Annotated in this window: 210 protein-coding genes and 2 pseudogenes (1 of these 212 running past the window's edge); 80 read left to right on the top strand and 132 right to left on the bottom strand. The window is 71.4% G+C overall.

What is annotated here, in order from left to right; all coding sequences use genetic code 11:
* Nucleotides 1–748: the 5' portion of an ABC transporter permease gene (locus Van01_RS06155; RefSeq protein WP_204001611.1), read on the bottom strand. Its footprint begins 260 nt before the window's first position; only the first 748 of its 1008 coding nucleotides appear in the window; it begins with the start codon at nucleotides 746–748; the stop codon falls past the left edge of the window.
* 43 nt (nucleotides 749–791) lie between these two features.
* Nucleotides 792–2456 carry an extracellular solute-binding protein gene (locus Van01_RS06150; RefSeq protein ID WP_239098889.1) on the bottom strand — a complete coding sequence of 555 codons (1665 nt, stop codon included), beginning with the start codon at nucleotides 2454–2456 and terminating at the stop codon, nucleotides 792–794.
* Nucleotides 2457–2651: 195 nt separating this feature from the next.
* On the opposite strand from Van01_RS06150, the gene Van01_RS06145 reads away from it, so the two are divergent.
* The 7 genes from Van01_RS06145 (at nucleotide 2652) to Van01_RS06115 (ending at nucleotide 12342) form a co-directional block, all read left to right on the top strand.
* The gene (locus Van01_RS06145) at nucleotides 2652–3869 is read left to right on the top strand and encodes an ROK family transcriptional regulator (RefSeq protein ID WP_239098888.1); all 1218 of its coding nucleotides are present in this window, start codon (nucleotides 2652–2654) and stop codon (nucleotides 3867–3869) included.
* Nucleotides 3870–4123: 254 nt separating this feature from the next.
* On the top strand, nucleotides 4124–6571 hold the full coding sequence (locus tag Van01_RS06140; protein ID WP_204001608.1) for a glycoside hydrolase family 3 C-terminal domain-containing protein: 2448 nt from the start codon (nucleotides 4124–4126) through the stop codon (nucleotides 6569–6571).
* On the top strand, nucleotides 6568–7641 hold the full coding sequence (locus tag Van01_RS06135) for a LacI family DNA-binding transcriptional regulator (RefSeq protein WP_204001605.1): 1074 nt from the start codon (nucleotides 6568–6570) through the stop codon (nucleotides 7639–7641). The genes Van01_RS06140 and Van01_RS06135 overlap by 4 nt, the downstream gene beginning before the upstream one ends.
* The gene (locus tag Van01_RS06130; protein WP_204001602.1) at nucleotides 7638–9833 is read left to right on the top strand and encodes a glycosyl hydrolase family 95 catalytic domain-containing protein; all 2196 of its coding nucleotides are present in this window, start codon (nucleotides 7638–7640) and stop codon (nucleotides 9831–9833) included. The genes Van01_RS06135 and Van01_RS06130 overlap by 4 nt, the downstream gene beginning before the upstream one ends.
* A gap of 62 nt (nucleotides 9834–9895) precedes the next feature.
* The gene (locus Van01_RS06125) at nucleotides 9896–11032 is read left to right on the top strand and encodes a coiled-coil domain-containing protein (RefSeq protein WP_204001599.1); all 1137 of its coding nucleotides are present in this window, start codon (nucleotides 9896–9898) and stop codon (nucleotides 11030–11032) included.
* 112 nt (nucleotides 11033–11144) lie between these two features.
* Nucleotides 11145–11738 carry a pyridoxamine 5'-phosphate oxidase family protein gene (locus Van01_RS06120; protein WP_204001594.1) on the top strand — a complete coding sequence of 198 codons (594 nt, stop codon included), beginning with the start codon at nucleotides 11145–11147 and terminating at the stop codon, nucleotides 11736–11738.
* 262 nt (nucleotides 11739–12000) lie between these two features.
* The gene (locus tag Van01_RS06115) at nucleotides 12001–12342 is read left to right on the top strand and encodes an RNA polymerase-binding protein RbpA (RefSeq protein ID WP_046564157.1); all 342 of its coding nucleotides are present in this window, start codon (nucleotides 12001–12003) and stop codon (nucleotides 12340–12342) included.
* A 72-nt stretch (nucleotides 12343–12414) separates the two neighbouring features.
* Here the strand turns inward: Van01_RS06115 and Van01_RS06110 are convergent, their stop codons facing one another.
* The 4 genes from Van01_RS06110 to Van01_RS06095 form a co-directional block, all read right to left on the bottom strand.
* Nucleotides 12415–12951: an FxsA family protein gene (locus Van01_RS06110; RefSeq protein ID WP_204001591.1), complete on the bottom strand. Its 537-nt coding sequence runs from the start codon at nucleotides 12949–12951 to the stop codon at nucleotides 12415–12417.
* A gap of 88 nt (nucleotides 12952–13039) precedes the next feature.
* Nucleotides 13040–13819, bottom strand: a complete 780-nt coding sequence (locus Van01_RS06105) for a polyprenol monophosphomannose synthase (protein ID WP_204002035.1) — start codon at nucleotides 13817–13819, stop codon at nucleotides 13040–13042.
* A 41-nt stretch (nucleotides 13820–13860) separates the two neighbouring features.
* Complete coding sequence (gene lnt, locus Van01_RS06100; RefSeq protein ID WP_239098897.1) at nucleotides 13861–15483, bottom strand: apolipoprotein N-acyltransferase; 1623 nt, start codon at nucleotides 15481–15483, stop codon at nucleotides 13861–13863.
* A gap of 112 nt (nucleotides 15484–15595) precedes the next feature.
* Nucleotides 15596–17200, bottom strand: coding sequence for an FAD-dependent oxidoreductase (locus tag Van01_RS06095; RefSeq protein ID WP_373306214.1), 1605 nt, complete (start codon nucleotides 17198–17200; stop codon nucleotides 15596–15598).
* 50 nt (nucleotides 17201–17250) lie between these two features.
* On the opposite strand from Van01_RS06095, the gene Van01_RS06090 reads away from it, so the two are divergent.
* On the top strand, nucleotides 17251–17832 hold the full coding sequence (locus tag Van01_RS06090) for a helix-turn-helix domain-containing protein (protein ID WP_204001584.1): 582 nt from the start codon (nucleotides 17251–17253) through the stop codon (nucleotides 17830–17832).
* 453 nt (nucleotides 17833–18285) lie between these two features.
* On the opposite strand, the gene Van01_RS06085 is transcribed toward Van01_RS06090, so the two are convergent.
* The 6 genes from Van01_RS06085 to kdd are packed head-to-tail and all read right to left on the bottom strand — an operon-like array spanning nucleotide 18286 to nucleotide 24966.
* Nucleotides 18286–19617 carry a glutamate mutase L gene (locus tag Van01_RS06085; protein WP_204001582.1) on the bottom strand — a complete coding sequence of 444 codons (1332 nt, stop codon included), beginning with the start codon at nucleotides 19615–19617 and terminating at the stop codon, nucleotides 18286–18288.
* Nucleotides 19614–20006, bottom strand: a complete 393-nt coding sequence (gene kal, locus Van01_RS06080; RefSeq protein WP_204001578.1) for a 3-aminobutyryl-CoA ammonia lyase — start codon at nucleotides 20004–20006, stop codon at nucleotides 19614–19616. The genes Van01_RS06085 and kal overlap by 4 nt, the downstream gene beginning before the upstream one ends.
* On the bottom strand, nucleotides 20003–20758 hold the full coding sequence (gene kamE, locus Van01_RS06075; protein ID WP_204001575.1) for a lysine 5,6-aminomutase subunit beta: 756 nt from the start codon (nucleotides 20756–20758) through the stop codon (nucleotides 20003–20005). Before kamE ends, kal begins: the two co-directional genes overlap by 4 nt.
* Nucleotides 20755–22332 (bottom strand): lysine 5,6-aminomutase subunit alpha, encoded by a 1578-nt coding sequence (kamD, locus tag Van01_RS06070; protein WP_204001558.1) that lies wholly within the window; start codon nucleotides 22330–22332, stop codon nucleotides 20755–20757. The genes kamE and kamD overlap by 4 nt, the downstream gene beginning before the upstream one ends.
* Complete coding sequence (locus Van01_RS06065) at nucleotides 22329–23900, bottom strand: amidohydrolase (protein ID WP_204001555.1); 1572 nt, start codon at nucleotides 23898–23900, stop codon at nucleotides 22329–22331. The genes kamD and Van01_RS06065 overlap by 4 nt, the downstream gene beginning before the upstream one ends.
* Nucleotides 23901–23904: 4 nt before the next feature.
* On the bottom strand, nucleotides 23905–24966 hold the full coding sequence (kdd, locus tag Van01_RS06060; RefSeq protein ID WP_446685900.1) for an L-erythro-3,5-diaminohexanoate dehydrogenase: 1062 nt from the start codon (nucleotides 24964–24966) through the stop codon (nucleotides 23905–23907).
* Between the two features lie 141 nt (nucleotides 24967–25107).
* Here kdd and Van01_RS06055 point away from each other — a divergent pair, with 141 nt between their 5' ends.
* Complete coding sequence (locus Van01_RS06055) at nucleotides 25108–26514, top strand: KamA family radical SAM protein (protein ID WP_204001552.1); 1407 nt, start codon at nucleotides 25108–25110, stop codon at nucleotides 26512–26514.
* Between the two features lie 90 nt (nucleotides 26515–26604).
* Here the strand turns inward: Van01_RS06055 and Van01_RS06050 are convergent, their stop codons facing one another.
* The 3 genes from Van01_RS06050 to Van01_RS06040 all read right to left on the bottom strand — a co-directional run bounded on the left by Van01_RS06050 (nucleotide 26605) and on the right by Van01_RS06040 (nucleotide 28914).
* The gene (locus Van01_RS06050) at nucleotides 26605–26799 is read right to left on the bottom strand and encodes a CsbD family protein (RefSeq protein ID WP_204001550.1); all 195 of its coding nucleotides are present in this window, start codon (nucleotides 26797–26799) and stop codon (nucleotides 26605–26607) included.
* A 160-nt stretch (nucleotides 26800–26959) separates the two neighbouring features.
* Complete coding sequence (locus tag Van01_RS06045; protein WP_204001547.1) at nucleotides 26960–28636, bottom strand: ATP-binding cassette domain-containing protein; 1677 nt, start codon at nucleotides 28634–28636, stop codon at nucleotides 26960–26962.
* A 113-nt stretch (nucleotides 28637–28749) separates the two neighbouring features.
* Nucleotides 28750–28914, bottom strand: a complete 165-nt coding sequence (locus Van01_RS06040) for a hypothetical protein (protein WP_204001543.1) — start codon at nucleotides 28912–28914, stop codon at nucleotides 28750–28752.
* A gap of 69 nt (nucleotides 28915–28983) precedes the next feature.
* Here Van01_RS06040 and Van01_RS06035 point away from each other — a divergent pair, with 69 nt between their 5' ends.
* Entirely contained in the window at nucleotides 28984–29604 is a 621-nt protein-coding gene (locus Van01_RS06035) for a histidine phosphatase family protein (protein WP_204001541.1), read from the top strand.
* 49 nt (nucleotides 29605–29653) lie between these two features.
* Here Van01_RS06035 and Van01_RS06030 read toward each other — a convergent pair whose 3' ends face one another.
* The 3 genes from Van01_RS06030 to Van01_RS06020 all read right to left on the bottom strand — a co-directional run bounded on the left by Van01_RS06030 (nucleotide 29654) and on the right by Van01_RS06020 (nucleotide 32462).
* Nucleotides 29654–30121: an Lrp/AsnC family transcriptional regulator gene (locus tag Van01_RS06030; RefSeq protein WP_204001539.1), complete on the bottom strand. Its 468-nt coding sequence runs from the start codon at nucleotides 30119–30121 to the stop codon at nucleotides 29654–29656.
* An 86-nt stretch (nucleotides 30122–30207) separates the two neighbouring features.
* Nucleotides 30208–31350: an acyl-CoA dehydrogenase family protein gene (locus Van01_RS06025; protein ID WP_204001537.1), complete on the bottom strand. Its 1143-nt coding sequence runs from the start codon at nucleotides 31348–31350 to the stop codon at nucleotides 30208–30210.
* Nucleotides 31347–32462, bottom strand: coding sequence for a M24 family metallopeptidase (locus tag Van01_RS06020; protein ID WP_204001522.1), 1116 nt, complete (start codon nucleotides 32460–32462; stop codon nucleotides 31347–31349). Before Van01_RS06020 ends, Van01_RS06025 begins: the two co-directional genes overlap by 4 nt.
* A 106-nt stretch (nucleotides 32463–32568) precedes the next feature.
* Between Van01_RS06020 and Van01_RS06015 the strand changes: the two genes are divergently transcribed.
* Nucleotides 32569–32865 (top strand): hypothetical protein, encoded by a 297-nt coding sequence (locus Van01_RS06015; protein WP_239098887.1) that lies wholly within the window; start codon nucleotides 32569–32571, stop codon nucleotides 32863–32865.
* 13 nt (nucleotides 32866–32878) lie between these two features.
* On the opposite strand, the gene Van01_RS06010 is transcribed toward Van01_RS06015, so the two are convergent.
* Entirely contained in the window at nucleotides 32879–33259 is a 381-nt protein-coding gene (locus tag Van01_RS06010) for a VOC family protein (protein WP_204001519.1), read from the bottom strand.
* Nucleotides 33260–33367: 108 nt separating this feature from the next.
* Between Van01_RS06010 and Van01_RS06005 the strand changes: the two genes are divergently transcribed.
* Nucleotides 33368–34276, top strand: coding sequence for a 5'-3' exonuclease (locus tag Van01_RS06005; protein WP_204002023.1), 909 nt, complete (start codon nucleotides 33368–33370; stop codon nucleotides 34274–34276).
* 40 nt (nucleotides 34277–34316) lie between these two features.
* Here Van01_RS06005 and Van01_RS06000 read toward each other — a convergent pair whose 3' ends face one another.
* The 4 genes from Van01_RS06000 to Van01_RS05985 form a co-directional block, all read right to left on the bottom strand.
* Entirely contained in the window at nucleotides 34317–35858 is a 1542-nt protein-coding gene (locus Van01_RS06000; RefSeq protein ID WP_204001517.1) for a COG1361 family protein, read from the bottom strand.
* Between the two features lie 139 nt (nucleotides 35859–35997).
* Entirely contained in the window at nucleotides 35998–36810 is an 813-nt protein-coding gene (locus Van01_RS05995; protein ID WP_239098886.1) for a sugar phosphate isomerase/epimerase family protein, read from the bottom strand.
* On the bottom strand, nucleotides 36807–37961 hold the full coding sequence (locus Van01_RS05990) for a dihydrodipicolinate synthase family protein (protein ID WP_204001515.1): 1155 nt from the start codon (nucleotides 37959–37961) through the stop codon (nucleotides 36807–36809). Before Van01_RS05990 ends, Van01_RS05995 begins: the two co-directional genes overlap by 4 nt.
* Before the next feature lie 76 nt (nucleotides 37962–38037).
* Complete coding sequence (locus tag Van01_RS05985; protein WP_204001505.1) at nucleotides 38038–39189, bottom strand: Gfo/Idh/MocA family protein; 1152 nt, start codon at nucleotides 39187–39189, stop codon at nucleotides 38038–38040.
* Between the two features lie 302 nt (nucleotides 39190–39491).
* On the opposite strand from Van01_RS05985, the gene Van01_RS05980 reads away from it, so the two are divergent.
* From Van01_RS05980 to Van01_RS05945, 8 genes are all read left to right on the top strand, one after another.
* Entirely contained in the window at nucleotides 39492–40508 is a 1017-nt protein-coding gene (locus tag Van01_RS05980) for a LacI family DNA-binding transcriptional regulator (RefSeq protein WP_204002011.1), read from the top strand.
* A gap of 127 nt (nucleotides 40509–40635) precedes the next feature.
* Nucleotides 40636–42165 carry an arabinosylfuranosidase ArfA gene (gene arfA / locus Van01_RS05975; RefSeq protein ID WP_204001502.1) on the top strand — a complete coding sequence of 510 codons (1530 nt, stop codon included), beginning with the start codon at nucleotides 40636–40638 and terminating at the stop codon, nucleotides 42163–42165.
* Between the two features lie 32 nt (nucleotides 42166–42197).
* Entirely contained in the window at nucleotides 42198–43052 is an 855-nt protein-coding gene (locus Van01_RS05970) for a phosphotransferase family protein (RefSeq protein WP_204001499.1), read from the top strand.
* Complete coding sequence (locus Van01_RS05965; RefSeq protein WP_204001496.1) at nucleotides 43039–43413, top strand: hypothetical protein; 375 nt, start codon at nucleotides 43039–43041, stop codon at nucleotides 43411–43413. Before Van01_RS05970 ends, Van01_RS05965 begins: the two co-directional genes overlap by 14 nt.
* A 27-nt stretch (nucleotides 43414–43440) precedes the next feature.
* On the top strand, nucleotides 43441–44478 hold the full coding sequence (locus Van01_RS05960) for a hypothetical protein (RefSeq protein WP_204001493.1): 1038 nt from the start codon (nucleotides 43441–43443) through the stop codon (nucleotides 44476–44478).
* Nucleotides 44463–47168 (top strand): S9 family peptidase, encoded by a 2706-nt coding sequence (locus Van01_RS05955; protein WP_204001480.1) that lies wholly within the window; start codon nucleotides 44463–44465, stop codon nucleotides 47166–47168. The genes Van01_RS05960 and Van01_RS05955 overlap by 16 nt, the downstream gene beginning before the upstream one ends.
* A gap of 84 nt (nucleotides 47169–47252) precedes the next feature.
* Entirely contained in the window at nucleotides 47253–48290 is a 1038-nt protein-coding gene (locus Van01_RS05950; RefSeq protein WP_204001478.1) for a phosphotransferase family protein, read from the top strand.
* 80 nt (nucleotides 48291–48370) lie between these two features.
* Nucleotides 48371–49222: an oxygenase MpaB family protein gene (locus tag Van01_RS05945; protein ID WP_204001476.1), complete on the top strand. Its 852-nt coding sequence runs from the start codon at nucleotides 48371–48373 to the stop codon at nucleotides 49220–49222.
* A gap of 77 nt (nucleotides 49223–49299) precedes the next feature.
* Here Van01_RS05945 and Van01_RS05940 read toward each other — a convergent pair whose 3' ends face one another.
* From Van01_RS05940 to Van01_RS05920, 5 genes are all read right to left on the bottom strand, one after another.
* Nucleotides 49300–51144 (bottom strand): IucA/IucC family protein, encoded by a 1845-nt coding sequence (locus tag Van01_RS05940; protein WP_373306210.1) that lies wholly within the window; start codon nucleotides 51142–51144, stop codon nucleotides 49300–49302.
* Nucleotides 51089–51724, bottom strand: coding sequence for a GNAT family N-acetyltransferase (locus tag Van01_RS05935; protein ID WP_204001472.1), 636 nt, complete (start codon nucleotides 51722–51724; stop codon nucleotides 51089–51091). The genes Van01_RS05940 and Van01_RS05935 overlap by 56 nt, the downstream gene beginning before the upstream one ends.
* Nucleotides 51721–53001, bottom strand: coding sequence for a lysine N(6)-hydroxylase/L-ornithine N(5)-oxygenase family protein (locus Van01_RS05930; protein ID WP_204001469.1), 1281 nt, complete (start codon nucleotides 52999–53001; stop codon nucleotides 51721–51723). Before Van01_RS05930 ends, Van01_RS05935 begins: the two co-directional genes overlap by 4 nt.
* 35 nt (nucleotides 53002–53036) lie before the next feature.
* The gene (locus Van01_RS05925) at nucleotides 53037–54587 is read right to left on the bottom strand and encodes a pyridoxal phosphate-dependent decarboxylase family protein (protein WP_204001466.1); all 1551 of its coding nucleotides are present in this window, start codon (nucleotides 54585–54587) and stop codon (nucleotides 53037–53039) included.
* 145 nt (nucleotides 54588–54732) lie between these two features.
* The gene (locus Van01_RS05920; RefSeq protein ID WP_204001463.1) at nucleotides 54733–55761 is read right to left on the bottom strand and encodes an ABC transporter substrate-binding protein; all 1029 of its coding nucleotides are present in this window, start codon (nucleotides 55759–55761) and stop codon (nucleotides 54733–54735) included.
* A 225-nt stretch (nucleotides 55762–55986) separates the two neighbouring features.
* Here Van01_RS05920 and Van01_RS05915 point away from each other — a divergent pair, with 225 nt between their 5' ends.
* The 5 genes from Van01_RS05915 (at nucleotide 55987) to Van01_RS05895 (ending at nucleotide 61429) form a co-directional block, all read left to right on the top strand.
* Nucleotides 55987–56943, top strand: coding sequence for a FecCD family ABC transporter permease (locus Van01_RS05915; RefSeq protein ID WP_239092941.1), 957 nt, complete (start codon nucleotides 55987–55989; stop codon nucleotides 56941–56943).
* Entirely contained in the window at nucleotides 56940–57962 is a 1023-nt protein-coding gene (locus Van01_RS05910) for a FecCD family ABC transporter permease (protein ID WP_204001459.1), read from the top strand. Before Van01_RS05915 ends, Van01_RS05910 begins: the two co-directional genes overlap by 4 nt.
* A gap of 80 nt (nucleotides 57963–58042) precedes the next feature.
* On the top strand, nucleotides 58043–58852 hold the full coding sequence (locus tag Van01_RS05905; RefSeq protein WP_099845871.1) for an ABC transporter ATP-binding protein: 810 nt from the start codon (nucleotides 58043–58045) through the stop codon (nucleotides 58850–58852).
* Nucleotides 58849–60888, top strand: coding sequence for a penicillin acylase family protein (locus Van01_RS05900; protein WP_204001456.1), 2040 nt, complete (start codon nucleotides 58849–58851; stop codon nucleotides 60886–60888). Before Van01_RS05905 ends, Van01_RS05900 begins: the two co-directional genes overlap by 4 nt.
* Nucleotides 60881–61429 (top strand): GNAT family N-acetyltransferase, encoded by a 549-nt coding sequence (locus Van01_RS05895; RefSeq protein WP_204001453.1) that lies wholly within the window; start codon nucleotides 60881–60883, stop codon nucleotides 61427–61429. Before Van01_RS05900 ends, Van01_RS05895 begins: the two co-directional genes overlap by 8 nt.
* Nucleotides 61430–61586: 157 nt before the next feature.
* Here the strand turns inward: Van01_RS05895 and Van01_RS05890 are convergent, their stop codons facing one another.
* The 7 genes from Van01_RS05890 to Van01_RS05860 form a co-directional block, all read right to left on the bottom strand.
* Entirely contained in the window at nucleotides 61587–62294 is a 708-nt protein-coding gene (locus Van01_RS05890; RefSeq protein ID WP_239098885.1) for a RibD family protein, read from the bottom strand.
* Nucleotides 62291–62932, bottom strand: coding sequence for a GTP cyclohydrolase II (locus Van01_RS05885; RefSeq protein WP_204001450.1), 642 nt, complete (start codon nucleotides 62930–62932; stop codon nucleotides 62291–62293). Before Van01_RS05885 ends, Van01_RS05890 begins: the two co-directional genes overlap by 4 nt.
* 11 nt (nucleotides 62933–62943) lie before the next feature.
* A complete protein-coding gene (locus Van01_RS05880; protein WP_204001447.1) occupies nucleotides 62944–63906 on the bottom strand; it encodes a lysylphosphatidylglycerol synthase domain-containing protein in 963 nt (320 codons plus the stop codon).
* A gap of 62 nt (nucleotides 63907–63968) precedes the next feature.
* Nucleotides 63969–64793, bottom strand: a complete 825-nt coding sequence (locus Van01_RS05875; protein WP_204001437.1) for a methyltransferase domain-containing protein — start codon at nucleotides 64791–64793, stop codon at nucleotides 63969–63971.
* Entirely contained in the window at nucleotides 64790–65842 is a 1053-nt protein-coding gene (locus Van01_RS05870) for a glycosyltransferase family 4 protein (protein ID WP_239098884.1), read from the bottom strand. The genes Van01_RS05875 and Van01_RS05870 overlap by 4 nt, the downstream gene beginning before the upstream one ends.
* Entirely contained in the window at nucleotides 65826–66257 is a 432-nt protein-coding gene (locus Van01_RS05865) for a 6-pyruvoyl trahydropterin synthase family protein (protein ID WP_204001435.1), read from the bottom strand. Before Van01_RS05865 ends, Van01_RS05870 begins: the two co-directional genes overlap by 17 nt.
* Before the next feature lie 3 nt (nucleotides 66258–66260).
* Nucleotides 66261–67241 carry a zinc-dependent alcohol dehydrogenase gene (locus Van01_RS05860; protein ID WP_204001433.1) on the bottom strand — a complete coding sequence of 327 codons (981 nt, stop codon included), beginning with the start codon at nucleotides 67239–67241 and terminating at the stop codon, nucleotides 66261–66263.
* Nucleotides 67242–67384: 143 nt separating this feature from the next.
* Here Van01_RS05860 and Van01_RS33920 point away from each other — a divergent pair.
* Nucleotides 67385–69969 (top strand): annotated as a pseudogene (locus Van01_RS33920) (CDP-alcohol phosphatidyltransferase family protein).
* 110 nt (nucleotides 69970–70079) lie between these two features.
* On the opposite strand, the gene Van01_RS05845 reads toward Van01_RS33920, so the two are convergent.
* Both Van01_RS05845 and Van01_RS05840 read right to left on the bottom strand, forming a co-directional pair.
* Nucleotides 70080–71123: a TRM11 family SAM-dependent methyltransferase gene (locus Van01_RS05845; protein WP_204001429.1), complete on the bottom strand. Its 1044-nt coding sequence runs from the start codon at nucleotides 71121–71123 to the stop codon at nucleotides 70080–70082.
* A 128-nt stretch (nucleotides 71124–71251) separates the two neighbouring features.
* Nucleotides 71252–72433 (bottom strand): snapalysin family zinc-dependent metalloprotease, encoded by a 1182-nt coding sequence (locus tag Van01_RS05840; protein ID WP_239098895.1) that lies wholly within the window; start codon nucleotides 72431–72433, stop codon nucleotides 71252–71254.
* A gap of 234 nt (nucleotides 72434–72667) precedes the next feature.
* Between Van01_RS05840 and Van01_RS05835 the strand changes: the two genes are divergently transcribed.
* The 4 genes from Van01_RS05835 to Van01_RS05820 all read left to right on the top strand — a co-directional run bounded on the left by Van01_RS05835 (nucleotide 72668) and on the right by Van01_RS05820 (nucleotide 76391).
* On the top strand, nucleotides 72668–73246 hold the full coding sequence (locus Van01_RS05835; protein ID WP_204001426.1) for an AMIN-like domain-containing (lipo)protein: 579 nt from the start codon (nucleotides 72668–72670) through the stop codon (nucleotides 73244–73246).
* 98 nt (nucleotides 73247–73344) lie between these two features.
* Nucleotides 73345–74025, top strand: coding sequence for a response regulator (locus Van01_RS05830; protein WP_204001424.1), 681 nt, complete (start codon nucleotides 73345–73347; stop codon nucleotides 74023–74025).
* A gap of 12 nt (nucleotides 74026–74037) precedes the next feature.
* Nucleotides 74038–75453: an ATP-binding protein gene (locus Van01_RS05825; RefSeq protein WP_204001421.1), complete on the top strand. Its 1416-nt coding sequence runs from the start codon at nucleotides 74038–74040 to the stop codon at nucleotides 75451–75453.
* The gene (locus Van01_RS05820) at nucleotides 75450–76391 is read left to right on the top strand and encodes a Gmad2 immunoglobulin-like domain-containing protein (protein WP_239098882.1); all 942 of its coding nucleotides are present in this window, start codon (nucleotides 75450–75452) and stop codon (nucleotides 76389–76391) included. Before Van01_RS05825 ends, Van01_RS05820 begins: the two co-directional genes overlap by 4 nt.
* Before the next feature lie 175 nt (nucleotides 76392–76566).
* On the opposite strand, the gene Van01_RS05815 is transcribed toward Van01_RS05820, so the two are convergent.
* Nucleotides 76567–77646 (bottom strand): sigma-70 family RNA polymerase sigma factor, encoded by a 1080-nt coding sequence (locus tag Van01_RS05815; protein WP_239098881.1) that lies wholly within the window; start codon nucleotides 77644–77646, stop codon nucleotides 76567–76569.
* A gap of 120 nt (nucleotides 77647–77766) precedes the next feature.
* On the opposite strand from Van01_RS05815, the gene Van01_RS05810 reads away from it, so the two are divergent.
* Both Van01_RS05810 and Van01_RS05805 read left to right on the top strand, forming a co-directional pair.
* Nucleotides 77767–78423 carry a maleylpyruvate isomerase family mycothiol-dependent enzyme gene (locus tag Van01_RS05810; protein ID WP_204001415.1) on the top strand — a complete coding sequence of 219 codons (657 nt, stop codon included), beginning with the start codon at nucleotides 77767–77769 and terminating at the stop codon, nucleotides 78421–78423.
* Between the two features lie 105 nt (nucleotides 78424–78528).
* Nucleotides 78529–79362, top strand: coding sequence for an NPP1 family protein (locus tag Van01_RS05805; protein WP_204001412.1), 834 nt, complete (start codon nucleotides 78529–78531; stop codon nucleotides 79360–79362).
* A gap of 30 nt (nucleotides 79363–79392) precedes the next feature.
* Here Van01_RS05805 and Van01_RS05800 read toward each other — a convergent pair whose 3' ends face one another.
* Nucleotides 79393–80550 (bottom strand): FAD-dependent monooxygenase, encoded by a 1158-nt coding sequence (locus tag Van01_RS05800; RefSeq protein ID WP_204001409.1) that lies wholly within the window; start codon nucleotides 80548–80550, stop codon nucleotides 79393–79395.
* An 86-nt stretch (nucleotides 80551–80636) separates the two neighbouring features.
* On the opposite strand from Van01_RS05800, the gene Van01_RS05795 reads away from it, so the two are divergent.
* Nucleotides 80637–81254 (top strand): TetR/AcrR family transcriptional regulator, encoded by a 618-nt coding sequence (locus tag Van01_RS05795; RefSeq protein WP_204001406.1) that lies wholly within the window; start codon nucleotides 80637–80639, stop codon nucleotides 81252–81254.
* Between the two features lie 10 nt (nucleotides 81255–81264).
* Nucleotides 81265–82203 carry an alpha/beta hydrolase gene (locus tag Van01_RS05790; protein WP_204001403.1) on the top strand — a complete coding sequence of 313 codons (939 nt, stop codon included), beginning with the start codon at nucleotides 81265–81267 and terminating at the stop codon, nucleotides 82201–82203.
* Here the strand turns inward: Van01_RS05790 and Van01_RS33740 are convergent.
* Nucleotides 82101–83321, bottom strand: a complete 1221-nt coding sequence (locus Van01_RS33740; protein ID WP_204001401.1) for an MFS transporter — start codon at nucleotides 83319–83321, stop codon at nucleotides 82101–82103. The genes Van01_RS05790 and Van01_RS33740 overlap by 103 nt on opposite strands.
* Nucleotides 83322–83613: 292 nt before the next feature.
* Here Van01_RS33740 and Van01_RS05780 point away from each other — a divergent pair, with 292 nt between their 5' ends.
* Nucleotides 83614–84537 carry a hypothetical protein gene (locus Van01_RS05780; RefSeq protein ID WP_204001399.1) on the top strand — a complete coding sequence of 308 codons (924 nt, stop codon included), beginning with the start codon at nucleotides 83614–83616 and terminating at the stop codon, nucleotides 84535–84537.
* Here Van01_RS05780 and Van01_RS05775 read toward each other — a convergent pair.
* The 14 genes and pseudogenes from Van01_RS05775 to Van01_RS32840 form a co-directional block, all read right to left on the bottom strand.
* Nucleotides 84509–85708: an RtcB family protein gene (locus Van01_RS05775; protein ID WP_204001397.1), complete on the bottom strand. Its 1200-nt coding sequence runs from the start codon at nucleotides 85706–85708 to the stop codon at nucleotides 84509–84511. The genes Van01_RS05780 and Van01_RS05775 overlap by 29 nt on opposite strands.
* Before the next feature lie 433 nt (nucleotides 85709–86141).
* Nucleotides 86142–86519, bottom strand: a complete 378-nt coding sequence (gene mnhG / locus Van01_RS05770) for a monovalent cation/H(+) antiporter subunit G (RefSeq protein WP_204001395.1) — start codon at nucleotides 86517–86519, stop codon at nucleotides 86142–86144.
* On the bottom strand, nucleotides 86516–86812 hold the full coding sequence (locus Van01_RS05765; protein ID WP_204001393.1) for an MrpF/PhaF family protein: 297 nt from the start codon (nucleotides 86810–86812) through the stop codon (nucleotides 86516–86518). Before Van01_RS05765 ends, mnhG begins: the two co-directional genes overlap by 4 nt.
* A complete protein-coding gene (locus tag Van01_RS05760) occupies nucleotides 86809–87435 on the bottom strand; it encodes a Na+/H+ antiporter subunit E (protein ID WP_239098880.1) in 627 nt (208 codons plus the stop codon). Before Van01_RS05760 ends, Van01_RS05765 begins: the two co-directional genes overlap by 4 nt.
* Complete coding sequence (locus Van01_RS05755; RefSeq protein WP_204001391.1) at nucleotides 87432–89006, bottom strand: Na+/H+ antiporter subunit D; 1575 nt, start codon at nucleotides 89004–89006, stop codon at nucleotides 87432–87434. The genes Van01_RS05760 and Van01_RS05755 overlap by 4 nt, the downstream gene beginning before the upstream one ends.
* Nucleotides 89003–89467, bottom strand: coding sequence for a Na(+)/H(+) antiporter subunit C (locus tag Van01_RS05750; protein WP_204001387.1), 465 nt, complete (start codon nucleotides 89465–89467; stop codon nucleotides 89003–89005). Before Van01_RS05750 ends, Van01_RS05755 begins: the two co-directional genes overlap by 4 nt.
* The gene (locus Van01_RS05745; RefSeq protein ID WP_204001385.1) at nucleotides 89464–92286 is read right to left on the bottom strand and encodes a Na+/H+ antiporter subunit A; all 2823 of its coding nucleotides are present in this window, start codon (nucleotides 92284–92286) and stop codon (nucleotides 89464–89466) included. Before Van01_RS05745 ends, Van01_RS05750 begins: the two co-directional genes overlap by 4 nt.
* Nucleotides 92287–92403: 117 nt before the next feature.
* Entirely contained in the window at nucleotides 92404–93318 is a 915-nt protein-coding gene (locus tag Van01_RS05740) for an ion transporter (RefSeq protein WP_239098879.1), read from the bottom strand.
* A gap of 131 nt (nucleotides 93319–93449) precedes the next feature.
* The gene (locus Van01_RS05735) at nucleotides 93450–94481 is read right to left on the bottom strand and encodes an extracellular catalytic domain type 2 short-chain-length polyhydroxyalkanoate depolymerase (protein ID WP_204001381.1); all 1032 of its coding nucleotides are present in this window, start codon (nucleotides 94479–94481) and stop codon (nucleotides 93450–93452) included.
* Between the two features lie 178 nt (nucleotides 94482–94659).
* A complete protein-coding gene (locus Van01_RS05730; RefSeq protein ID WP_204001379.1) occupies nucleotides 94660–95448 on the bottom strand; it encodes a class I SAM-dependent methyltransferase in 789 nt (262 codons plus the stop codon).
* A gap of 135 nt (nucleotides 95449–95583) precedes the next feature.
* Nucleotides 95584–96573 (bottom strand): putative endonuclease domain-containing protein, encoded by a 990-nt coding sequence (locus Van01_RS05725; protein ID WP_204001377.1) that lies wholly within the window; start codon nucleotides 96571–96573, stop codon nucleotides 95584–95586.
* A gap of 136 nt (nucleotides 96574–96709) precedes the next feature.
* The gene (locus Van01_RS05720) at nucleotides 96710–97465 is read right to left on the bottom strand and encodes a M15 family metallopeptidase (protein ID WP_275410267.1); all 756 of its coding nucleotides are present in this window, start codon (nucleotides 97463–97465) and stop codon (nucleotides 96710–96712) included.
* A 101-nt stretch (nucleotides 97466–97566) separates the two neighbouring features.
* A complete protein-coding gene (locus Van01_RS05715; RefSeq protein WP_239098877.1) occupies nucleotides 97567–98814 on the bottom strand; it encodes a D-alanyl-D-alanine carboxypeptidase family protein in 1248 nt (415 codons plus the stop codon).
* An 11-nt stretch (nucleotides 98815–98825) separates the two neighbouring features.
* Nucleotides 98826–100225: pseudogene (locus Van01_RS32840) on the bottom strand (D-alanyl-D-alanine carboxypeptidase family protein).
* Between the two features lie 322 nt (nucleotides 100226–100547).
* Here Van01_RS32840 and Van01_RS05705 point away from each other — a divergent pair.
* Together Van01_RS05705 and Van01_RS05700 are read left to right on the top strand one after the other, a co-directional pair.
* Nucleotides 100548–101390: a hypothetical protein gene (locus Van01_RS05705; RefSeq protein WP_204001372.1), complete on the top strand. Its 843-nt coding sequence runs from the start codon at nucleotides 100548–100550 to the stop codon at nucleotides 101388–101390.
* Nucleotides 101391–101577: 187 nt separating this feature from the next.
* Entirely contained in the window at nucleotides 101578–102306 is a 729-nt protein-coding gene (locus Van01_RS05700) for a class I SAM-dependent methyltransferase (RefSeq protein ID WP_204001369.1), read from the top strand.
* A 40-nt stretch (nucleotides 102307–102346) separates the two neighbouring features.
* Here Van01_RS05700 and Van01_RS05695 read toward each other — a convergent pair whose 3' ends face one another.
* Nucleotides 102347–103030, bottom strand: coding sequence for a MerR family transcriptional regulator (locus tag Van01_RS05695; protein ID WP_204001366.1), 684 nt, complete (start codon nucleotides 103028–103030; stop codon nucleotides 102347–102349).
* Between the two features lie 213 nt (nucleotides 103031–103243).
* Between Van01_RS05695 and Van01_RS05690 the strand changes: the two genes are divergently transcribed.
* Nucleotides 103244–105517, top strand: a complete 2274-nt coding sequence (locus Van01_RS05690; RefSeq protein ID WP_204001364.1) for an ATP-binding cassette domain-containing protein — start codon at nucleotides 103244–103246, stop codon at nucleotides 105515–105517.
* 78 nt (nucleotides 105518–105595) lie between these two features.
* On the opposite strand, the gene Van01_RS05685 is transcribed toward Van01_RS05690, so the two are convergent.
* Nucleotides 105596–106039, bottom strand: a complete 444-nt coding sequence (locus Van01_RS05685) for a protein-tyrosine phosphatase family protein (protein ID WP_373306209.1) — start codon at nucleotides 106037–106039, stop codon at nucleotides 105596–105598.
* Between the two features lie 77 nt (nucleotides 106040–106116).
* Nucleotides 106117–106920: a DedA family protein gene (locus tag Van01_RS05680; RefSeq protein ID WP_204001359.1), complete on the bottom strand. Its 804-nt coding sequence runs from the start codon at nucleotides 106918–106920 to the stop codon at nucleotides 106117–106119.
* Between the two features lie 80 nt (nucleotides 106921–107000).
* On the opposite strand from Van01_RS05680, the gene Van01_RS05675 reads away from it, so the two are divergent.
* On the top strand, nucleotides 107001–107696 hold the full coding sequence (locus Van01_RS05675) for a carbon-nitrogen hydrolase family protein (protein WP_204001357.1): 696 nt from the start codon (nucleotides 107001–107003) through the stop codon (nucleotides 107694–107696).
* A 28-nt stretch (nucleotides 107697–107724) separates the two neighbouring features.
* Here Van01_RS05675 and Van01_RS05670 read toward each other — a convergent pair whose 3' ends face one another.
* The 5 genes from Van01_RS05670 to Van01_RS05650 all read right to left on the bottom strand — a co-directional run bounded on the left by Van01_RS05670 (nucleotide 107725) and on the right by Van01_RS05650 (nucleotide 112123).
* Nucleotides 107725–109284 carry a serine/threonine-protein kinase gene (locus Van01_RS05670; RefSeq protein WP_239098876.1) on the bottom strand — a complete coding sequence of 520 codons (1560 nt, stop codon included), beginning with the start codon at nucleotides 109282–109284 and terminating at the stop codon, nucleotides 107725–107727.
* 122 nt (nucleotides 109285–109406) lie between these two features.
* A complete protein-coding gene (locus Van01_RS05665) occupies nucleotides 109407–109613 on the bottom strand; it encodes a hypothetical protein (RefSeq protein ID WP_204001355.1) in 207 nt (68 codons plus the stop codon).
* 2 nt (nucleotides 109614–109615) lie between these two features.
* Nucleotides 109616–110671: a LacI family DNA-binding transcriptional regulator gene (locus tag Van01_RS05660; RefSeq protein ID WP_204001353.1), complete on the bottom strand. Its 1056-nt coding sequence runs from the start codon at nucleotides 110669–110671 to the stop codon at nucleotides 109616–109618.
* 192 nt (nucleotides 110672–110863) lie between these two features.
* The gene (locus Van01_RS05655; RefSeq protein WP_373306213.1) at nucleotides 110864–111745 is read right to left on the bottom strand and encodes a Sco1979 family transcriptional regulator; all 882 of its coding nucleotides are present in this window, start codon (nucleotides 111743–111745) and stop codon (nucleotides 110864–110866) included.
* A gap of 138 nt (nucleotides 111746–111883) precedes the next feature.
* Nucleotides 111884–112123, bottom strand: coding sequence for a DUF397 domain-containing protein (locus Van01_RS05650; RefSeq protein WP_204001349.1), 240 nt, complete (start codon nucleotides 112121–112123; stop codon nucleotides 111884–111886).
* Between the two features lie 254 nt (nucleotides 112124–112377).
* Between Van01_RS05650 and Van01_RS05645 the strand changes: the two genes are divergently transcribed.
* A complete protein-coding gene (locus tag Van01_RS05645) occupies nucleotides 112378–113025 on the top strand; it encodes a GGDEF domain-containing protein (protein ID WP_204001346.1) in 648 nt (215 codons plus the stop codon).
* 90 nt (nucleotides 113026–113115) lie between these two features.
* Entirely contained in the window at nucleotides 113116–113766 is a 651-nt protein-coding gene (locus tag Van01_RS05640) for a flavodoxin family protein (RefSeq protein ID WP_204001343.1), read from the top strand.
* Between the two features lie 29 nt (nucleotides 113767–113795).
* Here Van01_RS05640 and Van01_RS05635 read toward each other — a convergent pair whose 3' ends face one another.
* Both Van01_RS05635 and Van01_RS05630 read right to left on the bottom strand, forming a co-directional pair.
* Nucleotides 113796–114278, bottom strand: a complete 483-nt coding sequence (locus Van01_RS05635; RefSeq protein ID WP_204001329.1) for a type II toxin-antitoxin system PemK/MazF family toxin — start codon at nucleotides 114276–114278, stop codon at nucleotides 113796–113798.
* Nucleotides 114279–114355: 77 nt separating this feature from the next.
* Entirely contained in the window at nucleotides 114356–114712 is a 357-nt protein-coding gene (locus Van01_RS05630; RefSeq protein ID WP_204001327.1) for a DUF2267 domain-containing protein, read from the bottom strand.
* A gap of 368 nt (nucleotides 114713–115080) precedes the next feature.
* On the opposite strand from Van01_RS05630, the gene Van01_RS05625 reads away from it, so the two are divergent.
* The gene (locus Van01_RS05625) at nucleotides 115081–115539 is read left to right on the top strand and encodes a hypothetical protein (RefSeq protein WP_204001325.1); all 459 of its coding nucleotides are present in this window, start codon (nucleotides 115081–115083) and stop codon (nucleotides 115537–115539) included.
* Between the two features lie 21 nt (nucleotides 115540–115560).
* On the opposite strand, the gene Van01_RS05620 is transcribed toward Van01_RS05625, so the two are convergent.
* The 8 genes from Van01_RS05620 to Van01_RS05585 all read right to left on the bottom strand — a co-directional run bounded on the left by Van01_RS05620 (nucleotide 115561) and on the right by Van01_RS05585 (nucleotide 123349).
* A complete protein-coding gene (locus Van01_RS05620) occupies nucleotides 115561–116058 on the bottom strand; it encodes a hypothetical protein (protein WP_239098894.1) in 498 nt (165 codons plus the stop codon).
* Nucleotides 116059–116108: 50 nt separating this feature from the next.
* On the bottom strand, nucleotides 116109–116858 hold the full coding sequence (locus Van01_RS05615; protein WP_204001323.1) for a winged helix-turn-helix transcriptional regulator: 750 nt from the start codon (nucleotides 116856–116858) through the stop codon (nucleotides 116109–116111).
* A gap of 179 nt (nucleotides 116859–117037) precedes the next feature.
* Nucleotides 117038–117901, bottom strand: coding sequence for a phosphate ABC transporter ATP-binding protein PstB (gene pstB / locus Van01_RS05610; RefSeq protein WP_204001321.1), 864 nt, complete (start codon nucleotides 117899–117901; stop codon nucleotides 117038–117040).
* A gap of 1 nt (nucleotide 117902) precedes the next feature.
* A complete protein-coding gene (gene pstA / locus Van01_RS05605; protein ID WP_204001318.1) occupies nucleotides 117903–118817 on the bottom strand; it encodes a phosphate ABC transporter permease PstA in 915 nt (304 codons plus the stop codon).
* Nucleotides 118814–119806: a phosphate ABC transporter permease subunit PstC gene (gene pstC / locus Van01_RS05600; protein ID WP_239098875.1), complete on the bottom strand. Its 993-nt coding sequence runs from the start codon at nucleotides 119804–119806 to the stop codon at nucleotides 118814–118816. Before pstC ends, pstA begins: the two co-directional genes overlap by 4 nt.
* An 85-nt stretch (nucleotides 119807–119891) precedes the next feature.
* Complete coding sequence (gene pstS, locus Van01_RS05595) at nucleotides 119892–120968, bottom strand: phosphate ABC transporter substrate-binding protein PstS (RefSeq protein WP_204001310.1); 1077 nt, start codon at nucleotides 120966–120968, stop codon at nucleotides 119892–119894.
* A gap of 215 nt (nucleotides 120969–121183) precedes the next feature.
* On the bottom strand, nucleotides 121184–121828 hold the full coding sequence (locus Van01_RS05590) for a phosphate signaling complex PhoU family protein (RefSeq protein ID WP_204001307.1): 645 nt from the start codon (nucleotides 121826–121828) through the stop codon (nucleotides 121184–121186).
* Between the two features lie 153 nt (nucleotides 121829–121981).
* Entirely contained in the window at nucleotides 121982–123349 is a 1368-nt protein-coding gene (locus Van01_RS05585; RefSeq protein ID WP_239098874.1) for an MGH1-like glycoside hydrolase domain-containing protein, read from the bottom strand.
* Between the two features lie 201 nt (nucleotides 123350–123550).
* Here Van01_RS05585 and Van01_RS05580 point away from each other — a divergent pair, with 201 nt between their 5' ends.
* The 8 genes from Van01_RS05580 to Van01_RS05545 are packed head-to-tail and all read left to right on the top strand — an operon-like array spanning nucleotide 123551 to nucleotide 129976.
* Nucleotides 123551–124072: a class I SAM-dependent methyltransferase gene (locus tag Van01_RS05580; protein WP_239098873.1), complete on the top strand. Its 522-nt coding sequence runs from the start codon at nucleotides 123551–123553 to the stop codon at nucleotides 124070–124072.
* Nucleotides 124073–124094: 22 nt separating this feature from the next.
* On the top strand, nucleotides 124095–124697 hold the full coding sequence (locus tag Van01_RS05575; RefSeq protein WP_204001305.1) for a class I SAM-dependent methyltransferase: 603 nt from the start codon (nucleotides 124095–124097) through the stop codon (nucleotides 124695–124697).
* Between the two features lie 43 nt (nucleotides 124698–124740).
* Complete coding sequence (locus Van01_RS05570; protein ID WP_204001304.1) at nucleotides 124741–126492, top strand: ABC transporter ATP-binding protein; 1752 nt, start codon at nucleotides 124741–124743, stop codon at nucleotides 126490–126492.
* A complete protein-coding gene (locus Van01_RS05565) occupies nucleotides 126489–128249 on the top strand; it encodes an ABC transporter ATP-binding protein (RefSeq protein ID WP_204001303.1) in 1761 nt (586 codons plus the stop codon). The genes Van01_RS05570 and Van01_RS05565 overlap by 4 nt, the downstream gene beginning before the upstream one ends.
* Before the next feature lie 49 nt (nucleotides 128250–128298).
* Nucleotides 128299–128634 carry a hypothetical protein gene (locus Van01_RS05560; RefSeq protein ID WP_239098872.1) on the top strand — a complete coding sequence of 112 codons (336 nt, stop codon included), beginning with the start codon at nucleotides 128299–128301 and terminating at the stop codon, nucleotides 128632–128634.
* 3 nt (nucleotides 128635–128637) lie between these two features.
* Entirely contained in the window at nucleotides 128638–128898 is a 261-nt protein-coding gene (locus Van01_RS05555; RefSeq protein ID WP_204001293.1) for a hypothetical protein, read from the top strand.
* A complete protein-coding gene (locus Van01_RS05550) occupies nucleotides 128895–129551 on the top strand; it encodes a hypothetical protein (protein WP_204001290.1) in 657 nt (218 codons plus the stop codon). Before Van01_RS05555 ends, Van01_RS05550 begins: the two co-directional genes overlap by 4 nt.
* Nucleotides 129548–129976, top strand: a complete 429-nt coding sequence (locus Van01_RS05545; protein WP_204001287.1) for a hypothetical protein — start codon at nucleotides 129548–129550, stop codon at nucleotides 129974–129976. Before Van01_RS05550 ends, Van01_RS05545 begins: the two co-directional genes overlap by 4 nt.
* Before the next feature lie 82 nt (nucleotides 129977–130058).
* Here the strand turns inward: Van01_RS05545 and Van01_RS05540 are convergent, their stop codons facing one another.
* The gene (locus Van01_RS05540; protein ID WP_239098871.1) at nucleotides 130059–131426 is read right to left on the bottom strand and encodes a tetratricopeptide repeat protein; all 1368 of its coding nucleotides are present in this window, start codon (nucleotides 131424–131426) and stop codon (nucleotides 130059–130061) included.
* A gap of 140 nt (nucleotides 131427–131566) precedes the next feature.
* Here Van01_RS05540 and Van01_RS05535 point away from each other — a divergent pair, with 140 nt between their 5' ends.
* Genes Van01_RS05535 through Van01_RS05520 form a run of 4 tightly spaced genes read left to right on the top strand, consistent with a single transcriptional unit; the run spans nucleotide 131567 to nucleotide 133923 of the window.
* Nucleotides 131567–131704 carry a hypothetical protein gene (locus tag Van01_RS05535; RefSeq protein ID WP_204001284.1) on the top strand — a complete coding sequence of 46 codons (138 nt, stop codon included), beginning with the start codon at nucleotides 131567–131569 and terminating at the stop codon, nucleotides 131702–131704.
* Nucleotides 131701–132885, top strand: a complete 1185-nt coding sequence (locus tag Van01_RS05530) for a helix-turn-helix domain-containing protein (protein WP_204001281.1) — start codon at nucleotides 131701–131703, stop codon at nucleotides 132883–132885. The genes Van01_RS05535 and Van01_RS05530 overlap by 4 nt, the downstream gene beginning before the upstream one ends.
* Nucleotides 132886–132927: 42 nt before the next feature.
* Nucleotides 132928–133359, top strand: a complete 432-nt coding sequence (locus tag Van01_RS05525) for a hypothetical protein (RefSeq protein ID WP_204001278.1) — start codon at nucleotides 132928–132930, stop codon at nucleotides 133357–133359.
* A gap of 42 nt (nucleotides 133360–133401) precedes the next feature.
* Complete coding sequence (locus Van01_RS05520) at nucleotides 133402–133923, top strand: P-loop nucleotide/nucleoside kinase family protein (RefSeq protein ID WP_204001275.1); 522 nt, start codon at nucleotides 133402–133404, stop codon at nucleotides 133921–133923.
* Between the two features lie 108 nt (nucleotides 133924–134031).
* On the opposite strand, the gene Van01_RS05515 is transcribed toward Van01_RS05520, so the two are convergent.
* A complete protein-coding gene (locus tag Van01_RS05515) occupies nucleotides 134032–134607 on the bottom strand; it encodes a dihydrofolate reductase family protein (RefSeq protein WP_204001272.1) in 576 nt (191 codons plus the stop codon).
* Nucleotides 134608–134723: 116 nt separating this feature from the next.
* Nucleotides 134724–136100, bottom strand: coding sequence for a type VII secretion protein EccB (gene eccB, locus Van01_RS05510; protein WP_204001269.1), 1377 nt, complete (start codon nucleotides 136098–136100; stop codon nucleotides 134724–134726).
* A 109-nt stretch (nucleotides 136101–136209) separates the two neighbouring features.
* On the opposite strand from eccB, the gene Van01_RS05505 reads away from it, so the two are divergent.
* Both Van01_RS05505 and Van01_RS05500 read left to right on the top strand, forming a co-directional pair.
* Nucleotides 136210–136929, top strand: a complete 720-nt coding sequence (locus Van01_RS05505) for a polyamine aminopropyltransferase (RefSeq protein ID WP_204001253.1) — start codon at nucleotides 136210–136212, stop codon at nucleotides 136927–136929.
* A gap of 27 nt (nucleotides 136930–136956) precedes the next feature.
* Nucleotides 136957–137202, top strand: a complete 246-nt coding sequence (locus Van01_RS05500; RefSeq protein WP_204002074.1) for a hypothetical protein — start codon at nucleotides 136957–136959, stop codon at nucleotides 137200–137202.
* 106 nt (nucleotides 137203–137308) lie between these two features.
* On the opposite strand, the gene Van01_RS05495 is transcribed toward Van01_RS05500, so the two are convergent.
* Both Van01_RS05495 and Van01_RS05490 read right to left on the bottom strand, forming a co-directional pair.
* Nucleotides 137309–138466 (bottom strand): fatty acid desaturase family protein, encoded by a 1158-nt coding sequence (locus Van01_RS05495; protein WP_204001250.1) that lies wholly within the window; start codon nucleotides 138464–138466, stop codon nucleotides 137309–137311.
* A 16-nt stretch (nucleotides 138467–138482) separates the two neighbouring features.
* Complete coding sequence (locus Van01_RS05490; protein WP_204001248.1) at nucleotides 138483–139571, bottom strand: ferredoxin reductase; 1089 nt, start codon at nucleotides 139569–139571, stop codon at nucleotides 138483–138485.
* An 84-nt stretch (nucleotides 139572–139655) separates the two neighbouring features.
* On the opposite strand from Van01_RS05490, the gene Van01_RS05485 reads away from it, so the two are divergent.
* Complete coding sequence (locus Van01_RS05485; protein WP_204001245.1) at nucleotides 139656–140903, top strand: PucR family transcriptional regulator; 1248 nt, start codon at nucleotides 139656–139658, stop codon at nucleotides 140901–140903.
* Between the two features lie 36 nt (nucleotides 140904–140939).
* Here Van01_RS05485 and Van01_RS05480 read toward each other — a convergent pair whose 3' ends face one another.
* The 9 genes from Van01_RS05480 to Van01_RS05440 form a co-directional block, all read right to left on the bottom strand.
* A complete protein-coding gene (locus Van01_RS05480) occupies nucleotides 140940–142514 on the bottom strand; it encodes a Na+/H+ antiporter (protein WP_239098870.1) in 1575 nt (524 codons plus the stop codon).
* Nucleotides 142515–142603: 89 nt separating this feature from the next.
* Nucleotides 142604–143392, bottom strand: coding sequence for an IclR family transcriptional regulator (locus tag Van01_RS05475; protein ID WP_204001242.1), 789 nt, complete (start codon nucleotides 143390–143392; stop codon nucleotides 142604–142606).
* A complete protein-coding gene (gene pcaC, locus Van01_RS05470; RefSeq protein ID WP_204001239.1) occupies nucleotides 143389–143769 on the bottom strand; it encodes a 4-carboxymuconolactone decarboxylase in 381 nt (126 codons plus the stop codon). The genes Van01_RS05475 and pcaC overlap by 4 nt, the downstream gene beginning before the upstream one ends.
* Nucleotides 143766–144548, bottom strand: coding sequence for a 3-oxoadipate enol-lactonase (gene pcaD, locus Van01_RS05465; RefSeq protein WP_239098869.1), 783 nt, complete (start codon nucleotides 144546–144548; stop codon nucleotides 143766–143768). Before pcaD ends, pcaC begins: the two co-directional genes overlap by 4 nt.
* Nucleotides 144545–145927: a 3-carboxy-cis,cis-muconate cycloisomerase gene (gene pcaB / locus Van01_RS05460; RefSeq protein ID WP_204001236.1), complete on the bottom strand. Its 1383-nt coding sequence runs from the start codon at nucleotides 145925–145927 to the stop codon at nucleotides 144545–144547. The genes pcaD and pcaB overlap by 4 nt, the downstream gene beginning before the upstream one ends.
* Nucleotides 145902–146471, bottom strand: coding sequence for a protocatechuate 3,4-dioxygenase subunit alpha (gene pcaG, locus Van01_RS05455; protein WP_204001233.1), 570 nt, complete (start codon nucleotides 146469–146471; stop codon nucleotides 145902–145904). The genes pcaB and pcaG overlap by 26 nt, the downstream gene beginning before the upstream one ends.
* A complete protein-coding gene (gene pcaH, locus Van01_RS05450) occupies nucleotides 146464–147204 on the bottom strand; it encodes a protocatechuate 3,4-dioxygenase subunit beta (protein WP_308442363.1) in 741 nt (246 codons plus the stop codon). Before pcaH ends, pcaG begins: the two co-directional genes overlap by 8 nt.
* A 106-nt stretch (nucleotides 147205–147310) precedes the next feature.
* On the bottom strand, nucleotides 147311–148078 hold the full coding sequence (locus Van01_RS05445; protein WP_239098868.1) for a CoA-transferase subunit beta: 768 nt from the start codon (nucleotides 148076–148078) through the stop codon (nucleotides 147311–147313).
* Nucleotides 148075–148893, bottom strand: a complete 819-nt coding sequence (locus Van01_RS05440; RefSeq protein WP_204001230.1) for a CoA transferase subunit A — start codon at nucleotides 148891–148893, stop codon at nucleotides 148075–148077. Before Van01_RS05440 ends, Van01_RS05445 begins: the two co-directional genes overlap by 4 nt.
* Nucleotides 148894–149230: 337 nt before the next feature.
* Between Van01_RS05440 and Van01_RS05435 the strand changes: the two genes are divergently transcribed.
* From Van01_RS05435 to Van01_RS05425, 3 genes are all read left to right on the top strand, one after another.
* Nucleotides 149231–150691: a benzaldehyde dehydrogenase gene (locus tag Van01_RS05435; protein WP_204001227.1), complete on the top strand. Its 1461-nt coding sequence runs from the start codon at nucleotides 149231–149233 to the stop codon at nucleotides 150689–150691.
* A gap of 46 nt (nucleotides 150692–150737) precedes the next feature.
* Nucleotides 150738–151535: an IclR family transcriptional regulator gene (locus tag Van01_RS05430; protein WP_204001224.1), complete on the top strand. Its 798-nt coding sequence runs from the start codon at nucleotides 150738–150740 to the stop codon at nucleotides 151533–151535.
* Nucleotides 151536–151698: 163 nt separating this feature from the next.
* Nucleotides 151699–152868, top strand: a complete 1170-nt coding sequence (locus Van01_RS05425; protein ID WP_204001221.1) for a 4-hydroxybenzoate 3-monooxygenase — start codon at nucleotides 151699–151701, stop codon at nucleotides 152866–152868.
* On the opposite strand, the gene Van01_RS05420 is transcribed toward Van01_RS05425, so the two are convergent.
* Nucleotides 152844–153599 (bottom strand): class I SAM-dependent methyltransferase, encoded by a 756-nt coding sequence (locus Van01_RS05420; RefSeq protein ID WP_204001218.1) that lies wholly within the window; start codon nucleotides 153597–153599, stop codon nucleotides 152844–152846. The genes Van01_RS05425 and Van01_RS05420 overlap by 25 nt on opposite strands.
* A gap of 62 nt (nucleotides 153600–153661) precedes the next feature.
* A complete protein-coding gene (locus Van01_RS05415; RefSeq protein ID WP_239098867.1) occupies nucleotides 153662–154582 on the bottom strand; it encodes a DUF4034 domain-containing protein in 921 nt (306 codons plus the stop codon).
* A 277-nt stretch (nucleotides 154583–154859) separates the two neighbouring features.
* On the opposite strand from Van01_RS05415, the gene Van01_RS05410 reads away from it, so the two are divergent.
* Entirely contained in the window at nucleotides 154860–156749 is a 1890-nt protein-coding gene (locus Van01_RS05410; RefSeq protein WP_204001212.1) for a pectate lyase-like domain-containing protein, read from the top strand.
* Between the two features lie 46 nt (nucleotides 156750–156795).
* On the opposite strand, the gene Van01_RS05405 is transcribed toward Van01_RS05410, so the two are convergent.
* The 5 genes from Van01_RS05405 to Van01_RS05385 all read right to left on the bottom strand — a co-directional run bounded on the left by Van01_RS05405 (nucleotide 156796) and on the right by Van01_RS05385 (nucleotide 161173).
* Entirely contained in the window at nucleotides 156796–157293 is a 498-nt protein-coding gene (locus Van01_RS05405; RefSeq protein ID WP_204001958.1) for a GNAT family N-acetyltransferase, read from the bottom strand.
* A gap of 153 nt (nucleotides 157294–157446) precedes the next feature.
* Entirely contained in the window at nucleotides 157447–158370 is a 924-nt protein-coding gene (locus tag Van01_RS05400; protein ID WP_204001209.1) for an AMP-binding protein, read from the bottom strand.
* Nucleotides 158367–158831: a MaoC family dehydratase gene (locus Van01_RS05395; RefSeq protein ID WP_204001205.1), complete on the bottom strand. Its 465-nt coding sequence runs from the start codon at nucleotides 158829–158831 to the stop codon at nucleotides 158367–158369. The genes Van01_RS05400 and Van01_RS05395 overlap by 4 nt, the downstream gene beginning before the upstream one ends.
* The gene (locus Van01_RS05390; RefSeq protein ID WP_204001202.1) at nucleotides 158828–160000 is read right to left on the bottom strand and encodes an acyl-CoA dehydrogenase family protein; all 1173 of its coding nucleotides are present in this window, start codon (nucleotides 159998–160000) and stop codon (nucleotides 158828–158830) included. Before Van01_RS05390 ends, Van01_RS05395 begins: the two co-directional genes overlap by 4 nt.
* Nucleotides 160001–160024: 24 nt before the next feature.
* Nucleotides 160025–161173: an acyl-CoA dehydrogenase family protein gene (locus Van01_RS05385; protein ID WP_204001182.1), complete on the bottom strand. Its 1149-nt coding sequence runs from the start codon at nucleotides 161171–161173 to the stop codon at nucleotides 160025–160027.
* Nucleotides 161174–161262: 89 nt separating this feature from the next.
* On the opposite strand from Van01_RS05385, the gene Van01_RS05380 reads away from it, so the two are divergent.
* The 3 genes from Van01_RS05380 to Van01_RS05370 are packed head-to-tail and all read left to right on the top strand — an operon-like array spanning nucleotide 161263 to nucleotide 164464.
* On the top strand, nucleotides 161263–161928 hold the full coding sequence (locus tag Van01_RS05380; protein WP_204001164.1) for a TetR/AcrR family transcriptional regulator: 666 nt from the start codon (nucleotides 161263–161265) through the stop codon (nucleotides 161926–161928).
* Nucleotides 161929–161972: 44 nt separating this feature from the next.
* A complete protein-coding gene (locus Van01_RS05375) occupies nucleotides 161973–163391 on the top strand; it encodes an aldehyde dehydrogenase family protein (RefSeq protein WP_204001161.1) in 1419 nt (472 codons plus the stop codon).
* On the top strand, nucleotides 163388–164464 hold the full coding sequence (locus Van01_RS05370) for an alcohol dehydrogenase catalytic domain-containing protein (protein WP_204001158.1): 1077 nt from the start codon (nucleotides 163388–163390) through the stop codon (nucleotides 164462–164464). Before Van01_RS05375 ends, Van01_RS05370 begins: the two co-directional genes overlap by 4 nt.
* Before the next feature lie 53 nt (nucleotides 164465–164517).
* On the opposite strand, the gene Van01_RS05365 is transcribed toward Van01_RS05370, so the two are convergent.
* The 5 genes from Van01_RS05365 to Van01_RS05345 all read right to left on the bottom strand — a co-directional run bounded on the left by Van01_RS05365 (nucleotide 164518) and on the right by Van01_RS05345 (nucleotide 168833).
* Nucleotides 164518–165006 (bottom strand): NUDIX domain-containing protein, encoded by a 489-nt coding sequence (locus Van01_RS05365; protein WP_204001155.1) that lies wholly within the window; start codon nucleotides 165004–165006, stop codon nucleotides 164518–164520.
* Nucleotides 165003–166163: a hypothetical protein gene (locus Van01_RS05360; protein ID WP_204001152.1), complete on the bottom strand. Its 1161-nt coding sequence runs from the start codon at nucleotides 166161–166163 to the stop codon at nucleotides 165003–165005. The genes Van01_RS05365 and Van01_RS05360 overlap by 4 nt, the downstream gene beginning before the upstream one ends.
* Complete coding sequence (locus Van01_RS05355) at nucleotides 166160–166900, bottom strand: hypothetical protein (RefSeq protein ID WP_204001150.1); 741 nt, start codon at nucleotides 166898–166900, stop codon at nucleotides 166160–166162. Before Van01_RS05355 ends, Van01_RS05360 begins: the two co-directional genes overlap by 4 nt.
* Before the next feature lie 573 nt (nucleotides 166901–167473).
* A complete protein-coding gene (locus tag Van01_RS05350; protein WP_239098866.1) occupies nucleotides 167474–168676 on the bottom strand; it encodes a helix-turn-helix domain-containing protein in 1203 nt (400 codons plus the stop codon).
* Nucleotides 168663–168833 carry a hypothetical protein gene (locus tag Van01_RS05345; protein WP_204001147.1) on the bottom strand — a complete coding sequence of 57 codons (171 nt, stop codon included), beginning with the start codon at nucleotides 168831–168833 and terminating at the stop codon, nucleotides 168663–168665. The genes Van01_RS05350 and Van01_RS05345 overlap by 14 nt, the downstream gene beginning before the upstream one ends.
* 150 nt (nucleotides 168834–168983) lie before the next feature.
* On the opposite strand from Van01_RS05345, the gene Van01_RS05340 reads away from it, so the two are divergent.
* On the top strand, nucleotides 168984–169733 hold the full coding sequence (locus Van01_RS05340; RefSeq protein WP_204001144.1) for a helix-turn-helix domain-containing protein: 750 nt from the start codon (nucleotides 168984–168986) through the stop codon (nucleotides 169731–169733).
* An 18-nt stretch (nucleotides 169734–169751) separates the two neighbouring features.
* On the opposite strand, the gene Van01_RS05335 is transcribed toward Van01_RS05340, so the two are convergent.
* The 3 genes from Van01_RS05335 to Van01_RS05325 form a co-directional block, all read right to left on the bottom strand.
* Nucleotides 169752–170042 carry a hypothetical protein gene (locus Van01_RS05335; RefSeq protein WP_239098865.1) on the bottom strand — a complete coding sequence of 97 codons (291 nt, stop codon included), beginning with the start codon at nucleotides 170040–170042 and terminating at the stop codon, nucleotides 169752–169754.
* A gap of 186 nt (nucleotides 170043–170228) precedes the next feature.
* The gene (locus Van01_RS05330; RefSeq protein ID WP_204001141.1) at nucleotides 170229–170483 is read right to left on the bottom strand and encodes a hypothetical protein; all 255 of its coding nucleotides are present in this window, start codon (nucleotides 170481–170483) and stop codon (nucleotides 170229–170231) included.
* A 106-nt stretch (nucleotides 170484–170589) separates the two neighbouring features.
* Nucleotides 170590–171867 carry an MFS transporter gene (locus Van01_RS05325; protein WP_373306208.1) on the bottom strand — a complete coding sequence of 426 codons (1278 nt, stop codon included), beginning with the start codon at nucleotides 171865–171867 and terminating at the stop codon, nucleotides 170590–170592.
* A 142-nt stretch (nucleotides 171868–172009) separates the two neighbouring features.
* On the opposite strand from Van01_RS05325, the gene Van01_RS05320 reads away from it, so the two are divergent.
* The 6 genes from Van01_RS05320 (at nucleotide 172010) to Van01_RS05295 (ending at nucleotide 178339) form a co-directional block, all read left to right on the top strand.
* A complete protein-coding gene (locus Van01_RS05320) occupies nucleotides 172010–173053 on the top strand; it encodes an aromatic ring-hydroxylating dioxygenase subunit alpha (protein ID WP_204001137.1) in 1044 nt (347 codons plus the stop codon).
* Nucleotides 173050–173295, top strand: coding sequence for a hypothetical protein (locus Van01_RS05315; protein WP_204001134.1), 246 nt, complete (start codon nucleotides 173050–173052; stop codon nucleotides 173293–173295). Before Van01_RS05320 ends, Van01_RS05315 begins: the two co-directional genes overlap by 4 nt.
* Nucleotides 173292–174245: a PDR/VanB family oxidoreductase gene (locus Van01_RS05310; RefSeq protein ID WP_239098864.1), complete on the top strand. Its 954-nt coding sequence runs from the start codon at nucleotides 173292–173294 to the stop codon at nucleotides 174243–174245. Before Van01_RS05315 ends, Van01_RS05310 begins: the two co-directional genes overlap by 4 nt.
* A gap of 30 nt (nucleotides 174246–174275) precedes the next feature.
* Nucleotides 174276–175049: an IclR family transcriptional regulator gene (locus Van01_RS05305; protein ID WP_204001131.1), complete on the top strand. Its 774-nt coding sequence runs from the start codon at nucleotides 174276–174278 to the stop codon at nucleotides 175047–175049.
* Nucleotides 175050–175149: 100 nt separating this feature from the next.
* Complete coding sequence (locus Van01_RS05300) at nucleotides 175150–176031, top strand: PaaX family transcriptional regulator (RefSeq protein ID WP_204001129.1); 882 nt, start codon at nucleotides 175150–175152, stop codon at nucleotides 176029–176031.
* Between the two features lie 157 nt (nucleotides 176032–176188).
* Nucleotides 176189–178339 carry a DUF6351 family protein gene (locus Van01_RS05295; protein ID WP_204001116.1) on the top strand — a complete coding sequence of 717 codons (2151 nt, stop codon included), beginning with the start codon at nucleotides 176189–176191 and terminating at the stop codon, nucleotides 178337–178339.
* Between the two features lie 54 nt (nucleotides 178340–178393).
* Here Van01_RS05295 and Van01_RS05290 read toward each other — a convergent pair whose 3' ends face one another.
* Complete coding sequence (locus Van01_RS05290) at nucleotides 178394–178855, bottom strand: MarR family winged helix-turn-helix transcriptional regulator (RefSeq protein ID WP_204001112.1); 462 nt, start codon at nucleotides 178853–178855, stop codon at nucleotides 178394–178396.
* Between the two features lie 61 nt (nucleotides 178856–178916).
* On the opposite strand from Van01_RS05290, the gene Van01_RS05285 reads away from it, so the two are divergent.
* The 4 genes from Van01_RS05285 to Van01_RS05270 all read left to right on the top strand — a co-directional run bounded on the left by Van01_RS05285 (nucleotide 178917) and on the right by Van01_RS05270 (nucleotide 182848).
* Nucleotides 178917–179864, top strand: a complete 948-nt coding sequence (locus tag Van01_RS05285) for an SDR family oxidoreductase (RefSeq protein ID WP_444543473.1) — start codon at nucleotides 178917–178919, stop codon at nucleotides 179862–179864.
* Nucleotides 179865–179887: 23 nt separating this feature from the next.
* Nucleotides 179888–180769 carry an amidohydrolase family protein gene (locus Van01_RS05280; protein WP_204001098.1) on the top strand — a complete coding sequence of 294 codons (882 nt, stop codon included), beginning with the start codon at nucleotides 179888–179890 and terminating at the stop codon, nucleotides 180767–180769.
* A gap of 16 nt (nucleotides 180770–180785) precedes the next feature.
* Nucleotides 180786–181238 (top strand): MaoC family dehydratase, encoded by a 453-nt coding sequence (locus tag Van01_RS05275; protein WP_204001095.1) that lies wholly within the window; start codon nucleotides 180786–180788, stop codon nucleotides 181236–181238.
* A gap of 86 nt (nucleotides 181239–181324) precedes the next feature.
* Nucleotides 181325–182848 (top strand): acyl-CoA synthetase, encoded by a 1524-nt coding sequence (locus Van01_RS05270; RefSeq protein ID WP_239098863.1) that lies wholly within the window; start codon nucleotides 181325–181327, stop codon nucleotides 182846–182848.
* A gap of 43 nt (nucleotides 182849–182891) precedes the next feature.
* Here the strand turns inward: Van01_RS05270 and Van01_RS05265 are convergent, their stop codons facing one another.
* From Van01_RS05265 to Van01_RS05190, 16 genes are all read right to left on the bottom strand, one after another.
* A complete protein-coding gene (locus tag Van01_RS05265; RefSeq protein WP_204001092.1) occupies nucleotides 182892–183788 on the bottom strand; it encodes a PaaX family transcriptional regulator in 897 nt (298 codons plus the stop codon).
* Nucleotides 183789–183816: 28 nt separating this feature from the next.
* Nucleotides 183817–184617: an ABC transporter ATP-binding protein gene (locus tag Van01_RS05260; protein WP_204001089.1), complete on the bottom strand. Its 801-nt coding sequence runs from the start codon at nucleotides 184615–184617 to the stop codon at nucleotides 183817–183819.
* On the bottom strand, nucleotides 184610–185434 hold the full coding sequence (locus Van01_RS05255) for an ABC transporter permease (protein ID WP_204001086.1): 825 nt from the start codon (nucleotides 185432–185434) through the stop codon (nucleotides 184610–184612). Before Van01_RS05255 ends, Van01_RS05260 begins: the two co-directional genes overlap by 8 nt.
* A complete protein-coding gene (locus Van01_RS05250) occupies nucleotides 185431–186231 on the bottom strand; it encodes an ABC transporter permease (protein WP_239098862.1) in 801 nt (266 codons plus the stop codon). The genes Van01_RS05255 and Van01_RS05250 overlap by 4 nt, the downstream gene beginning before the upstream one ends.
* 67 nt (nucleotides 186232–186298) lie before the next feature.
* Nucleotides 186299–187270, bottom strand: coding sequence for an ABC transporter substrate-binding protein (locus Van01_RS05245; RefSeq protein ID WP_204001083.1), 972 nt, complete (start codon nucleotides 187268–187270; stop codon nucleotides 186299–186301).
* 184 nt (nucleotides 187271–187454) lie between these two features.
* Nucleotides 187455–190313 (bottom strand): helix-turn-helix transcriptional regulator, encoded by a 2859-nt coding sequence (locus Van01_RS05240; protein WP_239098861.1) that lies wholly within the window; start codon nucleotides 190311–190313, stop codon nucleotides 187455–187457.
* A 91-nt stretch (nucleotides 190314–190404) separates the two neighbouring features.
* Nucleotides 190405–191016: a TetR/AcrR family transcriptional regulator gene (locus tag Van01_RS05235; RefSeq protein ID WP_204001047.1), complete on the bottom strand. Its 612-nt coding sequence runs from the start codon at nucleotides 191014–191016 to the stop codon at nucleotides 190405–190407.
* A 196-nt stretch (nucleotides 191017–191212) separates the two neighbouring features.
* Nucleotides 191213–192493 (bottom strand): ABC transporter substrate-binding protein, encoded by a 1281-nt coding sequence (locus Van01_RS05230; protein ID WP_204001033.1) that lies wholly within the window; start codon nucleotides 192491–192493, stop codon nucleotides 191213–191215.
* A gap of 65 nt (nucleotides 192494–192558) precedes the next feature.
* A complete protein-coding gene (locus tag Van01_RS05225; protein WP_239098860.1) occupies nucleotides 192559–193665 on the bottom strand; it encodes a branched-chain amino acid ABC transporter permease in 1107 nt (368 codons plus the stop codon).
* Complete coding sequence (locus Van01_RS05220; protein WP_204001030.1) at nucleotides 193662–194540, bottom strand: branched-chain amino acid ABC transporter permease; 879 nt, start codon at nucleotides 194538–194540, stop codon at nucleotides 193662–193664. The genes Van01_RS05225 and Van01_RS05220 overlap by 4 nt, the downstream gene beginning before the upstream one ends.
* Nucleotides 194541–194554: 14 nt before the next feature.
* Nucleotides 194555–195274 (bottom strand): ABC transporter ATP-binding protein, encoded by a 720-nt coding sequence (locus Van01_RS05215; RefSeq protein WP_204001027.1) that lies wholly within the window; start codon nucleotides 195272–195274, stop codon nucleotides 194555–194557.
* Nucleotides 195274–196056, bottom strand: a complete 783-nt coding sequence (locus Van01_RS05210; RefSeq protein ID WP_204001024.1) for an ABC transporter ATP-binding protein — start codon at nucleotides 196054–196056, stop codon at nucleotides 195274–195276. The genes Van01_RS05215 and Van01_RS05210 overlap by 1 nt, the downstream gene beginning before the upstream one ends.
* An 86-nt stretch (nucleotides 196057–196142) precedes the next feature.
* The gene (locus Van01_RS05205; RefSeq protein ID WP_204001021.1) at nucleotides 196143–197270 is read right to left on the bottom strand and encodes an acyl-CoA dehydrogenase family protein; all 1128 of its coding nucleotides are present in this window, start codon (nucleotides 197268–197270) and stop codon (nucleotides 196143–196145) included.
* Complete coding sequence (locus Van01_RS05200; RefSeq protein ID WP_204001019.1) at nucleotides 197267–198424, bottom strand: acyl-CoA dehydrogenase family protein; 1158 nt, start codon at nucleotides 198422–198424, stop codon at nucleotides 197267–197269. The genes Van01_RS05205 and Van01_RS05200 overlap by 4 nt, the downstream gene beginning before the upstream one ends.
* 116 nt (nucleotides 198425–198540) lie before the next feature.
* Entirely contained in the window at nucleotides 198541–199371 is an 831-nt protein-coding gene (locus Van01_RS05195; RefSeq protein WP_204001940.1) for an alpha/beta hydrolase family protein, read from the bottom strand.
* Between the two features lie 194 nt (nucleotides 199372–199565).
* Nucleotides 199566–201599, bottom strand: a complete 2034-nt coding sequence (locus Van01_RS05190) for a cellulose binding domain-containing protein (RefSeq protein ID WP_239098859.1) — start codon at nucleotides 201597–201599, stop codon at nucleotides 199566–199568.
* A gap of 400 nt (nucleotides 201600–201999) precedes the next feature.
* Here Van01_RS05190 and Van01_RS05185 point away from each other — a divergent pair, with 400 nt between their 5' ends.
* Nucleotides 202000–203082 carry a glycoside hydrolase family 19 protein gene (locus tag Van01_RS05185; protein WP_204000991.1) on the top strand — a complete coding sequence of 361 codons (1083 nt, stop codon included), beginning with the start codon at nucleotides 202000–202002 and terminating at the stop codon, nucleotides 203080–203082.
* Nucleotides 203083–203127: 45 nt separating this feature from the next.
* On the opposite strand, the gene Van01_RS05180 is transcribed toward Van01_RS05185, so the two are convergent.
* From Van01_RS05180 to Van01_RS05165, 4 genes are read right to left on the bottom strand one after another with little or no spacing between them, the layout of a single operon-like run.
* Nucleotides 203128–204756 carry an isovaleryl-CoA dehydrogenase gene (locus tag Van01_RS05180; protein WP_204000976.1) on the bottom strand — a complete coding sequence of 543 codons (1629 nt, stop codon included), beginning with the start codon at nucleotides 204754–204756 and terminating at the stop codon, nucleotides 203128–203130.
* Complete coding sequence (locus tag Van01_RS05175) at nucleotides 204753–205355, bottom strand: TetR/AcrR family transcriptional regulator (protein WP_204000972.1); 603 nt, start codon at nucleotides 205353–205355, stop codon at nucleotides 204753–204755. The genes Van01_RS05180 and Van01_RS05175 overlap by 4 nt, the downstream gene beginning before the upstream one ends.
* Nucleotides 205356–205402: 47 nt before the next feature.
* Complete coding sequence (locus Van01_RS05170) at nucleotides 205403–206284, bottom strand: bifunctional helix-turn-helix transcriptional regulator/GNAT family N-acetyltransferase (RefSeq protein WP_204000969.1); 882 nt, start codon at nucleotides 206282–206284, stop codon at nucleotides 205403–205405.
* An 11-nt stretch (nucleotides 206285–206295) separates the two neighbouring features.
* Nucleotides 206296–207621, bottom strand: a complete 1326-nt coding sequence (locus Van01_RS05165) for an MFS transporter (RefSeq protein ID WP_239098858.1) — start codon at nucleotides 207619–207621, stop codon at nucleotides 206296–206298.
* 248 nt (nucleotides 207622–207869) lie between these two features.
* Between Van01_RS05165 and Van01_RS05160 the strand changes: the two genes are divergently transcribed.
* On the top strand, nucleotides 207870–210614 hold the full coding sequence (locus Van01_RS05160) for a beta-L-arabinofuranosidase domain-containing protein (RefSeq protein ID WP_204000966.1): 2745 nt from the start codon (nucleotides 207870–207872) through the stop codon (nucleotides 210612–210614).
* Between the two features lie 480 nt (nucleotides 210615–211094).
* Complete coding sequence (locus Van01_RS05155) at nucleotides 211095–212468, top strand: endo-1,4-beta-xylanase (RefSeq protein ID WP_204000963.1); 1374 nt, start codon at nucleotides 211095–211097, stop codon at nucleotides 212466–212468.
* A gap of 116 nt (nucleotides 212469–212584) precedes the next feature.
* On the opposite strand, the gene Van01_RS05150 is transcribed toward Van01_RS05155, so the two are convergent.
* Nucleotides 212585–213574 (bottom strand): LacI family DNA-binding transcriptional regulator, encoded by a 990-nt coding sequence (locus Van01_RS05150; protein WP_199172344.1) that lies wholly within the window; start codon nucleotides 213572–213574, stop codon nucleotides 212585–212587.
* Between the two features lie 576 nt (nucleotides 213575–214150).
* Between Van01_RS05150 and Van01_RS05145 the strand changes: the two genes are divergently transcribed.
* Both Van01_RS05145 and Van01_RS05140 read left to right on the top strand, forming a co-directional pair.
* On the top strand, nucleotides 214151–215803 hold the full coding sequence (locus Van01_RS05145) for a glycoside hydrolase family 27 protein (protein ID WP_204000960.1): 1653 nt from the start codon (nucleotides 214151–214153) through the stop codon (nucleotides 215801–215803).
* Nucleotides 215800–217596, top strand: a complete 1797-nt coding sequence (locus Van01_RS05140; protein WP_204000947.1) for a family 43 glycosylhydrolase — start codon at nucleotides 215800–215802, stop codon at nucleotides 217594–217596. Before Van01_RS05145 ends, Van01_RS05140 begins: the two co-directional genes overlap by 4 nt.
* A gap of 344 nt (nucleotides 217597–217940) precedes the next feature.
* On the opposite strand, the gene Van01_RS05135 is transcribed toward Van01_RS05140, so the two are convergent.
* From Van01_RS05135 to Van01_RS05095, 9 genes are all read right to left on the bottom strand, one after another.
* Nucleotides 217941–220037, bottom strand: coding sequence for a family 43 glycosylhydrolase (locus tag Van01_RS05135; protein ID WP_204000934.1), 2097 nt, complete (start codon nucleotides 220035–220037; stop codon nucleotides 217941–217943).
* A gap of 384 nt (nucleotides 220038–220421) precedes the next feature.
* Nucleotides 220422–221924 (bottom strand): L-arabinose isomerase, encoded by a 1503-nt coding sequence (gene araA / locus Van01_RS05130; protein WP_204000919.1) that lies wholly within the window; start codon nucleotides 221922–221924, stop codon nucleotides 220422–220424.
* Between the two features lie 27 nt (nucleotides 221925–221951).
* Complete coding sequence (gene yjfF, locus Van01_RS05125) at nucleotides 221952–222941, bottom strand: galactofuranose ABC transporter, permease protein YjfF (RefSeq protein WP_204000916.1); 990 nt, start codon at nucleotides 222939–222941, stop codon at nucleotides 221952–221954.
* Nucleotides 222938–224011, bottom strand: a complete 1074-nt coding sequence (locus Van01_RS05120) for an ABC transporter permease (protein WP_204000913.1) — start codon at nucleotides 224009–224011, stop codon at nucleotides 222938–222940. Before Van01_RS05120 ends, yjfF begins: the two co-directional genes overlap by 4 nt.
* Entirely contained in the window at nucleotides 224008–225549 is a 1542-nt protein-coding gene (locus Van01_RS05115) for a sugar ABC transporter ATP-binding protein (protein WP_204000910.1), read from the bottom strand. Before Van01_RS05115 ends, Van01_RS05120 begins: the two co-directional genes overlap by 4 nt.
* Nucleotides 225550–225729: 180 nt before the next feature.
* On the bottom strand, nucleotides 225730–226737 hold the full coding sequence (locus Van01_RS05110; protein WP_239098857.1) for an ABC transporter substrate-binding protein: 1008 nt from the start codon (nucleotides 226735–226737) through the stop codon (nucleotides 225730–225732).
* A 123-nt stretch (nucleotides 226738–226860) separates the two neighbouring features.
* Nucleotides 226861–227538 (bottom strand): L-ribulose-5-phosphate 4-epimerase, encoded by a 678-nt coding sequence (locus tag Van01_RS05105; RefSeq protein ID WP_204000906.1) that lies wholly within the window; start codon nucleotides 227536–227538, stop codon nucleotides 226861–226863.
* The gene (araB, locus tag Van01_RS05100) at nucleotides 227535–229205 is read right to left on the bottom strand and encodes a ribulokinase (protein WP_204000903.1); all 1671 of its coding nucleotides are present in this window, start codon (nucleotides 229203–229205) and stop codon (nucleotides 227535–227537) included. The genes Van01_RS05105 and araB overlap by 4 nt, the downstream gene beginning before the upstream one ends.
* 170 nt (nucleotides 229206–229375) lie before the next feature.
* Complete coding sequence (locus Van01_RS05095; RefSeq protein WP_239098856.1) at nucleotides 229376–230632, bottom strand: ROK family transcriptional regulator; 1257 nt, start codon at nucleotides 230630–230632, stop codon at nucleotides 229376–229378.
* Nucleotides 230633–230686: the final 54 nt, after the last annotated feature.

Raw genomic sequence — 230686 nt, 5'->3', positions numbered from 1 at the left:
TCACCGGACGCAGTCCGGGCAGGGTGATGTGCCACAACCGCCGCCACCGGCCGGCCCCGTCGGCCGCCGCCGCCTCGTACAGGTTCTGGTCGATGGCGGACAGTGCGGCCAGGAACACGATCGCGCCCCACCCCAGGTCCTTCCAGACCGCCTCGGCGGTGACCAGCACGATGAACGTGTCCGGGTTGGTCATGATCCCCCAGGGCTCCAGACCGGCCTGGCGCATCTCCTGGGCCAGCAGTCCGGCTCCACCGAACATCTGCACGAAGAACGTCACCACAAGCACCCAGCTGAAGAAGTGCGGCAGGTAGACGACGCTCTGCACGAAGCCGCGCAGCCGCCCGGAGACCACGCTGTTGAGGATGAGCGCCAGCAGGATCGGCAGCGGGAAGAAGAACACCAGCTGGAAGGCGGTGATGCTCAGTGTGTTGCGGACCGCGTCCCAGAACAGCGGGTCGCGGAAGAGCGCCTCGAAGTTGCCGAAGCCGATCCATTCGCTGTTGAGGAACGCGTCAAGCGGGTCGTCGCCGACGAACGGGTTGTAGTCCTGGAAGGCGATGATGTTGCCAAGCGTGGGCAGGTAGTGGAAGACCAGCAGCAGCACCGCCGCCGGTGCGGCCATCGCCAGCAGCGGCCAGTCGCGGCGCAGCCGGACCCGCAGGCTGCGCCGCCCACCCCGCCGGGGCGGCCGCGGTGACGGCGTACGCCCGGCGGGTGGTCGGGTGTCGACGGTGCCGGGGGCGCTCACGGCCGCACCCCGGCACCGCTCGGCGGCACGCTCACCTGCCCGCTCATCGGCCGTTGTCGGCGAGCGCCTTCTCGTGGAACGCGCGGCCCTCCTCGCCGCCGGTGTCGAGGAACTCCTTACGTACCTGGGCCAGGTCGCTGACCGGGCGACGGCCGCGCAGGATGTCGCGGATCTTGTCCTCGGTCGGCTGGATGATCTTCGACCAGTTCGCCGGCAGCTCCAGCTTGATCCCGGCGAACAGGTCCTGCTCCATCTGGCCGATGTGTTTGCGGTAGTACCCGATGTAGTCCTGCACGTAGTTCGGGGTGTCGCCGCTGCGCACCTTGACCGGCACCCGGCCGCCGATGTGGGTGTACTGCGCGCCGAGTTCCTTACGGCCCAGTTCGGTGAGCGCCGGCGTGCCGTCGGCGCTCCGGGTGAAGTGCTGTCCCTCCACGCCGTACTCGCGCAGCTCGAACTCGCGGCTGCCGAACGGGGCGGCACACCAGTTGAGCACCCGCAGCATCTCGTCGACCCGCTCGGCGGGCAGGTCCTTCTTGAGGAAGGTGTAGAAGATCGGCTTCTCGCTGCCCCAGATGACCGGCTGGGCGCCCTGCCCGCCGAAGACCGGCAGCGGCTGCATGTCGAAGGTGGGCAGCTCCTTGGCCCGTTCGCTCTGCATGCCCTGCCAGGCACCGAGGCCGTCGCGGTACATAAGGATCTTGCCGGAGTTGAACAGCTGCTTCTCGTCCTCGCCCTTGCTTTCCACAGTGTCCGGGTGTACCAGGCCCTCGGCGAACAGCCGGGCGGTGAACGCCAGCGCCGCCTCGAACGCCGGGTCCTCGAACTTGTGCTGGAGACCGCCGTCGGGCTTCTTGCGCCAGGTCTGGTTGCAGCCGAAGTACTGCTGGATCATCTCGAAGACGCTGCCGAAGGCCCACACGCCCTTGGCCGGGTCGGTGGCCTTCTTGCCGAACTCGTACAGCTCGTCGAGGCTGGTGGGGGTGGCCAGCCCGGCGGCGCCGAGCAGATCCTTGCGGTAGAACATGGCCCACGCGAACGGACCGTCGGTGGGAAACGGCACGGCGTAGAGCCGCCCGCCCCAGACGGAGTACTCCCAGGCGCCGCTGGGCAGCGCCGCCAGGTACGGGTACTTCGCCGCGTTGTCGCCCTGGAGGTGGTCGGTCAGGTCGGTGAACAACGCCTTCACCGCGTCGGAGAACCGGGCGACCTTGTCCACCTCCCAGTTCGGCGCGGACAGCAGCTCCGGCACGTCGCGGGCGCCGAGCATGGCGTTGAGTTTGTCGGCGTAGGTCAGGCCGTCCTGCAGGCTCGGGTTGACCTCCACGCCGAGCTTGCCGTTCACCGCGCCCAGGTAGGCGTTGCGGCCCAGTGGCGGCGGGGTCGGGCCCCACCAGGGGCTCATCGTCTGGATCGGCGGGCCGCCCCGGCCGGGCGGCTCGGTGACCGCGTCGACGAGTTCGCGCGGGTAGCTGAGGTAACCGTCCGGGATCGGGCCCTCGCCGGGGATGTCCGGCTTGAGCAGCTCGGCCCGCTTGTAGGTGGGCAGCACCGCCTTGATGGCGTCGGCGTTCGTGGCGCTGCCCTGGCTGCCGGCTTCCTTGCTGCAACCGGCCAGGGCACCACCACCCACGGTCGCGGCGGCGCCGAGGCCGATCAGCCGCAGCATGGTCCGGCGGTCGGTGGATGTGCGCGCAGAAGGCGTCACGGCGCACTCCCTTCGTCGTCGATAACGGTTTGCGGAGCGGAGGACTCCGGCTAGGATTAGTTGGGGTTCTAGCCGAACAAACTAATCGACGGCAATCCGTCCCACAAGACAGCGCGGGCGGCCTGGTCGGTCCCGCCAGCGCGGTACGCGATGATGGACGCGCGCCACGACACCGGCGCAGGGAGCGGGCAGATCGTGATCAGCATCCACAACGAACCGCAGCCGACCGACCTCGGTGACGTCCGCGTCACCAACCGGGCGGTGGTGCTGCGGCACGTACGTCTGCACGCCCCCTGCTCCCGCGCCGACATCGCCGCGCGGACCGGCCTGAACAAGGCCACCGTCTCCAGCCTGGTCACCGAGCTGATCGGCCAACGGCTGCTCCGCGAGACCGGGCTCACCGAGAACCGGGTCGGCCGACCGGCCACCATGCTGGTGCTCGACGGTGAGCCGTACGCCGCCCTGGGCCTGCAGATCGGGGTGGACGAGCTGGTGGCCGTCGCCATCGACCTCGGCGGCAACCGGCTGCTGACCTGGCGGCGCGCCTTCGCCGCGAGCACCGTCTCCCCCACCGAGACACTGCGCACCCTGACCGCGCTCGCCCGGCGGGCGATCGGGCGGGTCACCGCCCAGGGCCGCACCGTGCTGGGCCTCACCGTCGGCGTACCCGGCCTTGTCGACCCGTCCGGGGCGGTACCCCTGGCCAGCGCCCTGGGCTGGCGCGACGTCCCGGTCGCGGCGGAACTGCGCGCCGCCCTGCGGGACCCGGAGTTCGCCGTCGAGGTCGACAGCGTCGCCAACCTCGCCGTCCTCGCCGAACAACGGCACGGCGGTCACGCGGCCACCAGCGACCTGGTGCACCTGACCGGCGGGCTCACCGTCGGCGCGGGCATCATCGCCGCCGGACGACTGCTGCGGGGCGCACGCGGCTTCGCCGGCGAGATCGGACACCTGACGGTGGACCCCGCCGGGCCGCCCTGCGGCTGCGGCACCCACGGCTGCCTGACCGCCCTGGTCGGCCTGCCCGCCGTGGTACGCCGACTGCTGCCCGACGTCGAGGCCGACGGTCCGGTCGTCGACTACCTGCCGGAGTTGACGCGGATCGTGGCGCTCGCCCAGCAGGACGACCCCGGCGTGTGCAGCGGCCTGGCGGAGACCGGCCGGCAGCTCGGTCGTGGTGTCGCCGTCCTGGCCGACCTGCTGAACCCGGAGACCGTCGTGCTCGGCGACCATCTCGCCACCCTGGCGCCCTGGCTGCTGCCGGCGGCCCGGTCGGAGCTGGCCGCCCGGGCGCACGCCCCCGGTGCCGGCGGCTGCCGCCTGGAAGCCTCCACCCTGGACACCGCAGGTGCGCTCGGCGGCGCCACCGCCGCCCTGGCCACCATCGAGGCCGGGCGGCTACCCGCCCGCTGACCGACCACCACGCTCCCGGTCGATGCGTGCCCAGCCGGTCGGAGTCTTGACCCGACCCGCCGAGGGGTGCCAACCTCGAAGCGAGCCGCTCCGTACGGGCACCCGGGGCGGCTTGCTTTCCACGGTTTGTCGAAGCGCTTCGCCAGCGTCCGGGCCGACGACCGTCACCCCACCATGACCTGCGAGGCCGCTCGGCCATCCGCCGTCGAAGCGCTTCGACCTCCGGCGCGCCGGGCACTGGAAGGCGATCCACCATGACCGACCGCACCACGCCCCCACTCCAGGACCGGGTCGACGACCTGCTGACCCGGCTCACCCTGCCGGAGAAGATCGGGCTGCTGCACCAGTGGCAGGCCCCGGTCCCCCGGCTCGGCCTGCCCGGCTTCCGCACCGGCACCGAGGCGCTGCACGGCGTCGCCTGGCTCGGCCCGGCGACCGTCTTCCCCCAGGCCATCGGCCTGGCCAGCAGTTGGAACCCCGAGCTTGTCCGGGCCGTCGGTGACGCCGTCGGCGACGAGGTACGCGCCAAACACCACGCCGACCCGCAGCGCGTCGGCCTCAACGTGTGGGCGCCGGTGGTCAACCCGCTGCGCGATCCACGGTGGGGACGCAACGAGGAAGGCTGGTCGGAGGACCCGTGGCTGACCGGCCGGCTCGCCACCGCCTACGCCCAGGGTCTACGCGGCGGGCATCCCGAGCGGCTGCGTACCGCCCCCACGGTCAAGCACTTCCTCGGCTACAACAACGAGACCGACCGGGCCACCACCTCCAGCGACCTGCCACCCCGGGTGCTGCACGAGTACGAACTGCCGGCGTTCCGCGCCCCCCTCGCCGCCGACGCGGCGGTCGCCGCGATGGCCAGCTACAACCTGGTCGACGGGGTTCCGGCGCACCTGAGCCCGCTCATCGACAGCGAACTGCGTCGCTGGGCCCCCGGCGAGGTCCTGGTGGTCGGTGACGCGGGCGCGGTGAGCAACATCGCCGGCCTGCAGGGCCACCTGCCCGACCACGTCAGCGGGTTCGCCGCGGCGCTGCGCGCCGGGATCGACAGCTTCACCGAGGACGACGCCGACAGCGGACCCACCCGACGGCATCTGACCGAAGCCCTGAACCGTGGACTGATCACCGAGTCGGACGTGGACCGCGCGGTCCGTCGGATCCTCACCATCCGGATGCGGCTGGGCGACCTCGATCCGCCGGCCACCGACCCGTACGCGACGACCGGCCCGGAGGTGATCGACTGCCCGGCCCACCGGAACCTGGCCCGGGAGGCCGCCCGGCAGTCCATCGTGCTGCTGCGCAACAGTGGGTTGCTGCCGTTGGCGCCCGGTGTGCGGATCGCCGTGCTCGGTCCGCTCGCCGACGTGGTGCACACCGACTGGTACAGCGGCACCCTGCCGTACGCGGTCGACACCTGTCAGGGATTGGCGCAGCGGCTGCCGCAGGTCACCACCCATCCCGGCGCCGACCGGATCGCCCTGCGGGTCGGTGACCGTTTCGTGGGGTGCCCGAACGAGGCCGAGGGTGGGCCGTTGCGCCTCGGCGTCGACGCCGCCTGGTTCGACGTGTTCGACTGGGGGCGGGACACTGTGGCGTTGCGGGCCGTCGGCAACGGCCGTCACGTCGGCGTCGACGACGACGGCGCGCTTGTCAACGACAGGTCCGGTCCTGGCGGCTGGGTGGTCCGGGAGACCTTCCAGTTCGACCCGCTGCCCGGCGGCGCGGTGCTGCTGCGCCACCTGGCCACCGACAGGTACGTCACGGTGGACCGGGACGGTCGGCTGCGGGTCGACGGTGACGACCGGCAGGCCGGCACCGCCTTCGACATCGACCTGGTCGTCGACGGGGCGGCGCGGGCCGCCGAGCTGGCCGCCGCCGCCGACGTCGCGGTGGTGACACTCGGCAACCACCCGATGGTCAACGGGCGGGAGACCGAGGACCGCCTCGACCTGTCCCTGCCGGCCCGGCAGGAGGCGATGCTGCGCGCCGTGCACGCCGCCAATCCGCGCACCGTGCTTGTGGTGACCAGCAGCTACCCGTACGCCCTGCGGTGGGCGCAGGAGCAGCTGCCGGCGGTGCTCTGGTCGGCGCACGGCGGGCAGGAACACGGTCACGCCCTGGCCGAGGTGCTCCTCGGCGACGTCGATCCCGGCGGCCGGCTCACCCAGACCTGGTACGCCGACGTCGCCGACCTGCCTGACCTGCTCGACTACGACGTTATCGGGGCGGACTCCACCTACCTGTACTACCGGGGCGATCCGCTGTACCCGTTCGGGCACGGCCTGTCCTACGCCGATTTCGACTACCGCGACCTGCGGCTGAGCGCCACGTCGGTGAGCGTCGGCGAGGTGGTCGAGGTGAGTGTGGACGTCACGAACACCAGTGACCGCCCCGGAGTGGAGGTGGTGCAGCTCTACACCCGGCAACGACGCTCCCGGGTCAAGCAGCCACTGCGCCAGCTGCGCGACTTCGCCCGGGTCGTGCTCGCCCCCGGTGAACGCCGTACCGTCACGCTGCGGCTACGCAGCGCCGAGTTGAGCTGGTGGGACGCCGACCGGGGCGGCACCGTGGTGGAGGACGCCACCCACACCGTCATGGTCGGACGCTCCGCGACCGACGTGCGACTTGTCGGCGCCGTGGCCGTACACGGTGAGCCGGTGGCGCGGCCGGCCCGGCCGCACGCCACGAGCGGAGTCCGGTGAGCGGGCGCGGCCGGGTGCCGTCCGGCCAGCCCACCATCGCCGACGTGGCCCGCCACGCCGGTGTCGCCGTGAGCACCGTGTCGTACGTGCTCAGCGGCAAACGGGCCATCTCCGAGCTGACCCGCAACCGGGTACTGGCCAGCGTCCGGCTGCTCGGCTACCACCCGAACGCCGGGGCGCGGGCGCTGGCCAGCCGACGCGCCAACGTCATCGCGCTGGTGCTGCCGCTGCGCTCGGGCATCCAGGTGCCGGTGGTGATGCAGTTCGCCACCGCGGTGGTGACCTCCGCCCGCAGCCACGACCACGACGTGCTGCTGCTGACCTCCGACGAGGGTCCGCAGGGGTTGCACCGCATCGCCGCCGGCGCCCTGGTGGACGGGGTGCTGGTGATGGACGTGGAGCTGCACGACGTGCGGGTGCCGCTGCTGCGCGAGCTGGGACGACCGAGCGTGCTGATCGGCCTGCCCGCCGACACCGACGGACTGACCTGCGTGGACCTGGACTTCCACCGGGCCGGGCAGGTCTGCGTGGACCACCTGGCGGGGCTCGGTCACCGCCGCGTCGCGCTGCTCGGTGCCCCGGCCGCCGTCTACGACCGGGGCACCGGTTTCGCCCACCGCACCCGCGCGGGCGTGGTCGAGGCGGCGGCCCGGCACGGCGTCGAGGCGGTGACGATGCCCTGTGAGGAGAACGCTGCCGAGGTGCACAGCCGGGTGGTGGAGCTGTTCGCCCGGCAGCCGGAGCTGTCCGGTCTGGTGGTGCAGAACGAGGCGGCGGTGGGCCCGGTGCAGGCGGCGCTGGCCGCGCTGGGCCGACGGGTGCCCGACGACGTGTCGGTGGTGGCGGTCTGCCCGGACCAGTTCGCCGAACACGCCAGCCCGCGCCTGACCTCGGTGCCGGTACCCGCCGAGGAGATCGGCAGGCAGGCCGTGTCGCTGCTGATGCGTAAGTTGCAGGACGAACCGACACCGCAGGTGACGCTGCTGGAACCCCGGCTGACCGTGCGGGACAGCACGGCCAGCGCGACCGCCACGTCGGCGGCGTACGACGCCCGGGCGGCGGCCCGGTGACCGGTCCGGTTCACCGGATCTGGGACACCGTACCGGCGGCCGACTGGCAGGACGCACTGCTCGCCGGCAACGGCGAGTACGGGATCATGGTGCACGGCGACCCGTACGCCGAACGCATCGTGATCAACCACCACCGGTTCGTGCTGCCCAACGGCACCCACGACGCCCGTGCGCCGCACCTGGCCGCGCTGCTGCCCCGGATCCGGCGGCTGATCCTGGCCGACCGCCGGGCGGCGGCCAGCCGGCTGCTGGCCGGTGACGGTGTCCTGCGCTGGACGCAGTCGTTCCATCCCGGCTTCGCCCTCACCGTCGACGCCGACGACGCACCTGTGGCTGACTACCGCAGGTACACCGACTTCGACACCGGTGAGGTCGTCGTGCGGTGGGCCGGCGGCGGCCGGCGTTCGTTCGTCTCGCGTACCGACCGGCTTGTCGTCACCCGGCTGGACATGGGTGTCTGCCGGGTCGGTGTGACAGGTGACCTGCCCGGCCGACCCGCCGGGCTGCGTTACGCGGTGTCGGCGTACCGCCGCGACGGGTTGGTGTTCCTACGGGTGCGGGCCCGCTACCCGACAGTCAGCGCCGCGTACGGCTTCGAGGGGTTGACCCTGCTGCGCGGCGCGGTCGAGATCGACGGGGACGTGGTGCGCGTCGACGGACCGGCCCTGCTGCTGACGGTGCTCGACCGCCCGCAGGACCGGTGGCGTACCGGAGGGCTGGTCCGCCGACTGACCCGTTACCGGCAGGCCCGCTACGACGACCTGCTCGCCCGGCACGCGGCCCGGCACACCCCGGCGTACCGGCGGGTCGAACTGGACCTGGCGGTACCGGCGGCGCAGCGGGCGTTGCCGGTCGGTGAGCTGCTGGCCCGGCAGGCCGCCGACCCGCGCACCCTGGACGCGGCGTTTGTGGAGCGGCTGTTCCACGCCGGCCGCTACCTGTTGCTCAGCGCCAGCGGTGTGCTGCCGCCCCGGCTGACCGGGCTGTGGCTCGGTTCGTGGGACGCGGCCTGGGCCGGTGACTTCACCACCGACGCCAACCTGAACCTGCAACTCGCCTCGGCGAACCTGGCGGCCCTGCCGGAGGTCACCGCGGCACACGCCCGCCTGGTGCGGGCCCAGGTCGGACACTGGCGACGCAACGCCCGCGCGATCTACGGGGCGCGTGGGCTGCTCGCGCCCAGCCGCACCGACGGCGAGCACGGTCACCTGTTCCACATGCATCCGGACTGGCCGTTCGCGGCGTGGCTGCCGGGCGCGCACTGGCTGCTGTTCCCGCTCTACGAGCGGCACCTGGTGACCGGGGCGCCGCTGGGTGAGGTGGCGGGTTGGCTGGTGGAGGTGGCCGAGTTCTTCGCCGACGTGCTGACCAGCACCGCGGGCGGGAGGTGGGGGTTCGTGCCGTCGTACTCGGCGGAGACGGGACCGCTCGACCCGGCGGGCACGGCGGTGCCGGCGGCGGTGAACGCCACGATGGACATCGCCGCGGCGCGGCACGCGTTCGCCGTGGCCGCCGCGCTGACCGGCGAGCGGCGGTGGGCGCGGCTGGCGGCGCGGCTGCCGCCGTACCGGGTCGACGACGACGGGGCGTTGACCGAGTGGGCATGGCCGGGCTACCGGGCCGACGAGGACCACCGCCACGTCAGCCACCTGTATCCGGTGTGGCCGCTGGGCGAGATCAATCCCGAGGACACGCCGGAGCTGGCCACCGCCGCACACCGGGCGCTGCGCCGCCGGGGCGACGAGAACCTGTCCGCGCACGGCAGCCTGCACCGGGCGCTGGCCGCCGCCCGGCTGCACGACGGGCCACTTGTCGAGGCGAATCTACTGAAGATCGTCGGCAACGACATGTTCTTCCGGTCGCTGATGAGCGCGCACAACCCGGGGCGGGTCACCTACAACGCCGATGCCGCGCACGCCCTGCCGGCCGTGCTCATCGAGTCGCTGGTGCAGGGGCGGTCCGGTCGGCTGCGGCTGTTGCCGGCACCGCTGCCGGGGCTGCCGCGCGGGACACTGCGCGGGGTGTGCCTCCCCGGGCGGGTCACCGTCGAGGAGGTGACCTGGCGACCCGGCTCGGTACGGGCCCGGCTGGTCTCGGCGCTCACCCGACGGCTGCGGGTCGGCAGCCCGTACGGCGAGACGGTACGACAGGTGACCGCCGGTGAGCCGATCGAGGTGTCGTTCACCCGGTGACGTTCCGACCGGGTCCGCGACCTCGTCGGCGTTGCCGGGCGGCGCACTAGACTCCGCGTTCGATGGACGCTCAGCAGACTTCCGCCGCCGACATCCGGCCCTGCGCCCACTGCGGGCGTGACGTGCCGCAGCGGGCCGGCGCTGGCCGCCCCTTCCGGTACTGCCGGGACAACGACGGCGCCTGCCAGCGGGCCTCCCGTAACAGCCGGATGCGTCACCGCAACGCTCCGGGGCTGCCCGGGCAGGTGGCCCGGACCTGGGAAGCGGTGGACCGGCTCGACCAGATCGTGGCGACCCTGACCGAGGCGCTGCACGCCGAGCTGTCCCCGGCCGGGGTGCAGCGGCAGCTGTCGCAGCTACGCGCGGAGACCGCCGGGGAGATCGCGGCGGCGCAGACCGAACGCGACGAGGCGCTGCGGGCCGCCGAGGACGCCGCGGCGCAGGCCGAGCGGCAGCGCCGGCAGGCGCAGGCGGCGACCGCCGAGCGCGACACCGCCCGGGCCGAGGCCGCCCACGCCAGCGAGCAGGCCGCCGCCGCCGAGCACCTGGCGCAGGACGCGGAGACAGCCCGGGACGAGGCGCGCCGGGAGGCCGCCGCCGCGCAGGCGCTGCGGGCGCAGGCCGAGGCCGACCGGGACGCCACCCGCGCCCAGCTGGCGTCGGTGCGCGCCGAGCTGGCCGACGAACGACGTCGCAGCGGTGACCTGGCCGCCGACCGGGACGCCGCCCGTACCGCGGCGGAGCGGGCCGCGGGCGCCACCGCCGAGGCGCTCGCCGAGGCCGACCGACTGCGGGCCGAGGTGGACCAGACGCGAGCCGCCGCCGAGCAGGCCCGGGCGGAGGCTGAGCGGGCCCGGGCCGAGGCTGCGCAGGCGCAGGCGGAGTCGGCCTCGGCCCGCGACGAGGCCGAACGGGCGGAGCAGGCACGGACGCAGGCCGACACCGACCGTGAGAGGGCGCGGGAGCAGGTCCGTCAGGCCGGTGAGCAGCAGGCCGCGCTCGCCGGCCGCGCCGACCGGTTGGGCGAGGAACTGGCCGGCCTGCGAGCCACGCTCGGCGCCGCCGAGCGCCAGGTGAGCGAGCTGACCGTACGCCTGCGCGCCACCGAGGCCGACCGGGACGACGCCCGGGAGCGGGTGGCGCAGCTCGCCGCGAAGGTCGCCGACCTGGCCACCGCCCTCACCCGCCCCACCCCCTGACCCCCTCCGAGCGTCGATCATGCAGTTGTGGCACCCCAGAAGAGCCGCCATTCAGACAAATCGACCGCCATAACTGCATGAGCGGCGGGCGTGGGTGAGGGAGGATGGCGTCATGGGTAAGACGCATGAGCGCATCGAGGGGCGGCTGCGGGAGTTCATCGAGGCGCAGCCGATGTTCTTCACCGCGACCGCGCCACTGGCCGGCGACGGCACCGTCAACCTCTCTCCGAAGGGCCTGCGCGGCTGCCTCGCGGTGCTCGACGAGCAGACCGTGGCCTACCTGGACTTCGCCGGCAGCAACGCCGAGACCATCGCCCACCTACGGGAGAACGGCCGGATCACCCTGATGTGGTGCGCCTTCTCCGGCCCGCCGAACATCGTCCGGGTGCACGGCCGGGGTGAGCCGGTGTTCCGTGACGATCCCCGCTTCCCCGACCTGCTGGCACATTTCCCGGACATCGACACCGCCCAGCACGGCCTTCGGGCGATCATCGTGGTGCACGCCAGACTGATCCGCGACACCTGCGGCTACGCGGTCCCGTTGATGACCTACGACACCGACCGGGACCTGCACGCCAGGCGTTTCGCCCGGGAGGACGACACCTCGCTCGACGCCTACTTCGCCGGCAAGGCCGACATCGCCACAAGCATCGACGGCCTGCCCGGGCTGCCGTTGCCGCTGCCACCGACGCCACGCGGCGGCTGACCACGGCGAGCGGGTACCCGACCCGCCGGCGCGGCGCCGCACCGCGAAAGAGGACCGGGGCGGTTACCATTCCTGCTGGCGGCGACGGTCCGCCGAGACGACCCGGCCGGGACGACCACCGCCGGGCGTACGTCATGGCCGGCTACCCTTGACTGCGCACCCGGGTCCAACGGGGCGTCGAGGCGCGGGTAGCGGGAATGGCCCGGCGAAGACGGACCGTTACACCGATAGGACCTGCACCACCGAAGAGGGGAAGTCGATCATGGGCGAGCGTATGCTGCGCGGTAGCCGACTGGGCGCGGTCAGCTACGAATCCGACCGCAACACGGAGCTCGCGCCGCGGCAGACCCGCGAGTACCTGTGCGCCAAGGGTCACCAGTTCGAGGTGCCGTTCGCCGTCGACGCCGAGGTGCCGACCACCTGGGAGTGCAAGTTCGACGGCAGCGTCGCCCGACTTGTCGACGGCAGCGAGCCGGAGCAGAAGAAGGCCAAGCCGCCGCGTACCCACTGGGACATGCTGCTGGAGCGGCGTTCGATCGCCGAACTGGAGGACATCCTCGCCGAGCGGCTGCAGGAGGTCCGCACCCGCCGCGGTCGCGCCTGACCGGAAACGTCAACGGTGCCCCCGGGATGTCCCGGGGGCACCGTTGTGCGTAAGCCAGGCACAACGCACCGGCTAGCGCGGTTCCACGATCTCGCCCTCGATGGCTTCCCCCTCGACCACCGGACGTACCGGAGTGGCGGTCGGTGGCGGCGTCGGCGGGGTCTGCGTCGGCTGCTGCGGCCCACCCCGGTACACCCGCACCCGACGGGGCCCGAACAGGTCACCGGCGGTCATCGACGACACCCGGCGCTCGGCCGCCCGCTGCACCCCACCCCGGACCAGCCGCCGCATCGGCGGCACCAGCAGCAGCAACCCCACCAGACCGCTGACCAGCCCCGGGGTCGCCAACAGCAGGGCACCGAGCAGCCCCACCAGCCCATCGGTCACCTGCCGGCCGGGTGGCCGACCCGACTGTGCCGCCTCCCGGAAGCCCCGCCAGGCCCGCACGCCCTCCCGACGCAGCAGCACCAGCCCCAGCAGCGAGGCCGCGAACACCAGCAGCGTCGCCGCACCGAACCCGAGCGCCCGCCCCACCACCACGAACACGGCGATCTCCACGGCCACGGACACCAGCAGAGCCAACGGTACGAACCTCAGTGCTCGGCGCATATCACCTCATCCGCCTCACGGCGCGTCGTCGTCGCGGCCCGCCCCGGCGGCGCAGCCGTCCCGTGCGTCCAGCATGACACGCCGCCGCTCAGGGCCACCGCGCCTGCCCGGCCGTGGCCGCGTGCAGCCCACGCCGCACCGCCGTACGCCTGTCCCGTACCGCCCAGCCGGTGATCCGCCACAATGCCTCGACCACGATCAGCGGACTCATCTTGCTCGCGCCCCGTTCCCGCTCAGCGAACGTGATCGGCACCTCCACGATCCGCGCACCCGCCCGGTGGGCCAGCCGGGACAGCTCCACCTGGAACGAATACCCCTGCGAACACACCGAGTCCAGGTCCAACGCGTCAAGCACCCCGGCCCGGTACACCCGGTAGCCGCCGGTGGCGTCGGCTACCGGCATCCCCAACGCCAGCCGCGCGTACAGGTTCCCGCACCGCGACAACAGCAGCCGCCGCAGCGGCCAGTTGACCACCCGTGCCCCCCGGGTCCACCGCGACCCGATCACCACGTCGGCGTCCCGGGCCGCCGCCAGCAACGCCGGCAGGTCCTCCGGGGCGTGTGAGCCGTCGGCGTCCATCTCCACCACCGCGTCGAAGCCCCGCCGCCGCGCCCACGCGAACCCCGCCAGGTACGCCGCGCCGAGCCCCTGCTTGCCTTCCCGGTGCAGCACGTGCACCCGCTGATCGGCGCGCGCGATGCCCTCGGCGATCGCCCCCGTGCCGTCGGGACTGTTGTCGTCGGCGACGAGGATCTCCACCTGCGGTGCGGCCCGGCGAACCCGCCGCACGATCGCTGTGACGTTGTCGGCCTCGTTGTAGGTGGGAATGACCACCAGTACCCGACCCACGCCGGGCACCCCTGTCATCACCGGACGGATGTCGGTTCCGCGTATCACCGCTGCCCCCTTCACCCCGGGTGGGCGGCCACCTGTGCGGATCGGCCGTCCCGCCGGCGCCGCAGCACCAGGGCACCGGCCAGCGCGGCCACCGCCAGCGCGGCCAGCAGCGCCTCGGGCAGCACCCCGACCCGGGTGGCCAGCGTGCGTCCCTCGGCCAGTGGCAGCTGACGCACCACGACCGCGCGGGTGTTGAACCCGGTGGCGTCGCTTACCCGCCCGTCCGGGGCGACGAACCCGGACACCCCGACCGTGGAGGCCATCAACGCCGCACGCCCGTGCTCGACCGCCCGCAACCGCACCATGGCCAGCTGCTGACGCGCCTCGGCCTCGTCGAAGGTGGCGTTGTTCGTCTGCACCACAAGCAGCTGCGCCCCGCCGACGACCGTGTCCCGGACCAGCCCGTCGTAGGCCACCTCGAAGCAGATCACGTCCCCCAGCACCACCGGCCCGCTGTCGACCACCCCCGGCTCGGTGCCGGCCACGAAGTCGGCCCGGACCCGGTCGACCTGGTCGCTGACCATCCGGGCGATCCGCCGCAACGGCACGTACTCGGCGAACGGCACCGGGTGACGTTTGATGTACAGCTGATCCAGGTCGGGGCCGCTGCCCGGACGCCACAACAGCCCCGCGTTGCGCACCTGCCCCCGCTCCGGCCCGAACAGCACCGCACCGACCAGGATCGGCACACCCACGGCGTCCGCGGCGGCGGAGATCCGGGCCCCGGCCGAGGCGTTGCGCAGCGGGTCGATGTCACTGGAGTTCTCCGGCCACACCACCAGATCCGGTCGGGGCCGGCTGCCGGCGGCGACCTCACCGGCCAGGGCGATGGTGGCGTCCACGTGGTTGTCGAGCACGGCCTGCCGCTGGGCGTTGAAGTCCAACCCGAGCCGCGGCACGTTGCCCTGCACGATCGCCACCGTCACGCTCGCCGTGTCGCGGGTCGTGGCCACCGGCACCAGCAGCCCACCGGCGAGCAGCAGCAGGACCGTCGCGGCGCACCCGGCCGCCGGCGCCCACCATCGTGGCCCGCCGGTGGCGCGGGCCCGCACCGTCCACCAGGCCCCGGCGACCAGCAGCCCACCGGTCAGCGCCACCGCGAACGTCACAAGCGGCGCGCCACCCACCGAAGCCAGCCGCAGCAACGGCGAGCCGTCCTGACCGAAGGCCAGCCGCCCCCACGGGAACCCACCGAACGGTGTCCGGTCGCGCAGCGCCTCCTGCCCCACCCACAGCACACCGGTCAGCGCCGGCCACACCGCCGGGAACCGGTCGGCCAGCGGCGACACCCACGCCGTGGCCATCCCCAGCACCGCCAGGTAGCCGGCCTGCAACAACGACAGCAGCACCCACGGCAGGTAACCGGTGTGCAGGTTCGTCCACGCCAGCATCGGCGCGAACAGGGTCACACCGGTCAGGAAGCCCAGACCAGCGCCGGCCCGCAGCCGCCGCCGGTGGGTCGCGGCGGCCAGCAGCGCCACACCGACCGGCGCCAGCGGCCACCACCCGTACGGCGGGAAGGCCAGCAGCAGCGCCAGGCCGGCGGCCACCGCCATGGCCACGGCCACCGGCAGGCGCACCGGACCCGCCACCTGTGCCGGTGGCGGCGGGTGGGGCCCGGTGGCGCGGTCCACGGTCGTCACGGGCGGGTCGGACGCGATCACGCGCCGAAGGCTACCCGGCCGCCGTGACCGAGCGCCCGGCCACCGGCCGACACGCGGCGCCGGGGCGGCGTCCGCGCCACCGTCACCGGCGGCGGGCCACCAGGACGGCGTCGTGCACCGTGATGTCGCGTCCGTCCGGATCGGTCACCGTCCGGGGGCGGGCCTGCGCGGTCAGCACCTCGAAACGCGCCGGGTCCAGCTCCGCGGCGATCTGCTCGGCGGTGTACATCATCTCCGGGTAGTGCATTCGGTGAGCCGTGCTACGCAGGTCCCGCGGGTGATGCCCGACGATCAGCAGCAGGCCACCGGGGGCGACCGCGTCGGCCAGCCGACCGAACACCTCCCGACGTGGCTGCGGCGGCAGGTGCATGAACTGCGCCGACACCAGGTCGTACGCGTCCGACGGCGGTGACCACGCCGTCAGGTCGGCCTGGGTCCACTCGATCCGGGCGGCCACCTCGGCACCGGCGGCCCGCGCCTGGCCGGCGGCCCGCTGCAACGCGACACTGGAGATGTCCACCGCGTGGACCTGCCAGCCCCGCTCGGCCAGCCACACCGCGTCGGCGCCCTCACCGCTGCCCACGTCCAGTGCCCGACCGGGCGCCAGCCCGGTGACCTCGCTGACCAACTGCGGGTTGGGTCGACCGCTCCACACCGCCGGCTTGGACCGGTAGCGCTCCTCCCACGCCGCCTCGGTGAACATGGTTTCCCGCTGCCGCCGGTGCTCGGCCACGGCGTCGCGGGTGTCCTCCTCCACCAGATCCATGTTGATCATCGCTCCGGCGGTGAGGCCGGCCCCGGCGGCCCGGATCACCTGACCTGTCACATCTGTCACGTTGCCGGCCACCCACACCCCCGGCACGTCGGTGGCACCGTTGGCGTCGGCCGGGATCCGCCTGCCGATGACCTGCCCGGCGTGCTCCACGTCCACCGGCTCCAGGCCCAGCGACTCCAGCAGCGCCGAGCGGGCCGTCATCCGCGCGGCCACCACCACCGCGTCGAGTTCCACAAACTCCCCGTCGGCCAACCGCACCCCGGTCAGCCGGTCCCCGGCGCTCTCCACCGCGACGACCCGCCCCGGCACCACGGCGACGCCGCGGGCCGCCAACTCCTCGGCCTCCTGCGGCCCCGGCGCCGGGGCCTCGTGCAGCAGCAACCGCACGTGCGGGCTCCACTGCCGCCACAACTTCGCCGCGTGGACAGCCAGCGGCCCGGTGGTGGCCAGCACCCCGATCCGCTGGTCCCGGGCCTCCCAACCGTGGCAGTACGGGCAGTGCAACACATCGCGCCCCCACCGCTCGGTCAACCCGGGCACCTCGGGCAGCTCGTCCACCAGCCCGGTGGTGACGAGCAACCGCCGGGCCCGCACCACACGCCCGCCGTCGACAGTCACCACGAAGCCCCTGTCATCGCGGGAGACGGCGTCGACCCGGCCGGCCACCACCTGCCCGCCGTACGCGGTGACCTCCGCCCGGCCCACAGCCATCAGCTCCCCAGGTGGAGTGCCCTCCCGCCCGAGATAGTTGTGCACCGCGGCGGCCGGCGCGTTACGCGGCTCCCCCGCGTCCACCACCAGCACACTGCGCCGCGCCCGGGCCAGCGCCAGCGCCCCGGCCAACCCGGCGGCCCCGCCGCCGACCACCACCACGTCGTACCTGTCGTCCATGTCCGCCCCCTCGTCGGTGATGCCTCACACCCTGCAACCACACCAGCCGATCGACAAGTAATCTTGCCGTTATGGCAAACGAGGAGGCGGCGGTGCTGGCAGCGGTCGGCCCCCGACTGCGCGCCCTGCGCAAACAGCGCGGCACCACCCTCACCGAACTCGCCGACACCACAGGCATCTCGGTGAGCACCCTGTCCCGGCTCGAATCCGGACAACGCCGCCCCACCCTGGAACTACTGCTGCCACTGGCCCGCGCCCACCAGGTGCCCCTTGACGAACTCGTCGGCGCCCCCGCCGTCGGCGACCCCCGGGTCCGCCCCCGGCCCATCGTCCGGCACGGCATGACCTTCCTGCCGCTGACCCGCCGCCCCGGTGGCCTGCAGGCGTTCAAACAGATCCTGCCCCCGCACACCCCCGCCGACCCGCAACCACAGTCCCACGAAGGCTACGAGTGGCTGTACGTGCTCTCCGGCCAGCTCCGACTACGCCTCGGCGGCCACGACCTGCTCCTCGCGCCCGGCGAGGTGGCCGAATTCGACACCCGGGTGCCGCACTGCGTCACCAACCCCGGCCCCGGACCCACCGAGGTGCTCAACCTATACGGCCCGCAGGGCGAACGCCTGCACGTCCGGGCCCGCCCCAGCACCGGCTGAACCCGACCACCACACGACGAAGTCGGGGCGCGGCATACGCCGCGCCCCGATGCTCCCAGGCCCCTCCCGGCCGGTGCGGCGGAATGTGACACGCCGACCTTCGGACCGACCCGACGGTGACTGGCTGTCCCCGCCTGGCCGTTGTCTACTGGCCGTGCACCCCATCCTGCCCGTACACCGGTAACCGCGGCCGGTTCGCGCCGCCCCGCCGACCCCCGCCCGCTGGACCTGGCCGCCGCGACTGAACATGCACCGTGTCGCTCGGCCAGCGGACGAAGGGACGAAGCGAACAACAGCCGCTTCCCGTGGTAGGACTCAAAGACGGTACGTGGCCCACCCCCGGCCTTGTCAACCCACCCCCGACGAGTCGTCTCCCCGCCCCGGCGTGTCGGGACCACCACCACTGCGGCGACCACCCGCCCAGCAACCACCGACAGCCGCCGTCCACCCTGGTCAACCGAGCAACGGCCGCAGCAGCGCCCGCGCCGCCACCGGATGCTCCCCGGCCAGCAACCCAGCCGCGGCCAGCACATAATCGGCATCCACCACCGGCCGGGCCGCCCTCGGCAACGCCCACCCACCGGCATGGTCGGACAACACCGCGTCCAACACCCCGGCGGCATCACCGTCCGGCGCGTGCCGCAACACCCCGCCGGAACCGACAAGCAGCCGCACGTCCCGCAGATCCCGACCGGACCGCTCACCGGTGCCCACCCCACGGGCATGCCGGCGCAACGCCACAGTCGCCGCCAACGCCGCGAACCGCGCGTCGACAGCCCTGCCGACCGCATCCGCCGGCAGGAACCCGGGATCAGCGGCCCGCACCGCGGCCTCGGCCGCCAACCCGTCGCCCTCCCCCGCCGCGACCAGACGCTCCTCCACAGCCGCCCGCACCACGCCGGGGGCACTCCACCGCACCCCCAGATCCCCCTCCACGGTCCGCGCCCGCCACAGCTCACCGGCCACCTCCCGACCGGGCCCACTGGCCCGTTCGTCCGGAGTCAGCACCGAATACACGTCAGTGGTCGCGCCACCCACGTCGACCACCACCAGATCACCACCGGCCACGTCGGCGAGCACCTCCACCCCCGACAGCACCGCGTCCGGCGTCGCCGCCCGCACCAGCCGCGCGAACCGGCCACCCCGCGACAACCCCTTGCCACCGATGACGTGCCGCAGGAACACCTGCCGGATCGCCGCCCGCGCCGACACCGGCGCCAACACCCCGATCCGAGGCAGCACATTGTCGGCAACCGTCACCGGCACCCCCGCCCCGGCCAACAACCCGTGCAGGTCGTCCCGGACATCGACGTTGCCGGCCAACACCACAGGCACCCGCCAGCGGGCCCGCGCCAGCCGCGTCGCATTGTGCGTCAACGTCTCGGCGTCCCCGCCGTCGGTGCCACCCACCAGCAGCACCACGTCCGCACGGGCCGCCCGCAACGCCGTCAACTCCGCCCGACCCAGCCGCCCGGCCGCCACGTGCACCACGTCCGCCCCCGCCGACAGGCCCACCCGCCGGCCCGCCTGCGCGGTCACCAACGGCTCGTAGCCGATCACCGCCAGCCGCAACCCGCCACCGGCCGACGAGCACACGAACCACGGCACCTCACCCGAGCCGAGCCCGACACCCGCCGCACCCACCGCCGCGTCCAGCCCGTGCAGCACATCCGACGCCACAGTGGTGGGCACCGCCGCCGCCGACACCAACCCGCCACCGGCCAGGTCGACCACCGCGACCTTCGTGTACGTCGACCCGACGTCGGCGCAGACCGCGACGTTCACACCGCGACGGGCACGACGACGGTGCCGGTCGCCGTCACCGCCACGATCGGCGGATCGAGGACCTCCGCCGCCGACGCACCCCGATCCGGCCGGCCCCGGCACACCACCCGGGCCTCGAAGTCGATGGTGCGGCTACGGGTACCCACCCGGGTCACCGTCGCCACCACCTCCAGCACGTCACCGGCCCGCATCGGCGCCTTGAACTGCACATCCGAATACGACGCGAACAACCCCTCGTCACCGTCGGTCCGGATACACACCTCGGTGGCCACATCCCCGAACAGACCCAACGCGTACGCCCCGTCGACCAGGTCACCCGCATAGTGGGCGTGCGCGTACGGCACGTACCGCCGATGCGTCACCGTCACACCCAGCCGCCGGTCCGTCATGCCACAGCCGCCTTCCTACCCGTGATCAACGCGTGCACCAGGTAGGACGCCACCTCACCCGGAGTCGTACCCCGACCGAAGATCCGATCCACCCCCAGCTCCCCGGCCTGAGACTCGTCGAACCGCGGCCCACCCACGATCAACAACGGTCGCCGCGCCGCCGGCATCGCCTCCCGGAACGCCGCCGACATCTCCCGCGTGTTGTGCAGATGCGCGTCCCGCTGCGTCACCACCTGCGACACCAGCACCGCGTCGGCCCGCGCCACCCGCGCCGCCTCCACCAACTCCGGCACACTCACCTGCGCCCCCAGGTTCGTCACCGACAACTCCCGGTAATACTCCAGGCCCTTCTCCCCCGCGATGCCCTTCACATTCAGGATCGCGTCGATACCCACCGTGTGCGCGTCCGTGCCGATACACGCCCCCACCACCGACAACTTCCGCCGCAACCGCCGCTTGACGACCGCATTGACCTCCTTGGCGCTGAGCAACGGAAAGTCCCGCTCCACCACCCGCACCGCCGACAGGTCCACCAGATGGTTGACCCGCCCGTACACCACGAAGAACGTGAACCCGTCACCAATCGGCTTCGCGTGCACGAGCAACGCCGGATCGACACCCATCTTGTTCGCCAACTGCACCGCCGCACCCTCGGCCCGCTTGTCATGCGGCACCGGCAACGTGAACGACACCTGCACCATGCCGTCACCAGTGGTATCCCCGTACGGCCGCACCACACTGCCGCCCGTCACCGCCGGACCTCCTCGGGCCGCGACTGCTCCAGGATCTCCGTCGCCGGGTTGTAGTAACCCGCCTCGTGCCGCGCCACCCCGTCCAGACCCTTACCCCGATCCGCCGGCCGCTTCATGATCCCGAACGTGCCCTCGGCGATCGCCGTCAACAACGACTGATCCCCGATCCGCTCCAACAGATCCACCGCCTCACCCAGCACCCGGTTCGCCCGCTGCTGAATGAACCCACCCGACGCCGGCACGAAATCCTCAGCCAACCCGCCCGCCGCACCCAACACGTACCGCACGTTCTGCAACGCGATGTCCCGATCCGACAACCACGGCGTCACCACCGCCTCCGTCATCATCCCCACCAGCAGAATCCCCTGCCCGGTCAGCGCACCCACCAGATTGAAGAAACCATCAAGCAGATTGCCCCGGAACACATCCCCGGTCATGTGCTTCGTCGGCGGCATCCACTTCAACGGCGCATCCGGAAACAACTCCCGCGCCAACAACGCGTGCGCCAACTCCAACCGCAACGACTCCGGCACCTCAGGGTTGATCTCGAAAGCGTGCCCCAACCCCAACTGCCAGTCCGCCAACCCCGCCTCATGCGCGAAATACTCGTTGAGCAACTGCGACACCGTCACCGTGTGCGCCTCATCCACCGCATCCGCAGTGGTCAGGTAATTGTCCTCACCGGTGTTGATGATGATCCCCGCCCGCGCGTGCACCTGCCGCGAGAACCGCTGATCCACGAACGTCCGCACCGGATTGATGTCCCGGAACAAAATCCCGTACATCGAATCGTTGAGCATCATGTCCAGCCGCTCCAGGCCAGCCAACGTCGCCATCTCCGGCATGCACAACCCCGACGCGTAGTTCGTCAGCCGCACATACCGACCCAGCTCCTTCGACGACACATCCAACGCCGCCCGCATCAACCGGAAGTTCTCCTGCGTCGCGTACGTCCCCGCGAACCCCTCCCGCGTCGCACCCTCCGGCACGTAGTCCAACAACGACTGCCCCGTCGACCGGATCACCGCGATCACATCAGCACCCGCCCGCGCCGCCGCCTGCGCCTGCGGAATGTCCTCGTAGATGTCCCCCGTCGCCACGATCAGATAGATCCACGGCCGCCGCGGCGGATCCCCGTACCGCTTCACCAGCCGGTCCCGCTCGACCCGCCGCCGATCGATCCGCCGGATCCCCGCCGCGACCGCCTTGCGGGCGGCCCGCCGCGCCGCCGTCGCCGCCCGACCAGCCGGCACCTGGAACCGCACCGACCCCGCTGCCGCCTTCTGCGCCAACAACGTCACATCGGCGCTCTGCTCCCGCACCAGAGCGTCGAAAACCGGCAACGCCACCCCGTGACCCAACCCGACATCCGCCACCACCGCCTCCACCAGACGGTTCACCCACGGAATCCCGTCCGGATCGGCACCCACCACCCCGGCCAGCCGCAGCACCGCCCGCTCCACCGACACAGTGGTGTGACCACGCGCCAACTCCACCACCGGCCGCCCGGCCCGCCGCGCCAACTCCCGCGCCCGCGCCACGAGCACCGGATCCAGATCAAGCTTCCCCGTCACGCGGACGACCCCTCCTCATAGATCACCTCGCCGCGCAGCACCGTACGCCGGCACACCGGCAACGGCGTCGGATCATCCGCACCCCGAGCCTCCGGATCCTCGGCCTGCAACACCGGCAAACCCCGCTCAACCCCCGCCGGCGTGGACCACACCGCGAACGTCGCCGGCGCACCCAACGCCAGCACCCCCTCGCTGTCCAGATGCACCGCCCGCCAACCACCCCGCGTATGCGCCGCGAACGCCGCCCGCACACTCATCCGCTGCACCGGGTTGTGATGCGCCACCGCCGCCCGCACCGAACCCCACGGATCCAACGGCGTCACAGGCGAATCCGAACCGAACGCCAACGCCACCCCGACCCCGTGCATCGCACCCATCGGATTCGACGCCAACGACCGCGCCAACCCCAACCGCGTCTCGTACATCCGGCCCGCGCCACCCCACAACCTGTCGAACGCCGGCTGCATCGACGCCACCACCCCGTACTCCACGAACCCGGCGATCAACCGCCGATCCACGATCTCCGCGTGCTCCACCCGATGCCGCGCCGCCCGCAACCGCTCCGTGCCCAACCGCCGCGCCGCCCCCGCGAACCCCTCAAGCACCGTCGAAACCGCCGCGTCACCTATCGCATGGAACCCGCCCTGCATCCCGTGCGCCGCACAGTCAAACAAATGATCACGAACCTGATCCGCGCTCAGATAGCCGTGACCACACCCGTCACCATCGGCATACGGCTGCGACAGATGCGCCGTACGCGACCCCAACGCACCATCAGCGAACAGATCACCACCGGCACCGACCGCACCCAACTCCCGCGCCCGAGCCGCACCACCCAACTCACCCCAGTACCCGTACACCTCCGGCACCCCCGCACCGGAGATCCCCAGCAGACCGGTGAAATCCTCCTCGTCGGAAATCTCCGGCCCACCGCACTCGTGCACCGCCGCGATCCCCACCGACGCCGCGTACCCCAACGCCACCCGCTGCGCCGCCACCCGCTGCGCCCGCGTCACCGACGCCCGCGCCACCGCCCGCACCACATGATGCGCGTCCCGACGCAGCCAACCCGACTCGTCGTACCCCGGCACCGCCGCCGCCTCCGGACACGCCACCAGCAACGCCGACGACACCAACACCGAATGGATCGACGCCTGCGACAGATACACCCGCCGACCGGCCGCCGCCCGCCCCAACTGCGCCGCCGACGGCGGCTGCGCCACCGGCCACGTCGACTCGTCCCACCCGTGCCCCAGCACCACCGCGTCCGCCGGCAGACCCGCCGCGTACGCCGACACCGCGTCCAACAGCTCACCTGCCGACCGCACCCCGGACAGATCAAGCCCGGACAACACCAACCCCGTGTCACTGACATGCACGTGCGCGTCCACGAAAGCCGGCGTCACCAACGCACCGTCCAGCTCCACCACCAGGTCCGCCGACGGAGCGTCAGCCTCCGAACCCAGCCACACGATCCGCCCGTCACGGACCAGCAACGCGGTCGCGGACGGATCCGCCGGGCAGTGCAGCACACCAGCGCGGTACAACGTCGAGGGGTTGTTCGTCATGGCCTCAGTCTGCCGCCAGCCGAGCCTCGAACAGCCCACGCACCCCCGGCTCACCCCGCAACAGACCCAACGCCAGCTCCGCGTGCCCCGGCACATACCCGTTGCCGACAAGCATCGTCACATCCGCAGCCAGACCCTCCGCGCCCAACGCGGCCGCCGCGAAACTCGTCGCCATCGAGAAAAAGATCACCGTCCCGCCGTCCGCCGTCGCCAGCACCGCGCCATGCTCACAGCCCGGCACATCCACGCACACCACAGTCACGTCCGCCGGCGCCCCCAGCGCCGAGGTCACCGCCGTCGACAACGCCACCGGATCACGGGCATCGGCCAACACCACCGCGTCGGCCAGCCCCGCCGCCACCAGCGCATCACGCTCCGCGACCACCGGCACCACACCGACCGTCCGGCCCGCGCCCGCCCGCCCCGCCGCCGCCAGCGACAACGAACCGCTCTTACCCGCCCCGCCGACCACCGCCACCGCCACCGGCCGGGCGTCCCCCTCAGCCGCCCGCTCCGCCACGTACCGGGACACCACCCGCGAGGTCAACGCCGGCGCACCGCACACGTCCAGCACCGCCAGGGACAGCTGCGGGTCCAGATCCGCCGGCAGCACCGCCGCCACCGACCGGGCGAACAGAATCGCCCACCCCTCACACGGCACCTGCTCGCTCCGGCCGTCCCAGCCGGCCAACCCGTCGGTCACCACAAGCGGCGTCAACGTCAACGACACGAGCGTGGCCACCCGCTCGCCCGCCTTCAACCCCAACGGCGAACGCCGACCGGCCTCCTCGACCGTGCCGATCAGCATGCCGCCCGACCCGGTCACCGGGTTCTGCATCTTCCCCCGGGTGGCGATGATGTCGAGCACCTCGGCCCGGACCGCGTCGCCGTCCCCGGCGTGCTTGACGGACAACTGCCGGAAACTCGCCGCGTCCAGATTCAGCCGCTCCACCCGGATACGCACCTCGTTCGGCGCGATCTCCGGACGCGTGTCGAGCCGCCAGGCCGCCTGCGGCAATACGCCCGCAGGCTCCACGACGCGGTGCAGACCCACCGGTGACGTCACGCCGACCTCCCCTGTCCGACCGCCTGAAGCCCCGCCTTGGACTCGCACGGCGGGAAAACTTACGGCAGAATAATTTCTCTACCGAAATTTTTCCAGTAGCCTTCGGGTCGCTGATCACCCAGGCAGACCAGAGGAGGGGCCGTGACCCAGACCCGACCGCCGGTGCAGACCATCCCGGCAGCACCACCGGCCCCCACCACCGCCCTCGGCGGCCAGCCCTACGAGTACCGCCGCAGCCCCCTCGTCGAACCCGACTGGACCCGCTTCCCCGGCTGGCGCACGGTCACCCGCGACCAGTGGGAGAGCGCCCAGTGGCAACGCGTCAACTGCGTCAAGAACATCAAGCAACTGCGCACCGTGCTCGGTGACACCGTCGATGACACCTTCTACGCCGACCTCGAAGCCGACCAGCGCGCCCTGGCCACCATGTCCATGCTGGTGACCCCGCAGATGCTCAACACCATGGCGCCGTACGCGCCACCGACCACCGACGCACTGCTCGCCGACCCCATCCGGCGCTACATGATCCCGGTGGCCTCCGACCGCCGCACCGACTGGCCGTCACACCCCTACGCCACCCGCGACTCGCTGCACGAACACGACATGTGGGTCGCCGAGGGCCTCACCCACCGCTACCCCACCAAGGTCCTCGCCGAACTGCTCTCCACCTGCCCGCAGTACTGCGGGCACTGCACCCGCATGGACCTGGTCGGCAACTCCACCCCCACGGTGGACAAGCTCAAGCTCACCCTCAAGCCCGTCGACCGCTACGACGCCCACATCAGCTACCTCAAGGCCCACCCCGGAGTGCGCGACGTCGTCGTCTCCGGCGGCGACGTGGCGAACGTGCCCTGGCGCAACCTTGAGTCCTACCTGATGCGCCTGCTGGAGATCGAAACGATCCGGGACATCCGGCTCGCCACCAAGGCCCTCATGGGCCTCCCCCAGCACTGGCTGCAACCCGACGTCGTCGAGGGGCTGGAACGCGTCGCCCGCACCGCCGCCCGCCGCGGCGTCAACCTCGCCATCCACACCCACGTCAACCACGCCCAGTCGCTCACCCCGCTGGTCGCCAGGGCCGCCCAGACCGCCCTCGACATCGGCGTCCGCGACGTACGCAACCAGGGCGTACTGATGCGCGGGGTCAACGCCACAAGCACCGACCTGCTCGACCTCTGCTTCGCGCTCCAGGGCGAGGCGGGGATCCTGCCCTACTACTTCTACATGTGCGACATGATCCCCAACGCCGAGCACTGGCGGGTCCCGGTCTGGCACGCCCAACAGCTCCAGCACGACATCATGGGCTACCTGCCCGGATACGCCACCCCCCGGATCGTCTGCGACGTGCCGTTCGTCGGGAAGCGCTGGGTGCACATGGTCACCGAGTACGACCGCGAGCGCGGCATCTCCTACTGGACGAAGAACTACCGCACCTCAATCGAATCCGCCGACCTGGAGGCGCTCAGCAAGCGCTACGCCTACTACGACCCGATCGACACCCTCCCTGAGGCCGGCCAGCAGTGGTGGCACGCCCACCGCGACGACTGAGCCGGCCCGGACGCCCCTGCGCCGACAGGTGGCACGCGCCGCGAAGCGGGCCGCCGGATCATTCCGGCGGCCCGCTTCCGTGCTGGGCTGTCACTTCGTGAAGGCGTCCTTCGCGTTGCGCCCGGCCTCCTTGACGTTCTCACCGGCCTGACGAGTGCGGGCGTCGCTCTGCTGGCTGGCGCCCTCGGCCCGCATGCGCTCGTTGTCGGTCATGTCGCCGATGCGCTCCCTGGCGGCGCCGCTCAGTTCCTCGACCTTGTTCTTCGCCTTGTCGGTGAAGCTCATGTCGCCTCCCCTGCCTGTTCGGCGGTAGCGCGGAGCGGATCGCTCCGCGCTGTCTTGTGTCCCCCTGTGTTGTGGGCTGAAACGGCTGCTTAGCTGGTGGTGGGGCGCACATCGGCTAAGGCGTCCTAGGACACTAGGGGTATGGCTGGAGTGCGGTCGATCATGGAAGTGCCTCCTCACCTCCCGGAAGGAACAGGGTCGGCCAGGCCGCCAGGTCGACAAGCAGTTGTCGGTCGTGGGTGGCCACGACGACCGCAGCCCGGGTTTCCAGCAGGGCGGCCGTCAGGTCGTCCACCAGGGACATCGACAGGTGATTCGTGGGCTCGTCGAGGATCAACAGATCGGGCTGCTCGGCGAGCCGCAACGCAAGGTCCAGCCGGCGCTGCTGCCCCTGGGACATCCGCCCCACCGGAGTACGCAGCGCCTCCCGGTCGAGCAGGTCGGTCGCGGCCAGGGGCAACCGGGCACCGGATTCGAGATCTCCCCCGGATCCGAGTCGGCCGACGTGCTGCTCGTAGAGATCGCGGGCGAGCACGTCCGGTGGCCAGACCGGAACCTCCTGCCCCAGATAGGCGACCCGGGCCCGCCCGACATGCCGAATATCACCGGTCGTCGGTTCGAGGTCCCGCGCCAGAACCCGGAGCACCGTCGACTTACCCGCCCCGTTGGGTCCGGTCACCAGCAGCCGGTCCCCGCCGTCAACAGCCAGGGTGACCGGTTGGCGCAGACGTCCGGTGACGGTGACGCCGTGGCAGCGCAGCACGGGTGTCCCGGGCCGGGTATCAAGGTCGGGCCAGCGTAGGCGCAGCGGCGGCTCGGGCACCGTCAGCCGGTGGGCATCGAGTTCCTCCTGACGGCGACGGAACGCCTGCACCACACCGGGGGCCCGGGACTGGCGCTGGTGCTTGCCGTGCCCCTTCTCCGGACGCCAGCCGGTGCTGAGCCGCTGCCGCGCCTCGCTCACCGCGTCGGCCAATCGCTGGTGCTCGGCCTGCTGGGCCTCGAAATCACGGACCCAGCGCGCACGCTCACGCCGGCGGCCCTCCTGCCACCCCGGGTAGCCGCCCGCGAAGATCCGTGGTCGGTCGTCCACACTCGGGTCGAGGTCCAGGAAATCCACCGCCACGTCACCCAGCAGGGCACGGTCGTGGCTCACCAGCACCACCCCACCGGGATGCTGACGCAGCCGTGCGGTGAGAAACGCCAGGCCAGCGGCGTCGAGATGATTTGTCGGCTCGTCCAGCATCAGCAGGTCGTGGCGGGCCCCCAGCAGGCAGGCCAACCGAACCCGGTAGCGCTGACCGACCGACAACGTCGTCAACGGGCGGCTCCGGTCGGTGCAGGCGTCGAGCCCGGCCAACGCCACATCGACGCGACGTTCCGCGTCCCAGGCGTCCAGGCGGGTCGCCGCGTCGAGCGCGGCGGCGTACGCGCCGTCCGCACCGGGCCGTCCCTCGGCCAACGCCGTCGCCGCGTCGTCGATCGCCCGCACCGCCCGGCGGGACTCCCCCAGCGCGGTCAGGACGAGGGTGCCCACCGTCTCACCGTGCCGCGCCGGCAGCGCCTGCCGGGCCAACCCGACCGTACCGACCCGCGCAACCGTGCCCTGGTCCGGCGTGAGCACGCCGGCGAGCACGTGCAACAGGGTCGTCTTACCTCGCCCGTTCTCACCGACGACGGCCAACCGGGACCGGGCCGAGACGGTCACGCTGACCTCGGCGAGTACCACCCGGCCACCCAGTACCACCCGGACGCCGTCGGCCCGTACGTGCGCCCGGTCGCCGGCCGGCAGGCCGCCCGTCGGCTCGTGCGATGTGATCAGTTCGCGATTGTTCACTCTGCGCTCTTCGGCTCGTCGTGGAGCCGGGCAGCAGCGACACGCCGCCCGGCGGGAACACCAGGACGGCGGAACAGAGCTGGATCAGAGAAAGCCGGTCAACCCTGCCGCCGTCAGCGGCGGGTCCACAGCTTCTTCGAGGCGGTGCCGGAGTGCATGACCATCACCGTACCCGACCGGTCGGGCCAGCCACCATCGAGCACGGCGCCACCGGCCCGCCCCCGGGGATCCCGTCGCCGCCCGGCACCGGGCGCACCAGCCTGGTTGACTAAGGGCATGGGCCAGCGAATCCTCCGGACCGACGCGGTGCGGTCGCCGCGCGGCGGGCAGCGACGGGGCACGATGGCATGAGCGAGATCCTGCTCGTCCGACACGGCGAGACCACGTGGAGCGCCAGCCGCCGCCACACCTCGTACACCGATCTGCCGCTCACCCCCGACGGCGAACGGCAGGCCCGCGCGCTCGGTCCGGCGGTCGCCGGACGGCGGTTCGTCGCGGTGCTGACCAGCCCACGGATCCGGGCGCTGCGCACCGCGCAGCTGGCCGGACTGGCCGTCACCGGCACCGACGACGACCTCGCCGAATGGCACTACGGCGACTACGAGGGGCGTACCACCGCCCAGATCCAGGACGAACACCCGGGATGGAGCGTCTGGACCGACGGGTGCCCGGGCGGCGAGTCGCCGAGCGAGGTCGGTGAGCGCCTCGACCGCGTGCTCGCCAAACTGCATCCCCTGCTTGACCGAGGACCCGTCGCGCTCGTCGGACACGCGCACGCGCTCCGGGTGCTCGGCGCCCGGTGGATCGGCCTGCCCCCGTCAGCGGGTGGGCTGCTCCGCCTGGACACCGCCACCCTGAGCCTGCTCGGTCACGAACACGGCCGGCGGGTGATCCTCCGCTGGAACCAACCGCCTCCGGCAACGCCCGCGCCCGACCAGAACGGGCCGGAAGCGACGGCCCGCCACTGACCATCCGGGCGCCCGGCGCGGGCCGCCAGGTGGCCGGCGCAGAGACCGGTCAGCGGGGCGGACTCGTCGGGTCCCGCCCCACCTTCGGTGGCCGGTGCTCGTACGGGGTGGACAGCACGACAGTCGTCCGGGTGGTGACGTTCGCCGCCGTCCTGATCTCCTGGAGCACCCGTTCCAGGTCGACCGGACCGGCCACCCGCACCAGCAGCAGGTAGAAGTCCTCCCCCGCCACCGAGTAGCACGAGTCGATCTCCGGCAGGTGCGCCAGCCGTTCCGGCGCGTCGTCCGGCTGCGACGGATCGAACGGCCGGATCGCCACGAACGCCGTCAAGGGCAGGTCCAGTGCCTCGAAGGAGACCCGCGCGCCGTAGCCCTTGATCACCCCGCGCTGCTCCAGCCGACGCACCCGCTGATGCACCGCCGAGACCGACAGGCCGACCTTCTCCGCCAGATCCGTGTACGACAGCCGGCCGTCCGCGGTCAGCGCCACCACGATGGCGCGGTCGATCTCCTCCACGGCGTGCAACCTACCGGGTACGACCGGTCGACGCGACTGACAAACCCGCCCGCCGTCGCGTACGGCGGGCCGACGATCGTGTTCAGTCAGCCCTTGGCCAGGGCTCGGGAGATCACCAGCCGCTGGATCTGGTTGGTGCCCTCCACGATCTGCAGCACCTTCGCCTCCCGCAGGTACCGCTCGACCGGATGATCGGCAACGTAGCCCGCACCGCCGAGCACCTGCACCGCGTCGATTGTCACCCGCATCGCCACGTCCGTGGCGAACAACTTCGCCTTTGCCGCCTCGATCGAGTACGGCCGCCCGGCGTCGCGTAGCCGGGCCGCCGCCAGGGTCAACGCCCGGGCGGCGGCGATCTGGGTGGCCAGGTCCGCCAGGGTGAACCCGAGCCCCTGGAAGTCGATGATCGACCTACCGAACTGCTCGCGTTGTCGGGCGTAGTCCACCGCGTAGTCAAGCGCCGCCTGAGCCAGCCCTACCGCACAGGCCGCGATCCCCAACCGGCCGGAGTCCAGCGCCGACATGGCGATTGTGAAACCGGCCCCCTCGCCGCCGATCAGCCGGTCGGCCGGCACCCGGGCCTCGTCGAAGACGAGCTGCGCCACCGGGGACGAACGCAACCCCATGGTGCGCTCGGCGGCCTGCGGGTGGATGCCCGGCGTGGCGCGGTCGGCGAGCAGGCAGGAGATGCCCTTCGGGCCGGGCTCGCCGGTACGGCAGAAGATGTTGTAGAAGTCGGCCACCCGCGCGTGGGTGATCCACGCCTTGGTGCCGGTGACGACGTAGTCGTCACCGTCGCGCACCGCCCTGGTGGTCAGCGACGCGGCGTCCGAGCCGCCCTGCGGCTCCGACAGGCAGTACGCCCCGAGCAGCTCGCCGCCGATCATGTCGGGCAGCAGCTTGCGCTGTTCCTCGCTGCCGAAGGTGGCGACCGGGTGGCAGGACAGGGTGTGCACGCTCACCGCCTCGGCGACCGCGAGCCAGCGGCCGGCCAGGATCTCCAGCACCTGCAGATAGACCTCGTACGGCTGGGCGGCACCGCCGTACTCCTCCGGGTACGGCAGGCCGAGCAGCCCCGCCAGGCCAAGCGTGCGCAGCACCTCCCGGGGAAACTCGGCCCGCTGCTCGTACTCGACGACCTTCGGCGCGAGTTCCCGGTCGGCCAGCTCGGTGGTCAACTCCAGCAGGTCGCGAGCCTCGTCGGTGGGCAGGATCCGATCGACAGTCATAGCGCGATGAGCTCCGTGGGGGTGGTGTTGAGCCGTCGTACGCCGTCCGTCGTGCAGACGACGATGTCCTCGATCCGAGCGCCGTGCCGCCCGGCCAGGTAGATGCCCGGTTCGACGGAGAAGGCCATCCCCTCCGCCAGCAGCCGGTCGTTGCCGGCCACCACGTACGGCTCCTCGTGGCCGTCCAGACCGATGCCGTGGCCGGTGCGGTGCAGGAACGCGTCGCTGTAGCCGGCTGCGGTGATGGGCGCGCGGGCGGCGGCGTCGACGGCCTCGGCGCTCACCCCGGGGCGTACCGCCGCCACGGCGGCGCGCTGTGCCTCGTGCAGCACCGTGTAGTAGTCGAGGAACTCCGCAGGAGCGGTGCCACCGGCCAGATAGGTACGGGTGCAGTCGGAGCGGTAGCCCGAGGGCATGGTGCCGCCGATGTCCACCACGACCGGCTCACCCACGCCGATCGGCCGGTCGGAGGTGCCGTGGTGCGGGCTGGCGCCGTTCGGACCGGCGGCCACGATGACGAAGTCGACAGTGACATGGCCGGCCGCCCTGATCGCGGCGGCGATGTTGGCGGCCACCTCCGCCTCGGTCCGCCCCGGCCGCAGCCACTCCCCCATCCGGGCGTGCACCGCGTCGATCGCCGCGCCGGCCTCGGCCAGCGCCTCGATCTCCGCGGCCGACTTGTGCACGCGCAGCTCCCGCAGGACCGCCGAGGCGAGCCGCTGCCGGGCGTCGGGCAGCGCCGCCCGCAGCGCCAGCACCTGCTCCGCCCACATCCGGTCGGCCAGCCCCACCGCGCCCACCGGGCCGCCGAGGGCGGCGATCACCAGCGGGTACGGGTCTGATCCGTCGGCGTGGTCGACGATGCGTACCCCGGTGGCCGGCGCGGGCGACGCCTCGGCCGCCGGCCGTTCCAGGGTCGGCACGACAAGCGTCGGCTCGCCCTCTGCCGGCAGCACCAGCAGGGTCAGCCGTTCACCCGCGTGCGCGTCGTAACCGGTCAGATACCGCAGGTCGGAGCCGGGGCTGAGCAGCAGCGCGTCCAGTCCGGCGACGGCTACGGCACGCTGCGCGGCGGCCAGCCGCCCCGGCGGATACAACTCCTCGAACCCCACCCAGCTAGCTTAACGGTCGTTTGGGCCATCCGGCGCGGGGTGGTGCCGCGCCGTCGCGGCGGACCGGTCAGGAATCGAGAAGCACCAGCCGACCGCCGTCACTAGCTTGACCAGCGAGGTCACACCCGGCCGGGCGACCGCCCGACCGGTGCCGCTACTCGGCTGGGAGGTTTCGATGAGGTGGAACAACTGGATCCGGCAGATCCATCGGTGGCTGGCGATCGCGTTCACGGTGACAGTCATCGTCACCTTCGTCGCGCTAGGGCAGGACAACCCGGTCGAGTGGGTTGCCTACCTACCGCTGCTGCCGCTGGCCCTGCTGCTGTTCACCGGTCTGTACCTGTTCGTGCTGCCGTACGTCGTCAAGCGACGCGGCGGGCGAGCTACGGCCGGTGCGAGCTGACGGCACGACCGGGTCAGTCCGTCAGCCAGAGGCAGAACGGGTGGCCGTCCGGGTCCAGACAGACCCGGACGTCCTCCTGGGGCTGATAAGCGGCAAGCGTCGCGCCGCAGGCCAGCGCGTGCTCCACCGCGGCCGGCAGATCCTGCACCCCGATCTCCAGGTGCATCATCATCTGCTGCTGGCCGGCCACCGCTGGCCAGCTCGGCCGCACGTACGCCCGTTCCCGCTGGAAGGACAGCCCCACCCCGCCGTCGGGGGCACGCAGGATCACGTCGTCGGCCTCCTCGACGGCGATGTCCCAACCGAGCAGGCGCGCGTAGAAGCGGGCCAGCGCCGCCGGTTCGGGTGTGTCGAGGTTGACTGTGGTGAGCGCCAGCCGGGTCGGTGCGGTCATCAGGCCCTCCTTCGTCGCGCCGGCGGAAGGAACCCGCCGACATGCCGTACGCCGGGAACGTCGGTGCGGTGTGCCAGGCTGTCGGGCGTGACAGCGCAGACCCCGATCATGCTCATCGACTCGCCCAGTCTCTACTTCCGGGCGTACTTCGGCATCCCCGAATCCGCCGCGAAGACCGCCGACGGTCAGCCGGTGAACGCGGTGCGCGGGTTCCTCGACATGCTCGCCCACCTGGTGCGCACCCGGCAGCCAGGGCGGATGGTGTGCGCGATGGACCACGACTGGCGGCCGGACTGGCGGGTCGCGCTGCTGCCGTCGTACAAGGCGCACCGGGTGGCCCCCGAGGGCGGCGAGGTGGTGCCGGACACCCTCTCCCCCCAGGTGCCGATGATCCTGGACGTGCTCGACGCGCTGGGGGTGACGGTCGTCGGCGCGACCGGATACGAGGCGGACGACGTACTGGGCACCCTGTCGGTCACCCAGCCCGGGCCGGTGGAGGTGGTCTCCGGTGACCGGGACCTGTTCCAGCTGATCGACGACGCCCGGGGCGTGCGCCTGCTCTACATCGGGCGGGGGGTGGCCAAGCTGGAGGACTGCGACGACGCCGCCGTGCGGGCCCGCTACGGCGTGCCGGCCGACAGGTACGCCGAGTTCGCCGCGCTGCGCGGTGACCCGTCCGACGGGCTGCCCGGGGTGGCCGGCGTCGGCGAGAAGACCGCCGCCCGGCTGGTCGACAGGTACGGCGACATCGCCGGCATCCTCGCCGCCCTGGACGACCCGGCCGCCGGCTTCGCGCCCGGGCTGCGCGGCAAGCTCGACGCGGCCCGGGACTACCTGGCGGTGGCGCCGAAGGTGGTCCGGGTCGCCCTGGACGTACCCCTGCCACCGCTGACCACCGAGCTGCCGGTGTCGCCGGCCGATCCGGAACGACTGCTCGACCTGGCCGAGCGGTGGAACCTCGCCGGGTCCACCCGTCGGCTGGTCGACGCGCTGGCCACCCGCTCCGCGACGAGCTGACCCGACAGCACCGGGTCAGCTCGCACGGCGAACCGTCAGCTCACACGATGAACCGGATCCGGCCCCGCCGGGCCAGCAGGTAGCCGAGGGCACCGGCGACGATCAGCACGAGACCGATGCCGGCGATCAGGCCGGTCGAGGCACCGGTGATCGGCAGCGAACCGCCGCCACCGCCACCGCCGGAGATCTCCAGCTGGATCTTCGCGGTGTCGTTGGCGGGGTTCAGGTCCTTGACCGGGCCGTCGCCGTTGAAGGTGTGCAACCGGACCGTGCCGCCCTTGCCGCCGGCCCGGTCGATCCGCACGTCGAACTCGAAACTCAGCCGCTCACCACTGCTGATCGTGCCGCGCGCGAAACACACGTAGACCCGCGCGCCCGGCTTGCCGGGCCGCCACTCGTCCTCATCCTGGTCGACACAGGACTGCGGGGCGGTGACCGCTGTGACATGTGCGGGCAGGGTCACGATGGCCTCGACGTTGAGACCCTGCTGGCCGTTGGGGCCGGCGCTGGCCGGGCCGTTGTTGAGGTAGCCGACCCGCATCGCGACGGTGTCGCCGACCGCTCCGGTGACGGTGGTCCCCTCGGCGGCCACGTCGCCACGCTGGTCGCCGTCGACGGTGAGCGTGATCCGGGTTTCGTTGTCGTGCGGGTTGGTGTCGGTCTGCCCGAGCGCGCGGGCCTGGGTACCGCCGACCGGCACCAGCGTCAGCGCCTCGTCGTCGCCCTTCGGGCCGAGCGGCCCGGTCGAGCCCAACCCGGGACGGAACGCCGCCCAGTCGGCAGGGGTGAACCAGACCGCGTTGCTGAGGTGCCGGTTCGGCGCCCAACTGTCGGCCGGTACCGTTCCGCCGAACGTCGGGTCCACCCGCAGCGACTCACCGGGCTCCAGGGAATTGTCGAACGTGCAGGCGAAGCTGCTGTCGTCGAGGTCAAGGTCGCTGTACTCGCAGTTCTCGTACCGCTTCGACGGGGTGAACCCGTAGGAGCCGGACAGGTACAGCACCAACCCGCGCGCGGTCTTCGTGCCCCGGTTCAGCACCGTCAGCGGTACCTCGACCCGGCCACCCAGGCTGCTCTCCAGCGTCAACTCCGGCTCGGCGGCGAGGTCGACCCCTTCACCGATGGTGACGGTGGACCGGTAGGTCCCGGTGGTGCCGTCGGGCGTGGTGAGGGTGAACACCAGTTCCCCCTGCTGGCCCGGCTGCGCGTCCGCCCCCGCCCGGACGGCCAGGCTGAGCAGTTCCGAACCCCAGTCACTGTCGATCGTCACCGCGCAGTCGAGGACCGCACCCTCAGTCGTGCACACGTCCGGGTCCAAGCCCTGCTCGACGGTGGCGAAGTCCGTGACGGCGCTGCGGTCGACCCGCACGCGGTAGGTGCCGACCGGCCGCTCGCTGGGATAGCCGAGCAGGCTGAGCGCGACGAACTTCTGCGGCCCGTCGGTGGCGACGACGACGTTGTTGACGCTCGCCAGGGCGGTCCCGGCCGGCGCTGCGGCGGCCGGCGCGCCGAGGGCCACAGTGACGAGCACGCCGACGACGGCCACGCCGGCAAGCCACCGACGAACAGGATGAGTCTGCATGGCGGATCCCTCAGGAACATGGTGATACCACGACGGGAGCTGAGCCGGGTAAGACTCTCATGGATGCCGGGTCACCGGAAGCAGGCACCCACCGTCCGGCTCCTCCCGGCGCGGCTGGTCGGCCCGCACGGCCACCGGGTCAGGTGACCTCGCGGAGGTAACCGTCGATGGCGGCGGCCAGGATCTGCTCGCCGGGACGTGCCCACACCTCGGCGTTGAAGACCTCCACCTCGATCGGGCCGGCGTAGCCGGCCGCGTCCACCGCCTCGCGCAGCCGGCGCAGCTCGATGCAGCCGTCACCGGGCAGCGCCCGGCCGAGCAGCACCCCCTCCGGCAGCGGGGTGACCCAGTCGCAGACCTGGAACGCGGCGATCCAGTCCCCCGCGCGGGCGATCTGGTCGTGGACGGTGTCGTCCCACCACACGTGGTACGCGTCCACCACCACGCCGACCACGCCCGGGTCGAACCGCTCGGCGATGTCGAGCGCCTGACCGAGGGTGGCGATGACGCACCTGTCGGCGGCGAACATCGGGTGCAGCGGTTCGATGGCCAGGGTCACCCCGGCGGCGTCGGCGTGCGGGGCGAGTTCGGCTATCGCGTCGGCCACCCGGGCGCGGGCACCGTCGATGTCCTTGCTGCCCGGCGGCAGGCCGCCGGAGACCAGGACCAGCACCGGCGCGCCGAGCGTGGCCGCCTCGTCGATGGCGCGCAGGTTCTGCTCCCGCCAGTCGTCGGCGGTGAAGAACCCGCCCCGGCACAGCGTGGTGACCGCCAGCCCGGCGTCGCGGACCAGCTTCGCGGCGCGACCGAGACCGTACTCGGCTACCGGTTCCCGCCACAGGCCGATGCCCGGTACCCCGGCGGCGGCGCAGCCGGCGACCACGTCGGGCAGCGGCCAGTGCTGGGCGGTGGCCTGGTTGAACGAGAACCGGCGCAGGGCCGCCCGGCTCACTGGGTCACCCCGGCCACTGTGAAGAAGGCCCGGGCCCGGGCGGCGGCCTGCTCGGCGTCGGGCAGCAGGCCGGCGGCGTCGGCGAGGGTGAGCAGGGTACCCAGGTGTTCCGGTGAGCGGCCGGACTGCAACCCGCCGACCATGGTGAAGTGCTCCTGGTGCCCGGCCAGCCAGGCCAGGAACACGATGCCGGTCTTGTAGTACCAGGTGGGCGCGGCGAACAGGTGTCGGGCCAGTGGCACGGTCGGGGCGAAGATCTCGTCGTACGCCTCGAGGTCTCTGCGGTCCAGGGCGGCGAACGCGGCCGACGCGGCCGGCGCGATGGCGGCGAAGACCCCGAGCAGCGCGTCGGAGTGGCCGGCCTCGTCACCCCGGATCAGTTCCGGGTAATGGAAGTCGTCGCCGGTGTAGAGCCGGACGCCGGCCGGCAGCCGGCGACGCAACGCCACCTCACGTCCGGCGTCGAGCAGCGACACCTTGATGCCGTCCACCCGGGACGCGTGGGTCTTGAGCAGCTCGACGACGGTGTCGGCGGCCAGGTCCAGGTCGGCGGTACCCCAGTAACCGGTGAGCGCCGGGTCGAACATCGGACCGAGCCAGTGCAGCACCACCGGCCGGTCGGCGGCGTGCAGCAGTTCGTCGTACACCCGCAGGTAGTCCTCGGGGCCACGGGCGGCGGCGGCCAGGTGCCGGCTGCACATCAGCACCGGCACCGCCCCGGTCGCCTGCACGTCGTCGAGCTGCTCCCGGTAGGCGGCGGTGACCTCGGTGAGCGTCGCCGGGCCGGGTGGCAGCTGGTCGGTGGCGGCCCCGGCGACGATCCGCCCACCGACGGCCCGGGCCTCCGCCGCGCTGCGGCGGATCAGTTCCCGGGTGGCGGGGTAGTCCAGGCCCATGCCGCGCTGCGCGGTGTCCATCGCCTCGGCCACCCCCAGCCCGTAGGACCAGAGGTGCCGGCGGAAGGCGAGGGTACGGTCCCAGTCCAGGACAGCCGGGGCACCCGGGGTGTTGTCCGCGGTCGGGTCGGCCACCACGTGCGCTGCGGCGTACGCGACGCGGCAGTTCGGCGGCGCGTCCGGGCGGGGATGCCCGGTGCCGCCGGAGAGCCGCACCCGGCGGCCGCCGGGCACTGTCACCTCGGTGCCGCTCACGCCGCCACCTCGCTCCGCTCGCCGGCGGCGCGAGGCGCCGCGCTACCGAGCCTGCTGGTTCGCTCGCTTCGCTCGCTCACAGGGCCAGCTCCGGCACCTCGACGCGGCGACCCTCGCGGGCCGACAGCAGGCCCAGCTCGGCGAGCTGCACGCCACGCGCGCCGGCCAGGAAGTCCCACGGGAACGGCTCACCGGTGGCGACGTGCCGCAGGAACGCCTCCCACTGCACCTTGAAGCCGTTGTCGAAGTCCTCGTTGTCCGGCACCTCCGTCCACTGCGAACGAAAGTCCTCCGTGGCGGGCAGATCCGGGTTCCAGACCGGCTTGGGGGTGACCGCCCGGTGTTGCACCCGACAGCGCCGCAGCCCGGCGACCGCGCTGCCCTCGGTGCCGTCGACCTGGAACTCGACAAGCTCGTCCCGGTACACCCGGACACACCAGGACGAGTTGAGCTGGGCGATGACGCCACCGGCCAACTCGAAGATGCCGTAGGCGGCGTCGTCGGCGGTGGCCTCGTAGGGCCGTCCGGCCTCGTCGACCCGGCGTGGAATGTGCGTGGCGATGGTGGCGGAGACGGCGCGTACCTCGCCGAACAGTTCCGCGAGCACGTAGTGCCAGTGCGGGAACATGTCCACCACGATGCCGCCGCCGTCGGCGCTCCGGTAGTTCCACGACGGGCGCTGCGCGGGCTGCCAGTCGCCTTCGAAAACCCAGTAGCCGAACTCGCCGCGTACCGACAGCACCTGGCCGAAGAAGCCGCCGTCGAGCAGCCGCTTGAGCTTGCGCAGCCCCGGCAGGAAGAGCTTGTCCTGCACCACACCGGTGCGTACGCCGGCGGACCGGGCGGCGCGCGCCAGGTCCAGGGCGGCGGCGGTGTCCTCGGCGAGGGGCTTCTCGGTGTAGATGTGCTTGCCCGCCTCGATGGCCCATCGGATGGCCTTCTCCCGCTGCTGGGTCACCTGCGCGTCGAAGTAGATCTGGACGTCGTCGCGGGCCAGCGCGGCGGTCAGGTCGGTGGTCCAGTCGTCGAGGCCGTGTCGTTCGGCGATCTCGCGCAGCTTGGCCTCGCTGCGGCCGACGAGGACGAGATGCGGCCAGACGGTGGTGCCGTCGGCCAGCGGCACGCCACCGGCGGAACGGATGGCCAGCAGGGAGCGCACCAGATGCTGCCGGTATCCCATCCGGCCGGTCACGCCGTTCACGATGATGCCGATCGACCTGCGGGTCATGGGGGTCCTTCCGTCGTACGCGCCCGAACCGGTCAGGTAAGCGCTTTCCTGCAAGACTAGGCGGTGCCCTGACAGCCAGGCAAGGGCTTACCTGGCTGCGGAACTTTCGGCCGCCGAGGTCCTGGCCTCGCGCCGGGAACGCGAACAAACCGCTGGCCACCGCGCACGCCGGACGTCGGGTGGATCGAACCCGAGCTGCGTCTTTGACCTGCGTTTACCGCGGAACGGAAAAGGACCCTCACTGCGGTACGGTGTCGCTGGTCGCCACGGCAGCGGCCGGCGCGACGCGTGAGGGGGCGGGTGTGGCGACGCTGTCCGATGTGGCCCGGCGGGCCGGGGTCTCACCCGCCACGGCCTCCCGCGTGATCAACGGCAGCAGCAAGCCGGTCACCGAGGAGTTGCGCGAACGGGTGCTGCGGGCCGTCGCCGAGTTGCAGTACGTGCCCAACGCGCACGCCCAACTGCTGGCCAGGTCGCACCGCGGCGCCGTCGGGGTGATCGTCCATGACGTCTCCGACCCGTACTTCTCGGAGATCACCCGGGGCCTGCAACGGGTCGCCACCGACCAGGGCCGCCTGCTGATGATCTGCAACAGCTACCGCGACCCGGAGCGCGAGCTGGAGTACGTGGAACTGCTGCGCGGCCAGCAGGTGGCCGCCATCATCCTGGCCGGCTCCGGCTACCACGACGCCGACTTCACCCGGCTGCTCAACGGCAAGCTCGCCGCGTACGAGGCCACCGGGGGGCGGGTGGCGGTGATCGGCCGCCACGAGCACTCCGGTGACGCGGTGATGCCGGACAACCGGGGCGGCGCCGAACTTCTCGGCCGTGAGCTGTGCCGCCTCGGCCACGAACGCATCGGCGTGGTGGCCGGCCCCCGGGTGCTGACCACCACGACCGACCGGCTCACCGGGCTCCGCGCGGCGCTCGCCGAGCACGGGCGGGACCTGCCGGAACACCGCATCCGGTACGCCGACTTCGACCGCGACGGCGGTACCGAGGCCACCGCCGCCCTGCTCGACGCGGAGCCCGGGCTGACCGCGATCGCGGCGCTCAACGACTCGATGGCCATCGGCGCGCTGGCGCTGCTGCGCGCCCGCGCGGTGCCGGTGCCACAGCAGGTGAGCGTCTTCGGCTTCGACGACATGCCGGTGGCCCGCGACGTCACCCCGGCGCTTACCACCGTCCGGCTGCCCCTTGTCGAGATGGGCGCCCGGGCGATGGCCCTGGCTCTCGACCCCGGCGCCGCCAAGCCTCGGATCGAGTCGCTCGCCGCGGACCTGATCCGCAGAGACAGCTCCGGACCCGCCCCGAGGTGACGCGTCGCGGCCCCCGCCGCCGGCCGGGCACGTCGCGGACCGACGCGCTGCGATGTCAAGCTGCCCGTCGAGGGCTCGTCTACCGTCGCCGAAAACGTTATCGTAGGTGATCATCGTTAGGAGCCCCATGCCCCGCGCGCACCTCACCCTGAACCCGGCCTTCACCGTCGGGCCGGTCCGTCGACGACTCTTCGGCGGTTTCGTCGAGCACCTCGGCCGCCACATCTACGACGGCATCCACGAGCCGGGACACCCCACCGCCGGGCCTGACGGTTTCCGGCGCGACGTGGTCGAGCTGGTCAAGGAGCTCGGGGTCAGCACGGTCCGGTACCCGGGCGGCAACTTCGTCTCCGGCTACAACTGGGAGGACGGCGTCGGGCCGGTGGCCGAGCGGCCGAGTCGGCTCGATCTCGCCTGGCACTCCACCGAGACCAACCAGGTCGGCCTGCACGAGTTTCAACACTGGCTCGACCTGGTCGGCAGTGAGCTGATGCTGGCCGTCAACCTCGGCACCCGGGGCCCGAAGGAAGCCGTCGAGCTGCTGGAGTACACGAACCTGCCGGCCGGCACCGCCCGCGCCGCGCAACGGGCCGCAAACGGCCGCGAGGAACCGTTCCGGATCGCCATGTGGTGCCTGGGCAACGAGATGGACGGGCCCTGGCAGCTCGGCCACCGCGACGCCACCGACTACGGCAAGCTCGCGGCGATGACGGCGAAGGCCATGCGGCAGGTGGACCGGGAACTGGAGCTGGTCGCCTGCGGGTCGTCCGGCCGCGGCATGCCGACCTTCGGTGAGTGGGAACGCGTCGTGCTGACGCACGCGTACGACGACGTCGACTACATCTCCTGCCACGCGTACTACCAGGAACACGACGGTGATCTCGCGAGCTTCCTCGCCTCCGGGGTCGACATGGACGCCTACATCGAGTCGGTGGTCGCCACCGTCGACCACGTCCGCACGGTGAAGCGCTCGGCCAAGCGGGTGGATCTCGCGTTCGACGAGTGGAACATCTGGTACATGAGCCGGTGGCAGGAGCAGGCCCGCACGTTCAGCATCGACGAGTGGCCGGTGGCGCCACGCCTGCTGGAGGACCGGTACACCGTGGCCGACGCCGTGGTCCTCGGCGGCCTGCTGATCTCCCTGCTCAACCACGCCGACCGGGTCACCTCGGCGAACCTCGCGCAGCTCGTCAACGTGATCGCACCGATCATGACCGAGCCCGGTGGGCCGGCCTGGCGGCAGACCACGTTCTTCCCGTTCTCGGTGACCTCGCGCACCGCCCGGGGCGACGCGCTGCGGGTCCTGGTCGACGCCGACGAGACGCCCACCGCGACCTTCGGCTCGGTGCCGGTGGTCGCCGCCGCCGCGACCTGTGCAGGGCCCGCGATCTCGGTGTTCCTGCAGAATCGACACCTCACCGAGGCGACGACGGTGACCATCGACCTGCGCGCCTTCCAGCCGACCGGTGCGGTCTCAGCCCAGGGCATCTGGGACACCGACGTACGCGCGGCCAACGACCTGCGCGACCCGCACCGGGTCGGACTGCGGAACAACGACACCGCGCGGCTCTCCGACGGTCTGCTCACCGTCGAGCTGCCGCCCGTGTCGTGGACCGCGCTGACGATCCCGCAGGCAACCCCGTCCGGCGAGTCCTGACCGTACCCACGGGCGGTTCGTATCCTTTCGCGGTGACCTCGGCCCTCGGGAACCTCACCCGCCAGCAGCGGACGCTGCTGGGGCGGTGGCTTCCCGGGGCGAGCGTCGAGGCCGATCACAGCTGGGGGTTGGTGGCCACCACCGTCCTCGAGGTGACCTGCGCGGGTGCGCGGTTCATCGTCAAGGCCGGCGGCGACGACGACCACGGCATCCGGCGTGAACTGGACGCCCATGCCAACTGGTTGCGGCCCTGGACGGATCGGAATCGCGCGCCGACCCTCGTGCGCGGTGACGTGGACGCGAAGCTGCTCGTCACCCGCTACCTGCCCGGTCGGTTGGTGCTCGGCAGCGAGCACGCCGAGGGTCCCCGCCTCTACCGGCAGGCCGGCGAGCTGCTGGCATTGCTGCACGCCCAACTCGCCGTCACCGACGACGACCACGAGCGACGCGAGAACGAGAGGGCGTTGGCCTGGCTGGTCCGACCACACCGGATCGCCCCGCACACCGTACGGCGGCTCCAGGCCGAAATAGCCTCCTGGCCGACCCCGTCCGCGTCCCTGGTACCCACCCACGGGGACTGGCAGCCCCGGAACTGGCTGGTCCACGACGGCGTGGTGAGCGTCATCGACTTCGGCCGCGCGGCGATGCGCCAGGCATTCACCGACTTCGGCCGGCTGGCCGCCCAGGACTTCCGCCGCGATCCGACGCTTGAGGCAGCGTTTCTCGACGGGTACGGGCCCGACCCGCGTGAGCCCGAGGCGTGGCACCGTACCCGGGTCCGCGAGGCGATCGGCACCGCGGCGTGGGCGTACCGGGTGGGCGACGAGGCCTTCGAGGCCCAGGGCCACCGCATGATCGCCGAGGCGCTCGCGAATGTCCGGCGCTGACCAGAACGAGCAGGTCTTCGTCCGGCGGAGGCTGTGGCATCGCGATGCGATCATCGGTGCCATGCGCAAGATTGCCGTGACGATGGCCGTGGTCGTGCTGGTGTCGGGGTGCACCGGCGGACCGGCCGGCACGGACATCTCGGTCCCCTCCGTGACAACCGCCGGCGGATTCCCCGAAGCCGTCGGCACCAGCCCGCCGGCACCAAGCTGGCGACTGGCCACGCTGCCGGAGCTGGCCGGGCCCACGAGCGTGCTGTGGGACGTGGTGTCGGTGGACGCCAGGCACGCGTGGGCCGTCGGTAGCGAGGCTTACTCGCCCGACCGGCCGAACGACACCGGCACCCCGTTGGTCCTTCGGTAGGACGGAACGAACTGGACACGAGCGGCCGTGCCGGCGACCTCCTGGCACGGCCGGCTCGACCTCGTCGCGGCCGACTCGCCGTCGAATGTCTGGGTGGTCGGCAGCACGGCCGCCGCCAGCCCGGAGGAGCAGGTGACGCACGTCCTGCACTACGACGGCAGCGCCTGGCGCGAGGTGCCGTTCGCGCGGGGCGACGGCGGAGGCCACGCACTGATCACCGGGCTCACCGTCCTCGGCGGACAGACCTGGTTGGTGGGCAACGACCTCAGCAGTGTGATCATCGAGCAGTGGGACGGACGATCCTGGCGGTCGCACCAGCCGCCCGCCGATTGCCGCACCGGCGGCACATCCTTCGGTGGGATGCCGAACTTCTGCACCTTCACCGCGATCAAGGCCTTCGGCCCGGACAACGTCTGGGCTGCGGGCAACGGCGCGTGGCAGGGATTCAAGGGCCCGTTGCTCTTCCACTGGAACGGCTCAGCCTGGCGCACGGTCCAGGTTGGCGTCGACGAGGAGGAGTCCTCCTTCGGCGCGCTCGCGGGTCCCTCGTCCGGCGAACTGTGGGCGGTGGGCGACGGTGGGTTGGCCGTGCGCGCGAGCGGTGGATCGTTCGAACTGCTCAGGTACGGGCAAGGTGGCGCGCTGCCCGACGTGGTCACCGACCATGCCGGACAGCCGTGGCTGATCGACAACTCGCCGGCGCCGAGCGCTTCGCTCGTCACGTACCGGACGGGCGGGTGGGCCGGCGTCGCGGCGCCGAAGCCGCCGGACGCGGTCGGTCTGAGCCTGCACGGGATCGCCGGGACCCCGGACAGCTCCCTGATGTTCGCGGTGGGCGCGGCGGATCTCCCACCACCCCGCGCTACCTGCGGGGGGTCGTGCTCGAGTACGTGCCGGACGCGTCGACCGGAGCACGCCACTGACGTTCCCAGAAACACCTCGGTCGGCGGTCAGCGCGGCCAGCGTCCCGCCGGAGAGCCAGGCGCTGGACACATCGCGGAAACCCGGCAGGCCACCGCGTGTTGCACGGCTGGGATAGGCGTGATCGCATGCGTAGATATCTAATGGCGGCCACGCTAACCGTCGCTCTGGTGGCCGGGGCTGCCGGGCCGGCGACTGCCGCCCCGCCCGCGAGCCCCACGCCGGGGTCGGTGAGCGAGGGCTGGTCGACGGCCGGCGGGGAGTTGACCTGGCGCTCGGACAAACGGGTGCCGATCGGTGACGCCGCCGTCGAGTTCTGGTCCGACGACCGGCGTCTCGGGCCCGCCCGCCCGCACCCGGACGGCCGGACCTTCAGCCTCGCCCTGGACGGTCCCGCCCCGCTCGGCGAACTGACGGTCCGCGCGGGGGGCAGGAGGATAGACGAGGACGTCCCGCCCGCCACCCGCCGAGCCGCGCCCCCGGTCGTCGCGCCACCGGGCAGGCAGCCGGCCGCCGCCGTGGATCCCGGCGTCGCCGGTCCCTATCGGCAGGTGACCGGGGAGTACGCCCTGCCCGACGTGAAGCTGCCGGAGTTCCCGGAGAAGGTCGAGATGCGCGCCGTCGTGGTCGCGCCGGTGGGCGCCTCCGGCGTCCGACCGCTCGCGCTGTTCCTGCACGGCCGGCACGCCTTCTGCTATCGCGGCGACGAGTACGGTCCCCAGCAGTGGCCCTGCCCGGCCGACGCCGAACCGATCCCGAGTCACCGCGGCTACCTTCAGGCGCAGCGGCTGCTCGCCTCGCAGGGCTACCTGACCGTGTCGATCTCGGCCAACGGGATCAACGGCCAGGACTGGGCGGCCGAGGATGGCGGTGCCCAGGCCCGCTCCGACCTGGTCCGGCTGCACCTCGCGAAGTGGGCCGACTGGACCGGCGCCGGTCGGGCCGGCGCGCCGGGAATCGTCCGCGCCGCACCGCGCGCCGACCTGTCCCGCGTCTTCCTGGTCGGTCACTCCCGGGGCGGTGAGGGCGTCAGCCGGGCGGCGATGGACTCACTGACGCCGCCACCGGCAAGCCGGGACGGCTATCCGGGCCGGGTCCGCTGGACCATCCGGGGCATGCTGCTGATCGGCCCTACCCTCTTCGGGCACAACCCGGTGCCGGACGTCCCGGCGGTGACGATCCTGCCCGGCTGCGACGGCGACGTTTACGACCAGCAGGGCCAGCTCTTCGTCGACGAGACCCGTGACATCGGCGACAGCCGGGCGCTGCGCAGCGCGCTCTACATGATCGGCGCCAACCACAACTTCTTCAACACCGAGTGGACCCCCGGCCAGTCGGTGGCTCCGTCGAACGACGACTTCGCCACGGTCGGCGGCCCTGATCCCGTCTGTTCCCCGGGCACTGCGACCCGGCTCACCGCTACCCAGCAGCAGACCGCCGGTGCCACGTACATCGCCGCCGCCGCGCGGCTGTTCGTCGCCGGCGACGACCGGGTCCGCCCACTGCTGGACGGCAGCGGCCGGCGTGCCCCCTCGGCCGACCCGGCCCGGGTGCTCAGTCACGCGCTGGGCGGAAACCGCACGCCGTTGCTCACGCCGGACCCGTCGACGCGACTGTCCGGCGGGGCCCGGATCTGTGACCAGGTGAGTGACGACCCGGAACGGTCCTGCCTCGACCCGGAGGATCCCAACGCGCTCCTGGCGCATTTCGTGCCGTTCCTCTGGACCGTGCCCGAACCCGACAGGTACGCGGCGGCGCTGAGGTGGTCCGCCGCCGGCCGGCCGATCCGGCTGTCACCGGCCCGCCCGGTCGCCGTCGCCGGTGCCCGGGATCTGGCCCTGCGCGTGATCGTCCCACCGAACACCACCGACACCAGGTTCGACGTCGCGGTGATCGGCCCGGACGGCCGGCGCAGCCGGTTGGGCGCGGTCCGGGTCGACGGGCTGCCCGGGACGGAGTACACGACCTCGTACTGGGCGCAGGAGGTGCGGGTGCCGCTCAGGGGCGCACCAGCACGTATTACCGCCATCGAGATCACCCCGCGTACCGCTGACGGTAGGGCGTGGCTGCTCGACGCGTGGGCCTGGCGACCGGGCACGCCGCCTACCCGCGCTTCCGCTCCATCCCGGGTGGACATCGGTGCCCTGGAGGTGCAGGAGGGCGACTCGGGCACGAAGACGTACGAGACTCCGGTCTCGGTGACCGGCGGTGGCGGTGGCACGGTGCGGCTGTACGTCACCGACGACCTGGGCAACAGCCGCTCCTGGCTGGCCACTGTCCGACCCGGCCAGCGCAGCATCCGGATCCCCGTCGAGGTGGTCGGTGACACGGTGTGGAACTACACCGAGCAGCACACGTTGGCCGCCAAGGCGGAGCGGGGCCTCGTCGTCGGCGGCTACGTCGGTGGACTCGCCGTGCTCAACGACGACCCGGTGCCGGCCATCGACGTCGAGTCCACGTCGGTCCGGGCCGCCGAGGGTGAGCTGCTCACCTGGCGCTTCACCTCGTCCGCGCCGACCGAGGTAGGCATCTTCGCGTACGCTCTGCCGCAGGTTCCCGCCGACCGGCCGGAGCTGTCCACCACGGACGTCGACCCGGAGTGGTTCACCATGTTCACGGGGGGCGATCCGGTAGAGCCGTCACGGCCGCTGTCGCAGACCTGGCTCGCAACGTCCGTGTTCATCCCGCCGGACGCGGCCACCGGCGACATCTCCGTACCGACGATCATCGACTCGATCGACGAGCCCGACGAGTGGATCGAGCTACAGGTCTACAACCCCTCGGCCGGGCCGGTGCCGGAGGTGGTGCTGACCGGGGTGGTGACCAACGGCTGACCCGTACGCTCCGCCGGCCGCGAACCCGGTGCGGCCGGCGGCACGGGACGGACAGCCGAGGGGGCTGCCGCCTACGCTGGCCGGGTGGCACCGGTCAGTCCGACGCAACGGGTCCTCTCCCCCGACGACGTGGTCGACTTCGTACGGTCGTCCTTCGGCCCGGACCGTCGAGTGGCCGACTGCGGGCCGTTGTCCGGTGGCGGCTTCGCCGCCGTGTGGTGGGTCCGCCTCGACGGCGAACGGCCGGGTGCGGGCCGCCCGCAGACCGGTCACCGGGACGTGGTGCTGAAGGTCGCCCCGCCGGCCACCGCCCGGCTGCTGCGCTACGAGACCGACCTGCTCGCCGCCGAGGCCCGCTACTTCCGGCTGGTCGCCGAGCGGGCACCGCAGGTGCCGGTGCCGCCGGTGCTGCACCACGGCTACGACCGGCAACTCGGTGAGTGGCTGGTCACCGGACGGCTGCCCGGCCGGGTCCTGCCCGATCTGGACGGTGACGACGGGCCGGTCCGCGCCGACCTGGGCGCGGCGACGGCCGCCCTGCACCGGATCACCGGCGACAGGTTCGGCTACGACGCCGGCCGTACCGGCGGAGCGACCTGGTCGGCCGCGTTCGCCGCGATCATCGACGACCTGCTCGCCGACGCGGCCGACTGGGAGGTGGCGCTGCCCGCGCCGCCGGAGCGGTTCCGGGCGCTGGTGGCCCGGCACCGCGAAGTGCTCGACACGGTCCGTCGGCCGGCGCTGCTGCACTTCGACTGCTGGGACGGCAACGTGCTCGCCGACCGGGACGCCGACGGGGCGTACCGGATGTGCGGCCTGGTCGACGGCGAGCGGTTCCTCTACGGGGATCCGCTGCTCGATCTGGTCTCTCCGCTGCTGTTCCGCCGCGCCGAGGACGAACCGACGCATCCGTTCCTGCGCGGGTACGCCGAGGCCACCGGGGAGCCGCTGGTCTTCGACGACGGGGTCCGCCGCCGGCTGACGCTGTACCGGATGCACCTGCACCTGCTGATGACCGTGGAGATGCCCAGCCGGGGCATCACGCCGGAGAACGACCCCGGCCGGCACAACCTGCTGGCCGAGTTGCTCGATCGTGACCTGACCGAGCTGGCCGCGGACTGAGCCGGCGGCCTGCGGACCGCCGAGCGCCGGCCCGGACCGGCCCGCCAGACCGACAGCCGACATCGTTGGAGGAGCCGCTGTTGCGAGACCGTCACGCCAACCTGGCGCGCATCCGCTCACTCGACCCCGAGCGTGACCACCTGGAGATCTACCAGACGATGCTGCGCCACGAGTTCTGCTGGGACCTGCGGCTCGGGCTCAACCTGGCGTTCAACCGTTCCTTCTCCATTCCGGAGATCGCCGCCGTGCACACCGCCACCGGTGAGCTGACCCAGCGGACCCGTAAGCGCATCGACGACACAGGTCTGTTGATGTACGAGATGGTGCTCAACGGGTTTGACCATCCGCGTGGGCGGGCGGCGCTGCGTCGGGTCAACCAGATCCACCGCCCGTACGGCATCGGCAACGACCACTACCGGTACGTGCTCGGCTGCCTGGTGGTGATCCCGACCCGGTGGATCGACAGGTACGGTTGGCGTCCCACCTGCTGTCACGAGCGGCGCGCCACCCATGCGCTCTACCGGGAGCTGGGCCGCCGGATGGGCATCACCGACATCCCGGAGACCTACCAGGAGTTCGCCTACTGGTTCGACGCCTACGACGCGGCGCACCTGCGGCCCAACGACGACGCGGCGGCCATCGAGCGGGCCACCCGGGAGTTGCTGCTCGGCCGGCTGCCCCGCCCGTTGGCGCCGATCGGCGACGCCCTGGTCGCCGCGCTGTACGACGACCGGCTACGCGCGGCCACCCGGGTCGCCGCTCCGGCCTGGCCGGCGCGGGCCGGGCTGCACGCCGGGCTGCGCATCCGGGCTCGGCTGCTGCGCCACCTCGGCCGGCCCCGCACCGAGCCGCTCTTCGCCGGCCGTGTGATCAACACGAGGACGTACCCCGACGGCTACACCATCGACCAGCTCGGCCCACACCCCGGCTGACCCGCGACCGCCCCGGCGGAGCGCCGTCGACGGTCCCGACCGGTGACGGCCGGCCGGGACCGGGGCGTGCCCGACGGTCAGGACGGTGCGAACCGGGCCAGCGGGTTGGTCAGGGCGCCGACCAGTTGCAGGGCGGCGGAGGGGTCGGCCAGGTCGACCATCTGCTGGTTGTCGCGCAGTTGCAGCCGGTTGAGACAGGACAGTGCGAACTCCGGAGCGAACAGGTCGTAGCGGGCCAGCCGGTCGGCCAGGTGGGGTACCTGGCCGGCGTACTCGGTGGCGCAGCCGGCCACGGTACGCCAGAACTCCTCCTCGCCGATGACACCCTGGTCGGCGAGCGTCGCGCCGAGGAACCGGAAGAAGCAGTCGAAGACGTCAGTGAAGATCGACAGCAGCTTCATGTCCTCCGGGATGTCGGCCCGGATCCGCTCCACCGCCGGCGGCAGCGGCGCCTCCGCGCTCATCACCACGATCTCCTCGGCGATGTCCTTGAAGATCGCCCGCTCGACGAACCCGTCGCGGAGCACCAGGATGACGTTCTCACCGTGCGGCATGAACGCCAGGTCGTAGGCGTAGAAGGCGTGCAGCAGCGGGGTCAGGTAGGCGTTCAGGTACCGGCGCAGCCAGGCTGCCGGCGCCAGGCCGGAAGCGGCGATCAGCTCGGCGGCGAAGGACCGCCCGTCGCTGTCGACGTGCAACAGCGACGCCATGGTGGCCAGTCGCTGGCCCGGAGCCAGGTCAGGCACCGGACTCTCCCGCCAGAGCGCGGCAAGCATCTTGCGGTACGGCGAGTAGCGGTCGGTGGCGGCCTCGTACTGACGGTGCCGGTAGCCGACGGCGGCCCGCTCCCGGATGATCGTCAGCCCGGTCGCCCGGAACACCTGGTCGCGGTCGATCAGGTCGGCAAGCCAGTCGTTGATGGCCGGGGTGGCCGCCATGTACGCGGCCGACAGGCCCCGCATGAAGCCCATGTTCAGCACCGACAGCGCGGTCTTGACGTAGTGCCGCTCGGGATGGCTGACGTTGAAGAAGGTGCGGATGGACTGCTGGGCGAGGTACTCGTCGGGGCCCTCACCGAGGCAGACCAGCCGGCGACGCGCCACCTCGCCGGCGAAGGTGACCGACAGCTTGTTCCACCACTGCCAGGGGTGCACCGGGATGAGGTGGTAGTCGGCGAGGTCCAGGCCCAGTTCGGTCATGGTCCCGGCGAACCGGGCGAGGGTCGCCTCGCCGAGTTCGGTGCGCAGCAGCGTCTGCTGGTCCAGGTCGGCGGCGCTGGTGAAGGTGGCGTGGTCGCGGTGGGCGGCGAGCCAGATCAGCCGTACCGGTTGGGCGGCCTCGGGGGCGTACCTGTGGTACTCGTCGACGCCGAAGCCGAGCCGGCCGTTGTTGGCCACGAAGCAGGGATGCCCCTCGGTCATCGACGTCTCGATGGTCTGGAAGTCGGCCTCGACAAGTTTCGCCGCGCTGGGCAGCGCCCGGTCCAGCTTGTACGCGATGCCGGCGAGGGTGGAGCTGATCTCCTCGAGGTAGACCGGCAGGATGCGGTCGGTGAGGCCGAGGGCGTCACGCAGGTCGAGGCAGAGGTCGACGGCGTCCAGCGGCAGCGGCTCGCCGTCGCGGTGCCGGGTGATGCTCGCCGGGTCGATGTCCCAGTGCTCCAGAGTCAGCATCCGGGCCGCGAACCGGTACCGAACCGCGCCGGAGGCGGCGGTGACGGCGTACCACCGGCGGCCGGTACGGTCGGCGGCTGGGCCGTCCGGCTCGGGGGTGAGCAGGCGCTCGTGGGTGAATTCGGCGAGCGCCTTGCGCACCAGCAGGCGGTTGGCCCGCTCCCAGGTCTCCGGGCGCAGGTGGGCGACCGGGTCACGAGTGGTCAAGGTGATGCTCCTTCGCTTCGGTGCCGGCCGCGACGGCGGCATCGGTGGCGGGTTCGGTGCCGGGTTCGGTGGCGGCCAGGAACCGCTGCCGGGTGCAGATGCTCAGCAGGGCGGTCTTCTCCGGTTTGGTGATCGGTCCGATCACCTCGAAGCCGACAGCCGCGTTGAGCGCGTGCACTGCGGTGTTGCGCACGTCCGGCTCGACCACCACCCGCTCGCTGGCGGGGTCGGCGAAGAGCCAGGCCATCACCGTGGTGATGACGGCCCGGGTGAAGCCGGCGACAGGGGTGTCGGTGGGCGCGCAGAGAAAGTGCATCCCCACGTCACCGGGCCGCGCGTCGTGCAGGCCCACCAGTTCGACGTGTGCCGGGTCGTACCGTTCGGCCAGGAACGCCGGCTCGCCGCGCCACAGGCCGAGGTACGCCTCGTGGTGCGGATGCTCGGCGATGCGCTGGTACTCGACGGCCACGGCGTCGACGTCGGCGTCCTGCATCAGCCAGAACGCCGCCTTGGGATGGGCCACCCACCGGTGCAGCAGCGGCGCGTCGGCAGCCACGTCGAGCGTACGCAGGGCGAACTCGCCGAGTCGCCGATCGTGCCGGGTGTACGCGAACTGGCTCACCCGGTCACCCCGAAGTCCTGGAAGGTGATCGACTTCTCGATGGGGTACGGCTCGCGACCGAGCAGCTCCCGGATGATCCAACTGTTGCGGTACGGGCCCATGCCGAGATCGGGCGAGGTGATGCTGTGCGTGTGGGTGCCGCCGTTCTGGAGGAACACGCCACGTCCTGTGGTGTCCACGCTGTAGTTGCGGGCGACGTCGAGCCGGCCGTGGTCGTCGAAGCGCAGCAGGTGCCGGATCGGCTCCAGGAACGCCGGCACCTCGTACCGGTACCCGGTGGCCAGCACCAGCCCCTCGGTGTCCACTGTGAAGTCGCGTTCCTGCTCGACGTGGCGCAGCCGGAGGGTGTGCACGCCGGTGCTCTCGTCGTGGGTCACCTCGGTCAGCTCGGTGTTCGTCAGCAGCCGGGTGTTCACCGGGCCGTTGACGCTTGAGGCGTAGAGCAGGTCGTAGATGTCGTTGACCAGGTCGGCGGAGATCCCCTTGAACAGCCCTTTCTGCTCGGCCTCCAGCCGGTACCGGGTGGGCTCTGGCAGCGCGCGGAAGTAGTCCACGTAGTCCGGCGAGGTCATCTCCAGGGTGAGCTTTGTGTACTCCAGCGGGAAGAAGCGAGGCGAGCGGGTCACCCAGTTCAGCTGGTAGCCGTGGGTGCCGATGTCGCCGAGCAGGTCGTGGTAGATCTCGGCGGCGCTCTGCCCACTACCGACGATGGTGATGCTCCGCTTGGCCCGCAACGCGTCCCGGTGTTCCAGGTACCGCGAGTTGTGCACCGCGTCGGAGGTCAGGCCGGCGCAGGCGTCCGGCAGGTGGGGCGGGGTGCCGGTGCCGAGCACCAGGTGCCGGGCCCGGTGGGTGACGGTGTCGCCGTCGACGGTGGCGGTCACCACGTACCGTTCGTCGGCCGGGTCGTACTCGACGGTGGTGACCTGGTGCCCGAACCGCACGTTGGGCAGCTTGGCGGCGGCCCAGCGGCAGTACGCGTCGTACTCCACCCGCAGTGGGAAGAAGCTCTCCCGGATGTAGAAGGGGTAGAGCCGGCCGATCTCCTTGAGATAGCTGAGGAAGGAGAACGGCGAGGTGGGGTCGGCGAGGGTGACCAGGTCGGCCAGGAACGGCGTCTGCAACCGGGACGACTCCAGCAGCATGCCGGGATGCCAGGAGACGTCGTCACGGGCCTCCAGGAAGAGGCCGTCGAGGTCGGCGATGGGGGCGGTCAGGCAGGCCAGGCCGAGGTTGTACGGGCCGAGGCCGATCCCGATGAAGTCGTGGTTGGACATCCGGCCCTCCAGGCTCGGGTTCGCGGGTGGCATGGTCAGCCGACCGGGCAGGTCAGGTCGGCGGCGGCCGTTCCCGCGTGTTCGTGCACGTACCGGCCGGCGTGCTCGGCGATCAGATCCAGCACGTAGGCGACGTCGTCGGCGGTGGTGGCCGGGTTGAGGACTGTGAACTTGAGGTACTGCCGGCTGTCGACCCGGGTGCCGGCGACCACGGCGAGACCGGAGGCAGCCAGCGCCTCGCGGGCCCGCAGGTTCGCCGCGTCGGCCAGTTCCCGGCCCGGTCCGGTGGGTCGCCAGCGGAACACCACGGTGCTCAGCTGCGAGCGGGTCAGCACCTCGAAGCGCGGGTCGGCGGCGACCAGCTGCCACGCCTGGGTGGCCCGGTCGCAGACCTCGTCGAAGAGCTCACCCACGGCGTCGGGCCCCATCACCCGCAGGGTCAGCCAGAGCTTGAGCGCGTCGAACCGGCGGGTGGTCTGCAGGCTCTTGTCGACCTGGTTGGGGATGCGCTGGGCCACCATCCGGGCCGGGTTGAGGTAGTCGGCGTGCCAGGTGGCGTGCCGCAGGGTCCGCCGGTCGCGGACCACGAGCGCGCTGGAGCTGACCGGCTGGAAGAACGACTTGTGGTAGTCGACGGTGACCGAGTCGGCGCGTTCGATGCCGTCGAGCAGGTGCCTGCGGGTCGGCGAGACCAGCAGCCCGCAGCCGTACGCGGCGTCGACGTGCAGCCACACACCGGCCGTGGCGCACACCTCGGCGATCTCGTCGAGTGGGTCGATGGTGCCGAAGTCGGTGGTGCCGGCGGTGGCCACCACAGCCATGACGGTCAGGCCGGCCCGCCGGCAGCGGGCGATCTCGTGCCGGACCGCGCCGGGACGCATCCGCCGGTCGGGGCCGGTCTCCACCACCACCACCGCGTCCGGTGCCAGGCCAAGCAGCTTGGCCGCCTTCTGCACGCTGAAGTGACCTGCCGCCGAGGCGATGATCCGAAGCTGGGGCAGCATGATCCGCCGGTCGGCGGGCGTCGCGGCGGCCAGCGCCTCCTCTCGGGCCAGCAGCAGCGCGTGCAGGTTGGACTGGGTGCCGCCGCTGGTGAACACCCCGTCGGCGGCCGGGCCGAGGCCGATCCGGTCGGCGGTCCACTCGATGAGCCGACGTTCGATCAGAGTGCCGCCGGCGCTCTGGTCCCAGGTGTCCATCGAGGAGTTCACCGCGCTGAGGACGGCCTCACCGAGCAGCGCCGGGATCACCACCGGGCAGTTGAGGTGGGCCAGGTAGCGCGGGTGATGGAACCAGACGGCGTCGCGCAGGTAGACGTCCTCCAGTTCGTCGAGCGCGGCGGTGGTGTCGCCCAGCGGCCGGTCCAGGTCGATCGCCTCCACCTGCGGGGCGAGTTCGTCCGGCCGTACGCCGGTGAAGGGTCCGGTCGCCTCGGCCACCCGACGGGCCACCCGGTCGGTGCCGGCGGCCACCGCGCGGCGGTACTGCTCGACTGTCTCGGCGCTGAGCACGTGCGCCCGGGCTGGTGTCGCCCTGGGCTGCGGGTGGGTCGGCGTTGCCTCGGCGGTGTGCACCGGCAGGGTCATGGACGTGTCCTCCACGCTCGGCGGTTCGGTTTTCGGGCAGCCGGAACCCGCCGCACGACAGGTGGGCGGCGGGCACTGCGGTTCTGGGAGGGCGGTGGCGGGGCGGCCGGCGCGGTGGTCGACCGCGGCCGGCCACCCGGCGACGTCAGGTGAGCTTCTTCGCTCCCTGGATCGCCTTGGCGAGGTTCTCCAGCAGCGGAGCCGCGCCGGCGTACGAGAAGCGGGGCACCGCGTCCCACGGGGTGACCTGCCCGGCCTGCACGGCGGGCAGTTGCTTCCAGGTGGGCTTGGCGGCCAGGTCGGTGGGTTGCAGGGCGGTGCTGCGGTTGTCGAGCAGGATCAGGTCAGCCGGGAACTTGCCGGTGTTCTCCCAGCTGAGCGCCTCGAAGTAGTCGCCGGCTTCCAGCTTGGTCGGCACCACGATGTCGACGCCGAGTTCGGCGAAATACATCAGGTCGGTGCTGACCTTGGGGTTGGAGACGTAGAACAGGTCGGGGCTGCCGGAGGCGGCCATCACCTTGATGCCCGGGTTGGCCGCGACGGCCTGGCGCACCGCCTCGGCGGCGGCCTCGAACCGGGCCTTGGCGTCGGTGACCTTCGGTGCCGACAGGTCGGCGCCGAGGGACTCGGCGAGTTGGGCGTACCGCTCGATCGGCTTGGTCATCGGCACCCGGGCGGTGGTGATGGTCACCACCGGTGCCAGCGGCAGGATCTTGTCCTTGCTCTCGTCCGGGACGTACCAGTAGGCGCCCGGGTCGTACATGTGGGTGACCAGCAGCTCCGGACGCAGGGCCGCGTACTTCTCGACGCTGAACTCGCCCCAGACGTTGCCGAGGATCTCCACGCTCTCCACGTCCAGGTCGCCGGCCTGCGGCTCGACGCTGCCGTCGGCCTTCTTCGTCTCGCCGAACACGCCTACCACCTCGCGGCTGAGTCCGAAGTCGACCAGGGCCGCAGCGGAGCCGGTGAAGGCGACCATCCGCTCGGGTCGGGCGTCGGCGGTGACCTCCTCGGGGCGGTCGTCGGTGAACGACCAGGGACCGGAGGCGTTATCGGTGCTGGCTCCGGCGTTGTCGTCACGGCCACAGCCGACGAGTGCGGCGGCCACGGCGGCACCGCCGACGGCGAGCAGCCCCCGGCGGGAGAGGCGACGGGGGGCGAGGTGCTCAGACATTCGTGTCGTCTTTCGATCAGGGTCTCGGACCATGGACAGCCGGGGGTTAGGCTAACCTAACCTAACTTCCTGCCTAGACTCGACTCCTGTCAAGTCCCGACGGCGTTTCGCACCACACTGGAGTTCACACTGTCCGTCATCGAGTCGCCACCCTGTGAGACGCCGACCCGGTCGACCGCACCACCCCGGCAGCGCCGTACCGCCCTGCGTGCCAGCGGTCTCCTCATGGCCGCGCTTACCCTGCTCACTGTCGCGGTGCTCAGCATGGCCGTGGGCGCCAAGCCGATCCCCCCCGGCGAGGTCTGGCACGCCCTGACCGACCGCGACGCCGCCGAGTACGCGGTGGTGCGGGAGCTGCGGCTGCCCCGTACGCTGCTCGGGCTCGTGGCCGGCGCCGCGCTCGGGGTGGCCGGCGCGGCGATGCAGGCACTGACCCGTAATCCGCTCGCCGACCCCGGGCTGCTCGGCATCAATTCCGGGGCGGCCGCCGCAATCGCCACCGCCACCGCCCTGTTCGGCCTCGGTGGCGGCACCGGCCAGGTGTGGTTCGCCCTGCTCGGCGCCGCCGTCGTGACCGTCGGGGTGTACGCCGTCGGGGGTGGGCGTACGGCCACCCCGGCCCGGCTGGCCCTGGCCGGCGCGGCGCTCAACGCGGCGCTGTACTCGTACGTCAGCGCGGTGATGCTGCTCGACGCGGCCGGCCTGGAACGGCTGCGCTTCTGGACCGTCGGGTCACTGGCCAGTGCCGACACCGGCACCGTGCTGCGGGTGCTGCCGTTCATCGCCGTCGGGCTGGTTGTCGCGCTTGCCGCCGCCCGCCCGCTCAACGCGCTCGCCCTCGGCGACGACGCGGCGCAGGCCCTGGGTGCCCGCCCCGCCGTGACCCGGGCCGCTGTGATCATCGCCATCACGCTGCTCTGCGGGGCCGCCACCGCCGCCTGCGGCCCGATCGTCTTCGTCGGGCTGCTCGTGCCGCACCTGGTCCGCGCCCTCACCGGTCCCGACCTGCGCTGGCTGCTGCCCTACTGCGCGCTGCTCGCCCCGGTGCTGCTGCTCGGCTCCGACGTGCTCGGCCGGGTCCTCGGCCGCCCCGGCGAACTCCAGGTGGGTCTGATCACCGCGGTGGTCGGCGGCCCGCTGTTCCTGGCCCTGGTGCTCAGGACGAGGACGGCCCGCTCATGATCGTGATCCGCACTCCCGGCCGGCTCTCGGTCCGGCTGCAGCCACGCGTCCTCGCCGTCGGCACGGTCTGCCTGCTGCTCACCCTCGCCGTCGGCGTGCTTGCCGTCGGACACGGTGAGTATCCGATGTCGCCGACCGACGTCCTCCGCACGCTGACCGGCGGCGGCAGCCCCGCCGAGGAGTTCATCGTCACCCAGTTGCGGTTGCCCCGACTGGCCACCGGCCTGGCCGTGGGCACCGCGCTCGGCCTGGCCGGGGCGGTCTTTCAGTCACTGGTCCGCAACCCGCTGGGCAGCCCGGACGTGCTCGGCTTCACCCAGGGCTCGGCCACCGGTGCGCTCGTCGTGGTCGCCGTCGGCGGTGGCAGCGCCGTCCTCGCCGGCGCCGCGGCCCTCGGCGGCATTGTCACCGGCCTGCTCATCTACCTGATCGCGTGGCGGCGCGGCGTACACGGCTACCGGCTGGTGCTGGTCGGCATCGGTGTGTCGGCGATCCTCACCGGCGTCAACGGCTACCTGATGACCCGGGTACCGCTGATGAGCGCCTCCCGGGCGATGCTCTGGCTCACCGGCAGCCTCGACGGTCGCGGCTGGTCCGACGCGGTGCCGCTGCTGGCCGCCCTCGCGGTGCTGATGCCGGCGCTGCTCGCCTGCGCTCCGGCGCTGCGGATGACCGAGCTGGGCGACGACGCCGCCAGCGGGCTGGGCGTGCGCGTGCAGCGGACCCGGATGCTGCTGCTCGCCGGGGCCGTGCTGCTGGTGGCCCTGTCCGCGGCCGCCGCCGGCCCGGTGCCGTTCGTCGCGCTCACCGCCCCGCACCTGGCCCGACGGCTCACCCGGTCACCGGGAGTCACCCTGCTGCCGGCGGCGGTCATCGGCGCGCTGATCACCGTTCTCGCCGATCAGGTCGCGCTGCGAGCCCTCCCCGGCCAACTCCCGGTCGGCGTGGTGACCGGCGTGATCGGCGGCGGCTACCTGGTATGGCTGCTGGCCACCGAGCGCCGGGCAGGTCGGCTGTGACGAGACCGACAGGTCGCCCGACCGACGACGACCCCGCCGGCCGGCCGGCGGCACCCTCGAACGAGAACGGAGCAACAAGCATGTCGACCTCCCGGCTGGGTGGCAGCGGACTACGTCTCGCCTACGACCGGCGGGTCGTCGCCGAGGACCTGACCGTCGCCGTGCCCGACCGCTCCTTCACGGTCATCATCGGCCCGAACGCGTGCGGCAAGTCCACCCTGCTGCGGGCGCTGTCGCGACTGCTGAAGCCGACAGTCGGGGCGGTACTGCTCGACGGCGCCGACATCCGTCGGCTGCCCGCCCGAGCCGTGGCCCGGACGCTCGGGCTGCTGCCCCAGTCGCCGACCGCTCCCGACGGCATCGGGGTGGCCGAGCTGGTGGCCCGGGGCCGGTACCCGCACCAGGGGCTGCTGCGGCAGTGGTCCCCCGACGACGAGCGGATCGTCGCCGAGTCGATGGCGGCCACCGGGGTCGACGACCTCGGTGACCGGCTGGTGGACGAACTCTCCGGCGGCCAGCGTCAGCGGGTCTGGCTGGCCATGGCGTTGGCCCAGCAGACACCCCTGCTGCTGCTTGACGAACCGACCACCTACCTCGACATCGCCCACCAGATCGAGGTCCTCGACCTGTGTGCCCGCCTGCACGAGGAGCAGGGCCGCACGCTCGTCGCGGTGCTGCACGACCTCAACCACGCCGCCCGCTACGCCACCCACCTGATCGCGATGCGCGACGGGCGGGTGGTGGCGGCCGGCGAGCCACGCCGGATCGTCACCGCCGAACTGGTCGAGGAGGTGTTCGGCCTGCCGTGCCGGGTCATCGAGGACCCGGAGACCGGTACTCCGCTCGTGGTGCCGGCGGCCCGCGCCCGAGTCGGTACGGTGGCGCGGTGAGCACCCGCCGCTACCGCGACGGCTACGGCATCCCGCACCTGCGCGCCGACGACCACCTCTCGCTCGCCCACGCCCAGGGCCGGGTCACCGCCCTGGACCGGGCCTGGCAGCTCGAGGTGGAACGGCACCGGTCCCAGGGCACCTCCGCGGCGTTCCTCGGCGTCGAGGCGGTGGCCTGGGACAGCTTCGCCCGCCGGGCGCGGCTCGACGACACCGCGCGACGCTGCCACGCCGCCCTCGACCCGGCCACCGCGCAGTGGGTGGGCAGCTACGTGGACGGGGTCAACGCCACGCTGGCCGCCGGTGCGGCGCGGGCCCCGGAGTTCGCCGCCACCGGCCTGCGACCGGGCCGCTGGCAACCGTGGACGCCGCTCGCGCTCTGGCTCGGCCACCACGTGCTCTTCGCCGGCTTCGGCACCAAACTCTGGCGCGACCAGGTGGCTCGTCGGCTCGGCCCGCAGGCGGTCGGTCTGTTCGCCGTCGACAGCCACGTCACCTCAGGCAGCAACGGCTGGCTGCTCACCGCCGACCGCACCGCCACCGGCGGTGCCCTGATCGCCGGTGATCCGCACCGGTTCATCGAGGCGCCCGGCATCTACCAGCAGATCCGCCTGGCCTGCCCGGAGTACGACGTGTTCGGCTTCGCCGTGCCCGGCGTTCCGGGCATCCCGCACTTCGGCCATGCCGGTGAGGTCGCCTGGGCGATCACCAACGCGATGGCCGACTACCAGGACGGTTACGCCGAACGGCTGCGCCGCCGGGGCGACCGGGTCGAGGCGTACGGGCCGGACGGGTGGCGGCCCGCCCACCGGCACGTCGAGACGGTCGAGGTGGCCGGTGCCGAGCCGGTCGAGGTCGAGGTGATCGAGACCGAGCGGGGGCCGCTGGTGTCCGGTGGGCCGGACGACGACCCGGCCGTCACGGTCAGCCTGCGCTATCCGCCCCGCGTCCTCGGTGAGCTGGGCTTCAACGTCCTGCCGGCGCTGCTGCGGGCACGCAGCGTCGACGACGTCGACGACGCGCTGGACGGCTGGGTCGAGCCGGTGAACGTGGTCCTCGCGGCCGACACCGCAGGCGGGCTGCTGCACCGGGTGGCCGGCCGGGTGCCGCGCCGGCACCCCGACAACGGACTGCGGATGGTCCCCGGCTGGGAGGCCGCCCACGCCTGGCAGGGCTGGCACCCGATGCCGAAGGCACCTGTCGACCAGGTGGCGGTGATGGCGAACGACCGGGGCATCTCCGCCGGGCTCGGGGTGGAGTTCGCGCCGCCGTACCGGGCCGACCGGATCCGGCAGCTGCTGGACGGGGCCACCGACTGGCACGCCGACCAACAGGCGACGGTGCACACCGACACCTACTCTGCCGCCGCCGGGCCGCTGCTGGATCTGGTCGCCGGGCTGGACGGGCTCGACGGACCCGCGGCTGGGCTGCGGGAACGTCTGCTGGCCTGGGACCGCCGGATGGCCGCCGACAGCGTCGACGCCGCCGCCTTCGCCGAGCTGCGGGCCGCCGTGACCCGCCGGCTGGCCGACCACCCCGCGCTGGCGGCACTGGCCGAACCACCCACCCATCCGGAGGTGTTCCGGCCCTGGCTGGCCCTGCTGCCCCGGGTCGGGTACGCGATGACCCCGCTGCTGCACGCGGACCTGCCCGGCCTGGACCGGTCCGACCTGCTGCGCGAGGCCCTGGCGGAGGTGGCCGCCGGCGACACCCGTCGCTGGGGCGAGCGGCACCGGCTCCTGCCGTGGCGGGCACTGCCCGACCCGGCCGCGCCGCCGGGGCCGGAACTCTCCGGTGACCACGACTGCGTGCTGGCCACCTCAAGCGTCCCCGGGGTGACCGACAGGTGCCTGCGCGGACCGACGGCCCGCTACGTGTGGGACCTGGCCCGGCGGGAGGACAGCCGCTGGGTGGTGCCGCTCGGCGCAACCGGGGCCGGGCCGCACCGCGACGACCAGCTACCGCTGTGGGTGGACGGCGACCTGATCACGGTGACCTGTGCCTGGGACCGGCTGACCGAGGAGCACGATGACTGACCGGCACCACTACGAGCGGCACCTGCCCCGGTTCGGGGTGGTCACCTTCCGGCCTGTCGACCCCGACACCGACGCCGACGTGATCCACTCCTGGGTACGCCAGGAACGGGCCCGGTTCTGGGGCATGCGCGACGCCGACCGGGACCGGGTCGCCGAGATCTACAGGTACGTGGACTCGCTGTCCACTCATCACGCGTACCTCACGCTGCGCGACGGCGAGCCGGTGGCGCTGTTCCAGACCTACGAACCGGAGCACGACCCGGTCGGCGAGTGCTACCCGGTACGCCCCGGCGACCACGGCGGTCACCTGCTGATCGGCACACCGGTGCGGGCCGAGCCGGGCTTCACCGGCGCGCTGCTCGACGAGTTCGTCGCCTTCGTCTTCACCGACCCCCGCCGGCTGCGGCTGGTGATGGAGCCTGACGCCCGCAACGACAAGGCGATCGCCCGGCTGCGCCGGGCCGGCTTCGTCGACGGCCCGTTCGTGGACCTGCCCGACAAGCGTGCCCTCCTGATGTTCCTCGACCGCCCCTCGGGTTAGCCCGACATGCGGCAGGTTGCGCCGTCCCGCCTCCCGGAGACCGCGTGATGCGGCAGAGCGCGTTCTCCGGCCTCCCGGACACCCTGAGTTGCGGCATGTCGCGCCCCGCCGCCGCACGGGAGACCGGGAGATACCGCAGCCGGCGACGTCAGGTGCCCTACGCCGGTTCGCAACGCTCGGACAGGGCGTAGCGGGTCAGCACCACGTCACCGATCTGGCGTGCCTCCACCACCTGCGCCCGGCGGCCCGGGTGCCACGGGAAGTGGCCCTCGCCGACGAACCGGGGCGCCCGACGGTCGCCCACGAAGAACGGGGCCACCACCAGGTGCAGTTCGTCGGCGAGTCCTGCGGCGAGGAACTGGCCGTGCATCACCGCGCCGCCCTCGACGAGCAGTCGGCCCACCCCCCGCTCGGCGAGGTCGGTGAGCATTCGCGCCAGGTCGACCGGGTCACCGGCGTCGACAACTGTGGCCAGCTCGCCCAGCCGGTGCCGGGTCTTCTCCACCGCACCGCTGGCGCTGTAGACGATCCGGTCCGTGTCGCCGACGGTGAAGAGCCGGGCTTCCGGGTCCAGGTCGCCGCAGGCGGTCATGGTCACCCGGGTCGGTGAGGCCGGCAGGCCACGGGCCACCCGTTCGGCCCGACGCCGTTCGCAGCGCACCAGCAGGCGGGGATCGTCGCGGCGGACGGTGCCGGCACCGACCAGGATCGCGTCACAGCCCGCCCGGACCTCGTCCACCCGGTCGAGGTCCGCGTCGTTGGACAGCAGCAGCCGCTCGTCGGTGGCATCGTCGATGTAGCCGTCTATCGAGGTGGCGCAGCTGAGCAGCACGTAGGGCCGCGCCACCCCGGGCGGGCCGGTCACCGGACGCAGGGGAGGTCGGCGGCGCGGGCCGCGCGGCTGGCCTTCGCCGCGAGGTAGTCGGCGTTGGCCGGGGACAGGAACACACCCGTGGGCACCTGCTCGGTCACCGTGATCCCGAGCCGGCCCAGCTGCTCGGTCTTCTCCGGGTTGTTGCTCAGCACCGCGATCGGCCCGACGCCGAGCGCGGCGAGCATCTGCGCGGCCACCGTGTAGTCGCGCTCGTCCTCGGCGTGACCGAGCGCCACGTTGGCCTCGAAGGTGTCCAGCCCCGCGTCCTGCAACGCGTACGCGTCGAGCTTGGCGTACAACCCGATGCCCCGGCCCTCCTGGCGCAGGTAGAGCAGGTAGCCGCCGACGTCGGCGATCCGCTGCACCGCCTCGCGCAGCTGCGGCCCGCAGTCGCAGCGCTGGCTGCCGAACACGTCGCCGGTGAGGCATTCGCTGTGCGGGCGGACCAGCGGCACGTCACCGCCGCGTTCCGCCGCACTCGTGTCACCGAGGGCGAAGGCGAGGTGCTCCCGGCCGTCGATCAGCCCGTCGAAGGTGAACAGCCGGGCCGTGGTGGTGTAGCCGTCGGGGAACCGCAGCGGCACGGTGACCTGCGTCCGGATGGTGGCGACAGGCAGTGATTCGGACATGGGTCTCCTCGTCAGACGGTGGCGGGTACACGGACACGTCGGGCCATTAGCACGGCGGCTCCGGGCAGGCTCGCGACGAGCACCAGAGCGCCGTACACCGTCGCGGTGGCCACCCCCTCGGCGGCGGTCAGGCCGGCGGCGGCGAACGCCCACGCGGCCACCCCCTCGCGGGGGCCGAACCCGGCGACGTTCGCCGGTACCCCCATCGCGAGCAGGGCAAGCAGGGTCAGCGGCAGCAGCAGGCTCAACGGGGCCGTGGAGCCCGCCGTGCGCGCCGCCACCAGGAACGTCGCGAGGTGCCCGGCGACCGCCAGCGCGGAGGCGAGCAGCACCCCGGCCCAGGTGCGCCGAGCGAGCAGCCCGAGACGGACGTCGGAGACGGCGGTACCCAGCGCGCGAGCCCACCGGGAGGCCCCCGACTGCGGCAGCAGTCGGGCCGCCAGCAGCACGGCGACCAGCACCGCCACCGCCACGGCGGTCGCCACCGGCAGGAACGGACGCACCGGCGACGGGAAGGCGAACAGCAGCACCACGGCGACCACTACCAGCACCACCTGCCCGGCCATCCGCTCCCACACCACGGCCCGGATGCCGCGACCGACATCACCTACCTCACGGCCGTGACGTACCGCACGGTGCACGTCGCCGAGGATCCCACCGGGCAGCGTCGCGTTGAGGAAGATCGCCCGGTAGCAGTGCGCGACCGCCTCCCGCAGTGGCAGGCGTACGCCGAGGCCACCCGCGACGAGGCTCCAGCGCCAGGCGGCGCAGACCGTGGTGAGGACACCTATGGCGAGCGCGGCGGCCAGCGCGGGCGCGTCGATCAGCCGTAGCCCGGCCAGGAACGGTCCGGTGCCGAGCCAGCAGAGCAACCCCACGAGGACGGCCAGGCCCAGTAGCAGTCGGGCCCAGCCCCAGAACGACCGGCCCACCGGGGTCGCCGTGGGCACGGCGCTGCCAGCTTCATCCCCCACTCGTGCCTCCCCGGCATGGCGATCTTCCCTGACTGTACGCACGTACCTGGTGGGCTGCCGGTTCAACGGGGCAGCGCCAGCAGGTCGACGTGACCGACAAGTACCCCGAGGCGACCGGTTTCAGCCGCCGCCAGCCGACGCCGGGCGTACTCGTCGCTAAGGGCGGTCAGCGCAGGGCGTTCCTCGCGGGCCGCGTCGAGCCATCCGGTGAACCACTCCGCCGCCAGGGCGGCCTGGTCCGGACCGAGCTGCCACGGGCTGGGCCGCAGTTGCACCGCCACCCCGTGCCGGGCGAAGGCGGCGGCGCAGGCGTCGACGGCGTCCGGCCCGAGCAGCCGGCGGCCGTTGACGGTACGGCGCTGGTGGGCGTTGAAGGCGGCGGCGACCTGGTCGTCCAGCGGGTCGGCCGGGGTCAACCGCACGGCGCCGGTCACGGAGATCAGGAACAGGGCCGGGCACCCGGCTCCGGCGCAGGCGGCTACCAGCCTGTCGAGTTCCTCGCCGGTCAGCATGTCGAGCAGGGCGGAGGCGGTGACCAGGGCGGCGTCGGCCAGCTCGGCGGCGGTCAGCCGGGTCAGATCGCCCTGGCGCGTCTCGACGGTCACCGGTGCGCCGTCGGCGGCGGTGGCGGGCATGCCGGCACGGGCCCGGGCCAGCAGGTCGGGGTCCTGGTCGTGCAGGATCCAGTGCTGCGCGCCGGGCAGCAGCGGGGCCAGCCAGCGAGCCAGCGAGCCGGTCCCGGCACCGAGATCGTGCACCACCCGAGGTCCGTGGCCGGGCAGCGCCGCCCGCAGCGTGTCGACAAGTTCCGTGGACCGGGCCGCCACATCTGCGGGTTCCCGCAGCGCGAGCCACCGCGCGAAATCGGGCGGGAGATCGATGCTCATGCCGACGCCTCCTTCAGGGCCATGGTGATCTGGGCGACGGTGCCGTTCCAGTCGGACAGGGTGTCCCGTCGCTGCGCCGCGGCGTGTCGCAGCTGCTCGCGCAGGGCCACGTCGTCGAGCCACCGGCGCAGCGCGGTGGCCAGGGCGGTCGGGTCGTCGGGCGGCACCAGCAGGCCCGGCCGGTCGCCGGCCGTCGTACGGCCGAGGGTGTCGGGCAGTCCACCGACGGCCGTGGCGAGCACCGGTACGCCACGCGCCAACGCTTCGGTCACCACCATCCCGTACGTCTCACCGCGTGAGGGGTGCACCAGCAGGTCAGCGGCGGCGTACGCGGCGGCGAGCCGGTCACCGGCCAACGGCCCGGCCAGTCGGATCCGGTCGCCCAGCCGTCCGACGGTGATCCGCTCCCGTAGCCGGTCGACGAACTGCGGCTCCCGGTGCAGCGGGCCGACGCAGGTCAACGTCCAGGAGCTGTCGGCAAGCGAGGTCAGCGCCTCGACAAGCACGTCGTGGCCCTTGTGCCGGGCGACCGCCGCGACGCAGAGCAGCGCCGAACCGCTCGCCGTTCCGGGTACCAGGGGCGCCGGGTCGACCCCCGGCGGGGCCACGTGCACCCGTTCGGCCGGCAGCGCGTACCGCCGCAGCAGCGCGTCGCGGGTCCAGGTGCTGGTGGCGACCACCGCGGTGACCGCCGCCAGCGCCCGGGCCTCCTCGTCGTCCTCCCGGGGCAGGTGCACCAGCGCGACCAGGCGTAACCGCCCGGCGTGCGCGGCGAGCACGTCCGGCACCACCGACGCGACCAGGCCGTCGACGAGCACCAGTGCGGTTTCCGGCAGTCCGGCCAGCACCCGGGCCAGCGCGGCCCGCGCCGCCGGGGACGGTCGCGGCCAGTCCCCGGGTACGCCATGTTCGCGGACCGACCAGCCGGCGGCGGCGAGCCCGGCGCAGATCCGCCGGTCGTAGCCGTTGCCGCCGCTTGGTGACGCCGGGTCGTCGATGTCGCCCGGCAGGATCACGTGCAGGGTCGGCACGTCAGGCGGTGCCCTCACCGGCGGCGGTCGAGCCCGGCAGCGCCCGTTCGTAGCTGGCCCAGGCCACGTGCGACTCGTGCAGGGTGACGGTGATCCCGGTCAGGCCCCGGGCGCCGACGCCGAGCTGGCCGGCGCGTACCCGGTCGGCGAGCCGGTCGGCGATGGTGCGGGCCAGCACCTCGGTGGTGGTGTTCACCCCGGCGAAGGCGGGCTCGTCGTCGAGGTTGCGGTAGTTCAGCTCGCCGAGCACCGCCTTGAGCTGGTCGGTGGCCAGCCCGATGTCGACCACGATGCCGTCGTCGTCCAGGTCGGGGCGGCGGAAGGTGGCGTCGACGACGAACGTCGCGCCGTGCAGCCGCTGGGCGGGGCCGAAGACCTGCCCCCGGAAGCTGTGGGCGATCATGATGTGGTCACGGACGGTCACGCTGAACACGGTTCACTCCCCGTCGTAGGTGATGAGGTGGCACAACGCGGGCAGGTCGCCCCCGCTGAGTCGGGCGAGCACGTCGGGCAGTTCCGCGAACGGTGACCGCCCGGTGATCAGCGTGTCGAACGCCGGATCGGCGAGCAGGTCCAGGGCGAGGGCCATCCGGTCGGCGTAGCTGCGACTGCCACGTCGCGCCGGAGCGACCATGCCGACCTGGCTGCTGCGGATGGATAGCCGTCCGGAGTGGAACGCACCACCGAGGGACAGCTGCACCTGCCGGTCGCCGTACCAGCTCAGTTCCAGCAGGGTGCCCTCCGGAGCGAGCAGGTCCAGGCCACGTTGCAGGCCGGCGGCGCTGGCGCTGGCGTGCACCACCAGGTCACGGCCGTCAGCGGCGGTCTCGGGGGTGGCGAAGTCGACGCCCAACGCGGCGGCCACCTCGGCGCGGGTCGGGTCAGTGTCGACAAGCTCCACCCGGACGCCGGGGAAGCGGGCCAGCAGCGCGGTCACGGCGCACCCGACCATGCCACCCCCGACGACAGTGACCCGGTCACCGACCAGGGGCGGGGCGTCCCACAACGCGTTGACCGCGGTCTCCACCGTGCCGGCCAGCACCGCGCGGGCCGCCGGCACCTCCGCCGGTACGACGGTCACCGCCGCCGCCGGCACCACGTACGCGCTCTGGTGCGGGTGCAGGCAGAACACGGTACGCCCGCGCAGGTCGGCCGGGCCCTGCTCGACCTCGCCGACGCTGAGGTAGCCGTACTTGACCGGGGCCGGGAAGTCTCCCTCCTGGAACGGGGCGCGCATCGCCGCGTACTGGCTGGCGGGCACACCACCGGTGAAGACGAGCGTCTCGGTGCCCCGGCTGACCCCGGAGTAGCGGCTGCGTACCAGGACCTCGTCGGTGCCCGGTTCCGGCAGCGCCACCGGGCGGATCTCCCCCACGCCGGGAGCCCGGAGCCAGAAGGCGAGGGCGGATCGCGTCACCGGTTTTTCTCCTTACCTGCGTCCGGACCGAACCGATCCGTCGTATTTTCCGTAGTTCCCAGTCAGGGGTCGTCGATCATAAACACGGAGGCACGGTGTCCACAGTTCGAACCGGTCCGCAAATCGGGCTCATCGTCCAGATCATGCTGCTGGCGGGGGTCGCCGCGACTGTCGGTCTCGGTGTCGCGGGCTGGCTGGCCGGGCTCGCGTACGGTGTCGTGACCTGCCTGGCGCTGGTACGTGGCCTGCGTCACGCGGGCACGGACCGGCTGGGACCCGCCGACTGGGTGACGATGGGTCGTGGGCTGCTGGTCGGGGCGGTGACCGCGCTGATCGCCGACGCGCTGACCGGCGGTCGCCCCGCGCCGGTGGCGGTGCTGGTGGCGATGACGGCGGTGGCGCTGGCCCTCGACGCGGTCGACGGCAAGGTGGCCCGCCGCACCGGGACCACGAGCGCCCTCGGCGCCCGGTTCGACATGGAGGTCGACTCGTTCCTGGTGCTGATGCTGAGCCTCTACGTCGCCCCGTCGGTCGGGGTCTGGGTGCTCGCCATCGGCCTGATGCGCTACGTCTTCCTGGCCGCCGGCTGGGTGCTGCCCTGGATGGACGCGCAGCTGCCGCCCCGGTACTGGCGTAAGGTGGTCGCCGCGGTCCAGGGGATCATGCTCGCGGTCGCCGCCTCCCAGGTGCTGCCCGGGATGCTGACGACAGTCGTACTTGTCGCCGCGTTGGGCATGCTCGTCGAGTCGTTCGGGCGCGACGTCAGTTGGCTGTGGCGGCACCGGGCGGTCCGGACCGTGCCGGCCCTGGTGGTGCCGGCGGTGCCGACCGTACCGACTGTCACGATCGGCGTGCGGCGGGTCGATCGGGTCGACGAGCGTGACCTGTCCACCGCACCCGTCCTGTCGCTGCGCTGACCCGGGAGACCCAGTTGTCGATAGTCGACCCGGCGGCCACGCCACGCCCGGACGAGAACCCGAACACCGCCACGGACCCGCGCGGTCACCACGTCGAGGCGGCCCCGACCGAGGCGGTCGACGCACGCGACACCGGGGCGATGGACGTGCGCGGGGCCGGAGGGGATGACGCCGCGTCCCGGCCGGTGGCGGTCACCCCTCGGCGGCGGATCGTCGCTCGGGTGGTCACCACGCTCGCGGCCGTGCTGGTGCTTGTCACGTTCACCCTGCCCAACCGGCCGTGGCAGCTGGAACCCGGCGCGTTCCTGCGGATCCCGCTGGAGGCGCTGCTGCTGGCCGCGCTGCTGCTCGCGCTGCCCGGTCGACCCCGCCGGGTGGTGGCCGCGCTGGCCGGTGGACTGCTCGGGCTGGTCGCCGTGGTGAAGGTCGGTGACCTGGGTTTCTACTCCTCGCTGGGTCGCCCGTTCGACCTGGTGCTGGACTGGTCGCTGCTGGACGAGGCGTTCACCTTCGTGGCCGAGTCGATCGGTCGGCCGGGCGCGATCGCCATCGCCCTCGGGGTCGGGCTACTGCTGTTGGCCGTGCCGCTGCTGACCGCCCTGTCCACGGTGCGGCTGTCCGGGCTGCTCACGCGGCACCGGACCGGCAGCACGCGGGCGGTGGCCACGCTTGTGGTGGTCTGGGCGGTGCTGGCCGCCTTCGGGGTGCGGATCGTGCCCGCCATGCCGCTGGCCGACACCAATGCCACAATCCTCGTGCAGGAGCACGCCGCCGAGGTCCGGGACCGGCTGTACGACCGCCAGGTGTTCGCCGACGAGGTGGGCGTGGACCCGTTCCGCGACGTGCCCGCCGACCAGTTGCTCACCGGGCTACGCGACAAGAACGTCATCATCGCCTTCGTGGAGAGCTACGGCCGCGACGCGGTCACCGACGCCGAGTTCGCCGCCATCCCCCGGATGCTCGACGAGAGCGCCGGTCGGCTGGCCACGGCCGGCTTCGCCACCCGCAGTGGCTTCCTCACCTCGCCGACAATCGGCGGCGCGAGCTGGTTGGCGCACGCCACCCTGCTGTCCGGTCTCTGGGTCGACAACAACCAGCGCTACCGCAACCTGCTCGCCACCGATCGGTTCACCCTCGGTGACGCCTTCCAGCGCGCCTCCTGGCGTACGGTCGGGGTCATGCCGGCGGTGAACCAGGCCTGGCCGGAGGGCGCGTTCTACGGCTACGAGCAGTTCTACAGCGGCCCCGACCTGGACTACCAGGGCCCCAAGTTCGCCTTCGCGCCGATGCCTGACCAGTTCGCCATCCACCGCTTCCACGAGCGGGAGCTGGCCGGACCTAGGGACCGTCCGGTCATGGCCGAGCTGGCCCTGGTCTCCAGCCACTCCCCCTGGACCAAGGTGCCGTCGCTCGTCGACTGGGACACCATCGACGACGGCGAGGTGTTCCGACGGGGCATCATCGGTACGCCCACCGCGCAGGCCCGTACCGGCTACCGGCACTCGATCAGCTACACACTTCGTACCCTCATCTCCTACGTGGAGACGTACGGCGACGACGACACCGTGCTGGTCTTCGTCGGTGACCACCAGCCGGCGCCGGTGGTCACCGGCGAGAACCCGAGCCACGACGTACCGATCCATATCGTGACCAGGGACCAGGCGGTGCTCCAACGCACAAACGACTGGGGCTGGCAGGACGGCCTGACCCCGGACCCGAACGCCCCGGTCTGGCCGATGAACGAGTTCCGCGACCGCTTCCTCACCGCCTTCGGCCCCACCGGTTCCCGCCCCCAAGCCCAACCCCGCTAAACCCACCCGCCTTGCTGCGTTGATCATGAGGTTAGCGGCAGTTTAGAGATCGACATCGCCGTCAACCTCATGATCAACGCGGCAAGGCGGGTGGGGTGGGGGTAAGGGGGTTAGTGGGGTTTGTGGGCCACCAGGACGTCGCGGACTATGGACTGGTCGACGCGGTGGGAGAGGGTGCGCCAGGGGCCGGTGTCGAGGACGGTGAGACCGGCCGCGGCCAGGCACTCGGCGGCGGCCTCGCGGCGGGCGACGTTCGTGTTCCACGAGATGCCCAGCGCGCCACCGGGGCGCAGCACCCGCGCCCACCCCGGCGCGGCGGCGTTGAGCAGGGCGAGCGGGTCGCGGGCCAGTCCGTTCTCGGCGGTACGGCTGCCGTGCTGCACGCCGTACGGCGCGTCGGCCACCACCACGTCCATGGTCTCCGGGCGGAAGAACTCGCCGATCCGGGTGGTGTCGGCGTTGACCATGTCCACCGACTGCACGTCGCCGGCCTTGTGGGCCTCCTTCGAGGCGGCCAGTTCCACCCGCAACCGCCGGCCGACCACCTTGCGTTCCCGGCGGATCGGACCGGACTCCAACACCCGGTGCTTGATCCGCTTGCGCTTGAGCCAGGTGCTCAGGAACGTCTGGTACGCCTCGAAGTCCTTGCTGTCGCGGTCGAGCCCGGCGGCGTCGAAGCCGTACATCATCGCCTGGTTGAGCGTGGTGCCCCGGCCACACAACGGGTCGAGCACCCGGAATCGCCGGGTCAGCAGGTCGCCGGCTCCGTCCGAGGCGAGCAGCGTGAGGTTGAGCAGCAACTTGGTGAACTGCTCGTTCGTCTTGCCGGGGTACTTCTGGATGGTGAGCAGGTCGTCGTCGAAGCGGTCCAGTCGGGTCAACGGCACGGGTCGTAGCAGGTCACCGACGAACTCGAAGATCGCGTACGCGCTGGAGAGGTTGCCCAGCAGCGCGGCGTCCTGCTCGCTCAGGCCGCCGGCGGCGTCGAACGTGATGTAACGCGCCCCGCCGATCGTCGTCGTCGCCACGTCACCGATCCGCCCGCCGAGCACCGCGTCGCCGAAGATCTCCAGCTCCGCCCGCGTCAGCTCCACCGCCGCCCCCGAGTAAACCCGGTTACTCGACGGCAGACTCAACACCCCATATCTCGCCACGACCGACCACTATCCCACCCCACCACCCCGCCCCCGCACACCCCTTGCCGATCATGCAGTTGTGGCACCCGGAATGCCCGGTCAGGGGCATTCGTGAGGTGCCACAACTGCATGATCGGCGGGAGCTGTCAGGCGGGGAGGCCGCCGACCTGGGTGTTGATCCAGGAGCGGATCGAGGGCAGGTCGCCGTAGATGGACGGGCCGGTGGCGCAGGTGGAGTTGTTGTTGCCGGCCCGGCTGGTCGCGCCGATCAGGTTCCACACGCCGTTGATCCGGCGCACCTGCGGGCCGCCGGAGTCGCCGTAGCAGGCACCGGCGTTGCCGTTGGTGTTGTTGGTGCAGATCTCGTACGGACCGTTGATCCCGCTGCACCGGCTGTCGGCCACGATCGAGGTGTCCAGCTCGTGCGCCACTGTCGGCGCGGAGCCGCAGCCGCGGGGTGCGCAGGTCTGACCCCAACCGATGATCCGAGTTGCCGTGCCGACGGCGCCGGAGGTGGTCGGGATCGGCGCGGGCGCGTGGCTGACCGAGCTGGAGAGCTGGAACAGCTTGACGTCGATGCTCGGGTGGTTGACCGCCCGGCTCACCCCGACGACAGTGCCGCCGCTGGTGCGGTTGGTGCTGCCCACCCGGACCGACGACGGGGTCGGGCAGTGCTTCGCGGTGACCATCCAGTTGGCCTTGATCAGGGTACCGGTGCAGCCGGAGGTGTAGACCAGCCACGAGTAGTTCTCGGTGGCTGGCCGGCCATTGACCACGAGGATCCCGACGCCGGTGTCCTCGGTCCAGGTGAACGTGCCGGCCGCGGCAGACGCGCTCACGCTGCCGGCGAAGAGCTGGTTGACCCGGCTCGCCTCGGCGGCGCTGGGGTAGGCGTTGGTGCAGGAGACCGGGGCGCTGCTGCCGGACATGAGGTCGGAGCAGAGCCCGGTGCGACGGTCGGGCAGACCGAGGATGTGACCGAACTCGTGGGTCGCGATCCGGGTACGGTGATAGCCCTGGTTCACCGCCTGCCAGCCCATCCAGATCCGGCCGGAGCCGAGCCCGGTGACCTGCGCCCGGGGCCAGCCACTGTCGACGTAGATGGTGACGTTCGCCGGCGTGCCGGGCACCAGCCGCACGTTGCTGACCCGGCTGTTCCAGATCTGTGCGGCCTGGTCGAAGTTGGTGCGGAACTCGCCGGCCCGGCTGGCGTCGTAGTAGACGGTCCGCGCCGCCGAGGCGCCGGTGGCGGTGGCCACCTGGAGCCCCGTCGCCGCCAGCACCGCCGCCAACGCGGCGGTGGCCGCGCGCAGCAGTTGTCGTCGCATCATCACGCACTCCCCTGCGGACTGAGCGGCGCGCCGACACGCCGCTATCGATGTGCGTGAATATTAGTTGTCACCCGACGTTCGTCGTCATCGCGAAAGCGTCATACCGCCCGCCGCTGTTACCCGCGCGTTACGCCACGGTGAAGCCACTGTGGCGGGCCGGCCCGACTGTGGATCCGACCAGCACACACCCGCCCGCGCGGTACGTCGCGGCGGGACGGAAAGGAGACGAGGATGCGGATCAGAAGGACAGTCACCACGCTGCTCGTGGCGCTCGCCACGCTGATCGCCGCGACGGCCACGGCCACGCCCACCACCGCCAAGCAGGCGGCGACCGGCTCACCGTACTGCGGGATCACCTGGGGCAGCGGCGACAAGACCGCCGGGGCGCTCAGCTCCGCACCGCTCATCGACGTCCGCACCGGCCGGCACGACTGCTACGACCGGGTGGTGTTCGAGTTCGACGGCCCGGTCACCGGCTACGCCGTCGGCTACGGCGAGACGTACACCGAGGGCGAGGGGTTGGCGCTGTCGCCCTACACCGCCGGCGACGCGCTGCTGCGGGTCTCGCTGCGCGCCCCCGCGTACGACGACGAGCACCTCGCGACGGTGCCGTACCGGACCGGCGAGCACGTGGCGAACGTGCTGCGCTACCAGACCCTGCGCGACGTGGTCTTCGGCGGCAGTTTCGAGGGCTACAGCACCTTCGCCGTCGGGGTCCGCGCCCGGCTGCCGTTCCGGGTGTTCGTCCTGGCCGGGCCCGGTGACCACAGCCGGATCGTGCTCGACGTGGCACACCAGTGGCAGGAATGACCGACCACTGCGGTGGGGGTCCGGCACCGGCCGGGCCCCCATCCCCGCCCGTCACGCCGAGCGACGGCCCGGCGTCCCGGGACTACCCTGGGTGCATCATGGACGGGCGTGTGCTGGTGGTCGAGGACGACGCCTCCATCCGGGAGGTCACCGCCCTCGGGCTGCGCCGAGCCGGTTTCCGGGTGGACACCGCCGCCGACGGCCGGCAGGCCCTGGCCGCCTGGCGGGCCGGGACCGTCGACCTGATCGTGCTCGACGTCATGCTGCCCGGCCTCGACGGGCTGGAGGTGTGTCGGGAGATCCGGCGCAGCAGCGCGGTGCCGATCCTCATGTTGACCGCCCGTACCGACACCATCGACGTGGTGGTCGGCCTCGAGTGCGGTGCCGACGACTACCTGCGTAAACCGTTCGACCTGCCCGAGTTGGTGGCCCGCGTCCGTTCGGTGCTGCGCCGGACCGTGGTGCCGCCCGAGCCCGGCCCGCTGCGGGTCGGCGGTCTGGAGATCGACCCTGGCGCCTTCGTGGCCCGCCGGGACGGTCGGGAACTGCCACTGACCACCACCGAGTTCCGGCTGCTGCTGGAGCTGGCCCGCCGGCCCGGGCAGGTGTTCACCCGCGAGCTGCTGCTGGATCGCGTCTGGAACCACAGCTATCTGGGTGACAGCCGGCTGGTCGACGTGGCGGTGCAGCGGCTGCGCACAAAGGTCGAGGCGGACCCGGGCAACCCCCAGCTGATCCGCACCGTGCGCGGCGCCGGGTACAAGTTCGTCGCCGGATGAGCGGGGGCGGCGATGGGCGACGGGCCGGCACGGGCGACGACGGCGGACGCACGGACCGTCCGACCGGGTCGGCTGCGCCGCCGACTGACAATCGCGTTCGTGCTCGTCGCCGGGATTTCCGCCGGGGTGCTCGCCGGCGGGTCGTACCTGCTGTTACGACAGGCCCGCTACGACGCGTCGCTGCACGCCGCCGCGGCCGACGCCCGGTACCGGTTGGTGCTGGCCGGACAGTTCCTGCCGCTGACCGAGCAGCGCCGCACCGAACTGCTCACCAGTTTCGAGGGCAGCGGTCGGCACGTGGTGCTGGTGGCCGGCGACACCTGGCCCTCGGACCCGGCGTACGCGCCGCCCCTGACCGAACGGCTGCGGAGCACCGTCGCGGCCGGGCAGCTCGGCTACCAGCGCAGCTCCCAGCCGACGCGGCTGCTCGTGGTGGGTGGACGGATACCCGGTTCGACTGTCGAGCTGTACGTCATCACCGACGAGGACGACCTCGCCGCCGGGCTGGAGCAGTTGCGCAACGCCCTCGCGGCCGGCTGGGTGCTTGTGGTGCTGCTCGCCGCCACTGTCGGGCACACCCTCGCCCGGCGCACCCTGGAACCTGTGGGCCGGGCCAGCCGGGCCGCTCGGGCCATCACCGAGGGTCTGCTCGCCACCCGGCTGCCGGTGGGCGAGCGGGACGAGTTCAGCGTCTGGGCGGCCTCGTTCAACGAGATGGCCGAGGCGTTGGAGTTGAAGATCACCGCCCTGCACCACGCACAGGAACGGGAGCGGCGGTTCACCGCCGATGTGGCGCACGAGCTGCGTACCCCGGTCACCGCTCTGGTGGGTGCGGCCTCGCTGCTGCGCGACCACCTCGACCAGTTGCCCGGTGACGCCCGGCGCGCCGGTGAGCTGCTGGTCAGCGACGTGGTCCGGCTGCGCCGCCTGGTGGAGGACCTGATGGAGATCTCCCGACTGGACGCCGGACGGGAGGCGGTGAGCGTGACCGACGTGGACGCACCGGCCCTGCTGCGGGCAGTCGTGGCCGCGCGCGGCTGGCCGGACCGGGTGACCGTCGACGGCGGTCCGCTGCGGCTTCGCAGCGACCCGCGCCGGCTGGAACGGGTGCTGGGAAATCTGATCGCCAACGCGGTGCAGCACGGCGGCGGTGAGGTCCGGGTACGGGCCGTCCGGTCCGGTGACCGGGTGCATTTCGATGTCGACGACCAGGGGCCCGGCATCCCGGCCGAGCACCTGCCCCGCCTGTTCGACAGGTTCCACAAGGTCGACCCGGCACGCTCGGGCGGCGGTAGCGGGCTCGGTCTGGCCATCGCCCGGGAGAACGCCCGGCTGCTCGGTGGCCGGTTGACCGTGCACAGCGCCCCCGGCACCGGCACCCGGTTCCGCCTCGACCTGCCCGACGTGGCGCCGGAGGATGCGCGGTGACCGGGCCCACCACCGCCTGGCGGTACCGGACCGTCCCGGGGCCCCAGCAAACTGAGCGGCGGCGGGTGACGGCGGCGTTCGCCGTGCTGCTGCTGGCGGCCGGCTGCGCGCCGTCGCGGTCCGGTTCGCTCGGGCCGGCACCGACCGCCCCCGCGCCTGCCTCCGCCACCACCAGCAGGTCGACAGCAGTCGCGCCGCCATCCACCACCACCTCGCCGACCGCCGGCAGTTCCACCCCCGCGCCGCCGACCACAGGCAGCGCGGCCACCGGCCGGCCGGAGACGCTCACCCTGGAGCTGTGGTACGTCCGCCAGGGGCAACTCGTGCCGACCCGGCGGACCCGACCCGCCACTGTGGCCACCTCCCGGCTGGCCCTGGCCGAGCTGGCCGCCGGGCCGACCCGGCGGGAGGCCGACGCCGGTCTGGTGACCCTGCTGCCCGACGGCGCCGAGGTGAGCCGGATAGTGTCCGGGGTCGCCAGCGTCCGGCTGGCCGCCGCGACCGACCCGGTCACCGCCCGGCTACGCCAGGCGCAGGTGGTCTACACCCTCACCCAGTTCCCCACCGTGCGCCGGGTCGACTTCGGCACCTCCGCGCCGGCCGGCCGCGCCGATCACGCCGACCTGCTGGCCCCGATCGTGGTCACCGCACCGGGCATCGGCGACCGGGTGACCAGCCCGGTCACCGTCACCGGCAGCGCCGACGTGTTCGAGGCGACGGTCAACGTCCGGGTGCTCGACGCCGCCGGACGCCAACTCGCCACCGGATTCACCACCGCCACCTGCGGCACCGGTTGCCGGGGCGGCTACCGGCTCACGCTGAGCTACCGGGTGTCCCGCGACCAGGCCGGCACGATCGAGGCGTACGAGGTGTCAGCCGTCGACGGCTCACCGGCGAAGGTGGTCGCCGTACCTGTGACGCTGACCGCGACGCGCTGAGGCGTGCTACCGATCCGGAGGGACGGATCGCCCTCCAGCCCGCCCACCGGGTCGACTCCGACGGCAGGCTGACCGCGCTCGTGCTCGGCATCATCGGCTGGACCGCGATCGCCCTGCTCGCCGGGGGGCGCGGTCACGTCCGCCGCCGAGCCGGCCGCCACGACACCCTGGTCATCTAGGAGCAGCGGCCAACAGCCGTTTCTCCGCCGACGCTGACCGGCAGGGCGAACCGGACGAAGTGGTCCTCGCCGACGAACGAGGTGATCCCGGCGACTCGGTCGCCACGCAGGGTCAGCACGGTGACCGACCAGCCGTGGTGGGTCCCGGTGCGGTCCTCGCCCAGATAGAAAGCGACGGCCGGCTGGCCGTTCGCGCTTGTCGGCAGGGATCGCCAGCTGGGGCAGCTGCCGAGCGGCACCTCGGTGGCGAAGTCGGCGACGGCGTCGAGTCCGGCGTACCACTGCGCCAGCGGTGGCATCGACCAGGTGACGTCCTCGGCCAGCAGCGCGACCAGGGCGTCCACGTCCCGGCGTTCGAACGCTGCGGCGAACGCCGTGACGAGCCGGCGCAACCGGTCGTCCCCGATCTCGCGCAGCGTCTGCTGCTGCGTCGCTGGCGGCACCCGCTCGGCGACCATCCTGCGGGCCCGTGCCAGCGCCGAGTTCACCGACGTGGTCGAGGTGTCCATCATCGCGGCGATCTCGGCGACGGAGTAGCCGAGGACATCGAAGAGCAGCAGCGCGGCGCGTTGATTGCCGGGCAGGTGTTGCAGGGCGGCGACGAAGGCGAGTTCGACGGCCTCCCGCTGCTCGTACCGGGCGTGCGGACCGAGCGGTCCCGTGGTGATCGCGATGTCCGGGTACGGGCCCAGCCAGGCCACCTCGGTCCGGGCGACACCGTCGGGTGGGACCCGGTCGCTGGCCGGTCCGAGATCGACGGGCAACGCGCGTCTGCGGCGGGTCGTTGCGGCATCCAGGCAGGTACGGGTGGCGATGGCGTAGAGCCACGACCGCAGGGATCCGCGCCCGGTGTGACGGCCGACTCCCCGCCAGGCCCGCAGCAACGCCTCCTGCAGGGCGTCGTCGGCGTCGTGCACGGAGCCGAGCATCCGGTAGCAGTGCACGTGCAACTCCCGGCGCAGCGGTGCCACCAGCCGGCCGAACGCGGCGTCGTCCCCCGCCCGAGCCCGGACGAGGTCCGGATCCTCGGCAGCGGGTGACGGGTCGCGGGTCCGCCCGGAAGAACTGTCGTTCACGAGCGACGATTCTGCCCGACGCCGGAAGTCTTCCTTTCGACATGCCACGACAGCCCCGTTCGCCGCGCCCCCTGACAGGCGGGCTCCGCGAAACGGCGGCCACGACAGGAGGCCCATCGCATGACCGAGTACATTCCGGCACTCGACCGCACCGGCGTCTGGGCGCTGGTCCACGCGGAACGGGCGGCGCTTGCCGACGATCTCGCCGTCCTGACCACCGACAGGTGGACCACACCGTCACTTTGCACGGGTCTGACGGTGCGCGAGGTTCTCGCACATCTCACCGCGGCGGCCAGCCTCAACCCCGTGCGCTGGATGCTCGGCGTGATCCGCTGCCGGTGGGACTTCGACCGACAGGTGCTCATGCGGCTCAACGAACATCTGGGCGACACCCCCGACGACACCCTCGCCGGGTTCCGCCGGATCATCACCAGCACCACCAAGCCACCCCTGCCGGTGCTGGCGATGCTCGGCGAGCAGATCGTGCACGGCCAGGACATCCGCCGCCCGCTGGGGCTGGACCGCGCGTACCCGATCGGGACCGTCACCCGGGTCGCCGAGTACTTCGCCGGCTCGGACCTCACCGTGCCGACCAGGACCCGGATCCGTGGGTTGCGCCTGGCGGCGACCGACGGACCCTTCACCACAGGCGCCGGGCCGCTGGTGTCCGGTGCCACGCTCGCCCTGACGATGGCGATGACCGGACGTCAGAGCTACTACGCGGAGCTGACCGGCGACGGTGTCCCGATCCTGCTCAGTCGCTGCGGCACGGCGTGATCCCAGGTCCGCGGGGTTCAACAGCTGTCCCGCACACCCACCGTTAATGAGCCGTCCTCATGTTTGGCGTTGACCCGGACGCCCCGGCGTGCGATATAGATAGCCATGGAACTCGCGTCCGCACCGCCCGCTCCCCCGCCGGCCAGCCCTCCCTCCGGCCGGCCGGCCAGGCCCTACCGGCGCTGGCCGGCCCGACTCGTCGCCGGGCTGGCCGCGCTGGGCGTCCTGGTCCCGGCGGCACCGGCCCACGCGAACTCACTGCCCAACCTGCCGCACAACGCCGGCGGCTACGAGTCGTCGTTCTCACCCGCCTACGACTACGACACCGACGGCTGCTACGCCGTCTCCGCGATCAGCCCGGACGGCACGATAAACGGTGGACTGAAGACCACCGGGGCGATAAACGGCAGCTGCCGCGACCGCTCCGATCTGGACATGTCGCAGACGTATGCCCGCTCCAGGTGCAACAACGGCTGGTGCGCGATCGTCTACGCCAGCTACTTCGAGAAGGACCAGGCCGTGCACGGCAGTGGCCTCGGCGGCCACCGGCACGACTGGGAGCACGTCATCTCCTGGGTCGACCAGGCGGCCAACCGGGTCGAGTACGTGAGCACCACGCAGCACAGCAGCCGACGCACCTACCCGCGCGCCCAGGTACGGTTCGACGGCACCCATCCGAAGGTCGTCTACCACAAGGACGGCGCGTCGACGCACTTCTTCCGGCTCGCCAACAACAACGACGAGCCGCCGGAGAACCACTACCACGTCTGGCACTACCCGCCGGTGGTGGACTGGCACGGCTGGCCCAGCACCGAGCTGCGCACCCGGTTGATGGACGCCAACTTCGGCGCGGCCACCATCAAGATCAAGGATGGCTCGTTCGAGTACCTGCTCAACGCCGCCAAGCCGGCCGGAATCCCCTTCGACCCGTACGGCTGAGCAACCGCACACCGGTACCGGCCGGACACCTCAGCGGTTCTGGCGTTCGATGCCGCGACGAACGAGGCCACGGATGCCGGGCAGGGTGACCGCCCGGATGGTGGCCTCGTTCAGCCAGACGTGCAGGCGGCTCGGTGGCGCGTACTGGTACATGCCCCGACGGGCGAGCGCCTGCCGTTTGACGACCTCGGAGCGGAGGCCGGCCTCCCACTGCGTCAGCGCCGACCGGATGTCGTCGCCGTGCCGATGCAGGGCGGTGCCGAGCTGGTCGGCACCGGCGAGCGCCAGGGCCGCGCCGTGCCCGGCGAAGAGGCTGACGCACCAGGCCGCGTCACCGAGCAGAACCGCCCGGCCGACGCCCCACTGCGGCAGGTCCACCTGGCTGACCCGGTCGAGGTAGGCGTTTGCCGGGTCAGCCTCCAGGTCACGGATCGCCTCGGGTACGCCACCCGCCAGATCTCCGAAGGCCGCCCGCAACGCGGGCACCGGCCCGCGTTCCAGTTCCCGGTCGGGGTCCGCGCAGCGGTAGGTGAAGAAGGCCGAGGACCGGCGCGGGCCCAGGTTGACGATCGCCGCCGTACGTCCGGGGCCGATGAACGTGGTGGCGGACGACGCGGACACGGCCTCGGGCGGACGGCTGAGCGGGAAGGCCGCCACCACGTACGGCAGGTCGACCCGATGACCGGAACCGAACAGCGCCGCCCGGGTCACGGAGTGCACACCATCGGCACCGACGAGCAGATCGACCTCCTCGGTGGTGCCGTCGCTGAGCGTGACCACCACCCGGTCGGCGTCCTGGTCCACGGACTCGACTGTGGTGCCGAAGCGGATCTCGGCCCGATCGCGTACCGCCTCGTAGAGCACGCTCTCCAGGTCGCCGCGGAACACCGTCAGGGTGCGGGGGCCCAGCGCGGCCTCGGCGACCACCGAGGGCACCGTGAGCTTCGGCCGACCGTCCGCTCGGACCAGCACGGTGGTGAACACGCCAAGCGTGTGCTCGGCGAGGGCGGGAACCAGACCGAGCCGCTCGACGGCGTCATAGCCCGCCCCGAGCAGGTTCACCAGGTAGCCGCCGCTGCGCCGGGCCGGGGCCCGTTCGACGACGATCGGCTGCCAACCGTCGCGTGCCATTCGCAGGGCGGTGGCGAGGCCGGCTATGCCGGCGCCGACGATCACCGTTCGCTTCATTCGGACCCCCGGGGTGAGGTATGAGCAGATGCTCAAACATGATGAGCGCATGTTCATCCGGTGCGCAAGTTGCGTAGACTGCCGACATGCCACGCGGAGTCGCCATCACCGAGCCCCGGCAGCACCTGTTCGCCGCCGCGGAACGCGTGATCGTGGCGGCCGGGCCCAGCCAGCTCACCAGCCGGGCCGTGACCCAGGCGGGCGGCGTCGCCACCGGGCTGCTCTTCGCCCACTTCGCCAGCTTCGACGACTTCCTGACCGGCTACGCGGTCGACCGGAGCTTCCAGATCGCCGCCGTAGCGGCCGGGCTCCCCGATCGGGCCGGCACCGGCACCGTCGACGCGAATCTCAGTGCGACGCTGCTCGCCACCCCGATGATCACGATGCTGGCCGTCACCCGGCTCTTCGCCTACCGGCCGACGCTCGTGGCAGCCGTCGAAGCGGTACTGGGCAGCGGCGGCGCCGCGCTGCGCGCCCTCGAACGCGCCGTCGTCGCCTACCTGGACGCCGAGCAGCGCATCGGACGACTGGCCGCACCCGCCGACACCGAGGCGCTGGCGCTGGCGGCGGTCGGAGTCCTGCACCACGTCGCCCTCACCGACGGGGAGAGCCCGGCGGCGGCCAGCCGCATCCGCCGCGCCATCACCACCCTGACGGCTGCCTCCACCGCGAATGCCGTTGCCCGGGATGACCACGGCTCGTAGCGTCACCGGGGTGACCGAGAAGGTGCCGTTCCGTCCGCTCGCCGTCGATCAGTCGGACGTCCGGTACCTGCACGGTCCGGACTCCCGTCGGCAGCCGGGCAGGCCGATCGGTCAGACCATCGAGTTCGGCTGGGATGACAGCAAGATCTACCCGGGCACGTCACGGAAGTTCTGGGTCCATCTGCCGGCCCGGTACGACCCCTCGCGGCCGGCGTCGCTTGTCGTGTTCCTGGACGGACAGTGGTACCTCGACCCGACCGGCGAGGTCCGTGGCGCGATAGTCCTGGACAACCTCATCCATCGCGGTGACATACCGGTCACCGTCGGCTTGTTCGTCGACCCCGGCATCCTCGTCGACGCCGAGCATCCGAAGAACCGCAACGTCGAGTACGACGCGTTCGACGACCGCCTCGCCACCTTCCTGCTGACCGAGATCATCCCGCAGGTCACGACGCGTTACTCGATCGCGGAGGATCCAGATCGGTGGGCCATCTGTGGCGGCAGCAGCGGCGGGAATGCCGCATTCACCGCGGCGTGGCTGCGCCCTGACAAGTTCCGACGGGTGCTGTGCTGCCTGTCCAGCTTCGTGCAGATGCCCGGCGGCAACCCGTACCCGGAGATCATCGCCACCGAGGCTCGCAGGCCACTACGTATCTTCATGCAGGCCGGTCATCGGGATCTGCACTGGAACGAGCCGCACCGGAACTGGCTTTCCCAGAACCTGCGCGTCGCGGCAGCCCTGGCCGAGGCCGGCTACGACTTCCGGCTCGTACTCGGTGACGGTGGGCACAGCCCCAACCACTGTGGCGTCCTCCTGCCCGACGCGCTGCGTTGGCTGTGGCGCCCTCAGGCCCGGTCCAGGGTCTGCTCGGGCGACGTCGACCGGACGTCGGGCGTCACGGCCAGCAGCAGTGCCGACCCGGCCGCGAAGACGGCCGCGCCGAGATAGACCGATCCCGGTGACGCGTACGTCAGCGACCAGCCGAACGCGACTCCGGCCGTGATCGGCACGACGGTTTCCGCCACGGCACCGATGCCGGCCAGCGCGCCCTGCACGGTGCCCTGTTCGTCGGCCCGGACAGCACGGGAGATCCACGACTGGGCGGCGGTACCCGCGAGCGAGCCGAGCACACCGACCGCGCACAGGAGATAGAGCAGCCACGGCACCGACACGAACGCGGTCGCCGTCAGCGAGACGCAGCCGAGGAGGCTGCCGGCCACCGCGGCGCGCTTGTCGCCCAGACGCCGCACCACCGGACCGACGGCTCGGGCCTGGTAGACCGCGCCGGCGAGCGCGGAGGTGGCCAGCACGACGCCGATCTGGGTGGTGCTGAAGGCGAACTTGTGGGTGAGGAAGAACGTCCAGGTCGACTGGTGCGTCATCCGGGCGACGTCGGCGCAGAATCGGGCACCGGCGAGGCGGCCGAGCACCGGCCGGCGCAGGACGGCGGCAACGGCGCTGACCGGGTTCGCCAGCCGCAGGGTCAGCGGCGTGTTCCGGTCGCCGGGACGTGACTCCGGCAGGACGAACCAGCCGTACGCGACATTGGCGAAGCAGAGCACGGCGGCGGCCACGAACGGCAGCCGTACGTCGACCGCGCCGAGCAGGCCCCCGAGGACCGGACCGGCGACGAAGCCGAGGCCGAATGCGGCGCCGATCAACCCGTACGCGTGCGCCCGCGATCCGGGTTCCGTGACGTCGGCGATGTAGGCGTTGACCACTGTGTACGTGCCTGCGCAGGCACCGGCGGCGGCGTGGAACACCAACAGGGTCCACGGGCTGGGCGACGCCGCGTGGGCCAACCAGTCGACGCCGAGGCAGGTCAACGACGCGAGCAGGACCGGACGACGGCCGTAGCGGTCGGACAGCCGGCCAAGCAGTGGCGAGACCACGAACTGCAGCAGGCCGTAGACGGAGCCGAGCAGGCCGGACCAGAAAACAGCGGCGGCGGGGTCCTCGGTGACCGAGGTCATCAGCGCCGGCACGATCGGCACGATCAGGCCGAGCCCGAGCATGTCGAGGAAGACGGTGCCGAGGAGGAAGGTGACGGCGGGCGCTCGGCGCATTGCGGCTCCTGAGTGTCGAGAGGGCAGGGCCCCCTCGCGACTCGCGGTCCGCCGAAAGTACGGAGGATCAGAATATGAGTGCTGTCAAACGGTTTTCGCCGCCGTCAGCCGTGACCGATGCCGCTCACGCTCCCTGGAGGTGATCGGTGGGCGACCGCTTTCCGTGGTGACCGATGATGGGTCCGTGGCCCGACATAAGCCCGGCAGAACGAACCTGCCCGCGTCGAGCGCGCAGGGGGCGTGGGAAGCACTGGTCCTCGAGGTCGCACAGCCGACCCGACCCGCTCTGCGGGTGGAAGCGACCGGAGCCGGCCTGCTCGTGCTGCGGCGCGGCGCCGCGATCGTGCTCCTGGCCAGCGTGGCTGACGACCGCTTCGGCGTGGCGTACGCGTGTGTCGGTCGGCACCGCCCGCCGGTTCCGCCGATCCGCGCGGCCCGGTCGGCGGCCTTCGGCACTGTCGACGCGGCCGACTCCTGGCAGGCGCGGTGGGCTCATTACTTCGCTACCGAGCTGGCCGGGACCGTCGAGGGGCCGCTACACGCGGGCCGCTGGGTGATCGGCGGCGACGTCGCGGGCCCGGACGTCGGCGCGGGACAGCGGCGGGCACCCGTGCCGCTGCCGCAGGACCAGGGCTGGATCGACTGGTTCAGTGGAGACCGGCACCGGCAGATCCTGCCGCTCCGCCCGCTGTCGAGCCCCGACGCCGGGCGGGTCAGGGCGTATCGGAAGCAGTTCCGGGAGGGCCTTCTCCCGCCGGTCCTGCTCTGGTGGATCAGCGGCCTCGACTGTCATGTCGTGCTGGACGGTCACGACCGGCTGGTCGCCGCGCTCGCCGAGGACGGACAGCCGCCGCTGCTCACGCTCTCCTTGACCAGCCGGCACCGGGTCGACGTCGACACGGACGCCGCCGTGCACCGCTACGCGGGGACCACCGAGGCCGTACGCCACCAGGTGGCCGCCGGTACGCCCGGCGCGGCGGAGGCCCTCGCCGCCGTGCACCGGCGTCTCGCCCGCGAGCTACGCACTGTCGGTGCCGGCTACGGCACGACCCGCGCCTGGCCCCTGCGGGGCGGCCCGGCGACCTGGCACCGGCTCGCCGCAGCGCATGCCCCGGGCTGGCACGCGGAAGTCGCACCGGCAGACGAGTACGGCCGGCGCCCGCCCCCCGACGGGCGCCGACCGCAGCTCAACCCTTCACGCAGATCACCTGCTTGAGGTGGGCGACCACCTCCACCAGTTCAGCCTGCTGCGCCATCACCTCGTTGATGTCCTTGTACGCCCCGGGGATCTCGTCCACCACCCCGGCGTCCTTGCGGCACTCCACACCCGACGTCTGCGCCGCCAGGTCCGCAGTGCTGTACGTCCGCTTCGCCTGGGCCCGGGACATCCGCCGGCCCGCCCCGTGCGAGGCCGAGCAGTAGCTCCAGTCGTTGCCCGAGCCACGGACGATGTACGAGCCGGTGCCCATCGAACCGGGGATGATGCCCAGGTCGCCGAGGCCGGCACGGATGGCACCCTTCCGCGTCACCAACACGTCCACCCCCTCGTAGGTCTCCTCCGCCACGTAGTTGTGGTGGCAGCTGATCGGATCGTCGTAGCTGACCTGCGGGAACCGTTCCCGCATCAGGTTCATCAGGACGGCGAGCATGACGGCGCGGTTGCGCCGTGCGTACTCCTGCGCCCACCACAGGTCACGGCGGTAGGCGTCCATCTCCGGCGTACCGGTGAGGAAGACCGCCAGGTCCCGGTCGGGCAGGTCGACGTTGTGCGGCAGCCGGCGGGCCACCGCCATGTGCCGCTCGGCCAGTTCCTTGCCGATGTTGCGCGATCCGGAGTGCAGCATCAGCCAGACCCGGCCGGCGTCGGCACCACCCTGCTCCAGGCAGACCTCGATGAAGTGATTGCCGCCACCGAGGGTGCCCAACTGCCGCCGGGCCCGCGTCTCCAGCTGCGCCACCCGCCGGTCGAGGTCGGTGAAGCGCCGCCAGAAGTCGACCCAGCCACGCTGTTCCAGCCCTCGGATCCGGCGCGGATCCACCGGCTCGTCGCGCTGGGCGAAGCCGACCGGGATGGCGTCCTCCACCGCCCGGCGCAGCCCGGCCAGGTCGTCGGGCAGGTCGGCCGCGGTGAGCGAGGTACGCACGGCCGACATGCCGCAGCCGATGTCGACTCCGACGGCGGCCGGCGAGACCGCCTCGCGCATCGCGATCACCGAACCGACTGTCGCGCCCTTGCCGAAGTGCACGTCCGGCATGACCGCGACACCCTGCACCCAGGGCAGCGCACCGATGTTGCGCAGTTGCCGTGCGGCCTGCGGCTCGATGCCGTACGGGTCGGTCCACACCCGTACCGGCGCCCGCGTCCCCGCGAGCAAGCTGAAGCCCATTGTGATCTTCTCCTGAGTTCCGCGGCGAAGCCCGCCGATCATGCACTTATGGTCGTTGATATGCGCCTTTTGTCCCGCTTACCAGGGACCACAACTGCATGATCGACGACCGCGGGTGAGCGGCGGGTGGTGAGAAAGAGAGGTGCGGGAGGCGGCCCGGGGTGGGGCGGCCTCCGACGTCGAGTTAGCGGCGGTGTGCCGATCGCCAGGCTGGCCGGCTGGCCATGGGAAGGGCCGGTCTGCCGGCGGGCGCGGCGTGACACCACGGGCATCGACCGACCTGGCTACGGTTCAGTTCTCGCACGGCATGCTCCTTCCCGGCTCCCGACGTGATCAACCTGATGCCGGAAAGGTTATGGACGAACGGCAGCGCCCGCAATGGATATTGACCGGGCGGCCGACGCCGCCCGGTCCACGACCGTCCCGGAGCGGTTCAGGCCGGCGCCGAGCTCTCCCGCTCGTCGGCGATACGGTCCAGGTGGTCGGCGAGTTCGTCGGTGACCAGCAGGTCGGTGCGGATGTCCTCGGTCGGGTACGCGGCCCGGCCGACCATGTGTGCCGCCACCGGGGCGGTGGCCAGGGAGAACGCGCCGACGAGCACCAGCGTGGTGATGTCCACCCCGGTACGCAGTCGCAACGCGCACCCGACAAGCACCAGCAACAGCCCGAGCACCTGCGGCTTGGCTGCCGCGTGCATCCGGGTGAGCAGGTCGGGGAAGCGCACCAGAGCCACCCCGGCGGCGAGGCTGAGCAGCGCCCCGGCGATCAGGAAGATCGAGGCCGCCACGTCGAGGACCACGTCGAGACTCACGTCTGGCTCCCGTCCGACGTGCTCGACGTGGACGCGTCGTGGCGTCGGGCGGCGAAGCGGGCGACGCTCACCGAGCCGACGAATCCGAGCACTGCCAGCACGACAAGCACCGGCAACGCGGTGGCGTCCCGGCTGTAGGCGGCCTCGGTGGCGATCGCGGCGACGATGACGGCCAGCAGCACGTCGGTGGCCACGGCCCGGTCGAGGATCGACGGCCCGCGGATGACCCTGGTGAGGGTGAGCCCACCGGCCACGGCGAGCAGCACGGTGACGGTCACGGCGACCGCTGTCATGCGGATGCCCCTTCCATGTCGGGCGGCGGCGGTTGGGCGTTGTCGCGGACCCGGCGCAGCTCGTCGGGTGAGCCGATGGCTTCGACGATGCGCGACTCCAGCTCCAGCACGCCGCGGCGGAACTGTTCGACCTCGTCCCGGCTGGCCACGTTGATCACGTGGATGTAGAGCGTGCCGGTCCGCCGGTCGGCCTCCAGGATCAGGCTGCCCGGCACGAGCGACAGCGCCTCCGCGGTGAGCGTGAGGTTGAGGTCGGTGTTGACCCGCAGTCGCACCGCGATGATCGCGCTCTGCGGAGTGTGGCCGACCCGCAGCGCCAGCCAGGCGACCTGGGCGGAGGCCACCACCAGGTCACGCAGGAACCGCAGCCAGAAGCGCAACATCGGCAGCGGGTGGATCCGGCCGGCGAAGGTGACCGGCGGCAGCGGGAAGACGGCCAACAGCACGGCGGCCACCACCAGGCCACTGATGATGTTGGCCCAGGAGAGGGTGCCCCAGAGCAACACCCAGACGGTCACCAGCGCGGTCACCGCGATGACCTGGTTACGTCGTCGGGCCGTGCGGCTCAGCGCGGGACGGAGCGGCTCGTTCGGCTCCGCCGGGGTCGTCGGGTCGGAACTCACGGCGCACCTCCCGGGAAGACGGCGTCGACGTACGGCGTGCGGCGCAGCAGGTCGTCGGCGGCGTCGGTGCTCAGGTCGAACAACGGGCCGGCGACGACTGTCAGCGCCAGACCGAGCACCACGAGCGCGAGCGTCGGCGCGATCATCAGCTTGGGCAGCACCGCTCCTGACTGCCCGCTGCCACCCCGGTCGGGCTCCATCGCGCCGTCGGTGCGGGCCGCCTGCTCGGCGTCGTCGCCGGACGGCATGTCCGCGTGCGGCGTCCGCCAGAAGGCCAGGTTCCACACCCGGGCGATGGCGTAGAGGGTGAGCAGGCTGGTGATCAGTCCACCGGCCACCAGGATCCAGGCCAGCACACCGCCGTCGTCGACGCCGGCCTGGATCAGGCCGAGTTTGCCGAGGAACCCGGAGAACGGCGGAATGCCGGCGAGGTTCAGCGCGGGCACGAAGAACAGCACGGCGAGCACAGGTGACAGTCGGGCCAGGCCACCGAGACGATCCAGCGCGGTGCTGCCGCCCCGCCGTTCGACCAGGCCGGCGGCGAGGAAGAGGGTGGTCTGGATGGTGATGTGGTGCACCACGTAGAAGATCGCCGCGGACAGGCCGAGCGACGAGGTGAGCCCCACCCCGAAGAGCATGTAGCCGATGTGGCTGATCAGTGTGAACGACAGCAACCGCTTGATGTCCGACTGGGCGACCGCGCCGAGGATGCCGACCACCATGGTCAGCACCGCCGTCACCAGCAGCAGGGTGGCGGTGCGTCCACCAGGGAACAGCAGCGTCTCGGTACGGATGATCGCGTACACGCCGACCTTTGTGAGCAGGCCGGCGAAGACCGCGGTGACCGGAGCCGGCGCCGTCGGATAGCTGTCGGGCAGCCAGGCCGACAGCGGGAAGACCGCCGCCTTGATGCCGAAGGCCAACAGCAGCATGCCCTGGAGGAGCAGGCGCAGGTCGTCGGGCAGGGTGTCCAGCCGGTCGACGAGTTGGGCCAGGTTGAGCGTGCCGGTCGAGGCGTAGACCAGGCCGATCGCGATCAGGAAGATCACCGAGGAGAGCAGGCTCACCACGACGTAGGTGGTGCCGGCGCGGATCCGGTTCTCGGTGCTGCCCAGGGTCAACAGGACGTAGCTGGCGACCAGCAGGATCTCGAAGCCGACGTAGAGATTGAACAGGTCACCGGAGAGGAACGCGTTGCACACACCTGCCGTCAACACCAGGTAGGTCGGGTGGTAGACCGACAACGGGGTCTCCTCGTGCCCGTCGGCCATACCCTGCCCGATCGAGTAGACGAGCACGCAGAGCGTCACCGAGGCCGAGACCACAAGCATCAACGCGGCAAGTTGGTCGGCGACCAGCACGATGCCCATCGGGGCGACCCAGCCACCGACCTCCACCACCAGCGGGCCGTGCAGACTCGACTGCACCAGCAGCGTCGCCGACACCGCCACGGTGGCGGTGAGCACGGTGAGGCTGACCCACCGCTGGGCGTGCGGACGGCCGAGCAGCAGCAGCGTCAGTGCCGCGCCGAGCAGCGGCATCACCACCGGCAGCGGAACAAGGTACGTCATCCGGCCCGCCCTGCTTCCACCACGTTGGCGACCGGTCGTGCGTCGGTCGACTCGTCGTCGTCGCCGGTGCCGCCTTCGATGTCGGCGGTGCCCGGTCCCTCGTCGCGTATCGCGAGATCCATGATCCGGCGGTCCTCGACGTCGTCCTGCACCTCGTCGTGCCCGTTGAGGTGCCAGCTGCGGTACGCCAGCGCGAGCAGGAACGCCGTCATGCCGAGGGTGATGACGATGGCGGTGAGGATCATCGCCTGGGGCAGCGGATCACTCATCTCCTCCGGAGCGGTGGTGCCGACGATCGGCGGCCCACCGGCCCGCCCACCGGTCAACAGCAGCAGATTGGCGCCGTTGCCGAGCAGGATGACTCCCATCAGCACCCGGGTGAGGCTGCGTTCCAGCAGCAGCGTCACCCCGGCGGCGACGAGCACACCGACCACGATCACGTAGGTGAGGTTGGGGCTCACACCAGCTCCCTTTCCCGGATCTCGGCACTCTCGGTCTCGCTCTGGCGGTCCATCTCCGCGCCGAGGCTGCGCAGGATGTCCAGCACCAGGCCGACGACTATCAGATACACGCCGACGTCGAAGAAGACCGACGTGACGAAATGGACATGCCCCAGCACCGGCAGGTGGAAGTCGAGCAGCGCGCTCTGCAGGAACTCGCCGCCGAGCAGCATCGCGCCCACGCCGGTGCCGACGGCGACGAACAGGCCGGCACCGAGCACCACACCTGCGTCGACGGGCGCCGCGCCGTTGAGTTCCGTACGGCCGCCGGCCAGGTAGCGCACGGCCAGCGCGAGACCGGCCACCAGACCGGCGGCGAAGCCACCGCCCGGGGCGTTGTGGCCGCTGAAGAGCAGGTAGATGGAGAAGATGACGATGGCGTGGAAGATCAGCCGGGTCACCACCTGGAGGATCACCGACTGTGCCCGGGTGGTGGCACCAGTGGTCAGCCAACGTGGGCGGTTGTACTCCGCCCGGCCGTCACCGGGAATGTCGGCCCGCCGGTGCAGGTCTCCCGCCCGACGGAAGATCAGGCTGGCCACGCCGGTGGCGGCCACCACCAGCACGGCGATCTCGCCCATCGTGTCCCAGGCCCGGATGTCGACGAGGGTCACGTTCACCACGTTCTTCCCACCACCGTACGAAACGGCTTCGTCGGGGAAGCCGACGGAGATCGGGATGGCCTGGCGGGCGCCTGTGGCGACGTACGCCATGCCGGCGGTGACCGCGCCGACTGCGACGCCGATCGCGACCCGACCGCGCCGGCTGGACCGGATCGGACGTTCCGAGAACTTGGCCGGCAGACGCCGCAGCACCAGGACGAACATGACGATGGTGACGGTCTCCACCAGGAACTGGGTCAACGCCAGGTCGGGTGCGCCGTGCAGGACGAACAGCAGCGCGGTGCCGTAGCCGGCGACGCCGACCAGGATCATCGCGGTGAGCCGGCGCAGCGCCCGGGCCGCCAGCACCGCCGCCACGATCACCACGGCGGCGGCGACCGCCTGTAGTGGGGTGTCCCAGACGTGGAACCGCTGCGGCCACGGTGCCCCGATCAGCAGCGCCCCACCGGGCAGCAGCACCAGTACCACAAGGATCACGCCGAGGTAGAACGGCAGCGAACCACGCTGGGTGGCACCGGTCAGCTCCACCGCCAGCCGGTCCACCGCACCGATGACCCGCGTGTAGACGGTGGCGCTGTCGAAGGGCAGCCGCAGCGTGGCGCGCACCCGCTCGCGGCGCATCAGGTGGAACAGCCCGGCACCGCCCGCCACCGCGAGCACCGACAGCCCGAGCGCCGGGGTCAGCCCGTGCCACAACGCCAGGTGGTAGCCGGGATCGGCACTGGAATACAGATCGGCGTACGGGGCGAGCAGCCGGTCCACCGCCGGGGCGAACAGGCCGGCCGCGGCCCCGGCGAGAGCCAGCACCGCCGCCGGGGCCAGGAACGGCCACGACACGGGTGCCATCTCGGTGGCGGGGACGTCCGGCTTACCGGCGAAAGCTCCCCAGAGGAACCGCAGCGTGTACGCGACGGTCAGCACCGAGCCCAGAAGCACCCCGACCAGCACCACCAGATCGGCCCCGCCGCCGTGCAGCAGCGCCTCGACGGCTGCCTCCTTGGCGACGAAACCGGCCATCGGCGGCAGACCTGCCATCGAGGCGGCGGCGAGCCCGGCCACCACGGCCAACGCCGGTGCCCGTCGACCCAACCCACTGAGTTCACGCAGGTCCCGGGTGCCGGCGGCGTGATCGATGAGCCCGACGGTGAGGAAAAGCGTGGCTTTGAACAGGGCGTGCGCGAGCACCATCGCCACACCTGCCAACGCGGTGTCGCGGGTACCGCCGCCGAGGATCACCATCAGCAGGCCGAGCTGGCTCACCGTGCCGTAGGCCAGCAGCAGCTTGAGATCGACCTGGCGCAGCGCCGCCCACCCACCGAGGAACATGGTGATCAGGCCGGCGATCAGCAGCACCGGCCGCCACGGGGTGACCTCGGCGAGCGCCGGGCCCATCAGGGCGACCAGGAACACGCCGCCTTTCACCATGGCGGCGGCGTGCAGGTACGCGCTGACCGGCGTCGGTGCCGCCATCGCCCCCGGCAGCCAGAAACTGAACGGGAAGATCGCCGACTTGCTGAGCGCGCCGAGCAGGATCAGCACCACGGCGACCGCGAGGTACCCGCCGCCGGGCAGGTTCCCGGCGATCTCGGACCAGCGGTAACTGCCGGCGTGCTGGCCGAGCATCACGAACCCGGCGAGCATCGCCAGGCCGCCAAGCGTCGTCACCAGCAGGGCCTGCATGGCGGCCCGCCGGCTGGCCCGTTTAGCCGGGTCACTACCGATCAGCAGGTACGAGAAGACGGTGGTCAGTTCCCAGAACACGTACAGCAGCAGGAGGTCGTCGGAGACCACCAGGCCGAGCATCGCGCCGGCGAAGGCCACGAAGACGGCGGCGAAGCGGCCGAGACCCGGATCGTCGTTTCGGAAGTAGCGGGCGCTGTAGGCCAGCACCAGCGCACCGACGCCACCGACCAGGGCGACCATCAGCCAGGACAGCGTGCCCATCCGGAGGGCGAGCCCCAACCCGAGTTGCGGCACCCACGTCACCGTCTCGACCACCGGTTCGCCGTCGCGGACCCCGGCGGTCTGGGTGAGCGCCCAGACCAGCGTCGCGCCCGGTGCCAGCGCCACCAGGTAGAGGGCGTTGCGTCCCCAGAGTCGCACCAGCGCCGGGGCGATCACAGCTGTCAGTGCATGGACCGCCACCAGAGCCAGCACACACCCTCCCCAAAGATCATCAGCCGGTGTAACGACCTTATCCGGTGACAGCCGTTATCCGCATCCGTCGTGATTCTGATCAAACGCGGACGCCGTCGGGTGTGCGGTCGACGGCGGTCAGTCCTTTCCGATACGCCGCAGCCGTCCGTCGTCGCGGTCTATGCGCAGTTCCCGTTCCAGCTCGACGATGAGCGTACGCAGGTCGTCGAGGCGTTGGCTGATCGCGATCCGGTCCACCTCGTCGGGCACGCCGTCCCCGTCGGAGTCGTAACCGGGGCCGAGCCCTTCGGTCATCTCCAGCCGGCGCGCCTCCTCCATCGAGTTGACGAAGACCGCGACCAGGATGTTGAGCAGCAGGTTGACGGTGATCACCACGTAGCTGCCGTAGTACAGCACCGTCCAGGGCGAGAACTCCATCCCCTGCTCGATGAGATCCGGCAGCGTCTCCAGGGACAGCAGCACGAACAGGGTCAACAGGGACCGTCCGATGTCCCCGTACTGCTCCGGATAGACCTCGCCGAAGATCAGCCAGCCGGCCATCCCGTAGACGTAGAGCGTCACCACGGCCAGCGCGAAGAAACCGCCGATACCGGGCAGGCTGCGCCACAATGCCGAGACGATCGTCCGCAGACCGGGTGAGAACCGCACCAACCGTACGATCCGCAGCACCCGGACCACCCGCAGCAGCGCCGAGTCGCCGTGCAGGCCGGGGATGAAGATGGCGGCGATCACCAGGAAGTCGAAGAGGTTCCAGCCGTGCCGGAAGAAGTCCTGCGGGCGGCGGCCGTACGCCAGGATCCGGACGGTGATCTCGGTGACGAAGACCACCCGGAACGCCCATTCCAGCGCGTGCAGCGCGGTGCCGGCCGGGCCCAGGTCGGGGTAGGTCTCCAGGCCGAGCACCACGCCGTTGGCGAGGATGACGACGACGATGACGATCTCGAAGGTGCGAGACGCGGCGAGCCGGGCGCAGAACTCGAAGAGCGCGGCAGCGCGGGTGGTGCGGGCCGACCCGCCTCGCGGAGCCGGCACGGGCCGACCCCTCATCGTGCGACCGGCCCCGGTGCGGACACCGGGGCCGGTGAGGCCACCCACCGTGCGTCGTCGGCGTGCTGACGTACGGCAATCATGGTCGACAGCCTACGGGGCGGCGCAGACGGGGATCAGCCGCCCAGTCGGCGCACCATGTTCATCACCGTCTCGACCTGCGCGCCGCCCTTGATCGGGTAGTTGGTGGCACCGAGGTAGCCCCACCAGTCCCAGCAACCGTTCGGGTTGCTGGGCACGGCGACGGCCTGGGGGTACAGCACGATCGTCGCGTTGGTGTCGGCATACTGGTTGAGGTTGGCCCGATCCACGAAGGCGGTGCCGACCCGGCTGTGGCCCTGGAGGCAACCGTGCAGCGCCACCAGCAGGCGGCAGGTCGCTCCCGAGGCGCAGGAGGACGGGACGTAGGCGAAGCCGTTGGCGTCCATGCTCAGGCCGTTGGCCCAGCCGCCCACCGCGAAGGTGTGCTGACTGAACCGCACGAGCGTGCCGCCGAGCGGCCCGGTGTTGGGCGGCTGCACCGACCCGAAGAGCTTGCGCAGGAAGGTCTGCTGCGGGTCGGTACCGCAGTCGTTGAGGTACGGTGCGGCAGTGGCCGTGCAGCCCACGGTGCCGTAGGGCGTGACCCAACCGTGCCCGGCGGCGGAGCCGCTGTCGTACTGGACGCTGGCGCCGAAGTGCTGCTGGTAGCGGACCAGGTCGTCGCTTACCGACCGCTTCACGGTGCCGTCGGATCCACCGTGGAACACGTAGACCGGTTCGCCGGACAGCCCGCTCACCGGGTCCACCCAGCCGTATCCGGCCCAGGTCCGGGTGTACGTCTGAAGTGCGCTCAGATACGTCGGGTAGATGTTGTCGCCGCAGCCGTACAGCGCCTGTGCGACGTTGTTCTGGGCGCAGTAGTAGGGGCCGGCGGCGAACAGCGCCGCACCCCTGATCCGCTGCGAGTATGCCACCTGGATCTGGTTGGCCAGGTAGGCGCCGGAGGAGACACCGGCGACATACACACCCGAGACGCGGTACGTCGACAGGCTCCCGGACACGGGGGCCTTGGTGTACGGGGTGCCGGCGGCGTGGGCGGGCGCCACCGGCGCGAGCAGCAGGGCCGCGACGGCGGCGGCGAGCAGTCGCGAGACAGGTCTGATCATGACGCTCCCTGGGGTCGGTGAGCGCCGGCTGTGGTGTCGGCGTACGGCGACGCTAGCGTGACATGCGTCACTGTCGACATGAGCGCGGCCCACACGTCACCGGGTCAAGCAGTGGTGCCGGTAGCTGTCCCGCGCCCTCCCCCGACGCCGCTGACCCGGCCGGCGAGCGCGATCGTGCTCAGTCGATAGCGCCGAACTGCGACCAGACTCGAACCCGCTCGGTGACGTCGTTCCGCCCACCGAGGGCGTCGCGGACCGCGGCGGTGAACGCGGCCCGCCCGGAGGCCGAGGGCAGCCGGTCGGCCGACATGGCGGAGAGGACACCACCGACCATGTCGTCGACGGTGAGTGGTGCGTCGTACTGCACCACCGACTCGGCGTACCGGTAGCCGGCCCGGACCAGGGCATCCCGGTTGAGCCGGCGGCCTGCCTCATCGGTCTGACAGGTGGCCCTGACCGGGTGCCCGAGGAACTGCTCCAGGCAGTCGCGCAGGGCCGTGGACCACTCGGCGTCCTGTGACCACAGGGGAGCACCGTTCGTGATCACGGCGACCCCGCCGCCGGGACGCAGCAGCGGCCGGGCGGCGGTGAACAGCGTGTCGCGGTCCATGAAGTGAACGGCGACGGCGACTGTCAGCGCGCCGACCGTCCGGCCACCGATGAGTCGGCCCAGCGCGGGCAGATCCCTGTCCGCGCCGAGTACCCACGTGACGTTGGCTCTCGCCGCGCTGAGGGCGGCCTCGCGGGCCTTGGCCAACATGTCCGGCTCGGGGTCCACGCCGATGACAGCGCCCACCCGCGCGGCGAGCGGAAGAGTCAGTTGGCCGGTGCCACAGCCGAGGTCGAGCACGGTGTCGTCGACACCGAGGCGGTACGCGGCGGCCAGGGCGTCGAGCACCTCGGGCGGGTAACCGCGCCGGTGCCTGGCGTAGTACGTCGCCACCTCACCGCTGAAATCCGCCCTCACCTCGCCAGCCTGCCCGCGACATCCGGCGGACCGCGAGCCATTCTGCCCAAGGCATAGCCCTCCCGTCCGACCGTCCGACCGTCCGACCGTCCGACCGTCCGACCGTCCGACCGTCCAGATCTTGGAAAGTTCCCGTCAGCGCGTAACGGGAACTGTCCAAGATTTCAGCCCTTTGTGGCGTCGGGGGTGCCAGCCGGCGGCCAAGAGGGCACGGCGAACGGTGTCGGCGACCTGTTCCGGGTGCGCCCGGACCAGCCATGCGGGAAACCGGAGGATGCGCTCCCCGGCGGTCCAGACGTCGTTCTGCCGCCGCATGTCCGCCGCCCACTGACGTACGTCCATGTGATGCGCGCCGTCGACCTCCGCGTGCACACCCCACTCCCGCCAGTACGCGTCCAACCAGCGTGTCCGGCCCGCCGCGTCGGTCCGTCGCCGTTGCAGGTCCGGCCGAGGGAGACCGGCCCGACGACAGAGCCGAACGAAATCGATCTCGCTCAGCGCCTCAGCGCCACCGGCAATGTCGTCGATGGTCTGCCGGATCAACAGCCGTCGGGGCGCGCGAGGCAGCACCTCCAACACGGCGGCCAGTTCCTCCGGCAACACCCGCCGCTGCTGACAGCCGGCAGCCAGCACCTCCTGCGCCACCCGCGGCGAGGACGCCCAGCTGGCCGCGTCAACCAGGGCCCGCGCGGTGGTCGTCCGGGGCGGACGACCAACCTGAAGATGCCCGGTGGGAAGAACCGATGTCCGGTGCACCACCACCGCGGCCATGTCGATCGGCAGCTGCCGCAGGATGGTCCGCCCAGCCCGACGCGACGCCGGCACGAGCACATGCAGCGGCTCGGACCGCAGGCCGCGTACCCCAGCCTCGGTCGCTGCCGTGGCACCCGCCAGGACCGCACCCGATCCAGCGGCGAGCACCGCCACCCACAGCTGCTGATCCCGGGTCAACCGGCCATTGCCGGCCAGCAGCAACCCGCGACTGATCGACCGCCACCGCCCAGAGCGCACCAGCCCACGCACCCTGCCCTCGGTCAGCACCGTACGAGCCTGCACGCTGGTGAGCACGCCAGCCTGCTCGAAGGCCAACCACTCCAACGCCCCAGCCGCATCATCGGGAACCACCCACCGAGGGTGGCCGCCCCGCCGGCACCACACCACCAGATCTTGGACAGAATCCGTTACGCTGACGGAAGCTGTCCAAGATCTCGCGTTGCTGCCGGATCAATCTCAGCTGATGCGATGAAGGAGCCTGGCGGCGTCAGTCGGCCGAGGAGCGGGTCACCGGCAGGTCGAAGCAGGTGTCCGGCCAGGGTTCGTCGCGGAGGCGGAAGTGCCACCACTCCCGGTCATAGCCGACGAAGCCCCCGTCGGTCATCAACTGTCGTAGCTGCCGCCGGTTCTCCCGGGCGGTGGGGCCGACGCGGTCCGAGTCGGTGTGCGACAGCGGGTCGAAGCAGTCGAACCCGGTACCCATGTCCACGCTGTTGTCGGCGAACCGCTGCGGACGCGGGGCGGTGCAGGCCACCAACGGCTGACCGGGTACGTAACGGGCCTGTTCGGGTGCCGGCATGTCGACAAGTGTGACGTCGACGGTGCTGCCCCGGCTGTGTGCGCTGGGCGCGCCAAGGTAGCCACGGTCCACCAGCTCCGCCTTGGCCACCCGAGGGTAGAACGCGGCTTTCATGGTGTCCTGCCCCGGCTGGCCGGCCCAGTTCAGGAAGTCGTCGGTGGCCCGCTGTGGGCGGTAGCAGTCGTACACCTTGAGGCTGCGGCCAGCGGCGAGTGCCGCGTCCTGGACCCCACGCAGCGCGTCGGCGGCGCGGGCGGTGAGCAGACACAACGGTTCCTGGTAGCCGTCGATGCGGCGACCGACGAAGTTGTGCCCGGTGGCGTACCGGATGTCGGTGAGAATCCTTTGATCCACATCGGACAGAGCGACGAAGCCCGGCCCCGACGGCGCCGACGGCGAGGACGGGGGGCGGGGTTCGTCGCGTCCACATCCAACGGCCGCCAGGACAACGCCGGCGACAGTCCCTACCAGCCACCGTCGACCGGCCGCCGGCCGCGGGTGCCGGTCGGCGCTGCCAGGCCGTCCGTGCTCCCGGGCCGCCGCGCTCACGGGGTGCGCGTCGGCCGTCCCGTCCCCCCGGCGGTACGGTGCCGCCACCTGCGGCGACCCACCAGAGCGCCCGCGAGCAGCGCCACACCGACGGCGAGACCGATCAGGGAGGCCGACCGCAGCCGGCCGGCGAAGGTCGCCGACCGCGCTGTCTCCGCCCCGGACGCACCGCCGGGCAGTGCCTGCGGGGGCACCGAGGCCGGTGGTGCCGAGGCGCTGGCCGCGCCCGGGCTCACCAGCACCCCGACCGAGGCGGCCGGGGGCAGTTCGAATCCCCAGTCGAGCAGGGCCGCGCCCTGCTGCCAGCCCCGCTTGTCGATCACGTCCGCGCCCAGCAGGGTGACCACGAGCCGCCGTCCGCCTCGCTCAGCGGCACCGACGTAGGTGTGCCGGGCCAGGTCGGTGTAGCCGGTCTTGCCGCCCAGCGCCCCGGGATAGTGGTAGAGCAGCTGGTTGTCGTTGTCGATGGTGAATCCCTTGGCCCGCTGCCTGGGCTGGGCCGGGATGGTCGCCTCCCGGGTGGCCACGTAGCTCCGGAAACGCGCGTCGGCGAAGCAGGCCCGGGTGATCAGGGCCAGGTCGTACGCGCTTGTGAACTGCCCGGGACCGTCCAGCCCGGAGGGAGTCGCCGCGTGGGTCTGGTACGCACCGAGCTGGCGGGCGTGCTCGTTCATCGCCCGCAGCCCGCCGGCCACGCCGTCCGCGCCGCCACCGAGGCGGGCCAGCGCGTTCGCCACCTCGTTCCCCGACCGCAGCAGCAGGCCCAGCCAGAGCGTGTCCACCCGGTACCTGCCGCCTTCCACAAGCCCCACCGCGGAACTTCCCGGTTCGATGTCGAGGTCACCGGCGGTGATGGTGACGACGTCGGCCGGGTCGAGTCTGGGCAGCATGGTCGCGGCCAGCAGCAGTTTCTGCACGCTGGCCGGGGTCGCGTACTCGTGTGGGCCGCAACCACCGAGCACCTCGCCGGTGTCCAGGTCGGCCACCAGCCACGACGTCGCCGCCACCTTCGGCGGCTTCGGTACCCCCGGAGGCACGACCAGACCGGACGTGGCCAGTCGAGGCCCGCCGACGGCCCGCTGCACGGGGTCCGGGGAGGGCGTCACAGGTGGTGTGGGACCGGGAGCCGGCGGCGCTGGGCGTGGGCACGGCACCGGCGCTGCCGCGGCGGCACCGGCGACGGGCACCAGTGGCGTGGCCAGCAGCACGGCAGCCACCGCCACCGTAAGTGCGGAAGCTCTCACAACAAGCGACACTATCGGGTGAATTCCGACGAGTCCCGCGAATCGACCACCACCCCCGCCTGGATCTCGGACCTGGACGGGCCGCGCGAGGGCGGTTCAGCACCACGATCTGTCCGGCGGGGTCGTCGGGCGGCGAGGATCGCCACGGTGATCGCGAGCGCTCCGACGGCCAGCGCCACGAACATTCCGGCACCCGGCCCGCCGTCGGTCGAGGTGGTTCCCGCCGGCTGCGCCGAGGCGGTGCCCGGCGGTACCGCATCGGCCGGCCCGGTCACCGCAGGTGACGGTTCGGCGTCCAACTCGCCCGGCTCCACCAGCCGGCCGACGCTCACCTGCCGGGGCAGCGCGAAGCCCCAGTCGAGCAGCGCGGCCCCCTGCTCCCAGCTACGTTCAGGCCGAGGTTCGGCACCGAGCAGGGTGACGACGAGTCGTCGGCCGTCCCGCTCGGCCGCGCCGACGTACGTGTGCCGCGCGTAGTCGGTGAAACCGGTCTTACCGCCGAGCGCACCCGGATAGCGGTACACCAGTTGGTTCTCGTTCTGGATCTCGAAGCCCTTGGCCCGCAACGCCTTCTGCGCCGGAATGCGGGTGCGCTCGGTGAGGGCGTACCTGCGGAACGCCGGGTCGGCGAAGCAGACCCGGGCGATCAGAGCCAGGTCGTACGCGCTTGTGAACTGCCCGGGGGCGTCCAGTCCCGACGGGGTGACCGCGTGGGTCCGCCGAGCGCCGAGTCGCCGGGCCTGCTCGTTCATCGCCCGCACGCCACCGGCCACGCCGTCGCCACCACCACCGAGGCGGGCCAGCGCGTTCGCCGCCTCGTTACCGGACTGCAGCAGCAGGCCCAGCCAGAGCGTCTCCACCCGGTACCGGCCGCCTGGCAGCAGCCCGACGGCCGAACTGCCCGGGGCGATGTCCAGGTCCGCCCTGGTGACCGTGACGACCTGGGTCGGGTCGAGTCTGGGCAGCATGGTCGCGGCCAGCAGCAGTTTCTGCACGCTGGCCGGGGTCGCGTACTCGTGTGGGCCGCAACCACCGAGCACCTCGCCGGTGTCCAGGTCGGCCACCAGCCACGACGTCGCCGTCACCTTCGGCGGCGTCGGCGCCGAGGGCGGCACGATCAACCCGGGAGTGGCGAGCAGGTCTCCACCGACCACCCGATGCTCCGGAACGGACGGCGGAGGTGTCGGCTTCGGCGACCGGACCACCTTCGGCGCCACCGCTTTCGGCAGGGCGCAGCCGTCGGGATCGGCGCGGCTGAACCCGGCTCGGGCGGCGGTGTCCCGGCAGGGGCCAGGCGGGCAGCCCAGACGGACGAACCGGCACCCACAGTGATCGCAGCGACACCAGGCGTCGCGGGGATGGTCACCGCAGCGAGGGCGGCGCAGCCGGCGGCCAGGGCCCGGATTCTCATGAACACGCAGACTAACGGCAGGATCCACGCTGTCGCCCACCCCGTCGGACCGGCACCGGCCGGACCGTGGCCCGCGATCTTCGCGGGAAAAAGTTGAACCGATCGCTCGCCGCCCCCGTATCCACGACCGAACACATGAAACGCCCGGACCTGCGACGGGAGCGCTCCCGCAGCTCGGTCCGACGTCACCCGTGAAGGTCCTCGACGTGCGGGGCGGGGCCGGCCGCCGCTGTCGATCGCCTTTCCGGGCACCCCCATCGCTTATCAGCCGACGGGCCCTGACGGGTCGGCCCGTCGGGCGGTCAATCATGAGGAGAAGAGCATGGTCAGGCGTACGCAGAAGCACCAGAAGCACGCCGCGTTGAAGCTCGGCGGCGTCGGTGTCCTGGCGGTGGTGCTCCTGGGCGGCGGGTTGACGCTGGCCTCGGCCGACGACGCTGCCGGGGCGCAGACGGCGAACTGCCCGACGGTGCGGGACAAGCTGTCCAACGTGCCCGCCGCCGCCGTGGCCGGAGTCGAACAGGAACTGGCAAACCTCGACAAGCAGATCGCCGAGGCCAATGCCCGCCTCGCCCAACAGGCCGCCAACCCCCAGGGCGGAGCCAACTTCATCCAGAACGCCATCCTCGGACCGCTGGCCAGCAAGCGCACCGCCGCCCTCGACCGCATCGGCATCAACATCAACCGTGCCGGCGGCCAACGCCCCGACCTCGCCAGCCTCGCCACCTGCGGCCTCAACTCCGCAGGCGTCCCCAGCGCCGTCAACGGCAACGCAGGCAACGGGAACGCAGGCAACGCAGGCAACGCCGGCAACGCCGGCAACGCAGGCAACGCCGGCAACGGGAACGCGGGTGCCGGCGTGGCCCAGCGGGTGAGCTGCCCGACGGTGGCCGACCGGCTCCCGGCGGTGCCGGCCCAGGCAGCGGCGGAGGTGCAGCGGGAACTCGCCAACCTGGACAGCCAGATCGCCGAGGCCAACGCCCGCCTCGCCCGGCAGGCCGCCAACCCCCAGGGCGGCCCGAACTTCGTGCGCAACGCCATCATCGGCCCACTGGAGGACCGGCGCGTCGCGGCGATCAACCGCATCGCCACCGCGATCGGCCGGGTCAACGGCAACCGCCCCGCCGAACTGGTGAACCTGGCCAGGCCCTGCTCGGCGAGCTGAGCACGCAAGCCCCGCCGGTGGGTGGCGAGTCACCGCCGCCCACCGGCCGCGCGTGGGTAGGCAGCGAGCCGCCACCGCCCACCGGCAGTGCGTGATCGACCACATACCGTTGACCGCCGGTCATGCTCCGGCTACAACCTCTACTACCGCCCGGGAGACCTCCGGCGGCGAATCCGAGGTGGTGGCCGTGGCGCTGATTCCGTACGACGACACCGCCGCCGCTGCCTTCGCCGCCGGCCGGGAGTTGGGACGGGAGGGGCTTGTCCGGTGGCGGCAGGCTGTTCAGCACCATCTGCGGCCGCGCTCCGGCTCGACCCTGCTGGACCTGGGTGCCGGCACCGGCATCTGGGCCGGTGCCTTCGCCGACTGGTACGCCGTGCGGGTACTCGCAGTGGAGCCGGCACCCGCGATGCGGTCCCGCTGCGCGCACCGGCCACTGCTCGGCGGGCACGCCGCCGAGCTGCCACTGGCCACGTCCAGCGTTGACGGTGCCTGGTTGTCGACGATGATCCACCACGTCGACGATCTGGAGGCCATGGCGCGCGAACTACGTCGGGTGCTGCGGCCCGGGGCCCCGGTGCTGATCCGGTCACCCTTTCCCGGCCGGCATCAGCGGATCGCGCTGTTCGGCTGGTTCCCCGAGGCGCTGCGGATTCTCGACACCTACCCTGGGCTGGCCATCGTGCGTGCCGCCTTCGCCCGGGCCGGTTTTCCGGTGAGCACTGTGGAGCCGGTCGCCCAGACCGTCGCCGGTTCCCTGGCCGAGTACGCCGAGCGGATGGACCGACGGGCGCACACCCCGCTACAACTGATCACGGAGGCCGAGTACGCGGCCGGCATGGCACGGTTGCGGGCGGCTGTCGGCACCGTCGACGGGCCGATCGTGGACTGTCTCGACCTGCTGGTGCTGCGCTGAGCCGCCGGTGGCGGCAGGCCGTCCGCACGGACGTCGCCCGTCAGGCGGCCCGGTGGCGTAGATATTCGTGCAGGGTCGCCGAGGCGGCCAGCCGCCGCAGGCTGCGGCGGTGCAACTCCTGCTCCCGGCGGGCCAGCTCGGCGCGAACCCGCTCCGGGCTGCCGGTGGTCCGCATCTCGTCGAGCACCGCTGCGATGATCTCGAACGGGTACGCGCCCCGGCGCAGCAACGCCACCACCTGGGCGGCGCGCAACTCGGCCTCGTCGTACACCCGGTAGCCGGTGCCTGCCGCGCGGGCCGGGCGCAGCAGGCCGCGAGCCTCCCACGAGCGCAGTTGCGAGGTGCGGACCCCGACCAGGTCGGCGACGACGCCGACCCGGACGGCCCGGCGTGGTGCTGTCGTACGCGGGCTGCTCACCACGGTCTCGAACGCGCCGAGCACCGTGCGGATCTGGGCCCGTTCGCGGTCCAGTTCGGCGTGTCCACCGTCCAGCAACGCCAGCGCCGTCGGCAGGTCGCCCCGGTGGACCGCCGCCATGATCTCCCGGGTACGCGTCCAGCCGTGCCCGTGGGCCATCGCCCGGGCCACGGTCAGCGCCCGCGCGTGCGCCTCGGTGAAGATCCGGTAGCCGCTCGCGGTGCGCTCCACCGGGGGCAGCACGCCAAGGTCGACGTAGTTGCGCACCTGCTGGACGGAGACGCCCGCCACCGCGGCGAGATCCACCGCGCGCAGTCTCCCGGTCCCCCGACGATCCACCACCGGCTCACCCTAGCCTGCCATGGCAGTTTGAGACTTTAAGGCACTTACTAGACAGCACTAGCGCTCAACTCGTCGCAAAAGTCGCTACATGTGAGTTAATGCGACAATTGAACCCGGCCAGGCCATCTGAAGCCAGTTCCGGACGGGAGTCCGTCCACGATCTCGCGAAGGGTTCGCATGCAGCAGCCAGCACGGTCCGCCGCCGACAGTCACGACGTCATCGAGGTACGCGGGGCGCGGGAGAACAACCTCGATGACATCTCGGTCGACATCCCCAAGCGCCGGCTGACCGTCTTCACCGGCGTCTCCGGCTCTGGAAAGTCCTCATTGGTCTTCGGCACCATCGCCGCCGAGTCCCAGCGGCTGATCAACGAGACCTACAGCGCCTTCCTCCAGTCGTTCATGCCCAGCCTCTCCCGGCCCGACGTGGACTCGCTGCGCAATCTCACCCCGGCCATCGTGGTCGACCAGGAGCGGATGGGCGCCAACTCACGCTCCACAGTCGGCACGGCCACCGACGCGTACGCGATGCTGCGCATCGTGTTCAGCCGGCTCGGTGACCCGCACGTCGGCGGGGCCGGCGCCTTCAGCTTCAACCTGGCCGAGGGCATGTGCTCCACCTGCGAAGGGCTGGGCCGGGTCTCCGACCTCGACGTCAACGAGCTTGTCGACGTGGAGAAGTCACTGAACGACGGCGCGATCACGGTGCCGAACTTCGGCGTCGACACGTGGTACTGGCAGACGATCGTCGGCTCCGGTCTGTTCGACCCGGACGTCAAGCTCCAGGACTTCACCCGGCAGCAGTGGGAGGACTTCCTGCACAAGCCCGCCACGAAGATCAAGGTGGGTGGCACAAACCTGACCTACGAGGGCCTCATCGTCAAGGTCCGCCGACTCTACCTGGCCAAGGACCGGGAGTCGATGCAGCCGCACATCCGGGCCTTCGTCGACCGGGCGGTCACCTTCACCACCTGCGCCGACTGTAGCGGGGCCCGACTCAACCCGGCGGCACTGTCGTCCCGCATCGCCGGCCGCAACATCGCCGAGTGCGCCGCCATGCAGATCAGCGACCTGGCCGAGTTCATCCAGGGGATCGACGACGCGTCGGTCGCCCCGTTGACCGGGAACCTGCGGGAACTGCTGGACTCGCTAGTCGAGATCGGTCTCGGATACCTCAGCCTCGATCGCGAGTCGGCGACCCTCTCCGGCGGTGAGGCGCAGCGGGTCAAGATGGTCCGGCACCTCGGTTCCAGCCTCTCCGACATCACGTACGTCTTCGACGAACCCACCGTCGGCCTGCACCCGCACGACATCGCCCGGATGAACGACCTGCTGCTACGACTGCGGGACAAGGGCAACACCGTGCTCGTGGTCGAACACAAGCCGGAGACCATAGCGGTGGCCGACCATGTGATCGATCTCGGTCCCGGCGCCGGCACCGCCGGTGGTCGGATCTGCTACACCGGCGACGTGGCCGGGCTGCGGCGCTCCGACACGCGCACCGGCCGGCACCTGGACCACCGGGTACGGCTGCGGGAACCGGTCCGTACGCCCCGGGGTCACCTCGCGATCCGGCACGCCGACCTGCACAACCTGCGCGACGTCAGCGTGGACATCCCGCTCGGTGTGTTGACGGTGGTCACCGGGGTGGCCGGCTCCGGCAAGAGTTCCCTGGTGCACGGCTCACTGCACCGCCGTGACGGTGTGGTGGTCGTCGACCAGGCCCCGATCCGTGGCTCCCGGCGCAGCAACCCGGCCACCTACACCGGCCTGCTCGACCCGGTCCGCACCGCCTTCGCCAAGGCCAACGGAGTCAAGGCCGCCCTGTTCAGCGCCAACTCCGAGGGTGCCTGCCCCACCTGCAAGGGCATCGGGCTGGTCTACACCGACCTGGCGATGATGGCCGGCGTCGCCTCCGTCTGCGAGCAGTGCGAGGGTCGCCGGTTCACCGACGAGGTGCTCACCTACCGGCTGCGCGGCCGGACCATCAGCGAGGTGCTCGGCATGTCGGTGGCCGAGGCCCGGGATTTCTTCCCCAGCGGCCCGGCCCGGGTCATCCTGGACCGGATGGCCGACGTCGGGCTGAGCTACCTCACCCTCGGCCAGCCGCTGACCACCCTCTCCGGCGGTGAGCGACAACGACTGAAGCTGGCCATCCACATGGCCGACAAGGCGGGCACCTACGTGCTGGACGAGCCGACCACCGGTCTGCACCTGGCCGACGTCGACCAGTTGCTCGCGCTGCTCGACCGGCTCGTCGACGCCGGCAACACGGTGATCGTCATCGAGCACCACCAGGCGGTGATGGCCCACGCGGACTGGCTGATCGACCTCGGACCGGGGGCCGGGCACGACGGCGGCCGGATCGTGTTCACCGGCACGCCTGCCGACCTGGTCGCGCAGGGCAGTACGCTCACCGCCCGCCACCTGCGCGACTACGTCACCGCCTGAGCACCGCCGGAGCCGGCACGCAGCCCGCCTGCCGGCTCCGGCACCCGGGGCCTGACCGTCGGGCGCGGGTGCCGGGTGTCACCGCTGCTGGGTCGACGATGTGGCCACCCGCCGCAACCAACGCCGCTGCCAGGGAGTTTCCACAGCACCCGGACGGTAGGTGGCACGCACCCAGTCGACCGCACGTTCCGCCGGCAACCCGTCGAGGATGGCGAGCGCGGCCAACGCGGTGCCGGTCCGCCCCGTGCCACCCCGGCAGGCCACCTCCACCCGCTCGCCGGCGTACCCCCGGCGCAGCGCCTCGCGGAACGCGTCAAGGGCGTCCGCCCGGTCCAGCGGAACCCAGAAATCCGGCCACCGGACCCGCCGGTGCGCCCACTCGGGCGTCGGCCCGGGAGCGAGCAGCAGGCTGAAATCGGCAGGTGAGGAAGGGTCGGCGATCCGGCGGCCACGCACCCGCACCCCGCCGGGCAGCTCCACGACACCGACCTCGTCCGCCCAGGCTCGTCGCTCCCCCACCACCGCGATCCCTTCTCCGCCCGGTAACCCCCGCCAGCCACCGTCCCGGCGACCGTACCAATCGACAGGCACGGCACCGTTCAGCGGTTGAGGTCCCGGTCCGTCCGATGCTGACCGTCCGACCAGACACTGCGGTAGATGGTGCCCCGCCCGTCGGGATCGGGCACGCCGGTGGGCGTCGAATCGGTCAGGCCGGCACCACTGTCGTTGGACAGCAGGCCGCCGGCGCGGCGGGAGCGGCGCAACCGGGTGACGACGAACCAGACCAGACCGAGGGCTGTGGCGACGATGACCACGTTCTGCAGGATGCCGGCGTACCCCTCGACCAGGTGCCAGTTGTCACCGAGCAGGTAGCCGGCCATCACGAATGTGGTGTTCCAGATCAGGCTGCCCAGCGTGGTGTAGACCGCGAAGGTGAGCAGCGGCATGCGTTCCACCCCGGCCGGGATGGAGATCATGCTCCGGAAGATCGGGATCATCCGTCCGAAGAAGACGGCCTTGACTCCGTGCCGCAGGAACCATTCCTCGGTCCGGTCGATGTCGCTGAGCTTCACCAGCGGCAGCCTCGCCGCGATGGCCCGCGTCCGCTCCCGACCCAGCGCGGCTCCGACCCAGTAGAGCGCGAGAGCGCCGAGCAATGAACCGAGCGTCGTCCAGAAGATGGCTCCGACAACGCTCATCCGCCCCTGCGCCGCGACGAACCCGGCGAGCGGCAGGATCACCTCGCTGGGAATCGGGGGGAACAGGTTCTCCAGGGCCACGGCCAACCCCGCACCAGGGCCGCCGAGTCGCTCCACCAGGTCGGTGACGAAGCCGACCAGGCCGTCCTCGGGCGGTGCGGACTGGCCGACGACGACGGGCGAGGCGTACCGGACGTGAATCATGTCCCACACGCTACGAACCTCAGCTGAGAGTCGCTGCACCGGCGTCGACTTTTCTGACCCGCCCGACCTACGCTACGCGGATGTCGCGCCCTCCGCTGAGCATCGCCGTCGCCCAGCCCCGCTGCGTGGCGTACGACATCGACGCGAACGTGGCGGCGCACGCGGAGCTGGTGCGTGCCGCGGCGGCCCGGGTGGTGGTCTTCCCGGAGCTGTCGCTGACCGGTTACGAGCTCGACGCCGCAGCTGTCGACCCCTCGGACTCCCGGCTCGCGCCGCTGGTCGCGGTCTGCGCGTCGGTGGGGGCGCTCGCCCTGGTCGGCGCTCCGGTGGCCGGCGAGCACATCGCCACCCTCGCCGTGGACGGCGCCGGGGCCCGGGTGGCGTACCGCAAGATGTGGCTCGGGGACGTCGAGGCGCGCCGGTTCCGCCCGGGGCCGGCACCTGTCGTGCTGGACGTCGACGGCTGGCGCCTCGGCCTGGCGATCTGCAAGGACACCGGGGTCGAGGAACACGCGGCACGGACCTGCGCCGCCGGTGTCGACGTCTACGCCGCCTCGATCGTCGACTCCGCGGCGGAGGCACACGTGCCGGACCAGCGGGCCTCGCGGATCTCCACCACGCACCGCGTCGTGGTCGCCGTCGCCAGTTTCGCCGGCGCCACCGGAGGCGGCTTCGCCGAGACGGCCGGCCGGTCGGCGATCTGGGGGCCGGACGGGTCGGTGCTCGCCCGCGCCGGGACCGCACCTGGCGAGTTCGTCCAGGCGACCCTGACCTGAACTCGGCCGATCGGCGGTGCCGGCGGGTTCAGTCCTCCGGCAGGGCCGCCTCGAACCGGTCCAGCACGTCGTCCACCCGGTCGGCGAGATCCGCCGGTAGCCGGCCGCGTTCGACCTCGTCGTCGAGCCGGTCGCGCAGATCCTCGACGCGCTTCTCCTGCTCCTTCGGCCTGCCCCCGGCCAACTCGGTGAGGTCCTTGCGCAGCCGGTCGGCGGCCTTACGGTCGATCTCGCCGGTGAGCTGTGCCTCGGTGAGCAACGCGATGAGTTCGACAGCCGCCCGGCGCAGACTCACCGGTTCCGGCCGGGCGGCCGACGAGGTGGCCTCGGGTCGTGGTGCGGCGGGCGCGGACGAGGACGGCGGGGCGGCCGGCCGCGTGGTGGTCGGCGCGGCGGTCGACTGCCCGTCGCCCGGGTCACCGAGAACGAGAGTTGCGCCCAGGCCGAGGAGCAGGACCATGACGAACGTGACAAGTGCGCCCGCTGGCGGGCCGGTACGCCCCCGCCGGCCCGGTGGCCGTCCGGCCGCCGCCCCGGCGCGGGCGAGACCGCGCAGTGGTCCGCCCGACGCGGGTCGGGGCCGAACGGTGGACGGGGCGGCCACGGGGCGGGGCACCGGGTCGACAAGGGTCGGTGGATGCTGGCGCAACTGCCGGGTCGCGTCCACCGCGCGCCGACCGCCGCTGGTCACAGGTGGGTCGACAGTGGCCGGTGCCGCCGGTGCGGTGGCGGCGGCGCGGAACCGGACGGCCAGTCGCCCGGCGGTGGGGCGTCGTTCCGGATCAGGGTCAAGGCAGGCCAGCACCAGCTCAGCGAGGTCGGCCGGCAGCCCCGGCACCCGCAGCGGTGCCACTGCCGGACGCTCGGCGTGCACCCGGACCGCGTCCTGCCAGCTACGCACCGGCAGCGGCACGTCGCCGGTAAGGGTGCGGTACAGCAGCGCGCCGAGGGCGTACACGTCGCTCGCCGGATGCGGCGGGTCGGCGCTCAACCGCTCGGGCGCGAGGTAGGCGGGCGTACCCATCAGGGCTGCGCCCGCCGGGCGGGCACCGGGCGGCGGTGTCCCGGCGAGTGCGGCGATGCCGAAGTCGAGCACCTTGGCACCGTTGTCGGTGAGCATCACGTTGCCCGGTTTGATGTCGCGGTGCACCACGCCCAGGCGGTGCGCGGCGGCCAGGGCGGCGGCCACCTCGGCGGCCATCCGCAGCGCCGGTCGCCAGGGCAGTGGGCCGTCCGTCAGCCGGTCGGCGAGGTTCCGCCCGTCGACCAGTTCCATCACCAGGTACGGCACGACACTGCCGTCGGCCAGGGCCGCCTCGCCGTAGTCGTACACCTGGGTGACGTGCGGGTGAGCCAGGCGGGCCGCGGCCCGGGCCTCCCGCCTGAGGGTGGCCCGCAGCTCCGGGTCGACGGCGAACGTCCCGGCGAGGACCTTCACCGCGACCGACCGGCCGAGGACCTCGTCCTCGGCGCGCCACACCTCGGACATTCCGCCGAGGCCGATGCGGTCGTGCAGCACGTAGCGGTCGTGCAACCGCAGGCTGGGGGTGAACGGCGACATGGGCTTCCAGTCTGCCTGGTACACCACCGGCACACCACCCACGGCTGTCACCGACCCGTCGTGCTGCCCGCGGACCGGCTCGCCGGGGGCGGGCCCGCGGCGGGTGGCGAAGTCCCTGGCTCGCGGCGGTCAGGGACGTCGCGACAGCCCTACGTGCGGCAGGCGGGCGAGGCGGGCACGGGGCGGGGCTGGATCTGGTCAGCGAGTCGACGCAACGCCCCGGCGGCGAGCCGGCGGGTGCCCGCCAGTCGCGCCGGCTGCGGCACGTCGGGCCGGACCGGTGCGTCCGGCCGGGCCGACATGACATGGCGGGTGACCGCGTCGACGGCCGTGATGAAGCCGATGGGCTGTTCCATGGTCAACTCCTCGGGGCCGGTCCGGAGCTGCTCCGGACGACGAGCGTGGTGGGTAGCAGGATCTGGCCTGCGGCGGCGTCCACGGGTGGGTCGAACAGCAGTGTGGCGGCGCTGCGGCCCTTCGCCTCGCCAGGTTGGCGGATGGTGGTCAGGCCGGCCGCTTCGGCCTCGGCGATGTCGTCGAAGCCGGTCACGGAGACGCGCGGCCCCGGCTCGCCGTCGGGTCGCAGGACGTCGAGGGCACCCAGGGCGAGCACGTCGGAGCAGGCCAGCACCGCGGTGGGCGGTTCGGGCAGGCTCGGCAGCGACCGGACGGCTGCGGCACCGGCGACGCGGGTGTTGTCGGTGGCGGTCAGCACCGTCAGGTCGGACCAGGCGACGCCGGCCGCCGCGAAGGCGTCGGCGAAACCGGCCAGACGGTCACGGGTGGTGGGGTGCGGCACGTCGGCCACGTCGTCGACCCGTAGCGGCCCGGCCGGTGCGTCCGGCAGGACGTCGTGACCGAGCAGGGCGACCCTGCGGTGACCGAGCGCGGTCAGGTGGGTCGCGGCCGAGCGGGCCGCGGCCCGCTCGTCGATGCCGACCCAGAGATCGTCGGCCCGGGGACGCGAGGAGGTGGTGACGAAGGGCAGGCCACGGCCACGGATCGTGTCGAGGATGCCCTCCTCGTCACCGGCGCAGTAGACGCAGAAACCGTCGACCGCGGCGTTCTCCACAGCCGTCCGCGCGCCGACCGCGTCATCGGGCAGCGGTACCAGCAGCAGGTTGCTGTCGTGACGTTCGGCCGCCTCGGCCACCCCGGTGAGGAATCGGACGGCGAAGGGGTCGGTGAAGGCGTACGACAGTCGGGAGGTGAACAGCACGCCGATGGCGCCGACGAAGCCCCGTCGCAGCGACCGGGCGGTCGGGTCGGGCCCTGGGTAACCCATCTGCCGCGCGGTCTCCAGGATGCGCTGACGCAGCTGCGGGGAGAGCTGGTCCGGCCGCCCGTACGCGTTGGAGACCGTGCTCCGCGAAACCCCGACCGCCTCAGCCACCGCCCGCAACGTCGGCTTCACCCCCGCACCCCCTTCTGGATCGATCCAGCAACTGAATCGATCCAGAACCTACCCCCCACCCCCACCCCCGGTCAACACCCACCCAAGTCGCCCAAGCCGTTGATCATGAGGTTATAGCCGAGGTAAGCGCTTACCCAGGGCAATAACTTCATGATCAACAGGAGAAGGGCGTGCGAGGAGGGAGGGAGGTTGTTAGCGGGGGTGGAGGTCGGAGATCATTCGTTCGAGGATCTCCGGGGTGCGCTCCGGGGGCTCGGCCTCGACACAGAGCCGCTCCATGGCCACCGCGTAGAAGTCCAGGTCCTCGCGCTTGTCCAGGTAGATGGCGCTCGTCAACTGTTCGATGTAGACGATGTCGGGCAGGTCCTGGTCGCCGAAGCGCAGGATGGTGAAGGCACCGCCGGCAGCGGCGTGGCCGCCGGCGGCGAACGGGATCACCTGGAGCCGGACGTTCGACGTACGGGTGGCCTTGAGCAGTGCTTCCAGTTGGCCGCGCATCACCTCTGGGCCACCGATCGGCCGGCGCAGCGCCGCCTCGTCGACGACCGCCCACAGGCGCGGCGGACGCGGTCGGGACAACAACTCCTGTCGACGCATCCGCAGGTCCACCCGACGGTCGATCTCATCGGGACCTGCCGTGCTGTGCCCGAGCAGCACCACGGCACGGGCGTACTCCGGGGTCTGCAACAGACCCGGGACGAACTGGACCTCGTAGCTGCGGATGAGCGCGGCCGCGGCCTCCAGGCCGAGGTACGACTGGAACCACGACGGCAGGACATCGCCGTAACGGTGCCACCAACCGGGGTTGTTCGCGTCCCGGGCGAGCTTGAGCAACGCCGCCCGCTCCTGCTCGGACGTGACGCCGTAGAGCGTGAGCAGATCGGCGACGTCGCGCTCCTTGAACCCGACCCGCCCCAGCTCCATCCGGCTGATCTTGGATTCCGAGGACCGGATCTCCCAGCCGGCGCTCTCCCGGGTCACCCCCCGCGACTCCCGCAACCGTCGCAACTGGGCACCCAGCAGCATCCGCAGCACGGTCGGGCCGGCCGCCGGGCCCTCCTCGGCGGAAACCATTGTCACCTACCGTCCTCCGCATGCTGTCAGCGGCCGATCCGGTGGACCGACTCGACCGACGTGTAAGCATGCCATGAACCGTCAGTGAGGTGAACCGCCCATCCCGCGCGCGACGAATCCCGTCGATGGGATGTGGGGTCAGCCGATCAGATGATCGAAGTCACCGTCCCGGGCACCGAGCACGAACGCGGCGATCTCGTCCACCGTGTAGATCAGTGCGGGTCCGTCAGGGTGCCGGGAGTTGCGCAGGGCGATGCCCGCGCCGCCCGGCAGTTCCGCCAGTTCGACGCAGTTTCCGCTGGGGTTGCTGCGCCGGCTCTTCTGCCAGGCGAGGGGAGGCAAGTGGTTAACGGGAACACCGTTTGGCGGCTGCTGCATGAGGGCTTTTGTTCTCTCCGATAGGCGCCGGTGCCGTGGGAGGAGCGGTAGCGGCTTGAGGGACGGTGTCGGCTCGTTATGCACGTGCATCTGCTATTGCATCTGCAATGGACACCGGGGATGATAACGCACGTGCGTGACGCTCACCTGCTCACGTTCTGTTCCGCCAACCTGACGACCATCAGGGGAAACGAGGTGTCTGGCAGCGTCCGCCGATCGGCGCCGGGCGTGTGTCGCGGGGAAGGGAGATAGTGGTGCCGGATCCGCTGACCGTCGCGTCCGGCATCTGCGCCGCAGGAGCGTTGCTCTCCTCCTGGCAGTTGGGGCGCCGGGCCGTGCGGGCCGAAGCAGAGATCGGGCGGCTCCAGGCCGAGCTCACCGCCGAGCGGCACGCCGCCAGCCACGACCCGCTGACCGGCCTGCCCAACCGGCGGGCCTTCTACCGCCTCGCCGCGACGCTGCTCACCGACCGTTCCGGCCACCACCTGATCGCCGTGGTGCTCGATCTCGACGACTTCAAACAGATAAACGACAGGTACGGGCACGCGGCCGGCGATCAGGTGCTGGTCAGCGTCGCCGAGCGACTGGCCACCTTCGCCGGCGACAACCTGGTGGCCCGCCTCGGCGGTGACGAGTTCGCCGGGCTGCTGGCCACCCCCACCCTCGACCGGCGGTGGATCGACCACGCGACCCGACGGTTGTACGACATGCTCGCCGCGCCGATCCCGATGGGTGCCGTCAGCCTCCGGGTGACCGCCTCGGTCGGCCTGGCACCCGTGCAGGACAGCCAGCTCACCGAGGCGCTCAACCGCGCCGACGCGGCGATGTACGAGGCCAAGGCGCTCGGCAGTGGCCGACCGGGCCGCGCCCTGCACGACACCGCGTACCTCGCCGAGTGCTGACGCCGTCCCGGTTGCGACCGCGACCCACGCGTCGCCTGTCGAGAGCCGGGTACTCCGCCAGAACCAGGTCCATACGGCGGAGGGAAGATCATGGCGGGCATCAGAGCGTTGGTCCTCAACTGCACCCTCAAACGCTCCCCCGCCCGGTCCAGCTCGGAAGTCCTGGCACGGGAGGTACTCGACGCCCTCGGCGAGCAGGGGGTGACAGGCGAGCTGATCCGGGTGGTGGACCACGACGTCCGCTTCGGTGTCTCCACGGACGAGGGCGACGGGGACGGCTGGCCGCAGATCCGCGCCAAGCTGCTCTCCGCACAGATCCTGGTGATCGCCACACCCATCTGGCTCGGCCAGCCGTCGAGCGTGTGCAAGATGATCCTGGAACGCCTCGACGCCGAGCTCAGCGAGACCGACGAGCAGGGGCGGCTGCTCACCTACGGCAAGATCGGCGCAGTAGCCGTGGTCGGCAACGAGGACGGCGCGCACCACACGATCGGCCAGGTGCAGCAGGCGCTCAACGAGGTCGGCTTCACCTGCCCGGCCGCCGGCGCGACCTACTGGGTTGGCGAGGCGTTGCACAAGACCGACTACATCGACGCCCGCCCCAAGCCCGACACCACCGGTCGGACGACGAGTGCGCTGGCGCTCAACAGCGCCCACCTGGCCCGGCTGCTCGCGGAGCAGCCGTACCCGCCGCCGGACGCCCACGACGCCGCTGTCGACCCGGCGCAGCGGTCAGGCTGAGGCCACCGGCTCCGCAGCGAGGCGGGCGGTCAGCGCCAGCCGTACCCCGCGCGCAGGGCCTGGCCCACCCGGTCGAACCGGGCCCGGTCCAGCACCGCGCCCTCCCGGCGGATGCTGTCCTCCCGCATGGTCAGCACCCGGTCCAGGCGCACCCAGCTCGGACGCCGGTCACGGTCCCATTCCCCGGGCCCGAGCGCCAGCCAGTGCCGGTCGTCCTGGCGGTCCTGCTGGCTGGAGAGCATCAGCCCGAACAGCGTCCGGCTGTGCCGGCCCACCACCAGCACCGGTCGGTCCTTGCCCTGCCGGGGGTCGTCCTCGTAGGACACCCAGGTCCAGACGATCTCCCCCGGGTCGGCCTGGCCGTCGGGCTCCGGGGCGTACGACAACTCGCGGCGCTGCAACGCGCTCACCTGACGCCGTCGCGCGAGCTTCGCCGGGGACGGCCCGGCGGCTCGCGGCCTCGGAATCACCGCGCCGACACGGGACGCCACACTCCTGAACAGACCTGCCACGGCGGCAGCCTATCCGCTGTCACCGACCCTACTGCCGGCAGGGAGCGGGCTCGTCTGCGCCGGGTGTGGGTAGCGCCTCACCCGGCGATCGAGTCGATGTCGCCGCTGGCGGTCGGTAGCCGCGCCACCATCTCCTGGAACTCGCCGACGGTCACCGTCTCGCGCAGGGTGGCGAACACGGCGGCGGCACCGGCGGCAGCCGTACGCTCGTCGACTCCGGCCCGCTCGCCCACCCGGCGCAGGAAGTCGGTCGGCCCGCCCGGCGACACCGCGTCGGTCAGCTCGGTCGGCAGGTACCCCGTCGGGTCGATCGGCGGCGAGCCGGTCATCCGCTCCACCACTGTCTGCAGAACCGCCCGCGCGACGATGGCCGCGGATTCGGGCGCCAGCCCGGACCGGCGTGACACCGCGGCGACGAACAGCGGAAACCGCACGGCGCCCTCCCGTCGTCAGCGCCGCGCTGGATACCCTCGCCGGCACCGGGCAAACGCCCGGCCCGGTCGACTCCGTGCGGTGCCGGGCGGGCCCGTCAGGGACCGACCACGGGCGCGGTCGGCGGGACGAGCGCCGCCCGGAGGTCCCTCGGCCGTCGTGCGCGGCTCACACGACACGTCGCGCCCCCGTTCGCCCGCCACGTGGCGTGCCCGAAAGACCACGCTGGCAACCTCCGGGCCGTAGCTTTCCGACCGCCGGGGTTGCCAGGCGAATGCCATCGTAGGCGTACAGTAAGGAGTCCTGTCAATGCTGGATTCCGTGTCCAGTCCTCGTGTAAATCTGGTGTTCCGCCGTGCGAGGAGCCTCCATGCCTGAGGAGCCGGACCACCCTGGCGAGACCTTCGCCGAGCGTCTCGACTGGCTGTTCCGCACCACCCCGGACCCGACCGGCAAGCCGTACAGTGTCCGCCACGTCGCCAGCGAGCTGACCCGACGCGGCTGCCGGATCTCCCACACCCACCTCAACAACCTGCGGCAGGGCCGGGCGCCGGACCCGCGACGGTCGGTGATGGAGGCGATAGCCGCCTTCTTCGGTCGCCCGCCCTCGTTCTTCACCGGACGCCCCGCCGACCGGGATCCACCTGACGACGAACTCGTCCGACTGCTTGCCGATCCGCACCTCCGGCAGGTGGCGCTGCGGCTCGTCGACGCCCGCCTGTCGCCGGAGGGACACGCCGTCGTGGTGGCGGTGATCGAGCAGGTCCGCCGGCTGGAGGTCGCCGCCGGCACCCGACGCGGTGACGCCGCGGGCGTCGCCGGTCGGTGAGCGCGCCGGCCGGCGGCCCGGTCAGGGGTTCGGCTGCGCGACCGCGCCCCCGGCCACCTCCGGCGCCCGCTGCTGCGCCTCCCGCCAGCGGGCGGCCCGTACCCGGTCCATGGTGTAGCACAGCTCCCGAGGGGCCTCCGGCCGCCCGGGCACCCGGTCGAACGGGAACCCCCGACCGGCGTAGTCGTAGTGGGCCTTCAACAGCCGGGTCAACCCGGCCATCGCACCTATGATCTTCTTGCGGGGTCGTCCGGTGGCCTCGGCCAGTTCCCCCACCGTGAACAGCCGCTCCGGCTCGGCGGCGAGCGCGTCGAGCACGGCGCATACCGTCCGGTGGGTGGCGCTGCGCCCCTGGCTGAGCCGGCGCAGGTCCTCGACCGTCCAGTCGGACTCCGCCGGTCCGGGTGCCGGGTCGGCGCGTCGTCGGGGCACCGGCCCCACCCGTTGCCGGGCGTCGAGGTCGGCGAGCAACCGGGCCACGTGCGGGATGTACGCCAGTGGGACCGCCACCAGGACCATCCCCTCCGTCGGCGTCCCCGACGGCGGATACGGCGGCAGCGCCGGCATGTTCACGACGTCGACGGGGTTGCCGTGGCCTGGGCGGGCACGAATCGGTAGCCCAGGCCGCGTACCGTCACGATCATCGGCGCCTGGTCCCCGTCCAGCGCCAGCCGCCGACGCAGCCGCTTGATGTGCACCGTCAACGTGTTCGACGTGTCGTCGGAGATACCACCCCAGACGGCGGCGAGCAGTTGCTCGCGGGTGACAGTTCGCTCCGCGTGGCTCATGAAGAAGTAGAGCAGCCGGAACTCCTTCAGCGGCAGGGCCACCGACCGGCCGTCCACGCTCGCCTCGAACGTGGCCGGGTCCACCCGCAGCCCGCCCAGCTCGATCGGCGGATCGAGGGCGCCTGAGGTCTCCGGGCGGATGGCCCGCAGGATGGGCAGCACCTCCTCGGCCCGGTAGGGGCGCCGTACGCAGGCGGTGGCACCGGCCTTGAGCGCGGCGGCGGCGACGCCACCGTCCTCGTCGCCCACCCCGACCACAGTGGGAATCCCCGCCCGGCGGGCGAGCAGCCGCACCAACTCGGTGCAGCTCATGGTGGACAGTCCGGCGGCGACCACTGCCGCGTCCGGTTGCAGCGCCCCGGCGGCCAGCAGCGCCTCGGCGGCGTGCGCGAAGTGGTGGCCACGTACCAGGTGGTCGGCCAACTGGGCGACCAACCCGGCACCGACGCTCTCGTCGTCGTCCACCACGAGCAGCACGAAACGCCCGTCGGATCGATGGTCACCCCTGGTGGCCTCGACGAGATTGTTCATCGCACACCGGCTCCGGTTCAGTTCAGGCCCGCCGCGACACCTCGGTCGCGCAGGGCGATCCCCCGCACTACAGGTCGGCGACGGGCGAACGGAGGCGGCTCGACGTCACGACGAGCCAGCCACGCCCGGTGGGTCACCCTTGACCAACGGCGACCCACCGTCGACAGTCGCGTTCGGCCTCAGCCGAAGCGGCCGGTGATGTAGTCCTCCGTGCGCTTGTCCGCGGGGTTGGTGAACAGCTTGCCGGTCTGGCTGAACTCGACGAGTCGCCCGTGCCGCTCCTGCGCCTCGTCCACCTCGGCGGTGAAGAACGCGGTGTAGTGGCTGACCCGGGCCGCCTGCTGCATGTTGTGCGTGACGATCACGATGGTGTAGTCGTTCGTCAGCTCGAAGATCAGATCCTCGATCTTCGCCGTGGCGATCGGGTCGAGGGCCGAACAGGGCTCGTCCATCAGGATCACCTCGGGCTTGACGGCGATCGTCCGGGCGATGCAGAGCCGCTGCTGCTGCCCGCCGGAGAGCGCCAGGGCGCTCTTGCGCAGCTTGTCCTTGACCTCGTCCCAGAGCGCGGCCTTCGTCAGCGCCTCCTCGACGTGGTCGTCGAGGCGGCCCTTGATGCCGTTGATCCGCAGCCCGTACGCGACGTTGTCGTAGATGGACTTGGGGAACGGGTTGGGCTTCTGGAACACCATGCCGATGCGCCGGCGCACCTGGATCGGGTCGACGTCCTTGGCGTACAGGTCCTGGCCGTGGAAGAGGACGTCACCGCTGACCCGGGCACCCGGGATCGGGTCGTTCATCCGGTTGAGCGCCCGCAGCACCGTGGACTTGCCGCAGCCGGACGGCCCGATCATCGCGGTGACCTGGTTCTGCTGGATCGGCATGCTGGTGCCGCGGACCGCCTCGTAGTTGCCGTAGTAGACGCTGACGTCGCGCAACTGCATCACTGACGCGTTTGCGGAGTCCGCGCCGGAGATGGTGGTGCCGGGAGCGTGCACCGCCACGGACGGGCGGGTGGTGAGGTTGGTGTCGTTGCTGGCCATGTCAGCGCTCCTTGATGGCGAACCGGCTGGAGATGAATCGGGCGATGATGGTGAAGCCGAGCACGATCACGATGAGCGTCAGCGCCGCACCCCAGGCCCGGTCCTGGGCGGCTTCGAAGGGCTGGCTGGCGTTGCGGAAGATCTGCGCCGGCAACGCCGTGTTGGAGCCGTCGAAGAGGTTCCAGTTGGGCGAGAAGACGATCCCGGTGACGATGATGATCGGCGCGGTCTCGCCGGCCGCGCGGGCGACGGCCAGCAGCGAGCCGCTGGTGATCCCGGAGATCGCCGCGGGCAGCACCACGGTGAGCGTGGTCTTCCACTTGCGGGCACCCAGCGCCATGCTGGCCTGCCGCAGCTCGTCGGGGACCAGCCGGAGCATCTCCTCGCTGCTGCGGATGACCACCGGCAGCATCAGGCAGGCCAGCGCCAATGCGCCGGCGAAACCGGTCTGCTCACCGACGAGCAGCACCCAGGAGATGTAGATGAACAAACCCATCACGATCGACGGCACGCCTGTCATCACGTCGGACATCAACCTGATGACCCGGGCCAGGGGCCGCTGCTTGCCGTACTCGTTGAGGTAGATCGCGCCGAAGACACCGAGCGGGATCGCCATCAGGGCAGCCATCCCGGTGATGAGCAGCGTGCCGACGATCGCCGGGCCCATGCCCCCACCCTCACGGCGGTAGGAGTTCGGGATGTCCTCGTTCAGGAACGACAGGCTCATCACCCCGCCGCCCTTGGCGATGACGGTGTAGGTCACCAGCGCCAGCGGGATGACCGCGAGCAGGACGGCGAACCAGATGGCCGACGTGGCGAGATGGTTGGTGAACCGGCGGCGGCCGGAAAGCGCCGCCCTGGTCAGGTCGGGCCCGCTGGCGGCCGGGCGGGCGGCGGGTGGTGCGGTGAGAGTCACGCGACGCTTCCCTTCATCCGGGCCTCGGCCCGACGGACGACCACCTGGGCAAGCACGTTGATCAGCACCGTCATCGCGAACAGCACCACGCCGAGACCGATGAGCGCGGCGGTGAAGGTGCCTGTGGACTCGCCGAACTGCTGCACGATGACGGCGGCCATCGAGTTGCCGGGAGAGAACAGGTTCGCGGTGATGTTCGTGGCGCCGCCGATGACCAGGGCCACCGCGATCGTCTCGCCCATCGCCCGGCCCAGGCCGAGCATCACCGCGCCGACGACCCCGCCGAAGCTGTGCGGGAATACCGCGCCCCGGATCATCTCCCAGCGGGTGGCGCCCAGGGCGAGAGCGGCGTCCTTGTCGGCGCGCGGCACCGTGCTGAACACCTCGCGGGTGATCGAGGTGATGATCGGGGTGACCATGATCGCCAGGATCAGGCCAGCGGTCATGAAGTTGCGACCGCTGCCGACCGGGCCGAAGAGGCGGCCGAGCAGCGGTATGCCACCGAAGACGTCGTGCATCCACTGGTAGATCGGGACCAGCGCGGGGGCCACCACCAGGATGCCCCAGAGGCCGAAGACCACCGACGGTACGGCGGCCAGCAGGTCGATCACGGTGACCGCCGGGCCGCGCAGCCGGCGGGGGGCCAGCTCGGTCAGGAACAGCGCGATGCCGACCGAGACCGGCACCGCGAACAGCAGCGCGATGAGCGACGAGACAGCGGTGCCGTACGCGAACGACAGCGCACCGAAGATGGCGTCGCCGGTGGCCGGGTTCGGGTCCCAGACGCGTTCGGTGATGAAGCGCAGGCCCATCGCGTCGAACGCGGGCCAGGCCTCCCGGACGGTGGTGATGAGGATCAACCCGAGGATCGCCAGCACCAGCAGACCGGTGCCGAGCGTCCACCAGGAGAAGATGCGGTCGCCGAGGGCGCTGCTGCCGCGCTGGGTCAACGTCGGCTTGGTGGCGGGGGGATTGTTCGTCAAGGTCATCTTCACTCCAGCTCAGGTACCCCGCTAGGGACGGGATCGACGTGATCCCGTCCCCAGCTGGAACGCCCTAGCGATCTTGATTTGATCAGCCCTGGATCTTCTCGACCTGGGCCAGCGCCTTCTCCTTGAGGGAGGCCGGCAGCGGTGCGAAGTCGACCTCCTCGGCCAGTTCCTGGCCGTCGTTGAGCAGGTAGGTGAGGAAGCCCTTGACCAGCTCGGCCTTGGCGGCGTCGCCGTACGAGGTCTTCACGATGATGAAGGTCGGTGCGGTGATCGGGTACGCGGTGGCACCGGCGGCGTTGAGCGGGTTGTAGCTCAGGTCCTCGGCGACCTCGGCACCCTCCAGGCCGGCGGTGGTGCCCTCCAGCGACGGCTCGACGAACTGGCCGTCCTTGTTCTTGATGGCGGCGAACTTCAGGCCGGTGGCCTTCGCGTCGCTCAGGTCGACGTACCCGACGGCACCGTTTGTCTGCTTGACGATCTGGGCGACACCAGTGTTCTTCTCGCCGCCCTGGGTGCTGGCGGGCCAGGCCACGGTGTCACCGCTGCCCAGCTTCCAGGTGCCGGCGGCAGCGGCGTCGAGGTACTTGGTGAAGTTGCTTGTGGTGCCGGAGCCGTCCGAGCGGTGCGCGACGGTGATCGGCGTGTTGGGCAGCTCGACACCCGGGTTGTCGGCCTTGATGGCCGCGTCGTCCCAGGTCTTGATGTCGGTCTGGAAGATCTTGGCGAGCGTCTCCGGGCTGAGCTGGAGCTTGTCGACGCCCTGAAGGTTGTAGGAGACCGTGATCGGGGCGGCCACCGTCGGGACGTAGAGGAACGAACCCGCAGCGACGCCGTCGGTGTCCTTCACCAGGCTGTCGGTGCCGGCGAAGTCGACAAGACCCTCACCGAACTGCTTCTTGCCCGTGCCGGAACCGGTCGCGTTGTAGGTGACCGTCACGTTGGACGCCTCGCCCTTGAAGGCTTCGACGACCTCTTGGTAGTAAGCGTCCGGGAAGCTGGCGCCCGACGCCTTCAACTCGCCGGACAGGTCGGCGTAGGCGCCGTCGCCGCCACTGCCGCCCGGCTCCGAGCTGTTGCCGTTGCTACCACAGCCGGTAAGCGCGAGCGCGGCAAGCGCGACGCCGGCAAGGACGCGCCGCGAAAGCACGTTGCGGTTCACCAGGTAAGCCTCTCTATCGGGGTGCATCAGCCCGTCCGGGCCGTACGCGAGTCAAGTTAGGAGGCGCAGGTAGCCGGACTCCCGGACCCAGGTGAACGAAAAATGAACTTGCCGGCTCGGTGGTGGCCAATCGGGAGCCAGGATGTGACGTTGCGGGTGCGGCGTACCGGATGTCCGGAATTTCGCGCGCCGGCGGCTGGCCTTCGTGGGCCCGCTCAGAGCCGGATGGTGCCGGTCACCAGGTAGACGACCTGGCGTCCGACGTTCACCGCCTGGTCGGCGTAGCGCTCGTAGTACCGGCCGAGCAGGGCCAGATCGATAGCGGACTCCACCCCGTATGGCCAGCCGGCGACGAGCAGCGACAGCAGGCGTTCCTGGGCGGCGTCGACCTCGTCGTCGTCCAACCCGAGCTGCATCGCGTCGAGTCGGTCCCGGGTGGCCAGCACGAGCGCGCACTTGTCGGCGACGCGGGCCGCCGCCTCGGCCAGCGCCGTCATCACCGGCATCGCCGGCTCCGGGACCACACCCACCGGATGCCGGCGCAGCGCCACCTTCGCGACGTGCACCGCCAGGTCACCCATCCGTTCCAGGGCACCGGCGATCCGCAGCGCGCACACCACCAGCCGCAGGTCCGAGGCGACCGGCTGGTGCCGCACCAGCACCTCGGGGATCATCGCCTCCACCTCGGCCCGCCGGGCGTCCAGCACGGCGTCACCGGCGAGCACTGTCTCGGCCGCGCCCCGGTCCACCTCCAGCAGGGCGGTGCTGGCCCCCCGGATCGCCGCGCTGGCGTCCCGACTCATCACCGCCAGGACGCCGGTGAGGCGGTCAAGCTGCTCGTCGAAGCTGTCCCGACTCATCGCACGCCCCTCCCCGCCGACCGGTCGGCCGGTGACGGTGGCCACCCGGAACCGGCGCGGCAGCCGGCCCACCCCTGGACAGCAACCTACCTGCCCCCGGTTGACGCCACCCGTCGACCGGCAGTGCCATCGGCGGGTCGTGCCCCGCACCTGTCAGTCGGCCAGCACGTCCAGCAGCAGGGCCGCCGTCCAACTGAACGCGGGTGAGCCCAGGCCGGCACCGGTGTCCGGGTGGAAGTACTCGTGGCAGCCGGCCGCCGCGACCAGTTCGATCATCGAGGTACGCAGCCCGGCCGCCAACCGGTCGTGACCGTGCGCCAGCAGTCCATGCCGGATCAGCCAGACGATGTTCATCCAGCTCGGACCGCGCCAGTAGCGCAGCGGCTCGAAGTCGGTGGCGGTGCGGTCGTGGCTGGGTAGTGGCCGGTCCATCCGCGCGGCGAGACCGAAGCGGGCCGAGCGGGCCTCGGCGAGCACCGCCTCGATCTGTCGGGTCGGCAGGCCGGGCAGGATCAGCGGGGTCAGCCCGAGCACCGTGCGCGCCGGGGTGAGCCGGCCGGTACGCAGGTCACGCGGGTGGAAGGTGCCACTGTCCGGGTCGTACAGCCGGGTCACCACGGCCTCGGTGATCCGGACCGCCCGCTCCCGGTGCGGGCCCGGGTCGGCACCTACCACCTCGGCGATCCCGGCGAGCGCCAACTCCGACGCGCCCATTGCCGCGTTGAACAGCGGACACTCCACCAGGAACGGATGCCGCTCGGCCAGGTCGTCGTCGCGGTAACCGCCCGCGCGGTACGCGGTGACGATCGTGACGTACCGCGCGTAGTCCAGGTCGGTCGGTCGGTGCGCCGGATCGGCGTGCACCGTGTCCCGCCGCCGGTACGCCCGCATCACCGCCGCCTCCGCCGGCACCGCGGACATCGGTGCGTCCCAGGCTGGGCTGTTGTCCAGTCCGGACTCCCACGGATGCACGATGCTGGCCAGCCCGGCGCCACCGACATCACGGCAGGTGGCGAGGTAGCGCTGCTGCGCCACCAGGCGCGGATAGAGCCGGCGCAACGCGGCCCGCCCCTCCTCCGACGGCAGCCGGCGGTACGCGTGCCAGGCGGCCAGCGCGTGCACCGGCGGCTGCACCAGGCCGGAGGTGGCCACCGCGGGCGCTCCCTCGACGGTCTCGGACGCCCAGAACGCGGGCCCGGGAAAGTAGGCCCCGCCGGACACGGCCGGATTGAACACGATGTGCGGCACCCGACCGTCGCGCCACTGGGCGCGGAACAGGCTGGTCAGCTCCGACCAGGTGCGCTCCGGACGAACGTGGGCCCAGCCGATCGCGATAAAGGCGGAGTCCCAGCTCCACTGATGCGGGTACAGGGTGCGCGACGGCACCGTGTGTCCACCCGCCCAGTTGCCGTCGAGGGTGTCGCGGGCCAGCTCCCAGAGCCGGCCGTCTTCGCCGGCGGTCTGGCCGGCGGCACGCACGGGTGGGCCCGACCCGACCGGCGGCACAGTTTGGTTCACCATGTGTCACAACATGGTAGCGGTGCGCTCGACGCTACGCTAGGACGATCGCGGCGCAGGTCACGGTACATGGGGGTGAATCAGGACGGCGATACGACGAGGCGGGTACGGCCAATGGGACAGCCACGACAAGAGCCAACGAACACGCAGAGTGAGGGTTACACCCAGCGGCTGCGGCACCTCAGCGGGGCACGCTGGAAGCGGTTGCTGGACGTACAGGCGCCGTACCGGTGGAATCTGCGGCGGCTACGGTTGGGCCGGACCCTCGACGTCGGCTCGGGCCTCGGCCGGAACCTGATCAACCTCGGCTCGGGCGCGGTCGGGGTGGACCACAACCCCACCTCGGTAGCCTACTCCCGGCAGCTGGGCCTGGCAGCGTACACAGTCGAGGAGTTCTTCCGATCCGAGCATGCCCGTCCGGACGCGTTCGACTCGCTGCTCGCCGCGCACCTGCTGGAACACATGCCGGCCGAGCAGGCGCGCGAGGTCGTCTCCGGGTACCTGCCGTTCGTCCGTCCCGGCGGCCGGGCGGTGTTCATCACCCCGCAGGAGCGCGGCTACCACAGCGACCCCACACATGTCCGCTTCGTCGGTTTCGGCGAGACGGCCGACACCTGTCGGGAACTCGGTCTGACCGTGCTGCGCCAGTACTCCTTCCCGTTCCCCCGCGCCGCCGGCAAGCTGTTCACCTACAACGAGTTCGTGACCGTCGCCCGACTACCCTGAGCGGTCCGGATACGGTGCAGACATGAGCAACCGGACCCGCTGGGCCACCGACACCGGTCCCGAGCACTCGCAGTGGTACGTCGACAGGTTTCGGCAGTTGGCGGCCGAAGGAGCCGACCTGGCCGGTGAGGCCCGGCTGCTCGACACGCTGGTGCCGCCGGTCTCCCGGATCCTCGACGCCGGCTGCGGCACCGGCCGGGTCGGCGCCGAGTTGGCCAGGCGCGGCCACACGGTGGTCGGGGTGGACGCCGACCCGGTACTGATCGACGCGGCCCGCGCCGACCATCCCGCGCCCCGCTGGCTCGTCGCCGATCTGGCCGAACTGGACCTCCCGGCGGCCGGCGAGGACGAGCCGTTCGACGCGGCGGTGCTCGCCGGGAACGTGATGGCCTTCGTCGCCGAGGGCACCGAACGTCAAGTGCTGCGGCGCGTCGCCGCCCACCTGCGCCCGGACGGCGTGGTCGCGGTCGGGTTCGGCACCGACCGGGGGTACCCGCTCACCGACTTCGACGCGGACGCGGTCGGTGCCGGGCTGCGGCTGGAACACCGCTTCGCCACCTGGGACCTGCGCCCGTGGCGCGACGACGCGGATTTCGCCGTCACCATCCTGCGTCGTCCCGCCTGATATGGGCGTGAAAGCGTTGCGGGCCTGATCGTAATCTGAACGGATGCCTCCACAGCTCCCGCACGCCGAACCGGGCACGCCGGACACGAGGGGGCCACTGCGGTACATCTGGTGGCTGGTCCGCTGCCAGCCGGGGCGGGTGCTGCGCGGCGGCCTGATCGGCACGGCCTGGATGCTCGGGTTGTCGGTCCGGCCGTACCTCGTCGCCCGCGCCATCGATGACGGCCTGCGCCCCGGCGACCGCCGGGCTCTGTTGTGGTGGGTGGCCGCGATCGTCGTCGCCGGGACGGCCCTGGCCTACCTGGGCATCATGCGGCACCGCACGATGACGTTCGTCCGCGAGGACGCGTCGGCCCGGTCCGCCGGTGTGCTGCTCCGTCACCTGTCCCGGATCGGCGCGGTGCTGCCCCGCAGGCTCGCCGCCGGGGAGGTCGCCACCGTCGGAGGCGCCGACATCATCAACACGTCGGCGGTGCTGACGATGACGGGTCCGGGTGTCGGCGCGGTCATCGCGTACGGGTTCGTCGCCTTCGTACTGTGGTCGGTCTCCCCGCTGCTGGCGGTGTTCGTACTGCTCGGCGTGCCGGCGGTGGTGTTGGTGATCGGGCCGCTGCTGCGCCGCCTCGAACGGGTCGAGTCGGGCTACCGCCACCAGCAGGGCCTGCTCACCACCCGCGCCGCCGACATCGTGGCCGGGCTGCGGGTGCTCGCCGGGGTCGGTGGTCGGGGCCTGTTCGCCCGCCGGTACGCGGAACGTTCGCAGCGGCTGCTCGCCGAGGGTTACCGGGTCGGTGCCGTGAACAGCTGGATCGAGGCACTGACGATCGCCATCCCGGGGCTGTTCCTGGCCGCCGTGGTGTGGCTGGCGGCGCGGATGGCCTCGGCCGGTGACATCACGATCGGGCAGATGGTGGCCGTCTACGGGTACGTGGCGGTGCTCATCGTGCCTGTGTGGTTCCTGCTCGAAGGTGGTTACCAGCTCATCCGGGGGCGGGTCGCCGCCCGCCGGATCGTCGCGCTGCTCAACCTGACGCCGGACGAGGCCGGCCCACCGTCGCCTGTCGACGGAACAGCGACCGAGGCCGGACCGGACCACCCCGCCGACCTGCACGATCCCGACAGCGGCCTGACCGTGCCCGCCGGGCGGCTGCTGGCCGTCGCCGCCGACGACCCGGCCGAGGCCGTCGTGTTGGCCGACCGCCTCGGACGGTTCGTCGCAAGCGATGTGACCTGGGGTGGCGTACCGCTGACCAGGATGGCGCTCGACGAGGTGCGGGCCCGGATCCTCGTCGCCGACCACGACTCCTACCTCTTCGCCGGCACGCTGCGCGAGATCCTGCGTGGCCGTGCCGACCTCAGCGACACCGACCGGCGGGCGGCCCTGCGTACGGCGTCGGCTGAGGACGTTCTAGACGCCCATCCGGACGGGCTCGCGATGCCCGTCAGTACCCGGGCCCGGACCCTCTCCGGCGGCCAGCGACAACGCGTACGCCTGGCCCGGGCCCTGCTCGTCGAGCCGGACGTGCTGATCCTCATCGACCCGACCTCGGCCGTGGACGCACACACCGAGGCCCGCATCGCGCAGCGCCTCGGCGCGGCGCGGGCGGGGCGCACCACAGTCGTAATGACCAGCTCCCCGTTACTGCTCGGTCGGGCCGACCTGGTGGCGCATCTGCGCCAGGGCCGGATCGTCGCCGTCGGCAGCCACGTCGAGCTGCTGGACCGTGACCCCGGCTACCGGGCCCTGGTGTCCCGGGACGACGCGTCGGTCGGCATCCACGGGTCGCTGCGGTGAGCGGGCTGCCCGTCGCCGACCGCACCGTCGTCCGACGCGCCGCGCTCGGCCTCATCGCCGTGGACCGGCGTGCGGTAGTCGTCATGCTGGTGCTGCACAGTGCCGCCGCAGTCGCCGGACTTGCCACGCCATGGCTGCTCGGCAGGATCGTCGACCAGGTCGCGGCCGGTGCCGGCGCCGCCGCCGTGGACCGCCTGGCGCTCGCGATCGGCGCGAGCGTGCTGGCCCACGGGCTGCTCACCCGGTACGCCCAGTACGCCGGCCACCGGTTCGGCGAACGCGCTGTCGCCCGGCTGCGCGAAGGATTCGTCGCGCGCACGCTCGACCTGCCCATCTCCGTCGTCGAACGGGCTGGCACCGGCGAGCTGGCCACTCGCAGCTCGGTGGACGTGACGACCGTCGGGAGCACCGTCCGGGACGTGGTGCCCGTCATGGTCATCGCCTCGGCGCAGTTGTCGCTGCTCTTCGGCGCGATCTTCCTGCTGCACCCGTTGCTGGGCCTGGTCGCCCTGACCGGGCTGCCGTCGATCGTCGCGGTGACCCGCTGGTATCTGCGTCGGGCCCGGCCCGCGTACCTGGCCGAGGGGGCCGCGACCGCCGAGCTGACCGAGGCGTTGACCACGACCGCGGAGGGTGCCCGCACCGTCGAGGCGCTCCGCCTCGGTGCCGACCGCATCGCGTACGGCCGGCAGCGCATCGGCCGGGTGTGGGCCACCCGCCGGGCGACCCTGGCGCTGCGGTCGGTCTTCTTCCCGGTGGTGGAGGCGAGCTACGCGCTGCCGATCGCGGTGGTGCTGCTGTTCGGCGGCTTCCTGCTGGACCGGGACATGGTGACCCTCGGCGAGGTGGTGGCCGCCGCCCTCTACCTCCAGCAGGCGATCGAGCCGCTGGACCGGCTGTTGCAGTGGATGGAACAGGCCCAGCGTGGCCTCGCCTCGTTCGCCCGGGTGCTCGGTGTCGGCCAGCAGGCCGAGCCCGCCGCTGCCCCGGTCACGGCCGGGACACCACGACCACGCGGCCCGGGCACCGTCCGGTCCGGACGGCTCGTCGTGCGTGACGCCAGGTTCTCGTACGCCGACGGCCACGACGTGCTGCACGGCATCGACCTCGACGTACGCCCTGGTGAACGCCTCGCCATCGTCGGCCCGTCGGGGGCGGGCAAGTCCACCCTCGCCCGGCTGCTCGCCGGGATCGACGCGCCCCGCGAGGGCGTGGTGAGCCTCGACGGCCGGCCGGTCACCGACCTCCCCCCGGCCGAGCGACGCCGCCGGATCGCCCTGGTCACGCAGGAACACCACGTCTTCATCGGTACGCTGCGCGACAATCTCGCCTTCGCCGCGCCGGAGGCGTCCGACGAGCAGATGCGCGCCGCACTCGTCGCCGTCAGCGCCGACTGGTACGCCGACCTGCCCGACGGGCTCGACACGCAGCTCGGCGACGGTGCCCGCGAACTCGGTGCCGCCGACGCCCAACAGCTCGCGCTGGCCCGGCTGGTCCTCGCCGACCCGCACACGCTGATCCTCGACGAGGCGACCGCCGCGCTCGACCCGACGACCGCCCGACGCACCGAACGGGCCCTCGCCGCCGTGGTCACCGGGCGTACCGTCATCGCCATCGCACACCGGCTGAACACCGCACACGACGCCGACCGGGTGGCGGTGCTGGAGGACGGCCGGATCACCGAACTCGGCAGCCACGACGAGCTGGTCCACGCCGGTGGCGCCTACGCCGCCCTCTGGAACTCCTGGCACGGCTGAACCGGCAGCGCTGTCACTCTGCCCCGCACGGGGCTGCGGAGCGGGATTCATGTTGGATAGTGTCGGCCCCGCCACGAAACGTGACCGACAAACGACAAGTGCGGTGGACCGGAAGGACGGCATGGCCAGCATCGAGCAAGTGAAGGCCGAGCTTGCCCAGGCAGCCGAGCAGTGCAACGCGACCACGGGCCAGATCCGGGCCGCCATCGACGGCACCGAACAGGTGATCTCCCGGCTGCGTGCGGTCGCCGCCGGCACCGGGCATCCCGCCATCGCGGAGGCGATCTCCCGAGCCGAACAGAGCAAGCAACGGCTGGTCGAGGCGGCAACCGTCCTCCAGGGCAGCACGCAGGCGGCCCGGCAGTACATCAGCATCCTCGGCTGACCCGTGAGCATCGGCGCGGTCAAGGCCGCACTCGGCGAGGCCGACCAGTTGCTCGACCAGGCAAGGACCACTATCGAAGGGGTCGGCGCGGCCCTGGACGAGGTATCCGGGCTGGCGCTCACCACCCTGCACGACAGCCGCCGGGCCGAGGCGGACCAGGCCCGCAAGGCCATCGCCGACGCGATCCGCGAGGTCACCCTGGCCCTGCGGGCCATCAGCACGGCCCAGGACAACGGCAACGCGTACCGGAAGCTGCTGGGATGAGTGGCCTGCTCGCCCAGGTCGTCGCCCAACTCAGATCCGCAATGGACCAACTGGACAGCCTCGCGGTGCAGGCAACGCGCGCCGCAACAGATGTCGCCGAGGCGAACGCCCGGTACACGGCGGCCGGCCAAGGCTCCGATCACCCGACCCTGCGTGCGGCGGTGACCGGCAGCCGCACCGGTGTCGACAAGGCACACCGGCTTGCCCGGCTGAGCAGCGAAGCGGCCCGAAACGTCGCCGCGTACCTCAACGCCATCGCCCCCGGGTCGATGCCGCAGACATCTGCCGCGCTGTCGGGCCCACCCTCCGGCGAGGACCTCACAGCCGAAAGCGACCGACGCGACCTCGGCCGCCAACGGATGCGGGGAGTATTGAATCGGTCTGTCCGTAAGGCCGACGAGCTACAGGACCACGCGGTCAACGCAACAGACGCCACACAGCAGATGATCAATATTCTCCGCGGTCCCAAGGGCTCAGACGGGACACACTCCACCGCGACTGGTACCCCCACGATCCCGAGCCCGACAGCACGCCCGAAGATTGACAGCGCGGAGGCTGCGGGGAATCTTGTGATAGTCGGCCTGCTGGCAGGTGTGGGGGCTCGGTGGTTCGCGAACGCGATCGGCAAGACGATAGCGAGGTTGAAGCGGTGACGGTCCAGACGCTCAGCGAACTGATCCGGGCATTGGCCCGAGCCGACTGGGATACTGCCGAGGCTCTCGTTGCCGAAATCGGCCGCGGTGGCTGGGTCGGCGGCCTACAGGTCATCGGAGCGGCGTTCACCCTCGCCGTCCATCGGCACTTCCCCGCCGAGGCCACTCCCAGCGATGTGGCCGCCTGGGTGTCCACGACCCGGGCCCGATATCAGGACGGGGAGACCCTGCCAGCCCTGGAGATGGAGGGTCTCATCCGCGCCGCCCTAGGCGAACCGGAGCTGATCGACAACATCCCCGCCGAAACTATGATCGCTGCCGAGGTCTTCGTCCTCGGACAGCTTCTGCTTGAGAAGAAGCTGACGCCAGCAGAACTCGACGAGTTCGTGGCGGAGGCGGAGGAAGTCGCGGCCGAGTACATGTAGAGCTACAGCTGGCCGTCAGAGCCGTATCCCAACTCGCGCACCGCTGCTGTTCGATCGCGGATCGCTGGATGGTGCTGTCGTGTCACGTGGAGATCAGGTCCTTGGCGTCCAGGCAGAAACGACGGACGGCGAGGGTGCGACGGTAGGGGGCGAGGGCACCGACAAGATTGCGTACGTGCTTGATGCATCTGGCGGAGGTGACCTGACCGGTGAGCGTCTGCACCGCCTGGTCACCTAGGGCGAGCGCCTTGTCGAGGTCCGGCTGCGCCTGCCGCACGTAGGTGGTGGCGAGCAGCGCGTTACGCAGGGCAGCTTCTCGGGAGTACTCACTGCTCTGGAGCCGTAGCGCTGCTCGCAGGTGCTCTCGGGCGCGGGACCAGTGTTCGAGCTTGACGTAGCAGTATCCAGCCTGGGCATGGGCCTGCGCCTCGTTGATCCAGTAGGACCAGTCCGGGTCGCCGTGTTCCGGTCGCCTGTCGGTGAGGCGGTCGAAGGCGCGGTCGAGCGCGCGACGGGTGTCGGTCACGGATTGGTTGTTGGCGTACGCCTCGGCAGCCCGGAGGTCGAGAATTGTCGACACCTTCGGACTGGATTCCGGGTAGGTCGCGCGCGCGGTCTCGGCGAGGGTCACGGCCTGACGCAGTTGACCGAGGTCTTTGGCCTGGCAGGACATGAACCCGAGGATGTTCGCTCCAAGGCCACGGTCGCCGGCGGTATGGGCCTGGTAAAGCCCGGCGATCCAGAACCGCTGGGCTTGGCTGTGGTGCCCGCCGTCAAACGAAAGCCAACCAGCAAGCCGCAGCAGTTCCCCAGCGGTGCCGTGGAGGCGGCGGCCGACGCTGTCGGTGTAGCTGCGATCACGCAGCACGCCAACCACAGTGCTCAGATGTTGGCGAACCATGCCGAGGGTCTGGCCGCTGCCGAGGTGATCGTCCATCCGACGCAGGCTGGCGGTCACCGCGTCCAGGTGGTCGACGACCTCGCCGGAGATCGGCCGGCCAGTGGACGACGCCACCGCTCGTGGAGGTTGGGAGATCAGCCACTCGTGCGCGGGTGACGTCAGTGCGGAACCGAGCAGAGTGAGAAACATCCGTCGGTGCATCATGCCCTCAGGTTCGTTCACCACCTCGGCGGCCCGCAAGGCCCCGGCCGGGGACCAGGGCAACTCCAGACCTGCCGAGGCGGGTAGCGCCTCGAACCCGTCGTCGGGCCAACCCAACTCATCGAGAGTCACCGTCCGTTGCAACTGCTCAGACAGCAACGCGGTGGTCAGCGAGGGCCAGGGGTTACGGGGTGCATCGCCCTTCTTCCACTTGTACGGAGTCTTGACATGCAACCGTTCGGTACGGCCATGCCGTTCGGCGCGCTCGTTCAGACGCCGGGCGAGTTGCTCAGGCTGCCAGCCCACCTCGGCCAGCAGCCTGGTGATCGCCTCTCCGCTGGATACCACGCCACCACCCCCCGCACGTAGCAGTCATTACACGGAGAGTAACGGACGGTGGTGGACGAGGAAATCTTGCCACCGGTGCGCACCATCAGGCACCCCGCGCACCTCCTCACCCGACTGTCGTCACTGGATGGACTGACCCCATGAGGATGGCGATGATGATGCTCGGCGGCGTACTGCTGGGCTTTCTCTCCGGGTTGTTCGCGTTCAAGGTGAAGGCACGGTGGTGCCCACGCTGCGGAGCCTCCACGGAGGCCATCCGTCCGGCGGCGCGACGATGACCGGCGGCAGCCGACAGGAGCTGCCGATCGGGCGGCGCATCGCGCAGCTTCGGGTCCGCCGTGGGATGAGTCAGCAGGTTTTCGCCGACCGGATCGGCAAGTCGAAGAGCTGGGTCGACAAGATCGAACGGGGCGCCCGCAGGCTCGATCGGCTGTCGGTGATCGAGACGGTCGCCGGGGCGCTGGGGGTCGCCACCGGCGTGCTTGTCGGACGCGACAGCCGCCAGCCGACGGTCACCGAGATGACGGCCGCCGTGGAGCGGGTCCGGGAGGCGCTCGCCCGCTACGACATTCGCACCACCTGCGGCACGACGCCGGACCTTGACCGGCAGGTCGGGTACGCGCTCGCCGCGTACCGGCACGCCCAGTATCCGCAGCTGCTCCGGGTCCTGCCCGACCTGCTCGCCGACGCCCGCCACGCCGCAGCGGCCGGCCTGCCGGTGCCCGCTGTCGACATGTTGGTACGGGTGTACCGGCTGGCCGCCCAGGTTCTGGTCAAACTCGGCGAGCCCGACCTCGCCTGGCTCGCCGCCGACCGTGCCATGACCGCTGCCGGCGGCGACCCACGGCGTACCGCGATCGCCGTGGTCGGTCTGGCACAGGCGCTGCGTGCGGTGCGGCGCGGCCGGCTGGCGCTGGCCGTCGCCCGCACCGCCCTGCAAAGGCTCGGCCCGACGCCGTGCCCCGACAGCCCACCGGAGGATGTCGCCCTCGCCGGCGTCCTGGTTGTCGAAGCCGCCCTCGCCGCCGCCACCTGCGGCGACGCCTCCACCGCCGGCAGCCTCACCGATCAGGGCGCCGGCCTGGCCCGCCTGTCCGGTCATGGTGGCGGGTTCTGGCCGGTCACTGTCGACCTCGCCCGTGCGCTTACCGCCGCCAGCCTCGGTGACAACGGCCTCGCCATCGCCACCCACGAACGCGCCGTCAGCACAGCTGCCTGGCACCGGCTGCCCGCCGAACACCGCGCCGGCCACCTGATCGACATCACAGGCGCCCACCTCGCCCTCGGCGACCATGATGCCGCCGGACGCGCCCTGGTCAGCGCCGACCGGATCGCCCCTGCCGAGACCCGCCTGCGCCCGGTCGCTCGCGCCGCACTCACCACCGTCCTTCGCGCGGGCACCTCCCCTGCCGACGTCAGCCGTCTCGCCGCCATGCTCGGCCTGACCCGGCAACTGTGACCCGCAGCCCATCCACAGCAGAACCGACCGACGAGATGAGGCATGGTGCGTGAACAGCCGTACAGCGATCTCATCCGGGCCATGGCCCGGGCCGACTGGGACACCGCCGAAGCACTGTGCGACGAGATTCGCCGAAGTGGCCAGGCCGGCACCCCCTACGTCATCGGAGCCGCGTTCGCCCTCGCCGTCAACAGGTACTTCGCACCCGATGCGACACCCACCGACGTCGCCGCCTGGGTGTCGACAGTCCGCGCCCGTTACCAGGACGGAGACACCCCGCCGGCCCTCGAAACGGAGGGTCTCATCCGCGCTGCCCTCGGCGAACCGGAACTTGTCGACAACATGCCCGCCGAAACCGTGCTCGACGCCGAGATCTTCGTCCTCGTCCACATACTCCTGGACAAGAACCTGACCGACACCGAACTGGACGAGTTCCTCGCCGAGGCGGAGGAAGTCGCGGCCGAATACCAGTAGGCAACCCGCCAGCCTGATCGTCGCCGTGGGAGCATCCTCGGCATGATTGTCTGGATCAACGGTGCCTTCGGCGTCGGCAAGACGACCACTGCGGGCCTGCTCGTGGAGCGGCTCCCGGACGCCAAGATCTTCGACCCCGAGTACGTCGGTTACCTGCTGACCCCGTTCATCACCTCGCCGACCGGCGACTTCCAGGATCTTCCACTGTGGCGTCACCTCGTCGTCGAGACGATGAGCGGCCTCGCCCGGGAATATCCGCACCTTTGGATCGCGCCGATGAGCCTGATCAACCCGGCTTACCGCGAGGAGATTCTCGACGGTATCCGTGCGGTAGGCGTCGAGGTCCGCGAGGTCGTGCTCACGCTCCCGGAGGAACAGTTGCGCGCCCGCATCGACGCCGACCAGATGGATGCCGCCGCCCGCCAATGGCGACACGATCATGTCGCGGGGGCGCTCACCAGCTTCGCCGCCGTGACCGGAGCGCATTTGGTCGACGCGTCCCAGCCGCCCGAACAGGTGGCCGACGCCATCGCCATGAGCATCCGGTCAGTGCCCAGCCGCTGACCCGCCTCCGTCACGGAGGCAGCGTCGCTGGTGGGTACATCTGTTGTCGTGGGAACGACAACAGATGTACCCACCAGCGGCACGACGTTCAGCCGGGCGGTCGGCTGGTCAGTGGACGACGTCGTAGACCAACTTCTGGATGCCGTTGGCGTAGGACTCGCTCTCGACGAGCTTGAGGTTCTGCTTGTCCCGGTCGGTGTCGGAGAACAGCCGCTTGCCCGCACCGAGCAGGACCGGGAAGACCAGCAGGTGGTAGCGGTCGATCAGACCGGCGTCGGAGAGGTTGCGGTTCAGCGTGGCGCTGCCGTGGATACTGATCGGCCCGCCCTCGGTCTGCTTCAGCGCGGCGACGTCGTCGAGCGACCGGAGGATGACGATCTCGCCCCAGTTGGACACCAGGTCCTGCTCCTTGAGGCTCGTCGACACGACGTACTTCGGCATCGCGTTGTAGCCGGCGAACTCGACGGTCATGCTCGGCCACACCGGCGCGAACGCCTGGTAGCTGACCCGACCCATCATCATCGCCGTGGCCTCGTCCTGCTCACGGGCCTTGATCTCGTAGGCGGCCTCGTCAAACGCGATGTCGTTGAAGGTCCAGCCGGAGTTGCGGTAGCCCGGTTCTCCGCCGGGTGCCTCGACCACACCGTCGAGCGAGACGAACGCGGTGGCGATCAGGGTACGCATGAGGTTGCTCCTTGGTGTCGATCTGACGTGCTGTCGTCAGTGCGACGAGCGGGAGTCGACGGAATCGACAACGCACGCCGAGAAATTTCCTACCACTTTCGCGGCGTCCGGACGCGTCAGGCGGGAGCGGCGCGCTGGCGGGCCGCGTCCGGGTCGAGCGGCGCACCTGCGGGTACGAGACTGACCACCCCGGCGGGCAGCCGGACGGGTCGCACGTCGTCGTAGCCGAGCATGCCTGTCACGTCGGGGCCGGCGAGCGCGTACCGGCGGCCGAGGTCGGTCACCACGGAGATCGCGCCGCCGGTGGCGCCGGGGGTGGCCACCGACTCCACCACCGCGCCCCGCCCCGGCTCGACGAGCACCTGGTCGGCGGTTGTCGAATCGGCTGGCTGTTCCGGTGCCGGGATCGGCGTCGGCAGGTCCACCCCCAGCCGCAGCTCGACCGACCCGGTGTCGTCGCCGACCCGCGCGCAGATCGCCGACGAGGCCGGTTCGGCCAACGGGGGTGGTGTGACCGGCGGCGCGTCGGGCCCGTGGGGCACGAGGTCGGGTAGCTGCGGCAGTGCGGCGAAGCGCCCCAGGCTTATCTGTTCCGGTGCCCGCTGGCCGGTGCGGGCCAGCAGCAGGCCGGCCTGGAGCTCGGTGATGCCGGCGAGCCCGTCGCGCAGCACCACCGCGTACTGGCGCACGCCGCCGGAGTTGCTGACCACCAGCACGTCGCCGATCCGGGCCGGCGCGGCCCGGGTGGACGGCCGGCCCAGGCCGGGCGGGTCCAGCGGGGCCAGGTCGACACCGGCCGGCACCGTGTTGATCAGGGCGGCGGCCACCGGGACGCTTCGGGAACGGGTGGTCGCCAGGGCGGCCAGCACCCGGTCGGTGTCCCGGATCAGGTGCCGCCGCTGCTGCCAGAGCAGGTGCAGCCGGCCGTCGGGATCACGCAGCAGCAGTGCGTCCCGGCCCAACGGCCGGCCGCCGGTGCCGCCGGTGCCCACGAGCAGCACCGACCGGGGGGCCGATCCGGGCCCGGCCGGTGGCACCGAGCAGACCGTCCACGGCGTGGTGGACAGTCGGGCCGCCGGAGGCAGCGAGTCGGGAGCGTCGCGGATGCCCAACGGCAGGCCCCTCGGCACCCCGTCGATCGACCGGCGGGACACCAGCACCGTCTTCGGACGCTGCGTGCCGATGATCAGCAGTGCGGAGGCGTAGTTGAGCACCGGGTGCAGCTTCTCCTCCCGGTAGACGAACCGGGCGCCGGACTCCTTCTCGACGATGACCACGCTGGCGTCGCGCCACGTCGTGCCGCCGCCGGTGAAGAGGCCGTACAGGGCGGCGCCGCCCAGCCCGATGGCGGCCACCAGCACACTTGCCATCCCGGCTCCGGCGAGCCGACGCAACGGCGACTGCGCCGGATCAGACTCCCGCGTCACCAGGGCGGCCACCATCCGCTGGACGGTGAACTGGTAGGAGTGCAGCTGGTCCTGCCGCGACGGCATCGTTTCCCCTCCGGCGAGACGATCCGGGCACAGAATATGCGCTGCGTCGATGTCCCGGGGACCGTGCGTCACGCCGGGCGGCGGCGCACCGGCCGGTAGCATCCCGGCGGTGAGCGTACGTTTCGAAGAACTGGCCTGGCGTCCGACGCCGATCGGCGAGATCAGCCTGCGCCGGCGTCGCGATCCACGGCTCGACCTGGACGTGTACGAGGTCAAGCTCGACGACGAGTTCCTGATGTCGAGCCTGTTCACCGCCGGTGAGATCGAGTTGGCCCGGTTGGGGTTGGCGCCGTTGGCCGGCGACCGCCTCGACGTCATCGTCGGCGGGTTGGGTCTCGGCTACACCGCCCGCACCGCGCTGGCCGACGACCGGGTCGCCTCGCTGCTGGTGGTGGAGGCCGTCGAGGACGTCATCGACTGGCACCGGCGCGGACTGCTGCCCTTCGCCGCCGGCCTGGCCGAGGATCCGCGTACCCGGCTGGTGCCTGCCGACTTCTTCGCCCGGGTGGCCGGTCCGGACGGGCTCGACCCCGACGACGCGGAGCGCCGCTTCCACGCGGTGCTGCTGGACATCGACCACTCCCCCCGGCATCCGCTGCATCCGAGCCACGCCGCGTTCTACCGGCCCGAGGGGTTGCGCCGGCTGGCGCGGCTGCTGCATCCGGGCGGGGTGTTCGCCCTCTGGTCGGACGACCCACCGGACCGGGACTTCGAAGCCGACCTGGCCGCCGTGTTCCCCACCCACCACAGCCACGTGGTGCGGTTCGCCAACCCGCTCACCGGCGGCGAGTCGGCGAACACCGTCTATCTGGGGCAGCTCCCGGAGTGAGCCGGGGCGCGCACCCGGGTGGACGGCATGATCCGGGTGGTAACGGGTAGCCGGTCTCGCGCCCGGACCGGCCGGGCGGCCGGGTGGGAGGTGGAGATGCGTGCCCTGCTCTGGGTCGTCGGCGTGGTCGCCGGAGCGCTGGTCCTGCTCGGGCTGCTCCTCGAAGCGGTCCGCTGGCTGGTCATCATCGGTGTGATCGCGCTCGCCGCGGTGATCGTGCTGGCCTTCGTCAAGGGCCGCCAGTCCGCCCACAACTACCCCAACCGCCGCTGACCCCACCCCCGGGAACGCTCCTGGTGAGCAACTTCAGGGTTGTTGCCGGGTCAGCGGGGCCCCCAGACAGCAACAGCCCTGAAGTTGCCGGAAATCCGCAGCGCGGTCAGGCGGCGACGAGCTCCCGGGGCGGCTGGTTGGCGGAGTTGTCGAGCGGGGCGGCCGGGGTGGCTGGCTGGCGGCGGTTCGGCAGGGCGAGCCGGAAGACCTTCCTCCAGGCGGAGAAGACCTGCCGGGGCAGGGAGCCGGTGGTGTACTTCAGCCCGTACCTGTCGAACAGCGCCCGGATCTCCGGGGCGATCTCCTGGTAGCGGTTGCTCGGCAGGTCGGGGAAGAGGTGGTGCTCGATCTGGAACGACAGGTTGCCGGTCATGATATGCATCAGCCGGCTGCCGCTGATGTTCGCCGAGCCGAGCATCTGCCGCACGTACCACTCTCCCCGGGTCTCACCCTCGATCGAGGTCTTCTCGAAGGTCTCCACCCCCTCCGGGAAGTGCCCACACATGATCACCGAGTGGCTCCACAGGTTGCGGATCAGGTTCGCGGTGAAGTTGGCCGCCAGGGTGTGCAGGAACGACGGGCCGGACAGCAGCGGGAACAGCAGGTAGTCCTTGAGGAACTGGCGACGGATCTTCCGACCGACCGCGCGGACCCGGCGTCGGAACTCGGGGTCCTTGTGTCCCCCGTTCTTCAGCTTGTTCCCCAGGTCGAGGTCGTACGCGGCGATGCCGTACTCGAAGAAGCAGGCGTTGAGGAAGTTGTAGAACGGCTGCCCGAGGTGAGCCGGGTGCCAGGGCTGGTCCTCGTCGACCCGCATGATGCCGTAGCCGAGGTCGTTGTCCTTGCCGACCACGTTCGTGTACCTGTGGTGCAGCTCGTTGTGCGACTGCTTCCACTGGTCGGCCGGGGCGACGTGGTCCCACTCCCAACTCGTCGAGTGGATCTTCGGATCACGCATCCAGTCCCACTGGCCGTGCAGGACGTTGTGCCCGATCTCCATGTTCTCCAGGATCTTCGCCACCGACAGCCCGGCGGTGCCGACGATCCAGGCCGGCGGGAACAGCGAGAACAGCAGCACCACGCGGCTGCCGATCTCCAGCTTGCGCTGCGTCGAGATGACCTTGCGGATGTACGCGGCGTCCCGCTCGCCCCGGGAGGCGATCACCCGTTCCCGGATGGCGTCGAGTTCCTTGCCGAGGGTTTCGATGTCCTCGGCGGTGAGGTGGGCGATCGGGTTGTCGGCCTTCTTCTGGATCACGGTCACGTCGGTCGGTCTCCGATCAGATCTCGAGTTCGCACGGGCCGGCGGCGGCAGACACGCAGGTCTGCACGCGTACGCCGTCGCCGGGCAGGGCGGTGGTGAGCTGGCCGTTGCGCAGGTCGCGGACCGCGCCCTGGCGCAGCGGCAGCACGCAGCCGAAGCAGATGCCCATCCGGCAGCCCGACGGCATCAGCACCCCGGCGTTCTCGCCGGCGTCCAGCAGCGGAGTGGCGCCGGTGGCCGCCACGGTCACCGACGAACGGGTGAAGGTCACCGTGCCGCCGTCACCTGCGGTGATCACGGTGGGACGAAACCGCTCGGTGTGCAACCGGGCGGCGTGGCCGCGAGCCGACCAGTGCGCCTCGGCCGCGTCGAGCAGCCCGAGCGGGCCACACGCCCACGTCTGGCGCTCCAGGTGGTCGGGGACCAGGGTGTCGAGTTCGGCGACGTCCAGCAGGCCGTCGACCTCGGTGTGCCGCTCGACCAGGCGGATGTCGCCGCGCTCGGCCAGGCCGCGCAGCTCGGCCCCGAACACCGCATCGGCGGCGGTGGGTGCCGAGTGCACGAGCACCACGTCGCTGCCGGCCAGCGCTCCCGAGCGCAGCATCCCGGCCACCGGGGTGATGCCGCTGCCCGCGGTGAGGAACAGGACCCGCGACGGTACCCGCTCCGGCAGCACGAAGTCGCCGCGCGCCTGGTCGAGCTGGACGATCGTGTTCGGCCGGACCCGGCGGACCAGGTGGTTGCTGACCACGCCGTCGGGGATGGCCTTGACCGTCACCGAGATCGGTTCCGTGCGGCGGCCGGGGGCCGAGGTGACCGAGTAGGCCCGCCACTGGCGCACCCCGTCGACGTCGACACCGAGCCGGACGTACTGCCCGGGGACGTGCCCGCGCCAGCCACGGCCGGGCTGGATCAGCAGGGTCGCCGCGTCGCGGGTCTCCGGGTGCACGGCGAGGATCCGACCGCGCAGGTCGGCACCGGCACGGAGCGGGGCGATCAGGTCAAGGTAGTCGCTGGGCAGCACCGGCGTGGTCACCGTCTCGGCGAGCCGCCACAGGCGGTGCCGAAAAGATCTCGTGCCCGGTGGCGGGACGGTGGCGGTCATACGACGATGGTCGCGGCCCGCTGGCATAAACTCTTGGTCTGCGAAGGTAAAGCGATCCACCCCTTTTGTGCGGAGCGAACAACCGTGGCGGAACCATCCGGAACGACCAATCGGGCGGCCCGCATCGAACTGGACCAGCGGGTGGCCCGTGAACTGCGCGACCGGCTGCCGCTGGTGGCCGGTCAGACCGTCACCGCGATCACGGCCGAGGTGCCCAGCTATGGCGGCACCCTGACCGGACAGATGCGGGACAAGATAGAGAACGCGGTGCAGATCGCGTTGGGCACCTTCCTGCAACTGCTCGAACAGTCCCAGACCGCCGACCGTACGCAGGTCAACGACCCGAGCACCCCGCTGGTGCCGGCGCTGGAGGCCGCGTACGCCCTGGGCAGCGGCGAGGCCCGGTCGGGCCGCAGCGTGGACGCGCTGCTGGCCGCGTACCGGGTGGGTGCCCGGGTCTCCTGGCGGGAACTGGCCGCCGCCACCGTGGCGACCGGCCTGCCCGCCGCCACGGTCGCCGAGTTCGCCGAGCTGATGTTCGCCTACATCGACGAGCTGTCCGCCGCCAGTGTCGCCGGGCACGCCGACGAGTTGGCGAGCGTGGGCCGGGCCCGACGGCGGAACCTGGAACGGCTCACCCAGCAGTTGCTCGCCGGGGAGGCGGAGGACGTGCTGCTGCGCAGCGCCGAGCGGGCCGACTGGCCGGTGCCACAGACCCTCACCGTGGCGCTGCTGCCGCAGGCGAAGCTGCGCGGGGCGCTCGCCCTGCTGGGCGAACACACCCTGGAGGGCAGCGAGGAGCTGCCCGTCGGTGAGCCCGGTGAGGAGACCGCGGTGCTGCTCGTACCCGACATGCACGGCGACCGTCGTCGACAGCTCATCCGGGTGCTGCACGGTCGCCGGGCGGTGCTGGGGCCCGCCCGTCCGTGGGCCCGGGTCAGTTCCTCGTACCGGCGGGTGGTCCGGGTGGTCGCGCTGGGTATCGCCCAGCCCACCGACGGCGAACCCCTGGACACCGAACATCACCTGGCCGAGCTGCTGCTCAGCGCCGACGTCGAGGCGCTCGCCGACCTCCGCGCACGGGTCCTGCAACCCCTCGCCGAGCTGCCCGCCGCCACCGCCGAGCGGCTCACCGAGACGCTGCGTTCCTGGCTGCTGCATCAGGGGCGGCGCGACGACGTCGCCGCTGACCTGTTCGTCCACCCGCAGACCGTGCGGTACCGGATGGGTCAGCTACGCCAACTCTACGGTGACCGCCTCACCGATCCGCGCAGTCTGCTCGATCTCACTGTCGCGCTCGCCCTTCCGGCCGGCGGCGCACCGGCCGGATGAGCGGACCCGTCGGCCAGCCCGCGGCCCGGCCAGGTGTCACTCGGAGGACATCGGGCCCAGCAGGCGGATCTCCTCGACGTCCAGCCGGGCCTGCAACTCCTGCAACACGGTGTCGTCGATCTCCCGCCGATCGCGCATCCGGGTGATCTCACGTCGCTTGTGTTCCAGGGCCGCCAGCCGCAGCTGGCGTTCGGCCTCCCGGGTGGCCGTGGAGTCGTCCTCCGGCGCGGACCGTACCGCGCTGAGGTGGCCCGCGTACTCCTCGCGGAGCCGTTCCATGCTCTCCGTCCTGGCACCAACCCGGTCGGCGAGGTCGGGCATCGCGTCGAGCGTGGCCCGGGTGGCGGCCTCCTGGGCCCGCCGTGACTCCTCGACCCGTTCCGGGTCACCGCTGAGCCCGGCCCACGTCATCAGGAACGGCAGGGTGGTGCCCTGCACGAGCATTGTCGTCAGGATCACCGTGACGACCCCGAAGATGATCAGGTCTCGTTCCGGCACCGGGCTGCCGTCCTGCGCGGTCAACGGCACGGCGAGCGCCGCGGCCAGGGAGACCGCCCCCCGGAAACCGGCCCAGCCGGCGACCGTACGCACCCGCCAGTTGACCCGGCGTTCGAGCTGGGACGCGCGCCTGTCCACCAGCCGCGCCACGATGGCGATCAGGTGCAGCCAGAGCATCCGGACCACCACCAGCACCACGGCCATCACAAGCGCGATCACCACGGCCCGGCCCAGCGAGACGCTCGTGACGTTCCGTACCGCCCGGGGGACCTGCATGCCCACCAGCACGAAGAGTCCCCCGTTGATGAGGAAGGTGGTCAGGTCCCAGAACGACAGCGCAAGCACCCGGGATCGGGCCCGGATCACGCGCGGACTGGCGTAGGAGAGCATCAGGCCGGCGACCACCACCGCGAGCACTCCGCTCTCGTGGATGCTGTCGGCGAGGAAGAAGGCGGTGAACGGGGTGAGCACACTCAGCGCACCCTCCCGCAGCGGATCGTCGATGCGCTTGCGGATCAGGATCGCCACCGTGCCGACCACCATGCCGGCCGCGATGCCACCGAGGAAGGACAGCCCGACCCGTTCGACGAGTTCGAAGGCGTCAGGTGCGGCACCGCCGCCGAGCAGGCCCAGCGCGATGGCGAACAGCACCAGGGCGGTGCCGTCGTTGACCAGGCTCTCCGCCCGCAGGGTGGTCAGCAGGCGGCGGGGCATCCGCTTGGCCAGGCCGGCCACCGCCGCCGCGTCGGTCGGGGCGAGCACCGCGCCGAGCACCCACGCCACCGCAGGGTCGACGCCTAACCGCTGCACGACAAGCGACACCGCCACCATCGTGACACCGACCAGACCGACCGCCAGCAGCGCGATGACCACGATGTTCGCCCTGATCTCGCGCAGGCTGATGGCGATGCTCTCCCGGTAGAGGATCGCCGGCAGGAACAGCACCAGCACCACCTCGGGCGCGAGGACCACGTGCGAGAACGGGGGCAGCAGCGCTACCAGCGCGCCCAGGCAGATGAGCAGCACCGGTGGCGCGACCCGGTACCGGCCACCGATCGTGGTGCCGACCAGCACGACGGCACCAAGCGTGATGACCAGCAGCAGCTCGCGCACCCAGCCCCCGTTTCGTCGCCCCCCACATGGTGGTACGCCGACGGGCCACCCCGCGGCCGATTCGCGCAGGGCCCGCGACGTGACCGGGCTCAGCGGCCGGGACCGGCGCCCAGGTCCTCCTCGATGCGCTTCGCGGTGGCCAGCAACGGCGGCAGCAACTCCCTGCGGATCATCTCGAACGAGCCGCGACTGGCGTGGGCGGAGACGTTCACCGCGGCCACCACCGAGCCGTTGTCGCCGTGGATCGGCGCGGCAAGTGACCGCAGCCCCTCCTCCAGCTCCTGGTCGACGAGGGCGTACCCCTGGGTGGCGATCTTCGTCAGGGTGGCGCGCAGTTTGGCCGGGTCGGTCACGGTGCGCCGGGTCAGTGGTCGTAACTTCGCCGTGGCGAGGTAGTCGTCCAGCCACCCGGCCGGCTGCGCGGCCAGCAGCACCCGGCCCATCGACGTCGCGTACGCCGGGAACCGGGTGCCGACGCTGATCCCCACCGTCATGATGCGTTTGGTGGGCACCCGGGCCACGTAGACGACCTCGTCGCCGTCGAGGACCGACATGGAGCAGGACTCGTGCACCTGCGCGACAAGGGCCTCCATGTGCGGCCGGGCCACCTCGGGCAGGCTCAGGCTGGACAGGTAGGCGTAGCCGAGATCGAGGATGCGCGGACGCAGCGCGAACAACCGCCCGTCGGTGCGTACGTAGCCGAGGTCGACGAGGGTGAGCAGGAAGCGGCGCGCGGCGGCCCGGGTCAGCCCGGTGCTACGGGCCACCTCGCTGAGGGTGAGCTGCGCATGTTCGGCGTCGAAGGCCCGGATCACGGCGAGCCCGCGTTCCAACGACTGGACGAACTCGCCGGAGCGGGCCGTCGCCTCGTCGGTCACTGGGCCTCCTGTCGCAGAGTCTCCTGGGCCACCTTGAACGCCCGGTTCGCCGCCGGTACGCCAGCGTAGACGGCCACCTGGAGCAGCACCTCCCCCACCTCGTCGGGGGTGAGGCCGTTGCGCAGGGCGGCGCGTACGTGCATGGCCAGCTCCTCGTCGTGGTGCAACGTGGCCAGCACGGCGAGGGTGACGCAGCTGCGGGTACGCCGGTCCAGCCCGTCCCGGGTCCAGATCTCACCCCACGCGTAGCGGGTGATCAGGTCCTGGAAGTCGGTGGTGAACTCGTCGGTGCCGGCGACGGCCCGGTCGACGTGAGCGTCACCGAGCACCTGCCGGCGGACCGCCATCCCGGCCTCGTACCGCTGCTCGTCGGTCATCTCCGCACCGCGCCTTCCGGGTCGAGGTGGTCCACGAGCAGCCGGGTGACGGCCTCGGGCTGCTCGACGTTGGCCAGGTGCGCCGCGCCGTCGAGCACCACCAGGCGGGCCGCCCGGATCCGCTCGGTGATGGCCGCCGCCTGCTCCGGCGGGATCGCCGGATCGTCGGCGGCGCCGATCACGAGCGTCGGGGCACGCACGGCGGCCAGGTCCGGCCGCAGGTCCATCGCGGCGATCGCCTCACAGCAGCCGGCGTACCCGACGGCGGGGGTGCTGACCAGCAGGTCCCGGTAGGCGGCCACGGTGTCCGGACGGGACGCGGCGAAGGCGGGGGTGAACCAGCGTTCGACTATCGCGTCGGCGATGCTGTCCAGCCGACCGGCCCGCACGGTGGCGGCTCGGGCCCGCCAGCCGTCCGCCGGCCCGAGCGACGCGGAGGTGCACAGCAGGGCGAGCCGGTCGATCCGCTCGGGGGCGTGCGCGGCCAGCCACATGCCGACCATCCCGCCGAGGGAGAGCCCGGCGTAGTGGACGCGGGCGACCCCGAGGTCGTCCAGCAGGCGCAGCACCTTCCGGCCGAGCAGGTCGATGGTGTACGGCCCGGCCGGCACCGCCGAACCACCGTGACCGAGATGGTCGTACCGGATCACGCGGTAGCGCGTCGCCAGCGCCGCCACCTGCGGCTGCCACATCGCGCCGGTGGTGCCCAGGGAACTGCCGAGCAGCAGCGCCGGTGCGTCCGCCGGGCCGTCCACCACGGCGTTCAGCCCCCGGGTCACGGCTGGACCTCACGGTGCGGCTTAGCGGAGGTGGCGGGACTGCGCGTTGCTTGGCGGTGCAGGTCGAGGGCGCGGTCGACGAGGTGCCCGGCGCTGCCGAGCCAGCCGGCCGGGTCGAGGGCGGCGTCGACGTCCGGTTCCGACAGGTGGGCGCGCAGATCCGCCTCGGCCAGCAGCGCCGCCCGGAAGTCGGGCCGGCCGGCGGCGCGGCGCACCAGGTCGTGGGCGGCGGCGCGGCCCAGGGCCGGTGCCAGCCGGGCGGCGACCGCCTCGGCGAGCAGCAGGCCGCCGGTGGCGTCCAGGTTGGCCCGCATCCGCTGCGGACGCACGTCGAGGCCGGCCAGCATCCGGGCGGTACGGGCGGCGGCCCCACCGGCGAGGTGCACCAGGTCGAGCAGCGGTTCCCACTCGGCGTGCCAGCCACCGGCGGCCCGCTCGTGTTCCTGCGCGGCGGCGGCGAACAGCGTGCCGACCAGCCCCGGGCCGCGCCGGGCCGCGGCGGTGACGAGCACCGAGTCCACCGGGTTGCGCTTGTGCGGCATCGCCGAGGAGCCGCCGCGCCCCTCCCCCGCCTCGGCCACCTCGCCAACCTCGGTCTGCGCGAGCAGACCGACGTCGAGGGCGATCTTGCCGGTGGCGGCGAGCAGCCCGCCGAGGGCCGAGGCCAGGTCGAGCAGGGGCTGCCGGCGGGTGTGCCAGGGCAGCGGGCTCGCCGCCAGCCCCAGGTGCGCGGCGAACCGTTCGACGATCACCGGCCCGGCCGTGCCGTACGTGGCGAGGGTGCCGACCGCCCCGCCGAGCTGCGCGGGCAGGCCGGCGCGTACCTGGTCCAGCCGGGTCCGTGCCTCGACCAGGCCGACCAGCCAGCCGGCCGCCTTGAGCCCGAAGGTGGTGGGTGCGGCCTGCTGACCGAGGGTGCGCGCGGTCATCACAGTGTCGCGGTGGGTACGGGCCAGCCGGGCAGCGGCCTCGGCGGCGTCGGCGAGGTGCCGCAGCAGCGGCCCGGCAGCGCGGACCGCCACCAGCGACAGCGCGCTGTCGAGCACGTCCTGGCTGGTCGCGCCGTGGTGCACCCAGGGCCGGGCCGACTCGTCGACAGCCGCTGTCAGCTCCCGCACCAGCGGGACGACGGGGTTGCCGGCCGCCTCGGCCGCGACACCGAGCGCAGCCGGGTCGTACCGTTCGGCGCGGCACTGCCGGGCGATCTCCTCGGCGGCCGACGCCGGCAGCAGGCCCGTGTCCGCGCCGGCCCGCGCGAGGGCGGCCTCGACGTCCAGCAGCGCCCGCAGCAGGGCGTGGTCGCTGAGCTCGGCGTCGACGTCAGGGGTGCCGGAGAGCCCGCGCAGCAGTGCCTCAGACGGCGAAGAAGACTGTCTCATGGTCTCCCTGAAGACGGATGTCGAACTGGAACCCGTCCGCAGCCGGTCGGGCCAGCAGCGTGTCACGACGTGCCGGGTCGACGGTACGCAGCACCGGGTCGGTGGCGTTGGCCGCCTCGCCAGGAAAGTAGACCCGGGTGACGAGGCGGTGCAGCAGCCCCCGCCCGAACACCGACAGGGTCAGGTGCGGTGCCTCGGTGTCGCCGTCGAAGGTGGGCAGCGGCCCCGGCATGACCGTGTGCAGCGCGTACCGACCGTCGCTGTCGGTCTCGGCCCGGCCGAAGCCCCGGAAGCCGGCGACCGCCGGTGGCCGGGCGCCACGCGGATCGTCGGGGTGGTCGAAGCGACCGTCGGGATCGGCCTGCCAGCTCTCCACCATCGCGTCGACAACTGCGGCGCCGGTGCCGTCGACGATCCGGCCGCGCAGCCAGAACGCCCCCGGTGTGCCCTCCGGAACCACGTACGCCCCGTCCGGCCAGCGCAGACCGATGTGCAGGTACGGCCCGACGGTCTGGGCGGGCGTGACGCCCAACGACTCACTCATCGTCGTCCTCGTCCTCGAACACGGTGGCCTCCCGGCCCCGCAGCACGATGTCGAACTCGTAGGCCAGCGCCCACTCGGGGCGGGTGGCGGCGTGGTCGTAGCGGGCCACCATCCGCTGCCGGGCCCGCTCGTCGCGGACCGAGTTGAAGATCGGATCCTGGAAGAACAGCGGGTCGCCCGGGAAGTACATCTGGGTCACCAGCCGCTGGGTGAACGCCCGCCCGAAGAGGGAGAAGTGGATGTGGGCGGGCCGCCAGGCATTGTCGTGGTTGCGCCACGGGTAGGCGCCGGGTTGCACGGTGACGAAGTGGTAGCGCCCGTCGGCGTCGGTCAGGGCCCGCCCGACGCCCGTGAAGTTCGGGTCCAGCGGCGCCGGCCAGGTGTCCGCCGCGTGCCGGTAGCGGCCGGCGGCATTGGCCTGCCAGATCTCGACAAGGGTGTGCGGCACGACGCGGCCGTCGCCGTCGAAGACCCGGCCGTGCACGATGATCCGCTGCCCGAGGGGTTCACCGTCGTGCTGGCGGGTCAGGTCGTGGTCCAGCTCGCCGAGGCGGCCCTCGCCGAGCAACGGGCCGGTCACCTCGGTGAGCCGTTGCGGCAGGTAGGTCAGCGGCTGCTGCGGTGCCCGGGTCACCGTCGACCGGTAGCCGGGGCTGAGCAGCGGCGGGTGGGCGTCGACATCGTCGCGCCGATAGCTCGGCAGGATCAGTTTCCGGTCGGCGTCCTGGCTCACTGCCGCTCCTCCCCATCAGTCGGTCCGAGTATCCGCGACCCGGCGGCGTCGCGTGGGTGCCCGGGGGCGATCGCGCCGTCCGGTGGTCCGATCCGGGGCCGCCCGCTCACGCCGCCGTCCGCATCGTCGCTTCGAGGGCGCGCAGCACGGCGAGTTCCTCGGCGGTGGGCGGCTCACCGGTGCTCAACTCGTCGGCGACGGCGAGGGGCCACCCGGTGGCCTCACGGACCCGCTCGACGGTGACGCCCGGGTGCAGTCGGGTGAGGGTGAGTTCGCAGCTGTCCGGGTCGGCCTCCAGGACGCCCAGGTCGGTGATGACGGTGCGGGGTCCACCGCCGCGCAGCCCGAGCCGGGCCCGGTCGCCGGGGCCGCCGCCGTAGCCGACCGAGGTGACGAAGTCGACGCGTTCGGTAAAGGTGCGCCGGCTCTGCCGGACGATCACCACCACCTCACCGCAGGAGGCGGCGATCTCGGGAGCGCCACCGGCACCCGGCAGACGCACCTTCGGATCGGTGTATTCGCCGCCGATGACCGTCGTGTTGATGTTGCCGTACCTGTCGAGCTGCGCGGCGCCGAGGAAGCCGACGTCGATGCGGCCGGGTTGCAGCCAGTAGTTGAACACCTCGGGTACCGAGATCACCGCGTCGGCGGTGTCGGCGAGCACGCCGTCACCGATGGACAGCGGCAGCCGGTCGGGCTTGGCACCGAGACAGCCGGACTCGTAGATCAGCACCAGACCGGGGGCGTGGGTGGCGCGGGCCAGGTTCGCGGCGGTGCTGGGCAGTCCGATCCCGACGAAGCAGGCGGTGCCGGCACGCAGTTGCCGGGCCGCCGCCACCGTCATCATCTCGTCGGCGGTGTACTGCTCACTCACGCCTGCACCTCCGCGTCTCGTACGTGCCGTGCGATCCACTCCTGGAACGTGTCCCGGTCCCGGCTGATCTCGTCCCAGGCCACGTAGAAGGCGTTGTCCCGCACCGAGTAGCCGTGCGCGTACGAGGGATGGGCGCCACCGGGTACGTGCGCCACGGCGGTGACGGCCCAGCCGGGCAGCACGACCTGGCCGGCCACCGGGGTCAGCTCGTCGACGATCTCCTCGACGGTGACCAGGGATCGGCGGGCGGCCAGCACCGCCTCCTTCTGCACCCCGGTGATGCCCCACATCTGCACGTTTCCCGCGCGGTCGGCACGCTGGGCGTGCACCACTGTCACGTCGGGGTTCAGCGCGGGGACCGCTGTCAACGTCTCCCCGGTGAACGGGCAGTCGATGCTGCGGATGTTCGTGGTGTGCCGGGGCAGGTCGGTGCCGGTGTAGCCGCGCAGCACCGCGAACGGCAGCCCGGAGGCACCCGCGACGTAGCGGTTGGCCATCCCGGCGTGGCTGTGTTCCTCCAGCTCCAGGGGACCGGGCCAGGAGTTCTGCACGGCGTCGCGGAAGCGGTGCAGCGACCCCACGCCGGGGTTGCCGCCCCAGGAGAAGACCAGACGGCGGGCGCAGCCGGCACCGATCAGCTGGTCGTAGACGACGTCGGGCGTCATCCGCACCAGGGTCAGGTCGCGCCGCCCCTGCCGGATGATCTCGTGGCCGGCGGCGAAAGGAATCAGGTGGGTGAACCCCTCGAGCGCCACCGTGTCCCCGTCGCGGACCAGCTCCGCGATGCCGTCGGCAAGCGGGACGAGCTTCGCCATGAGCCTCCCTGCCTCCTGTGTCGAACACCCACCGGCCGTTGTTCGGTATGCGGACCGGCGTACAGATCTCGAACGTAATCGTGGTCGGTGAGGTTCGTCAACGCGTGCCGACCGGCCGGATTCCTACGTCCGGCCTATTGCAGAAATGTTGCGGCGATCCGTTGACGCGAGTCGAGTCCCGTGCAAATGTCCTAGATGAGAACGCTTGTTCGGCAAGCGAACAGGCGTCGCGCGCGGCCGGGTCCGACTGCCGAGGGACCGTCGCACGCGTGAGGCGTGGTCGGGACTACCCCACCGGCCACGGCCCGGGCTGTTCTGCGGCGCAAGGAGGATCACCATGCCCCTGCTCGACACCGACACCTGGCACGGCCGGATCTACAGCGACGGGTGGGTGCGGGCGGCCGGTGGCACCGCCGCCGTACGCGCTCCCGCCACCGGCGAGGAGATCGGCCTGGTCGGCGTGGCCGACGCCGACGACGTGGCCCGGGCCAGCGCCCGGGCCGCCGCCGCGCAGCGCGCCTGGGCCGCCACCAGCTACACCGAGCGGGCCGCCGTGCTGCGCCGGGCCGGCGCGCTGTGGGAGCAGCACGCCGCCGAGGTCGGCGACTGGGTGGTCCGCGAGTCCGGGTCGATCCCGCCGAAGGGTGTGCTGGAGACCAGCACCGCCGCCCAGGAGTGCTACGAGGCCGCGACGCTGCCCTCGCAGTCGCTCGGTGAGATCATCCCGAGCGGCCAGCCCCGGCTGAGCCTGGCCCGCCGGCTACCGGTGGGCGTGGTGGGCGTCATCTCGCCGTTCAACGCCCCGCTGATCCTGGCCATCCGCTCGGTCGCCCCGGCGCTGGCGCTGGGCAACGCGGTGGTGCTCAAGCCGGACCTGCGTACGGCGGTCTGCGGTGGGCTCTCCATCGCCCGGGTCTTCGAGGAGGCCGGGCTGCCCGAGGGACTGCTGCACGTGCTGCCGGGCGGGATCTCCACCGGCGAGGCGCTGGTCGCCGACCCGCACGTACGGGTGATCAGCTTCACCGGGTCGTCCGCCGCCGGCCGCAAGGTCGGCGAGGCCGCCGCCCGGCACCTGAAGCGGGCGCACCTGGAACTGGGCGGCAACTCCGCACTCGTGGTGCTCGACGACGCGGACCTGGACCTCGCCGTCTCGGCCGGGGCCTGGGGTTCCTTCCTGCACCAGGGGCAGATCTGCATGACCACCGGCCGGCACCTGGTCCACGAGAGCCTCGCCGAGCGATACGTCACCGAGCTGGCCGCCAAGGCCGACCACCTGCCGGTCGGCGACCCGGCCAAGGAGCAGGTGGCGCTCGGGCCCATCATCGACGAGGCGCAGCGCGACAAGATTCACTCGCTCGTCACGTCGAGCGTGGACGCGGGAGCCCGGCTGGCCGCCGGTGGCAGCTACGAGGGGCTGTTCTACCGGCCCACGGTGCTCGCCGACGTCACCCCGGAGACCCCGGCGTACGCGCAGGAGGTGTTCGGCCCGGTCGCCCCGGTGCTCAGCTTCGCCGACCTGGACGAGGCGGCGGCGCTGGCCGGCGCCAGCGAGTACGGACTGTCGCTGGGCATCCTCAGCCGCGACGTGATGAAGGCGATGGCGCTGGCCGAGCGCATTCCCAGCGGCATCGTGCACATCAACGACCAGACCGTCAGCGACGAGGCGGTGGCGCCGTTCGGCGGCGTCGGCGCCTCCGGGACCGGTTCCCGCTTCGGCGGGGCGGCGGCGAACATCGAGGCGTTCACCGAGACCCAGTGGCTCACGATGCAGGGCGACATCACCCGCTACCCGTTCTGAGCAGGACGGGCAGGCAGGACAGGCAGTCAGGACGGACAGGTCGGACATGGCGGGCAGGACGGGCACTCCCGGAGCGTCGGTGACCTCGCGGGTGCTGGCCGTGCTCGGCGCGTTCGACGCGGCCCACCCGGCGTTGACGCTCAGCGACGTCGCCAGGCGCAGCGGGCTGCCGCTGGCCACCACGCACCGGCTGGTCGCCGAACTGGTGACCGGCCGGGCGTTGGCCCGCGCCGCCGACGGCAGGTACACCATCGGCGTACGGCTGTGGGAGGCCGGGCTGCTCTCGCCGCTGCACACCCGGCTGCGCGAGGTGGCGCTGCCCTACCTTCAGGAGCTGTACACAGCGGTGCGGGAGAACGTGCACCTCGCCGTCCGCGACGGCGACGAGGCGCTGTACGTGGAGAAGGTCACCGGGCACCGGTCGGTGCCGACCGTCTCCCGGGCCGGCGGCCGGCTGCCACTGCACGCCACAGGCGTCGGCAAGGCGCTGCTGGCGTACGCCCCGCCGGAGGTCGTCGCCGCGCACCTGCGCCGGCCGTTGCGCCGCTGCACCGCGTACACGGTGACCGAGCCCGGCCGACTGGCCCGCGAGCTGTCCACGGTACGCGAGCGCGGCTGGGCGCGGACCCACGAGGAGATGACCCTCGGATCCTGCTCGGTCGCCGTGCCGGTGCGCGACGCCGACGGAGCCGTGCTGGCCGCGATCGGGGTGGTCGGGCACAGCCTCGGCACCGCGCCGCAGCGGCTGGTGCCGGCGCTGCTGACCGCCGCCGAACGGATCGCCGCCCGGCTCGCCGACACCGCAGCGGTCCCGGCAGCCGGCGCGCTGCGTTCCACCGCCTGACGCTGCGGCCGGGCCGCCACCTGCCGACGCCGACCTGGACGACCGGCCCGCAGCGGGCTTCCACTGAGTGGAAACCGGCAGCGGCGGCACGGGGCCGCAGCGGGCAGGCTGAGAGCCGGGTGACAATGTCGCCCCCACCACCGTTGGCGGCGAGGAGGCACTGATGCGTACCCAGGTCGGCATCATCGGAGCGGGACCGGCCGGTCTCATGCTGTCGCACCTGCTGCACCGGCACGGGATCGACTCGGTGGTGATCGAGAGCCGCAGCCGGGAGTACGTGGAGCACCGGCTGCGGGCGGGCGTGCTCGAACAGGGCTCGGTCGACCTGCTGCGCGACACCGGCCTGGGGGCGCGCCTGGACCGGGAAGGGCTGCGGCACGAGGGCATCGAGCTGCGCTTCGACGGCGAGTCGCACCGGGTGCCGATGACCGGGCTGACCGGCCGGGCGATCACCGTGTACGGGCAGCAGGAGGTGGTCAAGGACATGATCGCCGCCCGGCTGGCGGCGGGCGGGACGATCCTGTTCGAGGCACCTGCCGAACGGCTGTCCGGCCTGGACAGCGCCCCGGTGATCCACTTCCGATACCAGAACCGGGACGAGGAGCTGCACTGCGACTTCGTGGTCGGCTGCGACGGCTACCACGGGATCAGCCGACCGTCGGTGCCTGACGGGGTGTTGACCACCTACGAGCGCACCTACCCGTTCGCCTGGCTGGGCGTGCTCGCCGCCGCCCCACCTGCGGTGGACGAGCTGATCTACGCCCATCACGAGCGCGGCTTCGCCCTCTACAGCATGCGCTCACCGCAGATCTCCCGGCTGTATCTCCAGGTTCCGGCCGACGAGGACATCGCCGACTGGCCGGACGAGCGGATCTGGGCCGAGCTGCGTACCCGGCTGGAGACGGTGCCGGACTGGACGCTGAACGAGGGTCCGGTGCTGGAAAAGTCGATCACCCCGCTGCGCAGCCTGGTGGTCGAGCCGATGCAGTGGCAGCGGCTGTACCTGGCCGGCGACGCGGTGCACATCGTGCCGCCGACCGGCGCCAAGGGCATGAACCTGGCGCTCGCCGACGTCGCGCTGCTCGGTGACGCCTTCGCAACCTGGTACGCCGACGGCAGCACCGATCTGCTGGACGGCTACTCGCGTACCGCGCTGCGCCGGGTGTGGCGGGCGCAGCAGTTCTCCTGGTGGATGACCTCGATGCTGCACCGGCTCAACGCCGACGACCCGTACGAGGCGAAACTCCAGTCGGCGACCCTGCGCTACGTCACCACGTCTCCGGCGTACGCGACAAGCCTCGCGGAGAACTACGTGGGTCTGCCCGAGGTGTGAGGTCCACCGCCCGGTAGCCGGTCGCCCTTACGCGCGAGGATGAGCCGGAACCGTGACCTACCGTCGCGGTGCTGCCCCAGACCGGTCAGGGCAGTGTCCGTCACGGTGAAGCCGACAGCCGTCAGGTCGTCGCGGAGCGCGGCCAGGCCGGTGGTGTGGTAGTACATCACGAACGGTGGACGCCACACGGCGTTGCGGACCCGCATGGTCAGGTCGAATCCGCGGGTGACCCAGTGCGACACCGAGGTACGCGGTGACTGCGTGCCTGTCGGAACGGCGAACAGCCCACCCGGCCGCAGCGCCCGGTGCACCCCGGCGAAGAGCGCGGGCCGTTCCGCAGGCAGGAAGTGCCCGAGCGCACCGGCGCTGACCGCGAGATCGAACCCCTCGGTGAACGGCAGGGCCCGAGCGTCGGCACGCACCCAGGTCGCCTCCGGGTACGCGCGACGTGCCTGCGCGAGCATCCCGGCGCTGAAGTCCACGCCCGTGATCCGTTCCCGACACACCGACCTGAGGACCTGCATTCCCGCGCCGGTGCCGCAACAGACGTCCAGCCCATTGTCGAACGACCCGACGTCGGACAGCGCCTGCGCGGTCGCGTCGAGAACACTGTCGGGCGTCCGGAAGGGCGTGTGGTCGAACTTGGGCGCCAGCAGGTCATAGCCGCGCTCGACCGAGGTGAGCGCCTGGACGCACAGCTCCCGTAGCGACGGGCCGTGTGGCGAGAACACCGGCCGAGGGTACCTGCCGACCGTCACCCGCTCCGGCCGACGTCGGGCCGTACCGCAGTTCGTCAGCTGCGGTTCGCGGTCACGTAGTCGAGGGAGGCGGTGAATTTCTCGACCGGGTCGCCGAGGATCATCCACGGCCACTCGGTGACCATGCCGTCCAGCAGTGCGAACGCGTGCCAGGCCGCGTCGAACTCGTCGGCCAGTTCGAAGGCCATCGCGAACGTCGCAACTCGGGGTGCCCAGCCCGGGCCGGCAGGGATGTAATCCGGGTGGAAGATGGAGTTCTCCGCCGCGGCGAGCAGCTCCGTCCGGACCTCGTCCGAGACGATGTAATCGTTGGCCTCCGCTCGTTCGGTGCGGTCCCACTTCTCGATGTGGGCGACGGCCACCAGCTCATGCAGGAGACTGTTGGGTCCGGCCGCAGCGGCAGCACCCCGGGCGAAGTCGAACATCTGCTCATGACTACCTGACCATTTCGCGCACAGGTACTGCAGCCGCTGCTCGTGCGCGACGAGGTGCCCGGGGTGCAGTCGAGTCACCACGTCGAACCGCTGCTGAGCCTCGACCGCACCGATGCCCAGCCCGCGGGAACTGGTCACCAGCCACGCCCACGCCGTCACGTTGTCCGGTTCGCGGGCGATCACCTGCTGCAACGTCGCCTCGGCGTAGTGCAACCGCTCGTGGAATCCTCTGAACTGCTCGGCACTTGTGTACTTGGCCAGTTTGCCGCCGCGTGCCTCCCACGCCCAGTGCACCGCGTGACAACCGGCTACCAGCAGCGGCAGCGTCGACTCCGGTTCGGCGTCGATCCATTCGCCGATCCAGTCCTGGATCCCGTCGACCCCGCCGACGGCCTCCATCAGGAAGGCCAGTTCGTCCGGGTCGGCTGCCATGGTGAGCAGCTCCCGTGCCCACTTCCACTTGCGCTTCTCCAGCGCCCGGATCAGGGCCTTGCGGTGCGGGTCACCGTAGGTCGGGTCCAAGACCGGCTCCGTCGGGTGCTTTTTGAACGGCCACATGCCAACCCAACCTCCGTGTCGTGCGCCGCACCGGCCGCCGATCCTAGACGATCAAGGTTGGGCGCAACGACGTCAGCCCACCGAGGTCCACTCGCCCCCGGACGAAATCGGTCCGGCGGCAGGCATGGCGTGCAGCCGCTTCAAGGGGTAGAAACAGGTCGGCGAGAGAGCGCTCTCACGCCACCTTGGTCTCCACCACTTCGTCCGGGCCCGCACCGCGCCGGACGGGAAGGACGTCCACATGCCGACCTCACCACCACACCGGCGACTCGGTCGCGCTCTGGCCTTCGGACTTGTGCTGACCACCGCCGCCGTCGCCACGAACGCCCCGGTCAGCGCCGGCCCGCCGCATCAGCAGCCCGGGCGCGCCGCAGATCGGCCGGCCACCCCCAACCTCGGGCCCAACGTCACGATCTTCGACCCGAGCATGCCGGTCAGCCAGATCCAGGCGACCCTCGACGCGGCGCACGCCGTGCAGGTCGACAACGAGATGGGCACCACCAGACACGCCTACCTGTTCCGGCCGGGCCACTACGGCACCGCCGACCAGCCCCTCCAGATCAAGGTGGGCTACTACACCGAGATCTCCGGCCTGGGCGCCTCCCCCACCGACGTGGTCATCAACGGCAAGGTCGAGGCGTACAACCGCTGCCTCACCGAGGGCGGCACCGCCAACTGCATTGCGCTCGTCAACTTCTGGCGCACACTGAGCAACCTGTCGCTCCGGATCAACGCCGCCGGCCAGGACGACTGCCGCGCCACCGCCAACTTCTGGGCGGTGTCCCAGGCCGTGTCGATGCGCCGCCTCGACATCAGCGGCGGCGGACTGTCACTTATGGACTACTGCACGAACGGGCCGCAGTACGCAAGCGGCGGCTTCATCGCCGACTCCCGACTGCCGGCCACCACAAACGGCTCCCAGCAGCAGTGGCTGACCCGCAACAGCGAGGTCGAGAGCTGGTCCAACGCGGTGTGGAACCAGGTCTTCGCCGGGGTGGTCGGGGCACCCGACGACGCCGGATTCCCCGACCCGCCGTACACCACGCTCGACACCACCCCGCTGAGCCGGGAGAAGCCGTACCTGTTCGTCGATGCCAGGGGGAAGTACCAGGTCCGGGTGCCGGCAGTTCGCCGGGACACGCGCGGCATCACCTGGGGCACCAGGATGACGCCGGGGCGGACCATCCCGATAAGCGACTTCTTCGTCGCCAGGCCGTCCGACCCGGTGCACGTCATCAACCGTGAACTCGCCAGGGGCCGGCACCTGCTGCTCACCCCCGGGGTTTACGACGTGGCCCGCAGCATCGAGGTCCGCCGGCCAGACACGATAGTGCTCGGCATCGGGCACGCCACGCTCACCGCGGTGAACGGCGCGGTGCCGCTCAACGTCGCCGGGGTGCCCGGCGTGGTCGTCGCCGGGGTCACCGTCGACGCGGGGCTCAAGGAGTCGCCGGTGCTGCTGCGGGTTGGCCAGCGCCACGGCCGCAACCACAGCACCCGGCACAACCCGATCACGCTGTCCGACGTGTACTTCCGGGTCGGCGGCCCGCACATCGGCAGGACGGACACCGCGCTGGAGGTCAACAGCGACCACGTCCTGATCGACCACACCTGGGTGTGGCGGGGCGACCACGGCGTCGAGGGTTTCACCGAGGGGGTCAACGGCGACACCGATCGCTGGCGTACCAACACCGGCCGCTACGGCGTGATCGTCAACGGCGATCACGTCACCGCCACCGGCCTGTTCGTCGAGCACTTCCAGCGGTACAACACGGTGTGGAACGGGGAGCACGGCACGACGATCCTCTACCAGAACGAGCTGCCGTACGACCCGCCCACCCAGGCGGACTGGCACAACGGCAAGGTCAACGGCTGGGCCGGCTACAAGGTCGGCGACCGGGTCCGCCACCACACCCTGCACGGTGGCGGGGTGTACGTGTTCAACCAGAACAACCCGTCGATCCGAACCGAGAACGGCTTCGAGGTGCCGGTACGGCCCGGTGTCCGGCTGCACCACATCATGACCGTCAACCTCAGCGCCGGCACCATCGACCACGTGGTCAACGGCGTGGGCGAGGCGGCCGACATGGACCGGGTCGGCGCTCCGGTCTATCTGAAGCAGTACCCGTAGCGCCAGAGGCGGGGGCCGGCGGCTCGCCGGCCCCCGTCGACGCGGCTCATTCCACCACCGGGCTGCGCCGCTCCAGCAGGACGACGTCGCGCCAGCGGCCGTGGTGCCGACCCATCCGCTCACGGGTGCCGACGACCCGGAATCCGACCCGCCGGTGCAGGGCGAGGCTTGCGGTGTTCTCGGGGAACACGGCAGCCTGGATCGTCCAGATGCCGGCCGCGTCGGTCGAGGCGATGAGCGCGTCGAGGAGCAGCCGCGCCACCCCCCGGCCCCGAGCGGCCGGGTCGACGTAGACGGAGTGTTCCACCACCCCGGCGTAGACCTCCCGGTAGGAGGTGGGCGTCACCGCGATCCAGCCGATCAGCGTGCCGTCCCCGTCGACCGCCACCAGCCGGTGTGCCGGCAACCGACCGGCGTCGAACGCGGCCCAGGTCGGCGCGACGGCATCGAAGCTGGCGTTCCCGCCGTCCAGCCCGGCCTGGTAGATCGCCAGGACCCGGTCGGCGTCGTCGACAGTCATCGGGCGCAGCCGCACCTCGGCCATTGGCGGCTCGGTTCGGATCATTGGCGAATCGTAGGCGACCGCCTCGGATGGCCTCGTACCCGAACCGGATCCGCGCCGGTCGCCGCCGAGTCCGGTGAGCGTTTCGGGCCTGGCTGACGTCCGTCGTTGGTCCAGGTGGTGCCGGGCGAGCGCCTAGCTTCCGGTCCCCCGCCGGTACCGCTCGCCGGGGCAGCCCAGTCGACGCGAGCGGATCCGCCGGGCCGGGCGCACCGGGCCGGCGGGTGGGCCCGGCACCGGCGAGTCACGCTCCCCCTCGGCCACCTCGACGACCGTGTCGAAGGTGACGGTGAAGCGCTGCCGCAGCGACGGCGGCAGGGGTGCCCGGCTGACGCAGCGCCGCAGCCGGGGCAGCGCAGCCCGGCCCCGGGCCGCGTCGAGCAGGGCCGCGTACATCGCCGACGTGCCGTGGAAGACGGTCACCTCCTCACGGAGCATCAGATCCAGCGCCGCCGGGCCGGTGAAGCGGCTCAGCAGCACCAAGGTCGCTCCCGCCTGGAAGGTGCCGGTGAGCGCGACGGCCTGGCCGAACCGGCCGCCAAGCGGCAGACAGCCGAGGACCACGTCGGTGCCGTCCGGCTCGGCGACCGGGTCGACGTCGGGGTCCGTGGCGGTGCCGCCGGGTGGGGTGTCACAGAGATCCTCCAGCCGGGGTACGCCGGACGGACCCCGGCTCGGGCCGACGGTGAGCAGCGGTACGCCGACCCGGGCGCTGACCCGCCGCCCGGCGGCCAACTGCGAGGTGTGGCAGACCAGCAGCCGCGCGTCGCGGGCCAGGTGGACGGCCTGCGGGGCGACCGGCACACCGACAGGCACGGCGACCGCACCGGCGGCCAGAGCGCCGTAGTAGACCCGGGGAAAGTCGACCACGTTCGGCGCGAGCAGGGCCACCGCGTCACCGTCGCGCACCCCGGCGGCCCGCAGCCCGGCGCCGTAGCATCGGGCCTCCAACCACAGTTCGGCGTACGTGACCCGAACCCGGCCGTCGACGACGGCGACGGTGTCGGCGTGCCGGTGGGCGGACCCGGCCAGCACCGTCGCCGGGGAGAGCGCGGTCATCTCGGTGGGTCCGCGTACAGCCGGCTCACCGTCTCGGCCACGCAGACCGGCTTGCCGCCGCCGTCGCCGTCCACTGTCACCGTGGCGACCAGTTGGGCACCGCCCTCGAACGGGCTCACCTGGTCGATGGTGGCGACCACCCGCACCGAGCTGCCGACGCGTACCGGCGCGGGGAACCGGACCCGGTTGAGGCCGTAGTTGACACCCATCCGCACCCCGTCCACCCGGTACAGGCGGCCGACCAGAGCCGGCAGCAGGGCGAGCGTCAGATAGCCGTGGGCGATGGTGCCGCCGTACGGTCCGGCCGCCGCCCGCTCCTGGTCGAGGTGGATCCACTGGTGGTCGTCGGTGGCGTCGGCGAACGTGTCGACCCGGCGCTGGTCGATCGGGAACCAGGGGCCGGGGCCGAGTCGGTCGCCGACCGCGCCGGCCAACTCGTCGAGGCTGGCGAAGCTCCTCATCCCAGGTGCCCTCCGAGCTTCGTGTAACCGCGCAGCAGGTCGCGGGAGATGATCAGTCGCTGCATCTCGTCGGTGCCCTCGAAGATCCGGTACAGCCGTACCTGCCGGTACCAGCGTTCGATCGGCAGCTCACGGGTGTAGCCCATCCCGCCGTGGATCTGCATGACCCGGTCGACCACCCGGTTGACCATGCCGGCGCCGTAGAGCTTCGCCATCGAGGAGGCGTGCCTCGGATCCAGACCGGCGTCGACGGTCCACGCTGCCCGCAGGATGAGCCAGCGGGCCGCCTCCAGCTCGGTCTCCGAGTCGGCGATCATCCACTGGATGGCCTGGTTGGTGCCGATCTTCGACCCGAAGGTCTCCCGGGTGTTGGCGTGGTCGATGGCCATCCGCAGCGCCCGTTCGGCGATGCCGACGGCGTGCGAGGGGATCGTGTAGCGGCCCTTGCCGATCCACTGCATGGCGAGGGCGAAGCCCTGCCCCACCTCGCCGAGGATGTTGCGGTGCGGCACCCGTACGTCGTCGAAGATCAGCGAGGCGGGCCCACCCTCGCCCATCGTCGGGATGAACTCCGACCGCCAGCCCATCGCCCGGTCCACCAGGAACGCGGTCGCCCCGCCGTCGCGGGCCCCGCGCTCCGGGTCGGTGACCGCGATGACGATGGCGAAGTCGGCCTCGTTGCCGCCGGTGATGAAGGTCTTCTCGCCGTTGAGGATCCAGTCGTCGCCGTCGCGGCGGGCGCTGAACCGGATGTTCGCCGCGTCCGAGCCGGCACCCGGCTCGGTGATGGCGAAGCAGGAATTTCGCTCCCCCTCGATGGTGGGCAGCAGGAACTCCTTGCGCTGCTCGTCGGTGGCGTGGAAGAGGATGTTGTCGGCCTCGCCACCGAAGCGGAACGGCACGAAGCTGCGGCCGATCTCGGTCCAGATCAGCGACTGGACGACGGCGGGCAGGTCCATGCCGCCGTACTCCTGCGGCGTGGCCAGCCCCCAGAAGCCGAACTTTCGGGCCTTGAGCTGCAACTCGCGCAGCTCGGAGGGTTCCAGGCCGGGTTGGTGGGCCCGTTCGCGGCGCAGCAACTCCTGCTCCAGCGGCATGACCTCCCGGGTGATGAAGTCACGAGCGGTGTCGCGGATGGCCCGCTCCTCGTCGGACAGCCCGAAATCCATGTGCGCACGGTTCCTCTCGCGGGTTCAGAAGGCGTTGACGCCGGTGAGCGCCCGCCCGATGAGTAGCTGCTGAATCTGGCTGGTGCCCTCGTACAGGGTGGCGACGCGGGCGTCGCGCAGGTACTTGCCGACCGGGTACTCGTCGATGTAGCCGTACCCGCCGTACACCTGGATGGCGTCGTTTGCCGCGCGGACGGCGGCCTCGCTCGCGAACAGCTTGGCCATCGACGCCTCGGTGGCGAACGGCTGCTCCCTGTCGATCAGGTCGGCGACCCGCCAGACCAGCAGCCGCGCCGCGGCGGTGTCGACAGCGATGCCGGCGAGCAGTTGCTGCACGAGCTGGTGTCCGGCGATCGGCTTGCCGAACTGGGTGCGCGTTCCGGCGTAGCCGACGGCGGCGTCCAGGCAGCCCTGCGCGATGCCGACGCAGCCGGCGGCTACCGACATCCGGCCCTTGGCGAGGGTGGCCAGCGCCAGCTTGAAGCCGGCGCCCTCCGGGCCGAGGCGGGCGGTGTCGGGCACCCGGACGGCGTCGAGGACGAGTTCGGCGGTGGCCTGCCCCCGCAGACCCAGCTTGCCCTTGATCTCCGACCGGGCGAGGCCGGGACTGTCGGTCGGCACCAGGAACGCGGTGATCCCCCGGTGGCCCGGGCCGCCGGTGCGGGCGAAGAGCAGCGCGACGTCGGCGGTGGTGCCGTTGGTGATGAACGTCTTGCGGCCGGTGAGCAGCCAGTCGTCGCCGTCGCGGACCGCCCGGGTGGCGAGCGCCGCCGCGTCCGACCCGCTGTCCGGTTCGGTGAGCGCGAAGCAGCCAACCGCCCTACCGGAGCAGAGTGCGGGCAGCCACCGTTCCCGCTGCTCCGGTGTGCCGTGCGCGGCGATGGACTTGGCGACAAGTCCCAGCGAGACCGACACGATGCCGCGGACCGCCGAGTCGCCCCGGCCGAGTTCCTCAAGCACCAGGCAGTACGCGAGGTGGTCGCCGCCGGATCCGCCGTACTCCTCGGCGATGGTGAGGCCGAGGAAGCCGACCTCGCCGAGCTTGCCGACGATGCCGGGGTCGACCGCCTCGCGCCGGTCCCAGGCCGCCGCGTGCGGCACCACCTCGCGGTTGACGAAGTCGGCGGCGAGCGAGCGGACCGCTACCTGCTCGGCGGAGAGGTGAAGGTCCATGCCAGTAAACTAGCGCTGCAAGTTTTATGCTGTCCAGACCCCTGTATGGCAAAGTTCCCCGCGAGCCACCCACCCGAAGGAGGACACCCATGCCCCGGCCGCGACAAGCCCTGCTCAGCAGGGAGCGGATCGTCGAGGCCGCCGCCGCGTTGATCGACGCCGAAGGGCTCGACGCGTTCTCCACCCGCCGGCTCGCCGCCGCTCTCGGCGTACGTGGACCCTCGCTGTACAACCACTTCGCCACCAAGGACGCGATCCTCGACGCGGTCGCGGACAGCATCACCGGCCAGGTCGACGTGTCGTACTTCGGCCAGGTCGACTGGCGTGAGGCGCTGCGTCGCTGGGGGCACTCCTACCGGGCCGCCCTCGCCGCCCACCCGAACATCGTGCCGCACCTGGCCCAGGGCCCGGGTCGACGCCCGGCAGCCCTGGCCATGGCCGACGCCGTCTACGGCGGGCTGGTCGCGGCGGGCTGGCCGCCCGCCCGGGCGACGCACATCGGCGCGCTCATGCGCTACTTCGTGATGGGTTCCGCGCTCAGTTCCTTCGCTCAGGGCTTCGTGAAGGATCCGGGGCTCTACGCGGAGCAGTACCCGCACCTGAGCCAGGCCCACCGCCTCGCCGAACACCAGCACCAGGTCGACGAGGGCGCCTTCGTGCTGGGGCTGGAGGCGCTCATCGACGGGCTGTCGCACACCTACGAACGCGTGGTCGGCCCGCTGCCACCCCTCCCGCCCGACGGCCCGGCGTACTAGAGTCCAAACTTGCACCGCTAGTTTTAGGTCGAGGTGAGGAGCCCATGGAATCCGTACGGACCGACTTCTACCTCGACGGACGCTGGGTGCGCGCGGCCGGTGGACAGCCGTTGGCTGTGCACAACCCGACGACCGAGGAGGTCATCGGCACGGTCCCGGCCGGCACCGCCGCTGACGTCGACCGGGCCGTGGCCGCCGCCCGGGCCGCCTTCGAGGGCTGGGCGGCCACCGATCCCGCCGACCGGGCCGCCCACCTCGACCGGTTGCACGCCACCCTCACCGCCCGCACCAAGGACATCGCGCACACAGTCGCCAGTGAACTCGGCACCCCGCTGAAGGTCGCCACCCGGGTCCAGGCCGGGCTGCCGCTCACCGTCCTGCGCGGCTACGTCGACCTGGCCGCCCGGCCGCCCGCGCCGCAGACCGTAGGCAACTCCCTCGTGGTACGCGAACCCGTGGGCGTGGTCGGCGCGATCACCCCCTGGAACTATCCGCTGCACCAGATCGTCGCCAAGCTCGCTCCCGCCCTCGCCGCCGGCTGCACACTCGTGCTGAAGCCGAGCGAACTGACCCCGCTGACCGCGTACCTGCTCTTCGACGCCATCCACGAAGCCGGCCTGCCGCCCGGCGTGGTCAACCTGGTCACCGGCACCGGGCCGGTGGTCGGCGAGGCCCTCGCCGGCCACCCCGACGTGGACCTGGTCTCCTTCACCGGCTCCACCGCCACCGGCCGGCGGATCACGCACCTGGCCGCCGACCGGATCGCCCGGGTGTCACTGGAGTTGGGCGGCAAGTCGGCGAACGTGATTCTCGACGACGCCGACCTGGCCGGCGCGGTGAAGGTCGGCGTCGGCAACGCGTTCCTCAACTCGGGCCAGACCTGCACCGCATGGACCCGGATGCTCGTGCACCGGGACCGCTACGACGAGGCCCTCGACCTGGCCGCCAAGGCCACCGACGGCTACCGGCTCGGTGACCCGTTCGACCCGGCCACCCGCCTCGGCCCGCTGGTCTCCGCGCAGCAGCGGGACCGGGTACGCGACCACATCACCAGGGGCCTGGCCGACGGCGGCCGGCTGATCGCCGGTGGACCCGACGCCCCCGTCCCGCAGCAGGGCTGGTTCGTCGCCCCGACGGTCATCGCCGACGTCGACCCCGACAGCGCCCTCGCCCAGGAGGAGGTCTTCGGGCCGGTCCTCGCGGTCATCCCCGTCGACGACGACGACCACGCGGTGCGGGTCGCCAACAACTCCCGCTACGGCCTGGCCGGCGCGGTCTGGTCCGGCGACGAGGACCGGGCACTGCGGGTGGCCCGCCGGCTGCGCACCGGCGCCGTCGACATCAACGGCGCACCGTTCAACCCGCTCGCCCCGTTCGGCGGCTACAAGCAGTCAGGCCTCGGCCGCGAGCTGGGCGTACACGGGCTTGAGGAGTTCTGCGAAGTGAAGGCGATCCAGCGGTGAGGGGCCTGGTGGTTCGGGGCGTCGGCACACCGCCCCAGGTCGAGCCTGTCGACCCACCCGCCACCGGTACCGGCCAGGTACGGGTGGCGGTCAAGGCGGCAGGCGTCTGCCACTCCGACCTGTCCATGGTCGACGGCACCATCGCCGCACCGTACCCGCTGCTGCTCGGCCACGAGGCCGCGGGCGTGGTCGTCGAGGTGGGCGACGGCGTCGACCGGGTCGCGGTAGGAGACCACGTGGTGCTCAACTGGGCACCCCCGTGCCGCGACTGCTGGTACTGCGGGCACGGCGAGCCGTGGCTCTGCGAACGCTCCGGCAACCCGGCCGCCACCGCCGGGCACACGATCGACGGCGCGCCACTGCACGTCACCCTCGGCCTCGGCGCGCTCGCCGAGCAGGTGGTGGTGCCACAGCAGGCAGTAGTGACCGTACCGCCGGAACTGCCCTTCCCCACCGCCGCGCTGCTCGGCTGCGCGGTGCTCACCGGCGTCGGCGCGATCCGCCGTACCGCCGATGTCCGGCCCGGCGACTCGGTAGCCGTCATCGGTCTCGGCGGCGTCGGCCTCTCCGCTGTCGCCGCCGCCCGCGCGGCAGGCGCCGCCACGGTCATCGCCGTCGACGTCGCACCCGCAAAGGCCGAGCTGGCGTACGCGGCCGGCGCCACCGACTTCCTGCTCGCCGACGACACCCTCAGCCGCGCGGTACGGACACTCACCGGTGGCCGGGGCGTCGACCACGCGGTCGAGTGCGTCGGCCGGGCCGCCACCATCCGCACCGCCTGGCGGGCGACCCGCCGTGGCGGGCAGGTCATCGTGGTCGGCATGGGCGGCAAGGACGACATGGTCGGGCTCAGCGCCCTGGAGATCTTCCACTCGGCCCGCACCCTGCGCTCCTCGGTGTACGGCTCCTCCGACCCGGACCGGGACGTACCCCACCTGGCCCGCGCGGTGCTCGACGGCACCCTCGACCTGGACTTCCTGGTCACCGACCGGGTCAGCCTCGACGCGGCACCGGAGGCGCTGGCCCGGATGTCCCGGGGCGAGGGCGCCCGCACGGTGGTCCTGTTCGACTGACGCGCTCCTGTCGGCCAACGGCATCCCGCTCTCCGGCGGCTTGGAGCACTCCGTCAGTAAGTGTCGCCCCAGTACGTGTCCGTGCTGGCGTTCACCATGTCCTCCAGCTTTCGAAGACCAGTGGGGAAGATGTTGAGTTGCCGCAGGTCGGCGAGGCTGCACCAGCGCATTCCCTGCTGGCCTTCGTCGGAGACATCGTCTGCTGCCAGGTAGTCGGCGGACAGCTCCGACTTCAGTTCCGCGAGAAAGTAGAACTCGATCTTGTGTTGATCGCGGCCCTTACCGGCCAGTTCGTGGCGTGCGTGGATGTACTCACGAACGAAGAGCATGCGCCCTGGCGTCACGTCCGCACCGATCTCCTCCTGGCATTCACGAACCAACGTCTCGGTCAGCGTCTCGCCGTACTGCTGCCGACCGCCGGGCAGGGAGTACCAGACCCCGAGCCCCATCTTGCGGTCCACATACTTGAGAAGGAGCACCCTGTCGCCGTCGAGGATGACAGCCTTGGCGGAGTTTTCGAGCCGGTTCTCGGCACTCGTCATGTCGTCGCTTCCAATCCCGCTGCCTCGATCATGTCCTGGAACGTGTGCGGAGGTGGGTCGTCGTGCCAGCCATTCATCGCCAAGCGGTCGAGCAGCGCTCGCTTGAGATCGATGATCGCTATGAGCGGCTCACCGAACCGCGGATCCAGAGCGTTCAGGCCGAGCGCGATTTCGCGCCATAGGGCATCGGCCTCCCGGTAGCACTCCCGCATGATGCCACCCGACACCAGCATCTCCAACATGGCACTGTGCGTCTCGTTCAGTTCAGGATCGCCGACCAGCGCGCGGTTGAGCACACCAGCATCCCTGCCATGGCTGTCGATGACTTGCTGCGCCCGGGTCCAAAGCTTGCTTATCAAACGGCGCAGGTCTGCCTTGAGCATCGGCTCGGCGAGCCCCTTGGCGACCGGGTAGCTCACCAGCCCAGTAACAGTGTCCTCGAAGAGGTCCGCCAGTTCGTCCACCCGCTGTCTCAACCGGCGCATGTCGCGGAGCCGGTCGGCCAAGCCGTCCGGCACGGGCTTCCCGAGATAGGCAAGCAGTCCGAGTAGGCAAGACGAGTAGAAGCCGGAGCCGAGGTGTCGAGACCTGACATCCATCCGATACCAGTTGACGAGGCTTTCTCCGTCTTCGAGCAGTGCCTGGTCAAAGCGGGCGGCGTAGTTGTCGTACATGGACTGCACGATTTCCGCCGTCACCCCGGCCATCACCGGTAGTGCCCGAACGCCTGCTGGTGTGAGCGAAGCCTCGCGGACCATCGTCAGCAGGCTGGTCACCGAAAGGCACATGGTCGAGTTGACGTCGGCAAGCAGCAAGGCCGGGTCGCGGATGCTGTAGGAAGCTGAAAGGTCGAGGTGGCGGTCCATGTTGTTGAGGATCAGGGTCTGACCCAGTGCGTAGATCTTCAGGTACTCGGCCAACACCTCTGGATCGGCACCGGTCCGGGCACCAACCGCCGCTGCCGGCATCGTCTGCCGGAACAGCAACTCGGGATCAAGGGCATCCTGATACAGCCGAGACATCCGGGGAAACAGGAAGTCCATAGCGCGCAGTTGGCTAATGGCCATCAAGATCGGGCGACCGTATTGGGTGAAAAGTTCGACCGTCGCCCGGAAGTCGTAGCCGGCAGGGTCAGTACCCGTAGAGAAACGCCTCACCCGCCCGCTCCCACTGACCGCTTCCGTTGCGCCCTCCGAAGTACCTCCCACGTGAACTCCATCTGCAAGAGGAAGTAGATCAGCGCGAGCACCGCTGACAGCAGAGGCGTCCAAGAGATGTCAGTTCCATACGTGATGAGACGGTCGGCGCCGACAGCGACGTACGCGGCGTTGAGCGATCCGATCACCACCGAAGTGAGTGCTGCGGCCTTCAGCTTGCGCCGACTCTCCAAGTATGGGTTGGTTGACCCCCACACCGGTTTCCAGCCTTCGGGAAACTCTGCGGCAAGCGCGTGCAGGTAGAGGCTTCGCAGCCGGTTTACCTGGTGTTTCGCTTCGGTCTGCACCCGATCGGTGACGACATAGGCCCGCAGGACGATCGTGTTCAACACCCCGGCTACCACTGCCGCCGCATAGATGATCGGAAGCCGCAACACCGTGCCGACCTGACCCACCGAAGAGATCAATTTCGCGGACACCAGGGCACCAGCGACCAGAACCGGGAAGGCCAGGATACGAAGACTGAGCTTGTAGAGATCCCTTTCGGCGTCCTTGTAGTCGTTGTGCAGGATGAACGCCTGCTCGAAGTCGGTCAGCAGCATCTTGCGGGCGGTCTCCACGTCGATGCCCCCGCCTCGCGTCCCCGCTGCTGGGGTGGTGCGAACCTCCGCATTCTTGGGCGTCAGCGCCTGCCTGATCAACTGGCGCAGACGACTGCGGCGTTCGTAAGTAGGCACGGATGATCGCCACCTCCCCAGGGTCACGTGCTGCGCATTATCGCGTCAGACGTGGCATCGAGGAAACGGCTCCGCAGAGACGACAAATGCCGACGGAAGACTATCGCGATCGAAGCGGTTCGGTCAGTGAACTTCGCCGCGCTACGGTGAGGGTCATGCCGCGCTACCTAAAGGTCGTCTACTTTCTAATCCTGCTCGCCCTCGTGGTCTTGGGCTTCGCCTGGGACTCGTCCCTCGGCCTTAAGGTCCTGGTTGGTGCGTTGGCGGTAATCCCTGTTGTGGTAGCTGATCTCATCAGCAGGCACCGGCGGAGCGGGTCACCCAACGCATAGCCGAAATGTACGTCGGCTGTCCCACCTACGGTCATCGCGCTCACCAGCGCGCCGCCAGCCCGTCGGCCGCCGACCCCACACTTCACTGGAGCAGCCGTTCGGCCACTCGACCGGGATTCGTCTGGCCCCCGTCGAGCCGCAATCCCCAAAGTCTCAACCCCCTGTCTCACCCTGTCGGCCCTATGATGAGGATCGGTCGGTTACGGACCTGGACGAGGGACAGGAATGGTGCCGTCGCCGGTCAGCCCACCCCGAGGGAGACGGCGAGCTGCGTGACCGTCGTCGGGGCGCGCGGGTCACGGGTGATCTCGGCGAGTAGCTCCCGGGCTACGGGACGGTCTCGGATCTCTGCCGGTGCGGTGCGCTCGGCTTCGACAAGCACCCGTGCGGCGGTGGTCGCATCGTCGGCGTGGAGGTAAGCACGGGCGACGTCGAGCAGGTGCGCAGCGCGGTGTTCTGGGGGTAGCCACCGCCACCCGGGCCGCCTGGTGGCCTTCTCGTGCCAGGCGATCGCAGCACGGGCGTCGCCGGATTCGACGGCTGCGGCGGTACGCGCCAGGGCGACGGCTGTGGGTCCGAACCCGGTGTGGTGATGGTCGCGCCCGTCGCCGACCCGTTCGGCCATGCTGGCGGCCTCGTCGATCAGATCGGTGGCCGCCGGCTCGTTTCCGTGCTGTGCGGCTGCCAGGGCTGCCTGGATGAGCAGCGTTCCGCACAGGGACAGCTCCGCCGGGGTACCGCACTCGATCTCCGGCGGAGCGATCCGGTACGCGGCGGCGAGCATCACCGACTTCGCCTCCCGCGTACGCCCCGACATCCGCAGCACCTGACCGAGTTGGACGGCTGCGGCTGTCACCAGTTCCCGGTCACCGGTGGCGGCGAGCATCGCCCGGTCAGTGGCCAGCCACGCCAGCTCGGCGTCGCCGAGCTTGACCAGCAGGGCGGCCGTGATCCGGTACGCCTCCACCAGCGGGGTTCGACCCGTGACCGGTGCTCGGGCGTAGGTGCGCTGTGCATTGATGAGCAGCTCCGGTGCCATGTCGATCATCTGCTGGTAGCGGGCGTACTGAAAGGTCGTCCACGCGTGCCCCACCTCCCGCAGCATCCGCTCCACCGGTGACGCCGGCCGCAGGCCCGCCGGCACGCCCAACGGGATCTCGTACCGGGACAACGCAGCCCTGATCCGGTCGACACCCTCGGCGCGATGCGTCGCGTCGGCCGGCGCGGTGTTCCCGCCGAGCAGGGCGGCGGTGTCGATACGCAGCACGCGGGCGATCTCCTGGAGAGTGGAGAGCCTGTCCAACGATCGGACTCCGCGCTCAACCTTGTCGACCCAGCTCTTCGACTTGCCGAGCCGGTCGGCGAACATCTGCTGCGACAGCTTCCGCCGCCCCCGCCAGTACGCCACCCGCCGCCCGACCGGCAAAAGCTCAACGCTGTCCACGACGCCACCGCCGATCCGGTATCGCCCGGGTGATCTCCTCCGCCGGGATCCGCTCCGCCTCAGCCTCGGCGAGTAGCCTCCGCTTGGCCGCTTCCCGCGCGGCTGCCTGAATCTGCTCGCCCCGGCTCTCCCCTGGCCCGTCGCCGTCACCCTGCATCCCCACCTCCGTCGGCAGACGCGCGGCGGCAAGCCTGCCGTCGCGGGTCTACAGTGACGTCCTGATGTCACCGAGCGCGACGGCACAAAGCCCGACAACTAGGCCACATTGGTGGCGACATAAAGGCGACACGGCGCTATCGTGTCGGTCATGAACGCCCCCAACACCGCCCTGCGAACCATCCGCATCGGGATGCGGATGAGCCAGGACGACTTCGCCCGCGCGCTCCAAGCCGCCGGCCATCGCGTCGGCGAGCCCAACGACGCCAACAAGAGGCTCGTCCAACGATGGGAGTCCGGTGCCATCGCTGCACCCCGACCCGTCTACGCCCGCGCGCTGGAGGTCGTCACCGGCCTACCCATCTCGCTGCTGGGCTTCGCATCGGTACCCGGCAGTCAGGTCGCCGACGACAAGCACGGCGGCCACGACCTGACATCTCCCATGTCCAGCCTGGCCACACCGACGCCGACCCCACGGCCGACCACCGTCCACCAGTCATACGAGGGGGTCTGGCTCAGCCGCTACCAGTACTACTCAAGCGGCCGGGGAGACTCCTTCGCCGGTCAGCACTTCGTCGTCGTCCTCCAGCACGGCGACCGGCTGACCGCACGTAGCCTGCCCGGCTCGGCCGCCTCATCTCTCTCCATGGACCTGACTGTGGACGGCTCCGTCATCACCGGCACCTGGGTGGAGCAGACGGACCCGGGCGGCTACTACCGGGGTGCCCGCTATCACGGTGCGGTCCAACTCCTCGCCGAGCCCACGGGCAGACGGATGGCCGGCAAGTGGGTCGGGTTCGGCAAGGACATGGACGTCAACACCGGCCCGTGGGAACTCATCTTTCGCGACGCCTCGACATCCAAGGCCACACTCGACCGATACAACACCTCAGCGACGTAGCGCGCTGCTGTCCAGGAATCACCTGGTCGTGTCGACACTGCTGGCGTCATCGAACCATGACGGAGCTGTGTAGAGGTCGGCCACTTCGGCTACCGGCACCTTGGCCACCACCATGCCGACCCGTCGTGGCATGTTCGGTATCCGCCAGTCGACCAACATCTGACCTTGCTCATCATCGTCTGCGTCGACCAGTACGTTGAAGAGCAAGTGGTTGTCCTCTTCGCTGTACGCGTCAGCCGCCAGTTCCAGGACCCCACCAGACCGCAGGGTCACTATCCACCGGCCAGGGACGCCCGCAGCAAACTCCACGGCAGCAGACAGTAGCTGCATCCAGCCCACAGGTCGACTCGTCATGCGTGAGTGCAACTTCCCTGTTGTTGTCGTCTCCGCTCGGTTCGAGGCGACAAATTCCCCGTTGTTGTCCTATCCGCAGGGCCACTGACTACGGCCGGCGCTTGTACTGGTTGCCGGGCGGTGAAGGTGGTTGGGTCTGATTCAGCCGGGCCACCCGTCGAGGTACTCGGCGAAGGAAACGTCGCCCCGCTCGTCGCCGCCGATTTCCCGGAACTGGTCCAGGCCGTCGTAACCCGGCGTATCGGGCAGCAGCACCCGCAGGGGGTGCGAGGCGTGGTCGGCCAGGAACTTCCACAACGCCCGGGTCAACTCCGGCTGGCCGGAGTTGACGGTGTAACCGTCCTGGAAATAGCCGATCCGCTGCTCCCCCAGCCGGTACGCGGTGCCCAGTGCCATACACCTGGCGCACTGCGGACAGGCCAACCAGCCGCTGAGCGACACCCGAGAGCCTCTCAATCACATCGTCATGCCACGCAGGCCCAGGACGGCTGCGCCGGCGCGGTCAGGTGGCCGCGTCGCGTTCGGCGGCCTCGATGTTGGCGTCGGTGACCACGAACATGCCGAGCAGCAGGGTGAGCGTCAGCAGCCCCATGATGGCGAAGACCGCGCGGAGGCCGAAGACCTCGGCCGCGACGCCGCCGACCAGGGCGCCGGCCGGCATGCTTCCCCAGGCCAGCATTCGGTAGCCGCTGTTGACCCGGCCGAGCAGCCGGTCCGGGGTGATCCGCTGGCGTAGCGAGATGGTGATGACGTTCCAGGTGGCGAGCAGGATCCCGCCGACGAAGAAGACCGTACCGATCACGAACGGGTTGGTGCTCAGCGCCGGTACGCCGACGACTGCGGCCATCGCCAGCACGGAGAGCGCAAGGGTGCGGGACCGTCCGAGCCGTTGTTCGATCCGTGCGGTGGCTACCGAGCCGAGCACGATGCCGGCGGCGATGGTGGTGAGCAGGAGGCCGTACCCGGGTTCGGTGAGGCCGATGGGCGAATCCGGGCCGACCGCATAGAGCACGAGCACGGCGAAGATGGCGCTTGTGATGAAGTTGCTGGTCCCGACCATCGTGGCCAGGGTGCGCAGCAGCCGGTGCCGCCAGAGGAAACGCAGCCCTTCGACGATGTCGGCACGCATCGTCGTCGGCTCGTCCCGCTCGATCCGGAACCGGCCGGCGACCAGGAGCAGCGCGGCGACGGCCACCGCCCACAGCACCGCCGGCCCGGCGAGGGCCAGGGCCACCCCGGCGGCGACCAGGAAACCGGCAAGTGGTGGGCCGACGAACTGGTTGGCGGCCAGTTCCACGGCGGCGAGTCGGCCGTTGGCCCGGGGTAGCCGGTCGCGCGTGACCACCTGCGGCAGGATCGACTGGGCGGAGGTGTCGTAGAGGGTCTCGGCCATGCCGAGGCCGAGCGCCACCAGGTAGAGCAGCCAGATCGACCCGGCGTCGAAGGCCACCGCGAGCGCCAGCCCGCCGATGACAACCGCGCGCAGGGCGTTGGCGGCGAGCATCACCTGACGCCTGTCGAGCCGGTCGGCGAGGGCGCCGGCCGGCAGCGCGAACAGCAGCCAGGGCAGGCTGAACGCGGTGGCGACCCCGGCCACCAGCACCGGTGAGCGGGTGTAGCCGACGGCCACCAACGGCAGCGCGATCTTGACGATCCCGTCGGCCAGGTTGGACACCGCCGACGCCGACCAGAGCCGCCAGAACCGACCACCCAGCCGGCTCTCATCAGCCGCGTGCGCCGTTGCCTGGTCCGTACGCACTGGTTCCTCGACCCCCGTCACGCCGCCGATCATCGCAGCGTCGCGGCGACCGGCGAAAGGCCGCCGGCCTTTCACTGAGTGAAATAGGCGCTGCCGATCAGCGGGCGGCTCACGGGATCATCCGACTGCACCCCGCTCCCGTCCCGAGAGAGGTTGGGTCACGATGGCGTTCGCCCGCAACCAGTGGTACGTGACGGCCTACAGCAACGAGGTCGGGCGGGATCTGCTCGCCCGCACCGTGCTCGGTGAGCCGCTGGTCCTCTACCGCACCGAGTCCGGGGAGGCCGTGGCGCTCGCCGACAGGTGCGTGCACCGCCGCTACCCGCTGTCCGAGAGCCGGCTCGACGGCGACACGATCGTCTGCGGCTACCACGGCTTCACCTACGACCAGACCGGCACCTGCGTCTTCGTACCGGGCCAGCAACGCATCCCACGCACCGCGCGGGTCGCCGCGTACCCGGTGGTGGAGCAGGACTCGCTGATCTGGGTGTGGATCGGCGACCGGGACCGCGCGGACCCGACCACGATTCCCCGGGCCCCCTGGCTGGACGACCCCCGGTACACGGTGGTGCGCGGGATGGCGCCGCTCAACGCCCGGTACAGCCTGCTCGTGGACAACCTGATGGACCTGTCCCACGAGACCTACCTGCACGGCGGCTACATCGGCACCCCGGAGGTGGCGAACACGCCGATCACCACCGAGGTCGACGAGGAACGCGGCATCGTCTACGTCAGCCGGCACATGGACGACGCCGAGTGCCCGCCGTTCTACGCCAAGTCGACGGGCATCCAGGGCCGGATCACCCGCTGGCAGGACATCGAGTTCCACCCGCCGTGCCTGTACCTGCTGCACAGCCGGATCGCGCCACAGGGCGTCTACCCGCCGGCCGAGGGCGAGGACAGCGACGCCTTCCACGCCGAGATCGTGTACGCCATCACCCCGTCGACGGAGAACACCACGTACGACTTCTGGGCGGTGGCCCGCGACTTCGCCATCGACGACGAGTCGGTGAGCGAGTACCTGCACCAGAGCAACCACACGGTGGTCATGCAGGACGTGACGGCGCTGAACATCCTGGAGCAGGTGATCGCGTCCGAGCCGGACAAGTACCAGGAACTCAGCATCAACATCGACACCGGCGGACTCGCCGCCCGACGGCTGATCGCCCGGATGGTCGAGGCTGGGACGGTGGGGGCGCCCCGATGACCGAGCCGGCCCACATGCTCACCGGCGACCGGATCTACCGGATCCACTGGATGCCGGGTACCGACACGCTGCGCGGAATCTGTCACTGCGGTGCCGAGCGCGTCGCCGAGGAGCCTGTCGAGTTGTGGGAGTGGCTGCTCGCCCATCCGTACGGTCATCAGTCGCCGGAGGTGGTCCCGCCCGCACCGCACGCCGCCGCCGGGACGCCGGTGTCGCCCGCCCGGTCGGTGGTGCCGGCGTGACCGCCGACGACCTGGACGGCGCGGAGCTGGTGGTGGCCGACCGGGACTGGGCGGCGACGGGTGTCGCCGTCCTGGGCCTGTGCCGCCCCGGCGGCGGCGACCTGCCCGCCTGGTCCCCCGGCGCGCACCTCGACCTGGAACTCGGGCCAGGGTTGGTACGCCAGTACTCGCTCTGCGGTGACCCGGCAGACCGGGCCACCCTGCGGGTCGCGGTGCAGCTGGAGCCGGAGGGGCGCGGTGGCTCGCGGCAGGCGCACGAGCGGCTCACCCCTGGCGCGACAGTCCGGGTGCGTGGACCACGGAACAACTTCCCGCTGGTGGCGGCGTCGCGTTACCTGTTCGTCGCCGGTGGTATCGGTATCACGCCGATCAGGCCGATGGTCGCCGCCGCCGACGCCGCCGGAGCCGACTGGCGACTGGTGTACGGCGGGCGTAGCCGCGCCACCATGGCCTTCGCCGACGCCCTGCGGGAGAAGTACGGCGACCGGGTGAGCCTGTACCCGCAGGACGAGACCGGCCTGCTCGACCTGGACGAGCTGCTGGGACAGCCGACGGACGGGCTGGTCTACTGCTGCGGGCCGGAGTCGTTGATCGCCGCGGTGGAGCAACGCTGCCGGACGTGGCCCGCCGGGGCCCTGCACGTCGAACGCTTCACTCCGCTGGCCACCGCCGACGGCGTCGACAGCGCCGTCGAGGTGGAACTCACCCTCAGCGGCCGGACGCTCACCGTACCGCCGGGCACGTCGATCCTGGCGGCGGTGGAGGCGGCTGGCGTGCAGGTGCTCTCCTCGTGCCGGGAAGGCACCTGCGGCACCTGCGAGACCCCGGTGCTCGACGGTGTGCCGGAGCACCGGGACAGCCTGCTCACCGAGGCGGAGCGGGCCGTCGGCGACACCATGATGATCTGCGTTTCGCGCGCGGTGACGCCCCGACTGACGCTGGAGCTGTGACCGGCCGGCCGGGGTCGGCATGATGGCGGGGTGGACGCGCAACCAGGACGGTCGGTCACCAGCAAGGTGCTGGCCCTGCTCGACGCGTTCACCCCGGCCAGCCCGGCGCTGACCCTCAGCGAGCTGGCCCGGCGAGCCGAACTGCCGTTGCCCACCGCCTCGCGGCGGGTCGCCGAGCTGGTCGCCTGGGGCGCGTTGGAGCGGGGTGACGACGGGCGGTACCGGATCGGGTTGCGGCTGTGGGAGGTCGGTTCGCTCGCCCCCCGGGGGCTCGGGCTGCGCGAACTGGCGCTGCCGACGATGGAGGACCTGTACGAGGTGACCCACGAGAACGTCCAGCTCGCGGTCCGGCAGGACGCCGAACTCGTCTTCATCGAACGGATCGCCGGGCGGCATGCGGTGCCGGTGCTCACCCGGGTCGGTGGCCGCTTCGCGTTGCACGCAACCGGCGTCGGGCTGGTGCTGCTCGCGTACGCGCCGGCCGAGGTGCATGAGCAGGTGCTTGCCGCGCCGTTGGAGCGGTACACCCCGCTGACCGTCACCGACCCCGGGCGGCTGCGCAGAACGCTGGCCGAGGTACGCCGCACCGGGTACGCGGTGAGCGACAGGCAGGTCACCATGGACGCCCTCTCGGTCGCCGCGCCGATCTGCGGACCCGAGGGCGCGGTGGTCGCCGCGATCTCACTCGTGGTCGCCCAGCACCGGGCGGACCCGGTGGCGCTGGCACCGCTGGTCCAGGCGGCCGGACGGACGATCTCCCGGTCGCTCGGCACGTCGTACGGATCTCGGCGGTCCCCCGGCTGAGGCCGGTACCGCCTCGTCACCCGGCGCAGTAACGTGTCCGGGTGTTGATGCGCTCTGGCCAGCCCCGAACCGACGGAATCGCCACCGGGGCGTCGTCGTGGTGAGCGACGGGCTGGGCGAGCGGTTGCCGCCGGGGTCGTCGTCGGAGCGGGCGGCGGTCGGGCGGGCCCGGGCCCAGCGTCTGCTGGTGACCCTGCTCGGGGACCACTGGCACGCCGGTCGTTCACCACTGCCGTCCGGGGGTCTGGTGGCCGTCCTCGCGGAGTTCGGCATCGCGCCCGCGAACGCCCGCGCCACGCTCGCCCGGCTGACCCAGCGGGGCATGCTCCAGCGGACCAAGGAGGGCCGGCGGACCAGCTACCGGTTGACCGAGCCGGCCTGGCACATCCTCCAGCGCGGTGCGCGGCGCATCTTCGCCACCACCGACGAGAGCGCCTGGGACGGCAGTTGGACGCTCATCGCGTTCACGGTGCCGATGGAGGACGCGAACCAGCGTCGCCTGATCCGGGCCCGGTTGCGCTGGTTGACGTTCTGGCCACTGTACGACGCGACCTGGGTGACGCCGCACGACAGGCGCCACGAGGCACGCGAGCAGCTCAGCGAACTCGGGGTCACCGACGCGGTGATCCTACGGTCCACCGAGCTGGAGTTGCTGCCGGCCGGCCGGGCGCGGCTGGAGGCCGCCTGGCGGATCGACGAGGTGGCCGCCGGCTACCGGGACTTCCTGCACCGCTACCGCGAGCTGGCCGGTCGCGCCACGGCCGGCGGGGTGCTGCCGGCGGAGGCGCTCGTCGCGCGTACCCGGCTGGTCAGCGACTGGCGGGCACTTGTCGGCGCCGACCCTGACCTACCTGCCGAGTTCCTGCCCCGGTCGTTCCCGCGTGCCGAGGCACGGGCGATGTTCCTGAGCATCTCCGAGGCGCTGGCTCCGCTGGCCCAGAAGCGCTTCGAGGACCTCGTCCAGCGGCTCGAACCGGTCTGACCGCACCGTACATCCGTGCCGAGCCCGGCCGGGGCGACCTTACGGCATTGATGCATTGCACTTCCATTGGCTGCCGATCAGTTTTCGCATTACGTTTTCCCCGTGCCTTCGGCTCCGGAGGCCCAGCCGCCCGTCCCCGGCTGAAAGGGGTCCTGCCATGCCCACCCACCGATCTCGGAGGAGCGCCCGGCACCGACCCCTCCGGGTGGCGTTGACCGCGCTCGTCGCCACCGCACTTGTCGGCAGCTCCGCACCGGCCGGCGCCGCCACCGTGGCCGGCAAGGGCCGCCACAGTGGCTTCGACGTGGCTGTCGTCTCCGGCCGCGCGGACATGGTCAGCGGCGGCGACGCCCTGATTCGGGTCACCGTGCCGCGCACCGTCGCGCCCCGTCAGGTGAAGGTCCGCCTCGAGGGCCGTGACGTGACAGACCGTTTCCGCCCGGCCGGCGACAAGCGGACCCTGCTCGGCCTGGTGGACCGGTTGAAGCTGGGCCGCAACCGGATCGAGGTCCGCACGTACGGGCCGGGCTGGGGCCGGCCGGGTGCCACGCTGACGCTCGTCAACCATCCGGCCGCCGGGCCGGTCTTCTCCGGGCCGCACATCCCACTCTTTTGCACCGCCTCGGGCAGCCCGTGGCACCTGGGCCCGGTCGACGAGAACTGCCACGTGGCCGAGCCCCAGGTCAGCTACCGGTACCGCAGCACCGCCGGCAGCTTCGTCGACCTGCCCGACGGTCCGCTACCGGCGGACGTGGCGAGCACCACCACCACTGCCGGCCGGACGGTCCCGTACGTGGTGCGGATCGAGCGCGGCACCATCAACCGGGCGGTGTACGAGATCGCCATGCTGCACCAGCCGGGCACCCCGGCCCCGAGCCCGTGGACGAGCACCCATGGCTGGAACGAACGGCTGGTGTACACCTTCGGCGGCGCCTGCGGCATCGGCCACACCCAGGCCACAAGCACCGGTGGCGTCGTCGACGACACGCTGCTGCGGCGCGGGTACGCGGTGGCCAGCGCGACATTCAACGTGTACGCGCACAACTGCAACGACGTCACGTCCGCCGAGACGGCCATGATGGTCAAGGAACACTTCATCGAGACGCTCGGCGTACCGGCCTTCACCATGGGTTGGGGCGGATCGGCCGGCACCATGCAGCAGTTGCTGATCTCCAACGCCTATCCGGGCATCCTGGACGGCGTCATCGGCAGCATCGGCTACCCGGACGAGCGCTCCACCACCATCTCCGGTCACGAGTGCCGGTTCATCTCCCAGGCGGCCACCGCCGCCGGCCTGTCGGCCGCCCAGCAGAGCGCCGTCAGCGGCTTCGGCAGCCCGAACACCTGCTTCGGTTACCAGTTCTTCGACAGTGTGGACTGGCCGACCGCCTGCCCCGCCCACATCCCCGCCGACCGGCGCTACCACCCGGACACCAACCCGGAGGGCATCCGCTGCGCCATGGCGGACTTCGTCTCCAACGTGTACGGCGTCGACAAGCGGACAGGTGCCGGCCGGCCGATCATCCCGGACACCGTCGGCGTGCAGTACGGTCTGGCGACGCTCAAGGCGGGCGTGCTCAGCCCGGAGCAGTTCGTCCGGCTCAACGAGGGCATCGGCGGCCTGGACGTGGAGGGCAACCGCACCCCGCAGCGCACCTCGGCGAACGTCGCGGCGCTCAGCACGGCGTACGCGACGGGCCGGGTCAACCAGTTCGACGGCGGGCTGCGCTGGACCCCGATCATCGAGACCCGTGGGTACACCGATCCGACAGGCGACTTCCACGACCGGTTCCGTTCCTGGACGATGCGGGAGCGGCTGGTACGGGCCAACGGCAACGCCGACAACCATGTGAGCGTGACCGGCCCGCCGGGCGCGGGCAGCGCGGCGATCCAGGAGCAGGCGCTCACCGACATGGACGCCTGGCTGACCGCGCGCGGCAGGCTCGCGGCGGCCCGTCCGCACCTCGACGCCGTCGCGCTCACCCGACTGTCGCGACCGCGCGGCCTGGCCGACAGCTGCGTCAGGCCCGACGGTGAGCGGATCGTGGAGCGGCTGACCCTCGATCCGGGCGCCCGGTGCAACCAGCTCTACCCGTACCACCGCAACCCCCGGGTGGTGGCGGGCGGGCCCACCACCTCGGCGGTGCTCAAGTGCCAGCTCCAGCCGCTGCGGAAGTCGCTCTACGGGGTGGACTTCACCGCCGAGCAGTGGCAGCGGTTGCGAGCGGTCTTCCCCGGCGGCGTCTGTGACTGGTCGAAGCCGGGCGTCGGCCAGCGCCGGCTCGCCGGCACCTGGATCCGCTTCTGACGCCCCAGCGCCAGGTCGGGGAGGCTCGCCACGGGCGAGCCTCCCCGACCACGCTCAGTCGGGAAACGCGAGCAACCGCAGCAGACCGGCCAGCCGCTCGTGCTCCTCGGGGGTCACCGGAGCCAGCAGGCCCCGCTCCACGGCGCGGGCGGCCTGCTGGGCGCGGGCGAAGAGGTCCCGACCGGCGTCGGTCGCGACGAGGACGTTGGCCCGCCGGTCGGCGGGGTCGGTGCGGCGCTCCACCAACTGACGCTGTTCGAGGCCGTCGACGAGCGCGACGACCTGGCTCGGGTCGAGTCGGAGAAACTCGGCAAGCTCGCGCTGCGTGGGTCGGGCACCGTCGGCGGCCAGCGCCAGCACGGAGTAGGACCGCGCCTTGAGCCCGTGCTCGGCCAGGGCGGCGTTTGCCGCCGCGAGCGTGAGCGCGTTGGCGCGGGCCAGCAGAAAGACCAGGTCACCGCCGAGCACGCTGTCCCGCAGGGCGTCCCGCCCCGGCAGCCGGGTCTTAGAGGCCATGGCGCGATGGTAGCAAGTTTCACCAATGATTGACATTTTCAATGGTCCATGCTCAGATCGGGTGGACACGAAGGAGTTCTCCATGTCCCTGGACGGCAAGGTCGCCATCGTCACCGGATCCGGACGCGGTCTCGGCCTCGCGTACGCGCAGGAGCTCGCCCGACAGGGCGCCGCCGTGGTGATCAACGATGTCGACGAGCAGACCACAGCCGACGCCGTCGCGTCGATCCAGGCGCTCGGCGGCCGGGCCGCCGCGGTTGTCGCTCCGGTCGGCCCGACCGAGACCGCCGAACAGTTGGTCGCCACCGCGGTGGAGACCTTCGGTCGACTCGACATCCTGGTCACCAACGCCGGTGTCCTGCGCGACACCGTGCTGTGGAAGATGACCGACGAGGACTTCGACACCGTCATCAACGTGCACCTGCGCGGCACCTTCACCACTGTGCGCGCGGCGGTGCAGCACATGCGGGCGGCCGGCGAGGGCGGGCGCATCATCTGCATCGGCTCCCCCACCGGTCAGCGCGGCAACTTCGGTCAGACCAACTACGCCGCCGCCAAGGCGGGCATCGTCGGTATGACGCGCACCTGGGCACTGGAGCTCAAGCGCGCCGGCATCACCGCGAACACAGTGGTGCCGGTGGCCGCCACCGCCATGACCGCGACAGTCCCCTACTTCGCCGCCGCCGTGCAGGCGGCCGAGAAGGGCGAGCCGATGCCGGCGTTCTTCCGGCACGATCTCGGCTTCGGCACGGCGGACGACGTCGCCGGGCTCATCGCGTTCCTCGGCTCTGACGCGGCCGGCGGCGTCACCGGGCAGGTGATCGGGATCGGCGGCGACCGGCTCCAGGTCTGGACCCACCCGGAGGCGGCACTCACCGCTCACCGCGAGGGCGGCTGGACGTATCAGGCGCTGCTCGACGCCTGGCCGGCGACGTTCGCCGGGGCGACGCAGAGCGTCGGCGAGCGGTTCCCGGAGCTTCCCGAGGAGTTCAAGACCGCCGCCTCCTGACCCGCCGGACGAAAGCACCCATCATGTACCAACCCGCCATCGACCTCGACGTCGTCACCGCCATCGACATGCACGTGCACATCGAGGTCGACGAGCACGGCCACAACTCGCTGCCCGACGACCTGGTGGCGGCGGTGTCGAAGTACTTCAAGGCCGACGGGCCGCGCCCGGCGATCGAGGCGGTGGCGCAGTACTACCGGGAACGTCAGATGGCCGCAGTGGTGTTCACGGTGGACGCCCGCACCCAACTGGCGCACCAGCCGCTGTCGAGCGTGGAGATCGCCCGCGCCGCAACCGAGCACGCCGACGTGCTGATCCCGTTCGGCTCCGTCGACCCGCGCACCGGGCCGGCGGCGCTCGACCTCGCCACCCGGCTGATCGAGGACGAGGGCGTACGCGGCTTCAAGTTTCATCCCACGGTGCAGGGCTTCGATCCGAGCGACGAGCAGTACGCGCCGCTGTGGGGTCTGCTGGAGAAGGCAGGCGTGCCGGCGTTGTTCCACACCGGGCAGACCGGGATCGGTGCCGGGATGCCGGGGGGCTACGGCTTCCGGCTCGGCCTGTCGAACCCGATGCTGCTCGATCCCGTCGCGGCCGAGTTCCCGGAGCTTCAGATCATCATGGCCCACCCGTCGGTCCCCTGGCAGGACGAGGCGCTGTCGGTGGCCACCCACAAGCCCAACACCTGGATCGACCTGTCCGGCTGGAGCCCGAAGTACTTTCCGGCCGAGCTGGTGCGGTACGCGAACTCGCTGCTCAAGCGCCGGGTGCTCCTCGGCACCGACTACCCGCTGCTCACCCCCGACCGGTGGCTACGGGACGTACGCAGCACCGACCTCAAGCCCGAGGTACTCCCCGGCATCCTGAAGGACAACGCCGTCCGGCTGTTGCGCCTGTCCAGCTGACGACGAGAGGAAGCTCATGACGACGACGATCACCTACGAACAGCTCGCCGACCTTGCCGGCACCGACCTCGGTTACACCGACTACCGGACGGTCACCCAGGACCAGGTGAACCTCTTCGCCGACGCCACCGACGACCACCAGTGGATCCACGTCGACCCCGAGCGGGCGAAGAACGGGCCGTTCGGTGCGCCCATCGCGCACGGCTTCCTCACGCTCTCCCTGGCGGTGCCGTTCTGGACCGAGCTGCTCGACGTGAAGGGTGTCACCACGAAGGTCAACTACGGCCTCGACAAGGTGCGTTTCCCGGCTCCCGTCACTGTCGGCTCGCGGGTACGGATGACCGCGACCGTGGCCGAGGTCGTCGAGGTGGCCGGCGGCTACCAGATCGCCGTCGACCAGACGATCGAGATCGACGGCGGGACCAAGCCGGCAGTGGTGGCCCGCGGCCTGTACCGCTTCTACGCCTGACGGCCGCCGACGTACCGGCAGGGGCCGGGCACATCGGCAGGCCGGGCACGCATCGACGCACCATCCTCCACCACCGGGAGACGCTGATGCACGAACAGGGAATCGGTGCCTGGCTGGCCAAGCGCCGACTCAAGTCCCCCGACAAGGTCGCTCTCGTCCACGGCGAGGGCGACAGCGTGACGTACCGCCAGTTCGCCGACGCCGCCGACCGGTTCGCCGCGCTGCTGCGGAGTCTCGGCGTCGGCACCGGCGACGCGGTGGCCTATCTGGGTGAGAACAGCCCGGACTTCCTCCAGGTGATGTTCGGCGCGGCCCGGCTGGGTGCCGTCTTCGTGCCGGTCAACACCCGGCTGGCGCCGCCCGAGGTCGCCCACGTGCTCACCGACTGCGGCGCGCGGGTGCTGATCCACGATCCCGAGTTCGGCGATCGGGTGGCCGCCGCCCGCACCGGAAAGTCACCGCGCGTCGTGGTCACCGGGGCGGGCACGGCCGACCGTCCGGGGCTGGCCCAGCTGTTGAGCACGACCGACGTGGACGACGCTGCCGCCGCCGAGGTGAGCATGGACGACCCGGCCGCGATCATCTACACCTCGGGTACGACCGGCCGGGCCAAGGGTGCGGTGCTGACCCACGCCAACCTCACCTGGGTCGCGCTCAACTGCGTCGTCGACTACGACGTCGTCTCGACCGACGTGGCGCTGATGATCTCGCCCTTGTTCCACGTCGCGTCCCTCGGCATGGGCGCGCTGCCGGTCATCCTCAAGGGCGCCACGCTCGTGCTGGAGAAGGGTTTCGAGCCGGGCCGCGCGCTCGCCCAGATCCAGCGGCACGGCGTCACCATGCTCAGCGGCGTACCGACCACCTACCAGTTGATGGCCGACCACCCGGACTGGGTCAGCACCGACCTGTCGACGCTGAGCAAGCTCACCTGCGGCGGTTCGGCGGTGCCCACCCGGATTCTCAACGCCTACGAGGAACGCGGCCTGTCGTTCTCGCAGGGCTACGGCATGACCGAGGCGTCGCCGGGCGCGACGTCGTTGCCTCCCGCGATGACCCGCGCCAAGCAGGGCAGCGTGGGGCTCCCCCACTTCTTCACGAGCGTTCGGATCGCCGACGAGAACGGCGAGCCGATCGCCGACGGCGGCATCGGTGAGATCCAGATCAGCGGCCCGAACCTCTTCCCGGGCTACCACCTGTTGCCGGAGGCGACGGCCGAGGCGTTCACCCCGGACGGCTGGTTCCGCTCCGGCGACCTGGGATACCTGGACGCCGACGGTTACCTCTACATCTCGGGCCGACTCAAGGACATGATCATCTCGGGGGGCGAGAACATCTACCCGGCCGAGGTCGAGGTCCTGCTCGGCGAGATCGACGGGGTGACCGGGGCGGCGGTCATCGGCGTACCCGACGCGCGGTGGGGCGAGGTGCCGTGGGCGATCATGACGGTCCGCGAGGGTGCCAGCGTGGACGTCGACACCGTGCGGCAGTTCCTGGACGGCCGGGTCGCCCGCTACAAGCTGCCCAAGAACGTGGTGATCGTCGACGAGCTACCGCGTACCGCCTCGGGCAAGGTACGCAAAACCGACCTGCGCAACCGGTACAGCGGCTGAGGCCCGCCGGGCCGGCGTGACGGCCGCCCGGCCGGGCCAGGTGTCAGGAGGCCCGGCCCAGATCCGACTCCGACTTGCCGGGTCGCCGCCCGGCCCGCACGGCGACACCGCCACCGTTCCTGGGCGTCGCACCGGTGCCACCTGTCATGAGGGCGGCGAACTCCTCGGCGGAGGCCGCGGCCAGCCGCTCGTGCATCCGCCGGTACACCTGAGTCGACCGCCCGGCCGGCCACCGGGCGTCCATGAACTCGCGCGGCAGTCTCGGGTCCGCGCGCAGCAGGGCGAGCCAGTCGGCCACCAGCATCGTCCGCACGGTGAGCGCGCTCGGTGCCTGCGTCGCGGCGCCGGGATCGTCCCACACCTCGATGAACGCCAGGTGCTCGCGCCGGATCGCCTCGATGTCCCACGCCGCGCGAACGCTGTCGGCGATCGGGAACCCGGCGAGTTCCCGGGCGTGGAAGGCGATCACCGTCTTGGGGGGCAGGTCCCGGCACAGCGGCTCCAGTGACCCGGCGAGGTCGACCTCGCCCGGTGCGAGCCAGAGGCCGTCCCGCAGCGGTGCGAAACCCTCCCAGGTGAGGGTGGAACGCAACCGGTGACGCAGGGTCCGCTGCCCCTCGGGGATGGTGAACGTGACGAGGGTCCAGCCGGTGCCCTGCGGATCGAACGGACGCGGGCCCCGGACGCGGGCGGTGGCCTCCCGCAACACCGCCGCCCCGTGCCCGGTCAGCGAGAACTGGATCTCCCTGCCGCTCTTGCTGCGGTCGAGCATGCCTGTCTGTACCAGCCGGTCGAGGGTCGCCCGCGTCGCCGGTGCGGCGACGCCGGCGCCTTCGAGCACCCCGATCAGGACGCTGGCGCGGATCGGGCCTGGAGCATCGTCGACGACGTGCTCGCCAAAGAACGCGAGCAGCAGCTGCTTCGGCTGACGACTGCGCACCGTTTTCCCTCTCGAGCGAACCCACAGGTCACGGGGCGACGGCCTGCCCGCGCTTCGCACGCTGGATCTGGTCGTAGACATGCGTACGCAGCTCGGTGAAGCGCGGCAGCGCCCGGGTGGTGATCTGATCCCGCTCCGGCGGAAGGTCGACCGCGAGATCCTCCTGCACCCAGGTCGGCGAAGCCGACAACACCAGGACCCGTTCCCCCAGGTAAACCGACTCGTCGATGTCGTGGGTAACGAAAAGAACCGAAATCTTGCGCGTCCGGTGCAGCTCGCGGACGAGGTCCTCCAGGTCCGCGCGGGTCTGCGCGTCGACCGCGGCGAACGGCTCGTCCATGATCAGCACCTCGGGCTGGTACGCGATGGCCCGCGCGATCGCCACCCGCTGCTGCATGCCGCCCGAGAGCTGCCAGGGGTGACTGCGGGCCGCGTGGGCCAGCCCGACCGCCTCGATGGCGTCGGTGACGAGCTTGTCGCGTTCCTGGCGGGACAGCCGCTTGTGGCGCAGCGGCAGCTCGACGTTGCCCCGGACGGTCAACCACGGGTAGAGACTGCGGCCGTACTCCTGGAAGACCACGGCCATCGCGGGGCTCGGACCGGTCACCGGCTGCCCGTCCATCTCGACCAGGCCGCTTGTCGGCCGGAGCAGGCCGGCGAGGCATTTCAACAGGGTCGTCTTGCCGCAGCCCGACGGCCCCACGATGCAGACCAGTTCACCGGACCGCATGGTGAAGCTGATGTCCCCGATCGCCTCGACATCGCCGTTCGCGGACTCGTAGACCTTGCGCAGGTGCTCCACCCGCAGCAGGGTGCTCCGGTCAGGCACGATTGACCTCCCTGATTCCGTGGTACCAGCGCAGCACCCGTCGCTCGACGACACCGAAGGTCGCGGCGAGGAGAACGCCGACGAGGCCGAGCAGGAGAATGCCGCTCCACATCTCGGCGATGAGGTAGTTGCGTTGGAAGTAGGCGATCCGGTAGCCCAGTCCGGCGGACGAGGCGAACATCTCCGAGATGACCATCAGGATCAGCGCGACCGAGAGCCCCTGCCGGACCCCGGTCATGATCCGAGGGCTGGCCGCCGGGAGCACGAGGAACCGGAGCCGCTCCCACCAGGTGATCTGGAACGAGTCGGCGGTCTCCGACATCACGCTGTCGGTGGCGCGGACACCGTCGATGGTGTTCAGCAGGATCGGCCAGACCGCGCCGGAGACGATGACGACGACCTTCATCGTGTCGGTGATGCCGAGCAGCAGCATCACCACCGGGATCAGCACCGGCGGGGGGATGGCCCGGAAGAACTCCAGCAACGGTTCGAGCAGTTCGCGCAACGGCCGGAACAGGCCGATGAGCGTACCGGCGGCGATGCCGATCACGATCGAGGCCGCGATGCCGAGGGCGAGCCGGTAGAGGCTCGGCAGCACGTCGTCGACGAACGCGGGACCGATCCAGGTCTCCCGGAAGGCCTCGAGGATGGTGAGGGGGCCGGGGAAGAACCGGTTCGTCGACGAGGACGACGCCAGTCCCCAGATCACCAGCAGCAGGAAGGGCAGCCCGAGCGAGTAGAGGAAGCCCGCGGCGACGCGGCGCCCGAGACCGCCGCCGCGCGACCGCCTGGCGATCCGGTCGGTGTGCGCGCTCACAGGACCTCCTCCCCGCGTACGGACTGGTGCCACGACAACGAACGCCGCTCGATGAAGCGGAAGACGATGTTCACCAGGAGTCCGAGCAGCCCGGTGACCACGACGAAGGCGTACAGCCCGACGGAGTCACCGGCGGAGCGGGACAGCTCGATCATCCGACCCAGACCGGGATTGCCGATCACCATCTCGGCGGTGATGGCGAGGATGAGCGCGACCGCGGCGGCGAGCCGGACGCCCGTCATGAGGTACGGCAGGGCGGTCGGCAGCACCAGGTACGACAGCCGCTCGCGGCGGGTGAGTCCGAAGCTGCGGGCGGTGTCCCGGGCGACCGCGTCGACGTCGGCGACGCCGTAGATCACCTGCACGAACACCTGCCAGAACGACGCGTAGATGATGATGAGCAGGGCGGCCTGCATCTGGATGCCGAACAGCAGCACGGCGAGCGGAATCAGCGCCACCGACGGAATGGGCCGCAGGAACTCCACAACCGTGTGGGTGGCGCGGCGCAGGAAGGGCACCAGGCCGACGATCGTACCGAGGACGACGGCGGCGGCAGTGGCCACGGCCAGCCCGATCGCCCACGAGGTCATCGTGTGTCCGAGCCGGCGCCAGAAGGCGAGGTCGCGGAACTCCTCGGCGAGCCGGGCGAAGATGTCGGTGACGTACGGCAGGTACTGCGAGTTGATCAGGCCCAGGGTCGGGACCAGTTGCCAGACGACGAGGAACCCGGTCAGCCCGGCAACGCCCAGCATCACCTTCCGCAGCGAACGGGGACGCCGGATGGAGAAGACGTGCATGTTGCTCCCGTGTTCGGCGGTCCCGCCCTTCCCGGCCGGTCACCGGGAAGGGCGGGACCGCGCCGGTCTACTGCTGCTGGATGAGGCGGTCGAAGTTGGGCTGCTGGTCGAGCACCTTGTACTTGCCGGCGAGCGTCGCCAGCGACTCCAGGCTCGCCCGGTCCAGCTCCCAACCGAACCGCGGCAGCTTCACCGAGTCCGCGACCGGCTCCGGGAGTTCCAGGTTGTCCTTGATCGCCTGACGGACGGCCGTCTCGTTCGCGGAGTCCTGCGCCCACTCCAGCGTTTCCTTCATCGCGGCCGTGAAGTCGGCGATCAGCTCGGCGTCGGAGTCCATCTGCTCCTTCGTCGCGATGGCGGTGAGCGTCGCGAGCCCGGGGGCGACCGCCTGGTAGGGCGCCACGATGAAGGTGTCGCCACGGCTGCGCAGCTGGGTGACGAAGGGCTCCGGCACCCAGGCGGCGTCGATGTTGTCGGCTTCGAGCTGTGCCGGGACGTCGGGGAAGGCGACCTCGACGAACTTGATGGTGGTGGGGTCACCACCGTCCTTCTCCACCGCGGCCATGATCGTCACATCGCCGGCCGCCCCCAGGCTGTTGACCGACACCCGCTTGCCGGCGAGCTCCGCCGGCCTGGTGATGCCCGACTTGGCCGAGGCCACCACGGCGTTGATGTCGTCGCCCTCGGCGTAGGACGACGCGTAGTTACCGATGATCACGACGCCGAGGTCCTGCAGGTCGGCCCGGAACGGACCGAACGGCTGGCCGATGGCGAAGTCGATGTCGCCGTTGATGAGGGCGGGGATGGCCAGGGCGCCGCCCTGCGCGGGCAGCACCTCGACCGCGAGTCCGTGCTTCTCGAAGATGCCGGCCTTCATGCCGCCCCACAACGCGGCGGTCTCGGTGATGGGCAGGGCCGCGACCCGGACCTGGCGCAGTTCGCCGCTGTTCTCTCCCGAGGGGGTGGCATCCGAGTCCGTACATCCGGCGAGTGCGACCGCGAGACCGGCTATCAGCCCGAGCGTGAATACCTTCTTCATCGACAAGGCCCTTCCTGGGGCGGGGGTGGTAGGTGCGTCAACACCGACAGGTGCCTTGGGACCAACGGCGGGCTCTATGTGAGTGAGATCACCCGGCCGTGTTGGCCATCGTTCGCCACCGACCTTCGAATGTCAAGAAATTCTGACGCCCGTCATGGATCGGTTGAATATCGATTTGGCCACGTCAGCCCAACGCGCGGACCAGCTCGGTACGGGAGCGGATGCCGAGCCGGTGGTAGATGTTGCGCAGATGGTGGTCGACGGTCCGGGTGGACAGGAACATCTGCGTGGCCACCTCCCGGTTGGTGGCACCGGCGGCGACCAGGTGGGCGATGCGCAGTTGCTGACCGGTGAGCAGCCGTACGGCGTGCGGGTCCGGCGTGCCGACCGACTCCCCCGCCGCGCGCAGCTCGACGGTGGCCTGCCGCACCCACACCTCGGCACCGAGCACGGTGAAGGTCTGCCGGGCCCGGTGCAGGTGACCGCGGGCCTCACGGGGGCGGCGGGCGTGGCGCAGTTCCCTACCGAACAGCAGCTCGGTACGCGCCCGTTCGAAGGTCGCGGCGTCGGACGGGTGCAGGGACAGCGCCAGCCGGAACTGTTGTTCGGCATCGGCGCTGCCGCGCGGGGCCAGCAGGGCGTGGCAGCGCGCCGACAACGCCCGGCGCAGCGGGCTGGCGGTACTGCCGGCCCAGCGGTCGAAGACGCCGAGCGCGGCCCGGGCCCGGGCGGGCCGACCGTCGTGGACGGCGGCCTCGACCAGGTGGGGCGTGGCCATCACCTGGACGAGGACCTGGCCCCGTCCGGTGCCGGGGCGGGCCAACGCGGCCAGGCGGTCCGTGGCGTCGGCGTACCTGGCGTCGACCAGGTCCAGCAACGCGAGGGCCCACTGGGCGAGGGCGTGCGGCCGGCTGCCCGGCACGGCCGCGTCACCCAGCGCGGCGACGTGCCCCAGAGCGGCGTCGCGATCGGCCCGCACCGCCGCGAGCACGGCCAGCAGCCCGAGGTGTACGCCGCCGCTGGTGTGCTGACCGGCGGCCCGGGCCACCCGCAGCCCTTCCCGGCAGCTCTTCGTCGCGGCGTCGTGCCGACCCAGCCAGTACTCACTCATCGCGCGTAGTTCGAGCGCCCTCGGCAGCAGGGAAACCTCGCCGTGCCCGGCCGACAGTTCGACGGCGCGGTCGGCCAGCCGGTACGCCGCGGCGTCCACCGCCACCAGCAGGCCGGCCACTGCCGCGCCGCTCAACGCGGTGGGGGTCTGCGCGGCACCGGTCAGCCGCCCGCCGAGCACCACCGCCCGGCGCAGCAGCGGGCCCGCGTCGGCGTGCTCGCCGCGCAGCGTGGCGGCGACCCCGGCGACCAGGGTGCTCAGCAGGTCCGCCCACGGCGGATCGCCGTCGCGGCGGAGTGCCGCCATCCGACGGGCCACCTCGGCGTAGCGGTACTGGTCGCCGGAGAAGCAGGCGGCCTCGCCCGCTCGCACAAGTGCGACGAGCGCCGACTCACGGTCGACCTCGGCCAGGGCGGTCGCGGCGGCCAGCAGGGTCGGCAGCGCGGCGGACGCCGAGTCGCAGCGCAGTCGCATCTCGCCGCGCAGCAGTTCGGCGAGACCGCGGGTGGTGGCCGCCACCGTCGGGTCGTCTGCGGCGGACATGTCGGTGTCCCGGGCGACCGGGGCTGGTGACGCTCCGGACCGCCGGGTGCCGGCAGGACCGGACAGAGCGCCCGCGACGCGGTGCAGCAACGCGCGGGCCCGGTCGGGATCCCCCGCCTGCCAGGCGTAGCGGGCAGCGGTTACCTGCCGTCGGGCGGCGAGTTCCGGGGGGTCGCTGAGTTCGGCGGCCCGGGCCAGCGCGGTAGCGGCGGCGCACCGGTCCACCGGGTCGCCCACCGCGTCCGCCAACTCGGTGGCCAGCGCCGGGTCCGGACCGTCGGTCGCGGCGGCCAGGTGCAGCGCCCGACGCAACCGGGCCCCGGTGCCGTCGAGCGCGTCGGCGAGCAGCAGATGCGCCTCGCGGCGCGCGGCGAGGGAGGCGGTCGCCTCGACCATGACGCGGGCCAGCGGCCGGGGAAAGACCGCGCCACCCGGGGCGGTGAGCCGGATCAGGCCGGCGGCCTCGGCCGGCGCGAGCGCCGCGACGCCGCCGCCGGCCGCCCGCAGCGCCCGACCGAGGGTGACCGGATCCACCGCGTGACCCGGGCCGGCCGGAGTCGGGGTGACGGGGGCGGTCGCGGCGAGCGCGGCCAGCAGCAGCGCGCGCCGCGTGTCGTCGGGCAGGCGGGACAGCATGCTCCGGTACGCCCGGCTCAGTTCACCGTCGGCCGGCGGGGTCGTGGGCAGCGGTTCCGTGCCGTGCCACTGTCCGGGTGTCAGCGAGTCCGCGAGGTCGACGAGCGCCTGCGGGTTGCCGGCGGCGAGGGTGCTCAGGGCGGCCAGCACCGGTCCGGGGGGTGGCGGCCCCGGGCGGCGAGCGGTGAGCAGGGCACGGCTGTCCGGCTCGTCGAGCGGCAGCAGCCGACGACCGGGTACGGCGTCCGCCGCGCCGCTGCTGCCGGCGGTGAGCAGCAGGACGACGGGCAGGTGCGGCAACCGGCGGGCCACGAAGGTCAGCAACCGCGCCGTCGGGGCGTCCCCCGCGTCGAAATCGTCCATTGTGCACAGCAGCGGGCCGTCGTGGGCGGCCTCGGCGAGCAGCCCGAGTACGGCGTGGGAGAGCACGAGCTGGTCCTGGTCGTGGCAGCCCTCTCCGGTCACCGCCCGGCGCAGCACCTGCCGTTGCCGTTCGGGCAACGCGGAGGTGCGGTCGAGCACCGGATCGAGCAGCCGTTGCAGCCCGGCGTAGGGCAGCACCGCCTCGTCGGGCAGGCCGGCGGCGGCGAGCAGTCGGCGACCCCGACCGTGCCGGTGGGCGTACGCCAACAGCGCGCTGCGCCCGGAGCCGGGCTCGCCGTGCAGCAGCAGCGCTCGGCCGGACGGTGCGGCGAGCAGGGCTCGGATCTCCCGGCACTCCGCCTGCCGGCCCCGTAGCACAGATATTTGCACTGTAGATGCATTAATCATGCATCGAGTCTCGCCTACCGACAGGCGCTTGAGAAGGGGTGAATGTGCGGCAGCCCGGCGACAGTGGCGCGGGTCAGCGGTCCACCGGCTCGGCCAGCAGCGCGCCGACGGTGCGGGCCATCACCGCCCGGGCGGCGTCGACGCCCAACCCGAGACCGTCGCGCAGGGTCGACCACGCCGGCCAGGTGCTCGCCGCCACCACGGCGTTTACCAACTGTTCCCGCGCCGGCCCGGCGCGGTCCAGCTCCTCGGCGAACAGTTGCTCGACCTCGTCGCGTACCCGGGCGATGTGCTTGAGCCGGTTGCGCCGCAACTGGGCGGAGACCGGTTCGCGCATCTGCGCCGCCCGAGCCGAGGGCGCGATGAGTTGCAGCAGTTTCGCCCGCTGCCGGCAGAACGCGTCGACCCGCTTCACCAACGGCAACCCGGGCGAGATCGGCCGCCACGCGGCGTCCTGCTGGCGGAGCAGCTCCGCGCCACTGGCCTCGAAGAGCGTCTCCATGTCCTTGAAGTTGGTCCAGAGCGTCCGCAGGGAGATGCCGGCCCGCTCGGCGATGCGTTCACCTGTCGGGCGCAGGTCACCCTCGGAGATGAGCGTGAGATGCGCCTCGACGATCGCCGCCCGGGTGCGCTCGGCGCGGGCGGTGCGCCCGTCGACCCGACCGGCCGCCTCGGCACTGACCATCCCCGCCGTCCCCCTCACCCCTGGCCTCGCGTTCGTGCGAGCCGAGTCTAGGCGTTCTCTGAGACCCTGCCCGGACGAGCCTCGTCGAGCGGGCCCCGGTCCGCTGCGGGTCGCGGCGGGCCGGCGAGGGTCGGCGCACCTCGCCGGTACGCACCGCCCGGGGTCCGGGTCCGGGCGGTGCGTACCGGCGGGCGGGTCAGGCGCTCGGCACGCCGTTCGCGGGCGGCGCCACCGGCGGTGCGGTGTACTCGTTGACGGGTCCGTCGGCCTCGTCGGTCTCGTAGGTCGGGCCGAAGTAGCGCTGCTCGCCACCCTCGACCCGGCTCAGCCGGCCACCGCCGTAGCCGGAGTGGTCGGTGCCGGAGAACCGCAACGGCGCGACACCGGGTCCCTGGTAACCGCCCTTGCGGACGGCCTCGACAAGCGACTCGCGGGTGAGGTCCTTGCCGGCGGCCAACAGCACCTGGACGAACAGGTAGCCCACAGCCATCCCGTAGACGGTGTTGCCGTCGAACTCCGCGCCGCCGTTGTGCTCCGTGTTGACCTTGGTGAACAACTGGATCCACGGATCGTCGGCGTCGTTCTGCATCGGCAGGTAGTTCAGCCCGACCATGCCCTCCAGCAGCCCGGCGGCGTCGCCGAGCTGCCGAGCCAGCGTCGGATGGTCGGCGCCCACGTTCGACACCACCCACTGCGGGCGGAAGTCCAGTCGGGCGGCGGTGCCGACGGACAGCGCGGTGAAGCCCGGCACGGTGGCCAGGATGACCACCTCGCAACCGGCGGCCTTGAACGCCCCGATCTGCGGCGCGACGTTCGTGTTGCTTGTGACGTAGGTCTGGCGGTCGGTCACGCCGTCGGCACCGAGCACCTTCTCCACGCCGGCCAGCGCGTCCCGGCCGAAGTCGTCGGCCTGCCCGAGGAAGCAGACCTTGCGATCAGGCAGGGTGGTCTTCACGTGGTTCGCCAGGATCTTGCCCTCGACCGTGTAGTCCGGGTTGAAGCCGAAGGTGTTCGGGTAGCGGTCGGGCTGGTCCCAGCTACGGCTGCCGGAGGCGACGAAGAGGTCGGGCACCCGGTTGGTGTGCAGGAAGTCCAGCACGCCGGTGTGGGTCGGCGTGCCGAGCCCGTTGAGGATGGCGAAGACCTTGTCCTGCAACACGAGTTGGCGGACGACCTGTTGGGTGGTGGCGGGGTTGTAGCCGTCGTCCATGATCTTGTAGGTGATGGTGCGACCGTGCACGCCGCCGTTGGCGTTGACGTAGTCGAAGTACGCCTTCGTCGCCGGGGCGATCTTCGAGTAGCCGGCGGACGCCGGACCGGTGAGCGGCATGTGGGTGCCGACGATGATCTCCGTGTCGGTGACGCCGGGCACCGGCGCGCCCGATCCGGGTCCGTCGTCGGATCCACAGGCGGTGGAGCTGAGCAGCAGGGTGAGGGTGGTGGCGATCACGAGACCGCGCCGTGCCGTGGTTCGCATGGGACACCGACCTTTCATCGGTCCGGTTGTGCGAGATGGGTGGTTGGGGTGAGCGGGTGGAACGGTCACGACCGCCCGGCCGGCCAGCGGGCGCGCAACGCCCGGGTCAGCCGGGACAGCAGCCCCTGAACGCCGCCGGGGGCGACGATCATGACTGCGATCAACGTGCTGCCGAAGATCGCCAGCGGCAGGTTGCCCTCCAGCCGTTGCGCCGTCGCCGGCGAGAGGGTGAACAGGTTGGTAAGCGAGTGCGTCAGGTCGGGCAGGGCGACCAGCAGGAAGGCACCCCAGACCGCCCCGGCGAGTCGACCGAGACCGCCGATGACCACAGCCATCAGCAGGAACAGCGACAACGTCAGACCGAACGCGCCAGGTGACACGCTCTGCGCGAGCACCGCCAGCAGGGCCCCGCCGAGGCCGGCGCTGCCCGCGCTGATCACGAACGCGATGACCTGGGTACGCGCCACGTGGATGCCGGCCAGGCCGGCGGCCACCTCGTCGTCGCGTACCGCCCGGAAGCAGCGGCCGTACCTGCTGCGGACCAGGTTCGCCAGCAGCACCAGGCAGAGCAGGGTCGCCGCGGTGGCCACCCAGAGCTGCCACCGCTCGTGCGGGAAGTAGCTGCCCAGCCCGGCCGGGGCGGGCGCCACCGGCACCGCCAGGCCCTGCTCACCGTTGAAGACGCCGTCGAAGGTGACGGTAAGCGCCGGCACCACCACCGCCACCGCCAGGGTGAGACCGGCCAGGTAAGGCCCGCGCAACCGGGCGGCGGCGACCCCGACGACCGCGCCGACGACGACGGTGGCCAGCACGGCCACCACCAGCGACACGACGAGCAGCCCGCCGGCGGTGAGGCCCCGCTCGGCGAAGGCGTTCTGCACCAACGCGAGGGTGTACGCGCCGGTGGCCATCAGCGCACCGTGCCCCAGCGAGAGCTGGCCGCAGAGCCCGGTGAGGACGGTCAGCCCGGCGGTGGCGCAGAGGTAGGCCGCCACCGTGGCCAGTTGGAAGTTGCGGAACGAGTCGAGCTGGTAGCTGGCCATCAGCACCAGCAGCGCGACGCCGGCCGCGACCGCGAGGTGACGGACCAGTGTCGGCAGCGACCGGCCGGGGCCTGTGGAATCGACGGCGGCGCGCCGGGTGGGCGGCGCCGACGCCCGGGTGGCGCTCACACCCGCCTCGCGGTGACCGGGGCGAACAGTCCGCCGGGGCGCAGCAGCAGCACCGTCAGCAGCAGCGCGAGCACCGCCAGCGGGATGAGGTCGCCCCCGGCGTAACCGCTCACGTAGGACAGCAGCAGCCCGACCCCCAGTCCACCGACGACAGCCCCGGGCGGGCTGTCCAGCCCGCCGAGCACCGCTGCGGTGAACGCGGAGACGAAGACCAGGTCCATCGCGTGTGGATGCAGACCCAGCTCGGTGGGGATGATCAGCATCGCGGCCAGCGCCCCGACACCCGAGGCCAACGCCCAGCCGAGGGTGAGCATGCCGCCGACGTTCACACCGAGCAGCCGGGACACCTCGGGTGCGAACGCCGCCGCCCGCATCCGCAGCCCGATCGCGGTCCGGGTGAAGATCCAGACGAGGGCCGCGCCGACCACTCCGACGGTGGCGAAGACGAACAGGTCGTACGGGGAGAGCACCGGCGTGCCGCCGACCGCCAGCGCGCTCCGGCTGAACGGCGTGCGGGCGGGTAGGTACTCGTTTCCGTACACCATGCCGAGGACCGCCTGGATCAGCAGGACCAGCCCGAGTGCGACGATCACCGGGTTGAGCGGTGACCGGTGATCCACAAGCCGCATCACCGCGACGTCGACGATCGCGCCGAGCAGCAGCCCGGCGAGCAGCGCCGCACCGAAGCCGAGCCAGTACGACCCGGTCACGGCGGTGACGCTGTACGCGACGTACGCGGCGGCCACCGCCATCGCGCCCTGGGCGAAGTTGACGATCCGACCGGCCCGCCAGATCAGTACCAGGGCGAGGGCGAACGCGGCGTAGACCGCGCCCCTCGACAGTCCGTCGAAGGTGAGAAAGAGGAAGCGGTCCACGGTCCTCCTTGCGTTCAGAATCCGAGGTAGGCGTGGCGCAGCTCGGCGTCGTCGCGCAGCCGGGCCGCCGGGGCGGCCAGGACGACCCGGCCGAGCGACATCACGATGCCCTGGTCGGCGACGGCCAGGGCGCTGCGCACGTTCTGCTCGACGAGCAGCACGGTCAGCCCGGTGTCGTCGCACAGTTGGCGCAGCAGCGCCATGGTCTGGGCCACCACCCGTGGTGCCAGACCGAGCGACGGTTCGTCCAACAGCAGCAGGCGGGGCCGGCCGACCAGTGCCCGACCGAGCGCCAACATCTGCCGCTCGCCGCCGGAGAGCTGGTGGCCGAGGTGGCGCCGACGCCGGGCCAGCGGCTCGAACAGCTGGTAGACCTCGTCGAGGGCGCTCGCGGCGGCGGCCCGGTCCCGCCGCCACAGCGCGCCGAGGCGCAGGTTCTCCGCCACGGTGAGTTCGCCGATCACGCCGCGCCCCTCCGGCACGTGCGCCACGCCGCGCCGGACGAGTTGCTCGACCGGGGTGCCGCGCAGGTCGCGGCCGTCGAAGACGATCCGCCCGGCGGTCGGGCGCAGCATGCCCGACAGGGCGCGCAGCAGGGTGGTCTTGCCGGCGCCGTTGGCCCCGATGACGGCGGCGATGGTGCCGGTGGGCACCCGCAGGTCCACGTTGTGCAGCACCGGCACCGGCCCGTAGCCGGCGGCCAGGGCTTCGGCGGTGAGCAGATCGCCGCCCACTACGCGGCCTCGTCGACTGCGGCACCGAGGTAGGCGTCCACCACCGCCGGATCCTCACGGACCGCCTCGGGCGGCCCGGTGGCGACGACCCGCCCGAAGTCGAGTACCACGATCCGGTCACAGACCGCCATGACCAGGTCCATGTGGTGTTCCACGAGCAGCACCGCGCAGGGGTCGGCGGCCCGGTGCGGCAACTGCCGGATCAGCTCGGCGAGGGTGTCCACGTCGTCGGCGCCGAGGCCGCCGGCCGGCTCGTCGAGCAGCAGCAGCCGGGGGCGGGCGGCCAGCGCGCGGGCCAGCGCGACCCGCTGGCGTACCGCGAACGGGAGGGTGCCCGGCGCGGCGTCGGCGTACGCGTCGATGCCCAGGTCGGCCAGGACGGCGCGGGCCTGCTCGCGCAGCCGGCGCTCGTCGCGGTCGCTGCGGGGCAGCCCGAGCAGGGCCGGCACCAGGCCGGTACGGGCGGAGTGGGTGGCGCCGGCCATCACGTTCTCCAGCACGGTGAGCCCGGCGAACAGGCCGGTGCCCTGCAACGTCCGGGCGATGCCCAGCCGGGTCAGCCGGTGCGGTAGTGGTCGGAAGGGCCGGCCGTCGAGGGTCAACGTGCCGGTGTGCGCGGTGACGAAGCCGCACACCACGTTGAACAGGGTGGTCTTGCCGGCCCCGTTGGGGCCGATCACCCCCACCACCTCACCCGGCCCGACCTCGAGCGAGACGTCGTCGAGGGCGGTGAGGCCGCCGAAGCGGACGCCGACCTGGTGCAGTGCGAGACCGTCCGCCATCAGCCCACCCCTCACCTCGTGCCAACTTATTACACTCGGAGTGTACGTTTCTCGCGTGTTTCGTCAACACCCTCGATGCCTGGTTGTTACCTGCCGGTACAGCGATCTGTGACGCCGTCGACGGTGCCCGGTCCGGGCAGGTCGACCAGCCGGGCCAGGGCGGCCCGGTGCCGGTCGGCGGTGCCGAAGGCGATGGCGGTGCTCTTCGCCCGTTTGAGATAGAGATGGGCCGGGTGCTCCCAGGTGAAGCCCAGCCCGCCGTGCAGCTGGACGCAGACCTCCGCCGCCCGGACCGCAACCGGGCCGCAGTACGCCTGCGCCAGCGCGGCTGCCAGCGCCGCCTCGGTACCGGTGTCACCCAGCCGGTCGGCGGCGTGCCGGGCCACCGCGCGGGCCTCGGTCAGCTCCACCCAGAGGTCGGCCAGCCGGTGCTTGACCGCCTGGAACGAGCCGACCGGACGGCCGAACTGGTGGCGCTGCCGCACGTAGGCCACTGTCGTGTCCAGACACCACTGCGCCACCCCGAGCTGCTCGGAGGCGAGCAGCGCCGCGCCCGCGGTGAGCGCCGCGGTCACCGCTGTGGCGGCCGGCTCGCCCGTTGCGAGCCGGCGGGCGGGCGCGGCGGTGAAGTCGATATCGACAAGCGGCCGGGTGGCGTCGAGCGACACCACGGGAGTCGTCCGCACCGCCGGTTCGGCGGCGTCCACCGCGTACAACCCGTCGCCGGTCGGGACCAGCAGCAGGCCACCCGGCGCGGTGTCGGCGACGCCGACCACCCGGCCGCACAGCGTCGGCCCGGGGCCGACAGTGACCGCATCGAAAGCCGCGTCGGGCGCGGTGGCGAAGCCGACAGCCAACGCCACGTCGCGTTCGGCGGCGGCGACCTGCCGCAGCAGGGCGGACCCGTCGCAGGCGAGCAACGCCCGGGTGGCCACCACAGCGCCCAGGAAGGGCACCGGCGCGACCGCCCGGCCCAGTTCCTCGAGCACCACCGCGACCTCGCGGTAACCGGCTCCGGCGCCGCCGTGCTCGGCGGGCACGGCCAGACCTGTCACGCCCACCTGGTCGACAAGCCGGCGCCACAGCGCCGCGTCGTACGGCTCACCAGTGTCCACGGCGGCCAGCACCCGCTGCCACGGTGCGTGCGCGGCCAACAGCGCGCGTACGCTGCCGCGCAGCGCCTCCTCGTCGGAGTCGTAGAGCAGGTCGGTCACCTGTCGACCCGAGGTTCGGCGGGGAGCCCGAGCACCCGCTCGGCGATGATGGTGCGCAGGATCTCCGACGTGCCGCCCTCGATGGAGTTGCCCCGGGCGCGCAGGTAGCGGTAGGTGGCGGTGCGGCCGAGCAGGTCGGGCTCGGCTGGTCGACGCATCGTCCAGTCGTCGTGCCGCAGCCCCTCGGCACCACGCAGCTCCACCTCCAGACCGCTGATCCGCTGGCTCAGCTCGGCGAAGGACAGCTTCACCGCCGAGCCCTCGGGGCCGGGTTGGCCGGCGGCGACCAGTTGGCGCAGGCGCAACGCGGCCAGCCGGGCGGCCTCGGCGCGTACCCACGCGTGCAGGACCTCCTCGTGCAGGCCGCCGGTACGCAGGTCGGGTCGGTCCCGCCAGAGCCGGGCCAGCACACCGACCATGCCGCCCTCCCGGGGCAACGGACGGCCACCGATGGCGACGCGTTCGTTCATCAGCGTGGTGCGGGCGACAGCCCAACCGTGCCCGACCTGTCCGACCCGGTGACTGTCGGGTATCCGGACCCCGGTCAGGAAGACCTCGTTGAACTCCGCCTCGCCGGTGGCCTGCCGCAGGGGACGCACCCGCACCCCCGGCGCGGCCATGTCGCAGACGAAGTAGGTGAGGCCGTGATGCTTCGGCGCGTCCGGATCGGTGCGGGCCAGCAGGATCGCCCAACGCGCCAGGTGGGCCAGCGACGTCCACACCTTCTGGCCGTCGACCACCCAGTCGGCACCGTCGGGCACCGCCCGGGTGCGCACGCTCGCCAGGTCGGACCCGGCCTCGGGCTCGCTGAACAACTGGCACCACACCTCCTCGCCGGTCCACAGCGGACGCAGCCAGCGCCGGCACTGGGCCTCGCTGGCGTGTCGCAGCAGGGTGGGCGCGGCCATGCCGAGCCCGATGCTGTTGCGCCGGGGTCGGTTGTCCGGCGCGCCGGCCTCGGCGAAGGCGTCGTCCACCACCGCCTGAAGGTGCGCCGGTGCGCCCAGGCCACCGCGGCCCGGCGGGAAATGCACCCAGGCCAGTCCGGCGTCGAAGCGGGCGCGCAGGAAACCGGTGCGGTCACCTCTCGGGTCGTGCGTCCGCAGGAACGTCGCGACGAGCTCGCGCAGCCCGTCAGCCGTGTGGTCGGACACTCACCACCTCCAACATTATTGCACTGCCAATGCAATATAAGGCCGCCGGTCCTCGGGACGGAAGACCGGCGGCCGGACGACCCGGAGCGGACGCGTCGCGTCCGCTCCGGTTGACCTCAGTGCGGGCAGGTGTTGCGGTACTCCTCGATCGCCAGACCGCTCGGACCCGGGCAGAGGAACTGCTCGTACCGGGTGTCGTCGTCGACGAACCGCTTCAACCAGGCCACCATCTGCCTGGCGGTGGGCGTGTTCACCGTGTTGGGGAAGAAGTGGCCCTCGCCGTTGAGTTCGAGGTACGCCTTCTCCGCCGACGCCGGAATGCTGTTGTAGAACGGCTCGGAGTGCGAGGAGACCGAGGCGACCGTGTCGTTCTCGCCACCGACGATGAGCGTCGGCACCCGCAGGTTCGACCAGTTCTTGTCCAGGTTCCACGGCGCCAGCGGCACCGCGGCCTGCAACGACGGCCGGCTCGCGGCGGCCTCCAGACTGCCCCCACCGCCCATCGAGTGTCCGGCCACGGCGAGCCGGCTCGCGTCGATCCGGCCGCGCACCGAACTGCGCTCGGTCAGGTAGTCCAGGGCGGCCAGCAGTTGCCGGCCCCGACTGGCCGGCTGGTCCAGCCGGGTGATGGTATCGATGCCGATGACCACGAAACCGTGCGAGGCGATCCGCGGGCCCAGCCAGTCCAGGCTCGACCAGGATGCGGTGTAGCCGGGCGAGATGGCCACCGCGCCGAAGGTGCCGGCGGTGGTGGTGGTCGGGTAGTAGATGACGCCGCCGCCGAAGCCGCTCACCAGCGAGGAGACGGATGTCGACGAGGTCGCGAAGGGGCCCCGGCTGGCCTCCAGGATCGCGGTCGTCGGTGCCGGTCCCCGCTCGTACGGGTTGGCGGCCTGGACGGGGGTCGAGGTGGCGACGACGCCACCGGCGGCCACGACGGCGGCCATCGCCAGCCGGGCCAGGAGGGGGACGGAACGGGGACGGGTGGTGGTGGTAGATCGCACGTCGGATACTCCCTTGGGTTGGAGCTGTATCGACTGCGATCAGTGTTTGGGGCGCTCCGCCAGCACCGCATCGGCAAAATCACCAGTCCCGGCGTCGCCGGTGGAGCACGTCGGCCCCACCGGCGACGCCTGCGGCCTCAGCTGACGGTGCAGAGCGCGCCGTTGAGCCGGAACGCCGTAGGGGTGACGTTCGGTCCGCTGTACTCCCCGACGAAGCCGGCGCTGGTGGTGCCCCCGGCGGGTATCCGCCGGTTGTCGTCGTTGCCGGTGACCCGGACGGTGCTGCCGACCTGCTCCCAGTTCGCGCTCCAGCCGCTGCCCACCCGCTGCCATGTCGTCGGCCAGGTCCAGGTGAGCGTCCAGCCGTCGATCGCGGTGTCCGCGTTGTTCGTGATGTCTACGGTCGCCAGGTAGCCGTTGCCCCAGTCCGTGGTCCGGGTGAAGCGGACGCCGCAGGTGCTGCTGGCCGGGCTGCCGGTGGTGAAGCTCAGCGGCGACGACGCCCACGAGACCCGGCCCGCCGTGTCCCGGGTCAGCACGTTCACCGTGTACCTGCCACCGGGCACCAGGTTGTCGACGGTGAGCGAGGTACCCGAGGTCTCGCCGAGCTGCTCGCTCACCGCGCCGTACTGCCGGTACACCTCGTACTTGGCGATCGGGCTCGCGCCGCGGGTCGCGGCCGGCCAGGAGATCGTCGCGGCCCGGTCGGTGACCTCGTTGGCGGTGGGCTGCCCGGGAGCACCGGGCTGCCCGGTGCTCGAAGCGGCCGGACGCACCACGAGCGTGGTCAGCGAGTACGGCGGCAGGGTCCGACTTGTCGCGCTGCCGGAGCGGCTGGTGGCGATGGCGGTGGCCCCGTTGGTGTGGGTGTGCACCGTCGGCTCCCCACTCGACGGGGCGAAGCCGGCATAGTCGATGCTTACCTCGCGGGCGTTGTCCGGGTCCCGGTTCACCAGCAGCACCGCGACCTCGCCGTTGGCCCGGCGTACCGCGTGTGCGGCGACAAGTGGTTCGTCGCTGCCCGCCCGGATGAACTGGTCGCCGGTACGGGCGAAGCGGCTCATCATGGACAGTCCGTGGTAGGCGGCGAAGGGTGTGTTCAACGGCGGCTCGCAGACCGATCCGTCCGAGGTGCAGGTGCCGCTGGAGAGCATGCCGAAGTCGCCGTAGTCGGTCTGCCCGGCCACCGTCGACACCTGCCCGATGCCGTTGCGCACGTTCCACCAGTGCACTGTGAACACCCCGTTGGCCAGCAGCCCGCTGTACGCGTCGGCGAGGAACAGCGCGGCCGGCTGGCTGGTCATCCCCTGTGAGGTGACGTTCACCTCGGTGAGGCTGATGCCGATGCGACCGGCGTTCGGGCCGGCGTACCTGGTGATCTGCTCCCGGAGCAGGTGGACCGCGTCGGTGATGTGGCTGGTCCGGGGCAGCGACTCGGCGGCGCTGCCGCCCGGGTACCAGTGCACGTCGACGAAGTCGATCTTCTGGCCGGCGATGGACAGCACTGTCTGGTTCCACGGGCCCGGGTCGTCACCGGCGGTCAGCCCGTCGGGCCAGTTCGCCGGCATGGTGAGCACCGCGCCGACCTTGATGCTCGGGTCGACGGCCTTCATCGCGTCGGCGTACGCGACCACCAGGTTCGCGTAGTACGTGGCGCTCTTGTCCGGATGGTGGTCGGCCTCCCACGCCGAGCCGTAGTGGCCGTTGCCGTAGTTCTCGTTGCCGACCGTCCAGTACCGGGCGTCGTAGCCCTTCGTCACGTTCGCGTACCGGACCCACTCGGCCGCCTCCTCAGGGGTGCCGGTGCCGTAGTTCGCGATGATCATCGGTTGGGCGCCGGCCCGCCGGACGCCGGCCATGAAGGTGTCGAAGTCGGTGCCCGGGGCGACGTAGCCGCCGGGGGCGGTGTGGTCCTCCCAGTGGTAGATGTCGGCGTAGGAACCACCGGGGTAACGCATCATCTGCACGCCGGCCCCGCGCAGCAGGTCCGACGTCTCGGTGGTGCCCAGTTGCGAGTCCCAGATGGCGTGGTTGACGCCGAGGGCGGTGTCGGGCACGGTGGCCAACCCGGCCCGCGCGTTCACTGTCACTTCCACCGGCTTGGTCGCGGCGGCGGCACTGGGCTGGTCGATGCCGACCAGGGCCACCGGGCCGAGCAGCAGGCCCGCCACGACAAGGGCCTGCGCGCGTCGGGATGATCGCCGAGGTGGGTCCAGGGGTCGAACGCCGTGCCTGTCCGAGATCTGCATGATCTTCCTTCGTTGGTCACGCGGAGATCCACCGGCCCCGAGCCCGACGTGCCGGACTCGGGGCCGGTGGATCGGAGACGAATCCGTCTTCGGCCGTCGTCCCCCGGAGCCGTGCCGGCCCCGGTTGCCCATCGGGCGACGGTCACTCACACGCGAGACAACGCATCGGCGTCCAAGAATCCCACAGCAACCGGCCCGGCTCAACGCCCGGTTCACTGCTCGGAACTGATAGTAAGGTTTCCGAACAGTAGGTGTTACCATCACGGATGTCGATGGGCGTCCCGGCTTTCGACGTCCCGCTCCCCTGGATAGGAGTGATCCCATGTCGAGATTGCGCGCCCTGGCCGCGCTCGCGGCACTGACACTCACCGGTGCGCTGCTGGCGGTCATCCCGTCGACCGCCGCCTCCGCCGCAGCCTGTGCCACCCCGTGGCAGTCCGCCGCGGTCTACACCTCAGGCATGCAGGCCTCCCACAACGGCCGCAACTACCAGGCGAAATGGTGGACCCAGAACGAGGCTCCACCCGGCAACACCGGCGTCTGGCAGGACCTCGGTGCCTGCGGCGGTAGCACCCCGCCGCCCTCGGGCGGCACCTGCAACCAGCCGAACTGGATCGCCGGCACCTGGTACCCGGCCGGCAGCATCGTGCGGTACACCAACGGCCAGTACTACATCGCCGAACATGACAATCCCGGCTACGACCCGATCATCAGCACCTGGTACTGGGACCCGTACACCTGCTCGGGCACGCCGCCCACCAGCAGCCCGCCACCGACCAACCCGGGTGCCTTCGTGGTCAGCGAGGCCCAGTTCAACCAGATGTTCCCGGGCCGAAACAGCTTCTACACCTACTCCGGACTGGTCAACGCGCTGAGCGCCTACCCGGCGTTCGCGCGCACCGGCGGGGCCACCGTGCAGCGTCAGGAGGCGGCGGCCTTCCTGGCGAACGTCTACCACGAGACCGGCGGCCTGGTGCACATCGTCGAGCAGAACACTGCGAACTACCCGCACTACTGCGACAGCGGCCAGTCGTACGGCTGCCCGGCCGGGCAGGCCGCGTACTACGGGCGTGGGCCGATCCAGCTGAGCTGGAACTTCAACTACAACGCGGCGGGCAACGCCCTCGGGTTGCCGCTGCTGACCAACCCGTGGCTGGTGCAGAACGACGCCGCCGTGGCCTGGAAGACCGCCATCTGGTACTGGATGACGCAGAACGGGCCCGGCACGATGACCGCGCACCACGCGATGGTCACCGGGGCCGGTTTCGGGCAGACCATCCGCAGCATCAACGGCTCGATCGAGTGCAACGGCGGCAACCCCGCCCAGGTGCAGAGTCGGGTCACCCGGTACCAGCAGTTCGTGGGCATCCTCGGGGTGCCCGCCGGAGCGAACCTCTACTGCTGATCCCCGGCTCCGGCGCCGCCGCCCACCGTGGCGGCGCCGGACCGGTCAGCCCACCTTCGGGGTGGCCCGGTCGATGATCGCGGCGAAGTCGACACCGGCCGGCAACGTGCCGTACGCGTGCCCCCGGTCGCCGCCCAGCCGGGACGCGCAGAAGGCGTCGGCGACGGCCGGATGACCGTGACGCACCAGCAACGCGCCCTGCAGCACCAGCGCCAACTGTTCGACCACCCGACGGGCACGTACCTCCAGATCGGCCGGATCGGCGAGCGCGGACCGCACCTGGCGGACGGCGGCGTCGAGCCGGGCGTCGGCACCCGCCGCAGCCTCCACCTCCGCCTGGAACGCCGCCATCACCTCCGGCCGGCCGGCCAACGCCCGCAGCACGTCCAGCGCGGCGACGTTCCCGGAACCCTCCCAGATCGAGTTGAGCGGCGATTCGCGGAACAGTCGCGGCATCCCGGACTCCTCCACGTACCCGTTGCCGCCAAGGCATTCCAGGGCCTCCGCGGCGTGGCCGGGCCACCGCTTGCAGACCCAGTACTTGCCCACGGCGAGGGCGATCCGCTTGAACGCCGTCTCCGCCGCGTCACCCCGGGCGGACCGGTCCGTCGCCCCGGCCAGGCGCATCATCAGCACGGTGGCGGCCTCCGACTCCACCGCCAGATCAGCCAGGACGTTGCGCATCAACGGCTGGTCCACCAGGTACCTGCCGAACGCCTGCCGGTGGGCGGCGTGGTGCGCGGCGGTGACGACCCCGTGCCGCATGCCGGCCGCCGCGCCGATCACGCAGTCCAGGCGGGTCAGGTTCACCATGTCGATGATGGTGCGTACGCCCCGGCCCTCGTCACCGACGCGCCAGGCCACCGCGTCGTCGTACTCCACCTCGCTTGAGGCGTTGGAGCGGTTGCCGAGCTTGTCCTTGAGTCGCATCAGCCGCATCGCGTTGCGGGTGCCGTCGGGCAGCACGCGCGGGACCAGGAAGCAGGTCAGCCCACCCGGCGCCTGGGCGAGGGTGAGGAAGAGGTCGCACATCGGCGCGGAGGTGAACCACTTGTGCCCGACCAGCCGGTAGCTGCCGTCGGGTGCCGGGCGGGCCGTGGTGGTGTTCGCCCGCACGTCCGACCCGCCCTGTTTCTCCGTCATCGACATGCCGGCCAGCAGTCCCTGCTTACGCTCCGGCTCACGCAGCCCGAAGTCGTAGTTGCGGGCTGTCAGCAGCGGCTCGTAGCGAGCGGCCAGGTCAGGGGCGTGCCGCAGCGCCGGCACCGCCGCGTACGTCATCGAGATCGGGCAGCCGTGACCCGCGTCGGGACGCCAGACGTGGAACTTCGCAGCCCGGGCCACGTGCGCGCCGGGCCGCTCGTCGTTCCAGGGCGCGGCGTGCAGACCGTGCGCCACGGCGGTCCGCATCAACTCGTGCCAGGAGGGGTGGAACTCCACCTCGTCGATCCGGTGGCCGTAGCGGTCGTGGGTGCGCAGCACCGGCGGATGGTCGTTGGCCAGCCGGCCGTGCTCGGCCGCCTGTTCGGTGCCGGCCAGTCGGCCGAGTTCGCGCAGCTCCGCCGTTGCCCAGCCGGCACCCTCCCGGTCCAAGGCGTCGAGCAGCGCGGGCTCGTCCGCCGTGTCGTGGCCGACCAGCTGCGGAACCTGGTTGAACACCTCGTGTGTGGTCACGACGGAACTCCCAACGCGCGGTGGATGACGGTGACCAGGCCACCGATGGTCTCCGGGCCGGCGACACCTGCGGCAAGTGGGCCCACCATCGCCTCGGCCAGGGCGCCTACCACTGCCGTGGAGGTCAGCTCGGGGTTCTGTGGCGGCAGCTCACCACCGGCCACCCCCTCGGCGATGTAGCCGGCCAGCAGGGTCGCGTGGGCGCGCCGGAAGACCAGCCGCTGCGCCTCCACCGCCGGGTCGACCGGCTCGGCGAGCAGGGCGTACGCCAGCCTCGGGGAGCGCAGCGCCCGACCGGCGAAGGTCTCGATCACCGCCTGGATCCGCGCGGCGGCGGTGCCCTCGGCGGCAGCGGCGGCCCGGGTGACGGCGTCGATCTCGCGCTGGCTGGCGGTGCGGAACACCTCGGCGAAGAGGTCGGCCTTGGTCGGGAAGTGCCGGTAGACGCTGCCGGTGGCCACCCCGGCCCGCGCGGCGACGGCCGCCACCGAGCAGCCGGCGTAGCCGTGCTCGGCCAGGACACCGAGGGCAGCGTCGATGATCCGCTCACGGGAGGCGGTCAGCCGCGCCCTCACCCGCTCGGTGCTCCGGTACGCCACCCAAGGATTGAACCACCATTCATTTCTTGGCGGCAAGACGGACCGGGTCAGTTCAGCGGCTTGGCGAACCAGTGGTGGGCATACGGGTTGTCGTTGTAACGCGGGATCTCCTGGTAGCCCTCGGCGCGGTAGAGACGCATCGCCTCGGTGAGGGTGCGGTTGGTGTCCAGACGTACGCTGCGCGCGCCGGCCGCCGCGGCGTGCCGTTCCAGCTCGTTCAGCAGGCGGCGGCCGACACCGAGCCCGCGCACCGACGGCGAGACCCACAGCCGTTTGATCTCGGCGGGCTCGCCCGGCAACAACCGCACCGCGCCGCAGCCCACCGCCTCGGTTGCCACGGTGGCCACCAGGAAGAGTCCGGCCGGCGGCACCAGTTCGTGATCGTCTACTCCGCTGCCGGCCGGGTCGAAGCCCGAGTCGAACCGGGCGGCGAGTTCCCGTGCGTACGCCCGCAGGCAGGCCCGGGCGCGCGGCTCGCCCGGATGACAGGGTCCGATGTCGACGAGCGACGCCATCAGCAGGTGCTCGACCTCGGCCATGGCGGCGGTGAGCCGGCTCCGCTGGCCGTCGGTAAGCGGAGCGAGGACCGCCCAGGCCAGGTCGTCGGACCTGCCGTCGAGCAGTGCCCACTCGGCGCGGCCGGCCTCCGTGAGGCGCGCGGTGCGTACCCGTCCGTCGCTCTCGCCGGACCCGACGACCACCAGGCCGGCCCCCTCCAGAGTGCGCAACAGCCGGCTGAGGTAGCCGGCGTCGAGATCCAGCCGGGTCCGCAGCGCCGCCACCTCGGCACCGTCGAGACCGATCTCCCAGAGCAGCCGCGACTGCGCGAGCGGCCGGTCACGGGCGAGATAGCTGTCGTCAAGCGCGCCGACGCGCTGGGTCACCGTGCGGTTGAAGCGCCGCACCACGTCCACGAGTGCACGATCCACGATTGTTGACTTTAGTCAGATGTTCTGGCGACGGGTAGCTGCGGGGCGGCTTCGGTGCGCGAGCGGTGCAGGGCCGGCACCACCAGCGCCGCCAGCCCGGTCGCGGCGAGGACGCCCGCGCAACCGTGCAGCACCACCGCGACGTGCGCGACCTCCACGACGAGGCCCAACGCGTTTGTCGTCACCAGCAACGGCAGGCTCTGCACGAGCACCAGCACGGCCTGCACCCGGGCCAGGTGGGTGAGCGGTGTGGCGGCCAGCACCAGCGGACCGACGTGCGTGGCGAAGCACCCTGAGCCGACACCGACGACCACCCCGGCCAGGACTGCCGGCAACTGGGCATGTCCGGCCCCGAGCCCGGCGACCCCGCCGGCGGCCACCAGCAGACCGACAGCGGCCAGCACGCCCGGACGGCGGGACGCGCCGCGCAGCAGGACGACCACCGCGACGGCGGCGGTACCCAGCGCCATCGCCGCGACCACCGCGCCGGTGGCCGACGGCGACCAGTCCCGCTGCCGGGCCAGCAGGGGCACCAGCAGCGTGCCGACCGGAAGGAGGAATCCGGCGGCGACGGCGGTCACCAACAGCGCCGCCCGAAGCACCGGCACCGACCAGGCGACACGTAGACCGTCAAGCGCGGCCGACACCGGCGGCAGGGACACCCGTCCGGCGGCGGGCGACGACCCGACGGCGGGACGGACGGCCAGCAGCACCGCCAGCATCACCAGGGCGGTCGCGGTGTTGCTCAGGGCCGCCCCGGCGAGCCCGGCCAGGCCGAGCATCAGGCCGCCCAGCGGCGGGCCCGCGAAGAGCGCGAACTGCCCGGCGAGCTGGCGGGCCGACAGCGCGCGGGCCAGTGCCTCCGGCGGCACCAGTCGCCGCGGCATCGAACCCGAACTCGGCAGCTGGAAGGCGTCCACAGTCCCGATGGCCAGTGCGGCGAGCAGCAGCGGTAGCCGTGGATCGAGCGGCGACCAGACGGCGACCGCCAACGCCACGGTGACCACGATCATGGCCGCGTCCGAGACGAGCAGGACGGGCCAGGCGCCGAACCGGTCGGCCACCGCACCGCCCACCACCAGGAGCAGCACCCGGGGCAGCACGATCGCGGTCGGCACCAGGGCGGCGAAGCGGGCGCCCTGTCCGGCCGCGGCCCAGGCCATCGCGAACGCCATCGCCTGGACACCGACCAGACTCAGCGCGGTGCCGCCCAGCCACACCCAGTACGCACCCGGCAGCCTCGTCCGGTCACCACTCGCCGCCACCCCACCGACCCCCGCCCCGTCGACCGGGCGGCCGCTGTCGATACGGGACTCCGGCCGCCTGCTCTCCGGCACCGTCCGGCCTCGACCGGGTCGAGGGTCAAGTCGGGTCAACCGTCAGTCGATTTGACATCTTGCAAACGTATTATGAGCCACGTATGTTAGCGATAACATAGATGAGCTTGGCGCGGGCCGCCGCAGCGAAACCCCGGGTCAGGTCGCCGCGCGCCGCGCAGTGACGTCATCGCACAGTCCTCGCCGCCCCGTCGGCCACCACCCCGCCGGGCCGGGCGGCGCTGCCCCATGCCACCACGGAGGTCGTGATGCCCCACCCGTCCCTCAACCGTCGACACGTGCTCCGGGCCGCCGGCGCGGCCGCCGTCGCCGCCGCCGTCGGCCCCACGCTGGCCAACGGCACCGCCAGTGCGGCGCTCCCACCGGTGCGGCCGGACCTCGGCGTCTCCGCCTACGCCTTCGATCCGGGCCAGGTGCGGTTGACCGCCAGCCGCTGGCTGGACAACCAGAACCGTACGGTCAACTACCTGCGCTTCGTCGACGTCAACCGGCTGCTCTACAACTTCCGCGCCAACCACCGGCTCTCCACCGCGGGCGCCGCGGCCCTCGGTGGCTGGGAGGCACCCAACTTCCCGTTCCGCACCCACTCCCAGGGGCACTTCCTGACCGCCTGGTCGTACCTGTGGGCCGTACTCGGCGACACCACCTGCCGCGACAAGGCCAACTACATGGTCGCCGAGCTGGCCAAGTGCCAGGCCAACAACGGCGCGGCCGGCTTCAACACCGGGTACCTCAGCGGCTTTCCCGAGTCCGACTTCACAGCCGTGGAGAACCGTACGCTCAACAACGGCAACGTGCCGTACTACGCCATCCACAAGACCCTTGCCGGGCTGCTCGACGTGTGGCGGTACATCGGCAACGACCAGGCCCGCGACGTCCTGCTGGCGTTCGCCGGCTGGGTCGACTGGCGTACCAGCCGACTGACCTCGGCCCAGATGCAGGCGATGCTCGGCACCGAGTTCGGCGGCATGAACGCGGTGCTGACCGACCTGTACCAGCAGACCGGCGACGCCAGGTGGCTGACCGCCGCCCAGCGGTTCGACCACAACGCGGTGTTCAACCCGCTCGCGGCCAACTCCGACCAGCTCAACGGGCTGCACGCCAACACGCAGGTGCCGAAGTGGATCGGCGCGGCCCGCGAGTTCAAGGCCACCGGCACCACCCGGTACCGGGACATCGCCAGCAACGCGTGGAACATGACAGTCAACGCGCACACCTATGTCATCGGCGGCAACAGCCAGGCCGAACACTTCCGGGCGCCCAACGCCATCGCCGGCTACCTGCGCAACGACACCTGCGAGGCGTGCAACACGTACAACATGCTCAAGCTGACCCGGGAGTTGTGGCTGCTCGACCCGAACCGGGTGGCGTACTTCGACTTCTACGAGCGGGCGCTGCTCAACCACCTGATCGGGGCGCAGAACCCGGCCGACAACCACGGCCACATCACCTACTTCACGCCGTTGAATCCCGGCGGGCGGCGGGGCGTGGGTCCGGCGTGGGGCGGCGGCACGTGGAGTACCGACTACAACTCCTTCTGGTGCTGCCAGGGCACCGGGCTGGAGAGCAACACCACGTTGATGGACTCGATCTACTTCCACAACGGCAGCACGCTCACGGTCAACCTGTTCATGCCCTCGGTGCTCACCTGGTCGCAACGGGGCATCACGGTCACCCAGACCACCACCTACCCGGTCAGTGACACCACCACCCTCACCGTCACCGGCAGCGTCGGCGGGTCGTGGACGATGCGGATCCGCATCCCGGCCTGGACGCAGGGCGCGACGGTGAGCGTCAACGGCACCGCACAGAACATCACCACCACCCCGGGCACGTACGCGACCCTCACCCGCTCCTGGACCTCCGGCGACACGGTGACCGTACGGCTGCCGATGCGGGTGATCGTGCAGGCGGCCAACGACGACCCGAACGTGGTGGCGCTGACCTACGGCCCGGCGGTGCTCTCCGGCAACTACGGCAACACCGCGCTCTCCGCGCTGCCCGCCCTGGCCACCACCTCGGTCACCCGGACCAGCACCTCGGCATTGGCCTTCACCGCCACCGCCAACGGCGCCACTGTCAACCTGGGCCCGTTCCACGACGCGCACGGGCACAACTACACCGTCTACTGGAGCGCCAACGGCCAGTCCCCGGGCGGTACGACTGCGACGTTCCGGCTCGCCAACGCCGCGAGTGGCCTGGTGGTCGGCATCGAGAACATGTCCACAGCCGACGGGGCGCCGGCACTGCAGTGGGGCGACAACGGTACGGCGGACCACGACTGGCAGCTGGTCGTCGACGGCAACGCGGTCCGGTTCCGCAACGCCCACAGCGCCAAGGTGCTCGGCGTACAGAACATGTCGACAGCCGACAACGCGCAGGTCCTGCAATGGTCGGACACCGGCACGGCGGACCACAGGTGGACGATCGTGGACGTCGGCGACGGGTCCCACAAGATCCGCAACGTACACACCGGCAAGCTGCTCGCCACCCTCAACGGCTCCACGGCCCAGGGTGCCCGGGTCGTCCAGGATCCGGACAACGGCACGTCGGACAACCAATGGCGGTTCCTGCCCAACGGTGCCCGCCGGATCCAGAACCTGGCCACCGGCCTGGTGCTGGGTGTGCAGAACATGTCCACCGCCGACGGCGGCCTGGTGATCCAGTGGGGCGACACGGGCACCGCCGACCACCTCTGGACCGCGATCGTGGACAGCGGCGGCTACCTGCGGCTGCGCAACTCCAACAGCGGCAAGGTGCTGGGAGTGGAGAACGGCAGCAGCGCCAACGGCGCCCGGGTGGTGCAGTGGGCCGACAACGGTGCGGCCAGCAACAGGTGGCGGTTGCGGTACGCCGCGAACGGTTACTTCCGGATCCAGTCGGCAAACGGCGGGCGGGTCCTCGGCGTCACCGGTGCCTCGTCCAGCCAGGGCACCCAGATCGTGATCTGGGACGACAACGGCGCGAGCGACCACCGTTGGCGCTTCATCTGAGCCTGACCCGCTGGCACCGAGGCCGCTGGGCGGGACCCACCACAGGTCCTGTCCGGCGGCCTCGGTCGTCGTCCCGATCCGCCATCGCATCCACAGTCATCGCTTGAGCATGTTATCGATAACATGCTAGCTTCGGGGCGAGGAGTACGGGCACACTCCTGTTCCAGGTCACCGGTCACCGGGGCCGAGGCGGCCACCGCGCCGACTCCGCCCGGCGACTGTCCGGGCCGGCATCCGCGAGACGCCGCGCGTAGTCACACCGCGCGGAAGGGCACGCCTCGACGGCACAGATCGCCGCGTCACACGCACCGACCGCTGTTTGTTGGCGGACCGGAACATCTCACCTCACCGCGCGACCCGTGCGATCCGCGTTCGGGTCAGCCCCGCCGTGCCCGGATCCGGACGCCGGTTCAGGGCTGCCACCGGTGGGAGCTGGTCCGCGGCGGCACCCGGTACCACCACCATCGAAAGGGCACGTCGATGAAACTCAGAGCCACCGGCGGCAGGATCGCGGGCCTCCGGCCGCGTACCATGCTGATGTCCGGCGCGGCGGCTGCCGCGCTGCTCGTCTCCACCGCGCTTATCGCGCCCTCCGCCCACGCCGCCGCCAGCACCCTCGGCGCGGCGGCGGCGCAGAGCGGCCGCTACTTCGGCGCCGCCACCAACTCATTCCAGCTCTCCAACTCGGCCTACGCCACGATCCTCAATCGTGAGTTCAACTCGATAGTGGCCGAGAACGAGATGAAGTGGTACGCCAACGAGCCCCAGCAGAACTCGTTCAGCTTCAGCGCGGGCGACCGGCTCGTCGCGCACGCCCGGGCCAACGGGATGTCCGTCCGTGGCCACACCCTGCTCTGGCACGCTCAACAGCCCGGCTGGGCGCAGAACCTGTCCGGCACCGCACTGCGTAACGCGGCGATCAACCATGTCACCCGGGTAGCCACCCACTACCGGGGGCAGATCCATTCGTGGGACGTGGTGAACGAGGCGTTCGCCGACGGTGGCAGCGGCGCGCGGCGGGACTCGAACCTGCAACGCACCGGCAACGACTGGATCGAGGCCGCCTTCCGGGCCGCCCGCGCGGCCGACCCCGGCGCCAAGCTCTGCTACAACGACTACAACACCGACGGCATCAACGCGAAGTCGACAGGCATCTACAACATGGTGCGCGACTTCAAGCAACGCGGCGTACCCATCGACTGCGTCGGCTTCCAGTCCCACCTCGGCACCACCCTCGCCAGCGACTACCAGGCCAACCTGCAACGCTTCGCCGACCTCGGCGTCGACGTGCAGATCACCGAGCTGGACGTCGCCCAGGGCGCCAACCAGGCGAGCATCTACGAGCGGGTGACCCGGGCCTGCCTGGCCGTGACGCGCTGCACCGGGATCACGGTCTGGGGTGTGTGGGACGCGGCCTCCTGGCGAGATGACAACCCGCTGCTCTTCGACGGCAACGGAAACAAGAAGCCGGCGTACACCTCGGTGCTCAACGCGCTGAACAGCGTCAGCGGACCGAACCCGACCAACCCGCCGCCGACCACCACACCGCCGCCGCCGGCCGGCGGCGCCTGCTCGGCGTCGGTGTCGCTGAACTCGTGGAACGGTGGCTTCGTGGCGACCGTCCGGGTCACCGCCGGCAGTGCCGCGATCCGTGGCTGGACGGTACGGATCACCCTGCCTGGCGGCGCGGCGGTCACCGGCACCTGGAACGCGCAGGCCAGCGGCAGCACTGGGACGGTGAACTTCAGCAATGTCGGCTACAACGGCCAGGTCGGCGCGGGCGGTAGCACGGAGTTCGGTTTCCAGGGCACCGGCACCGGACCCTCCGGCACCCCCACCTGCACCGCGACCTGACCCCTCCCCCACCCCGGGCGTCCCCCCGACCCGGGGTGGGCCGGGTGATCAAGAAGTTCTGGTCGCGTCCAACGCGGTTGCCGCCCAGAACTTCTTGGTCAACCCTTCAGGGCGGGTCAACGACGCGGAGGTGGGGCGACGCTTCGGCGGGCAACGAGCGTGGGGGCGATGGTCTCGCGCAGGGCGCCACCGCTCACCGACTCGATCTGGGTGAGCAGCATCTCCAGGCTCGCCCGGGCCACCGCGCCGAAGTCCGGTCGCACGGTGGTCAGCGGCGGGATGAAGTAGGCCGCCTCCGGCACGTCGTCGAAGCCGACCACGCTGATGTCGTCCGGCACCCGGCGGCCGTGCTCGTGCAGCGCCCGCAGCACACCGAGGGCCAGGTGGTCGTTCGCGGTGAAGACAGCCGTGACATCGGGCATCCGGGCCAGCATCTGCCCGCACCGGTAGCCGGCCGCCGCGGACCAGTCCGCCGGCACCAGCGGCGGGATCTCCGCGCCGGCCGACGTCAGAGCCTCCCGCCAGCCCTCGATCCGGCCCGCACTGTCGAACCAGTCGGACGGACCGGAGACATGCCAGACCGTACGGTGGCCGGCGTCGAGCAGGTGCTGGGTGGCGGCCCGGGCACCGGCCGCCTGGTCGACGGTCACCAGCGGCATCGGCCGGTGGGGATCCCCGTCCACGGTCACCAGTGGCACGTCCTTGGGCAGCCGCTCCAGCGCCTCACCTGCGGACTCCACGGGCGCGATCACCACGATGCCGGCGACCCGGTGGGCCAGGTGCCGCTCCACCACCGCCGAGATCGACCGGTGGTCGAGGTCGCGCACACTGCCCACGCTCACCGCGAAACCGGACTCGGCAGCCGTCTGCTCCAGCGCGGCCAGCAGGGAGGCCGGACCGTAGAGGGTGGTGTTCTGAGCCACCACCCCGATCACCTGCGACCGACCGGTGACCAACGCGCGGGCCGCCCGGTTCGGCCGGTAGCCCAGCTCCGCGATGGCCGCCTGCACGCGCAGCCTGGTCTGCTCGCGTACGTTCGGGTGACCGTTCAGCACTCGTGAGACCGTCTGATGGGAGACGCCGGCGAGGCGGGCCACGTCCGTCATCGCAGGATCGCGTACGGCCATCTCACACTCCCCGCAATCCAGTCATCGCCGCAGCCCGTCGGCGATGACTGGCACGGCTCAGGTACAAAGATCCCCTCGCGCGGTGCCCACGCCGGCCCGTGCCGTCCGGGTGGAAAGCGCTAGATCACGCACAGTCTAGCGCCAGCAACCACCCCGGTGGCCGGCGGCCCGACCGCGTTCGCCGGAAAACCTCCTCCAGGGCCTCCTGTTAGCGGTCACACCCGGTCTGCCCGATGCTCTGCGCACCGCTCGGACGGGTGCGTCACGATGCTGCACGGATGGCAACGGATAATTTACATGCATTGATGATAGCGATAACATTCTCGTCATCGGAACGGCACCTGGCGGCACGTCGGGGCTGGGAGCCGGGCGTCTGAACGGCATGCCGACCGGCGCTGACCGGGCACGCCACCCCGCTCCCGCACGACAGCGCGCGGGAGCGGGGTGGCGTGCCGGGATCCGCCAGCAGAGTTTCACGGCCGCACCCGCCGACCGCCGCGATGCCGGCAACCGGTGGCCGTACCCGATCACCGCACCGACGAGGAGGAATTCAACGTGCGTAGCGCAAGAAGGTGGCTGACCGCCGCCCTGGGCATCCTGGCGGTGACGCTCACCGCGAGCTTCGCCGACGGGGTCATCTCTCCCAAGCCGGCGCAGGCGCTGAACAACGGCGTCGCCCGGACCCCGCCGATGGGCTGGAACACCTGGAACACGTTCGGCTGCAACATCAACGAGACTCTCATCCGCCAGATGGCCGACTCGATCGTCAACCACGGTCTTCGCGACCTCGGGTACAAGTACGTGGTCGTCGACGACTGCTGGTTCGATCCGAACCGGGACGCCCAAGGCAACCTCCAGGCGCATCCGCAGCGGTTCCCGAGCGGCATGAAGGCCCTCGGCGACTACCTGCACTCACGTGGCCTGCTGTTCGGCATCTACCAGGCACCGCTGGACCAGACCTGTGCCCAGTACTTCGACGCCTTCCCCGGCTCGACGGGCAGCCTCGGACACGAGTACCAGGACGCCCGGCAGTTCGCCGCCTGGGGCGTCGACTACCTGAAGTACGACTGGTGCTCCCCGACCGGGACCATCAACGACCAGGTGGCGCGGTTCAGCATCATGCGCGACGCGCTGGCCGCCACCGGCCGGCCGATCGTCTACAGCATCAACTCCAACAGCATCCACGAGAAGACCGGGCCGCAACGCAACTGGAGCGATGTGGCGAACCTCTGGCGGACCACCGAGGACATCACAAACACCTGGGAGAGCGGCCAGACCAACGGCTACCCGATGGGCATCCAGAACATCGTGAACGTGAACGTGCCGCTGGCCGGCTATGCCGCACCGGGCGGATTCAACGACCCGGACATGCTGGAGGTCGGCAACGGTGGGATGAACGACACCGAGATGCGCAGTCACTTCGCGTTGTGGGCGATCATGGCGGCGCCGCTGATGATGGGCAACGACCTGCGTTCCGCCAGCACGGCGACGCTTGACATCCTGCGCAACCAGAACCTGGTCGCGATCAACCAGGACACGCTTGGACTTCAGGCCGTCCAGGTCTCCCATGACGGCACCCGGCGGGTCCTGGCCAAGCGTCTGGCCAACGGTGATGTCGCGGTCGCCCTGTTCAACCAGGGGAACTCCACCACGACGATCTCCACCACGGCGGCGGCCATCGGCAAGACCGGCAGCTCGTTCACGCTGCTCAACGCGTGGACCAACGGCACCTCCACGACCACCGGAACCATCTCCGCGAGCGTGCCGGCACACGGCACCGTGGTGTACCGGGTCAGCGGTGGCGGCACCACCAACCCGCCGGTCCCGAGCACCTTCCGGCTGCGCAGCGAGTCGTCCGGGCGCTGCCTCGATCTCGACAACTCCAACACCGCAAACGGCACCGGCACCCTGATCTGGGACTGCCACGGCAACCCCAACCAGCAGATCAGCCAGCAGGGCCAGACGCTGCGTGTGCTCGGCAAGTGCCTGGACGTGCCGACGAACGCGGTGAACGGCACCCGGGTGCAGATCTGGGACTGCAACGGCGGCACCAACCAGCAGTGGACGCTCAACGCCAACGGCACGGTGAGCAACGGCCGCTTCCCCTCGCTGTGTCTGGACGTGAACAACGCGGGCACGGCAAACGGGACCGCGGTGATCCTCTGGTCCTGCCACGGCAACGCCAACCAACGGTGGAGCCGGGCGTGAGAGCGAGGGCGCTGCGCCGCGTCGTCGCCGTGCTCGCGAGCGTGGCCTGCACGATCGCCCTGCTACCCGGCGTCGCGCGGGCCGACAACCCGATCGTCCAGCACATCTACACCGCCGACCCGGCGCCGATGCTGCACAACGGCCGGGTGTACCTCTACACCGGACACGACGAGGACGGCTCCACCTACTTCACGATGCGTGACTGGCGGGTCTTCTCCTCGGCCGACATGGTGAACTGGACCGACCACGGCACGCCGATGAGCCTGACGACGTTCGCCTGGGCGGACGCCAACGCGTGGGCCGGGCACGTCATCGCCCGCAACGGGAAGTTCTACTGGTACGTGCCCGTCCGGCAGCGCTCGAACGGGCAGATGGTCATCGGGGTGGGGGTCGCGGACAGCCCGACCGGGCCGTTCCGTGACGCGCTCGGCCGTCCGCTCGTCGGCAACGGCGAGATCGATCCGCACGCATTCATCGACGATGACGGGCAGGCGTACCTCTACTGGGGCAATCCAAACCTCTGGTACGTACGACTCAACCCCGACATGATCTCGTTCTCCGGTGGACCGACCCAGATCCCACTCACCACCGCGGGGTTCGGTACCCGCACCGGCAACGCCAGCCGGCCCACCCTCTACGAGGAAGGGCCCTGGGTCTACAAACGCAACGGGCTTTACTACAACGTGTTCGCGGCGGAGTGCTGCTCGGAGTTCATCGGCTACTCGACGGCACCCGGTCCGACCGGCCCGTGGACGTACCGGGGAACGGTCATGCCCCGGCAGGGCTCCAGCTTCACCAACCACCCCGGCGTGATCGACTACGCCGGCGGGTCGTACTTCTTCTACCACAACGGCGCGCTACCCGGTGGCGGCGGTTACACCCGATCGGTCGCCGTGGAGAAGTTCACCTACAACTCCAACGGAACCATCCCCACCATGAACATGACCACCGCCGGGGCTCCCCAGGTGGGCACGTTGAATCCGTACGTGCGCCAGGAGGCCGAGACGATCGCCTGGGGGTCCGGCATCGAGACCGAGCCGTCCAGCGAGGGTGGCATGAACGTCGGCTGGATCGAGAACGGCGACCACATCAAGGTCAAGGGGGTCGCTTTCGGCACCGGGGCGACCACCTTCTCCGCGCGGGTCGCCTCGGCCACCAGCGGTGGCCGCATCGAGGTACGGCTGGACAGCGCCAGCGGCCCGGTCGTCGGCACCTGCACGGTGGCCGGCACCGGCGGCTGGCAGAACTGGACGACCACCAGCTGCGGGGTGACCGGAGCCACCGGCACGCGGGATCTCTACCTGCGCTTCGCCGGCGGCAGCGGCAACCTGTTCAACGTCAACTGGTGGCAGTTCGCCGGTGGCGGTAGCGCCCCCACGGCCTACCGGATCATCAATCGCAACAGCGGACAGGTCGTCGATGTGCAGCAGCCCAACCTCGACAACCTCGCCGTGATCGGGCAGTGGAGCAGCAACGGCAGCGCCTGGCAGCAGTGGCGCTTCCTCGACGCCGGCAACGGCAACGTACGGCTGCAGAGCGTGCACAGCGGCAAGTGCGTCGACGTGCGCGACGTCTCCACCGCCGACGGGGCACAGATCATCCAGTACACCTGCCACGACGGTCTGAACCAGGTGTTCAGCTGGCGGTCGACAGGCGACGGGTATCAGCAGCTGGTGAACGTCAACAGCGACAAGTGCCTGAACGTGGTGGGCGGCTCCACCGCTCAGGGCGCGGCCCTGGAGCAGCGGACGTGCAGTTCGGCGTCCAGCATGCAGTGGTCCCGCGCCGCCTGACCCTTGGCGCACGGACAGATGCCGGGTGGGATCCTCCCACCCGGCATCTGCGTCTCCGGTCCTCGACGGCGGCCGGGGCGCCCTGCCCCGGGATCCGGTCGGAGGTGGGTTGCCCGCGTCCGGTGGATCCCGTCGCTGCACGGTGGCGGAGGGGTGCCGTGCGGCGCGAGGTGGTTGCCCGCGTCCTGTCGAGCTGAGTCGGGTGTGCTCTCACTCGGCTGGGTACCCTCACTCGGCCGCGTGAGAAGGGGCCTGTCGTCCGCTCGGCGGGCAGACGACAGGCCCCAGCCTGTGGGTGACCGACCCGGCCTCGACACCTACGTGCCGGACCGGTCACCGCCAGCTCACGGCGTGGACAACTCGAATCGCCGTACCGTCACCGCACCACCCAGGGCCTGGGTGGCGTAGTTGAAGATGGCGAACCGGTACCCCATGAAGAACGTCCAGTTGTTGTTGAGCGTCAGGGCGTTGCCCAGCGGGACGAAGGTGACCCCGTCGGTGCTGTACGAGAACCGCGCCTGTCGACCCGTGCCGGGTCGGATGTCGGCATTGGCCCGCAACCAGATACGCCCACCGGAGACCGCCGCGCTGGCGATCTCGCTGCCGGTGCTCGTGGTGTCCCAGTTGCTGTTCATGTTCAGCCCGTTGGTCATGACCACCCGGGTGGTCCCGTTGTCCCGGCGGACGCCGATCCACGCGGAGACGTCCCGGAGCATGGCCAGGCCGGTGCGGTCACCGTCGCGCATCGTCGAGTAGTCGATCTCGACAGTGCCGGTCGAGGTCGGCCCCTGGATGCGGTGGGTGATCGTGTTGCGGGCCTGGTAGAGGTCGTTGGTCACGGTGGCGGTCTGCAGCCGCAGCCCGTTGTTCACCGACCACCGACTGTTGTCCGGGTTGTGGTTCCACTCGTACTGCGGGCCGAGGGTGGTGCCGGCGAAGGTGTCGGCGCCGGTGAGCGGCTTGACCGGGCGCAGCGGCAGCGGGTTGGGGTAGTTGACCCCCCAGGCGCCGTTCACCGTCTGCACCTGCGGCCAACCGTCAGCGGTCCAGGTGATCGGTGCGAGGGTCGGCATCCGGCCGCCCGGGTACGCGTCGGTGAAGGCCATGTAGTACCAGGAGCCGTTCGGCAGTTGCACCAGGCCGCCCTGGTGGGGCACCCCGCCACCGGAGATCGGGCCCTGCATGTTGAGCAGCACCTGGCGCTGCTCGTACGGACCGAAGGGACCGTTCGTGGACTTCAGCACGTACTGGCCGTTGGCCGGGCGGGTCAGCCAGATGTAGTAGGCACCGTTGCGCTTGTAGAACCGTGCGCCCTCCAGCGTGCCGATGCTCGACGGGGTCTGGTACACCTGCTGGGCCCGGACCTGGCTGCGCCCGTCGGCGGAGAGCTGAGCCACGCTGATGGTGCCGTTGCCGTAGGCGACGTACATGGTGTCGTTGTCGTCGATGAGCATCCCCGCGTCGTAGTAGCACTGGGGCAGGGTGGCGTGCCGGCTCCAGGTGCCGTCGACGGCAGTCGCGGTGTAGATGTGGGTCTGGGCGAAGTTGATGCACCCGGCCCAGTAGTAGGTCTGGTTGCTCGGCCGGTAGTTGAGCGTGGAGGCCCAGATGCCCTCGACGTACGCCTGTTGCCCGGCGGGCAGGTCGTACTTGGTGCCGAAGTCCAGTCGGGGCACCGAGTGCCCGGCGAACTCCCAGTTCACCAGGTCGTACGAGCGCAGGATCGGGGCACCCGGCGAGTAGTGCATGGTGGAGGCGGTCATGTAGTACACCTCGCCGACCCTGATCACCTCGACGTCGGCGAAGTCCTGCCAGACGACCGGGTTGGTGAAGCTGCCGCCGGGGGGCGGATCGGTGGGGGTGCCGCCGTTGCCGACCTGGACCAGCTGCCACTGCTGGTTCGCGCCGCCCCAGTCGTCGTACTGCACGATGTTGCCGCCGTCGGCGGTCGAGGCGTTCTGCACCTCCATGGCCTTGTTGGAGTTGCGGTTGATCAGCCGGACGTACCCACCGGCCGAGTCGGCCAACCGGAACTGCTGGTTGGTCCCGTTGTGGTCGCTCCACTGCACGATCGACGCGCCGTTGGCGGTGGAGAAGTTGTACACGTCGAGCACCTTGCCCGAGTGCCGCGAGCGCAGCCGGTAGTAGCCGCCGCCGGAGTCGACGAACTGCCACTGCTGCCAGTTCCCGTCGTTGCGGGCCCACTGGGTGATCCGCGCACCGTCGTTCGTGGCCTGGTTGTAGACGTCGAGAGCCTTGCCGCTGTTGCGGTTGACGAGGACGTACCAGGCGTTGGTGTCCACAGTGGCCGCAGCCGCCGGCGACGGCGCGACCGCCGCCAGGGAGCCGCCCACCACCATCGCCGCCAGGACGGCGAGCGCGCGCGACAGCCAGCCACGCCGGCCCGGCAGGGTCCGTGGGACCTCACCAATGGCAATCATGATCCTCCTTCAGGATGCGAGCAGAACGCACGGCGGGACGTCTCTCTGCGGCCCCACGCCGTCGCAATTCCGGTGCGGCGTGTGATCGCTAACATGACCGCTCTGCCCAAGGGAGAGATCAGGTGACCGCCGTCTTCGGAGCAACGCGACACGTCCCGGACGGCCACAGATATCGTCCGTCTTCACTACGACTGTGAGCGATAACACGGCCTTCGTCAAGTCGTAACGTCGACGACTCACGTACTGCTCGGAGGAGCATGTTGCGGTCCCCGGCCGGCGGGGTGGCACGCCGGCCGGGGACCCTGCCACCCGCGGGCGCGGGCAGCCGCCGGCGGGGCGGAAAGGCCGCTACGGCCGATCCGCCCCACCAGCGTCAAAGGACGGTCAGAACCCCCGGGCGAGCCGGTAGTACGCCTGGTTCCAGCGCAGTTCGTCGGCGAACCGCCGGGGATCGGTGTCGGCGTCGATGACGACGAGTTCGGTCCGGCTCATCTCGGCGAGGTCGTGCAACTCCTCCACGCCCACCGCCTGGGAGAGCACCGTGTGGTGGGGCGCGCCCGCGGTGATCCACGCCTCGGCGGAGCCGGGCAGGTGCGGCCGGGGCCGCCAGACCGCCCGGGCCACCGGCAACCGGCGCAGCGGTTGCGGCGGGGAGACCACGTCGACCTCGTTGGCCACCAGCCGGAACCGTTCGCCCATGTCCGCGAGGCCGAGCACCACAGCCGGCCCCGGCGCCGCGTCGAAGACCAGCCGGACGGGGTCCTCACGGCCGCCGATGCTCAGCGGGTGGATCTCCGCGTTCGGCACGTCGCCGGCGATCGAGGGGCACACCTCGAGCATGTGGGCACCGAGGACCAGTTCCTCACCCGGGGTCAGGTCGTAGGTGTAGTCCTCCATGAACGAGGTGCCGCCCTCGGTGCCGACTGCCATCGCCTTGAGGGTGTGCACCAGCACCGAGGTCTTCCAGTCGCCCTCGCCGCCGAAGCCGTAGCCGTCGGCCATCAGACGCTGCACCGCGATGCCGGGCAGTTGCCGCAGTCCGCCCAGGTCCTCGAAGTTCGTGGTGAACGCCCGGAAGCCACCGGCGTCCAGGAAGGTACGCATACCCAGCTCCAGCCGGGCGGCGTAGCGCAGCGAGTCGTGCCGGTCGCCGCCGGGCCGCAGTTCGGTGGCGACCCGGAAGGTGTCGTCGTACTCCTTGACCAGATCGTTGATCTGCGCCTCGGTCACCTCGTCGACCACCCGCACCAGGTCGTTGACCCCGTAGGTGTTCACCGAGACCCCGAAACGCAGCTCCGCCTCGACCTTGTCCCCCTCGGTGACGGCGACGTCGCGCATGTTGTCGCCGAATCGCGCCAGCCGCAGCGAACGCATCGCCGACCAGCCGATCGCCGCCCGGGTCCAGGCGCCGACCCGGGTGACCACCCGGGGGTCCGAGACGTGCCCGGCGACCGTCTTGCGGGCCACCCCAAGCCGGGTCTGGATGTACCCGAACTCCCGGTCGCCGTGCGCGGCCTGGTTCAGGTTCATGAAGTCCATGTCGATCTCGTCCCACGGCAGCAGGACGTTCGCCTGGGTGTGCAGGTGCAGCAGCGGGGTCTGCAACGCGTCCAGGCCCGAGATCCACATCTTCGCCGGCGAGAAGGTGTGCATCCAGGCGATCACCCCGACCGCCCCCTGCGTCGCGGCATCCCGGCAGGTCCGCAGGATGTCGGCGCTGGTGGTCAGGACCGGCTTCCAGACCACCCGGGCGGGGATGTGCGGCGATTCGTCGAGCAGCGCGGCGATCTGACGGGACTGGTCGGCCACCTGCCGGAGCGTGTCCTCGCCGTACATTGCCTGGCTTCCGGTGAGGAACCAGACCTCGGGTTCAGGGTGTGTTGCCATGGGAGTTGCCTTCCGCGAGAGGGGCGGTCACTTGTAGCGGATGCCGATGAGGCGCTGGAGCAGGATGAACGCGAAGAGCAGGCCTCCGATCACGATCTTCGTCCACCAGGAGTTGAGGCTGCCGTCGAAGGTGATCAAGGTCTGGATCACACCGAGCACCAGCACCCCGAGCACCGTGCCGAAGATGTAGCCCGAGCCGCCGGTGAGCACGGTGCCACCGATGACCACCGCCGCGATCACGTCGAGTTCCATCCCGATGGCGATCAGCGGGGCACCGGAGAGCGTGTAGAACGACAGCAGGATGCCGCCGATCGCCGCGCACAGGCCACTGATGGTGTAGACGGCGATCCGGGTCCGGCCCAACGGCAGCCCCATCAACAGCGCCGACTGCGGGTTGCCGCCGATGGCGTAGACGTTGCGTCCCAGTCGGGTGTACGCCAGCACGTACGCGGCGACCAGCACCACCGCGAAGGCGACGAGCACGCTTATCGAGACGAAGTTGCCCCGGGGATCGCCGATCCGGTACTGCGACATCGTGGTCCAGAACCCGTCGGTGATCGGGATCGACGCGTTGCTGATGAACGTGCACATGCCACGGGCGAAGAACATGCCGGCCAGGGTGACGATGAAGGGCTGGATGTCGAAGAAATGGATCGCACAGCCCATCAGGAACCCGAGCGTCGGCCCGATGAGCAGGGCGATCACCAGCACCGGCAACGCGGGCAGGCCGGATTGCAGCAGCCACGCCGAGACCATCGCGGTCATCGCCGCCACCGAGCCGACCGACAGGTCGATCCCGCCGGTGAGGATCACGAAGGTCATCCCGACCGCGATGACGAGCAAGAAACCGTTATCGATAAAGACGTTGAAAACTACCTGGATGTTGGAGAACGCCCGGTACTGGGAGACCCCGATGCCGTACATCACCAGCAGCAACGCCAGGGTCGCCAGCACCGGCATGTGCCGCCGGGGCAGCTTGGCCCAGCGCGGGCCGGTGGAGATCGGGAGACTGGTCATGCCGGCACCTGCTCCTTCTGCCGCTGCGGCGACGACTGCGGCGGCGGCGGTGTCCCGGGCCGTCGACGACGGAACCTGGCCCGGAAGGCGGGCGCCTGGATGAGGCAGACGGCGATGACGACCACCGCTTTGAACAGCAGCGCCGTCTGGGGTGAGATGTTCATGGCGTACACCGTGGTGGTGAGGGTCTGGATGATCAGGGCACCGACGATCGTGCCGCTGAGGTAGAACCGGCCCCCGGCGAGCGAGGTGCCACCGATGACGACCGCGAGGATCGCGTCGAGCTCCACCCACAGACCTGTGTTGTTGCCGTCGGCGCTGGAGACGTTCGCGGTCATCATGAACCCCGCGATCGCGGCGCAGGCGGCGCTCACCACGTAGACCAGGAAGACGACCCGACCGGACCGGATGCCCGCCAGCCGGCTGGCCTCCCGGTTGCCGCCCACCGACTCGACGATCATGCCGAGCGCGGTGCGACGGGTGAACGCCGCGACGAGCAGGGCCGCGGCCAACGCGATGAAGATCGCCAGGGGCAGGGTCAGCAGGTGCCCCAGCCCGATCGCCCGGTACGGACCGGAGTTGATGGTGATGATCTGGCCCTCGGCGATCAGCTGTGCGAGGCCCCGGCCAGCCACCATCAGGATGAGGGTGGCGATGATCGGTTGGATGCCGATGACGGAGACCAGCACCCCGTTCCAGGCACCGAGCACCAGGGCGACCCCGAGCGCCATGGCGAGTGCGGTCAGCACCGTGCCGAGGTTGTTCTGGTCGGGCGCCCGGCTGATGTAGAGGCAGGCGATGGCTCCACTTATCGCGCAGGTCGAGCCGACCGACAGGTCGATGCCGCCTGTCGAGATGACGAGGGTCATCCCCAGCGCGACGAGGATCAGCGGGGCGCTCAACCGCAGGATGTCGATAGGGGTGCCGTACAGGTGGCCGTTGTTGATCTCGACGGCCAGGAACCCGGGACGGTAGACGGTGTTGGCCGCCAACATGACCACGAGCACGGCTACCGGCCAGAACAGCCGGTGACCGAGCAGGGTTCGGAAGCGGTGCCCGGCGTCGCTCATCGGCTCGCCTCCTCACGCTCGGTGCCGCTGGCGATGGTCTGCATGACGCGGTCCGCGTCCACAGTGTCGTCGTTGTCGAGTTGGGCGACCAGTTCCCGGTCGCGCATCACCGCGATCTTGTGACTGAGGCGCAGCACCTCCTCCAGCTCGGCGGAGATGAACAGCACCGCCATCCCGCCGTCGGAGAGCTGCACCACCAGCTTCTGGATCTCGGCCTTCGCGCCGATGTCGATGCCCCGGGTCGGCTCGTCGAGGATGAGCAGCCGTGGCTCGGTGATCAGCCAACGGGCCAGCAGGACCTTCTGCTGGTTGCCGCCGGAGAGGTTGCGTACCGGCATCTCCGGGTTGGCCGGACGGATGCTCAACGCCTTGATGTACCTGTCGACAAGCTCGTCCTGGCGGCGCCGGGGGATCGGCCGCAGCCAGCCGCGAGCCGCCTGCATGGCCAGGATCATGTTCTCCCGGACCGACAGGTCGGCGATGATCCCCTCCGCCCGGCGGTTCTCCGAACAGAAGCCGATGCCCTGGTCGATGGCCTGCACCGGGTTGCGCAGGCCGGTCCGGGCGCCGTTCACCTCGACCTCGCCACGGTCGGCCCGATCCGCGCCGAACAGCAGCCGAGCCACCTCGGTACGCCCGGAGCCGAGCAGGCCGGCCAGACCGACCACCTCACCGGCGTGGATGGCCAGCGTGAAAGGGGCGACCGCACCCTTGCGACCGAGCTGCGACACCTGGACGAAGGGGGTACCCCCCTCCAGGACCGCCAGCTCCGGGCGGGGCTGCTCCTCGATCCGTTCGAGGACGTCGAGTTCCTTGCCGATCATCTTCTCCACCAGCGCCAGCTGCGGCAGTTCGGCGATCGGGTACTCCCCCACCAACGCGCCGTTGCGCAGCACGGTGATCCGGTCGGCGATGCCGTAGACCTGATCGAGGAAGTGGGTCACGAAGAGGATGGCGATGCCCTCGTCCCGCAGCTGCCGCATGATCCGGAACAGTTGCGCGACCTCACCGGCGTCCAGGCTGGACGTCGGCTCGTCCAGGATCAGCACCCGGGCCTGCACGTCGATCGCCCGGGCGATCGCGACCATCTGCTGCACCGCCAGCGAGAAGCTCGCCACCGGCGCGGTGACGTCGATGTCGAGGTCCAGACGGGCCAGCAGCTGTCGGGCGCGCCGCCGGACCTCGCCCCAGCGGACGGCACCGAAGCGGCGCGGCTCCCGGCCGATGAAGATGTTCTCCGCCACGGACAGGTTCGGGCAGAGGTTGACCTCCTGGTAGACCGTGCTGACCCCGGCGGCGGCGGCCTGCATCGGTCCGTTGAAGGCCACCTGCTCGCCGTCGAGGGTGACGCTGCCCTCGTCGATGCCGTAGACGCCTGTCAACACCTTGATCAGGGTCGACTTGCCGGCGCCGTTCTCGCCCATCAGGGCGTGCACCTCGCCGGGAAAGAGCTGAAAGTCGACGTTGTGGAGTGCGCGCACCCCGGGAAAGGACTTGCTGATCCCGGTCATCGTCAGGACCGGACGACTATCCGTCATCCCATCGATCCTCTTCTAATTTTCATCGATGCGGAAGGGCCAGTTATCCCGGCACGCCGCCCGGCCGGCCTGGGGGCCGGCCGGGCGGCGTGGCACGGGATGTCGGGCCAGACGCCCAGTCCGTCGGGAATGGGCGACGCGGCGGGGCCGCCCCGCTGGTGGCGGCGACCCCGGGCGTCATCAGTACTTGCGGTTGGGCAGGGCCTCCTTGGCCTGCTCCTGCGTGAAGGTGGTCTCCTCGGTCTCGATCCGCGGCGGCACCTCCTCGCCGGCCTTCACCTTCTTGGCCAGGTCCATCAGCTGTGGGCCGAGCAGCGGGCTGCACTCCGCGATGAAGTTGAACTTGCCGTCGGCCAGGGCCTGCATGCCGTCCTTCACCGCGTCGATGGTGATGATGGTGATGTCCTTGCCGGGCTCCTTGCCCGCCGCGGTGATCGCCTCCAGCGCACCCAGACCCATGTCGTCGTTGTGCGCGAAGAGCACGTCGATCTTCGGGTGAGCCTTCAGGAACTGCTCCATCACCTGCTTGCCGCCCGCCCGGGTGAAGTCGCCAGACTGGGAGGCGATGACCTTCAGCTTGGGGTCTGCCGCGATCGCCTCGGCGAAGCCCTTCTTCCGGTCGTTGGCCGGGGCGGAGCCGGTGGTGCCCTGCAACTCGACGATGTTCACGTCGCCTGTCGCGTCCTTCTTGTTCTCCACCAGCCACTCGCCGGAGAGCCGGCCCTCCTTGACGAAGTCCGAGCCGAGGAAGGTCTTGTAGAGCGACTTGTCGGCGGAGTCCACCGCGCGGTCGGTCAGGATCACCGGGATGCCGGCGTCCTTGGCCTCCTTGAGCACGGTGTCCCAGCCGGACTCCACCACCGGCGAGAAGGCGATCACGTCGACCTTCTGCTGGATGTAGTTGCGGATGGCCTTGATCTGGTTTTCCTGCTTCTGCTGGGCGTCGTCGAACTTCAGCTCGATGCCGGCCTCGGCCGCCGCCTCCTTGATGGAGTTGGTGTTGGCCGTACGCCAGCCGCTCTCCGCGCCGACCTGGGAGAAGCCCAGGACGAGCTTGTCGTCGCCGCCGCCGTCGTTGCCGCTGCCGGTGTCGCTGTTGCCGCAGGCCGCCACGCCGCCGGCGAGCAGCACGGCGGCGACGACCGCCATGGCGCGCCGACGCGCCATGGGCATTCGCATGTTCCTCATCGGATCTCCTCGGGTGGGGGTGCGGTTGTCCACGCCGGCCGCGGCGGTGCGGGAGCGGTCGGCGCTCGTGGTGGGGATCTGTGCGTCGGTTGGTGCAAGGCGTCTCCGGCTGGCCGGGGACGGTCAGGAAGAACGTTGGCCGTAGACGTTCTGGTAGCGGTCGTAGAGGGCGTCGATGTCGGCCTGCGCCATCGGCACCGGTTGCCCGAGCGCGCGCGCCAGGTGCGCGGTCCGGGCGACGTCCTCGCACATCACCGCGGCCTTGACCGCGGCACGGGCGTTACGCCCGATGGTGAAGACGCCGTGGTTACGCATCAGCACCGCGGGCGAACGGTGCCCGGTGAGGGTGCTGACGATCCCCTTGCCGATGTCGTCGCCGCCGATCAGGGCGAACGGGCCCACGGGGATCTCCCCGCCGAACTCGTCAGCCTGCGCGGTCAGATGGCAGGGGATCGACTCGCCGCGCGCGGCCCAGGCGGTGGCGTACGTGCTGTGGGTGTGCACGACGCCGCCCACCTCGGGCATGGCGCGGTAGACGTAGGCGTGCGCCGCGGTGTCGCTCGACGGCGACAGCTCTCCCTCGACAGGCAGGCCGTCGAGGTCGCAGAGCACCATGTTGCCGGCCGACAGGTCGTCGTAGTCGACGCCGCTCGGCTTGATCACCATGAGGTCGTGGCCGGGGACCCGCGCGGAGACGTTGCCGGCCGTCCAGGCGACCAGGCCGTACCGGGTCAGTTCCCCGTGCAGCCGGGCCACGCTCTCGCGCAGCTCGCTGATCTGTCGGGTCACCTCGACGTTCACGCGAACACCTCCTGCGGCGTCGTCGCGGACTCCACCGCCGCGTTACGGATCGCCCGCAGCCGCAGCATCACGTCGTTGGCCCCGCGACCGAAGTGGTCGTGCAGCGCCCGGTACTCGGCGTAGAGGGCGTCGTACGCGCGTACCCGGTCCGGGTCCGGCTGGTAGACCGCCGCCGCTATCCGACCCATCGCCCGCGACGCCTCGTGGATCGTGGGGTGGGCGCCGGCGGCCACGGCGGCGTGGATCGCCGAGCCGAGCGCCGGCCCCTGCGCGGAGCCGATGATGCCCAACGGTCGGTTTGTCACGTCGGCGTAGATCTGCATCAGCAGCTCGTTGGAGGTGAGCCCACCGGCGATCACCAGGTCGTCGACCGGCACACCGGCCTCGACGAACGCCTCAATGATCATCCTGGTCCCGTACGCCGTCGCCTCCAGCAGCGCCCGGTAGATGTCCTCCGGGCGGGTGGCCAGCGTCAATCCGACGATCAGCCCGCTGAGATCGTGGTTGACAAGCAGCGACCGGTTGCCGTTCCACCAGTCGAGCGCGACCAGACCGTGCGCGCCGACAGGCTGGGCGGCGGCCAGCTCGGTGAGCCGCTCGTGCGAGTCGACGCCGGCCGGCGCGGCGTGCTTGACGAACCACCCGAAGATGTCGCCGACGCCGCTCTGCCCGGCCTCGTAGCCCCAGGCCCCGGAGCTGATGCCACCGTCGACCACGCCGCACATCCCGGCCACCTCGGCGGGGTGGGTGCCGTTCACCACGTGACAGGTCGACGTACCCATGATCGCCACCAGCCGGCCCGGATCGAGCGCCTGGGCGGCGGCAGCGGTCACGTGGGCGTCGACGTTGCCGACCGCTACGGCGATGCCCTCCGGCAGCCCGGTCCAGGCCGCGGCGCGGGCGGTCAGTCCACCGGCCCTCGCGGCGAGGGGCATCAGCGGACCGTCCAGTTTGGTGACGAAGTCACCGAAACCGGGGTTGAGCGCGGTGAGGTAGTCCGCCGACGGGTAGTTGCCGTCCTGACGGATGCCCTTGTAGCCGGCGGTGCAGACGTTGCGCGTCTCGACACCGCACAGCTGCCAGACGATCCAGTCCGCCGCCTCGATGAACCGCTCGGCCCGGTGGTAGACCTCCGGGTCCTCCTCCAGGATCTGCAGACCCTTGGCGAACTGCCACTCGGCGGAGATCTTGCCGCCGTAGCGACCGATCCAGGGCTCCGCACGCTCGTGGGCCAGCGCGTTGATCCGGTCGGCGTGCGGCTGGGCGGCGTGGTGCTTCCAGAGCTTCACCCAGGCGTGCGGTCGCTGGCGCAGCTCCGGCACCTCGCACAGCGGCGTACCGTCGGCGAGCGTCGGCAGCACGGTGCAGGCGGTGAAGTCGATGCCGATGCCGACGACGTCGCCCGGGTCGACCCCGGCGGCGGCCACCGCCGCCGGTACCGCGTGGCGCAGCACGTCGCGGTAGTCCTCCGGGTCCTGCAACGCCCAGTCCGGCGGCAGCGGCGTGCCTCCGTCCGGCAGCGCTGAGCTGATCACCGCGTTGCGGTACTCGTGCACCGCGGTCCCCAGCTCGGCACCGTCGCGGACCCGGACCACCAGGGCCCGCCCCGAAAGGGTGCCGTAGTCGACGCCGACGACGTACTTGTCGCCCGCTGCCACACCGCTCATCTTCACCTCCGGCCGATGACGGACCTCAGTGTTAACGCTCACATCCGATGACGTCAAGACACCTCCCGGCAACAGCTCCGTAACGGACTGCATGGTCGCAGGCACACCGCCCACTCGGCTACCCCGGTCCCACCGCATCGACAGCGCTCTGGGCGCCGGCCCGCCGTCGTTCAGGCCCGCCGTCCCGGCTGGACACCCGGCACCGACGGTGCGGAGGAGGGCACGACGACGCGCGACGGCACCTGTCGCGTCAGCACCGTCAGCGGATCGTCGAGCAGCGCGGCGAACCCGAGTTCCGCCGCACCGACCAGGGTGGCGTCGTCGCCGAGGGCCGCGGTGCGCAGCCGGACCGTCTCCCGGGCCACCGGCAGCACGTGGCGGGCGATCCGCGCGCGTACCTGGGCGGCGGCCCCCGGATAGAGGTCGCACAGCATCCCGCCGAAGACCACCATGCCGGGATTGAACAGGTTGATCAGATTCGCCACCCCGATGCCGAGCCAGTCCCCGACCCGACGCAGCGCCTCCCGCGCCGCCGGATCCCCCCGGTCGGCGTCGTCGGCCACGGACCGGACCGCGTCGCGCCCGAACAGCTCGGCGGGCCGACCGGCGGCGTCGAGCAGGGCGCGCTCGCCGACCTCCGCCTCCAGGCAACCGTACGAGCCGCAACCACAGGGCCGGCCGTCGTGCGGATTGACCACCATGTGCCCCAACTCGCAGCCGTAGCCGCCGTCGCCACCCAGCAGCCGCCCCCCGACGATGATGCCGCCGCCAACGCCGACGTCACCGTGCAGGTAGATGAGGTCGTCGAGGCCGACCCCCGCGCCGCGCTGCTGCTCCGCCTGAGCACCGAGGTGGGCCTCGTTGCCCACCGCCACCGGCAGGCCGAGGCCGAGGCGGCTGCCGAGTTCGTCGCCGAACGCCTGGTCGACCCAGCCCAGATCGGGCCCGTACCGGACCATCCCGTCGCCCGGCCGGATCATGCCGCAGTACGAGGCGCCCACCCCGACGCACCTCGCCCCCGACGGTGCCGCCCGGTGCAACTGCCGGCCGAAGCGGGCGAGGACCGCCACCACGTCGTGCAGGTCCGGACCGGCGCGTGGACGCACCGCCTCCCGCCGGTCCAGGATGGCGCCGCCGAGCCCGACGCGGGCGGCGACCAACCGGTCCACCGCGACATCGAAGGCCAGCACGTAGCACCTGTCGGACGCCGGCCGGACCACGAGTGACGGCCGGCCGGCGCGGCCGGTGTCCCCAGGTGACTCCTCATCGACGAGGCCGACCCGGCTCAGCTCGACGGTCAGCGCCCTGATGGTGCTGCGGTTCAGGCCCATCCGCTCGCCCAGCTCCGCCCGGGACAACGGGCCACGGAGATGCACGTGCCGCAGCAGCGTGCCGGCGTTGTGCCGGCGGATCTCCTCCTGGACCAATCGAACCTCCGGACGCCGCGGAGCCGACCCGAGGGAGTGTTTCCACATCGCGAC

The sequence above is a fragment of the Micromonospora andamanensis genome, from assembly GCF_016863495.1.
Taxonomy (GTDB): domain Bacteria; phylum Actinomycetota; class Actinomycetes; order Mycobacteriales; family Micromonosporaceae; genus Micromonospora; species Micromonospora andamanensis.
Note: the sequence above shows the minus strand (reverse complement) of the source record. Positions and strands in the feature narration are given on the sequence as shown.

Bases quoted from the DNA above. Each gene is read 5' to 3' on its own strand.
- Van01_RS06140 (WP_204001608.1), top strand. From the start codon at position 4,124: ATGACCGACCGCACCACGCCCCCACTCCAGGACCGGGTCGACGACCTG.
- Van01_RS06125 (WP_204001599.1), top strand. From the start codon at position 9,896: ATGGACGCTCAGCAGACTTCCGCCGCCGACATCCGGCCCTGCGCCCAC.
- Van01_RS06120 (WP_204001594.1), top strand. From the start codon at position 11,145: ATGGGTAAGACGCATGAGCGCATCGAGGGGCGGCTGCGGGAGTTCATC.
- Van01_RS06115 (WP_046564157.1), top strand. From the start codon at position 12,001: ATGGGCGAGCGTATGCTGCGCGGTAGCCGACTGGGCGCGGTCAGCTAC.
- Van01_RS06110 (WP_204001591.1), bottom strand. From the start codon at position 12,951: ATGCGCCGAGCACTGAGGTTCGTACCGTTGGCTCTGCTGGTGTCCGTG.
- Van01_RS06105 (WP_204002035.1), bottom strand. From the start codon at position 13,819: ATGACAGGGGTGCCCGGCGTGGGTCGGGTACTGGTGGTCATTCCCACC.
- Van01_RS06090 (WP_204001584.1), top strand. From the start codon at position 17,251: ATGGCAAACGAGGAGGCGGCGGTGCTGGCAGCGGTCGGCCCCCGACTG.
- kal (WP_204001578.1), bottom strand. From the start codon at position 20,006: ATGACGGACCGGCGGCTGGGTGTGACGGTGACGCATCGGCGGTACGTG.
- Van01_RS06065 (WP_204001555.1), bottom strand. From the start codon at position 23,900: ATGACGAACAACCCCTCGACGTTGTACCGCGCTGGTGTGCTGCACTGC.
- Van01_RS06050 (WP_204001550.1), bottom strand. From the start codon at position 26,799: ATGAGCTTCACCGACAAGGCGAAGAACAAGGTCGAGGAACTGAGCGGC.
- Van01_RS06040 (WP_204001543.1), bottom strand. From the start codon at position 28,914: ATGCCCTTAGTCAACCAGGCTGGTGCGCCCGGTGCCGGGCGGCGACGG.
- Van01_RS06035 (WP_204001541.1), top strand. From the start codon at position 28,984: ATGAGCGAGATCCTGCTCGTCCGACACGGCGAGACCACGTGGAGCGCC.
- Van01_RS06025 (WP_204001537.1), bottom strand. From the start codon at position 31,350: ATGACTGTCGATCGGATCCTGCCCACCGACGAGGCTCGCGACCTGCTG.
- Van01_RS06010 (WP_204001519.1), bottom strand. From the start codon at position 33,259: ATGACCGCACCGACCCGGCTGGCGCTCACCACAGTCAACCTCGACACA.
- Van01_RS06005 (WP_204002023.1), top strand. From the start codon at position 33,368: ATGCTCATCGACTCGCCCAGTCTCTACTTCCGGGCGTACTTCGGCATC.
- Van01_RS06000 (WP_204001517.1), bottom strand. From the start codon at position 35,858: ATGCAGACTCATCCTGTTCGTCGGTGGCTTGCCGGCGTGGCCGTCGTC.
- Van01_RS05985 (WP_204001505.1), bottom strand. From the start codon at position 39,189: ATGACCCGCAGGTCGATCGGCATCATCGTGAACGGCGTGACCGGCCGG.
- arfA (WP_204001502.1), top strand. From the start codon at position 40,636: ATGCCCCGCGCGCACCTCACCCTGAACCCGGCCTTCACCGTCGGGCCG.
- Van01_RS05965 (WP_204001496.1), top strand. From the start codon at position 43,039: ATGTCCGGCGCTGACCAGAACGAGCAGGTCTTCGTCCGGCGGAGGCTG.
- Van01_RS05955 (WP_204001480.1), top strand. From the start codon at position 44,463: ATGCGTAGATATCTAATGGCGGCCACGCTAACCGTCGCTCTGGTGGCC.
- Van01_RS05940 (WP_373306210.1), bottom strand. From the start codon at position 51,144: ATGCCGCCGTCGCGGCCGGCACCGAAGCGAAGGAGCATCACCTTGACC.
- Van01_RS05930 (WP_204001469.1), bottom strand. From the start codon at position 53,001: ATGTCCAACCACGACTTCATCGGGATCGGCCTCGGCCCGTACAACCTC.
- Van01_RS05925 (WP_204001466.1), bottom strand. From the start codon at position 54,587: ATGACCCTGCCGGTGCACACCGCCGAGGCAACGCCGACCCACCCGCAG.
- Van01_RS05920 (WP_204001463.1), bottom strand. From the start codon at position 55,761: ATGTCTGAGCACCTCGCCCCCCGTCGCCTCTCCCGCCGGGGGCTGCTC.
- Van01_RS05915 (WP_239092941.1), top strand. From the start codon at position 55,987: ATGGCCGCGCTTACCCTGCTCACTGTCGCGGTGCTCAGCATGGCCGTG.
- Van01_RS05910 (WP_204001459.1), top strand. From the start codon at position 56,940: ATGATCGTGATCCGCACTCCCGGCCGGCTCTCGGTCCGGCTGCAGCCA.
- Van01_RS05905 (WP_099845871.1), top strand. From the start codon at position 58,043: ATGTCGACCTCCCGGCTGGGTGGCAGCGGACTACGTCTCGCCTACGAC.
- Van01_RS05895 (WP_204001453.1), top strand. From the start codon at position 60,881: ATGACTGACCGGCACCACTACGAGCGGCACCTGCCCCGGTTCGGGGTG.
- Van01_RS05885 (WP_204001450.1), bottom strand. From the start codon at position 62,932: ATGTCCGAATCACTGCCTGTCGCCACCATCCGGACGCAGGTCACCGTG.
- Van01_RS05875 (WP_204001437.1), bottom strand. From the start codon at position 64,793: ATGAGCATCGATCTCCCGCCCGATTTCGCGCGGTGGCTCGCGCTGCGG.
- Van01_RS05840 (WP_239098895.1), bottom strand. From the start codon at position 72,433: ATGCGACGACAACTGCTGCGCGCGGCCACCGCCGCGTTGGCGGCGGTG.
- Van01_RS05835 (WP_204001426.1), top strand. From the start codon at position 72,668: ATGCGGATCAGAAGGACAGTCACCACGCTGCTCGTGGCGCTCGCCACG.
- Van01_RS05830 (WP_204001424.1), top strand. From the start codon at position 73,345: ATGGACGGGCGTGTGCTGGTGGTCGAGGACGACGCCTCCATCCGGGAG.
- Van01_RS05825 (WP_204001421.1), top strand. From the start codon at position 74,038: ATGGGCGACGGGCCGGCACGGGCGACGACGGCGGACGCACGGACCGTC.
- Van01_RS05810 (WP_204001415.1), top strand. From the start codon at position 77,767: ATGACCGAGTACATTCCGGCACTCGACCGCACCGGCGTCTGGGCGCTG.
- Van01_RS05805 (WP_204001412.1), top strand. From the start codon at position 78,529: ATGGAACTCGCGTCCGCACCGCCCGCTCCCCCGCCGGCCAGCCCTCCC.
- Van01_RS05800 (WP_204001409.1), bottom strand. From the start codon at position 80,550: ATGAAGCGAACGGTGATCGTCGGCGCCGGCATAGCCGGCCTCGCCACC.
- Van01_RS05795 (WP_204001406.1), top strand. From the start codon at position 80,637: ATGCCACGCGGAGTCGCCATCACCGAGCCCCGGCAGCACCTGTTCGCC.
- Van01_RS33740 (WP_204001401.1), bottom strand. From the start codon at position 83,321: ATGCGCCGAGCGCCCGCCGTCACCTTCCTCCTCGGCACCGTCTTCCTC.
- Van01_RS05775 (WP_204001397.1), bottom strand. From the start codon at position 85,708: ATGGGCTTCAGCTTGCTCGCGGGGACGCGGGCGCCGGTACGGGTGTGG.
- Van01_RS05765 (WP_204001393.1), bottom strand. From the start codon at position 86,812: ATGACAGCGGTCGCCGTGACCGTCACCGTGCTGCTCGCCGTGGCCGGT.
- Van01_RS05755 (WP_204001391.1), bottom strand. From the start codon at position 89,006: ATGACGTACCTTGTTCCGCTGCCGGTGGTGATGCCGCTGCTCGGCGCG.
- Van01_RS05735 (WP_204001381.1), bottom strand. From the start codon at position 94,481: ATGATCAGACCTGTCTCGCGACTGCTCGCCGCCGCCGTCGCGGCCCTG.
- Van01_RS05705 (WP_204001372.1), top strand. From the start codon at position 100,548: ATGGTCAGGCGTACGCAGAAGCACCAGAAGCACGCCGCGTTGAAGCTC.
- Van01_RS05690 (WP_204001364.1), top strand. From the start codon at position 103,244: ATGCAGCAGCCAGCACGGTCCGCCGCCGACAGTCACGACGTCATCGAG.
- Van01_RS05680 (WP_204001359.1), bottom strand. From the start codon at position 106,920: ATGATTCACGTCCGGTACGCCTCGCCCGTCGTCGTCGGCCAGTCCGCA.
- Van01_RS05675 (WP_204001357.1), top strand. From the start codon at position 107,001: ATGTCGCGCCCTCCGCTGAGCATCGCCGTCGCCCAGCCCCGCTGCGTG.
- Van01_RS05665 (WP_204001355.1), bottom strand. From the start codon at position 109,613: ATGGAACAGCCCATCGGCTTCATCACGGCCGTCGACGCGGTCACCCGC.
- Van01_RS05655 (WP_373306213.1), bottom strand. From the start codon at position 111,745: ATGGTTTCCGCCGAGGAGGGCCCGGCGGCCGGCCCGACCGTGCTGCGG.
- Van01_RS05650 (WP_204001349.1), bottom strand. From the start codon at position 112,123: ATGCAGCAGCCGCCAAACGGTGTTCCCGTTAACCACTTGCCTCCCCTC.
- Van01_RS05640 (WP_204001343.1), top strand. From the start codon at position 113,116: ATGGCGGGCATCAGAGCGTTGGTCCTCAACTGCACCCTCAAACGCTCC.
- Van01_RS05625 (WP_204001325.1), top strand. From the start codon at position 115,081: ATGCCTGAGGAGCCGGACCACCCTGGCGAGACCTTCGCCGAGCGTCTC.
- Van01_RS05620 (WP_239098894.1), bottom strand. From the start codon at position 116,058: ATGGTCCTGGTGGCGGTCCCACTGGCGTACATCCCGCACGTGGCCCGG.
- Van01_RS05615 (WP_204001323.1), bottom strand. From the start codon at position 116,858: ATGAACAATCTCGTCGAGGCCACCAGGGGTGACCATCGATCCGACGGG.
- pstB (WP_204001321.1), bottom strand. From the start codon at position 117,901: ATGGCCAGCAACGACACCAACCTCACCACCCGCCCGTCCGTGGCGGTG.
- pstC (WP_239098875.1), bottom strand. From the start codon at position 119,806: ATGACCTTGACGAACAATCCCCCCGCCACCAAGCCGACGTTGACCCAG.
- Van01_RS05590 (WP_204001307.1), bottom strand. From the start codon at position 121,828: ATGAGTCGGGACAGCTTCGACGAGCAGCTTGACCGCCTCACCGGCGTC.
- Van01_RS05585 (WP_239098874.1), bottom strand. From the start codon at position 123,349: ATGGTGAACCAAACTGTGCCGCCGGTCGGGTCGGGCCCACCCGTGCGT.
- Van01_RS05575 (WP_204001305.1), top strand. From the start codon at position 124,095: ATGAGCAACCGGACCCGCTGGGCCACCGACACCGGTCCCGAGCACTCG.
- Van01_RS05570 (WP_204001304.1), top strand. From the start codon at position 124,741: ATGCCTCCACAGCTCCCGCACGCCGAACCGGGCACGCCGGACACGAGG.
- Van01_RS05560 (WP_239098872.1), top strand. From the start codon at position 128,299: ATGTTGGATAGTGTCGGCCCCGCCACGAAACGTGACCGACAAACGACA.
- Van01_RS05550 (WP_204001290.1), top strand. From the start codon at position 128,895: ATGAGTGGCCTGCTCGCCCAGGTCGTCGCCCAACTCAGATCCGCAATG.
- Van01_RS05535 (WP_204001284.1), top strand. From the start codon at position 131,567: ATGAGGATGGCGATGATGATGCTCGGCGGCGTACTGCTGGGCTTTCTC.
- Van01_RS05530 (WP_204001281.1), top strand. From the start codon at position 131,701: ATGACCGGCGGCAGCCGACAGGAGCTGCCGATCGGGCGGCGCATCGCG.
- Van01_RS05525 (WP_204001278.1), top strand. From the start codon at position 132,928: ATGGTGCGTGAACAGCCGTACAGCGATCTCATCCGGGCCATGGCCCGG.
- Van01_RS05520 (WP_204001275.1), top strand. From the start codon at position 133,402: ATGATTGTCTGGATCAACGGTGCCTTCGGCGTCGGCAAGACGACCACT.
- Van01_RS05515 (WP_204001272.1), bottom strand. From the start codon at position 134,607: ATGCGTACCCTGATCGCCACCGCGTTCGTCTCGCTCGACGGTGTGGTC.
- eccB (WP_204001269.1), bottom strand. From the start codon at position 136,100: ATGCCGTCGCGGCAGGACCAGCTGCACTCCTACCAGTTCACCGTCCAG.
- Van01_RS05500 (WP_204002074.1), top strand. From the start codon at position 136,957: ATGATCCGGGTGGTAACGGGTAGCCGGTCTCGCGCCCGGACCGGCCGG.
- Van01_RS05490 (WP_204001248.1), bottom strand. From the start codon at position 139,571: ATGACCGCCACCGTCCCGCCACCGGGCACGAGATCTTTTCGGCACCGC.
- pcaC (WP_204001239.1), bottom strand. From the start codon at position 143,769: ATGACCGACGAGCAGCGGTACGAGGCCGGGATGGCGGTCCGCCGGCAG.
- pcaB (WP_204001236.1), bottom strand. From the start codon at position 145,927: ATGAGACAGTCTTCTTCGCCGTCTGAGGCACTGCTGCGCGGGCTCTCC.
- pcaG (WP_204001233.1), bottom strand. From the start codon at position 146,471: ATGAGTGAGTCGTTGGGCGTCACGCCCGCCCAGACCGTCGGGCCGTAC.
- Van01_RS05440 (WP_204001230.1), bottom strand. From the start codon at position 148,893: ATGGCGAAGCTCGTCCCGCTTGCCGACGGCATCGCGGAGCTGGTCCGC.
- Van01_RS05435 (WP_204001227.1), top strand. From the start codon at position 149,231: ATGCCCCTGCTCGACACCGACACCTGGCACGGCCGGATCTACAGCGAC.
- Van01_RS05430 (WP_204001224.1), top strand. From the start codon at position 150,738: ATGGCGGGCAGGACGGGCACTCCCGGAGCGTCGGTGACCTCGCGGGTG.
- Van01_RS05425 (WP_204001221.1), top strand. From the start codon at position 151,699: ATGCGTACCCAGGTCGGCATCATCGGAGCGGGACCGGCCGGTCTCATG.
- Van01_RS05410 (WP_204001212.1), top strand. From the start codon at position 154,860: ATGCCGACCTCACCACCACACCGGCGACTCGGTCGCGCTCTGGCCTTC.
- Van01_RS05405 (WP_204001958.1), bottom strand. From the start codon at position 157,293: ATGGCCGAGGTGCGGCTGCGCCCGATGACTGTCGACGACGCCGACCGG.
- Van01_RS05400 (WP_204001209.1), bottom strand. From the start codon at position 158,370: ATGACCGCGCTCTCCCCGGCGACGGTGCTGGCCGGGTCCGCCCACCGG.
- Van01_RS05395 (WP_204001205.1), bottom strand. From the start codon at position 158,831: ATGAGGAGCTTCGCCAGCCTCGACGAGTTGGCCGGCGCGGTCGGCGAC.
- Van01_RS05390 (WP_204001202.1), bottom strand. From the start codon at position 160,000: ATGGATTTCGGGCTGTCCGACGAGGAGCGGGCCATCCGCGACACCGCT.
- Van01_RS05385 (WP_204001182.1), bottom strand. From the start codon at position 161,173: ATGGACCTTCACCTCTCCGCCGAGCAGGTAGCGGTCCGCTCGCTCGCC.
- Van01_RS05380 (WP_204001164.1), top strand. From the start codon at position 161,263: ATGCCCCGGCCGCGACAAGCCCTGCTCAGCAGGGAGCGGATCGTCGAG.
- Van01_RS05375 (WP_204001161.1), top strand. From the start codon at position 161,973: ATGGAATCCGTACGGACCGACTTCTACCTCGACGGACGCTGGGTGCGC.
- Van01_RS05365 (WP_204001155.1), bottom strand. From the start codon at position 165,006: ATGACGAGTGCCGAGAACCGGCTCGAAAACTCCGCCAAGGCTGTCATC.
- Van01_RS05345 (WP_204001147.1), bottom strand. From the start codon at position 168,833: ATGCAGGGTGACGGCGACGGGCCAGGGGAGAGCCGGGGCGAGCAGATT.
- Van01_RS05340 (WP_204001144.1), top strand. From the start codon at position 168,984: ATGAACGCCCCCAACACCGCCCTGCGAACCATCCGCATCGGGATGCGG.
- Van01_RS05330 (WP_204001141.1), bottom strand. From the start codon at position 170,483: ATGGCACTGGGCACCGCGTACCGGCTGGGGGAGCAGCGGATCGGCTAT.
- Van01_RS05320 (WP_204001137.1), top strand. From the start codon at position 172,010: ATGGCGTTCGCCCGCAACCAGTGGTACGTGACGGCCTACAGCAACGAG.
- Van01_RS05315 (WP_204001134.1), top strand. From the start codon at position 173,050: ATGACCGAGCCGGCCCACATGCTCACCGGCGACCGGATCTACCGGATC.
- Van01_RS05295 (WP_204001116.1), top strand. From the start codon at position 176,189: ATGCCCACCCACCGATCTCGGAGGAGCGCCCGGCACCGACCCCTCCGG.
- Van01_RS05290 (WP_204001112.1), bottom strand. From the start codon at position 178,855: ATGGCCTCTAAGACCCGGCTGCCGGGGCGGGACGCCCTGCGGGACAGC.
- Van01_RS05280 (WP_204001098.1), top strand. From the start codon at position 179,888: ATGTACCAACCCGCCATCGACCTCGACGTCGTCACCGCCATCGACATG.
- Van01_RS05275 (WP_204001095.1), top strand. From the start codon at position 180,786: ATGACGACGACGATCACCTACGAACAGCTCGCCGACCTTGCCGGCACC.
- Van01_RS05270 (WP_239098863.1), top strand. From the start codon at position 181,325: ATGCACGAACAGGGAATCGGTGCCTGGCTGGCCAAGCGCCGACTCAAG.
- Van01_RS05250 (WP_239098862.1), bottom strand. From the start codon at position 186,231: ATGCACGTCTTCTCCATCCGGCGTCCCCGTTCGCTGCGGAAGGTGATG.
- Van01_RS05245 (WP_204001083.1), bottom strand. From the start codon at position 187,270: ATGAAGAAGGTATTCACGCTCGGGCTGATAGCCGGTCTCGCGGTCGCA.
- Van01_RS05235 (WP_204001047.1), bottom strand. From the start codon at position 191,016: ATGGTCAGTGCCGAGGCGGCCGGTCGGGTCGACGGGCGCACCGCCCGC.
- Van01_RS05230 (WP_204001033.1), bottom strand. From the start codon at position 192,493: ATGCGAACCACGGCACGGCGCGGTCTCGTGATCGCCACCACCCTCACC.
- Van01_RS05210 (WP_204001024.1), bottom strand. From the start codon at position 196,056: ATGGCGGACGGTCTCGCACTGCACCAGGTCGGCGTCCGCTTCGGCGGC.
- Van01_RS05195 (WP_204001940.1), bottom strand. From the start codon at position 199,371: ATGGCCGCCGTCGTGGCCGCCGGTGGCGTCGTCGCCACCTCGACCCCC.
- Van01_RS05185 (WP_204000991.1), top strand. From the start codon at position 202,000: ATGTCGAGATTGCGCGCCCTGGCCGCGCTCGCGGCACTGACACTCACC.
- Van01_RS05160 (WP_204000966.1), top strand. From the start codon at position 207,870: ATGCCCCACCCGTCCCTCAACCGTCGACACGTGCTCCGGGCCGCCGGC.
- Van01_RS05155 (WP_204000963.1), top strand. From the start codon at position 211,095: ATGAAACTCAGAGCCACCGGCGGCAGGATCGCGGGCCTCCGGCCGCGT.
- Van01_RS05150 (WP_199172344.1), bottom strand. From the start codon at position 213,574: ATGACGGACGTGGCCCGCCTCGCCGGCGTCTCCCATCAGACGGTCTCA.
- Van01_RS05135 (WP_204000934.1), bottom strand. From the start codon at position 220,037: ATGATTGCCATTGGTGAGGTCCCACGGACCCTGCCGGGCCGGCGTGGC.
- araA (WP_204000919.1), bottom strand. From the start codon at position 221,924: ATGGCAACACACCCTGAACCCGAGGTCTGGTTCCTCACCGGAAGCCAG.
- yjfF (WP_204000916.1), bottom strand. From the start codon at position 222,941: ATGACCAGTCTCCCGATCTCCACCGGCCCGCGCTGGGCCAAGCTGCCC.
- Van01_RS05120 (WP_204000913.1), bottom strand. From the start codon at position 224,011: ATGAGCGACGCCGGGCACCGCTTCCGAACCCTGCTCGGTCACCGGCTG.
- Van01_RS05115 (WP_204000910.1), bottom strand. From the start codon at position 225,549: ATGACGGATAGTCGTCCGGTCCTGACGATGACCGGGATCAGCAAGTCC.
- Van01_RS05110 (WP_239098857.1), bottom strand. From the start codon at position 226,737: ATGAGGAACATGCGAATGCCCATGGCGCGTCGGCGCGCCATGGCGGTC.
- araB (WP_204000903.1), bottom strand. From the start codon at position 229,205: ATGAGCGGTGTGGCAGCGGGCGACAAGTACGTCGTCGGCGTCGACTAC.